Consider the following 230,686-nt stretch of genomic DNA (forward strand, 5'->3'; position numbering starts at 1 on the left):
GGGTGGGCGGGCGTTCGGCTTGCATGGAACCGTGATCAAGGCGCAAGACCTCACCAAGAGATACGGCACCACGACGGCCGTCGACGGGTTGTCCTTCGACCTCAAACCCGGCGTGGTCACCGGTTTCCTCGGGCCCAACGGCGCGGGCAAGTCCACGACGATGCGGATGATCCTCGGCCTGGACCGGCCGACCAGCGGGTCGGTGACCGTCGGCGGCAAGTCCTATCAGGACCTTCCCGCGCCGCTGCGGGAGGTCGGCGCGTTGCTCGACGCGAAGGCCGTGCACGGCGCGCGCACCGCATACCGGCACCTGCAGTGGGTCGCGCAGGCTGGCGGCATCCCGCGCCGCCGGGTCGGCGAGGTGCTCGACCTGGCCGGCCTGGGCGGCGTGGCGGACCGCAAGGTCGGCTCGTTCTCCCTCGGCATGTACCAGCGCCTGGGCATTGCCACCGCCCTGCTGGGCGACCCACCGGTGCTGTTGTTCGACGAGCCGGTGAACGGGCTCGACCCGGAGGGCATCTTCTGGATCCGCACGCTGATGCGGGACCTGGCCGCCGAAGGCCGGACGGTGTTCGTCTCCAGCCACCTGATGAACGAGATGCAGGAGACCGCCGAGCACGTGGTCGTCATCGGCCGCGGCGAGCTGATCGCGGACATGCCGATCACCGAGTTCATGCAACGCGACTCGCTCAGCCACGTGCGGGTGGTGTCGCCGCGCGCCGACGAGCTGGCGCGGGTGCTCGCGGGCGTCGGCGGCGAGGTCACCCGCGGCGCCGACGGGGCGCTCGCGGTCACCGGGCTGGACGCGCCGAAGATCGGCGACCTCGCCCTCGAACACGGGCTCGGCGTGCACGAGCTGACCCCGGTGCGAGCCAGCCTCGAGGCCGCATTCATGGACCGCACGCGGGCGAGCGTGCAGTACCGCCCGACTGCCGAGGGGGACCAGTGACCACGTTGGTCGGGAACACCTTGCCCGCGGAGTGGACGAAGCTCCGCTCGGTTCGCTCCACGTGGGTGGTGATCATCGCCGCGCTGGTGGTGAGCGTCGGCTTCTCCGTGCTGTTCAGCTTCCTGACCGAGGCGAACTACGCGGGCTTGCCCGCCGACCAGCGCACCGGCTTCGACGCGGCGGGCACCAGCATGGTCGGGATGAACCTCGGCTTGATCATCGTCGCGGTGCTGGGCGCGCTCGCGACGTCGTCGGAGTACGCGACGGGCATGATCCGACTGACCCTGTCGATCACTCCGGGCCGCGGGCGTGTCCTCGCGGCGAAGGCGATCGTCGTCGCAGCGCTGGGATTCGTGCTGGGCACGGTGTTCGCGACGCTCGCGTTCCTGATCGGCCAGGCGGTGCTGGGCATCAACCCGGCGGTGCCGACGCTCGGCCTGACCGGGCCGGGGGTGCTGCGCAGCCTGCTGGGCTGGGGCGTGGAGATGGCGGCGTTCGGCCTGCTGGCCCTGGCGTTCGCGGTGATGATGCGCAGCGCCGCCGGTGCGATCGCGACCACGATCGGGCTGATCTTCGTACCGGCGATCCTCGGTGCGTTCCTGCCGCCGTGGGCGCAAAGCCACGTGCTCGCCTACTTCCCGGCGTCGGCGGCCGAGCAGCTGAGCACCGCCCAGCTCGACCCGGCCGCGGCGACGTACCTGGGCCCGCTCACAGGGGCGGGCACCCTCGTGACCTGGGTCGCCGTGGCCCTGGTGGTGGCGCTTTCCCTGATGGGCAAACGCGACTCGGGCTGATCCGCGTGGGGCCCGGTCCTCCTGGGGGTGGGCCGGGCCCCTCACGGCACCACGATGATTTTGCCGGTGGCTTCGTCGTCCTCCATGTAGCGGTGGGCGGCGACGATGTCGTCCAGGGCGAACACGCGGTCCAGGTTGGGGCGATAGGTACCCGTCTCGACCGCGTCGACGATGCGCTGCAGGACCGCCGTCGCGCCCTTGAGGTCGTCGCTGTGGAAGGCAGTCAGCTTCGTTCCCGACGGGATCGCGGCAATCGGCTCGAAGCCGGCGATGGTCCAGCCACTGAGCGAGCCGGCCACGCACACCGTCCCGCCGCGCCGGACCAGGCGCAGCGAATCCACCGTCGTGCGGGCGCCGACGAGGTCCAGGACGTAGTCAGGGGTGCACGGCAACGGCACCCCATCGTCGAGGGCGGGATCGTCGATCAGGACGTGGTCGACGCCGGCCGCGCGCAACCCGTCGGCCTTGTCCGGGCGGCGGGTCGTGGCCGTGACCTCGAGGCCGTGGCCGGCGGCGATCGACGCGGCGGCGAGACCGACCGAGGACGTCCCGCCGCGGATCAGCAGCCGTCCACCCGGCTCGATGCCCACCGCGTCCAGGGCACCCAGCGCGTCCAGGGCACCCTGCGCGGTCAGGTACGTCTCGGGCAGCGCGGCCAGCACCTCCCACGGCAACGTGGTCGTCACCGGCATCAGCAACGCGTCCGGGATCAAGGCGTACTCGGCGTAGCCGCCGTCGAAGGCGCGGCCCAGCTCCCCCATCACCGCCGCGACGGTCGTCCCGGGCGCCAACTCGCCCGACGCCACAACGGTTCCCACGCACTCGATCCCCAGCACGCGCGGGAAGACCACGGCGGGGGAATGACCTTGCCGGGTTCGCAGCTCCGACCGGTTCAAACCCGCGCCCCTGACCCGCACCAGGCTCCAGCCCGCACGCTCGCCGGGAACGGGGATCTCCCGCAGCTCCAGCACTTCCGGTCCGCCGGCCCGCACGCAGACCGCCGCTCGCATCGTCTTGCTCATGCGTCCACTGTGACCGGACACCCGGCTGGCCGGCCACCGCTAGAATGCCAACCGATGCCTATTGGCCGCCAAGCTCCGATCTCCCGCGTGTGGCCGTCCGGCGGTGCGCACCTGTGGCCGCCGGGCGGGACGAGCGACCTCCACTCCCACCGCCGGGGCCACCTCGTCTACGCCGCGTGCGGTGTCCTTTCCCTGCACACCGACCGCGGTACGTCGATCGTGCCCGCCAACCGGGTGGCCTGGATCCCGGCCGGCTTCGCCCACCACCACCGCGCCCACGGCCACACCGACATGCGGATCGAGTTTCTGCCACCGGCGCTGGCCCGGCTGGTCCCCGATCACCCCGCCGTGTTCGTCGCCTCCGACCTCGCCCGGGAGGTCCTGCTGACCCTGAGCGGGCCGCGCACGCACGACCGCGCCGCACGCGCGCGGCTGCGCCGCGTCCTGGTCGACGAACTCCAGGAGGCCCGCGAGCAGCCGCTGCACCTGCCCGAACCCCGCGACGACCGGTTGCGGGCCATCGCGCGCGTGCTGCACGCCGACCCGGCGGACAACACGCCGCTGGCCCAGCTCGGCCGCACGACCGGGGCCAGTGCCCGCACGCTCAGCCGGCTCCTGCACGACGAACTGGGCATGACCTTCTACCAGTGGCGCACCCAGTTGCGCATCCACCACGCGCTGGTGCTGCTGGCCGAGGGCCACGACACCGCGCACGTCGCCCACGCGTGCGGCTGGTCGAACCCCAGCGGCTTCATCGCGGCGTTCACCGACATCATCGGAACCACGCCCGGGCGCCACCGCGCGGGCGATCGGCGGTAGCGTGCCTTGTGGATCTCCAACGACACGGGCGACATCAGCGACACGGGGACGGCAGCGCGGGTGACGCCGACTACGGACGCATCGGCGGCAGCTATTCCCGCTACCGGCGCCCGGATCCGCGCATCGCGCGGGTCGTGCACGACGCGCTGGGTGATGCCCGCACGGTGCTGAACGTCGGCGCCGGCGCGGGTTCCTACGAATCGGCGGACCGCGACGTCACCCCGGTCGAGCCGTCGGCACGGATGCGGGCCCAGCGCCCACCGGGCCTGGCACCGGCCATCGACGCCACCGCGGAGCGTCTTCCCTTCCCGGACAACAGCTTCGACGCGGCGATGACGACGTTCAGCGTCCACCAGTGGACGGAGCTCGACGCGGGCCTGGCCGAACTGCGCCGGGTCACCCGCGGGCCGATCGCCGTGCTCACCGCCGATCCGCTCCTGCTGCGCCGCTTCTGGCTCGACGAGTACTGCCCCGAGGTGCTCGACGCCGAGGCCCGCCGCTACCCCACCGTCGAGCACCTGACCGCGGCACTGGGAGATCACACGACCGTCCACCCGGTCCCCATCCCCCTGGACTGCGTCGACGGGTTCAACGAGGCCTACTACGGCCGGCCCGAGGCCCTGCTCGACCCGGCCGCCCGGCTGTCGTGCTCAGCCTGGAGCTTCGTCGAGCCGCAGGCCGTGGCCCGCTTCACCACGACGCTGGGCCGCGACCTCGCCGACGGCACCTGGGACACCCGCCACGGCCACCTGCGCACCCAGCCGACCTTCGACGGCTCGCTGGTCCTCGTCGTCGGCCGGAGCCGCTGAGGCCGGCCACTGGCGCACCGAACGGCATGTGGGCCGACACCAGGCGTGGAGCCCGGACAAGTAGTCGTCACCCGGCGCCAGACGGCGGCTCTCCCCCACGGCACAGGGTCACCAAACCCGCAGCCATCCACGCAGCTTCGACGGATCAGTGATTCTTGTCGTCGGCCGGAGCCGCTGCGGCCAGCCGCCGGCCGGTCTCGAAGAACGCCACGATCGCCGCCACGTCGGCGAAGGCATGCAGGGGCTTCGCCGCACCGAACGGCATGTTCCAGAACTCGCCGGTGCGCGGCGTGTGCGGGCCGACGTAGGCATACGGCTCCGGCAGTTGGTCGTCGCCCGGCGCCAGGCCGTAGTTGACGTCGCCGACCGTGATGCCGACGTCGAAGTGCTCCGGCCACAGGACCGGCCGCTCCTCCGGGGCAAACCGGCGCAGGGCCTCGTCGCCAGCCACGAACGCGGCGACGAGCGCGCGGACCGCGGCCGGGTCGAGGCTGATCACGTCGGCGGGCCGGGCGTTCGAGCCGTCGGGGTACAGGTCCTGCGGCCGGCCCGCGACCACGCCCAGGCCGTCGGCGACGTCCGCATAGGACAGTCCGGCCACCGCCACCCGCCGGTCACCGTGCACGACCGCAACGCCGTCGAAGCGCAGGTCGGGCTCGGCCGTGGTGGCGAAGCCGTCGGCGGTGACCCGCAAGGCGATCTCCGTGCTGGCCCGGTACTGCGGCCCGGCCAGCAGCAGCTCGGCGATCCCGTGCAGCGAGCGCCGCGTCGCGTCAGATGCGGTCATGTCACGGTGCGGGGCGCGCCGACGCTCAGCAATTGACACCCGGGTAGTAGTAGTCCTGGCGGATGTTCACGCCGCCACCGGGCACGGGGCCGTTCCACAGGTCGAGTTCGAAGTGGATGCAGCCGTTGTCGGTCATGCGCACGGGCCCGGCCATGTAGTAGAAGTTGCCCTTGTCGACCTTGGGACTGACGCCGGACTTGTACATCCACAGCTCCATGTACGTGAGCTTGCCGTAGTACCCGTTCTGCTTGACGCTCACGACGCAGATCTGCCCGTTGCCGCGGTAGGCGCGCGTGATGGCGATGATGTTGCCGTTCGCGGGGTTCGTCGTGTTCATGCTCGCGACCTGGCTGCCCACGCACGTGTCCGCGGCGGCGGGGGTCGCGGTGAGCACCGTCGCGCTGAGCGCGACCAGTCCCGCGACGACCGCGGTCGTACCGAATCTCCTACCGAACATGGCGAATCCTTTCGAAGGACTGCCCCGACGGCCGGACAGTACGCTCGGGCCGGGTCCGCCACCATGCACCAAACGGCCGATTCGCCGAGCACTGCCCGCGACGCCGTTCCAGTGCGCGGGGCACCGGAACGGCGTCGAGGAGTGGCTACCGGGGAGCGGCTACTTCTGCCAGCCCACGGTCTCCGGCAGCGGTGTGGCGAAGATGGTCGCGCCGATGTTGGCCAGGCCCTGCGAGACGCCGTAGATCGACGGACCGCTGTAGAGCGGGATGAACCCGTAGAGCGCGAGCCCCTTGCGCTCGATCTCGTTGGCCTTCTCGATCTGCTTGGCCGGGTCGGCGATGTTGGCGGCGTCCTTGATCTCCTGGTCCAGCTCCGGCGTGCCGACACCAGTGAGGTTCTCGTTGCTGGTGCTGCCGTAGAAGCCGTCGAGGTACCGCGCGCCGAACGGGTCCAGCGAGCGGTTGCCCGCCAGGAACAGGTCGAACTTGCGGCCGCTGACCACCGAGTCGAACTCCTGCTCCGAGGTCGGACGGGCGGTCACCTTGATGCCGATCGGCGCGAGCTGCTTGGCCACGGCACCGGCCGTCGCCTTGTCCAGCGGGTCGTCACCGGTGAAGGTGTACCCGAGCTCCAGGCGCTGGCCGTCCTTCTCCCGCACACCGTCGGCACCGGGCTTCCACCCGGCCGCGTCGAGCTCCTTCTTCGCGGTCTCCGGGTCGAACTTGATCACCTCGGAGACGTTGTCGTGGTAGCCCTTCTGGAACGAGTAGTAGAGCGCCGAGCCGGGCAGCGGCTCCTTGTAGTCCAGGCCCTGCAACCAGATCGACGCGATCTGGGGGCGATCGATGGACTCCAGCAGCGCCTTGCGCACGGCCGGGTCCTTGAGCAGCGGCGCCTTCGAGTTGAGGAACAGGAAGTACTCGAAGGGGCTGCCGCCCTTGCGGACCTGGGTCCCACGCACGCCGGAGATCTGCTTGAACTGGTCCGCGGTGCCCGTGGACGCGTAGTCCAGCTCACCGTTGCGGAAGGCGTTGATCGCGGCCTGGGGGTCCAGGCCGACGATGATCCGCTTGTCCAGCTTGCCTCGCTTGCCCCACCACTTGGGGTTGCGTTCGAAGGTCGCGTCACCGGTCTTCGCGTCGTACTGGGTCACGACGTACGGGCCGGCGCCCCACTGCGGCTGGACCTTGCTCAGGTACGCGGTGTTGAACGTCTTCGCGTCCGCCGCCGCCTTCGGGTGCATGAACGTCAGCCACTGCGCCGTCCACCACGGGTTCACACCCTTGTACTCGATCACGGCCTGCTTGTCGCTCGTGCCCGCGTGCACCGAGGTGATCTTCGCGTACGGGATGGTGTCGCTGGCGTAGTAGTCCTTGTCGGACCCGTTGTCGGCCTTCCAGGTCGCTTCGAGCGCCCGGTAGTCGATCGGGGTGCCGTCGTTGAAGACCGCCTTCGGGTTGAGGTCGATGGTCACCTTCTGGTTGCCGCCGACGACCTCGACCTTGACGTTCGAGTAGTAGTCCGGGTTGTACTGGACCTCACCGGTCGGCGAGTACGTGATCGCGTCGGCGTTGTACCAGAACCAGAACCGCGCGGCGGAGAGGTTCGCGTCGGCGTGGAAGGTGTTGCCCTGCTCGATGACCGAGCCGGGCACCCGCAGCGTGCCGCCGTCCTTGACGTTGTCGTACGGCTGGGGGTTGTAGTCGACCGCGGCCGGTGCTGCGGCGGGTGGTGGTCCCGAAGCGGCGGAGCCGGGTTTGTCCGCGCAGGCCGCGAGGGTGATCGCCAACGCGGCGGCGAGGGTGCCCGCCGCGAGCCGGCGCGGCCCGGGGTGGATCTTCATGGTCGTCCTTCCTTCCCTGACGCCGCACGCGTCAAGTCACTTGGCGGATTCACCGCGTGGCAGGCCACGTCGACTCCGCTGACCTCGCTGACCCCGCTGACCTCGTCGGGGTCCCTCAGCGCCGGGCGTTGGGTCCGGCACCGGTTCTGGAGTTCTTCGGACAACGTGGGCCGCAACTGGCACCGGTCGGCGAACACGCACCCGGCGGGCAACGCCGCCGCGCTGGGTTGCTCGCCCGAGAGCACGATCCGACGGCGCGCGCGTTCCCGCTCGGGGTCGGGAATGGGCACGGCGGACAGCAAAGCCTGCGTGTACGGGTGCCGCGGCGCGGCGAACAACTGCTCCGCCGGCCCGGTCTCGATGACGTGCCCGAGGTACATCACCGCGATCCGGTCGGCGATGTGGCGCACCACGGCCAGGTCGTGCGCCACCACCAGCAGCACCAGCCCGAGCTCGTTCTTGAGGTGGGCCAGCAGGTTCAGCACGCTCGCCTGCACCGAGACGTCCAAAGCGGACACCGGCTCGTCCAGGGCCAGCAGCCGCGGCTTGGTCGCGAGCCCGCGGGCGATGGCCAGGCGCTGGCGCTGCCCGCCGGAGAACGCGGCCGGGAACCGGTCCAGGCTGTCCGGCGGCAACCCGACGAGGTCGAGCAGCTCCGTCACCCGTGTGCGGATCGCGGCCGCCTCGAACCCGGCGGCGCGCATCGGCTCGGCCAGCAGGTCGAACACCGGCAGCCGGGGGTCGAGCGCGGCCTGCGGATCCTGCATGACGAGCTGGACCGCCCGCCGCAGCTCGGTCGCGATCTCGCGCGCGGGCGTCGTGGCCAGGTCGCGGCCGAGCACCTCCACCGTGCCGGTCTCCGGCGGGCGCAACCGCAGGATCTCCAGCAGAGTCGTGGTCTTGCCGCTGCCGGACTCCCCCACCAGGCAGAACGTCTCGCCCGGCCCGATCTCGAAGCTGACGTCGCTGACGGCGTGCAGGGTGCCCACCTGGCGGCGCGCGATCGTTCCCTTGGTGATCGGGAACGTCTTGCCGAGTCCGCGCACCCGCAGCACGGGTTCGGCGTCCACTGCCCGCGCCGGGGCGGCGAGCGCGCCCTCGAACACCTCGTCGGGGCGCTGACCGACCACGTCCTCGGCTCGGATGCAGGCGACCGTGTGCTCGTCCTCGATCGGAATCAGCTCCGGTTCGGCCGCGCGGCACGCGTCCACGACCAGCGGGCACCGCGGCGCGAACGGGCAGCCCGGCGGCCGGTCCAATGGGGACGGTGGTTCGCCGTCGATCGGCACCAGCGGACGGCGGTGGGTGGCGTGTGGGTCGGGCACCGAGCCGATCAACCCCAGCGTGTACGGCATCGCGGGCGCGCGGTACAGCCGTTTGACCGGCGCCCGCTCGACGATGCGGCCCGCGTACATCACGGCGACGTCGTCGGCGTGCCCCGCGACCACGCCGAGGTCGTGGGTGATGAGCAGCACCCCGGCGCCGGTCTCGGCCTTGGCCACCTCGAGCACGTCGAGGATCTGCGCCTGCACGGTGACGTCCAGCGCGGTGGTCGGCTCGTCGGCGATGATCAGGTCCGGGTCGTTGGCGATCGCGAGCGCGATCACCACGCGCTGGCGCATGCCGCCGGAGAACTGGTGCGGGAACTCCTGCGCGCGCGTCGCCGGGTCCGCGATGCCGACCAGGTCGAGCAGCTCCACCGCCCGGGTCCACGCCTGCTTCTTCGACAGGTCCGTGTGCACGCGCACCGCATCGGCGAGCTGGCGCCCGATGGACAGGATCGGGGTCAGGGCGGAGAGCGGGTCCTGGAACACCACGCCGATCCGCTTGCCCCGCACGCCCGACCACTGCCGGTCGCTCAGCCCGAGCAGCTCGCGGCCGTCCAAGGAGACCTCGCCGGTGATCTTGGCGTTCGGCGGCAGCAGGCCGACCGCGGCCATCGCGGTGGCCGACTTGCCCGAACCCGACTCGCCGACCAACGCGAGCGTGCGGCCGCGGTGGATGTCGAAGCTGACGCCGCGCACCGCTTCCACCGGCCCGCGTTCGGACGGGAAGGTGACGTGCAGGTCGCGCACGGACAACAACGCGCCGGTCATCCGCGGCCCCCGGCCGTCGAGGTCGGGTCGAGCGCGTCACGCAGGCCGTCACCGATCAACGTCATCGAGACGGTCAGCAGCACCAGCAACGCCGCGGGCGAGGCGAACAGCCACGGGGCGCTGCTGATGGTGCCCGCGCCGTCGGCGAGCAGCGATCCCAGGGACACGTCCGGGGTCTTGACGCCGAAACCGAGGAAGCTCAACGAGGTCTCGCTCAGCACCGTCGTGACCACGCCGAGGGTGAAGTTCACGATCAGCAGCGCGCCGAGGTGCGGAATGATGTGCCGGACGACGATCCGCCAGCTGGACACGCCCATCAGCTCGGCCGCCAGCACGTAATCCCGTTCCCGCAACGAGGTCGACACCGACCACACCACGCGCGCGGTGAACATCCAGCCGAACAACGTGAGCACGACGATCAGCACCCGCCAGTCGCCCGCCACCTGGTTGGAGACCAGCGCGAGGATCAGGAACGAGGGCACCACGAGCAGGAAGTGGATGACCATCAACGTCATCCGTTCGACCCGGCCACCCAGGTACGCGGCCCCGGCGCCGACGACGACCGCGATCAGCAACGTCAGCACGGACACGCTCAGCGCGATCACCAGCGAGCGCTGCAACCCGTGCACGGTCTGGGCCAGCATGTCGTTGCCGCCCTGGTTGGTGCCGAGCGGGTGCAGCCGGCTCGGCTCCTGGGTCAGGGCCAGGAAGTCCTGATCGGACCAGCTCCACGGCGTGAACACGGTGCCGATCGCGGCATAGCCGATCAGCAGCACCAGGATCACCACCCCGACCAGGGCGCCACGGTTGCGGGCGAACCGGCGCAGGTACAGCCGGGAGCGCCCGAGCCGCAACGAAGGCGCGCCAACGGCGCCACCGAGGACATCACCACCGACGTCGGTCATCAGCTCACCCGCACTCTCGGATCCAGGGCCACGGTGGCGATGTCGGCGAGGATCGCCCCGATCGCGGTCATGACCGCGCCGAAGGCGGCCACCGCGACGGCGCCGTGCACGTCGTTCTTGTTGATGGTCTGGATGAAGTAGCGCCCCATGCCTTCCCAGCCGAACACGGTCTCGGTGATGATCGCGCCGGTCAGCACCGCCGGGATGGTGAACGCGATCGAGGTCGCGGTCGGGATGAGCGAGGCACGCAACGCGTGGCGGCGGATGGCCTGCGCCCGGGTCAGTCCGGTCGCGCGGGCGGTCCGGACGTAGTCGGCGTTGAGCGCGTCGAGCAGCAGCGCCCGTTGCGTGAGGTGCCAGCTGACGTAGCCGGTCAGGGTCAGGTTGACCGTGGGCAGGATGAGGTGGTTGAGCCGGTCGAGGACGTTGGGCCAGAAGCCGTCGACGCCGCCCGCGGTGTTCGCGCCGGCCACGTGCAGGAACGTGAACCCGAGGTGCTGGTTCAACGAGATCGCCACCAGCACCAGCCCGAGGGCGCTGACCACGGTCGGCACGTTGTAGAGCACCACCGACAGGGTCTGCGTCACCCGATCGACCGCTCCGTATTGGCGGCTCGCCGTGTAGACGCCCAACGCGACGCCGAGCACCACGGACAGCACGACCCCGACGAGGATCAGCTGCCCGCTGACCAGGATCCGGTGCGGCAGTTCGGAGTTCACCGGCACGCCGGTCGGCGAGTGGCCCCAGTCGAAGCGGGTCACCACGTCGGTCAGCCAGTGCCACCACCGCGACAGCACCGACGTGCGGGGGTCGAGGCCGTAGGGCGCGAGCGCGTTGCTGATCTGCTCGTCGGTCCGCACCGGCCGCAGATCGCGGTAGTTGGACCGGGGGTCGAGGAACCAGCTGGCCAGGAAGTACGTCGCGTTGGTCGCCACGATGATCATCACGAGCCAGCCGACGGCCTTGCGCACGACGTACCGGAACACTGGCCCCCCTTCGCACCACTCGTCGCCTGCGGTCGAATCAGTATCACCAACCCCGCCGCTACTTTGTCGCGTCCTAACAGGTGGTACGCGGCGGCCGTTCGGCGAACCGGATTAGACCATCAGGCGGAGTGGAGCGGTCACACGGTGCGCACGAGCAGCAACACGCCGGTGGTGAGCATGGTGACGGCGACGAGCAGGTCGAGGATCCGCCAGGCGGCGGGCCGGGACAGGACGCGGCTGAGCAGGCTGGCGCCGTAGCCGAGACTGGCGAACCACGTGAGGCTGGCCAGGATCGCCCCGAGGCCGAAGACCCAGCGCAGCGAGCCCCGGTCGGCGGCGATCGAGCCGAGGAGCAGCACGGTGTCCAGGTAGACGTGCGGGTTGAGCCAGGTCATGGCCAGGCAGGCGAGCACGGCGGTCCGCACCGAGCTCGTGGTGCTGCCCTCGGTGGTGAGGCCCTGACCGGTGGCGGGCCGCAGCGCGCGCCGGGCGGCCAGCAGGCCGTAGCCGAGGAGGAACGCGCCGCCGGCGATGCCGATCGTGGTCAGGGCCGCGGGCCAGGCGGTTACCACGGCGCCGAGCCCGGCGACGCCGAGCAGGATGAGCACGGCGTCGGAGGCCGCACAGATGCCGACGACGACCAGCACGGCCTGCCGTCGCGCCCCCTGGCGCAGGACGAACGCGTTCTGTGCGCCGATGGCGACGATCAAGGACAGGCCGGTGGCGAACCCGGCCAGGGCCGCCGTGGCGATTGCGCTGGTCACCTCATCCAAGCTAGGGACGTTCCCAGCATCAGTACAGCTAAAGATTCTTACGTAAGATTAGCGCTCGTGATGTCGGAATTTCCGCTGGACCAGGTGCGGACCCTGCTCGCGGTCGTCGACGAAGGCACGTTCGAGGCGGCGGCCGCGGCCCTGCACGTCACCCCGTCCGCGATCAGCCAGCGGGTCAAGGCCCTGGAGCAGCGCGTCGGCCGGGTGCTGCTGATCCGGTCGAAGCCCGCCCAGCCAACCGAATCCGGGCAGGTGCTGGTGCGGCTGGCCCGCCAGATCGCCGCCCTGGACGAGCAGACGCAGGCCGAACTCGGCATCGCGCCCGGGCCGGGCGGCGTCCGGCTCTCCATCGCGGTGAACGCCGACTCGCTGGCCACCTGGTTCCTCCCGGCCTTGATGCGGCTGCCGCGCGAGGAGCAGGTCTGCTTCGAACTGCACCGCGAGGACGAGGGGCACACCGCCGCGCTGCTGCGCGAAGGGCGGGTCATGGCGGCGGTGACGTCGTCACCGGAGCCGGTGGCCGGGTGCACGGTCCGCCCGCTGGGCCACGCGCGGTACGTGCCCGCGGCCAGCCCCGCCTTCGTCGAGCGGCACTTGAGCGCGGGGCCGTTGAAACGGTGCCTGGCCGAGGCACCGGTCGTCGCGTTCGACCACCGCGACCAGTTGCAGGACCGCTTCGTCCGCGCCGTCACCGGCGGTACCGCGGGCGCGAGCGGGATCCGCCACCTCGTGCCGACGTCCGAAGGCTTCCGCGACGCCGTGGCCGCCGGGTTCGGCTGGGGCATGGTTCCCGAATCCCAGGCCGCGCCCCTGCTGAGCAGTGGCGCCCTGACGAAGCTGGCCGCGGCGCGGCACGTGGACGTCCCCTTGTACTGGCAGCAATGGAAACTGGACGTGCCCGCGCTGGCCCGCGTCGCGGCCGCCGTGGCCGCCGAAGCCGCGGACTCGCTGCATCGCGGCAAGGGAGAACCATCCTTGCGCGGGCGGCCGTTCGTCCAAGATCATGCCCAGGGCGAATCCGACTGAGGATCATCAAAACTGGGGGCTCATCGTGGGTACCGACCTGTCCGGGCGCGCGGCCATCGTGACCGGGGCATCACGCGGCATCGGCCGTGCCATCGCGACCCGGCTCGCCGCCCGAGGCGCCGCCGTCGTCGTCGGCTACCTGCGCAACGAGGCCAAGGCGAACGCGGTCGTCGAGGAGATCACCGGCCACGGCGGCCGGGCGATCGCCGTCCAGGGCGACCTCGCCCGGCCGGCCGAGGTGACGCGGCTGTTCGACCGGGCCGAGCAGGAGTTCGGCGCGCTCGACGTCGTGGTCGCGAACGCGGCCGACGTCGTGATCAAGCCAGTGGTCGACTGCACCGAGGAGGACTTCGACAGCCTGTTCGCGGCCAACGCGAAGAGCGCCTTCTTCACCATGCAGGAGGCCGCGCGACGCCTGCGCGACGGTGGCCGGATCATCGCCACCTCCACCGGCGGCACCCGCATGTTCTTCACCGAGACCTCGCTCTACCTCGGCACGAAGGCCGCCGTCGAACAGTTCGTGCGCGTGTTGTCCCGCGAACTCGGACCGCGTGGCATCACCGTCAACGCCCTCTCCCCCGGCTTCACCGACACCGACCTGCTGCCCGAACGCGACCGCGAGGTCGCGGCGGGCATGTCGCCGTTCGGCCGGGTGGGCCAGCCCGAGGATGTGGCCGACGTCGCCGTTTTCCTTGCCGGCGAGGAAGGCCGGTGGGTCACCGGCCAGAACCTCGGCGCGGGTGGCGGCGTCTTCTGACGGTACCGCCGGTGCCGCGGCCCGCTCAGGCGACCTGGGCCGCCGCCACCGCCGGGTGCGTGAGCGGAACCGGGGCGAACGCGGGCGTCGCCGCGGCCGGCTTGGCCATGTAGGCACACAGGATCGCCAAGCCGATCCGCGGCAGCTCGGCCGTGCTCCGGTACGCCAGGTAGAGCGGGACCCGGCGGGGCTGGAACTTCGCCTTGAACGCGTGCAGCGAGTGGAACCCGTACAGCGGCTCCAGCACCGTGCCCATCCGGTCGAGCAGCCGCTGACCGACCGGGGCGGGCCCGTCGCCGGTGCGGACCAGCGGCGCGCCGGACAGCGACACGAACGCGGCGCCCTCGGCCTGGAACGCCAGGCACGCCTCGGCGATCAGGAACTCCACGACCGGGCGGAAGCCATCGGCACGCCTGCGCATCATGTCCAGCGTCCAGCCCTGGGGCTTGCCGTTGTCGTCGAACACCGGCAGCCACGACGTGACGCCGTGGACCGTGCCGTGCTCGTCGATCGCGAGGCCGACCCGGACCCGCGGGTCCATCGCCTGGTCGACGCCGCCGAGGGTGAAGCGCAGTTCCGGGGTGCGCTTGCCGGCGAGCCAGCTCGCGGAGATCTCCCGCACCTGCCTGCGCACGCTCGCCGGTTCGTCGGCCAGGGTGACCAGCCGGAAGGCGATGCCGTCCTTGGCGGCGCGGTTGCGGGCGGTCCGGATGTCCTGCCACTTCTTGCCGCGGAACTCGAGCCCCGCGAGGTCCACGATGGTGTCCTCCGCGACCTGCAGGCGGTGCCCGCCGACTGCGTCCACAGTGGCCGACCCGACCGAGAACCAGGCCGGCACAAGGCGTTCCCGGTCGCAGTGCGCGGCGAACAGGGCCGGGGCCGCCTGCTGCCACCGCGGCGAGCCAACCGGGTCGCCGACGACCACGGCGACACCCGCGTGCCTGCGGTAGGCCACGTAGCCGTCCGTGCCGTGGAAGTACTCGGTGCCCGGCCAGGTGGTCATCCACGACAGCGTGCCGCCACCGTGCGCGGCCAGCTGGTGGACGGCGGGTTCGGCTTCCGTCGCGCGCGCCGCGCGCCGCAGGAACAGCGGGCCGAGCGGCAACGCGACCACGACGGCCACCATGTGCACCACGTCGGCCAGGTGCGCCACGAGGACCAGCGACCCGACGACGTAGGCGATCAGCGCGATCCGGGCCCGCCAGCGCCAGCGCGGGGCGAACGTCGCGGTGCAGACGGCGGCCGCGGCCATCGCGCCGCCCGACGGACCGACGTCCACAGCGGATACCAGCGCGCTGCCGGTCAGGTCGACCAGCCCGATGGCGCCGAACACCCCGGCGACGTGGCCGACGGCCCAGACGATCATGGTGCGTGCGGTGCCCAGCCGGTGCTCGGCCAGGCCCACGAACGCCGCGAAGCTCCCCAGCACCGCCACGTAGCAGAGCGGGGTGATCGCGAACGGCGCTCCGGTGAACACCGCCCACCACCGGTCGTCGCGAAACGCCGGTACCCCGTAGCTGATCCGATCGGCCCAGGAATGCTGGTCGACCTGTGTGACGAAGGTCCGGAAGACGGCACCGAGCGTCACGATGACGGCGAGCCCCGCCGCCGTGAACGGGTAGCGGCGGAGCAGGTCGCCGGCCCTGACGATTTCCTTGGTCGTGAACACACCGACAACGGTGTCGGCTCGCGAGCGCGGGGACACTGGCGCCACCTCCCGGGCACGGGTAGGGCTAACCCCACCCTGCTCCGGCGATGTCCATTGTGGCCGCCGGCGCACCACGCCAGCCACGACGCCGGCGCCGCGGGCGGCGAGCCGGGTCGCTCTGGCGCGGATGGCCGTGCGCCCGGACAGGTCGGTACCCATGAAGTTCCCCCCAGTCGGATTTGCCCCGCGCATGATCGTGCACGAACGCGGCCCGCACAAGGGGCGGTTTTACTTACTACGACACAACTGTTCGGCGTCCGGCGAAGTTCGAGCCCCAGAGCTGACCCACCGAACTGGCTCGGACCGGCCACCGCACCAAGATGTAGTCGCCGGTCGTGTCGGCGTGACAGATCACCACGTCCTCGGCACAATCGAGCGCCACAGACGACTTGCATCGGCAGGGGGCGCGTGCGGCCGGTCGACTTCTCCTGGATCACCACGGGTGCGGATCTGGGTCGTGCCATCGCGACCTTGCGGCGCGACCGGGTGCCGGACAGGACCAACAGCGAGCTGGCCCGCGCGATCGGCGTGCGGGTGACGACGATCGCGAACTGGCTGGGCGACCGGGTTCCGCGGGACCGGGACAAGTTCGCCGCGCTGCTGGGTGCGCTCGGCGCCACCGAGGACGAAGCCCGCCAGCTCATGGCCGCGCGCGACCGGCTCCACGACACGAAACACGTGCGCGGCAAACGCACACCCGCGGCGGAACCGGCGACCCTGGCCCCACCGTGGGGCGAACTCCCGCCTCAGGTCCGTGGCCGGACCGATCTGCTCGACACGCTCGATGCCGAGCTCGTTCCCGGGCGGATGCAGGTGGTGGCCGGCCTCGGCGGCGTCGGCAAGACCACGGTCGCGCTCGCGCTGGCCCGCCGCCGCTACGAGCGTGGCGACACCGTGTGGTGGGTTCCGGCGGGTGACGACGTCTCGCTCAGCTCGGCGATGGCGACGCTGGCCCGGCGGCTGGGGGCCGGCGAGGGCGAACTCGCGCGGGCCGGGGGCAGTCCACACGAACTGGCCGACCTGTGCTGGTCCCTTGTGGACAACACGCCCGGGCCGTGGTTGCTGTGCTTCGACAACGCCGACTCCCCCGAGGTGCTGGCGCCGGGCGGCATGTCGTTGCCCGGCGAGACCGGCTGGATCCGGACCGGCCGCGGCGGCGCGGTGCTGGTCACCAGCCGCCTGACCGACGCCACGTCCTGGGGCAGGCGTACCCAGGTGCAGGTGGTCGATCCGGTCGGCACCGCGGCCGGTGGTGAGATCGTGCTGGACCTGCTCGGCGGACCGCACACGGACCAGAACCGGGACGAGGCCACGAAGTTGTCGGCGCGGCTGGGCGGTCTGCCGCTGGCCCTGTACCTGGCCGGGAACTACCTGCGGTCCGGTTTCGCACCCACGACCTTGGCGGCCCTCGCGGCGGCCGAAGGCACCGTCTTGCCCGTGCTGGACCGCGCCGCCGCGGCTGCCCCCGATCCCGCCAACCCCCGCAACCGACTGGGCACGACCTGGCAGCTGTCGCTGGATGCCTTGGCCCGCAACGGGATCAGCCACGCCCAGGGCGTGCTCGACGTGCTCTCGTGGTTCGCGCCCAACCGGCCGATCGACGTGGCGCTGCTCGACCCCGATGCCCTGGCCCGCCACGGGCTGACCGGGCTGACCGCCGACACGCTGTACCAGGCGCTCACCGGGCTCAACCGGGTCGGGCTGATCACTCGGCGGGGTACCGAAGGCGTGACGGTGCACCCGTTGGTCGCCGAGCACGCGTTGGTGTCACCGCACCACCTCCGCACCGCCGGGCTCGCCGCCGCGGCGACCCTGACCGCCACGCTCCCGTTCGGCGACGGCGCCGCGACCCGGTGGCCGGTCCGGCGGTGGCAACTGGTGGCAAGCCACGTCGAATGCCTGTGGGGGCGAGCGGCGGCGCTGGGCGCAGCCGGGCACGCCGAGGTCTTGCACGCCGCGAACGCCGTCGCCGAGGCGCTGGTCGAGCTGCACGCGGACTACGCCACCACGCAACGGTTCATCAGCCGGGCACTCACGTCGGCGGGTGCCGCCGACCTGCCGATCCCCGACGACGTCGACGATGCCTTGCACCCGCCGATCCTCGCGTTGCACGACGCGCTTGGCTTCCTCGCGTTCCTGCGCGGTCACAACGACGAGGCCGAGCGGATCTTCCGCGCCACCGTCGCGGGCAAGCGCCGCTTCCTCGCCCCGGACGACCGCCGGCTGCTCGGCACCATGATGAACCTCGCGGTCGCGCTGACCGGTCTGGGCCGGTTCGACGAGGCGATCGCCCTGCACGAACAGGAGCTCTCGATCACCGAGGGCAAGTACGGCCGGCACGCGGTCACCACCCTGACGAGCCACAGCAACTACGGCTGGACGCTCTTCTCGGCCGGTCGGCTCGACGAAGCCGAACCGCACATGCGAACGGCCGCCGACGGCTACCTCGCCACCCTCGGTGCGGAGCACGTCTTCACCTTGACCGCCCGCCACAACCACGGGCGGCTCCTGATCCCCATGGGCCGGCTCGCCGAAGCGGAGGACGTCCTGCGGGCGGTCGCCGCGGATCGCACCCGGGTGCTCGGCGAGCGGCACCCGGAAACCCTGCTGAGCCGCAACAGCCTGGCCATCGCGTTGATCGAGCAGGGGCGGTACGCCGAGGCCGAGCCGATCCTGACCGAGGTCCTCGCCGTGCGCCAGGAGCTGTTCGAACCCGATCACCCGCACATCGCCCAGACCGCCGAGTTGCTGGACCGCTGCCGGCGGGCCGGCGACTCGTGAGTCCAATTGGAGTTCCCTCGCCCGAATGCTCCCGCGATGGTGCACATGACCGCACCGCTCGTCTGTTCGGGAGATTCGAGATGACCGCACCGTCACCAGTCCACCGCACCGCCGCCCCGGGTCCCGTGATCGCCGCTTCAGTGCTGCTGTACGTCTGCGCAGGAGTGGGCGTGCTCGGCTCGCTCGTGCTGGCCGCGGGCGGGGTCCTGGGCAATTCGATCTCGGACGTGCCGCTGGCCGGGCTCTACACGACGAAGATCCAGCTGGTCGGGTTTGGCGGCGGCTTCGCGTTCTTCGTCCTGGCGATCGCGGACGTCGTGCTGGGCGTGGGCCTGACCCGGGGTGCGCCCCGCGCACGCGCGGCGACCGTGGCTTTGTCCATTGTGGTCGGTCTGGCTGGGCTGGCCAGTCCCGTCGGCCCGCTCTGCCTGGTCACGGCGGCGGTGATCATCGCCCTGGTGACCGGCCCGCAGTCGTCGCGCCGTCACTTCCGCCGCCCGGCCCTGGTGGTCGGTTGATCGTGCGCCGTTCCGTTGCGGCGTTGGTTTGCGTTGTCGCCCTCGGCCTCGCCGGATGCACCACCGTGGTCACGCCACCGCCGCCGTCGGCCTTGCGCATCGACGTGACCGACCTCCCGGCCGGGACCGATGGCCGGGTCCACGTCACGGGACCGGGCGTGGACCGGCGGCTGACCGCCACCACCAACCTGGGCGGCGTGGCACCCGGCCGCTACCGCGTGAGCGCCGAACCCGTTCGCGGCCCTGGCCTGGCCACCACGTATCCCGTCCAAGGCGTCGTCGATGTGGACGTGCGCCCGGGTGAACTGGCCACCACGGCGGTCGATTACGGCATCGTCGTGCCGGACACGACGAAGGTGCTCGATGCGGGACTCGTGTCGGACGGCGGACCGACGGTGACCCTCGCGCCGAAGGCCGGAGCCGTGACCCCCGGACAGATCCTGGTCGCCGGGATCGGTCCCAAGACCCCGCGCGGGTTGCTGCGCCGGGTGCTCAGCGTCCAAAGTGGACCGAATGGTGCCGTCGTGCGGACCGCGCCCGCGACGCTGCCCGACGCCGTGCCGCAGGGCGAACTCGTCTTGCAACACCACAGTTTCGGCACGGCCACGGTGCACAACCTGCGTGGCGGGCCCTCGGCGGCGCTGAACATGGACCTCGACCTCGCCAAGACCGAGGGGCCGTGCAACGGCAAGCTCAGCGGCAGCATCGGCCTGGGCTGGAGTCCGGCGGTCGACCTGGACTGGAAGTGGTCCAAGGTGCTCGGCATCCCGCTGAAGGTCAAGCGGGCGAAGTTCGCCGTCGCCACCCGGCAGCTGATGGCAACGTCCTACAAGGTCAGCGACAAGCTGTCGTGCTCGCTCGAGACCGAGATCCCCAAGATCCCGGAGTTCGTCGGCAGCTTCGTGGTGATGCTCGGCCCGGTTCCGGTCGTGATCACCGAGACCGTGCAGTTCATCGGGTCAGCGGAGGTCGTGGGCGAGCTGTCCACCGAGGGGTCGCTGCACACCGAGCAGACGATCAACCTCGGCGTGCAGTACGAGAACGGTCACGTGAAGCCCGTCTCCGAGGCCAAGCAACCAGAGCAGCCGGGGATCTCCGGTGCCTTCCACGCCTCGGTCAAGGTCGGCATCCGGTTCGGGCTGCAGCTCTACGGCGTCGCCGGCCCGTACCTCGACCTCACGGCCGGGATCCGCGCCGAGCCGCACGGCGGCGGCCTGGCCGGGTGCATGGGCCTCTACGGCGACATGGGCTGGAAGATCACCGGCACCGACGTGTCCCTCGACGTCGACGACATCATGAGCATGGAGCGCCAGGTGTTCCCCGACTTCTGGGCCGAGTGCCCGCTGGGCGAGGAGTCGAAGGACAAGCGGAAGGTCGCGCCGCACAAGAAGAAGGTGACTTTCGACGACTACCAGTGGATGGTCGGCGACTGGGTGCGCGACATCGCCGACCCCACCGGCGTCAAGCCGTACCTGGAGCACGAGACGGTCCACGTCGGCGCGGACGGCAAGGTCGTCTACACGACCGAAAGCGGGATCGAGATCGCCTCCACCTACGACAACCCGATCCGGTGCGAAGGGGTGCTCGTCCACCGCGAGGCCGGCGCCCTGGTGGTGGACACCAGCCACGGTCCGGCCGGTTACCTGAACGTCTGCCACGACATCTTCGACCAGGAGGAGATCTCCTACGCCCCGCCGACCGACACCGAGCCCGAACACCTCGACTTCTTCGAGATCAAGCCGGGGTGGCGGCCCTTCGACCGGCGGTGAGCCACGCGCGCGACGCGGTCACTTCAGCAGCCGCGCTCACCTCAGCAGCCTCGCTCACTTCAGCAGGTCGAGCAGCAGGCCTTCCTTGCTCGACCACGGGCACACCTCGATCACGTCGTGCTGGGTCGCGGTCATCAGGGCTTCGGCGACCACGGCGCCGGCGAAGGACTGGCGGGCGCGGTGGGCCGAGATGCCGGGCAGCTTCGCCCGCTGGCGCGGCGAGAGTTCCGCCAGCCGCGGGATCCAGCGCCGCAGGTCGTCCACGCGGAGCTGACCCGGTCGCGAGCCGGTCAGGGTGGCCAGGCCCTGGAAGACCTTGGAGCAGCCGATCGCCGGGCTGTTCGCGGAGGTGGCGAGGACGTCGTCGGGGACGGCCGCGGTGATCCGGCGGAGCAGCTCGGCGCGCATCTCCGGGACGCGGTCGAGGCGGTCGAGCCCGGCCCGGGTGAGGGTGCGCGCGCCCAGCGGCAGCGAACCGGCGAACAGGGGTTTCGCGCGGTCGCCGACGGCCAGTTCGATCGTGCCGCCACCCACGTCCAGCACGGTCAACGGGCGTCCCGAACCGTGCCAGCGGCGCACGGCGAGGTAGGACATCCGCGCTTCCTGCTTGCCGGACAGCAGCCGCAGGGTGATCCCGGTCCGGCGCGCCACCGCGTCGATCACCTCGTCGGCGTTGGTCGCGTCCCGCACGCAGGAGGTCGCGTACGGCAGGAACGCCGAGGCCCGCACCTTGTCCAGCCGGCGTTTGACCTGCGCGACCGCCTCGGCGATGCCGTCGATCCCGGCGGCGCGGATGCGGCCGTCGGCGTCCAGGGCGCGATCCAGGCGCAGCCGCACCTTGTGCGACAACACGGGCCGGCGCAACGCTTGGGCGCCCGGGCCGACGACGACGAGGTGCGCGCTGAAACACCCGACGTCGAGCACCGCGATCCTGCGGGGATGTTTCATGGTCACCTCCGAACCGGCACAGTGGTAGTTCCCGGCACCGGCGGATCCAAACGCCGACAGGAGGTGTGATCGGTCACGGCGGTCGGTTGGTTACTCACCCCTGGTGACGGCGGTGTGGTGCACGGCCACGAGCGCGATGTCGTCGGTGGCCGGTTCGCTGCCCACCATCGTCGCCATGACGTGGGCGCACAGCATGTCCGGTGACTCCGGGCGCACCACGCGCCGCAGCTGCTCGAGCCGTTCGTCGAGGTCGCTGCCGGGCCGTTCGACCAGCCCGTCGGTGTAGAAGGCCAGCACCGACCCGGTCGGGATGTCGAGGGACACCTGCGGCCGGCCGGTGACGGCCAGCCCGAAGCCGACCGGGTGACCGACCGGCGCTTCGATGAACCGCGCGGGCTGCCCGGGCTCCGCGAGAATCGGCGGCAGGTGCCCGGCCAGCGACAGGGTCACCCGCGCCGACACGGTGTCGATGATCGCGTAGAGGACGGTGGCCATCGTGTGGCCCTCGAAGTGGCTGGCCTTGCGGTCGAGCCGGCCGAGCACCGTGGCGGGGTCGTCGAACTCCAGGGCATAGGCGCGCAACGCGCTGCGCAGCCGCCCCATCACGATCGCCGCGGGCAGGCCGTGCCCGACGACGTCCCCGATCACCACGCCGATCCGGTCGCCCGACAGCGGGAACACGTCGTACCAGTCGCCGCCGACGCCGACATCCGCGCCGGGGATGTAGCGGCCGGCGAGCTCCCAGCCCCCGGCCGTCGGCAGCCGGGCGGGCAGCAGGCTCTCCACGAGCATGGCGGCGGCCGCCTGCTCGGCGCGGCCCTGGTGGGCGTGCGCGGTGATGGCGATCCGGTCGGCCACCAGCTGCAGGTGCTCAGCTTCGGTGTCGGTGAACTCGCGCCGCGCGACGCTGCCGATGTGCAGCACACCGACCAGGTCGCCGTCGGCCACCATCGGCACGCCGAGCAGGGAGTGCAGGCCCCGCTCCCACAGCAGCGGGTTCACCACGGTCGACGCGTCGACGTGGTCGAGGCGCACGGCCGACCGGGTGGCCGCGATCCGCCCGGCGAAGCCGGCCCCCAAGGGCACCCGAACGCCCTGGTAGACCTCCTCGTTCAGCCCGACCGTCGCCTTGGCCAGCAACCGCTCACCGCTGGGGTCGATCAGCAGCACGGTGACCGTGTCGACCCCGAAGAGGTCGTGGACACGGCTGAGCATCACCTCGACGAACTTCTCGAACCCGACCGTGAGCAGGGTGCTGTCGGTGACGGCCTCCAACACCGCCAGCCGTCTGGCGGCTTGCGTCCCGTCGCCCATCGCCACCTGACCAACGTAGCTGCCCGGCGACTCGAAGGAGAGACGTGGTCTCGGTGCGTCGCGCCCCCGGGGCGTCGTCGGGGCGGTCGAAAAGGGCGCCTGACCACCGTGTGCCTGACCCTCGCCTTGTGCGGTGCGCACCGACAGGTGAGGGTGGACGTGGCCCGAGGAGGCGACGATGACCGGTTATCCAGGGACGCTCGTGGCGGTGGGGCACGTCGAGCCGGTGCCGCGCCGAATCCGGGCGGTGCTCGCCAGCCGGACCGTGCTGGACACCACGCGCGCGCTGTACGTGTGGGAGGAGGGGCCGCCGTACCCGCAGTTCTACATCCCGGTCGAGGACGTGGCCCCCGGCGTCCTGGTCGACGAGGACCACCGGACCGAGCTGCGGTTCGGGTCCGCACGGCGGCACGGCCTGCGCGTCGGCGACGTGGACCGGCCCGGCGCCGCCCGCCTGTTCACCGAATCCGCGACGGCGGAACTGGCCGGCACCGTCCGCATCGACTGGGCGGCGATGGACGCGTGGTTCGAGGAGGACGAGGAGGTGTTCGTCCACCCGCGCGACCCCTACGCCCGCGTGGACGCCATCCGGTCGACGCGCACCGTCCGGGTCTCCTGCGACGGCATCGCCCTGGCCGAGTCGTCCTCGACGGTCATGGTGTTCGAAACCGGCCTGCCCACCCGGTACTACTTCAACCAGACCGAGGTCGACTTCTCCCACCTCGAACCCAGCGCGACCGAGACGGCGTGCCCCTACAAGGGACGGACCGGGAAGTACTGGTCGGTGCGGGTGGGCGACACGCTGCACCAGGACCTCGCGTGGCTGTACCACTTCACCACGCTGGCCCTGACCCCGATCGCCGGGCTGGTCGCGTTCTACAACGAGAAGGTCGACATCGAGCTCGACGGTGTGGCCCAGCAGCGCCCGGTCACGCACTTCTCCTGACCCGGACGAAGAAAATCCGTTCCCGGTGTAACTCAGGTTCGGCCCGCTCCATCAGTCCCGGTACAGGCACGAGACAACGAGGAGCGCCCGATGTACGTCGACACCGAGTCCGAGACCAACACCGACCCGACCCAGACCGCGCCGGGCGCCACCGACACGACCACCGACACCACCACCGAGCAGACCGGCCAGGGCCAGGAAGTGGACCTCGACGGCGACGGCCGGGCCGACGGCGTCGCCTACGACACCAACGAAGACGGGCAGCTCGACACGGTCGCCGTGGACACCAACGGCGACGGTCAGGTCGACGTCGTGGCCGAGGACCTCGACGGCGACGGGCAACTCGACTACGCGGTGGCCGACACCGACTTCGACGGCACCCCGGACACCGAGTACACCGCCGACGGCGCCGCGCCGATCGACTCCAGCGGCAGCGCCACCGACCCGACCGGCCACGACCACAGCGGCCCGGACGCCACGCACGACGACAGCGACTACGGCGACTCTGCCGATGGCCAGCAGGTCGACCTCGACGGCGACGGCACGGCGGACGGCGTCGCGTACGACACCGACGACGACGGCCGGCTTGACACCGTGGCCATCGACACCGACGACGACGGGCAGATCGACGCGGTCGCCGTGGACACCGACGGCGACGGGCAGCTCGACTACGCCGTGGTCGACACCGACGGCGACGGCTACGCCGACACCGAGTACACCGCCGACGGCGGCGAGCACTCGCTGGACGACACGCACAGCGTGATGTAGTCCGGCGCGCCACGCTGGCCGGTGGTTGGACAGGAGCGGCACCGGTCAGCACGATGGGGTGCGTGGTACAGATGGCGCGATTCGCACGCTTCCCGCTCGGACACTTCCCCACTCCCCTGGAGCCCATGGACCGGCTGACCGCGAAACTGCGCGCCCGCCACGACAAGGTCCCCAACCTCTGGATCAAGCGCGACGACTGCACGGGCCTGGCCACCGGCGGCAACAAGACGCGCAAGCTCGAATACCTCGTCGGCGACGCGATCGCCCAGGGCGCCGACACGCTGATCACCCAGGGCGCCACCCAGTCCAACCACGCACGGCAGACCGCGGCCGCGGCGGCGCGGGCCGGGATGCACTCCTGGGTGCTGCTCGAGCGGCGGCAGGTGCGTGACGAGGAGTACGAGAACTCCGGCAACGTGCTGCTCGACCAGCTGCTCGGCGCCACGATCATGGACCAGTTCCAGGCCGGGGCGGACATGGACGCCGCGATGGCGGAGATCGCCGACGACCTGCGGTCCGAAGGGCGCAAGCCCTACGTGATCCCCGGCGGTGGGTCCAACCCGGTCGGCGCGCTCGGCTACGTCGGGTGCGCCCTGGAACTGGATGCCGCGCCGGTCGCGATCGACTGGGTCGTGCACGCCACCGGCAGCACCGGCACGCAGGCCGGCCTGGTCGCGGGCCTGCGGGCGGTGCACAGCCCGGCCAAGGTGCTCGGGGTCAGCGTGCGGCAGACCGAGCACAAGCAGATCGACGCCGTGCTCGCGCTGGCCGAACCCACGGCCGACTCGATCGGCACCCAGGTCGGCCGGGACGACGTGCTGGTGGACGACCGCTGGGTGGGCGAGGGCTACGGCGTCCCCACCCAGTCGATGATCGACGCCGTGTACCTGCTCGCGGGCACCGAGGGCATCCTGCTCGACCCGGTCTACTCGGGCAAGGCGTTCGCGGGCCTGCTCGGCGGCATCGCCGAGGGCCGGTTCGCCGAGACCGACAACGTGGTGTTCCTGCACACCGGCGGCGCCGTGGGCCTGTTCGCCTACCGCACCACGTTCCAGTGACAGCGTTCCAGTGACCGCACCGCTCGCCGGCATCCTGGGCGGCATGGGCCCGGCGGCCACCGCCGAGTTCTACGCCAAGCTCGTCGCACGCACCCCCGCCGTGCGCGACCAGGACCACCTGCGCGTGGTGGTGTGGGCCGACCCGACGGTGCCGGACCGCGTCGCCGCCGTGCTCGACGGCAGCACCGATCCCTACCCCGCCCTGCTCGACGGCGCCCGGCGGCTGCGCGACCTGGGCGCCACGGTCGTCGGGATCCCTTGCCACACCGCGCACTTCTTCCTGCCGAAGCTCGCCGCGGACACCGGCCTGCGGTTCGTGGACATGGTCGCCGAGACCGCGGCCGCGCTGGGTGATCGGACCGGACGGGTGGCGCTGCTCGGTACCCGCGGCACCATCGCCAGCCGCCTCTACCAGGACCGCTTGCCCGGCGTGGACCTGCTGATCCCACCGGAGCCCGTGCAGCAGGACGTCGATCGGGCCGTCGCCGCCGTGAAACGCCACGCGATCGGCGAGGCGGCCGCGCACCTGGACCGCGCCTTGCGCGCACTCGGCGCGCCGCTGACCGTGCTGGCGTGCACCGAACTCCCCTTGGCCGCACGCCACACCACGGCGCCCGGCGACCTGCTCGACCCGACCGATCTGCTCGCCGACGCGATGATCGCGGCCTGCCGACCGTCCACAACGGACGCACGAGTGTCCACAATGGACTAGAGGCGACGCAGGCCTTCCAGCACGCGGCTCATCAGGTCGGCCGACGGGGCGTCCTCGGCGGACTGGGTGCTGCAGATGAGGACGAGGTCGAGCTTGATCATGTCGGCGATCACCACGCGGGCCGCGCCGATCGGCAGTTGCGTGTGCGCGGCGATCTCGGCCACCGAGGCCGGCTGTCCACACAGGCCCGCGACCTGCCGGTGTTCCGGCTTGACCGCGCCGCCGCCCCGGCGGGTGACCGCGATCATGGTCTCCAGGCCCAGATCGGTGCCCGAGTAGGTCCGGCCACCGGTGGTCGCGTACGGCCGGACCAGCCGGCGACGGGCGTCGACCAGACCCAGCTCGTCGACGTAGCGCTGCACCTGCTCGTCGCTGGCCGAGCGCGTCGCGCGCTCGAACTGCGACGGGTTTTCGTGCCCGGCAACGGGGAGGGGGCGATCGCTCGCCCCGAGGCCGCGCAGGTCGAGGGGGATCGTGTCCTCCTCGACCGGCACGGCCTCGGGCGCCTGGCTCAGCTCCTTCGCGGCGGTCGGCTGGTCCTCCGTCGTCTCCTGCTCGTGCTCGGCGTCATCACGCGAGCCGTACATCCCGAAGAGGTCCATGCCGTTCCAGATCGCCGTCGTCGGAGGAACATCGCCGACTATCGTCACACGATGCCCAGCGCCTGACGAAGCGGGTGTATCGCGAAATACAGCGCGAAGAGTACTGCCACGATCCACAGGAGCAAGTGGATCTCGCGCGCCCGGCCCTGGAACGACCGGAGGATCACGTACGAGATGAGCCCGGCACCGAGGCCGGCCGCGATCGAGTACGTGAAGGGCATCAGCACCGCGGTGAGCAGGCACGGCACGACGATGCCCACATCGGCGAAGTCGATCCGGCGGATCTGCGACATCATCGCGAGGCCGACGATCACCAGCGCGGGCGTGGCCGCCTCGAACGGCACGACCGACACCAGCGGGGCCACGAACATGGCCAGCAGGAACATCAGGCCCGTGACGACGCTGGCGAACCCGGTCCGCGCGCCCTCACCGATACCGGCCGCCGATTCGATGTAGGTCGTGTTCGACGAGGTCGACATCGCACCACCGGCCGCCGCGGCCACGGAGTCGACGAACAGCACGCGCCCGACGCCGGGGACCTGACCGTCCTTGTCGAGCAGCTTGGCCTCGGCGCTCAACCCGACCACCGTGCCCATGGTGTCGAAGAAGTCCGACAGCATCAGGGTGAACACGATCATCACCGCGGCCAGGATGCCGATGCGGCCGAACGCGCCGAAGGGGTCGACGTCGCCGATCAGGCCGAGGTCCGGCAGGGCCAGCACGTCCGAGGGCACCCGCGGCACGTTCAGCGACCAGCCCGTGGCCACGTGCTGGCCGTTGACCACCGACGGGCCGGGCTTGAACACGTACTCGATGATGATCGCGAGCACCGTCGAGGACAGGATGCCGATGAGGATCGCGCCGCGGACCCGGCGCATCACCAGGATGGCGGTCAGCAGCAACCCGAAGACGAACACGACGATCGGGCCGCCGAACAGTTCGCCGTTGACGCCCAGGCCGACCGGCACCGTGGTGCCCGCCGCGTCCGGCACGCGCCGGACGAAGCCGGAGTCCACGAACCCGATGAACGCGATGAACAAGCCGATGCCGACGCTGATCGCGGTCTTCAGGTCACCGGGGATGGCGTGCAGCACGGCGGTGCGGACCTTGGTCAGCACCAGCAATGTGATGACGATGCCCTCGATGAGCACCAGGCCCATCGCCTCGGGCCACGACACCTTCGAGGCGACCGCGACGGCGAGGAACGAGTTCAGGCCGAGGCCGACCGCAAGCGCGAACGGGTAGCGGCCGACGACGCCCATAAGGATCGTCAGCAGACCGGCGGCGAGGCACGTCACGCTGCCGACCGCCGCGATCGCGGACGGTACGTCACCCGAATGGCCCAGCAGGTTGCCGTCGGCGTCCTTGACCGTGCCGATGATCAGCGGGTTCAGCACCACGATGTAGGACATCGCGAAGAAGGTCGCCAGGCCACCGCGGACTTCGCGACCCATGGTCGATCCGCGCTCGGTGATCAGGAAGTACCGGTCCAGCGCCCCGCTTGCGGGTCTGGGTGGCGGGGTTCGCGGCGGTGCGGACGCCGTTCGATTGCTGGCCATGCGTGTACTGACTCCTCACCTGGGGACCGGCAGGGGGCGGCGTCCGAGTCGCCGCGGCAAAGCTCAACAAAATAGACCGCCAGTACGACGAGTCAAGGGGGTGGGCGATCTTTGTCTCGCGGAGCAAAACAGTTGACGCCGCACCGGGAGCGGAAAGATCGAATCATCCCATGTCTGTTGGTGCCGTCCTCAGTGGAGACAGCAAAACGGCAGCGCAAGCCAGGGCCCCGGTGGACGCCGGTGACGAAATCGTCACGGAGCGGCAGCGCCGCGACAATTCACGAAGCCGACGCGGCCCGTTTCGCAAATCGACACCTTGCCCGGCTCACGTTCGGGGGTCGATGTGGATCTTGGGGCCCGGACCGGCGCCGGGTGGCCGGTTGCCGCGCAGGACGTCGGCGGCCCCGGTGAGCGCGACCGTGGCGGCCACCAGCTGACGCGGGTCGACCGAGCCGTCGGCGTAGGCGGCGATGGCCCCGTCGAGCCCCGCGGAGCCGCCGAGGATGCCGACGGCGGTGACGTCCCGGAAGGCGAGCTCACGGGTGTCGATCGTGCTCGGCGCACCGGCCAGTCCGATGTAGACGATCCGGCCGCCCGGCTCGACCAGGTCGAGCGCGAGAGCCGGCATCGTCGGCGCGTTGGTGGCGTCCACGACCGCGTGCCACGCGCGGGCGGGCAGGACCTCGCGGGTCCACGCGTTGGCGAAGCCCAGTGCGCGGGCCAGCTCGAGATCGTTGTTCTGACGGCCCACGAGGTGCACCTCGGCGCCGCGGGCACGGGCGAAGAGGGCGACCAGCAGGCCGATGGTTCCGGTGCCCAGCACCAGGATCCGGTCGCCGGGCCCGGTGCGCGCCGCCTCGACGCACCGCAGCGCGTTGCCGCCCGGCTCGACCATCGCGCCGAGCGTGGCGTCCATTGTGTCCGGTAGCGCGTGCAGGGCCCGCACGGGCAGGGCAAGCCGCTCGGCGAGCGCGCCGGCCATCCCGCCGCGGATGCCGAGCTCGTGGCGCTCGGCGCAGACGTGGTGGCGGCCGAGCGCGCAGCGCTCGCAGTGGCCGCAGCCGATCATCGTGTCCCCGGTGACCTTGCGGCCCAGCCACGCCGGGTCGACACCGAGCCCGACGGCGGTGACTTCCCCGGCCCACTCGTGCCCGGGCCGGATCGGGTACGACGTGATGCCCGACTGCAGGTAACTCATGTCGCCGGTGAAGAGCTCCACGTCGGTACCGCACACCCCCACGCGGTGCACGTCGATGACCACCTCGCCGTCGGCGGCGACCGGTGCCGGGACCGCCCGCACCTCGGCCTGGCCGGGACCGGTGAGGACGAGGGCTTGCACGACCGTCATGGTGGCGAACAATAGAAGCAATGGGCACCCGACGAAGCGCGCAGTGGTACGCGGCCGACGACCGCAACAGCTACATCCACCGCGCCTGGATGCGCCGTGGCCTGCCCGACGACGCCTTCGACGGCCGCGCCCACATCGCCATCGCCAACACCGCCTCGGACCTCACGCCCTGCAACGCCCACCTGAACGAGGTCGCCCGCAGCGTCGCCGACGGCATCCACCGGGCCGGGGGCGTCGCGCTGAACCTGCCAGTGGTGTCCCTCGGCGAGACGCAGGTGCGACCCACGGCGATGCTCTGGCGCAACATGGCCGCGATGGCGATCGAGGAGATGCTGCGGGCCAACCCCATCGACGGCGTCGTGCTGCTCGGCGGCTGCGACAAGACCATCCCCGCCCTGCTCATGGGCGCCGCCTCGGTCGGCCTGCCCGCGGTCGTGGTCCCGGGCGGCCCGATGCTCACCGGCACCTTCCGCGGCCGGCCGGTGGCCTGCGGCACCGACGTGTGGAAGCTGAGCGAGGAGGTCCGCGCCGGCACGCTGTCCGCCGAGGAGTTCCGCCGCTCGGAGTCGTCGATGATCCGCAGCAAGGGCCACTGCAACACGATGGGCACGGCGTCCACGATGGGCCTGCTGGCCGAGGTGCTCGGCATGACCCGGCCCGGCGTGGCCGGCACGCCCGCGCCGGACAGCCGGCTGCTGGCCGCCGCACACGCCACCGGCGTGCTGGCCGTCGAGATGGTCGACGCCGGTCGCACCCCGGCCACGGTGCTCAGCCGCGGGTCGTTCCGCAACGCGATCGTCGCGCTGGCCGCGCTCGGCGGCTCCACCAACGCCGTCGTCCACCTGCTCGCCATCGCCGGCCGCCTCGGGATCGACCTGACCCTGGACGACTTCGACCGCATCGGTTCCGCCGTGCCGTTGCTGGTCGACCTCCAGCCCGCGGGCCGGTTCCTGATGGACGACCTCTACCGGGCCGGCGGCCTGCTCGCCGTCCTGGCCGAGCTCCGCGACCTGCTCGACCCGGCGGCGCTCACCGTCACCGGCCGCCCGCTCGTCGACTACCTCGACGACGCGCCGGTCCACGACCGCGAGGTGATCCGGCCGCGCGCGCAACCGTTGCAGCCGCACGCGGGCATCGCCGTGCTGCGCGGCAACCTCGCCCCGGACGGCGCGGTCATCAAACCGGCCGCCGCCTCGCCCGCGTTGCTCCAGCACCGCGGGCCGGCCGTCGTCTTCGACTCGGTGGAGGACCTGCACGCCCGCCTCGACGACCCCGACCTCGACGTCACCGCCGACTCGGTGCTGATCCTGCGTGGCTGCGGGCCCAAGGGCTATCCCGGGATGCCCGAGGTCGCCAACCTGCCGCTGCCGGCGAAGCTGCTCGCCCAGGGCGTGCGGGACATGGTCCGCATCTGCGACGGGCGGATGAGCGGAACCGCCTACGGCACAGTGGTTCTGCACGTCGCGCCGGAGGCCGCCGCGGGCGGCCCGCTGGCCAAGGTCCGCACGGGCGACGTGATCGTGCTCGACGTGGCCAACCGCCGTCTGGACGTCGACCTCCCCGACGGTGAACTCGCCGCGCGCGAACCCGCACCGGAGGCGGTGAGGGCTTTCGCCGCACCCCGGCGCGGGTGGGAACGCCTGTACGTCGCCACCGTCGGCCAGGCCGACACCGGCGCGGACCTGGACTTCCTCGTCGGCGCCAGCGGCGACGAGGTCGCCCGCGAATCCCACTGAGGCCGGTGGGGTTCAGCCGAGGCTGTCGCCCGGGAACCCGCGGCACGGGTGCGCGTCGTAGACGAACACGCCGGCGCCGATGCCGGGGGTCGCCATCCATGATCGTCCGCACCTGCTCGACCGTCGCCGCGAAGATGCCGAGCCCGCACACCTCCGTGTCGTCGGTGACCGGGCAGACGACGCGCAGCAGCCCGCGCTCCCGGAGCCGGAAGTTCCGGCGGCCGTGTTCCCAGATGATCGCGTCAGAGCCTTCCTCGCCGTAGCGCGGGCCCCGCCGCAGGACCACGACGGTGAACTCGGCTGCCCCGGCGAGCCGGGCACGCATCTCGTCGTCCGAGGGCTGGGTCGGGTCGTCGTCCACCGTCGGAATGCTCATGGGCGACAACGTATCTGCTTGTCCTCGGACCCGGAGCGTGCCGACCACTCCCGACGGCCGTCAGGTTTTCTCCAACGTCCACATCGGACCGTGAATCGGCGACCATGTCCGGGTCGGGACCTTCGAGCCGCCCAGCGAAACGAGATCGTCGCGCTCGTCGATCTAGACCCGACAACGCCACTCGTCGCGGGAGCAGCTCATGCGGTCAGTCCGATCTCGGCACGCCGGTCTCGTCGCCCTGCTCGCGGCGATGCTCGTGGCACTCGGTCTACCCAGCTTCGCCGCGGCCACGCCACCGTCCTTCGTGCAGCAGGTCACCGCGCGCGCCAACGCCACGAGCAAGGCCGTCACCCTGCCGAACGCCGTCACCACCGGCGACCGCATCGTCGTCGAGGTGGGCATCTGGAGCTCCGCGCACGCCACGGCCGGCACGGTCAAGGACGCGGCGGGCAACACCTACACGCGCCTGGTCCACTTCGCCGCCTCCGACGGCACCGAACTCAGCGTCTGGAGCGCGCCGGTCACCCTCGGCGGCGGGACGAAGCCCGCGATCACCGTGACCCCGACCGCCAAGGCCGACCTGGGTATCGCCGTGGTCGAGTACAGCGGCCTGTCCACAGTGGCCGACGCGACCGTGCTCGACCAGTCCGCGCAGGCCACCGGGACGTCGAGCGGCACCGGCGTGGTCAGCTCCGGTCCGACGCCCGCGACCACCGCGGGCAACGAGCTGGCGCTCGGCTTCTACGTCGATTCCGGCTTCGGCAAGACGCTGACCGCGGCGAACGCGTTCACTCAGCGCAGCAACGTCTCCCCCACCTCGGACATGGAGTTCGTGGTCGAGGACAAGGTCGTCGGCCAGGGCGAGCAGCCCAACGCCGGGGTCGGCACCGGCTCCGGCGTGCCGTGGCTGATGGCGACGGTGGTGCTGCGACCCGCGGCCGGCGGCCAACCGACGGCACCCGGCGCCCCGGTCAACGTCACCGCACAGGCCGGGAACGGCACCGCGACCGTGAGCTGGACCGCGCCGTTCAACGGCGGCAGCGGACTGACGTCGTACACGATCACGCCCTACATCGGCACGACGCCACAGACCCCGACCGTGCTCAGCGGCGCGCCACCGGCGACGAGCGCACAAGTCAGCGGCCTCACGAACGGGACCGGCTACACCTTCACGGTCACCGCGACCAACGCGATCGGCACCGGTCCGGCGTCCGCACCGTCCAATCCGGTCACCCCGACGAGCACGCCGCAGGGCCAGTGGTCCGCGACCATGACGTGGCCGTTCGTCGCCGTGCACGCGGTCGCGCTGACCAACGGCAAATACCTGCTCTGGGACGGCTGGCACCAGCCCGAACCGACCTACCTGTGGGACCCGGTGGCCAACACGTTCACCAGCATCACCGCGCCGGACAGCATCTTCTGCTCGGGCAACGCCCTGCTCCCCGACGGCAAGGTGCTCACGGTCGGCGGCTACGGCGTGGTCTCCACCGGCGAGCTGGGCATCAAGGACACCGCGATCTTCGACCCGGCGACCTCGACGTGGAAGCGCGGCGCGGACATGCACTACCCGCGTTGGTACCCGAGCCTCACCCAGCTGGCCGACGGCCGGTACCTGACCATCAGCGGCAACTCCGCCGACGCGTACACCTGGGCCGAGCACCCGGAGGTCTACGACCCGGGCAACGACACCTGGACCGTCCTCAACGGAATCAGCACCACCCAGGTGCACGAGGACGAGTACCCGTTCGCGATGCTCGCGCCGAACGGCAAGGTGTTCACCATCGGCCCGTCGGAGGACGTGTCGTACTGGCTGGACGCCGACAACCAGACGTGGACGCCGGTCGGGCCCAGCGGTGTCGTCAACGGCTCGGCCACGATGTACCGGCCGGGCAAGGTCCTCTACAGCGGCGGCTCGGCGACGATCTCCTCGGGCACGCCGTCGCAGGCGAGCACCTCGGTGATCGACCTGACCGGGGCCACCCCGGCGTGGCGGCACACCTCACCCATGAACACCGCGCGCGACTTCCACACCCTCACCACGTTGCCCGACGGCCAGGTGCTCGCGGTCGGCGGCGCCCCGACCAGTGACCAGACCCTGGTGAACAACGGCGTGCTGCCCGCCGAGATCTGGAACCCGGACACCGAGAAGTGGACGACGGTCGCGTCGATGTCCGTGCCGCGCCAGTACCACCAGACGGCGCTGCTCATGCCCGACGGCCGCGTGCTCGTCGCGGGTGGTGGGCACACGGTGAGCGCGAGCGGGCCCGGGCAGTTCTCCGCGCAGATCTACTCGCCGCCGTACCTGTTCAACGGCACCCGGCCGGTGATCTCGTCGGCACCCGCGTCGGCCGCGTACGGCTCGACGATGACGGTGTCCACACCGGACGCCGCGTCGGTGACCGCGGTGAACCTGGTCTCGATGGGTGCGGACACCCACCAGAGCGACATGGACCAGCACTTCGTCCCGTTGAGCTTCACCCGCAACGGCACCACGTTGTCGGTGCAGGCGCCCCCGGGCGGCACGATCGCACCCGCCGGGACGTACATGTTGTTCCTGGTCAACGGCAACGGCGTGCCGTCGGTGGCGGCGCAGGTGCGCATCCTGCCCTCGCTCACCGCGCCGTCCGCACCGTCGAACGTGACGGCGGTGGCGGGCAACGCCTCGGCGACGGTGAGCTGGTCGGCCCCCGGTGACGGCGGCAGCCCGATCACGTCGTACACCGTGACGCCCTACATCGGCTCGGTCGCCCAGAGCCCGGTCACGGTGGCCGGCGCGACCAACACCCAGGTCACCGGCCTGACCAACGGCACGCCGTACACGTTCACGGTCACGGCCACCAACGCGGTCGGTACCAGCCCGCCGTCCGCGGCGTCCACTGTGGTCACTCCATCACCGACCCCGGCCCCCGGGTTCGTGCAACAGGCGAGCGGCCGGGGCCTCGGCGCCACCCGGGCGGTGACCATGCCGTCGACCGTGCTCGCGGGTGACCGGATGGTGGTCGAGGTCGGCGTGTGGAACACCGAGAACGCCACCGCGACCGGCGTCACCGACTCGGCGGGCAACACCTACACCCGGCTGTCCACGAAGGTCGCCCCGGACGGCACGGAGCTGTCGGTGTGGTCGGCCCCGATCACGGCCGGCGGCGGCACCAAACCCACGATCACCGCGCGGGTCTCGTCCTCGGCCGACGTCGGTGTGGCCGCGGTCGAGTACTCGGGGCTGTCCCCCGTGGCCGGCACCGGCGTGGTCGACCAGTCGGTCTCGGCGACCGGCACGACGGCGGTGGCGAGCTCCGGTCAGACCGCGGCGACGACCGCCGGCGGCGAGCTGGCGGTTGGCTTCTACGCCGACTCCGGCTTCAGCCGGACGCTCACGGCCGGTGCCGGGTTCAGCCAGCGCGTCAACGTCTCGCCCGCCGGTGACATGGAGTTCCTCGTGGAGGACCAGCCCGTGACGCTCGGCAGCCGTCCGAACGCGACGATCGGCACCGCGGCAAGCACACCGTGGATCGTCACGACGATCGTGTTCAAGCACGGATGACCGCGTTGAACTTGCGCACACGGAGGATCGCCGCCGCATGTGTGGTCGCCGCGGCGATCGGACTGGAGGTGTGGGCGCTGCAGGGCCCCGGCGACACACCGGCGGACGCCGTGCGCTCCTACTTCCAGGCCGCGCTGGCCAAGGACTGCCCGACGGCGTTCGACCTGCTCACCGAGCCCATCCGCGGCACGTACGGCACGGTGGACCAGCTGTGCGACCGGGCCCGCGCGGACAAGCTCGTCGCCTTCCAGTTGGGTGACGAGCAAGCCGCCGGCACCACGGCGACCGTCACGGTCACCTTGGTACGCCCCAATCTGACCCTGACCGACCGCGTCCATCTGACCACTGTGGACGGAACCTGGCGGATCTCCTCCTTCGAGGTAGTGCAATCGGAGCACGGCCATGGCCACCACTGACCGCCGTCTCCACGCCCCCGTCTGGCCCTTGGTCGCCGTCGGCGGCGGCCTGGCCGTGCTCTGCGCGGTCGGCTTGACGCTTCCCGTCCTGCGCCCGGCCTTCGGGCTGCCCGACCCGGGGCTCGCCGTCCGGGCGGGGCTCCCCGCGATCCGCGCCCTGGCCGAGATCGCCGCCGTGCTCACCGTCGGCGCCCTGCTGGCCGCTGCTTTCCTTGTGCCAGAGGGTGATCGTCGCCCGGCGCTGGACCTCGGGGCGCGGTGCGCGGGCTGGTGGGCCGTGCTGGCCGCCACCATGGTTCCGCTGACCGCGGCCGACGCGCTCGACCGGACCCTGTTCACCACGCTCGACCCCGCGGTCCTGCTCCCGGCGGTCAGCCGATTGCCGGTGGCGCTGGCGTGGCTGGTCGTGGCCCACGCCGCCGCGCTGGTGTGGCTCGGCGTCAAGCTCGCCTACCCGGCGCGTGCGTTGTTCGCCCTCGCGGTCGTCGGCAGCACGCCGATCGCACTCGCCGGTCACTCGTCGGCCGGCGGCTCGCACGACCTGGCCGGCGACAGCCTCATGCTCCACATCACCGCGGCGTCGGTGTGGATCGGCGGCCTGGTGGCCGTGCTGGTGATCGCGGGCCTTCGTCGCGACTACGCCGCAACGGCCGTGCGGCGCTTCTCCGCGCTCGCGCTCGGCTGCTGGCTGGTCGTCGCCGCGTCCGGCGTGCTGAACGCGTGGCTGCGCCTGTCGCCGGCCCAGCTGTTCACCAGCCGGTACGGCGTGCTGGTCCTCGCCAAGGCCGCCGCGCTGGTGGTGCTCGGCGCGTTCGGCTACTGGCAACGGCGCCGCGCCGTGCCCGCCCTCGACGACGGCCGCGCCGGGGTGCTGTTGCGCCTCGGCGGCTGCGAGGTCCTGGTCATGCTCGCCACCGTCGGCATCGCGGTCGGCCTCGGTCGCACTCCGGCCCCGGCCGCCGCGGACGCGCGGGTGTCGCCGATCGAGGTGCTCGTCGGCTACCCGGTGCCGGATCCGCCGTCGCTCGCGCGCCTGGTCACGGACTGGCGCCCGGACCTCGTGTTCCTCGTCGTCGCGATCCTCGCGGCGATGTGGGGTGTCCGGCGCGGTCACGGGTGGTCGTGGTTCGCCGGGTGCGCGCTGCTGGTCGTGGCCACCTGCTCGGGCATCGGGCGTTTCGAGCCCGTTTCCCTGAGTGTCCACATCGGACAACAGGTGCTGGTCGGCCTCGCGGTGCCCGCCCTGCTGCTGCACAACCGCCCGTCCCCCGTTGTCCGGCCGGCGTTCGCGGCTTCGGCCGTGCTCGCCGCGCCGCTGCTCTGGTACACCCTGGGCGGGTTCGACGTCGTCGCCGGGCAGCACTGGGCACGTGCGGGAGCACTGGCGTGGGCACTGGTCGCGGGGCTGGCTCTGTTCGCCCGGCCCACCCGCCCGGCGCTGCTGACGGTCGCGGCCGGCTACGCCTTCGTCGGTGTGTCCACCTTGCTGCGTGACGACGTGCTCGGGCAAGGCTTCCTGGCCCGCCTGCCGGTGCCCTGGCCCCACGACGTGGTGGCGGACCAGCACCTGGCGGGCTGGCTCCTCGTCACGACCGGCGCCGCCTTGGCACTGGTGGCCGCCCGCCGGTCGGCACCGGCGGTCACCGAGAGCGCCTATGCCCTGAGCGGGTCACCGGGCCGGAGCTGAGCGTGGGTCGGCTCCGTCGAGGTCCAGCTCGCGCAGGATCGCCTCGGTGTGCTCGCCCAGGCTCGGGATCGGGTCCATGCGCGGCGCGCGGCCGGGCATGGTGATCGCGGGCAAGGTGGCGCTGAGCGGACCGGCGGGCGACGCCACCGTCGTGAACCGGCCACGCGCGGCCAGTTGCGGGTGGTCGAGCACCTCGCTGAGCTCGCGCCTGCGCGCGTGTGCGATCCGCCCGTCGTCCAGCCGCTGCTCCAATTCGGCGCCGGTCAGGCCGTCGAGGACCGCCGCGATCTCCGACTCCAGCAACGCGCGGTGCGCGATCCGCCGGGTGTTGTCGCGGAACCGTTCGTCGTCGGCCAGGTCCGGGCGGTGGAGCACCTTCGTGCAGAACGACGCCCACTCGCGATCGTTCTGCACCGCGAGGACCACCTCGGTGCCGTCGCCCGCGGTGAACACGCCGTAGGGCGCGATCGCGGCGTGGTCGGCGCCCGAGCGGGCGGGCGCGGTGCCGCCGTAGCGGGTGTACGCGAGCGGGTAGCCCATCCACTCGACCAGCGAGTCGAACAAGCTCACCTCGATGTCGGTGCCCACGCCGGTCCGCTCGCGTTCGTACAGCGCGGCGAGGATCCCGGAGAACGCGTACGTGCCCGCGCCGATGTCCGCGGCCGGGATGCCGCTCTTGGCCGGCGCGTCCTCGGTCCCGGTCACCGAGAGCAGGCCCGCCTCCGCCTGGATGAGCAGGTCGTACGCCTTGGCGTCGCGGTACGGACCGGCCGAGCCGTACCCGGAGATCGAGCACGTGATCAGGCGCGGGTAGCGCGCCCGCAGCCGCGCCGCGCCGAGCCCGAGCCGCTCGGCCGCGCCCGGCGCGAAGTTCTGCACGAACACGTCGGCACGCTCGAGCAGCCGCGCCATCACCTCCGGCGCCGCCGGGCTCTTCAGGTCCAGTGCCAGGCTCTCCTTGGACCGGTTGAGCCAGACGAAGTGGCTGGACAGCCCGCGCACCGTCTCGTCGTAGCGGCGCGCGAAGTCGCCGCCGTCCGGGCGTTCGACCTTGATCACCCGTGCGCCCAGGTCGGCCAGGTGCCGGGTGGCGAAGGGCGCGGCCACCGCCTGCTCGCAGGAGACGACCGTGACCCCGTCCAACGGCAACCCGCTCATGGCGACAAGGGTAGGCAGAGCGACGCATCCGGGGCCGCTCGATTGTCTGAACAATGGACCCTAGCGGAGAGGACCCCATGCCCGACGAGAACTTCTGGCAACTCGCGAACCCGTACCGGCGGGAGTTGCTCGCCCACTGCTACCGGCTGCTGGGTTCCAGCCAGGACGCCGAGGACCTGGTGCAGGACACGATGCTGCGGGCATGGCAGGCCTACGACGGCTTCCACGGCCGCGCGTCGCTGCGGACCTGGCTGTACCGGATCGCCACCAACGCGTGCCTGAACGTGCTCAAGAGCGCGCAGCGACGGGTTCTGCCTTCGGGGCTGGGCGCCGGGACGGACGCCGTCACGGCCCTGACCAAGATCGAGTCGGTGCCGTGGCTGGGACCGCTGCCGACCACCGGTGCGGACCCGGCCGAGCTGGCGGCCCTGCGGGCGAGCACCCGCCTCGCCGTGGTGGCCGCGTTCCAGCGGTTGCCACCACGGCAGCGGGCCGTGCTCATGCTCGTCGACGTGGCGAGCTTCCGCGTGCAGGAGGCGGCCGAATCGCTGGGCATGACGACCGCCGCGGCACGCAGCGCGTTGCAGCGGGCCCGCGCCACCCTGGCCGCCGACACCCCGGTCGAGGACGAGGTCACCCGGGATCCGGGGCTCGACGAGGAGGTCCTGCGCCGCTACCTGAAGGCCTTCGAGGACGGAGACACGGCGGGCTTGGCCCGGTTGCTGCGCACGGACGTCGAGTACCAGATGCCGCCGTTCGTGGTGTGGTTCCACAGCCGCGACGCCGTTCTCGACCACCACACCCGCCGCGTCTTCACCACACCACGCCGGGCGCTGCCCACCAGCGCGAACGGTTTCCCCGCGGTGGGCAGCTACAGCCAGGCCGCCGACGGCTCGTTCACCGCCCACGCCATCCACGTCCTGGAGGCCGTGGATGGCGTCGACGGCGTGCTGGCCCGGATCGTGGTCTTCCTCGACCCGGCGCTGTTCCCGGCGTTCAGGCTCCCGGAGCGGCTGCCGGGGTAGGTGCCACGGCCAGGCCGAGGACGTCCACCGTGGTGGTGGTGCGGCTGCCCGGCTCGACTCGGGAGTCGAAGTCCCGCTGGAACTCGGCGAACGAGGCGAGTCCGGTCAACTGCGCCGAACCCTGGCTGACGATGTGCACGAACGTGACCCCGTCGTCCTGTTGGAAGGCCGCGTACTGGATGTCCGCCACCTGCGCGGCCTCCCGCAGGACCGCCTCGACCAGGCGGCGGTTCTCGGCGGCCGCTTCCCGGCGGGTCCGATATTGGATGATCTTGGCGCTCATCGCGTTTTCTCCTTGCCACTACTGAGGTGTGTCAGGAGGTAGACAGCTCAGGCCCCGCGATTGCATCGATGGCGTCACCCACGCGCTTTCCTTCACGAGAACGCGCCACCGTCTCGTCCGGGCTCCGGAATCCGTCCACTGTCTGGGTTTCGCGGTGCCCGGGTTTCACGGTCGCTGCCGTCCGGGCGGCGGTGATAGCTTGGCGCTCGTGCACCGACGGCCGATCATCACCCCGCCGCCCCGCTCCTAGCGGGGTTGTCGCCTGACGCATCCCAGAGCCGGAGCTGTTTCCGGCGGTGAGCGCGCGCCTTCACACGCCGCGGCGTTCCGGTGTTCTGTGGCTCGGCCCCGCTTCGCGACCCATTCCCTCGTCGCTGGAGCATCCACATGGTCTTGCCTGCTTTTCGTGTGCGCCATTCCACTGTCTGCCTGTCCGCCGCCGGGATCTGCTGGGGCGCCGGTGGTGTCACCGGTCAGGCCCTGGCCGATGCCACCGGGCTCTCCGCCGCGGTCGTCGCCGCCGACCGCCTCGGGTGCGGTGGCGGGCTGCTGGTCCTCGCGTTGGCGCTGCGGCGCGCGCCACTCCCCCGCCACCGGGTGGTCTGGCTGCGGATCCTCGCCGTGGCCGGTCTTTCCGCCGTGTTCCAGACCTTCTACTTCGCCGCGACCGCGGTCGGCTCGGTCAGCACCGCCACCTTGATCACCATCGGGTCGGCGCCGGTGTTCGTGGCGGTCGCCGAAGCGGCGATGGCCCGCACCCGGCCCGCGGCCGGGGTGATCCGCCGGGTCGTCGTCGGGGTTCTCGGGCTGGTGGCGCTGGTCGGCGTGCCCTCGGCCGGAACGTCCCTGGCGGCCAACCTGCTCGCGGCGGCGTTCGCGGCCGCGGCCGGGCTGGCGTTCGCCCTGTTCACCCTGCTCGGCCGCCGGCCGCTGGCCCACGTCGCGCAACCCACCGTCACCGGCTACGGCTTCCTGGTCGGCGGGGTGCTCATCGCCGCGGTGAGCGCGCCGTTCGGGACGTGGCATTCCCTGACGTTCCCGGTCACGGCGCTCAGCGCGGGTTTGCTGGTCCTGCTCGCCACCGTGCCCACCGCCCTGGCGTACTCGCTGTTCGCCGTCGGGCTGCGCGACGCACCGGCCAGCACCGCGTCCATCCTGGCCCTGCTCGAACCGCTCACCGGCACGCTGCTGGCCATCGCGGTCTTCGGCGACACCTTGTCCGCGTCCCAGGTGCTGGGGGCGCTGTTGCTGGCCGGTTGCGTCCTCGACGCGACGCTCGCGGACCAGGCCGCCCACAGGCGCGAGAAATGAGTCGATTAGAAAGCCTGATTTCGTGGTTAGTATCCGGCACGGTGGCGCTGGCACAAGGAACCAGCGCTTGGCATCCACGGGGGAACCGTGTCGGACGATGGCAGACCGGCCCGAGGTGGGAGCGACGAGAGCGCTGCTGCCGAACGGTCGCGTCCGCCCGCCGACACCGGTCTGGCGGCCCGGCCCGATCCGGTGTTCGACGCCATCGCCGAGCAGGTCCGGGCAAGGCTGCGGGTGCCGGTCGTGGTGGTCTCCGTCGTGCGTGGCGAGGAGCGGATCTTCCCGGGGATGGCCGGGTTGCCCGAGCCGTGGGCCGCACGCCGTCGTGGGCCGCTGACCGGTTCGTTGTGCCACGACGTGGTGACGACCGGAGCGCCGGTGGTCATCGCCGACGCGAGCACCGGTGGCAAAGCACGGGACACGCTCGCGGTACCCGGTGTGGGCGCGGTCGCCGGTGCCGGTCTCCCGCTGACCGATGCGGCGGGCGACGTCATCGGGGCCCTGTGCGTGTTCGACGCCGCGCCGCGCGACTGGACGGCGACCGAGCTGACGGCCCTCGAGGACATCGCCGGCACCTGTTCGATGGCGTTGCGGCTGTCGATCGCCTCGCACGTCGCGCACCGCGAGCGGCACCGCTCGGTCGAGGCGGAGACCCGGCTGCGCGCGGCCGCGGACCGGTACCAGCTCCTGCTCGCCGCGTCGCAGGCCCTGGCCCACACCAGCGACCTGCACGAGATCCGGCAAGCGGTCACGGAGTTGGTATCCAGCGACATCAAGCCCGCGTACGTCGGCTTGTCGCTGCTGGAAACCGGTCCGGTGACCGCGCGGCTGCACCGCATCGACGACCCCCGCCAGCCCGTCGGCCCCGAACGCGGCAGCGCGTACTCGAGCCTCGCGGCCAACACCCCTGTCGCGCACGCCGCCCGCGACAACGAGATGCAGGTGTACCCGGACGCGGTCGCGTTGCGTGCTGCCTTCCCCGCGGCCGGAGGCGGCCACCTCTACGACGAACTCGGCCTCTCGTCCCTCGTGGCGGCGCCGATTCCCGGGGCCGCCGGCGTGATCGGCACCCTGTTGTTCGGCTGGACCGAGCCACGCACGGTCGACGTCGCCGAGCGGGTGGTGATCACCACGCTGGCCAGCTACGTCGGGCACGCCGTGGAACGCACCAGGTTCCTGCAACAGCGGATCACCGTCGCCTACGAGCTGCAGCGGGCCATGCTGCCGAGCCTGCCTGCGGTCGAGGGCCTGACGATCTCCGCGCGGTACCTGCCGTCCGCGGTGAACGACGAGGTCGGCGGCGACTGGTACGACGCCGTGCACCTCACGACCGACTCCGGTCCGGTGGTCGCGGTCACCGTCGGCGACCTCGCCGGGCACGGCATCGAGGCGGCCGGGCTCATGTCGCAGGTGCGCAGCATGGCGTTGCAGGCGACGTGGGAACGTCCGGACGCGCCCCCGTCGGAGATGGTCCGTGCCCTCGAAGATGCCTGCGCCGCAACGAAGATCCGGGCCAGCGGCACCTTGGTCCACGCCCAGTTGCGCCCGCTCGAGAGCGCGGGCTCGTGGTCACTGGTGTGGACCGTCGCGGGCCACCTGCCCCCGGTCGTCCGGCACGCCGACGGCAGCACCACGGTCCTGCACGGCATCGACCTGCTCTTCGGTTACCCGAGGCTGCGCAGCCAGCCCCGCACCGATCGCGCCACCGTCCTGCGACCCGGCGACACCGTGTTCTTCTACACCGACGGCCTCGTCGAACGCCGCGACGTCGGCATCGACGACGGCGTCGCCAACCTCACCAAGGCCCTCACGGCCGCGGGGCCGAGCATCGATGCCGTGATCACCGCGCTCACCAACGACACCCCGAACGACGACGACGTCGCAGTCCTCTCGATCCACGTGGCCGGCGGCTGATCGCCCCGTCGCGCGGGTTGACCCTCACACCGTGTCAGAGTGCACTGTGGACGGCGCCATGATGACCATCGGAGACTTCGCCCGGCTCGGCCGCGTCTCGGTGCGGATGCTGCGCCACTACGACGGGATCGGCTGCTCGTGCCCCAGCACGTCGACCCGGGCACCGGCTACCGCTACTACGCGGTGGACCAGGTGCGGCAGCTCAACCGCATCGTCGCCCTGAGGACATCGGACCGGTCTCCTCGGCCCTGTTCTCCCGGGTGCTGGGTGCGCTGAGCGCGGCCGGTGCGCACCCGACCGGCCCGCCGACCGCCTTCTACAGCCCGGCTCCGCCCGCGAGCTCTACCTCGAGGTCGCCGACGACGAGGCCGAGTGGGTGACCGAGGTCCAGCTGGACTTCCACCGTTGATCGTTGCCCGGCCGGGCTGCTGATCTTTGCCTGGCGTGACCGGGGGCTTCGCCATACGGTGGGGCCATGGACATCGGCGTCGGACTCCCGTCCACCATCCCCGGCATCACCGCCCGTCAGGTCCTCGACTGGGCCCGGACGGCCGAGCAGGCGGGCTTCTCGAGCCTGGGCACGCTCGACCGCGTCGTCTACGGCAACCTCGAGACGATCCCGACCCTGGCCGCCGCGGCCGCGGTGACCGAGCGGATCGGCCTTACGACCGCGATCATGATCGGCCCGTACCGGGGCAACGGCACGCTGCTGGCCAAGCAACTGGCCACAGTGGACAACTTCGCCGCCGGCCGGCTGACGCTCGGGATCGCGGTCGGGGCGCGACCGGACGACTTCGAGGCGACGGCGAGCCCGTTCGGCGAACGCGGTCGCCAGTTCGACGCCCAGCTCGCCGAGCTGCGCGCGGTGTGGGCCGGGGAAGAACGCGGGTTCGCCGGCGCCGTCGGCCCGACCCCGGTCCAGGCCGGTGGCCCGCCGCTGCTGATCGGCGGCACCGCCCCCGCCGCCTACCGGCGGATGACCGAGCACGGCGCGGGCTGGATCGCCGGTGGCGGCGGTCCGGACGCGTTCGCCCAGGGCGCCGAGCAAGCGCGCCAGGCCTGGCAGGAGGCCGGCCGGGATGGCCGGCCCCGCCTGGTCGCGATCACCTACGTGAGCCTCGGCGACGACGCCGAGGCCCACGCCCGCTCCTACCTCGGTGACTACTACGCCTTCGCCGGCGAGTACGCCGAGCGGGTCGCCGCCGGTGCGCTGACCTCGCCGCAGCAGGTCGCCGACGCGGTCGGCGCCTTCGCCGAGCACGGCTGCGACGAGCTGATCCTGTTCCCGTGCAACCCCGACGTCGGCCAGGTGGACCTGATCGCGAGCGCCGCGAGGAAGTGAACCCGGCGGCTCACGCCTCGACCGCCGCGGCGAACTGGGCCGAGTAGAGGCGGTGGTAGGCCCCACGCGTGGCGAGCAGTTCCTCGTGCGTGCCCTGCTCCACGATGCGCCCGGACTCCATCACCAGGATCAGGTCCGCGTCGCGGATGGTGGAGAGCCGGTGCGCGATCACGAAACTCGTGCGCGAGGAGCGCAGCGCCGCCATCGCGTGCTGCACCAGCAGTTCAGTGCGGGTGTCGACCGAGCTGGTCGCCTCGTCGAGGATCAGCAGTGACGGGCCGGCCAGGAACGCCCGCGCGATGGTCAGCAGCTGCTTCTGACCGGCGCTGATGTTCGTGCCCTCTTCGTCGATCACCGTGTCGTAGCCGTCGGGCAGCGCACGCACGAAGTGGTCCACGTGGGTCGCCCGCGCGGCCGCCTCGATCTCCTCGAAGGTCGCGTCCGGCTTGCCGTAGGCGATGTTGTCCCGGATCGTGCCGCCGAAGAGCCAGGCGTCCTGCAGCACCATGCCGACCTGCGAGCGCAGGTCCTCGCGGCGCAGCGCGGTGATGTCCACGCCGTCCAGCGTGATCCGGCCCGCGTCCAGCTCGTAGAACCGCATGATCAGGTTGACCAGCGTGGTCTTCCCCGCCCCGGTCGGTCCGACGATCGCCACCGTGTGGCCGGGCTCGGCCACCAGCGACAGGTCGGCGATCAGCGGCTGTTCCGGGGTGTAGGAGAACGACACGTGCTCGAACTCCACCCGGCCGCGGGGCTGCGCGGGCAGCGTGGCGTCGGCCGGGTCGGGCTCCTGCTCCTCGGCGTCGAGCAGCTCGAACACCCGCTCGGCCGAGGCGACGCCGGACTGCATCAGGTTGGCCATCGACGCCATCTGGGTCAGCGGCTGGGTGAACTGGCGCGAGTACTGGATGAACGCCTGCACCTCCCCCAGCGTCATGGTGCCGCTGGTGATCCGCAGCCCGCCGACCACCGCGACGACCACATAGGACAGGTTCGACAGGAACATCATCGACGGCATGATCAGCCCCGAGACGAACTGCGCCCCGGCCGCCGACTCGAACAGCTCGTCGTTGCGGCGGCGGAACTCCTCCTCCGCCTCGCGCTCGCGGCCGAACACCTTCACCAGATGGTGGCCGGTGAACGACTCCTCGATGTGGGCGTTGAGCGCGCCGGTCTGGCGCCACTGCGCGATGAACTTCTTCTGCGCCCGCTTGCCGACCTGGGCGGTGATGAAGAACGACAACGGGATCACGCACAACGCGATGACCGCGAGCAGCGGCGAGATCGTGAACATCATGACGATCACGCCGATCACCGTCAGCCCGGAGATCAGCAGCTGGCTCAGCGTCTGCTGCAGCGTGGTCGAGATGTTGTCGATGTCGTTGGTGACGCGGGAAAGCAGCTCACCGCGGGGCTGGCCGTCGAAGTACCGCAACGGGAGCCGGTGCAGCTTCGCCTCGACGTCCTCGCGCAGCCGGTAGACCACCCGCTGCACCACCCGGTTGAGCAGCCGGCCCTGCAGGAAACCGAAGACCGACGAGATCACGTACAGCGCGAGCACCCAGGTCAGGGTCGTGGCGAGCGCGCCGAAGGCGATGCCGGCGCCCGGGATGTGCTTCAACCGCGGGAGGACGCCGTCGAAGATGATGTCGGTGGCGTGGCCGAGGACCTTGGGGCCGGCCACGGAGAAGCCGACGCTGATCACGCCGAGGACGACGACCGCCGCGAACGTGAACCGCTCGGGGTGCAGCCGCCGGGCCAGGCGCTTGGCCGAAGGCCCGAAGTTCTTGGGCTTCTCGACCGGTCCCGCGTTCATGCCGGGGAAGCCCCGGCCGGCCATCGGACGCGGCCGGGCTTGCGTTTGGGTGCTCATGCGGCCTGCTCCGGGGTCAGCTGGGACTCGACGATCTCGACGTAGGTCGGGCACGTGTCGAGCAGTTCTCGGTGGGTGCCCGCGCCGACGACGGATCCGTTGTCCAGCACGATGATCTGGTCGGCGTCGATGATGGTGGACACGCGCTGGGCCACGATGACCACCGCGGCGTCGCGGACCTGCGGGCGAAGCGCGGCCCGCAATGCCGCGTCCGTCGCGAGGTCGAGCGCGGAGAAGGCGTCGTCGAACAGGTAGATCTCCGGGCGGCGGACCAAGGCCCGCGCGATGGACAACCGTTGTCGCTGTCCACCCGAGACGTTCGTGCCACCCTGCGCGATCGGCGCGTCGAGCCCACCGGGCATGGCCTCGACGAATTCCTTGGCCTGCGCGACCGTCAGCGCCTCCCACAGTTCGTCGTCGGTGGCGTCCGGCTTGCCGTAGCGCAGGTTGCTCGCGACCGTGCCGGAGAACAGGTAGGCCTGTTGCGGCACGAGGCCGATCCGCTCACGCAGCAGGTCCGGGTCGACCTCGCGCACGTCGACGCCGTCGACGAGCAGTTGCCCGCCGGTGACGTCGATCAGCCGCGGCACCAGCGAGAGCAGCGTCGACTTGCCCGCGCCGGTGCTGCCGATGATCGCTGTCGTCTGCCCGCCGGTGGCGCGCAGGGAGATGTCCCGCAGCACCGGGTCGACCGCGCCCGGGTAGCGGAACTCCACCCCGCGCAGCTCCAGTTCGGCGTGCCCGGGCAGCTCGCGCACCGGCGTGGCCGGTGGGGTCACCGACGACTCGGTGTCCAGCACCTCGTTGATGCGCTCGGCGCAGACGGCTGCGCGCGGGATCAGCATCGAGATGAAGGTCGCCATCATCACCGACATCAGGATCTGCAGCAGGTAGTTCAGGAACGCGGTGAGCGCGCCGATCTGCATCTCGCCGGCGTCCACCCGGTGCGCACCGAACCACAGCACCGCGATGCTCGAGGCGTTGAGGATCAGCATCACCGTGGGGAAGATCAGCGCCTGCAGGCGGCCGACGCGCAGTGCGGTGTCGGTGAGCCGGGTGTTGGCATCGGCGAACCGCGCCACCTCGGCGGGCTCGCGGACGAAGGCCCGCACGACGCGGATGCCCGACAGCTGCTCGCGCAGCACCCGGTTCACGTCGTCGATGCGGGTCTGCATCAGGCGGAACTGCGGCACCATCCGGATCACGATCAGCCCGATGCAGGCCGCCAGCACCGGCACGCAGACCAGCAACAGCCACGACAGGCCGACGTCCTCGCGCAACGCCATGATCACCCCGGCCACGCACATGATCGGTGCCGTGACGGCCATGGTGCAGAACATGACCACCAGCAGCTGCACCTGCTGCACGTCGTTGGTGGTGCGGGTGATCAGCGACGGCGGGCCGAACGTGCTGACCTCGCGGGCGGAGAACCCGCCGACCCGGTGGAACACCGCGGCCCGGACGTCGCGCCCGAAGCCCATCGCGGTGCGCGATCCGAAGTAGACGGCGCCGACCGAGCAGAGGACCTGGACCAGCGTCACCGTCAGCATCCAGCCGCCGGTGGACATGATGTAGCCCGTGTCGCCCCGTGCGATGCCGAAGTCGATGATGTCGGCGTTGAGGCTGGGCAGGTACAGGGAGGCGACCGTGCCGATGAGCTGCAGCACGAGGACCGCCGTCAGCTCACGCCGGTAAGGACGCAGGTGGGTGCGAAGCAATCGGCTCAGCAAGTGATCCCCCATGGTAGAAACGAGCCGTATCCAACGCGACCAACGTACTCGTACTATATAAGAAACGCAACGTATCTTGAGAGGCCTCGTGACCGAGATCAAGACCCGCCGCCGCGGCGAGGAGCTCGAGCACGCGATCCTCGACGCCGCCTGGGCGGAACTGCACGACGTGGGCTACACCGCGCTCACGATCGAGGGCGTGGCCGCGCGCGCCGGGACGAGCAAGCCGGTGATCTACCGCCGGTGGGCCGGGCGCGCGGAACTCGTGCTCGCCGCGTGGGCACGCCAGGCACCGCAGCCGCAACCTATACCCGACTCCGGCATGCTGCGAACGGATTTGGTCGCGCTGTTCACCCGGATCACCATCCGCCACGACGCGGTGATGAGCGAGGTGATCGCGGGCGTGATGAGCGACGTCTTCCGCGACCCGGAGGTGGCCGAGCTCCTGCGCGAGCGGCTGCGCACCGCGATGCCCGCGATCCCCACCATCGTCGGCCGCGCGATCGAGCGGGGCGAGCTGCCCCCGTTCGAGGTCCCCCCACGCGTCGCTCGGCTGCCGCTGGACCTGATCCGCAACGAATCCATGCTGTGCAACGGCGTCCTGACCAGCGACATGATCGCCGAGCTGGTCGACGACGTGTACCTGCCGCTGCTGCGCGGCCTGGCTCAGCGCGCGGTCAGAGCCTGAACCGGCCGGGCGTCACGACTTCGCCACGACCCGGATCGTCTCGACCTTCTTGTCGAAGGAGTCGGGGATGAGCATGCCCGCGGCCACGCCGGTGCGCAGGTAGTCCACGACCGGCTTGGTGATCATCTCGCCGGGCAGCAGGGCGGGGACGCCGGGCGGGTACGGGCTGATGGTCTCGGCGCAGATGCGCCCGATCGCCTCGGCCGCCGGGACCTGTTCGGCGGGCCCGAAGAACGCGTCCCTGGGCAACATGACCTGTTCGAGTTCGAGCTCGCCGGGCGCGGGCAGGGCGATCGGCTTCGGTTCGGGCAGGTCGTCCGTGTGGTCGACCAGTTCGCGCAGGGCCTGCAGGAGCCGGTCGGTGGTCTCCTCGTCGTCGGCCACCGTGATCTGCGCGGCCATCCGGCGGTGGTCCGACAGCCCGACGTCGATGCGGTGGTGCTCCCGCAGCCACTTGTTCGCGTCGTAGCCGGAGCGGCCCAGGCCGCTGACGTCTATCACGACTTTGAGGGGATCGGCGTCGAACGCCCGCTCCGGGCCCACAAGGTCGTCGCGGGTCAGCGCGTGCAGCCCGGGCATCGCGTTGATCTCGTCACGCACGTGCTGGGCCAGGCGCATGGCCCGCTCGAGCAGTTCGTGGCCGTGTTCGACCATCTGCCTGCGCCAGCCGTCGAGCCCGGCGTAGATCATGGCGTTCGGGCTGGTGGTGTCCAGCAGGTCGGCACGGGCGGACAGCACGTCCATGGACACGAGATCGCCCTGGTGGTGGTAGACCGAACCTTGCTCGAGCCCGGCGCCCATCTTGTGCACGCTGGTCACGCAGAGGTCCGCGCCGGCGTCCATGGCCCAGGCCGGCAGGTCCGGGTGGAACGGCAGGTGCGCGCCCCAGGCCTCGTCGACGATGAGCGGGATGCCGCGGTCGTGGCAGAGCTGGGCGGTGGCCTTGATGTCGGCGCACGTGCCGTAGTCGGTCGGGGTGATCAACAGCATGCCCTTGACGTCCGGCTCACGTTCGAAGGCCGCGGCGACCGCGTCGGGCTCCGGCGGGTAGGCGAAGTGCTGCTCGGCGTCCCAGCGCGGGTGCACCCAGACCGGTTCCACCCCGCTGAGGATCAGCCCGGCGACGACCGACTTGTGCGCGTTGCGAGAGACCAGCAGCTTCTCCCCCGGTCCGGCCACGGCGAGCATCGAGCTCTTCACCGACAACGAGCTGCCGCAGGTGGAGAACGACGCGTTGTCGGCGTCGACCGCCTCGGCCATCAACTGCTCGGCCTCGCTGAGCACCTGTCCGCTCATCACCCGGTCGTCCAGGCCGCCCATCATGATGATGTCCGAGGCGAACACGTCGGCGCCCAAGGCGTCCAGCACGCGCTTGTCGACGCCACGACCCTGCTTGTGCCCCGGCGGCAGGAAGCCCAGGTGGGCGTTCTCGTGGAACGCCTTGATCGCCTCCACCACCGGTGCCCGGGTCTGGTCCACTGTCTACCTCCTGCGCGGGTCCACTGTGCGCCCGAGGAGTGCCCGCAACCGAAGCCCGGCAACCATCGTGCCTGTTTGGGGCCGGTCCGGGCGCGGTACACGTTCTCCGTGACCAGCGAGATCCATGCCGCCGTGACCGCCGCGATCGCCGCTCGTACCGAGCAGCTGTGGGACGTGGCGACGGCGTTGCACGCCGCGCCCGAGACCGCCTTCGCCGAACACCGCGCCGCGGCTCTGCTGACCGATGCCCTCGCTGCCGACGGCTTCGAGGTGCGCCGCGGGGTCGCGGGCCTGCCGACCGCCTTCACGGGCGAAGCCGGGTCCGGCTCGCCCCGCGTGGCACTGCTGCTCGAATACGACGCGCTGCCCGGCCTCGGTCACGCCTGCGGGCACAACCTCATCGCGGCGGCCGGTCTCGGGGCCGCGCTGGGCGTGCGACCGGTGCTCGGCGAGGTCACCGGTTCGGTGCTGGTGATCGGCTCGCCGGCGGAGGAGGGCGGCGGCGGCAAGATCACCGAGCTGGACGCCGGGCTGTTCGCCGGCGTGGACGCGGCACTGATGTTCCACCCCGGTACCCAGAACTGGTCGTGGGCGCCGCTCACCGCCCAAGCCGAACTCGAGGTCACGGTGCACGGCCGGGCCGCGCACCCGACGGGCAACCCGACCGAGGGCCGGGACGCGCTCGCCGCGCTCATCCAGGTGTTCAACAGCATTTCCGTGCTGCGGCAACGCCTGCCGGCCGGCGGTCACGTCCAGGGCATCATCACCCGCGGCGGCACGGCCACCAACATCGTCCCGGACCTGGCCGAAGGCCGCTTCGGCCTGCGCAGCCTCACCACCTCGGCCCTGCACGACCTCATCGCGCAGGTGACCGACCTGGCGCACCACACCGCGCGAGCCACCGACACCCGGGCGGACGTGCGCCTGGTCCGCGCCCCTTACGCGCACTTCCACCGCAACGAGGTGCTCGACGCGTTGTTCACCCGGCACATCGAGCCGCACGGCATCGTCATGACCGAGCCGGAACCGGGGGTGTACCTGGGTTCCTCCGACATCGGCAACGTCAGCGCCGCCGTGCCGGCCATCCACCCCTTCGTCGCGATCACCGGACCCGACAAGTCCGACCACACCCCGGAATTCGCCGCCGCGGCCGCCAGTCCCACCGGCCGGTCGGTCGCCCTCGCGGCGGCCCAAGCCCTGGCCCACACAGCGGTCGACCTCCTCACCGAGCCCGAGGTGGTCAAGGCCGCGTGGGCCGCACACGGCTGAATTGCTTACGGGGCAAGGATTTCGACGTAGCCGTCGGTGCCGTGCACGCGGATGCGTTGGCCATCCTCGATCACCCGCGTGGCGTGGTCCACCCCGACGACGGCGGGCAGGCCGTACTCGCGCGCGATCACCGCACCGTGGGTCATCATGCCGCCGACCTCCGTCACCAGCCCGGCGATCGCGACGAACAGGGGTGACCAACTGGGGTCGGTGTGGGCCGTGACGAGGATGTCTCCCGGCTCGAGGTCGGCGTCGGCCATGTCCAGGACGACCCGGGCCCGGCCCTCGACGACACCCGCGGACACCGGCAGGCCGACCAGCGCACCGGGCGGCAGGTCGTCGCGGTGGTACGCCCCGGCGATGGCCTCGCCGTCCGAGGTGAGCACGCGGGGCGGGGTGAGGGCCTGGTACGAGCGGAACTCTTCCCGGCGCCGTTCGATGAGCTCGCCGTCGACCTGGTTGGTACGCACCACTTCGCGCAGTTCCTCGAACCTCAGGAAGAAGATGTCTTCCTCGTCGCCGAGGACACCGGCCCGCACCAGGCGCCCGGCCTCGGCCAGCAAGGCCTGCTTGTACACGAAATAGCGGCTGATCATGCCGTATTTCGGGTACTCCCGGTACCCGGCGAACGTCCGGACGCGATCGATCATCCGCTTGACTTGCTCGGCCTCCTGCTCGCCGTCCGGTCGCTTTCGCAGACGTGCCAACACTTCCTGCTCCTTCGCCCACGCCTGCTGCCGCCCTTGCTCGAAGCGGCGCGCACCGGCGCCCGGCTCGAAGTTCCTGATGTTGGACAACAGCATCGGCAGCAGCGTGGTGGGTCGCTCGCGCCACCGCAGCCGGGTGATGTCGATCTCCCCGACGCAGCGCATCCCGTACTTGTCCAGGTAGGCGACGATGGCGTCGCGGGCCTCCGTGCCGCCCTCGAACTCGGGCAGCTTGTCCAGGAAGCCGTCGTCGTCGACATCGCGCAGGAACTCGACGACTCCCGGGTGCGGGCGGATCACGTCGGCGACGTCGAGCAGGGCCAGCCCCATCTCGGCCGTCACGTTGTGGGGCACGGACAAGGTGAGTGTGTCGGCGGCGTCCTTCTCCCCCAGCCAGTACCGCAGGTGCTCGTTGAGCCACCACGCCGCCTGCATGCCCGCCGCGATCACCTGGTGGCTGCGCGGGTCGAACAGGATCCGCCGCAATTCCTGGAAGTCCGCCAGGATGAACTCCAGCAGCTCCGGCCCCGACTTCGACCGGATGTCCCGTTCGAGCGCGGCAATGGACGCTTCGCTGCGTTCGATGAGCTCGGTGACGACGTCCGGATCCGTTTCGATCGTGGCCGGCGTGGCCCCGGCGACCCGCTCGCCGGAACCGTCGTCGGGCACCGAGGGGATGAAGCCGTCTCGGTCGAGGACGGTCTGCAGCGCGTCCCTCATCAGCGGATCGGACTTGCCCGAGACCTCCAGCAGGCCGGCTCGGCTCGTCGGCGCCGCCAGGTGCCGGGTGACGTCGACGAACAGGCGCCCGCCGGCCTCGGCCATGGGGCGCGGGGTGGTCAGCTGCCACACGGAAAGCCCCAGGGGCGTCATGGCGTCGGTCATCATCTGCTGGTGCCCGACCGAGACGTAGACGTGGTTGGCTCCGTCCTCGGTCTCCGGGACCGGGAACAGCGTGGTGATCGGCCGGCTCTGCACGACCTGGAAGCCGTCCTCGGCCAGGCACCACTCGATGTCCTGGGGGCGGCCGAAGTGGGCTTCGATCCGCCGGCCCAGCCGGGCGAGCGCCACCACCTGCGCGTCGGTCAGCGCCGGCTCGTCCTGCCGCGCCACCTCGACCGGCTGTTCTTCGGTTCCGCCGCCCGGTAGGGCGCGGGTGGCCAGCTGCTTGGTGGCGATCGTCCTGGCGACGATGCCCTCATCGCGCACCTGGTAGACGTCGGCGTTGACCAAGCCGGAGACCAGGGCCTCGCCGAGCCCGAAAGTGGCCTCCACACAGGTGGTCTTCCGGTTGGACGTGACGGGGTCGGCCGTGAAGAGGACCCCGGACGCCCGCGGGAACACCATCCGCTGCACGACCACGGCCATGTGCACCTTGCGGTGGTCGAAACCGTTGCGCAGCCGGTAGGTCACGGCTCGTTCGGTGAACAACGACGCCCAGCAGCGGCCGATGTGCTCGAGGACCGCCGCCGGCCCGACGACGTTCAGGTACGTGTCCTGCTGGCCGGCGAACGAGGTCCCCGGCAGGTCCTCCGCCGTCGCACTCGACCGGACAGCACAGGGAATCCCCGCACCGAGCCGGTCGAGCGCGCCGGTGATCTCCGCCGCCAGGTCGTCCGGGATGGTGATCCCTTCGACGGCCTGCCGGACTTCCGCGCTGAGCGTGCGGATCGCGTCCCGGTCGCCCGGATCCAGGCCGGCCAGCCGATCCAGCCGGTCGCCGATCGACGACGTGTCGGCCACGATCCGCCGGAACGCGTCCGTCGTCACGCAGAAACCGGCCGGCACGCGGACACCGTCGATCCGCGCGAGCTCGCCCAGGTGCGCGCCTTTGCCTCCGACGATCGCGACCTGCGTCTGGTCGATCTCCCGCAGATCGAGCACGTAGCTGCCCATCAGTTCACCATCCCCCATCTGGTCCAGCCCGCGATTCTGCGGCACACCCCGGGTCTTGCCGCAAGACCCGGGGTGCGCTATACGTTGGAAGTGGCAGGAAGACGCGATTTCCTGCCGTCCCCAGTGGACGGTCCGATCAGGTCACCGGGCCGCCGAACCACCTGGCCAACGCCTCCGTCAGCGGCCCGTCCCCCTCGACCCACGCGATGTGCGCGTCGGGACGCACGAGCACAGCGGGCAGTGCGGCGTTGGTCTTGGCGTGGTCCACCCGGTCCTCCCACCCCCGCGGCACCGGCGACGGCCCGATCAGGACACCTCGCCCGGCCCCCAGGCCCGGGCCGGTGACGCTGATCCGGTCCACCGGCGGCAGTCTCCTGCCGGTCAGCGGGTGCGAACCACCGATCGGGTAGCGGACGTCGAGACCCGCCACGCGTTCGGCCATCGCCGGTCCCGCGGCTCGGATCAGCTCCTCGACCACACCGCGCAGGGCCACGACGTCCGGGTCCGGCACCATCAGGACGCCTTGCGCTTGCGCGGCCGCGAGGACGCGCGCGGCGACCGGGTGGCGCTCGGCGTTGTAGGTGTCCAGCAACCCGTCCGGTGCCCAGCCCCGCACCGTGGCCGCCAGCTTCCAGCCGAGGTTCACGGCTTCCTGCAGGCCGAGGTTCAGCCCTTGCCCGCCCGCGGGCAGGTGGATGTGCGCCGCGTCGCCGGCGAACAGCACGCGGCCCTCGCGGTAGCGCTCGACGAGCCGCGTCGCGTCGGTGAACCGGGACGCCCAGCGAACCGACACCAGTTCGTGCGCCTCGCCCAGCCCGCGGCGCACCTCGTCGTCGGTGATCGGCGTGTCGCGGGGCACCTGCTGCTCGGCGCCCGCGATCAGCACCCGGTGCGCGCCGTCGCCCAACGGCAGCACGGTCATCGGTCCGGTACCGAGCGCGGGCAACGTCCAGTCGCCGGTCGGCCCGTCGGCGAGCACCACGTCGGCGACCACACCGCTGACCCGCCCGTCCCGTCCGGGAAAGGGCACGCCCGCACGCTTGCGCACCGTGCTGCGCCCGCCGTCGCACCCGACCAGGTACCGGGCCCGGACGGGCGAACCGTCCACGGTGACGGTCACCCCGGTGTCGTCCTGGACGAACCCCTCGACCGTCCGTTCGCGCCACACCGGTGACGCCAGCGCCGCCTCGAGGTGCGCCTCCACCCGGGCCTGCGGGATGCCCAGCTGCCACGGCTGGGTGGTGTCCAGCTCGCGGTAGTCCAGCTCCATGCCCGCGAAATGCCCGGCGGGCAAGGTGGTGACGACGTCGTCGCGCATGCGGTCGAGCAGGCCCCGCAGCTCGAGCAGCTCCGCCGTGCGCGGCTGCAGGTTCAGCGCCTTGGACCAGCCGGGCCGCTCGGCCAGGCGCTCGACGACCACGGTGTCCACACCGGACAGTTGCAGTTCGTGCGCCAGCATCAGCCCGGTGGGCCCGGCGCCGGCGATCAGGACGTCAGGCTCGAAGGTCATGGCGCTTCGTCCAATACAGGTGGAAGGAGATCAACAGCGCCAGCAGCACGATCCACTGGCCGTTCTGCACCGGGGTGATCCAGTCGAACGGCACCGCGTACACGAGCACCACACGCACCACGGCGTCCAGCGCGAGGGCGACCCCGAACACCATCGTGTGCACGCGCATGGCGTAGCGGAACCGGGCGTCGTGCTCCCAGCGGTCCCGCCACGCCTGTGCGCCCGCGTCGCCGACCTTCATCTGCGCGATGGCCTTGCCCAGGGTCAGCATCGCCGGCCGGCCGGCGAACACCGAGCCGATCAGGAACACGCCGATCAGCGCCGCGTCCCACGCGTCCTTGGCCAGCAGCAGCCGGGCATCGCCCACGACGTACGCGGTGAGCAGGGTCAGCGCGATCACGGTGAGGCCGAAGATCGCCAGGCGGTCCACGCGTTTGCCGCGGACCAGCAGGTAAAGGATGCGCAGCGCCGGCAGGACGGCGGCGAGCAGGGCGGGCAGCACCATGCCCGCGCCCGCGGCACGCAGGCCGTAGAAGACCACGAGCGGCCCGACGACGTCGATCACGAGCGTGCTGATCGGCAGCGCGCGGGTCCAGTTCCGGTTGGTGGTCACGAGCGGCTCCGTGCTCACGGGGTCCTCCGGGTCGCGGCGGTGAAGAGGTCGACGAGCTCGTCGGCGCAGCGGCCGAGATCGAGCCCGGGGTCGGCGGCGAACCGGAAACCGATGTCGTCGATGGCGGCGCGCAGCACCCACGCCAGGTGCGGCACGGAGAACTCGCGGAACTCGCCGGATTCCTGCCCGGCGCGCAGCACCGCGTGCACGGGCTCCAGGACGGCGTCCTCGCCACCGGTTTCGCCGAAGTAGCGCAGGTGGCCGTCGGCGCCGCGGTGGTTGTGCAGGATCTCGCTGATCGCCACCACGTGATGCGGGTGCGTGCGCATGAACTCGACGTTGCTGCGCAGGTAGGCGGCCAGGGTCTCGGTGGGCGTCTTGGCCGCCGCCACCAGCGGCGCCATGAAAGCACCGGCCGCCGTGTACACCTCGGCGACGACCTGCTCGATCAACTCGGCCTTGCCGTCGAAGTGGTACGAGATCAGCCGCGTGCTGGACAGGCCGGCGCGCTCGGCGATCCGCGCGAACGAAGCCTGCCCGTAGCCGACCTCGGCGATCGTCTCGATGGCCGAGGCGACGATCTGCGCGCGTCTCCCCTGCTCGGCGAACGTTTTTACTCGCATGAGTAATTTTTACCATGGCTGAGTAAGAAGCGCCAACCGAGGGCCGGCGGAAGATCGACGGGCGGCTCGGCGTTGGGGCCGGGGTGAGGATCAGCGAAGCGGCCCGGGCGGGCGGGGTGAGCGCACGGTCGTTGCGGCACTACGAGGACGAGGGCCTGATCGTCCCCGGCCGGTGCGCCAACGGGTTCCGGGACTACTGCCAGTCCACTGTGGACCGGGTGCGGCTCATCCGGGCACTGCTGGAATCCGGGCTGCCCGTGCGTCTGATCAGGCAAGCGCTGCCCGGCTCCGGCGGCAAGCCCGAGCTCGACGAGTTCCTCCGGGAGGTGCGCGAGCACCGCGACCGGCTCGCCGCACGCATCGCCGTCCTCGACGGGCAGCGCGCGGCGCTGGACGCCTACCTGCGGTCGGCCGGCCATCCCGGACCGTGACCTGCTTGACCTTGACACAAGTGTCGGGTTTCTACCTTCGCGCACATGGACACCACCGAGGCCGCGCGGCCGATGCGAGCACTCGTCCAGCGGTCACACCAGGGCCCGGACGACCTCGTCCTCACCTCTGAGCACCCCCGGCCCGCGCCGGGACCCGGCGAGTACCTGATCCGCGTGGGCGCCGCCGGGATCAACTTCGCGGACCTCATGCAGAGCCGTGGGACCTACGGCGGCGGCCCGCGGGCGCCCTACGTGGCGGGCTTCGAAGCCGCCGGCGAGATCGTGGGCATCGGACCGGAGGTCGACGATGCGCTTCCGCTCGGCACCCACGTCATCGGGACGGGTCCCGGTGCTTTCGCGCAGTACATGACGATGCCCGCGGCGCAGGCGCTTCCCGTGCCGTCCGGCCGGCGCGATGACGAGGCCCTCGGCCTGGTGCTGAACTGGGCCACCGCCCTGGCCGCGCTCAAGCCGGTGGGCCAGGTCGAGACCGGTGACGTGGTCCTCGTCCACGCCGCGGCCGGCGGCGTGGGCCAGGCCGCGGTCCGCCTCGCCCGCCACTACGGTGCCCGCGTGCTCGCCGTGGCGTCGGCGGGCAAGCACGACACCGTCAGGGCGCTCGGTGCCGAGGAAGTGCTGGACAGCGCGCACCCCGACCTGGCTGCGGAGGTCATGCGGCGCACCGGCGGGGTCGACCTCGTCCTGGAGTCGGTCGGGCAGGCCACGTTCCCGGTCAGCCTGTCGGTCACCAAACCCTTCACCGGACGGGTCGTGGTGTTCGGCGCCGCATCGGGCGAGGCCACCCTGACCACGCACGACCTGGTGTTCACCCACCAGGTCCAGGTCAAGGGCCTGCACATCGGCGCGTTGGCGGCCAAGGCACCCGCCCTGTACCGGTCGGTGCTCGCCGAACTCGAGCTGCTCATCGCCGAAGGCGTCTATCCGCCTGGCACTCCCCTGGTCCACCCCCTGGCCGAAGGACCGGCGGTGCTGCGCCGGCTCGAAGCCGGACAGACCCAGGGCAAGCACGCCCTCGACCCCTGGCGCTAGGCGCTGTCCTGCGGATCCGTGGTCGCGGTGTTCGCGCCGAGATCCACAGGACAGCGCCTGGCGAGCAGACGCCGCGACGCGTTCACGTCGCGGCGTCTCCGGTCACGGGCCGGTGTCAGGCCTTGGCCTCGTCCCTGACGTCGGCGGCCGACTGCTTCGCCTGGTCGGTCACGGTGCCCGCCGCGTCCTGCGCGGTCGAACGGACCTGGTCCACGGCCTGCCGGGCAGGCTCCTTCATGCCCTCCGCCAGATCCTGCCCGGCCGCCTTGGCCTGCTGCATCACCGGCTGGGCGACCTCCGCGGCCTTGTCCTTGGCCTGCACGGCGAGCTGCTGCTCCGCCTTGCTCGCGGGCAGCAGCGACGACACCAGCCACCCCGCGCCGAACGCGATCAACCCGGCCGCGATCGGGTTCCCCTGGGCCTGCTGCCGCGCGACCTCGGGCACCGACCCCGCCGCATCCGCGATGCTCTCCTTGGCCGACGCCAAGCCACCACCGCTCGATCCGCTGTCGCTGCCCATGACGCGCTCCTTGGCTCTGGTCATCGCGTTGCGCGTGCGCTGCACCTGCCGACCCATCGCGCGTCCGGGGCTGACCTTCTCCGTCAGCGTCTGCACGTCGCTGCTCAACTCCGCGCGCGTCCGATCGATCTCGCGCCGGATCTGTTCCGGGCTCTTCTCGGTCATTTCCTTCTCCTCACTGGCCTTTGAGCGCGTCGGGAACCCGTTTGAGGGTGTCGACCGTCCGTTCCGGCTTGGGGTGCACGGCGCGCAGCCTCGTGCGGCCGCTCACCCCGAGCACCACCGCGATCACCGCCCAGATCGCCATGACGATCAGCGCCGACCACCCCGCGTCGATCACGTTGGACAGCCCGGCCCACAACGCGATCGAGGCGAACAGCAGCACCATGTAGCCGGCGAAACCGGCGCCCGCGAGCATGCCCGCGCCCTTGCCCGTCTTGGCGACCTCCTGCTTGATCTCCGCGGTGGCCAGTTCGACCTCTTGGCGCATCAGCACCGACAGGTCGCGACTGATCTCGCCGAGCAGGTCGCCGATCGACTTCTCCGACACGTCCTCGTGGGGTTGCGCCGGATTCGCGACCGGACCGGGCGGAAGATCCGCCTGGCGTCCTTCGAACGAGGTCATGGCGCCACTCCGGGGTCACCCGGGCGGCGCACCGGCACATCGGTTCCGGGGGTGCCGTAGACCGGCTCGCCGACCGCACCCGGCGGGTACGCGGACGGGGGCTCGACCGGGTAGGCAACAGGCGGTTCGGTCGGGTACGTGGCCGACGGCTCGACCGGGTAGACGGCCGGCGGCGGTGGTGCGATCGCTCCCGGGGAGGCGGTCACCGGTGGGGGTGCGGGAATCGGGTTCGTCACGTCGGCGGCGAGCCGGTGCTGGCCGCCGCCGAGGTCACGACCTCCGTCGCTCGAGCGGTCGTCGCCGGAGCCCGCGTCGGTCACGCCCCGGGTCAGGCGCCCGGCGAGGACGCCGGCCAGGGCCGCACCGGCGAGGAACGCACTGGGCTTGCGGCGGCCCAGCCGTCGGACCTCGTCGATCAGGTCGCCGGCTTCGCGCTCGTCGAGCCAGTCCGCGGCCTGGGCGACGAAGTGCGAGCTCTGGCGCACCATCTGGGTGGCCGGGCCCGACTGCTCACTCTTGTCGGCCATCCCACGCAACTCGTCGACCAGCGAGCGCAGGCCGTCCACGACCTTGCGCTGCTGGTTCCCGGCCTGCTCGCGCAGCTGGTCGCGGGCCTGGTCCACCAGTTCGCGCAGCTCGTGGCCCGCCTCGGCCGTGACCGCCTTGACCTGCTCGGCCGCGGTCTGCGCCACCTCGGCGCCGGACTCCTTGGCCGACTGCACGACCTGCGTGGTCTTCCCCTCGTTCGCTTGTCCCGGACCCGGGGGCCGGCCCGCGAGTGGCACGGCGAACGGATCGGATGTCTCGGTCATGTCGCTGTCCTTCCGGTGGGGTGCCGCTGTGGCAGCACCCGCGTCGCTGTCGTTCGGGGCCGCGACTACCCGCAACGACGACCGGAACACCTCGATTCGAAGGGCAATTTTCGTCAAGTTCCACCCGTCAGGTGGAGAATCGCTCACCTTCGGCCCGCTCGTCCGAAGTGGACGGTCGAGTTGAGGTCTGGCCGGGGGTGCTCTCGACGGTGACGCTCTCGACAGGGGCGCTCTCGACGGGGGCGCGCTCGCGGCGGTGTCGCCAGACGTCCTTGAGCACGACCTGGATGATGCCGGCGACCGGGATCGCGAGCAGCGCGCCGAGGATGCCGGCCAGTTCGGTGGCCAGCAGGATCGCGACGATGACCGTCAGCGGGTTCAGCTTCACCGTGCGGGCGAAGACGATCGGCTGCAGCACGTGGTTCTCGACCTGCTGGTAGACGACGAAGAACACGACGATCGCGATCCCGGCGGGCACCGAGTGGATGAACGCGGCGAGGGCGGCGACGATCGCGCCGAGGGTCGCGCCCACCAGCGGGATCAGGTCGGCGATGCCGACGAACAGGGCGATCAGGCCGGCGAACGGCACCCCGAAGATCTTCAGCACGAGGTAGGTCAGCAGGCCGCACACCACGCTGATGATCAGGTTGCCGGTGACGTAGCCCGTGACCGTCCGCACGCACTCACGGCCCACGGCGCGCCACCGTCCGGCGCTGGCCGGTGGGAGCAGCGCCAGCGTGCCCTCGACGAGCTTGGGCGCTTGCAGCACCGCCAGGAAGGAGAGCACGAAGATCGTCAACGCGGCGACCACGCCGGTGGCCAGGCCCCGGAGGAGGTTCAGCGCCGGAGTGCCCAAGCCCATGGCGAACTGCTTGATGCGTTCTTGGTTCTGCTGCAGGTAGTCCAGCGCGTGGGTGCGGTCGAGCAGGCCGCCGAGCGGGCCACGGCCGGCCCGCGCGTCGGCGACCATGGCCGGTAGCTGGTTCGCCAACTGGGTGCCCTCGCGGGCCAGCGGCACCGCGAACACGGCGAGCAGCCCACCGAATACCAACAGGATCAACACGAACACGAGCAGGGTGGCCAGGGTCCGCTTGCAGCGCGGCATCCGGCGCTGGACCCAGTCCACCGCCGGGGCCAGCGCCGCGGTGAAGAAGGCGGCGATCGCCATCCAGACCAGCACCCGCTCCACCCGGAGCACCAACTCCACCAGGATGAGCGCCACCAGCCCCAACCCGATGGCGATCAGCATGATGCGCGTGGCCCTGCGCTCAACACTCGTCGACGTCACAAGCGGGGATGACCGCGAGGACGCCGCCGGAAACCTCCCACTTCACGGACTCGCTCAAGGCCACCCTGGCGAGACCCAGCACTGGTGTGGGCCAAGCGAGCGGCCCCCACGTCGAGCAAGGATCAGCAGGTGGGTGAGCGGCGTTCGATGAGGGCGGTGTCGTGCCAGCGGCCGTTGAGCTGGGCGATGCGCTCCCGGATGCCGACCGTGCGGTAACCGGCCGAGTGGTGCAGGGCGATGCTGGCGCGGTTCTCGGTGAAGATGGCGGTCTGCAGCGTCCAGATCCCGGCTTCGTCGGCGGCGGTGACCTGCTTGTGCAGCAACGCTTTCCCGATGCCACGACCACGGTGGCCGCCGGCGACGTAGATCGACGTTTCGGCGACGCCGGCGTAGCAGTCGCGTGTGGACACCGGGGTGGCCGCGGTCCAACCGACGACCTCGCCGTCGAGTTCGGCGACCCAGCGGTGGTCCGGGAGCCACTTCGCGTCAAGGCTCGCCCGGCTGGGCACCGTGGTCTCGAACGTGGCGATGCCGGTCTCGATGCCCTCGCGGTAGATGCGCCGCACCGCAGGCCAGTCCTTGGACCGCAGCGCCCGCACCGTCACGTCGTCGGGCAGGTTGTCCGGGTAGGCAGAGCGCGGGGTGAGCAGGCCCATCACGGCGTCGGCGGCGTGCGGCAGTCCCGAGCAGCAGGCTTCGTTGACCGTGACGATCGTCGCCGTGCCCTCCTTGCGCAGGTGCACGAACCCGACGTCGGCGAGCTTGCGCACGTGGTGCGACGTGGTGGATTGGCTCGTGCCGATGATCCGGGTGAGCACGCCGACCGTGATGCCCTTGGGGCTGGTCGCGACGGCGTGCAGCAGCCGGACACGCACGGGCTCGGCGAGGCAGGCGAACCACTCGGCGTAGGTGGCGGCCTCACCGGCGGGCAGGGTCTTGACCTGGGGCAACGCGATCGACATGGGTCAAGGGTATCGATTCTCATTGATTTGCATCCATCGACCAGCATCGATACTCTCGCCGCCATCAATCGAAGCTGATCGATGGAAGGTGGACTGCGTGACGGCTGAGGAAGACCTCCCGGTAGTGGTGATCGGTGCCGGCCCGGTGGGTCTGGCCGCGGCGGTCGAGCTGGTCGAGCGTGGCGTTCCGGTGCTCGTGTTCGAGCGCGGGGCGCAGGCTGGTGCGGCGGTCGCGCAGTGGCACCACGTGCGGCTGTTCTCCCGGTGGGCCGACCTGGTGGCGCCCGCCGCGCGCCGGCTGCTGGCGCCGCTGGGCTGGCGGCACCCGGACGCGGACACCTACCCGACCGGCGCCGAGTGGGCCGGGTCGTACTTGCGGCCCTTGGCGGACGCGCTCGGCGACCGCGTCCGGTTCGGCACCGAGGTGGTCGGCGTCGCGCGCCGCGGCCGCGACCGGGTCGTCGACGCGGGACGCGACACCGAGCCGCTGACCGTGCACGTGCGCGGCACCCGCGCCGAGGAACGGGTCACCGCGCGTGCCGTGATCGACGCGTCGGGGACGTGGGGTTCGCCGAACCCGCTGGGGGCCGACGGCCCGCCAGCCATCGGCGAAACCGACACGGCCGACCGGATCGCCTACCGGGTGCCGGACCTGACCGACGCCGAAGTCGCCGCCCGGTATGCGGGTCGGCACGTGGTGGTGGCCGGGGCCGGGCACTCGGCGCTGACCGCTCTCGTCGCGTTCACCGGCCTGGCCGAGCGGCACCCCTCGACGCGGCTCACGTGGCTGCTGCGCCGGCAGGCGGTCGGCGCGGTGTTCGGCGGCGGCGAGGCCGACCAGCTCCCGGCCCGCGGCGCGCTCGGCCTGCGGGCCAAGGCCGCGCTCGCCGCCGGTCACATCCGGGTGGTGACCGGATTCCGCACCGAAGAGGTGCGCCGGGACGCCCACGGGCTGCTGACCCTGGTGTCGGCCGACGGCGCGCGGGTCGACGGGGTGGACGAAGTCGTGGTGCTGACCGGGTTCCGGCCGGACCTGGCGTGGCTCTCAGAGGTCCGGCTGGCGTTGGATCCGGCGTTGCAGGCCCCGACCGCACTGGCGCCGCTCATCGACCCGAACGTGCATTCGTGCGGCACCGTCCACCCGCACGGGGTCAGGGAGTTGGCACAGCCGGAGCCGGGTGTTTTCCTGGCCGGGATGAAGAGCTACGGCCGCGCCCCGACGTTCCTCGCGATGACCGGCTACGAGCAGGTCCGGTCGATCGCGGCCGACCTGGCCGGGGATCGCGCATCGGCCGAACAGGTCGCGCCGGCGTTACCCGAGACCGGCGTGTGCGGCGGCGCCGGGTTGTTCGACCAGCCGGCCGAAAGTACGTCTGGTGGCGGTTGCGGCGCTCCCGCTCCGCAGGACCTGACGTTGTCCGCGCCGCCCGGCCGGTGACGACCGGTCCCCTCGCGCGCGACCAGGGCCCGCTCACCGGGGCCCGGTTGCGGCGGGCGCTGGTGGTGTTGTGCGCGACCGAGATCACCAGCTGGGGCGTCCTCTACTACGCCTTCCCCGTGCTGGCCGCGCACATCACCGCCGACACCGGTTGGTCGACCACGGCGATCACCGCGGCCCTGTCGGCCAGCCAGTTGGTCGCCGCGCTGGTCGGCATCCCGGTCGGGCGGTGGCTGGACCGCAACGGTCCGCGCGGGGTGATGACCGCGGGCTCGCTGCTGGGGGTGCCCGCGGTCATCACCGTTGCCTGCGCCCAGAACCTGGCGTGGTTCCTGGCGGCGTGGCTGCTGGCCGGGGTGGCGATGGGCGCGGTGCTGTACCCGCCCGCGTTCGCCGCGCTGACCCGCTGGCACGGACCGAACCGGGTCCGCGCGCTCACCGCGCTCACCCTGGCGGCGGGGTTCTCCAGCACGATCTTCGCGCCGCTGACCGCGTGGCTCGCCGCGCACCTGGACTGGCGCGACACCTACCTCGTGCTCGCCGCGATCCTCGCCGCGGTCACGATTCCCGGTCACTGGTTCGGGTTGCGCTTGCCTTGGCCACCGCGCCCGCCGCTCGAACCGCGGCACGAGACCGATCCGGGCCGGATCGCCCGCAGCCGCGCGTTCGTCGTCCTCACCGTCGCCCTCAGCATCGCCGCGTTCACCACGTTCGCCATCGTGGTCAACCTCGTGCCCCTGCTCGCCGAACGCGGCGTCGGCACCGGCGTCGCCGCCATCGCGCTCGGGCTCGGCGGGGCCGGGCAGGTCGCAGGCCGGCTCGGCTACGCCACCCTCACCCGCCGCACCACGGCCCGGGGGCGGGCTTTCCTGATCCTCGCGGCGATGGCGGCCACCACGGCGCTGCTCGGTGTGTTCACGAGCGCGGCCACCCTGATCGGCGCCGCGATCCTCGCGGGCATGGTGCGCGGGGTGTTCACCCTGTTGCAGGCCACCGCGGTCACCGACCGGTGGGGCGCGGCGCACTACGCACGCCTCACCGGCCTGCTCTCCGCGCCGCTCACGATCACCATGGCGCTCGCGCCGTTCGCCGGCGCGGCGCTGGCCGATCTCGTCGGTGGCTACCCGGCGGCGTTCTTGGTGATGGCGGCGGCCACGGGCGGCGCCGCCGTGCTTTCCCTGGCCGGCGCGCGGCCGCGCCCGCCGAGTACGTCCATTTGAACAGCTATTCCGGTCACCACGCCGGTGAGAGCATGCGGTGCACCACTTCGACGATTCCCGCTGAACGCCGACAGCACCGTGCGGCAATTCGCCTCGTGGAGAACCGAATGAATCAGATCCAATTCGCACTCAAGGTGTTCGCCGCGCTCGCTGTGGTGCTCGCCGCCACGACCGCGTGCGGACGCCTGGCCATGCTGGTCCGCCAGCCCCGGGTGGTCGGCGAGATGGTGGCCGGCGTCCTGCTCGGGCCGCCGTTGCTCGGCGCGCTCGCCCCGGCCGTCGAGGCCCACCTTTTCCCTTCTGACGTCAAGAACGTGCTCTACGTCCTGAGCACCATCGGGTTGACCTTCTACATGTTCCTGGTCGGCGGGTCGCTCGACCACCACCTCATCTCGGGTCCGAGCGCCCGGCGGGCCTCGATCCTCGCGGCGTCCGGGATCGTGCCGACCTTCATCCTCGGCTCGGCCGCCGCCGCGGTGTTCTACAGCTCGCTCAGCCCGGCGGGATCGACCATTTGGGAATTCATGCTGTTCGTCGGCGGCGCCCTATCGATCACCGCATTTCCGATGCTCGCCCGGATTCTGCAGGAACGCGGCATCGCCAATTCCCCGATCGGCGGCCTGACTCTCGTCGCCGCCGCCATCGACGATGCGGCCGCGTGGGCGTTGCTCGCCGTGATCATCGTCGTCGGGACGGCCGGCGACCCGATGGACGCCGTGACCACGATCCTCGGCGCGGCGCTGTTCGCGGTGCTGATGCTGACCGTGGGCCGCCGGTTGTTCGCCCGGCTCGGCGCCCGGGTCGAACGCGATGGCCGCATCGGTCGCGACGCGATGGCCGTCATCCTGTTCACGGTGATCGCGGCCGGCTGGTTCACCGACTACATCGGCATCTTCTCGGTGTTCGGCGGGTTCATCACCGGTCTGGCCATGCCACAGTCGCCGACGATGCGCCGGGAACTCCAGAGCCGGCTCACTGACCTGAACTCGATCCTGCTGCTGCCGGTGTTCTTCGCCTACAGCGGTCTCAACACGCAGCTCACCGGCTTCGGCGCGGGTGGCAACATGTGGGTGCCGCTCGTGGTGATCTCCCTCGCGGCCATCGTCGGCAAGTACCTCGGCTGCGCGTCGGTCGTGCGCCTGCAGGGCTTCTCCTGGCGTTACGCGTCCGCGGTCGGCGGCCTGATGAACGCCCGCGGCCTGATGATCCTGATCTTCATCAACATCGGGCTGGCGTACCAGATGGTCACCCCAGGCCTCTTCACCATCCTCGTCCTGGTCGCGATCATCACCACCGGCGCCGCGATGCCGATCTACCGCGCCTCCTTGCCGGACGGGATGGACCAGCAGGCAACCCGCACCAAGACAGCTGAAAGCGGCCGGACCGAGGCCCAAGAAGAAGCCACCGTCCGGCCGCCCGCGTGACCGGTCAGCCGAGTTCGGCTTCGGCCAGCCTGGTGCCCTCGACCCTGGCCTTGATCTTGGCGAACGCCGTTTCCCGGGACGTCGACGTGTCGTCCGCGAACGGCGCGAAGCCGCAGTCGTCGCACGTCCCGAGCCGGTCCACGGGCAGGATGCGCGCGGCCTGCAGGATCCGATCCCGCACGAGCTCGGGCGTCTCGACCGCAGGATCGATCGGGTCGATGACGCCGACGAACACCCGCTGCGTGGGCTTCAGCGAGTCCGCGATCACCGACAGCGCGCGTTCCGGTTCGGTCTCGCTCGCCATCTGGACGTAGAACCGCCCGGCGTGCATCTCGAACAACAGCGGCAGCAAGCCGGCGTAGTCGACATCCAGGCTGTGCACGGAATCCTGGTCGCCACCGGGACAGGTGTGCACGCCGATCCGCTGCTGCTCGTCCGGGGTGAAGCGGTCGAGGACCCGGTTGTTGAGCTCCACAAAGGACCGGAGCAGGTCGCCGGACGGATCCAGCTTCAGCGACAGCCTGCCCTCGGTGAAGTCGAGTTGCACCGAGTCCGCGCCCGCGTCCAGGCACCTGCGGATGTCCGCGGCGGCCTCGTCCACGAGGTCGTCGAGGAACTGGTCGCGGGAGTAGCCGTCGATCCCGTCGGCCGGGTACAGCAGGCTCAGCGCGGACGGCGCGATCGTCGGCTGCTTGATCGGGCGGCTGGTGTGCTTGCGGGCGGCGATGAGGTACTCGTCGGCGCGCGTGCGGTAACGGAACGGGCCTTCGGTGAGGCTGGGCAACTGCCGGGTGTGGCCGTCGGCGAAGGGGATGACCACGCCGTCCGGCGACAGCGTCTCGATGCCGGCGATCGGGTAGGTGGCGAAGCTGGGCTTGGCCTGTTCGCCGTCGGTCAGCACGGTGGAGCCGGTCTGCTCCAGGGCGGCGATCGTCTCGGCGACCGCCCGTGCCTGTACCTCGGCCAGTCCGGCGGCGGACAACGCGCCTTCGCCGTGCTCGCGCATGGCGTCGGCCAGGTACTCGGGCCGGGGGATGCTGCCGATCGATTCGGTGGGGATCCGCATCTGCGCTCCTGCGTGTTCGGGAGGAATGGGCGCGTGCCTTCGACAGGCGTTTGTACCGTGATCAATCGATGATGCGGAGAGTTCGGGTATCCGTTCTACCCGTTCATACCAACGATCATCCTCATGCGGGTGAGTGGGGTTTACCCGGCGAGCCACATCTGCTGCGACACCGGGTCCACCGGGCGGATCTCGACCGAGCCCTGCTCGAGGATCGGCGCGTCGCGCAACAGCTCCAGGACCGCGTCCAAGTGCGGGCACTCGACGGTGAAGCACGCACCGAGCTGTCTCGAGGTCTGCTCGATTGGACCATCGACGATGTCCGTGCGGCCATTGCTATACAAAAGCGAAGTGGCAATGCAGTCCGCCGCCAGCAATTGACCGGAGACGGGTATCCCGCTCCGCAGGCAAATCCGCAGGAACGCGGCAGCCCAGGCGGGCACCTCGTCGCCAGCCGAGCTTGGACCATGGACCAGCAGCACGTAGTCCACCGCACCTCCGCCGGTTTCCCGCGCCCCTCGCCGGCCAGGGCCGCGCTCAGGCTTTCCTTGCGGGGGCCGGAGATCCGCACACCAGGCAGCGGTGGAACGTCTCTTCGACGAACGAGCGGCACTCGGTGCAGCGCCAGGTCCGGAAGTCCCCTGGTTCCCGCACCCGCTCCTCGACCCGCTGCAGGTCGTCGGTGTAGTGGGTGAAGTAGCGCCCGATCCGGGCTTCTTTCACCACCGGCTGATCACGCAACCACTCGGCGAGCGCATCCACGACCGCGGCCACCTTCTCGGCCGTCACATCCGGGTCCTCGCCGCGTTCCTCGCCGTCGCGCATGATCGCGATGGTCTGCTGCACGGTGTTGGTGAACCTCGGGTCGAGCAGGTTGTAGGCGTACGGGTCCGACGGCGAGAAGTCCCCGCGCGGCAGGATGTCGGTGATGCCGAAGAAGAACTTCAGCATCAGCACCCGCTCGAACGAGCGCGCCGAGCGGAAGCCGCGGTAGAGCATCTCGTTCTCGCGCAACAACGCCGTGCCGACGGCCCGGATGTAGGTCTCGTAGGACCGGAACGTCTCGCGGCTGGGGTCCGCGGTGTCGAGCGCGCGGATCGTGGCCTGCACGGCCATGTACGCGGTGCCGTTGCCGAAGTTCAGCCCCGGGGAGAACAGCGGGTTGACGAAGAACGCCGAGTCGCCGACGGCGAGCCAGCCGTCGCCCGCGGCCGTGTCGAGGTCGTGCGACATCTTCTGGAACGTGGAGATGGAGCGGTGCTTGCCATAGGGCTGCTCGACGCGTTCGTAGTTGCGCAGGATGTACTCCACGCCGGGGTACTTCTTCACCCAGTGGTCGAACCGGTCCTCGGGCTTGAGGTGCTTGCTGTCGTCGAGGTCGTCGCGGACCACCACGCCGATGCTGACGATCTCCTCGGTCTTGGCGTCGAAGCGGGCCGCGTAGTCGGCGCGGGTCGGCACATCGTCGCCGTCCTCGGCCGGCAGCTCGTCGAACATCGCGCCGATCATCGCCCCGAGGTTCTCGTCGCTCATCCGCTCCCAGCTGCAGACGGTGATGAACCACCACCAGCCCTCGGGGAAGCACAGGTGCCGGGTCGCCGCGATGTCCCAGTGGTCCAGGTCCGCGTTCGCGAGCCGCTTGAAGTAGCCGAAGTAGGAGTTGGCGTCGATGGTGTCCGGCGGCTTGCGGTAGCGGCCGAGGGCCCGCGGGATCACCGCCGCCATCCCGCTGGCGTCGCAGACGACCGCCGCGCTCATCCGGTGCTCGCCGTCCGGTGTTTCGCACACGAGGGTGCTGCGTGGCGCGCGGATGGCGCTCCTGGTGACGTCGACCCGCCACTCGGTCCGCACGTCGATGCCCAACTGGGCCGCGCACTGCAGCAGCGCGACCTCGAGCACCCGGCGCTCGACCTGGAACGTCTCCTCGATCTCGATCACGTCGATGTGGCTGCCCGGCTGCTCGCTCTCCGGGCCCACCCACCAGAAGGCGAGTCCGAGCTTGTTCGCGAACAGACGCCGCAACATGGTGTGCGACAAGCCGAGCGAGCGCAGGCTGCGCACGGTGGTCGACAACGTGCTCTCGCCGACCTTGTAGCCGGGCCGCGCCCGGCGGTCCAGCACCACGATGCGAGTGGCCGGGCGCGCACGTTTGAGCCAGATCGCGTAGGCCAGCCCGATCGGGCCGCCGCCCACCACGACGACGTCGACCTGTTCGGTGTCCTCGAGGTCGGCCGGGGTACCCGCGCCGCCGAGTTGCCCGCTGACCCGACGGCCGAGCTGGCGCGCCTCGCCCGCCAGGGCCCGGATCAGCGTGCGGCGCAAGGGAATCCGCAACGCCGGCCGGTCCGCCTCGAGGGCCGCGCGGGCCTCGGCACCCAGCCGGGCGACGGTGCTGGGGGCCAGCGCACGGATCGTGGATGCATCGTCCGTGTCGTCCGTGTCGCCCGTGTCGGTCAGCAGGCCGGCCGCCCCCACCCAGTCGCCGGGCACGAAGTGGCTGATCTCCCGGTCGTCCTGCAGGGCGATGAGCTCGCCTTCCAGCACCAGCCACGCCGCCCCCGGCGGCCCGTCGTCCTCGGTCAGCGTGCGGCCGCCACCGACCGTCTCGACGTGCAGCGCGTCCACGAGCGCGTCGAGATCCGCGGGGGCGGCGGTGCGGAATTCGGCGGCCTCGGCCAGCAGCGCCCGGGCCGTGGTGAGCGCCCTGGTCAGTGCCGCCGGGTCGGCCGTCATACCGGTGGTCATGCGAGGTTCTCCATGCGCAGTCTCGAGAACAGGGTCGCGAGCCGGTCGCGCGAGCGCAACAGCTCAACAGCCAGGAAGTCCAGCAGTGCTTGAACAAGGCGCGGTTCGGTCGCCGCGAGGGCGACGAACTGGTCGTGGCGCAACCACAGCGTCGTGCAGGGCGACGCCGCGACCGCGTAGAGCTCGGCCACGCCCGGGTCGACGAAGCCGCTCCCGCCGACCGAACCACCCGGCCCGACCGTCCAGAGCACCGCCGTCCGGTCGGCGTCCGCGGTGAGGTGCACCGACCCGTCGAGCACGAGGTAGAGGTCGCCGGTGAGCTGCCCGCGCTGCACCAGCGACGTGCCCGTCTCGAACCGGACCGGCCGGGCGGCGAACAACAACCGCCGCACGCCCGAGTTCCGCAACGCCTCGGCGAGGTCCGGGAACACCGCGGTGAAACGACGTAGGTCTTTTCGGCGCATGTGCTCACGTCTCCAGGGCGACCGCGACGTCTTCGAGACTTCGCTGGTGGGTGTCGGGCGCGGTCCGGGTGAACAAGATGACCGCCGCGATCAGCGGGATGGCGCCCATGAGGGCCGTGACCGCCAGGGACGGGGTGGCGAAGGAGGCGAGCACGAGCGCGAGCACCAGCACTCCCCCGGCCTTGGTGAGCCCGGCGACCAACCCGGCGCCCTTGGCCCGCATGTGCGTCGGGTAGAGCTCGGCGGCGTAGGCCACCACGGCGGCGACCAGCGAGCTGATCCCGGCCAGCGGGAGCACCAGCACGGCCGAGAGCACGACCTCGTGGTGGGTGAGCGAATCGCCGAACACGGCGAACACCAGCACCGACAGCGCGGTCACCGCGCACAGGCAGACCATCGTCTTGCGGCTGTTCCAGAACCCGTAGAGCAGGGCGACCAGGAGCGTGAGCGGCAGCCCGACCAGCGCCGAGTTGCGCAGGATGAAGTCGGCGTTGACCTCACCGATGCCCAGGCGCTGCAGGTTGCTCGGCACCCAGAACTGGAACCCGTAGGTGAGCAGGCCGGCCGCGACGGCGATGCCGGCCACCGCGATCGTGGGCGCACGCAGCGGCGCGCGGAACATCGATCGCGCGCCGGTCACCTCGACGTCCGAAGTGGACTCTTCGACGACCGCGGCGCCGTAGCGGCGCATGACCGCCTCGGCGTCCGCGGTGCGGCCGGCCGCGAGCAGGAACCGCGGCGACTCGGGGATCCACCGGTTGAGCAGGATGAGCAGCAGACCGGTAGGCAGCCCGATCAGCCACATGATCCGCCAGCTGTAGAGCGGCATCAACGTACCGGCCAACCAGCTGGTCAGCGCGTAGGCGCCCGCGATGTCGCCGCCGATCAGCAGGACGAGCCAGCCCCGATGGCGCGCGGGGATGATCTCGGCGATGAGCACGAAGGTGATCGGCAGCATCCCGCCCGCACCGATGCCCATCAGCAGGCACATCAGCAGGTTCCACACGAACCCCGGCATCGCCCCGCAGATCGCCGTCGAGACGAACAGGATGCCCGCGTACAGGATGGACGCCCGCCGCCCGATCCGGTCGCCGACCCAGCCCCACAGGAACGAGCCGAGCATCGTCCCGACGATCCCGGAGAGCGGCAGCCAGGTCACCGGCACCCCGGCGTGCGGGTTGGCCGCGGTGCTCAGGCCGTACTCCTTGGCCACCCCCGGCGCCACGAACGACAACGTCGTCGGCTTCATGACGTCGATCGTCACGGCGAGCGTCATGACGATCAGGAGCGCGACGTGCTGCCACCGGACCTTCGTGTCGTCCATGGCCGCGACCCGGATCGACGCCGCCCGGGCCCGGATCGTCCGCGCGTTCGCGGGTACGAGCCCGTACAACGCGAGCACGAGACCGACGCCGATCAGGGCCATGCCGACGAGCATCGGGGCGTCCGGTGCCATGCCGGCCAACCGGTATCCCATGTCCTTGGCCATGAAGTACATCGGCAGGTGCAGCGCGACACCGGTCGCGCACGCCAGGACGCCGAGCCAGAACGCCGCAGGCGACCGGAAGACGGAGCCGCGCCTGCGCCGACCGGACGTACCACCGGCGGCGACAGGGTGTTCTCGCCCGGACATCGACGGCATTTGGCCTCCATTTGGACATCAAGGATTAGGCAAGGCGGCTGATTGCGCCAATCAACCGGTTTGTGATAGCGCACACTATGCCGCGGCTATTTCCGTCCGGCGCGATACCGCCGGCGAACTACCCGGCCACCATCGGAACATGGTAGCTGAGCGTAGTATTTCCATCGAACCGGTAAGGGCTGAACACCGGGCGTCCCACAACACGGGACTTGACTACTCACCGCAGTATCCGAGCAGAAGAACGCGCACTACTCCGAACGTGTCGATTGATCCTGAAAACGACACCTTGCCGTTGGCATTCAACGGGCGCCCTCCTACTCTCCAAAGTGGTACGGACGGCAGCCTCCGGGGGTGCTACGAATGACGGCGGTTATTGCTGCGTTAGGTCGAGGCGCAACGTGCGCCAAGCACGTGTTCAACCCCGTGACCTGGGCTTATTCGCAGAGACGGCGCCCACCAGCGATGCCGGCGAACCTCCCGCCCGCCGCCCTTGAGAGCTCGGCGGCGCGATACGAGTATCGCGCCACCACCTCCTTCCTGCCAACGCATTCGCGAACCTAAAAGCCACCAAATCTTCGCCGCGAATCACCAAGGCCATCCCGCGCGCCCAGCGCCGGATGAAATGCCTTCAGACAAACCTGCGCGGAAACCGCCATGGAAATTTCACACCTGCCGCACGAAGGAAATCCGATGAGCACTCGCGGAAGTCTGCCGGACGTCGAATTGGTGTCAATCGAATCCTTGGTCCCCGGCGACTCGCCGCGGCTGGAAGGCGTGGACGAGGAACACTGCCGAAGGCTGGCCGAGATGGATTCCACCGTGCCGCCGATTCTCGTCCACCGGCAGACCATGCGGGTCATCGACGGCATGCACCGGCTGCGCGCCGCCCAACTCTCCGGCGCCGACACGATTCGGGTGCGGTTCTTCGAAGGCGACGAGCAGGAGGCGTTCATCTGGGCGGTGAAGGAGAACATCGCCCACGGCCTGCCGCTCACCCTCGCCGACCGCACCGCGGCCGCGCACCGCATCATCGACGCGTTCCCGCACCTGTCCGACCGGGCGATCGCCGGCTACGTCGGCCTCTCCGACAAGACCGTCAGTTCAGTGCGAAATCGACGATCAACTCCGGAAGATCCGCAGTTGAGCAGCCGCCTTGGCGCCGACGGCCGGGTGCGCCCGCTGAATCGCGAAACGGGCCGTCGCCGGGCCGCGGAGATCCTTCGCGAGCGACCGGAAGCGTCGCTTCGCGAGATCGCGGCGAGCGCCGGGATTTCGGTGGGCACGGCGCACGACGTGCGCAAGCGGATCCGCAACGGCGAGAGCCCGCTGCTGACCCAGCAACGGTCCGGCAACCACCGCCCGGCGCCCCGGATGCATTCGTCGAACAACGGCGTGGAGCGGCCGTGCCAGGACGGGAAACGCAAGGCGCGCGAGACCGTGCCGGCCGAGCAAATCGACCTGTCGATCTTGCACAACCTGACCCGGGACCCCGCGCTGCGGCATTCGGAAAGCGGCCGGGAACTGCTCCGATTCCTGCACGCCTACCTGGTGCGGGGCGGTTGGGCCGAGCACGTCCGGGCCGTGCCGCCGCACTGCACGGACTCCGTGAGCAAGCTCGCCCGTCAGTGTGCCCAGCTGTGGTTGCGGTTCGCCGCCGACGTGGAAAACCTCAACCTTTGAGACCCGGCTCATCCGATGACAGGGCGTGGTCGCCGACGCGGATTCGCCGGGTCGACGTGACGGGTTTCCGGCTTTGTCCGGTGAATGACCGGCGTCGGCCCCCGGTTGGCCCTGGGATCACGACTCGGACAATGCGGAGCGTAGGTGCGATTCGGCCGGACGGATTACCCGTCCGACACCATTGCCAGGTATCCGATTCGGCCGCCCAGGACGTCCTACTTCTTGGGAACCGTGTTTGACGAATTGGATTCGACGGCGTCCGTGACCGGACGTGATACTGGGGCTTCGGTGTTTCACTTCACCGTCGCGACGACCTCGAGGTATTCCGCGGCCGCGATGCTCGTGCCGTCCTGCGCCCGGTTGGCCCGGTCGAACTCGGCCACCGCGGCGTCGAACACGGCCCGTTGCTGGCCCGGCGGCATCGCGTTGTAGGCACCGCGCCAGGGCGGCATGTACTTGAGCAGCAGCTCGACCTGCGTCTCGCCGGTGAGCGCGCACAGCTCGTGCACCCGGACCGTCGTGGTCAGCTCGACGCGGTTGCCGAACAGCTCCCGGCAGTGCCCTTCGGTCCCCCACAGCGTCGCGGGTCCGCAGGGCGCCTTGGCCGCCGCCGGCGGCGCGGTGACCGCCTCGGTCATGAGGGCGTGCAGCTTGCCGACCAGGCCGGTCGGCGTCCAGTTCGCCAGGCCGATCCGCCCGCCGGGGCGGCAGACCCGCACGAGTTCGTCGGCGGTGCGCTGGTGGTCCGGTGCGTAGATGACGCCGAAGGTGGACAGCACCGCGTGGAAGCTCCGGTCGGGAAAGGGCAGGTGCTGCGCGTCGGCGATCTCCATCCAGAGGTCGAGGCCGTCCACCGCGGCGCGGTGCACGGCCGTCTCCAGCGCCGAGGACACGATGTCCGTAGCGGTCACGTCGGCGCCGCGCCGCGCGGCGGCGATGGCGGTGTTCCCCGATCCCGCCGCCACGTCGAGCACCCGCTCTCCCGGGTGGACGTCGACCGCGCGGACGAGCAATTCGCTGACGTAGGCATCCCGCACCGCGATGCGGTGGTAGTCGGCCGCACTCCACAAGGCCCGCATCCCACTCGCCCGGTCCGGCACTGCGGTCATTCCCGACTCCTCGAGTGCAGAAATTAAATTGTTGTCAAAGCCGTTCCACATTCTCCGGGCAAAAAGTCACGTCCGTCAAACAAACGAATTCGACCCCGGCTCGGTCAAGCCGGGGTCGAATTCGGTGGGGCGGGTGGCTTATGCGGTCCGCTCCGCGGCCGGCTGGTCCGCGACCGCGGTGGCCGCCGGGCCGGCGTCCTTGGCCCGCGGCCGGATCAGGAACGCGGGGATGAGGCCGGCCAGCGTGATGGCCGCGAGCACGATCACGGCCGGGGTGAAGCCGTCGACGAACTGCTGCGGTGAGCGGTAGCCACCGAACGAGGTGAACACCGCGACGGCGATGGCGACGCCGAACACGCCACCGACCTGCCGGATCGTGTTGCTGACGCCGGAGGCCACGCCGAGGCGCTGGGGATCCATGCCACGCATGACCGCGGCCGCCAGCACCGGGAACAACGCGGCAACACCGATCCCGGCGGCGATCAACGGGAGCACCAGGCTGCCGTAGGTCGCGCCCGACTTGACCATCGGGCCGATCGCGAAGAAGGCCGCCGCGAACAACACGACCGCCACGAACACGATCGGCCGCTCACCGATCTTGTCGGCCAGGATGCCGGCGACAGGCGCGACCAGCGGTGCGAGCGCCACCCACGGCAGCAGCCGCAGCCCGACCCCGAGCGGGTCGTTGTGCAACGCCAGCTGCAGGTACTGCGCGAAGAGGAACGCGTTGCCGAACAGGCCCGCGCCCAGCGTGAAGCTGACCCCGCACCCGCCGGAGAAGCTCAGGTTGCGGAACATCTCCAGCGGCATCATGGGTGCGGTCGCGCGCCGCTGCCAGAACACGAACGCGATCAGCAGGACGACGCCGAGGATCAGGCCGCCGACGATCGTGGGCGAGCCCCAGCCGACCTCGCCGCCCCGCAGCAACGCCTGGGCCAGCGAGACGACACCGGCGGTGGACAGCACGACGCCGAGGACGTCGATGGGGTGCGCGCTGCCCTTGCTCTCGCCGATCTTGAACCAGCTGAGCGCGATGACGACCACGCCGATGGGCACGTTGACCCAGAAGCACCACTGCCAGTTGATGTACTGGATGATCGTGCCGCCGACCAGCGGGCCGACCGCGATCGCCATGCCCATCACGGCACCCCAGATGCCGAACACGGCACCACGCTTCTGCGGCGGGGTCGACGCCGTGATCACGGCCAGCGCCAACGCGGTCGCGATACCGCCGCCCAGGCCCTGGAACGCGCGGGCGATCACGAGCATCTCGATGCTGTGGCTCAGGGCGCACCACATCGAGCCGAGCGTGAACCACGCGACGCCGAGCATGAACATCGACTTGCGGCCGTACCGGTCACCGATCGCCGAGCCGGTCAGGATCAGCGCCGCGAACCCGATCTCGTAGGCGTTGATGGTCCAGCCGATGCCCGCGGCGTCGGTGCCGAACTCCGTGTGCAAAGTGGACACTGCGGTCATGATGACCAGCACGTCCAAACCGATCATGAACGAGGCGATCGACCCCAATGCGACGGTCCAGCCCCGATTCGTCGACAACGCCGGTTTTCCGGCCATCGTGTCCATCTCTGCTCCTCTAACCGATGTGATCCGGGCGCGCGACCATGGCCGGTCGTCCACGCGAGACGATCGGTCGAGTCGTACGAGGTTCTGTTATTCCTTGTTGGCCAAGGCCGAGTAGGCGTCCAGCAGGGCCTTCCAGCCACCACCGTTGCGCAGGCCTTCGTGCACGCCTTGCGCCGCGACGAGCCGTTCGAAGTGGCGGTGCTCCACGTCGACCCGGGTCACCTCGGGGCCCTCGGCGGTGAACTGGATGTCCACCTCGCTGGCGTGCTCGGGGTCCGGGTCGAACTGCCACATGCCGTTGATCTGCCAGGTGATCACGAGGTGGTTCGGGGGCTCCCACAACAGGACGCGCCCCCAATCGCACTCCGTGCCGTCCTGGCCCTTCTCGTACCAACGGCCGCCTTGCCGCGGCTCGATGACCGCATCGACCATGTCCGACTTGCCGATGTGGTACGCCGCCGGCCACCAGCTCCCGAACGATTCGGTGAAGACCCGGAACGCGTCGTCGATCGACGAGTTGATCGTGACCGAGCCTTGGATCGCCGGGATCGTGGCTTGGCTACTCATACCTTTGCTCCTGTCCAACTCTGGTCGTGGCCGCGCTCGGCGGCCTTCTGAAAAGTCCGCAAAGCGTCATCCCATATGCGGTCCAGATAGGCACGCAGAGCGTCCACGCCTTCGGGGTTGAGCCGGTAGACGTGCCTGGTCCCCTCGACCTCGCACACGACGAGACCGCCGTCGAGCAGGACTTTGAGGTGCTGCGACACCGCAGGCCTGCTGATCGGCAACACGGCTGCCAGCTCACCGACGGAACTCGGTCTCCGAGCCAACAGCTCGAAGATCGCGCGCCTGCGCGGGTCGCCGAGCGACCCCAGGCCCGCGTATCCGTCAGTCTCCACGAACGGTCATGGTAGACTTACCGAGTAGCCGGATCAAGACGGAAAGTCACGCCGGACACCGACCGGGATCGCCCTCGTCGCACGCGCTCGACCGGTGATCAACTGAGCACCGGGAAGTGTCACCGGCGTCCGCGTATCGTCCTTCGTTGTCCCGCGACCCGCATTTCGTCGGAGGGCCAGAGATGACCATCAAGCGCGATTACGGCCAGTTCTGCGGACTCGCCGCCGGGCTCAACATCCTCGGCGAACGCTGGACCCTGCTGATCATCCGCGAATTGCTCATCGACACCGCGCGCTTCTCCGAGTTGCTGGAGAGCCTGCGCGGCATCGGCCCCAACCTGCTGACCGAGCGGCTGCGGTCCTTGGAGAAGAACGGGATCGTCGTCCAGGTGCCGGTACCGGATGACCTGCGCGGCCGGTACTACCGGCTCACCGCGCGGGGCGAGGAGCTCCGCCAGCCCGTGCTCGGCTTGGCCCGGTGGGGCATGCCGTTCCTGCACGAGCGCGACGCGCACGGCACGGTCCGGGCCGACTGGGGATTCCTTGCCGTGCAGGCGATGGTCCGTCCGGACCACATCCCCCACGACCGCCACGAGCAGTACCTGTTCGAGGTCGGCGACCGCAACTTCACCATCGAGGTCGACCGCGGGCACGTCAGCTACTCCCGCAGGCGACCGCCGCGCCCGGACCTGACGATCACCACGGACGCCGAGACCTTCATCCGGATCGGCGCCCGGATGATCAGCCCGTTGGAGGCGCTGGTCAAGGGCACCATCCGGATGGACGGCGACATCGACGTGATCCAGCGCTGCTCGGCCATGCTGGGGCTCGGCATCGAGCCCACCGGGTCCAAGGTGTCGAACCTGGCCGGTTGACACTTCCGTTCGCCGCCAAGCCTTCGCCGCGTTTTGCGCATGGGAAACCGCCCGGTCCGGTGACACCACGGACCGGGCGGTTTGTCGTCGGTCAGGCGCCGGGGGCGTGTGCCCGCGCGGTCTCGTCGGCCGCCCAACCCTGCGGGACCTCCCACCGCAGCCCGTCAGCCGTCGGCAACAGCCCGGCGGTCATCGGCGGCATGGGCACCGGGGACGCCCCCAGCGTGCCGTTCATGTCGCGGATGCCCATCTCCATGCTCATGCCGACCGCGCCGACCATCGCCGGCGGGATGGGCATGTTGCGCGCCTCGGGCGGCAGCGCACTCGGGCGCTTCAGGTCGGCGGGCATCATCCCGCCGACGAGGTCCACGAACGCCTCCAGCACCGAACCGTCGTGGTGCGCGATCCGCTTGGCCTCCCAGAAGTAGGACCGCTCGTCGACGTTCATCTTGTAGAACGCCACCAGGAAGTCGCGGAACACGGCGAACTCGCGGCGGTAGCGGCTGTCGAACTCGGCGAAGCAGGCCGCCTCGTCGGCCAGGCCCGCGAGCGTGGTGTTGATGGCCCGTGCGGCCAGCAGCGCGCTGTAGGTGGACAGGTGCACGCCGGAGGAGAACACCGGGTCGATGAACATCGCCGCGTCACCGACGACGACCATGCCCGGCCGCGACAGCTTCGTGCGCTCGTAGGAGTAGTCGCGGCGGACCCGGACCTCGTCGTAGGGCGCGGTGGTCGACCGCTTGGCGTCGCGCAGGTACTGGCGCACCACCGGGCACTGGTCGATCATCGCGTGCAGGGCGGCGTCCGGGTTGGCCTGGATGGCCTCGGCGTCACGCACACTGACCACGACGCCGACGCTGGTGAGCGTGTCGCTCAACGGGATGAACCAGATCCAGCCCCGGTCGAAGGCGGCCGAGAGGATGTTGCCGCTGTGCGGTTCGGGCAGCCGGCCGGCGCCCTCGAAGTAGGAGAACACCGCGATGTTGCGGAAGAACTCCGAGTACTCGCGCTGCCCGCCGACCGCGGTGTGGATGCGGCTGCCGTTGCCGGACGCGTCGACCACGTACTTCGCGGTGGCCTCGTGGGCCACCCCATCGGCGTCGGTGAACCGCACGCCGGTGACCCGGTCGCCCTCCTCGAGCACGCCGGTCACCCGGTGGTTCTGGCGGACGTCGACGCCCTTGGCGCGCGCGTTGCGCAGCAGGATGTCGTCGAACTTCATCCGCTCGACCTGGTAGCCGTAGGCGCCGAGCTCGACCATCCCCGGCGAGGCGTTGAACCAGAACGACCACGGCTCCGGGCTCGTCCCCCAGCGGAACGTGCCGCCGTTCTTGCGCACGAAGCCGGCCGCCTCGACCTCCTCGCGCACGCCGAGCACCGGGAGCACGCCGTGGATCGTCGACGGCAGCAGCGATTCGCCGATCTGGTAGCGCGGCAACGTGCCCCGCTCCAGCAGGAGGACCCGGTGACCGTCCAATGCGGTCACGGTGGCCGCGGTCGAGCCGCCCGGCCCGCCGCCGACCACGATCACGTCCCAATCGGTCGTCGTCATTGGGTTTCTCCTTTTCAGGCTTGGTCGGCGAGCATTCCCTGCATCACGAACGGCGCCGCCTCGATTTGGAATTCCATCGCGGGGTGGTGCGCTTTGACAACGCCTTCGAGACTGAGCAGGCACAGCATCGGGAAAATGAAGGCTGGTTCGGCGTACAGGCCGTGCCTGCGTTGCACCGCGAACAACTCGAAGCAGAACTTGGGCAGGCTGAAATCACGCACGGCGTTGCCGGTGTTGCGCATGACCAGCTCTGCGATGTCGCGGCGGAACGCGCCGACGTCGGCGCCGGGGGCCGCGCCGCGCACCGTGCCGTACAGGATGTCCGCGCACGCCTCGCCGTCCGCGCGGATCATGCCCGCGAAGAACTCGGTGAAGCTGCGTCGCGCGGCCGGGCTGAGCTGGTAGGTGAACCCGGCGTCGAGCACGACGATCGTGCCGTCGGCGCGGAAGTACGTGTTGCCCTGGTGCAGGTCCGCGTGCACGAACCCGGCGACGAACAACAACCGGTACGTCGCGCGGACCAGCGTCGCGACACCGGCCTCGCGGGCGGTCACCGGGAGCAGTTCGATCGACCCGTGCCGCAGGTCGTCGATGAACTCCATCGTGATGACGCCCTCGGCGCAGAGCTCCCGCACCACCGCCGGCACGGCGACACCCGCCACCACGGCGAGGTGCGCGCGCAGCCGCTCCAGGTTCTCGGCCTCGGCGACGAAATCCGTCTGCGCCACCAGGCTTTCCCCGAGCTGGTCCATGATGTCGGCCAGCGGCGCGCGCCGGAACCCGGGCAGGTGCGCCGCGAACGCCGCCCCGGCGCGCAGGATCGCCATGTCGGCGGCGATCACCGTGCGGACGCCGGGCCGGAGCACCTTCACGGCGAGCACGCGGTCGCCGATCCGCACCCGGTACACCGAGGCGATCGACCCGCTCGCCACCGGTGACCCGGCCTCGAGCACGTGGCGGCGTACCGGTTCGGGCGCGTCACGCAGGGCCTGCGCGAGTTCGGCCGCGGTCATGCCGGCCACCTCGTCCTGCAGTTTGCTCAACGACCGGGCCATCGTCTCGCCGATCAGGTCGACCCGGGTGCCGATGAGCTGACCCGCCTTGATGAACGCACCTCCGGCACGTTCGAGCAGACCGCAGAGCTCGGCGGCGACCCGGCCGCGACGACGCTCGCGCGGCCCGGCGAACGCGGCCAGCAGCCGAGGGGCGGCCGCGACCACCAACCAGGTCACGCGCAGCACGCGGCGAACGGAAAACTGATTCATCCTGCTCCAGACCGGAGAGCGGAATTGAATGACAAATCGCTGATCGAAACGATGTCTTGCGCCGATCATAACGGCCACAGGATGCTGTCATAACCCGCTCAGATCGCTTTCCAATCGAGGAGTTCCCGTGTCGTTGAACGGCAGGCTGGACGAGCACACCTTCGCGAGCGAAGCGCTGCGGGACAACCCGCTTGGCGACAGCGCGGATCGGCCGTTGTGGGTCTACACGCCACCCGGCTACGACGAGGGCGCGCGGCGGTACCCGTCGGTCTACCTGTTGCAGGGGTACATGGGCCAGTTGCCGATGTGGTGGAACCACTTCCCGTTCCAGGAGCCCTTCATCACCGTCGCCGACCGCATGATGGCCGAGGGCAGCGCACCGCCCGCGATCATGGTCTTCGTCGACACGTGGACCACTTACGGCGGCAGCCAGTTCGTCGACTCGGCCGGCACCGGCCGCTACCACACCTACCTGTGCGAGGAGGTCGTGCCGTGGGTCGACCGGCACTACCGCACCCTCCCGCAGCGGGAATCCCGTGGTGTGTCGGGCAAGTCCAGCGGCGGGTTCGGCGCCATGGTGACGTCGATGCTCCGCCCGGATCTCTTCGGCGGGTTCGCCACGCACGCGGGCGACGCCATGTTCGAGTTCACCTGCTTCGCGAAGTTCCCGATGTGCGTGCGGTTCCTGCGCGCCTACGGCGGGGACATCGAGAAGTGGTGGGCGGAGTTCCGGCAGCGGGGCCGGTTCGCCAAGCCGGAGGACCCGTCACTGCTGATCATCTACGGGATGTCGGCGTGCCTCTCGGCCCGCCCGGACGGCACCCCGGAGCTGCCCTTCGACCCGGCCACCGGCCTGCTGCGCCAGGAGGTCTGGCAGCGGTGGCTGGCCTGGGACCCGGTGAAGATGGTGCCGGACCACGCCGACGCGCTGCGCACGATGCGCGGGATCTGGGTCGACGGCGGCACGCAGGACGAGCACTGGCTCGACATCGGGGCGCAGGCGTTCCGCGCGGCCCTGGCCGAGGCGGGCGTACCGGACGAGGTCGTGCACTTCGAACTGTTCCCCGGCAAGCACAACGGTATCGACCACCGCTACCCGATGTCGCTGGCGTGGCTCGTCGAGCGCCTGTCCCCGATGGCCTGAGTAGCCTGAGCAGCTTGAACCGAGCGGGGCGCGAGCCCGCGGAAGGCGCCGCCGTAGAACATCAGCGGCTCCTTCGCGGGGTCGCGCTGGAAGGACACCAGCCGGCCCAGCACGATCGCGTGGTCGCCGCCGTCGTAGCACCGCCACCGCAGGCACTCGAACGTGGCGACCGCGCCCGCCAGCAGGGGCACCGAGGTGAGGGCACCGGGAACCACGTCCACGCCCTCGAACTGCGCGGCGCCGAGCGGTCGCGAGGTGTCGGCGAAGTAGCGGGCCAGGTCCTCCTGATCCGCGCCCAGCACCGACACCCCGAACGCGTCGGTGTCGAGCTTGTGGAACATGACCGCGGTCCGGTCGACGCACACCAGCACGAGTTCGGGGTCCAGCGACACCGACGTGAAGGTGTTGGCGGTCATCGCGTGCGGCTCCGGCCCGCCAGTCGTGACGACCGTGACGCCGGTGCCGAACGCGCCCAGGGCGCGCCGCAACTCCTTGCGCCGGGCGGGATCGAGGGTCATGACCGGCTTCCCACCGGCCGCCCGTACGGGCGCAGCGCGTCCGCCAGCGCGGCCGGCACCGGTGTCGGCACGACCGCGGCGCCCGCACCTCGCATGCACGCCACCCGTTGCCGGCCACGGGCGATCATCGACTCACCGCCGCCGTCGAGGCGCAGGTAGTCGAAGCCGAACTCGAGCTGGGTGTTCTGCAGCTCGATCAGCCGCATCCGGATCGACAGCTCGTCGAACGCCGTGATCTCCGCGAAGAACTCGCACTCGACCTTGAGGGTGAACAACTTCAGCCCGGCGCGCAGGTCGCCCAGCACCGCGGGTGCGTGGTCCTTGAGGAACATCTCGCGGCAGCGGCCCTGCCAGCTCAGGTAGTTCACGTAGTAGACGTTGCCGACGAGGTTGGTCTCCTCGAACCCGACGACGTGGCGGTACTCGTAGTAGGCGGGCACGATCACGCTCCCCCTTCGGCGTAGACGGCGACGACCACCGGGTCCGGCAGGCCGGCCAGGCCGGTGAGCAGCGTGGCGACCCGGCCGCGGCCGCAGCCGAACACCGTCCAACTGTCCACTGTGGCGGACAGGAGGGTGAGCGGTGTCCGGATGGGCAGGCCGGCCTTGCGCAGGCTCTCCACCGCCGACCAGATGCGGGTGCCCGCCTCGTCGATCGAGCCGCCTGCCTGGGCCATCACCGGCGAGAGCAACGCGGCGTGGGCGCCGAGCAGCCCGCGCCACTGCTCGGCCGGTCGCTTCGTGACCACCTCGAGGTCACAGCCGGTGGTGGCGTCGTCGACCACGCACATGGTGACGCCCGCCGCGTGCGAGACGGCCAGGCGCTGCCCGGAGTCGAGCTCGGGTCGCCCATCGGGCCGGTAGTGGATCTCGATGTCCCGCCCGAGCAGCCCGCGCACCGACGAGCGCGTGTTGGCCCGGCGCAGTGCCCCGGCGGTGTCCGGGATGACGCCGACGGCGGCCGTGGTGGCGAGCAGCTCGCCGATCCGGCGTTCGACGTACGGGCCGAGCAGCGCCGGGTGCCACTGCTGCCGCCCGCCCTGCTTGCGCACCGCCCGCAGCCGCAAGCCTTCCCAGCGCTCGACGATGGTGCCGTCCGGTGTGCGCACCACGACGTCGTAGACGTAGGTGTCGCCGTCGTGGGAGCGCTCCGTGGCGCAGAACCGCACGAGCGCGGACCCCTCGGGCAACTCGGTGTACGGGTGGATCCGGTCGACGCCCAGCGGCAGCAGGGTCGCGTGCGGGACGCACACCTGGTTGCCGTGCATCAGCGCGTCCCGCATCCCCGGGTCGCCGAGCAGCAGGTCCCTCGGCAGGAACGGGGCGAACCAGCCCATGTCCCAGCGGGTCTCGACCTCGGCGTCCACGTGCCGGGCGGAGACCCGGTAGTAGGCGTGCAGACGCTGGAACCGCTCACCCTGGAACAGCATGTCCGCGTACAGGCTCGCCGGGTCCAGGTCGACCGGCAGGTCGTCGGCGTCGTCGCGCCAGTGCGGCGTGCCGTCGAGGACTCCCTCCGCTCCGAACACGACCTTGGCGCGGAAGTGGTCGATGGCGAAGTCGGTCTCGGCCGTGCGGATCGCCACCTCGACGACGCCCGCGCCGTCGGCGGTGCTGTCGACCACGGTGGCCGCGATGCGGATCGTCGTCGTGCCGTTGTGGGGCACGACGATCGCCCGCAGGAACTCGGCGTCCTCGATGAGCGGGCGGGTGTCCCGGTCGGCACCGAACGCGGCGACCGCCACCTGGGTCATCGCCTCCATGCCCATGACCGCGGGGAAGAGCAGGTCGCCGGCGAGGGCGTGGTCGAGCAGGTACGGGTCGGTGCCGGTGTTCAGCTCCACCTCGCTGACCATCTCGACGCCGTGGTAGCGCAGCAACGCCCGGTCGACGAACCGCAGCAGCGGCAGCGGGGATCGCTCCAGCGCCACCGTCTGCGCCTTGCCGACCCGGCCCATGATCACCTGCACCGGCTCGGCGTCCGGGTCCAGCACCAGCCGGCCCACCACCTCGGCGCCGAAGTCCGGCGTGATCGGGGTGATCCCGTCGCGGGCGAGGCTCTCCACGACCGCGAGCCGCTCCCCCATGCCCACGCCGGACCACACCGACCACTCCAGGCACAAGGTGTGGCAGTGCGGGTGGCTCGCGGCGAACTCGGCGGTCAGGTCCGCGAGCCACTCGTTCGCCGTCGCGTAGTGCGCCTCGCCGCGCAGCCCCGCCCGGCCGATGATGCTGCCGAACGTCACGACGAGCTTCAGCTTCGCGGTGTCCACAGCGGACAGGACGGTGCGGAAACCGTCGACCTTGGGGCTGAGGATCCGCCGGAACGCCGCCATGTCGATGCCGCCGATCAGCGACGGCTCGTTGCGGCCCGCACCGTGCAGCAGCGCGGTGATCGGGCCGGTGCGGTCGACCAGCTCGGCCAGCCCGGCACGCAGTTGCCCGAGGTCGGTGATGTCGGCGCGGGCGTAGTGCACCTTGATCCCGCGGGCCGCGATGCGCTTGAGGTTCGCGGCCAGGTCGAGGTCGTCGGCGGGGCTGGTCCGGCCGAGGATGGCCAGCGCGGCGCCGGTCGTCTCGGCAACGGCGAGCGCGCACTCGGCCGTGATGCCCTTGCCCCCGCCGGTCACGAGGACAACATCACCCGCGCCGATCGGGGCGCGACGACGGGCCGGTCGCACCGGCGTCGCACGCAGGGTCGGGATCCGGCGGGTCCCGTCGTCGTACCAGACCTCGGCGAACCCGATCGTCGCCGCGACCTCGGCCACGACGTCCTCGACCGCCCGCGCGGGGTCGAACCCGTCGACCGGCAACCGGACGATCGTGACCGACCGGAGCGGGTCCTCCAGCCGCAGGGTCTTCGCCAGGCCCGCGGCACCGCGGTCGTGGTGCACCAGCACGAACTTGGTGGCGGGGTCGCGGGTGGTGACCGCCTTGGCCGCGTCGAGCGCGTGCTCCAGTTCGTCCTCCGTGCAGCCCGGCCGCAGGTAGGCCAGCACGCCGGGACCGACCTCGGCGTGCTCGAGCGCGGCACCCAGCTCCCGTGCGAAGGCTTCGCCTTGGGCGGCAAAGACTTCCCAGGCACCGTTCGGCTCGGCCGGCACCCGCACCGGCGCGGCCGCGGACTCGGCGTGCACGACGAACGCCCGCACCCACGGCGCGGCACCGGCCACGGTGTCCGTGACCGCCTTGTCCGACGACTGCGCCGTCTTGGCGAGCGTGGTGAGCGCGTCGGCCACCTCGCGCAGGGTCGCGGTCGCGAAGTTGATCGGCTCCTGCAGCGGCGGCAGGCCCAGCTGCTGGCCGACCTGGGTCACGACCTGCCCGACGGTGATGGAACTCAGGTGCAGGTCGTCGAGCAGGTGGCTGTCGTCGGACACGGCCGCCGAAGGCAACTCGGTGCGTTCGACGAACAGGTGCCGCAGCGCTTCGATCGTGCTGGGACCGTCCAGCAGCCCGCTCGCGGCATCGGCGGCGGACGCGGTGTCCTCGGCGCGGGTGGCCTCCTCGACCGCCGCCGCCACCCGCACGGGGGCCGACTCGCAGGGGTTGGCCAGGAACTTCAGCTCGGCACCGATGCGCAACGGGCGCAGGAGCCGCCCCCGCAGCAGTTCGTCGAACACCACCGGCGCACCGGCCACGAACGCCGCGCCGGCCGCGGCGAGCAACCCGGACAGCGACTCGCTGTCGGTGTCCAAGGCGATCGCGGGCACGCCGGTGCCCGCCTTGGCCAGGTAGCTCAGCACCTGGCCCGGCCCGACCTCCAGGAACAGGTCGACGTCCTTGGCCGCCACCGCGACCGCCGGGGCGAACAGGACCGGCTCGGTGATCTGGCGGTGCAGCAGCGCCCGCAGCTCGGTGTCGGGTGGCAGTGCCTCCCCGGTCACGGTGGAGACCACGCGGCGGGCGACCTTGCCGAAGCGCCGGCGCGCGAGCTGCTCGGCGAACGGCGCCGCGGCGGGCGCGACGAGCGGTGAGTGGAAGGCGTGGGAGACCGCCAGGGGCGTCCACCGCAGGCCGGCGGCGACCGCGTCCCGGCCGACCGCCGCGACGGCGGTCGCGGCACCGGCGACGACGGTGTGCTGCGGGCTGTTGTACCCGGAGATGACCACCGCCTGGTCGCCGATGAGCGGCGTGACCACCTCGGGTGGCGCGTTCACGCTCGCCATGGTCCCGGCGTTGGCCAGCTCCGCCATGATCCGGCCGCGGTCCGACACGACGTCCAGCACGGTCGTCTCGTCCATCGCGCCCGACCACGCGAGGGCGGTGAGCTCGCCGAGGCTGTGCCCGACGGCGACGACCGCGTCGATGCCCAGCGCCGCCAGCACCCGCAGCCCGGCAAGGGAACCGGCGACGATGCGCGGCTGCGCAACAGCCGTGTCCACTGTGTCGACTGTGTCGACTGAGTCCAGCTGCTCCGGCAAGTCCAGGGCGTCGAAGACCTCGCGCGCCTTGGCGAAGCGCCGGCTGAGCGCTCCCCCGGTGATCCCGCTGCCGGAACCCTGGCCGGGGAAGAGGAATCCGATGCGGGCAGGGCCACGCGCGTGGCCCAGGAACACCCGGTCGTCCGCGGTGAACGAGGTCTCGTCCCGGCTCAGCGCCTCGGCCGCCGCGGTGAGCCGGCGTACCGCTTCCTCGGGGGACGACACGACGACGGCCGCCCGATAGGGGCCGCCGGTCAGCTCGCGGATCAGCTGCCCGCTGAGGTCGCCGAGTTCGGCGTAGGCGAGCTGTGCGGTGAACTCGGCCAGGCTCGTGAGCCGTTCGGCCAGTTCCGCGGGCGACGCGGCGTCGGCGACGAGCAGTTCGGCGTCCTGCGCGGGCGCGGGCAGCGGCAGCGTGCGACGCGATGCCGGGGTCCCTTCGACGACCACGTGGGTGTTGATGCCGCCGAACCCCATCGACGTCACCCCGGCGCGCACCGGCACCTCGCCCGGCCACGGCTCGGCGGACCGCAATGCCCGCAGGACCTTTTTCTCGGCGAAGAGCGGGTGCGGGTCCTCGCACCCGACCGTCGGCGGCAGCACGCGGTCGTGGACGGCCATCGTCGCCTTGATCAGGCCGGCGACCCCGGCGGCGGCCTTCGTGTGGCCGATCATCCCCTTGACCGAGCCGATCGCGGCCACCGGGCCGTGTTCGGCGGCCGCGATCCGCGCGTCGCTCAGCGCGGTCAGCTCCGTCCGGTCGCCCACCTCGGTGCCGGTGCCGTGGCCCTCGAAGTAGCCGACGGTGTCGATGCCGAATCCCGCACGCTCGTAGGCCTTGCGCAGCGCGAGCCGGTAGCCGGAGACCTCCGGGCGGGTGATCCCGCCCTGCCCGTCCGAGGAGATCCCCCACCCGGCGAGTTCGGCGTAGACGCGGTGCTGCCCGGCGAGCGCGTCCTGCGCGCGCATGAGCACGACCATCCCGCAGCCCTCGCCGGGCCAGAACCCGTTGGAGCGCCGGTCGTAGACCCGCATCTCCGAGCGCGCGAGCGCACCGGTCTTGGCGAACCCGACGAGTTCGAAGGGGTCGAGGGACAGGTCGACACCGCCGGCCAGGCCGACGTCGATGTCGTGGCGCAGCAGCGATTCCGCGATCGTGGTGACGGCCAGCAGGGACGACGAGCACGCACCGTCCACTGTGTACCCGCCGCCGTGGAAGTCGAAGTAGTTGCAGATCCGGCCGGCGATCGTGTTGGAGAGGCCACCGGCGAGGCTGTCCTCGTCGACGACCGGGAACGGCTTCTTGTAGCCCTTCTCCAGCTCCTTGAGGAACTGCCCGATCCTGGCGTCGTCCCAGCCTTCCTCGGCCAGCGCGGTCGCCACGACACGCCGCACGTACGGCCAGCGCAGCCGCATGAGCGTCGACCGGCTGAACTCACCGGTCAGGGTGTTGCCGATCACGACGCCGGTGCGATCGCGCGGCAACCCCTCCGCGCTGGGGAAACCCGCGTCGGCCAGGGCCTGGCCCGCCACGTCGAGGGCGAGCCAGTGGGTCAGGTCGGTGGCCCGGTACGTGCTCCCGGCGATCTTGTGCCCGACCCGGTCGAACGCGTAGCCCTCCAGCACGGCGGCGTTGCGGGAGTAGACGCGGTCCGGGACCGTCGGGTCGGCGTGCCAGTAGTCGTCGAGGCGCAGGCGCTCGTCGGGCATCCGCCGGAACGCCCGCCGCCCGGCCAGCGCGTTCTCCCAGAGCTGGCGGGGCGAGTTCGCGTCGGGGTACCGGCAGGCCATGCCGACGATCGCGATCCGCGCTGCCTCGTTCATGCGATCGCCTCGCTGACGCGAGACCGTGCCCGACCCCCACGGCGCATGGCATACATGATTCGCTCGCAAGCTTCGCTCATGCCCGCACGACCTTCTCGACGTGCACCGGGTGGTTGTTCACCGGCTCCGGCGCGATGGCGGTCTCCACCTGTTCGGCCTCCTCAGCCGCGCGGGCGTCCGCCGCCTTGGCCACGAAGTGCAGCGACCACAGGAAGGTGCCGCGGATCGCGCAGACGAGCGTGGTGGCGAAGAACAAGCCGTAGGCGATGCCGACCGCGGTGAAGAAGCCGTACAGCACCGCCACGCCCGCGCCGAAGGCCACCTGCGAGCCTGGCTTCGACGGCGTCGTGCCCGGGTCGGTGATCATGTAGTTGGTGAACAGGATGAACGCGACACCGGTCATGGGCGCGAGTCCGCCGACGATGGCGGTGTCGAAGAACAACCCGCGCACGATCGCCTGCAGCGCGAAGGTGAGCACCCACGCGCCGATCAACCACATGCGCCCGGTCAGCTTCGAGTTCAGCATCGTGCCCGCGGCGAGGATCGCCACCGGCACGACCCAGTCCCAGATGCCGTCGATGTGCTCGGTGAACTCGTAGGGCTGGGCGATCGCGGCCCACGGGAAGAGCAGCAAGATGACCGTGATGCCGAGGTTCGACGGGTTCATGAAGTGCCGCATCCGCCCGCGTACCGGCGCGCGCAGCACCCACTTGGCGCCGACCGCGACGATGACCCCGAAGATCATCACGCCGATCTTGTCGTTGACGTAGATCAGCATGTTCACCGCGAGCGCCGTGATGTGCGCCGGGTAGTAGAACTCCAGCACGCCCTTCACGCCGTTGCCCCGGAACCGCGGCGCGCGGTCCTCGATCCGTGCGCCCAGCAGCTCGAGCCCGGTCTCCAGCACGTACGCGGTGAGCACCGCGATGATCGGCCACAGCCACGGCTGTTCGAACCCGAAGACCGTGTACCCCAGGATGTTGAACACGCTGATCGAGATCGCGAAGTTGCGCAGCGCCTTGACGACCTTCGGGTTGTGCCGCGAAGGGGCGGGCTTCTTCTCCAGCATCTGCGATCACCTTTCCTCGGCCGTGCCACCGAGCTGGATGGCGTGCCAGCCGGGGTTCAGTTGCATGTCCTGGTCGTGCACCTGCCCGGCGCGATCGCGCCAGCGCAGGTGGACCGCCACGGGGCCCGGCTGCGTACCGAGTCCGAAGTGGACCTCGTGGCTGCGCTTGCCGGAGTGGCCGCTGCCGCCGTCGACGCGCTGCAGCTGCTCCCGTCCGTCCGCGGCCTTGATCGTCACCTGGGTGCCGACGGCGGGCGACCCGTTGTCGCGCGTGATCCGCAGCCCCAGGAAGGCGCCCGTGGTCGAGCTGTCGTTGTGGTAGAAGACCGGCGCGTCCCACTGGCGGGCCACGGCGAAGTCCAGCCGGCCGTCGCCGTCGGCGTCGCCCGTGGCCACGCCGCGGGTCGGGATCGGGATCGCGAGCCCCAGCTGCCCGGCGACGTCGAGGTACTTGCCGTCGCCGCTGCGGGCGTAGAAGTGCAGCCGCTGGTCGCCCGCGACGTCGTCGCCGGCCCGGAAGTTCGGCCACCACGCGGGGTTGTCGACCACCTGGTCGTTGGCCATCGCCAGCTCCTGCAGCTGCGGCCAGCGGTTGCGGTAGCCCTTGACGAACCCGGTGGTCTGCACGATCGCCGGGTCGCCGCTGTTGTCGAAGTCGCCGAACTTGGCGTCCCAGCCCCAGCCCGACCACGCGGTGCCCGACTCCGCGCTGGCATTCTTGTAGGGCGCGTCACCGGCCCGCAGCTGCGCCCGCATGTCGGCGTCGTTCTTGGCCGTGGCCATCCACTGGAAGTTGCTCTCCTGCACGCCGAACGTCGTGGTGATGTTGCTGACGAACATGTCGTACATGCCGTCGTGGTTGAGATCGGCGAAGTCGATGCCCATGCCCTTGAACGAGTCCAGGCCGAGCTGCATCGACTTGGGCTGCCCGGGGGTGCGGCTGCCCTCGACCTCGGCGAAGGAGATGTGGCCGGGATTGGAGGTGTTGTAGAGCAACGTGTCCCGGCCGTGGTCCTGCGCGAGGTACAGCTCCGGGAGTTGGTCGCCGTCCAGGTCGTTGGCCCCGGCACCGAGCACCCAGCCGCGGGACACCTTGTCCGGCAACGCGTTCTGCTCCTGGTAGGCGATCGTAGGCCGGTCGCCGCCGGTGGCCCCGGTCCAGCGCAGGATGGCGTCGGCCCCGCCGTTGCTGGCGTTGGACAACGACTTGTTCATCCAGACGTCGCCGTCCTTGGCCGGGTCGAGGACCGGGCCGTCCGGGAAGTAGTTGCCGATGTAGATGTCGATGTGGCCGTCACCGTCGAAGTCGTCGACCGCGGCCGCGTTGGAATTCCATTGTGGACCGGTGTAGCCGCGGCCGGGCTTGGCCGGCACCAGCTCGACCGGCGTGTACCGCAGGGCATCCTCGGCGCCGGCGCTCGCCTTGGCCAGGAACACGATCGGCGTGCGGCCCCAGTAGTAGACGAGCAGGTCCATCTTGCCGTCTTCGTTGAAGTCGTCGGGCACGCAGCCCATCGGGGCCATCGTGTGGTCCATCGGCAGCGGCGCCGCGTTCAACGCGAATGGCAGGTACCGGTCGGCCTTCGCGCCCGGCGCCGGGGTCACGACCACCTGGTCGATGCGCGGGTCGGTGACGCACAGGTCGTTGGCCAGGCCGTCACCGTCGAGGTCGTCCATGGCGATCCCGGCGCCCACCGACGAGATCCACGCGTCGATGTGCTGGTAGGCCTGGTTGACCTTGCGGATGGTCTGCTGCGGGTAGCCGCCCGGCTCGGCGATCGCCATCGGCGTGAAGGCGTAGCGGCCGGCCACGCCCGTCAGGTCGGCGGCAGGGGCGCTCGGCAGGCGCACCACCAGGAACGCCGCGACCATCAGCACCACGGCGACCACCGCGGTGAGGTTGCGGCTGAGCAAGCGTCGGGACACGGTCATGACCTCCCACAGGACACGAACTCGTCGGCGATGCGGCGGCGCCACACCTCGTAGGCGGGCGGGTCGCCCAAAGTGGCAGCGGCGTGCGCGTCGGGCATGGTGTTGATGACGACCTTCGCGGCCTCGGCCACGGTGGCGTCGCAGAACACCCGCGTGCCGAGCTCCGCGTGCGTGGCGTCGATCCCGGCGCGCCGGGCCGCCTCGGCGGCGAACGCCGAGCCCTGCGCCAACTCGCGCCGGTACGGCTTCGCGAGCCGGCGCAGCTCGCGCAGTTCGGCCTCGCCGGCACCGCCGGCGTAGGTCGCCGCGAGCCCGGTGCCGGCGAAGAGGTCCGCGCGCCGCGACTCGGGGAACCGGCCGATCTCGGTCGTCACCACCGCCGGGTCGGTGCCCGCGACGAACCACAGCGCGCGCCCGATGCCCTGGTCGATCGCGCGCCCGGCGTACCCGCCCGGGTCGTCGCCCGGCCACGGGAACCGCGGCTCGCGGTAGCGCTCACCGATGTAGCGCGGCGTGCGGAAGTAGGCCTGGTGGAAGCCGTAGCCGTCCAGGACCAGCCACCGCAGCAGCGGGTCGAAGTCCAGGCGCGGCCAACGCAACCGCGGCAGCCGCGCCATCGCCCAGCCGATGCCGACGTAGGCCATGTAGATGTGGTCCTGGGCCCGCCCGTCGAGGTACTGCGAGAGCCGGTGCCCGCCGAAGAAGCCGTCCACCATGGCGAAGCCCATGGCCGCGCCCTCGTAGGCGAACCCGCGAAAGCGCGGCGGGACCCGTTCCAGGCCGACCTCCGCGTGCCGGCCCTTGGCCGACTCGGCCGCGTAGCCGTACCCCTCGAGGAAGTAGCCGCCGATCGACTGCAGCAGGTCGCGCGACTGCTCGTCCTTGACGTGGAAACCCCGTACCGACAACAGGGTTTGCGACGTGCTGGGGGTCAGGAGCTTGCGCCGCGCGGCACGCAGGAAGCTGGTCACGGTGGTCTCCAAGCCGGGTCGTCGGGTCCGTCGGTCGCGGGGCGGCTCAGGTGTAGAAGCTCGGCTCGGGGAACTCGCCCAGCAGCTGGAACCGGCCGACCTCGCGCTGCTTGTAGGCCACGGGGTCGTGCAGGCTGTGCGTGCGCAGGTTGCGCCAGAAGCGGTCGAAGCCGTACCGGGCCGAAGTGGACCGTGCGCCCATGACGTCGAAGATCCGCGTCGTGATCTCCAGCCCGTCCTTGATGATGCGTTGCTTGGCGGCGGAGATCCGCACGGCGACGTGGCCGCGCTGGTCCATGGTCACCGACTCGCGTTCCGCGTGCAGCAGCTGCGAGAGCTCGTCGTTCACCGCGTCGATCAGCGCGGCGGTGGCCCACAGCTTTGACCGGAAGTCGCCGTAGGCCTCGAGGATGTACCACTCCTCGGACGCGGATTCCTTGTTGTCACCGCCGTAGGGCCACGGGCGCGTGGTCGTCCGGGTGTACTCCCCCGCCTCGGCCACCGCGCCCTCGGCGATGCCCTGGTAGAGGTTCGTCATGATCAGCTGCAGGGTCAGCAGCGACAGGCTGTTGTAGACCAGCGGCGCGATCTGCTTGTCCCGGTAGCCGATGGCCGCGCTCCACGGCGCGATCACGTCGGTCAGCGTCATGCTGCCGGACTCGGTCTGGCGCTGGCCCATGTTGTCCCAGTCGTGGTTGTAGACCAGCCCGGGGGTGTTGGAGTCGACGATGACGAACGCCGGCCGACCGTCGGGCAGCGTGCCCATCAGGCAGGTGAGGTCGGAGACCGCGCTGCCGGAGGCGAAGGACTTGCGGCCGTTGAGGCGCAGGGTGTCGCCGTCGTCGGTGACCGTGACGTCCTTGTCCCGCGGGTTGATCGCGCCGCCGAAGAACAGGTTGGCGCGGGTGTAGCGCTCCTCGAACTCGTCGATCTGCTCGGGCGTGCCGAAGAAGCGCACGGCCCACGCCCACAGGTAGTGGTAGCCGAGCAATTGACCGACCGAACCGTCCGCAGTGGACACCTCGCGCAGCAACCGCAACGCCGTCGCCCAGCTCTGGCCGCCACCACCGTGCTCGGGCCGGCCCAGCACCGTCACCAGGCCCGCATCCTTGAGGATCTTGACCTGCTCGTGCGGCGCGGTGCCGGCGCGGTCGCGAGCCGCGGCGTCCACCGCGAGGACCTCCGCCACCTGGCGGGCCCTGGCCAGCCACGCCGCTGGGTCGCGCGGCGCGGTCTGCCAGTCGAGGTCGAGGGCAGGGGCGAGTGCCATGAGGTAACTCCGTTCCGGGGGTGCCGAGACAGGTGCCGGGATCGGTGGCGGTGGGACCACCCCAGGCCCCACCGCCGGTCGCGCTTGATCAGTGCCCGTCGGCGCAGGTGCTGTAGCCCTCGCGGATGAGCATCGCCGCCATGCCCACGTAGGCCTGCGGGTCCTCCGGCACGACGGCGTCCATGCCGTCGCAGTAGCGGTTGAACATGCAGAACGCGGCCGACGTCAGCACCGCGTCGTGGATGTCGGTGTCGTCCGCGCCTTCCTTGCGCGCGGCCTCGACCAGCTCGGGGGTGACGTTCTTCCCGCTGACCACCACGGCTTCGGCGATGTTCATCAGCGCCCGCAGCTTCGGCGAGAGCGGCGCGCTCTTGACGTCGGCCAGCACCTTGTCGACCAGCGCGCGGCCGTCGGGGCTCTGCTGCGCGCTGATCTCGCTGTGGGTGTTGACGCAGAAGGCGCAGTCGTTGAGCTGTGAGACGTAGGCCGCCATCATCTCGCGGTCCGAGCGGCTCAGGCTGCTCGGGCCGCGCATGAGGACCTCGACCAGCTGGCTGATCGGTCGGCCGGTCTCGGGCCGGTACATCATGAGCCCAGGCGTGCCCGGCGGCAATCCCTGGGGCATGGTCACGTGCGGCATCAGAAGCTCCTAGCGGAAATGGGTGACTCGAACCCTTGCGATGACGTGATGCGTCGCCGATTCACGTCAGAGAGAACCAGCTGTTTCGTTACCCGGCGACCAAGAGAATAAACAACGGCGACCGCTGTTCAGTCAAATGCGCGCGGCGTCGTTTGACGATTCCCGCGACCAATCCCGGATCCAGTCGCGTTCTTCGGATTCCTTTTCGTGGTGCGCGGCCTCGGAAAGATCCGTGAGCGTGACCGCCGGAGCGGGCGAGGCGTAGAAATTGCCCGCGCCTTTGGCCGCCAGGCCGCCACCGGCCTCCACGTAGCAGTAGCCCGCGCCGTCGAAGTCGACGGCCGCCACGTCCACGCCGAGGTGCCGCGCGACCCCGGTGGCCACGGCCTCCGCCTGGCCCCGCGCGAAGACCGCCGCCTTGGGCAACGGCTTGCCGTTGGCCAGCGTCACCAGGGCCACGTCGCCCATGGCCCACACGGCCTCCGGTTCGGCCCGCAACGTGCGCGGGTCGACGGGGATCCACCCGGGATCGCTGAACCCGGCGGCCACCACCGGGTCCGGCGCGCCGTGTGGTGGGATCGCGATGAGGTACTCGGTGTCGACCCGGCTGCCGTCGGCGAAGCGCAGCACCCCACCCGGCTCGACCCGCTCGATCTGCGTCGTCGGGTGGAACCCGATGTCGCGCTGGGCGAGCAGGGCGCTCAGCCGCTCGCCGACCGCGGCGCCGGCCACCGGCATCGGGAACGGTTCCGGCGTGTACATGTCGATCCGGACGTCGGGCCGCACGCCCCGCTCGCCGAGCAGGTCGGCGGCCAGCAACGCCCCTTCATAGGGCGCCGCCGGGCACTTGAAGGGCATCGCGGCCACCGCGACGACCAGCCGGCCCCGCCGCAGCGAACGCAGCCGCTCGCCGACGGCGATCGCGCCCTCGAGGGTGTAGAACTGGCCCGCTTCACCGTCGGCGATCGCCTGGGTCAGACCGGGCAGCTTGTCCGGCCGCAGCACCGCCCCGAGCGCGACGACCAGCGCGTCGTAGACGATGTCGCCGTCGCTGGTGACGACGATCCGGCGGTCGACGTCCAGCGCCTCCACCTCGGCCTCGAGCACCTCGATCCCGAGGTCCTGCACGCGGCCGGGGCGGTGGGTCACCTGCGCCGGCGCACGCCAGCCACGCATCACCCACAACAGCGACAGGCCCTGCACGGACTCGGTGGTCCGGTCCACCAGGACGATCCGGTCCTCGGGCGGCAGCAGCTCGCGCAGCCGGCTCGCGGTGGTCAGCCCGCCGACACCCGCGCCGAGGATCGCGACGGTTCGCGACATGGGAGCTCCTAAGAGGTCGATGGGCTCAGACGTTGATCGTGCTGTCGGCCCACTCGGTCCAGCTGCCGAGCTCCTTCATCGAGGACCGGTGCGCGCCCTTCACCAGCTTGGTGTCGTCGATGGCGCGAGCGTCCAAACAGGACCCGCAGCAGCCCACGACGCCGCCGTGCTCGACGAAGCCGCGGAGCATGTTCTCGAGGTTGTAGTAGCCGTCGGGCGTGCGCTGGCCCGGCGCGACGGCGCCCACCGCGTCACCGATCAGGAAGATCTTGACCTCGTTACCGGAACCGTTGGTGAGCAGTTGCCGGGCCCACCGGATGCCGTTGTAGGTCCGTTCCGTGCCGTACGGGGGGTCGTGGAGGACGAACAGGAACTGCATCGGACTCTCCCTTGGATTTCCCCGAAATTCGGGGCCAAAAAATAATGGGACCGCGCGATGTGCCGCTCGGCCCCATTATGGTCGACTCCTTTTCCACCCACAACGATCACGAGTTCACGCCAGCCGCGCCACCAGCCATTCCCGCATCGGCTGCGCTTCGAGGTCGAACACCTCGCCGGGCACCGGCAGCGGCGCGGTGGCCCGCCGGAAATCCGTGACGTGGCCGGTCTGCGGCCGCGCGACCCGGATGCCCAGCGGGAGGTTGCCGTCCGCCGCGGCGCCGTGCTCGGTGATCTCCCACGTCCGGGTGCAGATGCCGTCGCGGTGCACCCGGCGCGCGGTCACCATCGCGTGCCCGGCGTCCACCTGTTCGGTGACCACGATCGACGGCAGGTCGTCGTGCCCGCCGAACCGGTAGGTGCGCCCGGTCCCGTCGTCGTTCTCGTTGTCACGCAACGGGTGCGGCCAGGCCATGAGGTCGACGTAACCGACGTCGGTCAACGGCAGGCAGTCGAAGAGCATCACGTCGGCGACGCGCATCGGCTTGGCCATCGTGGGCAGGAACGTGTGCGCGGAGACCTCGCCGGCCACGACGTCCTCGGCGATGCGCACGTACGTCCCGAAGAGCACGTCCGGTTTGAGGACGAAGAGCACGGTCCGCGCTCGCTTCGGGTCTTCCTGATCGAACCAGCGAGCCATCACGTAGCGCATGGGGTTGCGCCCGATCGCCGCCTCGACCAAGAACGCGTACGAAGGAAGCCGATCCGCCCACAGGTTGGGGCGGATCGGCTCCGGCTCGCGGTGGCGAGTCACCTCTTGGGCGCCACTACGCGAGCACCGCGGCGAGTTCCGCCGAGATCTCGATGCTGTCGATCGGCACGTGGTGCAACAGCGCTCCGATCTCGATGTCGGCGGCCAGCAGCACGCCGACCTGGCGGCCCTCGGTGTCGTACAGCGGGTAGTTGCGCGACGTCCGGGAGACGTCACCCACCGGCGGGACCATCGCGACACGCGACTCCAGGCTCACGACCTGGTCGCCGGTGTTGACGGTGGTGCCGAGCTGCTCGATCTCGAACTGCGGGAAGATGTTGGTGACGCAGTCCTTGATCGGCATCAGCTTGCCCTCGCGGTCCGGGGTGGGCCGCACGCGGGCACCTTCGGGCTTGCCGGGCGTGTTGGCCACCAGCACCTGGCCGAAGACGTCGCTGTGCCCGGTGACGCGCAGGGCCAGGAACTGGGCCGTGATGGTGGAGTTGACCCAGGTCAGCTCGCCGCCCTCGCCGGCGCGGGGCTGGTGCCTGCGGTACATCGAGAGCCCGTGCAGGTCCACGATGTCCTCACCGAGGCCGTCGATCCGCACGTGGATGCGCTCGCGAACGGTGAACGCCTCCAGCGCGGCCGGGGAGATGGTGTAGGGCCGGATCGGGTACAGGTTGCCCGGGCCGCCCCACGCCGCCTCGTGGCCTTCGACGATCTTCGCGGGCGCCAGCGACGCGCCGTCCAGACCGGCCTTGAACTCTTGCTTGAGCATGCTCTGCAGGATGCTCGTCGGGTCAGTCATGATTTCGCCTTTCTCATTTGGGTGGAACCTGCGGTGGCCGGCTACACCACCGTCAGTCAGTCGGCAAGAAACGCCATCAGCTCGTCGAGGTGGTCGATCATGTGCGCGAAATCGACCTTCCGCTCGTGCAGCTTGGTCGCGCCGATCGTGTTTTCCCCGAGTTCCACGGCGAGCACCTCGATCAGCCGGTCGAGGTTGTTGTGCGCGATGCTCACCGGGAAGTGCGCGAGCGCGGTCTCGTGCTTCGGGTCGGCGGTCGGGTAGCTCTCCTCGATCACCCCGTCCGACCCCGAGGACTCGCGCCAGGCGTGCTCGACGGTGAGGTCGTAGGCGTGGAAGGTCTCGAAGTAGTACGGCCGCCACAGGTCGCGCAGTTCGTTCGCGGAGATCTCCTCCTGCAGGAACTTCGCCGCCGCCGGGATGACGACCTTGCGGTATTGCTCTTGCAGCGCGCGGACATCGGGGGTGGTCGTCGCCAGTTGGGGCTCGGTAGCCGTCATTTCTTTCTCCGATCATGAGATGATTGCCGCCAACGTCCTGCTGGTTCGTACACACCATTTCCGGTGCCGCGACCGACAAGACCGAGTCAAATACTTCAGGAACATATAGTCAAGTCGTTCGATACCGGGCAACCCGGCGATTTTTTGAACGAACCCCGCTCAAGTCCGGAAACTCCGCACTCGAACAGCAGAACCGAGTGAATGTGCCGATGAACGTCGGGATCGTAAATGGACCGGCCGGTCCCGGCCCAGCACTCGACTCGACCGCCGGGGCAGATCGCTTCAAAAATGAACAGCTACCTCGCGGATTGGGCGCAGACGGTCAACAAGAGTTACGCCAAACAGGTGAGCGCGCTGCCGTAACCGGGGTAAACGCACCGCCATTCCGGCTACGCGAAGTGTTTCTGGACAGCAACTACCCTGATCATTACCCTCATGTTCAGTTCTGACCCACGAGGCAAATTCGACGCTGAGGGATTCGGCAAAGCACTCACCGCGCGGTGACGCGCGCGGTGAAAGCTGCCCAGCTCCGCTCGGCGAGATTGGATGGTGTCGGGTGACCGACTACGCGGCGGTAACCCAGCAGGTCGTCGACGACGTCATCGCACCCGGGGCGGCCCAGGTCGACAGCAGCGGGGAGTTCCCGCGAGCAGGCATCGACGCCCTCGCCCAGGCCGGGGTCCTCGGGATGATGAGCGCCACCGACGTCGGCGGTGGCGGGCAGGGCCTGGCCGAGGCCGCCGCCGTCATCGAGAAGATCGCCGGCGCCTGCGGGTCGACCGCGATGGTGGTGCTGATGCACTTCGCCGCGACCGGCCTCCTCGAGGCGCACGGCGACACCGAGACCCGCAAGGCCATCGCCACGGGGCAGCACCTCACCACCCTCGCGTTCTCCGAAGCCGGCTCCCGCAGCCACTTCTGGGCGCCCACGAGCACGGCCAAGAGCGACGGGAACGGCAAGGTCACCCTCGACGCCAAGAAGAGCTGGGTCACCTCCTCCCACGAGGCCGACAGCTACGTCTGGTCCAGCACGCCGCTGTCGGCCGAGGGCCCGATGACGCTGTGGCACGTGCCCAGCAACTCCGGCGGTCTCACCGTGCGCGGCAAGTTCGACGGCCTCGGCCTGCGCGGCAACGACTCGAACCCGGTGGCCGGCGACAGCGTCGAGGTCGCCGCGAGCGCACAGCTCGGCGACGACGGCGCGGGCCTGGACATCGCCCTGGGCACCTGCCTGCCGGTGTTCCTCGTGCTCAACGCCTCGTTCTCGCTCGGGCTGATGCAGGCCATGGTCGGTGAGGCCGGCGAGCACCTGAAGAACACCCGGCTCACGCACCTCGACCAGTCCCTGGCCGAGCAGCTGCCCCAGCGCACCAAGTACGCGGAGCTGCTGACCAAGGTGGACGGTGTGCGTGCCTTCCTCCAGGACACCCTGGCCGCACTCGGCAGCGGGCGCCCGGACGCGACGCTGCGCGTGCTGCAGGTGAAGGCCGTGGCCGCCGAGGCGGCGTCCGAGGTGGCCGACGGCGTCATGCGGCTGTGCGGTGGTTCGGCGTTCCGCAAGGAACTCGGCGTGGAGCGGCGCTTCCGCGACTCGCTGGCCGCCCGTGTCATGGCACCGACCACCGACGCGCTGCGCGACTTCGTCGGCCGCGCCACGCTCGGCCTCCCCCTCTTCTGACAGGACCCGTGATGACGACATTGCTCATGGGCGCGGTCGCCTACGACCCCAAGGTGGTCACGATCTGGGGTGGCTTCCGCTCCTGGTTGCGCGCCCGCGACTTCGATTTCGACTTCGTCCTCTACTCCAACTACGAACGCCAGGCCGAGGACCTGGTCGAGGGCCGCATCCACACGGCGTGGAACTCGCCGCTGGCGTGGCTGCGCACCGAGCGGCTGGCCAAGGCGGCCGGGCGGACCGTGCGCCCGCTGGTCATGCGCGACACCGACCGCGACCTCACCTCCGTCGTGGTGGTCCGCACGGAGTCGGCGGCGGAGAAGGTGTCCGATCTCAAGGGCGCCACGATCGGCGTCGGCGCGGTGGACTCCCCCCAGGCGACGCTGATCCCCCGCTCGTTCCTGCGCGAGGCGGGCCTCGAACCGGGTAACGACCTGTCCGTGCGCCGCTTCGACGTCGGGGTCGGCCTGCACGGCGACCACATCGGCGGCGAGCGGGACGCGGCGCGGGCGTTGCTGGCCGGCGAGGTCGACGCGGCGACGATGATCGACACCAACCACCTGCTGTTCGGCCGCGAGGGCACGTTGCCCGCGGGCAGCACCCGCGTGCTCGCCCAGACCGGCAAGTTCGACCACTGCAACATGTCCGTGGTCGACACCGCGCCCGACGACCTGGTCAAGCGCTTCGGTGAGCTGCTGCTGTCGATGTCGTACGCCGACGCGGAGGTCCGGCCGCTGCTGGACCTCGAGGGCCTGAAGATGTGGCAGGAAGGCCGCACGACGGGATACGGGCTGCTGGAGACGGCGGTGGACGAGGAGGGGTTCTACGACGAGCGGGGGACGGTGACCGCGACGGAGTACTCCCCATGACAAACCCAGCCGAACCGGTCGTGGACCTGGAAACCCTGAGCTTCGAGCAAGGCGCGCACTTGCTTGTCCAGCAAGAGCTCCTGGGTCTGCGACCGGGACAACGGCTCGGCGTGACCGGCGCCGACCCGGCGCTCGTGGTGCACCTCGAGGTGTGGTGCCGTGCCCACGGGCACCGGGTCACCCCCGCGCTCGACACCGACTTCGGGGTCCGGGCGTGGGTCGAGCGCGGCCGCGCCGACCTCGACCGGTGGGCCGGCGCGCAGCGCGCCGGCGCGCCGGGTGTGGACGGCATCGTGGCCGACCCGCCGAGCGACTGGGGGCTCGCGGCCCGCGGGGCGCTGATCGAGGTGGGCGGCCCGCAGACGCCGTTCGACATCACGCACCGAGACCTGGTGTGGGCCGAGATCGCGCCCGCGCTCTACGCCAACGCGGCGTCCGCGCAGTGGGACCCGAACACCGCGATCGACTGGTCGGCACCGGTCGACAACGCGCCCGAGGTGGAGCGCGCGGTGGTGCAGGTGATGACCTACTTGATCGAGAACGAGCAAGCGGCGCTGGTCATCCCGGCGAAGCTGCTCGCACGCGTGCACCCGCACTTCCGCGAGGTGCTGCAGCTGCTGGCCGTGCAGGCGGCCGACGAGGCGCGGCACATGGAGGTGTTCACCCGCCGGGCCCTGCTGACCGGGCACGAGATGGGCACCTCGGCGGTCAGCGGCCGGGAGTCGCTGTCGACGCTCTTGCACGAGGCCGAGTTCTCGATGGCGTCGTTCCTGCTGTCGGTGCTCGGCGAGGGCAGCTTCCTGAACCTGCTGGAATTCCTCGACAAGAACGCCCCCGACCCGGTGACCCGCATGGTGACCCGGCTCGCGCGCCGCGACGAGGCGCGGCACGTGGCGTTCGGCGTCGCCCACCTGCGCCACCAGGCCACCCTCGATCCCGACGTGCACCGCAGGATGCGGATGGCGGTCGAGCGCCGCTACGACGCGTTGGTCGACACCGCCGGGCTGAACCAGGACGTGTTCGACTCGCTGGTGATCCTCGCGGCCGGGGCATGGACACCGCAGGCCATCGCCAAGGGCTACGAGGCGGTCATGCGCCTGCAGTCCGAAATGGATGACGGACGGCAGCGCAGGCTGGTCCACCTCGGGTTCTCCGGCGACGAGGCGGCGGATCTCTCCGCTTTGCACACCAAGAACTTCATGTAGCAGGCGTTCAGGCGTTCAACTGTCCTCCCCCGCGACACGGGCTTATGTTGGTGCGCAGCCCCGCGACCCTTCCGCGGCGCGATCCACCAACACCGGCGGCCGCACCACGGCCGTGCTCCGGCACGCCCCCAGTCCTGTGTGGAGGACGTTCATGCGCAAAGCGTTGGTACGCCTGGTGGCTCTGGTAGCCGCCCTCCTGTTGACGGTGTCGGCCTGCGGCACCTCCCCCGCCGACCCGCGCTCCGGTCACGACGGCGGCGGCGCCGTGCTCAGCATCAGCGCGATTCCCGACCAGGACCCGCAGCTGCTGCAACGGTTGTACGGAACGGTGTCGGACTACCTGACCAAGAAGCTCGGTGTCACCGTGCAGTACGTGCCGGTCACCGACTACACGGCGTCGGTCACCGCGTTCAAGCGTGGCGACCTGCAAATGGTCTTCTTCGGCGGGCTCACCGGCGTACAGGCCCGCGCCCAGGTCCCCGGCTCGGTCCTGATCGCCCAGCGCGACATCGACGCGCACTTCCGCAGCGTGTTCATCGCCAACGCCGACTCGGACCTGAAGCCGGTCACCGACGTGGCCGGGCTCGCCGAGCTCGCGGGCCACTCGTTCACCTTCGGCAGCGAGTCCTCGACGTCGGGACGCCTGATGCCGCAGTACTTCCTGATGAAGGCCGGCGTCACGATGGACAAGCTGTCCGGCAAGCCCGGCTACTCCGGCTCGCACGACGCCACCACCAAGCTCGTCGCGGCCGGTACCTACCAGAGCGGCGCACTGAACGCGTCGGTGTGGGACGCCCGGGTCAAGGCGGGCAAGATCGACCTGAGCAAGGTGAAGCTGATCTACCGCACGCCCGAGTTCCACGACTACCACTGGCTCGCTCGCCCCGACCTCGACCAGCGCTTCGGCGCGGGCTTCACCAAGAAGGTCACCGACGCCGTCCTCGGCATCAGCGCGGCCGACCCGCAGGGCAAGCAGATCCTGGACCTGTTCACCGCCAAGGCTTTCGTGCCCACCGAGGCGGCGAACTACGGGCAGATCGAAGAGGTCGCGCGTGCTTCCGGACTCCTGCGCTGACCCCGTCGCCGAGCTCCAGCCCATCGCCGAACTGCGCGCCGCCGGCGCGGTCCGGGGCTCGGTGACCGCGCTCGCCGGGATCGACCTGCGCATCGCGCCCGGCGAGCGGGTCGCCGTGATCGGCCCGAGCGGCGCCGGCAAGAGCAGCCTCGTCGGGTTGCTCAACGGCACCGTCGCCGCCACCTCGGGCAGTGTCACCGTGCTGGGGTGCCGGTTCACGGGCGCGCCAGGCGCCGCGATCCGGCGGGCACAGCGCCGGATCGGCACCGTGCACCAGCGCTTCGACCTGGTGGAGCAGCTCAGTGTCGTGCACAACGTCAACGCCGGGCGGCTCGGCGGCTGGCCGGTGTGGAAGGCCTTGCTGTCGCTGGTCGCGCCGCGTGGGGTCGCCGAGGCGCGGGCGGCCCTGGACCGGGTCGGCATCGGCGCGAAGGTGCGCCAGCGCGCCGGGGATCTCTCCGGCGGCGAGCAGCAACGCGTGGCCATCGCGCGGGTGCTGGTCCAGCGGCCGTTGCTCGTGCTGGCCGACGAGCCGGTCGCCTCCTTGGACCCGGCTCGCGGCCGGGAGGTGATCGACTTGCTGCTGGAGCTGTCCGGCGAGCTCGGCACCACCCTGCTGACCTGCCTGCACGACGTCGGGATGGCGCTCGGCTCGTTCGAGCGGGTGGTCGGCCTGCGTGCCGGGACCGTGGTGTTCGACCGCCCACCGAGCGCGCTGAGCGACGGCGACATCCGCGACCTCTACGCGTTCGCTGCCCCGGTGCCGCACCCGTGACCGCGACCCAGGTCGAGGACGGCGCCGCGCTCGAGGTGCGGGTGCCGTTGCCCCGCAAGCGGATCCGCCACGAGCACCGGCGACGCCGGTGGCTGCTGGTGATCGTGGCGGCGATCGTGGCCTCGGTCGTGACCGCAGTGTCCGGCGCGGGCGACGTCATGCGCGTGGACGGGTTCGGGTCGTTCCTCGAGTTCTTCCAGGCGGCGCTGCACCCGCGCGCCGATGCCGGGTTCCTCGGCCTGACCGCGACCTCCGCGATCACCACGCTGGCCTACGCCGTGCTCGGGACCCTGGTCAGCCTGGTGATCGGGTTGGTCGGGGGCGTGCTGACCTCGCAGACGTGGTGGCTGGCCCGCCCGCAGGGCCGCCGCGCCGGGCGGGTGGGGTGGTTTGTCACCCGGGCAGTGCTCGTCGTCCCCCGGGCGATCCACGAGGTGATCTGGGGCCTGGTGCTGCTCGCGGTGTTCGGTCTCGACCCGATGGTCGCGGTGCTGGCCATCGGCATCCCGTTCGGCGCGGTGACCGCCAAGGTGTTCTCCGAGCTGATCGACGAGGCCCCGCACGGGCCGTACACCGCGCTGCTCGCCGCCGGTTCGGGCCGTCTTCCCGCATTGGTCTACGGGATCTTCCCCGGCGCGTTGTCGGATCTGCTGTCGTATGCCTTCTACCGCTTCGAGTGCGCCATCCGCAGCGCCGCGATCCTGGGCCTCGTCGGCGCGGGCGGGCTCGGCTTCCAGCTGGCGCTGAGCTTCCAGACGTTGCAGTACAACGAGATCTGGACCTTGTTGTACGCATTGGTGGTGCTGAGCATCGCCGCGGACCAGTGGAGCTCGTTCGTGCGCACCCGTCGCACGACCCGGGTGCTCGGCGGGTCGGCGGTGGTGGCCGCGGTCCTCGCCGCGTTCTCGTGGTGGTGGGTCGGCTTCGACCCTTCCGTGCTGTGGCAAGGCAACACGTGGACGCTGGCCGGCCGGGTGCTCGCCGACGCGGTGCCACCCACGTTCGGCGGCCAGTCCCCGCTGGACCTGCTCGGGCTCGCGGGGATCACCGTGTCGATGTCGGTCATCGCCATCACGGTCGCGTTCTTCGGTGGCGCGCTGCTCGCGTTCCCCTCCGCCCGATTACCCTGGCTGGGGCTACGACGGCGGTCCGGGGGTCTGCTGTGGACGATCCGATCGGGCCTGTGCAAGCTGATCCTCGTTCTGCTGCGGGCGATCCCGCCACCGGTGTGGGCCCTGCTGTTCCTGTTCGTGTTCTACCCGGGCGTGCTGCCCGGCGCGCTCGCCCTCGGCGTCTACACCGCCGGGGTGCTCGGACGGCTGATGGCCGAGGCCGCGGAGAACCTGGACGGCCGGCCGCTGCGGGCGTTGCGTGCGCACGGCACCGCCGAACCACTGGTCTTCTGCTACGCCGTGCTGCCCGCCGTGACGCCGAAGTTCGTCGCCTACGGGCTCTACCGGTGGGAGGTGGCGATCCGCGAGACGGTCGTGGTCGGCGTCGTCGGGGCCGGCGGGCTCGGCCTGCTGCTCAACCAGCAGCTGGCGAGCTTCGACTACGCGGCGAGCCTCACCACGGTCGCGGCCCTGATCCTGCTCACGCTGGTGGTCGACTTGGGCAGCGCCGCACTACGCCGAGCGCTGCGGTGAGCGTGGGTGGGTCTCGTACATCCGGACCGCGACCACGAGCCCGGAAGCGGCGGTGATGACCGCGACCAGCGCCACCGCGGCCCGCAGCCCCCAGAGGTCGGCGGCGACGCCGGATACCACGGCCCCGACGGCGAACCCGCCGTCGCGCCAGAGCCGGTAGACGCCGACCGCCCGCGCCCGCCAGGCCGGGTGCGCGACGTCGCCGATCGTCGCGAGCAGCGTCGGGTAGACCATGGCGGTGCCCACGCCCAGCAGCACCATGGCCACGGCGAACACCGCGAAGCTCGAGCCGACCGCCACGACGGTCAGCGCACCGGCCTGCACCAGCATGCCTGCCGTGATGAGGTGCTTGCGGCCCAAGCGATCCGACGCCGGTCCGGACACCAGTTGGCCGATCCCCCACACAGCCGGGTAGAGCGCCGTCAGCACGCCGACGCCGGTCAGCGAGCCGCTGACGGTGGTGAACAGGATCGGGAAGAGGCCCATGGCGAGGCCGTCGTTGAGGTTGTTGACCATGCCGGCCTGGCACGCGGCGGACAGCGCGCGCTCACGGAAACTGGTGTGGCGCAAGACGTTGCCGGGTGGCGCCACGTCGTCGTGCAGCTTCGCCTCGGTCTCGGCGTGCGCTCGGGTTTCCCGGACCACGGCGGTGCTCAGCCCGAGCCCGATGACGATGCAGGCCGCACCGAACAGGAACGGCGCGGGACGCAGGCCGTAGCGCGCGGCCAGGTAGCCGGTGATGGCAGCGGTGAGCGCGACCGCGAGGTAGCCGGCCGCCTCGTTGAGGCCCATCGCGAGGCCGCGACGGCGCGGGCCGGCCAGGTCGATCTTCATGATGACGGTCGTGGACCAGGTCAGTCCCTGGTGGACACCGAGCAGCACGTTCGCGGCGATGATGCCCATCCAGACCGGGGACCACGCCAGCAGCACCGGCACCGGGATGGCGACGAGCCAGCCTGCGACGAGCACCGGCTTGCGGCCGTACCGGTCGGACCACGTGCCCGCGAAGTAGTTCGTGATGGCCTTGGTCAGCCCGAACGCCAGGACGTAGGTGAGCAGGGCGGTGTATCCGGTCAGGTGGAAGACGTCCTCGGCGAGCAGCGGCAGCGTGCTGCGTTCCTGCCCCAGCGTGGCCCCGACCAGGGCGTTGACGACGACCAGCAGCGTGAACTGGGCGAGGTTCGCCCTGATCCCGAGCCGCGGTTGTCCGGTGTCGGTCACGTCCCCTGGTCGAGCTCCCGGCCGGTCGTCCGCGCCCAGTCCCCCGGACCGCCCACGAGCACGGTCAGCTCGCGGTGCCCCGATCGGGCCAGCAGGCTCGCGGCACTCATCGCGCGCTCACCGTGCCCGCACATGACGACCAGTGGCCCGTCGGGCACCGCATCGGCGTGCGTGGTCAGCGAACCGAGTTCGACGTGCATGGCCGAGGGAACGTGCCCGCCGGTGTACTCGGCCCGCTGCCGTACGTCCAAAATGGACGGAGGCGCGGTGGCCAGGTCGGCCGGGTCGGCGGCATCCGCCAGCCCGACCCGCGCGATCTCGTACCCGGCGGCCTGCCACGCCTTCATGCCGCCGTCCAGCTCCCCCGCGATCGCGAAATGCCCGATCTTGGCCGCCTGCCAGACCGCGTCGGCCAGGTCCTGGTCGGCGTCGCGCACGAAGACCAGCGGCCGGTCCGGTGGCACGAGCCAGCCCAGCCACGACGCGAACTGCGGCCGGAGCGGGTTCGACAGGGCACCGGGGATGTGGCCGTCGGCGAAGGCGGTCACCGGGCGCAGATCGACCAGCTCGGCCCCGTCGGCGAGCAACGCCCGAACCTGCGCGGTATCCAGCGCCGCGGGTTCGGCGGGCCGGTCGGGAAGCCGCAGGCCGTGGCGGTTCAGCTCGGGCAGCCGCCGGAAGTAGTCCGGGTAGGTGCCGAGCGAGCCGAGCAGGGCGGCGACGAAGGCGTCCTCGCCGGTCACGGCGAGCAACGGGTTCGACGCCTTCTCGGTGCCGATGGTGCTGGTCCGTTCCCCGCCGGCGGGGGCCGAGCAGAACGAGCCGGCGCCGTGCGTGGGCCACACCGCGACCTCGTCGGGCAAGGTGACCAGCCGTTGCAACGAGCGATACTGCTTGCGGGTGAGATCCTCGGTCGCTTCCGGCGAATCGAGGTCGGTGCGGGCAGCGGACCCGACGATCAGCGAGCCGCCGGTGAACACCCCCAGCGGCGCGTCGCCGTCGCTGAGCAGGTAGCTGAGGTGCTCGCGGGTGTGGCCCGGCGTGGCGAGCGCGCGCAACCGCAACCCACCGAGGTCGAATTCCTGCTCGTCGGCCAAACCGACGTGGTTGAACACGCGGTTGCCTGCCGCGGACGCGAGGATTCGCGTATCGTGGGTTTCGGCCAATTCGCGGGCGCCAGACGCGAAATCGGCGTGGAGGTGCGTTTCGGCCACGAAGGCCAACCGCAGGCCCCGCCATCGCGCGGCTTCGCGCACCGCCCGGAGGTCGATGCTGACATCGACCGCCAGACCACGGCCGTCGCCGAGGTCGACCAGGTATGCGCTGTTGCCCATGCCGTCGTCCACGAGCGGGACGACCTCCACCGCTGCCACACGTCGAGAATAAGGCCGATCGGCCGCCGCTCCCCCGCTTTTCGGCCGAAGATCGGCCAACAGGGTGAAATGTCGCGGGTCAGTCGCGCGACGTGATGAGCGAGCGCACCGTGAGGACGCAAGTGACCAGCCCGACGAACGCGCCCACGAGCACGCCGATCAGCACGGCACCCCCGAGTCCGTCCAGCGCGTCGCCCGGTAACCGTTTCGCCATGGTCCACTCCATCCGTAAGTCCGCACTAACGGTACCGGATTGAACCACCGGTACGTTAGTCATTTCGGTCGAATTCCGGAGAAGCGGCAGTAGGCGCCTCGGCGCTCGACCTCGACGTCGGTGAGGCCGGCTGCGCGCAGCATCCCGGCCAGCTCGTCGTCGGTCATCACCACGCCGAAGTTGTTGCGGCGCTGGAACATCCCGATCGACAGCATCGCGAACCGGTTGCCGCGCACGACCCCGGCACCGCGGAACTCACCTCCGGGCTTGAGCACCCGCACGATCTCAGCCACCGCGGCGGCCGGCTCGGTCAGGCAGTGCAGGCCGTTGTAGCAGAGGCAGACGTCGAACGTCGCGTCGGCGAACGGCACCGCGTCGGCCCGTGTCACGACGTACTCGATGTCCAGGTCATCGAGCCCGCGGCGCTCGGCCTCGCGCTGGGCGATGCCGAGCATGAACTCGGAGATGTCGGCGGCCACGTACCGGCCGGTGAACTCGGGGGTGAGCCCCCGGAAGGCCAGCCCGCCCCCGGCCGGGAGGTCGAGCACGACCGCGTCCCCAGCCGTGGCGAGCTTGGCGATGTCGTCGTAGAGCACCCGGACATCGGCGGCCCAGAGCACCCGGCACATGAGGCCGAACAACCGCTTGTTCTTCACGGTCCGGTCGTACATCCGGCTGCTGCGCCCGCCCGTGGTCCAGTGCTGGGCGACGCGGTCCTCCGTGGCGGACATGGGATCTCCAGGTGGCTAGGCGTGCACGGCGGGGATTCGCTCGCGCCAGGGCAGGGCCCGCTCGAGCTGGGCGGCGACCCGCAGGAGCAGGGCGTCGCGCCCCGGTGCCGCGACGAGCTGGACACCGACCGGGTGCCCGGCGTCGGTGACGCCCAGGGGCAGCGAGAGCGCGGGCTGGCCGGTCGCGTTGAACACGGCCGTGAAGTGCAGTTGGTCGATGGTGCGGTCCATGGCGCTGCGTGGCTCGGCGAACCAGTCGAGCGGGACCGCGGCCCGCGGCACGGTCGGGGTGACGAGGAGGTCGTGGCCGTCAGCCCACCAGCCGAGGACGTGGTGGCCGAAGGTCTCCAGCCAGTCGAGCGCGCAGGCCAGCTCGGTGGCGGACATGACCCCCGCGCGCTGGCGGAACATGGCGCTCGTCGGCTCCAGCTCGCCGGGTTCGATCGCCCGGCCGAGCTCCTTCTCGACGGTGGCGAGCTCGGCCGCGAGGCCACCGGCGAGCACCGGCATCACCTGGCCGTGGAACGCCTTGATCGCCTTGAGCTGGGCCGGGAAGCCGTGCTCGACGTGGTGACCGGCCTGCGCCAGCAGGCGCCCGGCCAGCTCGACGGTCTCCGTGCAGCGCGGGTCGACCGCGATCTCGTCGTCGAATCCTCCGCTGCACAAGCCGACGCGCAACGGACGTGCGTCCCCCGCGTCGAGGCCGTCAAGGAACGTGTCGGCGCCGGACATGACGTCGAGCAGTGCCGCGACATCGCGCACCGAGCGGGCCATCGGGCCGGACGTCCACATCCCGCCCGGGCCGCTGCCGTGCGTCGGCCCGGTGCCCACCAAGCCGCGTGACGGCTTGAGCCCCACGATGCCGCAGGCGGCCGCCGGGTTGCGGATGGAGCCGCCCAGGTCCTCCCCGTGGGCCATGGCGACGAACCCGGCGGCAACGCTCACCGCCGACCCGCCGGACGACCCACCAGGGGAAAGCCTTTCACCCCAAGGGTTCCGGGTGATGCCGAACGCGCGGCTGGCAGTGCTCACGCCGACCCCGAACTCCGAGGACGCACCCCGGCCGACCACGACCAGGCCGGCGCGGCGCATCCGGGCGGCCAGCGCGTCGTCGGCGCCCGCGCGCACACCGGCATCGCGCAACGCCGTCGAGCCGGCATACGCGGGATCACCCGCCATCCGCAGCCGCAGGTCCTTCACCACCATCGGCACCCCGGCCAGCGGCCCGCCGCCGTCCCCCAGCGCGGCGGCTTCCTCCCGTGCCCGGTCGAAGCGCTCGTACACGATCGCGTTGAGGGCGGGGTTGTGCTGGGCGATCGCCTCGATCGACAGGTCGACCAGCTCCTTGGCGGTCAGCTCGCCGGACCTGATCAACCCGCCTTGATCGACCGCGTCCAGCCACAACACGTCGCGGTGCGCCATGTCCCTGCCTCCTTCAGCGCAGCGCCGCGATGGCGCGCACCGCGCGGTCGACTTCCTCGGGGGTGGTGACCATGCTCGGGCCGATGCGCAGCAGCGAATCGCGGTAGGGCGTCGCCCCGGCCGAGATGCCGTGCTCGCGCAGCAGCCGTTCGGCCGCTTCCTCGGCGCTGACGCCGTCGATCGAGCAGCACACGATCCCGCTCGACAGGGCCGGGTCGGCCGGGGTCGCGACCCGGACGTGCGGCAGCTCGGCCAGCCCGGCCTTGAGCTGGGTGGCCTGCGCCTTGGTGTACTCGGCGATCCGCGGGAGCCCGATGCCGCTGTGGAACTCGACCGCGGCCGGCACCGCCCAGCGGGCGCTGTAGGAGTGGTAGCCGCCCGGGCTGTTCAACTCCCCCGGCGGTCCCGCCGGGATCTTCCCGGCCATCTCGCGCACCAGGGCCGACTTCGAGAAGCTCGGCACGATCGGCCGGACGCGACGCCAGGTGTCGGGCTGTGCCCAAACGAAACCCGTGCCACGCGGGCCGAAGAGCCACTTGTGCGTCGACGTGACGAAGAAGTCGCAATGCAGGTCCGCGACGATCGCGTCCTCGACCGCGAAGCCGTGCACGCCGTCGACGGCCACGAGCACCCGGTCGTTGTCCGAGCGCGGCATGTTCACCACCTCGACCGCGTCGCAGATCTCCCGCAGCGGCAGCTTCACCCCGGTCGACGAGTGCACCCAGGTCAGCGCGATGAGCTTGGTGCGCGGCCCGATGGCCTCGACCAGCTTGCCGATCATCGCGTCCGCGGAGACCGTGGCCGGGTCGTCGTACAGCCGCACGGTGCGCACGGAGATCTTGTCGCGGCGGGCCCGCAGCCGGATCGACTCGCGGGTCGAGTAGAACTCGTGCTCGGTGGTGAGGACCTCGTCGCCCTCGTGGAGTTCGAACCCGCCGTAGAGCAGGCCGAGCCCCATCGTCGCGCTGTCGGTCAGGGCGATCTGGTCGGCGGTGCCGCCGGTGTAGGTGGTGAGCGCCTGGCGGGCGAGCGCGCCGTGGCGCAGGTCGTGCATGCCCAGGCCGTAGTCCTGCGGGCGCTCGTCGAGGACCTGCTCGACGTGCGCGACCGCGGCCCGCACCGGCGCCGGGTGCGACGCGAGCATGAACGCCGAGAAATGCGCGTACTCGGGCGTCAGCGAAAACTGACGCCGAACGGACGACCAGTCATTGGCGTCGAATTTCTCCGCGTCGGCGGGCGACGCTGTCGCTATTTCGGACACACCAGGAAATATGGCACCGTTCAATAGCCTGGTCAATCTTGAAATCGACCGGCCGACGCGGTGGACTGAACGCCGTCACCGGGACCGCAAACGGAAGGATCACCGCGATGGCCGACGACGGGATCAGCAAGATCAAGATCCAATCTTTTACGGCCGTCCGCGGCAACGATGCCGCCGGGATGGTCCAATGGATTTCCCGCATCGAGCGGTTCCCGGAAGCGGTGCGGATCCGCAACCGGTCCTACGAGCTGCTGGCCGTCGGTCCCGACGACCTCGTGGTCGACGTCGGCTGCGGCGCGGGCGGCGCGGTCGACGAACTGGCCGAGCGGGCGGGCACCGCGATCGGCATCGACACCAGCGAACAGATGATCGAGGTCAGCCGGCGCCGGTTCCCCGGCCGCGACTTCCGCTGCGCGTCGGCCTACGAGTTGCCGTTCGCCGACGGTGCCGTGTCCGCGTACCGGGCCGAACGGGTGTTCCAGCACCTCGAGCGGCCCGCCGACGCGCTGACCGAGGCCTACCGGGTGCTGGCCCCCGGCGGCCGGATCGTGCTGCTCGACCAGGACTACGACAGCCCGACCATCGACGCCGACGACCTCGCGTTGTGCCGCACCATCCTGCGGGCCCAGTCCGACGCCATCCGGCAGCGCTGGATCGGCAGGCAGTACCGGGGCCTGCTGCTCGACGCCGGTTTCGTCGACGTCGCCGTCGAGGTCAACACGTCGGTCTACACCGACTACCAGAAGCTCGGGCCGATGATCCCCGCGATCGCGGCGGCCGCGGTCGAGCAGGGCGCGGTGCGCCAGGAGCAAGCCGACGCGTGGCTCGCAGATCAGCACCAACGGGGCGAACAGGACCGCTTCTTTGCGACGATGCCCATCTTTACGGCGTTCGCACGTAAACCGGGAACATGAGTTCACTATACATTTCTGAATCCTTGGTCACCGATTGCAGCAACTACTACCCACCGTAGTGGGGCCTGTTGCATCGCATGGCCTACGGTCCTAGTCTGAGGCCGGGCAACCACTGCCCGGTGCAGCACCACGACTAATTTGTAGGAAAATAGGAGAAAACATGGGCGTCCCGATCGGGTACTTCGAGATTTCGACCGGCGACTCGGACAAGTCCCAGAAGTTCTACTCGGAGCTTTTCGGCTGGGACATCAACGTCGGTGAGTACGGCTACGGCATGATCAAGACCGGGGCCGACTCCGGCATCGGCGGCGGCATCCGCAAGCTCGACGAGCAGAGCACCGCCCCCAGCGTGCTCATGTACGCCGTCGTGGACGACGTCGAGGCGAACCTGGAAAAGGCCGGCTCGCTCGGCGGCAAGACCGAGGTCGAGCCGTACGAGATTCCCGGCGTCGGCAAGATGGCCGTGTTCAGCGATCCCGATGGCAACAAGATTGGTTTGTGGAAGCAGGCCTGGTAAGCCTTTTATAGGCCGCTGGTCCTAATTCCGCGGCTGTACGACGCATATAGCGTCGTAGTGCGCAATCGCCTAGTTCGATTCCGCACGGTCACGCCTGGGGCAAGCCCGGCGTGGCGAGGGAATCGGGGAATGGAGCAACGATGCGAACTGTACGAACCGTCATCGCGGCCACGGCGGCAGCCGGCGCGGCCTTGACGCTCGCACTCGCCGCGGGACAAGCCACGGCCGGGCCACGCGGCCCGCAGGCCACCGCCACCCCGTCGACCGGTCTGGTCAACGGCCAGACCGTCAGCGTGACCTCGACGGGATGGGCGGCCAACGAGCCGCTGCTGGCCACGGAGTGCGCCACGCTGCCGACCAGCGCGGGCGTTCCCGGGAACACGGTCTGCGACGCGAAGACCGGCTTGACCCTGGTGGCGGACGCCACCGGCTCGGTCACGTTCAAGCACATCGCGTCAACCTCGTTCGTCGGGTACGCCCCGCCGAACCGCACGCCGTGGGGCACGGTGGACTGCAGCAGGTACCCCTGCTCGATGGGGGTGGCCAACCAGGCCCTGACCGCCATGGCGATCGCCCCGATCTCGTTCAAGTAGCGGATCGGGCCCGCTGAGGTAGACCTTCGGCCGGTACAGGTTCTTCACGAACCTGTACCGGCCGAATTGTTTTATTCGAAGGGCAGGTTCACCGCACACGGCGCCGCGGGCGACGCCGGGTCGAGTGCCCTGCGCACCAGGCCGATCGCGCGTGGGCTGTAGGACATGCTGAAGTGGTCGGAGAAATCGAGGAAACAGCCGTCCTGCAAGGTGACGTTCCGCACCGAAGCGCCCGGTCCCGCGGTCAGGAAGGCGGTCCGGTACGGCGTGGAGATCTCGTCGTACCGGGTGGCGATGTCGGTGTAGTCCACACCGGGCCGCGTCTCCCCCGCCGCGTTGAGGTGCGTGATGAAATCGGACTGCGGCAGTTGCTGCGCGCCGGCCGCACCGATGACCGGCGTCATCCCGGCCAGCAGACCGAGCCGGTCGAGCAGGGTGAACAACCCGCTGCCGGTCGTGCCGTGGTTCGGCGTGCCCAGGGTGACCAGCTTGTCGACCTTGTCGGTGCTCGGGTGGGACGGGTCGGTCCCGCCGTCGAACGCCAGGTACTGGCGGGCCACGAGGCCGCCCGCCGAGTGCGCGACGAGGTCGACGTCCGGCGCACCGGTCGCGGCGAGCACCCGGTCGACGAAGGCGGCCAGTTCGGTCGCGGACCGGGGAAGGTCGCCGTAACCCTTGAAGACCGGCAGCATCCCGACCCCGGCATCGTCGAAGTCGCCGTAGTCCAGCGCGAACACGCAGTAGCCGTCGCGCGCCAGCGCGGGCGCCAGCCGCGCCCAGTTGTCGTAGCGGTTCTCGTACATGCCGTGCACGAGTACGACCGGGTGGGAGTGCCTGGTCGAGGGCCGGCACGCCCAGTCGTTGGCCCCGGGCGGATCCACGTCGGGGGCGCCGAGCGAGTAGGTGAAGGCCGACACGAAGCCGGGTTGTTCCGGGCCTGTGCGCGACTGCGCGTCGGCGACGGCGCCCTGCAGCGGTAGCAGGACGGCGAGCAGCGTCAACCCCAGTGCGGCAGGTACCCGCCGGGATCTCCTGGGGCGCGAAGACGCGCGTTTACCGATATACCACATCAATTCTCCTTGACAGACTTTGCCGGGAAACCGCGTTCACGATATCCGAATGAAATCGCCGCACAGTAACGCGACGATTTGAACGATCCGTCATTTCAAGTTCGGAAACCGCGCGGTCGAACGAGGCCGCGGATCTACCGTCCGGCAACGCCGGTTCAGTGCGCGGACCGCTCCAGGGCCAGCCACCCGTCACCCGCGGAAGAAGCGCTAGCATGCGCGTTCGAGAGGTATCGAGGCTGGACGTCCGGCAAGGTCAACGCCAGCGCCTGGGCGGCACCGCCGAGCGTGCCCAGCGCGAGCACGACGGCCACCGCCTGGGTCGCCAACCGCGACAGGGCGGCCGCGGGCAGCCTGCTCGTCGCGTACCAGACCAGCCCCACGATGCCGACCACGACGCCGGTCACGTGCAACGCGACCGCGCGGGCGGACACCGCGGTACCCCAGCCGCGGACGAACAGCAGGCACGCGACGACGGCGGCGAACAGCAGGACAGCTCCGCCGATCCGGTCGAGCCACCGCCGCACCGACGGTGGCTGTTCCTTGCGCGCGAGCGCGATCCGCAACGGCACGGCGATCCCGGCCAGCAGCACCGGCACCACGGCGTCGGGCACCCGCAACCCGGACGTGGCCAGCATCAACTCCACGAGCACCGCGACCGCGGCACCGATGGCCAGCGCGGCGCGTTCGCGTTTGCCCGGTTCGGGCAGGAACCCGCGCAGCACCGCGAATCCCGCGATCGCCGGCACGACGAACATCAGCAGCACACGCAGCGCGAGCGGCCCGATCGTGACCGGCAGGCTCAGGTGGTGGTCGTGGCCGGACACGAGGTCAGTGCGCGCACGAACACCGCAGGAAGTCCCGTTCCTCGGGCCTGGGCCGCAGGTGCAGGACCATGGCGACGACCATCGGGATGGTGACCAGCGCGTTGTAGAACAGGTGCAGTTCGATGCGCGGGAAGATCAGCTGCACGACGCTCGTGGGCACCGCGCGGCCGAGCAGGTAGGAGCCGGTGAGGGCCTGCACGAGCAGCAGCAGGTGCTCGAAGTGGTGCCACACCTGGATCCACAGCGCCGCCGACCACCACTTGCGCGCGCGACCGCCGATGGCGGGGCGCAGCAGGAGGAGACCGGCCAGCATCACGACGGCGTAGCCGTAGTGCAGCCACTCCGACGACACCAGCCACGGGTAGGCCAGGCCGAGCAGCCCGCCGGACTTCGGCCGCGGCCACTGCAGCACCCACACCTGCCACGCCTGCGCGACGTGCTCGGCCCAGTGCCCCACCACGATCAGGCCGAAGATGACCATCGCGGCCTTGTGCCCCCGGGTGTTCAACCAGCCGAGGAAACCCGTCGTGCCGCGGGCGGCCTGCACGGATGCGGTCACGGCGCACTCCTCATTTGTCCGGCCGCTCGAGGCGGACGTCCGAATAGCCGGATTCACGATAACCAGCCAAAAACCAGGGCAAGTAGCCGTCAAGTTGAACGCCACGGAGATCGAGTTCGGAAATTGCGCAGTTGAACACGGCCGGGCGTACAGTGGCTCGCTGCCAAGGACAGTGGCCGCACAGCGCGTTTCTTCGGTGCCATTTCCGGCTCAGCGCACATTGTCAGGACTGGACGTTCCGCGTTGCGCCGAGACCCCGGGGAATCGGCGCGATGCCGGCGGATGGAGGAATCATGGGGTTCAGACACCGGTACCGCCGTGCCGGTTCCGTCGTCGCGGTCACCGCGGCGACCCTCGTCGTGCTGACACCGGGTCAGCCGGTCGCGATCGCCGACCACACCGGCGGTGTCACCTACACCGACATCGCGACGCCGGGGACGAGCCTCGCCGACTACCGGCGCGCGCCGTCACCCGACCACGCGTTGCGCGAGGCGAACCGGCAGAAGCCGGTGGTGACGGCCGAGGACTTCGCCGAGGAACCGGTGCACGACCGCGGCCTGCCGGGCGTGGTCCTGTTCGACTACGACAACGACGGTGACTCGGACGTGTTCGTGACCAACGGTCCCGGCCGGCCCATGTCGCTCTACCGCAACGACTTGCACCACGGGCACGCGTCGTTCGTCAACGTCGCCGCCGGCTCGGGCCTCGAGCTCACCGCGATGGACGCCAACGGTGCGTGCGCGGGCGACCTGGACAACGACGGCAACATCGACCTGTACATCCTCGGCCGCAACGAACCGGACCACCTGCTGGAGAACCTCGGCCACGGGAAGTTCCGGGACGTCACCGAGGCGAGCCACACCGCGGCCGGCGACTACGACCACATCAGCTGCACGATGGCGGACTTCGACAACGACGGCAAGCTAGACATCGCCGTCGCCAACACCTGGCCGATGAAGGACGCCTTCGCCCTGCTCGCCGAGCCGTACAAGTACAACGACCCCAACCAGATGTTCCACAACGACGGCGGGCTGCGGTTCACCGACGTCTCGGACAGCTCGGGGTTCACCACGATCGACACGGGCCACGGGATGGCGAAGCTCGCGGACATCTCGTGGGCGATCGCGGCGGTCGACATCGACCAGGACGGCGACCAGGACCTCGTGGTGGCCAACGACCAGGGTGCCATCCCGATGATCAAGTACGGTGGCATGAACCGCGGCTTCAACCGGGTGTGGAAGAACGACGGCCACGGTCACTTCACCGACATGACATACCAGTTGCACCTGGAAGAACCCGGCGCGTGGATGGGTTTGTCGTTCGGGGACTTCAACTTCGACGGCACCATCGACATGTTCTCGACGAACTTCGGCGACTACGTGCTGATGAACCCGCCGCTGCCACAGATCAAGCAGCAGCTCGGTGACTGGACCAGCCGGTGGCTGCTGCAGAAGCCGGACGGCACGTTCGTCGACCCGCGCCGGTCGTCGCAGAACCCGCCGTCGGGCAATGCCCCCGACCCGACCCTCGGCGGGCTCAACGCGACACCGTTCGGCTGGGGTACGTCCACATTGGACTACGACAACGACGGTGCCACCGACATCCTCTACCACGGGTCGCTGGACGCCATCTCGGCCGTCACCGCGGACAACCCCGGCGCCTTGCTGCACAACGAAGGCCCGAGCGCGGTCCGCAACGGCTTCCTGCCGACGTTCAACTACGACGACGTCTTCACGAGGTCCGGCGCGGACCACTCGCACCGCACCGTGATCGGCGTGGCGACGGGCGACCTCGACCACAACGGGTTCGAGGACGTCGTGACGGTGGGATCCTCGGTGAACCCCGGTGAGCTCACGCCGTACCACTCGGTGCAGGACTTCGACTTCCACTCGCCGTTCGACGACGGGTCGTTCCTCGAGGTCTACGCCCACATCGGCAGCCACGACTCGGTGCTGTACACCCCGACCGGCAAGCACACCGAAGATGGCAACCTCGCCGTCGAGATGAACAACGGCGGCAACGGCAACCGCTCGGTTTCGGTGCGCACCAAGGGCAGCATCGGCTTCACCCCGAAGGCGACGGTCAACCGTGACGGCATCGGCGCGGTCGTGAAGTTCACGCCCGCCGGCGGCCCGACCGCCATCCGGCCGGTGATCGCCGGGTCCAGCTTCGCCTCCCAGGACGAGCTCGCCGGCACGTTCGGCATGGGCAAGGCGAACAGGGGAACCGTCGACGTGCTGTGGCCGGGCGGCGTGCGGAACAAGCTGTACGACGTGCGGGCGGGCGAACGCGTCACCATGCCCGAGATCCCCTGCAGCTACGCCGACAAGACGATGTCGGCGTGGTCGTACGGGACCTGCGTGACCCACGCCGTGCGTGACCTGGTGAAGTCCCGCCAGATCACGCTGGGGCAAGGCATCCGGCTCACCACCAGTGCGCTGCGTGCTTACTACGAGGCCCACTGACGGCTTTTCGGGCAGTCACCGTCCCCGGCGCTCAGTGCGTCGGGGGCGGTGGCTCTCTATGTCGGGGGCGGTGGCCTTCTATTAGGAGCGGCTGCCGCGGGTGTTCGCCGCCGGGTGGTTGGGTTGGTCTCGGGTTGGGGGCGGCGAACACCCTTGCCCACGGGGCCGGCGGTTTCCGCTGCGTAGATGGCCGGCTGAATGGTTGCGTTGCGCTGTTGCCTGCCGTTTGTTGGATGGTTCCGGGAGTGGCTGGGCTGCGTGGAAGATGGAATATTCCGTCGATTGTTCCCCCGTTCGTGTTAGACCATTTGTTCGAATGGCGTGGTATGATCGGGGGTATGGAACTGGGGGAGCTTAACTCGACCGTCGCGCAGATGCGGCAACTGGAGTTGAAGCTGCTCGACGACATTTCCCAGATCGAATGGAAAGAGTCCGGGTATCCCCAGTTGTGGCGGTTCCTGCAGGACGTCCTGCACGTCACCGCCCAGGAGGCCAAGCGCCTCGAACACCATGTTGAGTTGTTGTGTCCGAAGATCGGGATCACCGGCCAGCCCATCCCGCCGCGCCTGCCTGCCGCGCGGGCAGCGATGGCGGCTGGGGAGATCTCCGGCGCGCATGTGGACAAGATCGCCACCACGGTGGAGTCGGTCCCGGTCGAGCACGGCGAACAGGTCGAGGTGGACATGACGGGGTTGGCGCGGAAGTTCAACCCGACCCAGCTCATCCGCCTGGGCGAGCGCATCGTCGCCGCCCTCAACCCAGACGGTCGCAAACCCATCGAACGAACGGTGGTGGATGCGCAGAACACGCTGGACCTGTACGAACACCGCGACGGGTCGCTGTCAGGCCAGTTCCGCCTCGGCGGCGAAGACGCGAGCGTGCTGCGCGCGCTGCTCTCCCCACTGGCCAAGCCCCAGCCTCAGGATGACCGGACCCTGGCCGAGCGTCAGGGTGACGCGCTAGCGGAGATCATCGGGTTCGCCGCCGACTCCGGCCAGGCCCCCGCCGAAGGCGGCGAACGTCCGCACATCGCGGTCACGGTCTCCCTGGAGACCCTGCAAACCGGGATCGGCCAGGCGATGCTGGACGACGGTCGGACGCTGGCGCCGGAGCAGGCCCGCCGGGTGGCGTGCGAGGGGAAAATCATCCCGGTCGTCCTCGGCGGCCAATCCCGGCCACTGGATATCGGGGAAACCCACCGCCTCGCCGACAAACGATTGCGCAGAGCCCTCGCCATCCGCGACCAAGGATGCGCCGCACCGGGCTGCGCACGAACACCACACCAGTGTCACGCCCACCACATCCAACATTGGGCCGACGGTGGGCTAACCACACTCGACAATCTGGTGTTGGTTTGCCCATATCACCATCGGCTGATCCATCACACCGAATGGACGGTCCATATAGATAATGGGCTGCCGGTATTCACTCCACCGCCCTGGTTGCAACGCTCTGCGTAAATTCCTGTAACTCAGCCACCGCCGGGACCACCGGCAACCGCAGGCTGCCCTCGCAACGCAACCCCTCAACCCGACCACCCCCGCCACGCAACCACCGGCCACCGATGGCAAGGGTGTTCGCCGCCACCAACCCCGAGACCAACCCAGCCACCGGCGGCGAACACCCGCGGCAGCAACACCCACACGAGAGCAACCACCCCCCGAGCACTCAACCAACGTCAGCCACCCACTCCCAGCCACCACTCCCGGGCAAGCAACCATCCCCGAACACCCGACCAACGCCAGCCCACCCAGTCCCAGCCACCACCCCCGGCAGCTGGGCCAAACCCATTCAGCTATAGAAAACTGAACCAAAATCGCGCACCAGATAAATGCCAACAGACTTTTCTCGAGCGCCGAACCCTGGACACCCCGACCCGTAAGCAGTAACTTACTGATCGTGCCCACCGGTAGCGCCAGTCCATGGCAGGCCCTGGCCGATCCCATGCGGCGCAAGGTCTTGGCGCGTGTCGCGCGTGGCCCGTGCTCGGTCACCGAGATCGCCAACGACTTGCCGGTGAGCCGGCCTGCGGTGTCGCAACACCTGCGTGTCCTGCTGGAAGCGCAACTGGTCGACGTGCACCAGCAGGGCCGGATGCGCCGTTACGAGATTCGCACCAACGCGTTGGAGCTGTTGCGCCAAGAACTCGATTTCCTGCTGGCGCCCACCTTGCCCGTCGAGGACCCCCGGATCACCCGCTAGCCAGTGCCTGCCCGACGGCCAGGCGGGACTCGGCGTTCTGCAGTGCGGTCACCGCCATCGCGTGCAGCAAGGCCCGCTCGGCGAACCCCACATCCCGAAGGGCCTGCAGGTCCGAGGCGGCCATCTGCCACGGGCGGACGCTGAGCTTGCGCGCGAAGGCATCCAGCACGCGGTCCACGTCATCGCGCGGCGCGTGTTCGGCCAGCTCGTCCGCACGCTTGCGGTCACACGACTCCAGCGCGGCGGCCCGGGCGAGCACGAGTCGCTGCCTCCAAGTGAGGGACTCATGGGAGGCGTCGAACAGGTAGTCGTGCCAGCGCTGCCACAGGTCGGTGAACCGGGGCGTGACCACCGGCCACTCGTCGGCCGGGGGCCGCGGTAGCGGGTGCTTGTCGCGCCGGGGCTCGAACGCGGGCAGCGGGGTGGCGTAGTCGAACTCGATGCCGGACGCGTCGGCGACCCTGGTCAGGTAGTTGAACATCGCCACGACGCCGGTGGCGGTCTGGATCGCGTCGCCGTCCAAGCCGTCGGCGGCGAACTCGTCGCGGAGCGCGGGCGTGACCGCCCAAGGCTGCGACGTCAGCAGGGTCGCGAACCGGGCGAGCGCGGCCTCGCGCCCGGTGAGCTGGTCATCCTTCCGGTCGAGAACGGTCCTGGACAGAGCGGTGTCACCGCTCGCGACACGCAGAAACTCTGCGTGAGCGGAAGTTCAATAGAAGCACTCGTTGGCCCGTGAGGTGACGCTGGAGACCAGCTCCCGGTCCGCCCATTCCAAAGTGGACCGGTGCAGGGAGCCGGACACCGAGAACGCCAGACGCATCAGGGCCGGGTCGAGGCTGTGCGCGCGGATGATCCCGGGCGCGTCACCGTGGTCGGGCACGTACACCTCGGGCGTCGGGCGCGCGGCCATCTCGGCATACGCCTGCGCGAGGTCACCGCCGGCGTCGCGCCGGGAGATCGTTGCCAGCCAGGCCATGGCGCCCACTTTCGTCGAGGAGTGCCGAGCACACGATCACATCCCGGCCGAGCTCCTGGCGACGGCCGAAAAGGTGAAGTTGTCCGAATGAGGTCAGCGGGACCGGTCGGCGCCATCCGCGGGCATGACGGACTCCGCGAAGCGGGCGAACTGCGCGAACGACCGCAATACCGCCGTGCGTGCGTCATCGGGCATCGAGTCCAGCACCGTGGTGAGGACCCGCCGCCGGTCCTGGTCCACCTGCGTGAGCAGCTGACAGCCCGCAGCCGTCGGCGCGAGCAGGGTTTCCCGCTTGTTCCGAGGGTTCGTGGCGCGCTCCACCAGCCCCAAGGCGACCAGCCGCTCGCAGGCCCGGGTGACGCTGGAGGGGTTGATGCCGAGTTCCTTGGCGACCTGCCCCATCGTCACCGGGGTCCGCTCGGCGACCGTGCGCAACGCGCGGAACTGGGTCAGCGTGAGCGTGTCGGTGACCTTCTCGAGGGTGCGGTCGGCCACGGCCACCATCACCCGCAACGCCGCCAGGGCCGGATCGTCCGTCGGTTGCTCCGGCCACGTTTGCGTCACGCAAATGATGGTAACCCGGAGCCCATGGGGCGGCCTGACGACTGCCTGGCCGGCGAAGGGAGCCATGGTGAGCACGACCGATCTGCCCGACCCAGTCACTCGGCGGGTCTTCGAAGAACAGGCCCGCGTGGACATCGACGGCCTCGTCGACGCGTTGCGCGCGCGGGTGGACGGCGAGGTCCGGTTCGACCCGGGCACGCGGGCCGCGTACTCGACCGATGCGTCCAACTTCCGTCAGGTGCCGCTGGGCGTCGTGGTCCCGCGGTCGCCGGACGCCGCGGTCGACGTCATGGCCGTGGCGCGGGAGTTCGGCGCGCCGGTGCTCTCCCGCGGTGGTGGCACCAGCCTCGCCGGGCAGTGCACCAACACCGCCGTGGTGATCGACTGGTCGAAGTACTGCGCCCAGCTGGAGGCCGTGGACGCCGAGCAACGCACGTGCGTGGTGCAGCCCGGCATCGTCCTCGACGAGTTGAACCGGCAGCTGGCGTCAACGGGCCTGCGGTTCGGGCCGGAACCCGCGACGCACATGAACTGCACGCTCGGCGGGATGATCGGCAACAACTCGTGCGGGGCCACGGCGCAGCGCACCGGGAAGGTCGTCGACAACATCGCCGAGCTGGAGGTCGTCTGCTACGACGGCACCCGGTTCTGGTGCGGTCCGACCTCCGACGAGCAGTACGCGGCGATCGAGCGCCGTGGTGACGCACAGGCGATGGTGTACCGGCAGCTTCGCCGGCTGCGGGACCAGTACGCGGACGAGATCAAGGCCCGGTATCCGGACATCCCACGCCGGGTGTCCGGCTACAACCTGGACTCGTTGCTGCCCGAGCACGGGTTCGACGTCGCCGGGCTGCTGGTCGGCAGCGAGTCGACCCTGGTGACCGTGGTCCGGGCCAAGCTGAAGCTCGTCCCCGTCGTGAAGAAGCGCAGCCTCGTCGTGCTCGGCTACCCCAGCGTCGACAAGGCCGCCGACGCGGTGCCCGCCGTCGTGGCGCACGCCCCGATCGCGCTCGAGGGCCTGGACGGCAAGCTCATCCGCGACGAGCGGCTCAAGGGGCTCAACGCCCAGGCCCTGAACGAACTGCCGCGCGGGCGCGCGTTCCTGATGGTGCAGTTCGGCGGCGAGACGACCGAGGAAGCCGACGCGCACGCCAACGACATGCTCGAGGCGCTGCACGAATCGGAGCACGACCCCGATGTGGAGTTCCTCGACGACCCCGCCCACGAGCACGAGCTGTGGCAGGTCCGGGAGGCCGGACTCGGGGCCACGGCGCACGTGCCGCACCGGCCGGACACGTTCGAGGGCTGGGAGGACTCGGCGGTGCCGCCCGAACGGCTCGGCGACTACCTGCGGCGGCTGCAGGAGCTCTACGAGGAGTTCGGCTACGCCAGCGAGACCGGACCGAGCCTGTACGGCCACTTCGGTCAGGGCTGCGTCCACACCCGGATCCCCTTCGACCTCTACAGCGCCGACGGCGTCGCCACCTACCGCCGATTCCTGGAACGCGCCGCGGACCTCGTCGTCGAGTTCGGCGGCTCGCTGTCCGGTGAGCACGGCGACGGGCAGACGCGCGGCGAACTGCTGCCCCGCATGTTCGGCCCCGAGATCACCCGGGCGTTCGGCCAGCTCAAGGCGATCTTCGACCCGGGCAACAGGATGAACCCCGGCAAGGTGGTGGCCCCGGCTCCCCTGGACGCGCACCTGCGCCTGGGTGCGGACTGGTCCCCCGCCGCGCCGCAGGACCTGCACTTCCGCTACCCGCACGACGGCGGGTCGTTCGCCGAAGCGGCGAACCGCTGCGTCGGTGTGGGGCGGTGCCGCCAGCACACGAACGACGGCCACCACGTGATGTGCCCGTCCTACCAGGTCACCGGCGAGGAGGAGCACTCCACGCGGGGCCGAGCCCGGCTGCTCTTCGAGATGTTGAACGGGCACGGCGACAGCCCCGTCACCGACGGCTGGCGATCCACGGCGGTGCACGACGCGCTCGACCTCTGCCTGGCCTGCAAGGGGTGCAAGTCCGATTGTCCGGCCAATGTGGACATGGCCACCTACAAGGCCGAGTTCCTGGCCCACCACTACCGGGGCCGGCAGTGGCGCCGCCCCCGGGCGCACCTGTCGATGGGCTGGCTGCCCCTCGTCGCACGCTGGGTGCGCCGGCTGCGCCTGGTGCCGGTGGTCAACGCCGTCACGCACACCCCCGGCCTGTCCCGCCTCGCGGTGGCCGCGGCGGGCGTGGAGAACCGGGAAGTGCCGGTGTTCGCCGGGGAAAGCGCGCAGGAGTGGTTCAGCCGCCGCGCATCCGAGGCGACCGGCGGCCGCGGCACCGTCATGCTGTGGCCCGACACGTTCACCAACCACTTCCACCCGCACATCGCGCAGGCGGCGATCGAGGTCGTCGAGGACGCGGGGTGGCAGGTGGTGCTGCCCGACCAACCCGTCTGCTGTGGACTGACTTGGATCTCCACCGGGCAACTCACGACCGCGAAGAAGATCCTCCGGCGGACGGTGCGGGCCCTGGCCGACCACGTGCGTGCGGGCGGCCTGGTGCTCGTGCTCGAACCCAGCTGCGCCGCGGTGTTCCGCTCCGATGCCATCGAGCTCTTCCCCGAGGACCAGGACGTCCGGCGGCTGCGCCGTCAGACGGTCACCATGGCGGAGCTGCTCATGGAGCACTCGCCCGGCTACCGGCCGCCGGTTCTCGACGGCGAGCAACGGGCGAAGGCGATCGCCCAGGTGCACTGCCACCAGCACGCCGTCCTGGGCTGGGATGCCGACCGCGAACTGCTGACCGAAGCCGGCGTCGACGTCGACCAGCTCGACTCCGGGTGTTGTGGTCTCGCCGGGAACTTCGGCTTCGAACCGGGGCACCTCGAAGTCAGCGAAGCCTGCGCGGAACGCGTGCTCCTGCCCGCGGTGCGCTCGGCCGACCCCACGACGGCGGTCCTCGCCGACGGCTTCAGCTGCCGCACCCAGATCCACCAGCTCGACAGCGGCGGACGGGAAGCGGTGCACCTCGCCGAGGTCCTGGCCGCCGCACTGCACCACACCAAAGCACCGACGCAGCACCCCGAACGCGCATGGTCGCACCGACCGGAACGCCGCACTGGTGGTGCGAAGAACGCCCTTCGACGCGGCTGGCGCCGGATTCGCCGCCCGCTGCGCAACCGTGCCGCCAACTGGAGGTCCCGATGACACAGACCGTCGCCGACTACGTCCTGGCCCGGCTGCGTGAGTGGGGTGTCGAACAGGTCTTCGCCTACCCGGGTGACGGCATCAACGGCATCGTCACCGCGTTCGGCCGCGCGGACAACAAGCCGACGTTCATCCAAGCCCGCCACGAGGAAATGGCCGCCTTCAGCGCGGTCGGCTACGCCAAGTTCAGCGGCAAGGTCGGCGTGTGCATGGCCACCTCCGGCCCCGGCGCCATCCACCTGCTCAACGGCCTCTACGACGCCAAACTCGACCACGTCCCCGTCCTCGCCATCGTCGGGCAGACCGCACGCAGCGCCATGGGCGGCAGCTACCAGCAAGAAGTCGACCTCCAAGCCCTGTTCAAAGACGTCGCCAGCGAATACCTCGTCGAGGTCAACGTCGCCGAACAACTCCCCAACGCCATCGACCGCGCCATCCGCACCGCCCTGGCCTCCCGCGCCCCCACAACCGTGATCATCCCCGCCGACCTGCAAGAAGAGAAATACACACCACCACAACACGCCTTCAAACACGTGCCGTCCAGCAACCCCCAAGCGGGCGGTCTGTACTCGCTGACCGTCGCCCCGGAAGCCGAACTCGACCGGGCGGCGGAGGTCCTCAACTCCGGGAGCAAGCTCGCGGTCCTCGTGGGCCAAGGGGCCCGGGGCGCCGCCGAGGAAGTCCGGCAGTTGGCCGAACTGACCGGTGCCGGCGTGGCGAAAGCGTTGCTGGGCAAGGATGTGCTGTCCGACGAACTCCCCTACGTCACCGGCTCCATCGGCCTGCTCGGCACCCGGCCGAGCTACGAACTGATGCGTGACTGCGACACCCTGCTCATCGTCGGCTCGAACTTCCCCTACAGCCAGTTCCTGCCCGAGCTGGACCAGGCCCGGGCCGTCCAGATCGACATCGACGGGCGCTTCATCGGCATGCGCTACCCCACCGAGGTCAACCTCGTGGGCGACGCCAAAGCCACTCTGCAAGCGCTGCTGCCGAAACTGAGGCGCAAGTCCGACCGGTCGTGGCGGGAGACCGTGGAGCGCGGCGTGGCCGACTGGTGGTCCACAATGGACAAAGAGGCGGCCGTGCCGGCGAACCCCGTCAACCCCATGCGCATCGTCAGCGAGTTGTCCGCGCGGATCCCCGATGACGCGATCGTGGCGTCGGACTCCGGTTCCGCGGCCAACTGGTACGCCCGCAACCTGCGCGTGCGCGGCGACATCCGCTGCTCGCTGTCCGGCACGCTGGCCACGATGGGACCGGCGGTGCCGTACGTCATCGGCGCGAAGTTCGCCCACCCCGGTCGTCCCGCGATCGCCCTGACCGGCGACGGCGCCATGCAGATGAACGGCATGGCCGAACTCATCACGATCGCCCGCTACCACCGGAACTGGGAAGACCCGCGCTGCATCGTGTGCGTCCTGCACAACAACGACCTGAACCAGGTCACCTGGGAACTGCGGGCCATGGGCGGCGCACCGAAGTTCGAGCAATCCCAAGCGCTGCCCGACGTCGACTACGCCGGCTTCGCGCGATCGCTCGGCCTCGGCGCGATGACGGTCACCGATCCGGACGACCTGGCCGGCGCCTGGGAGACGGCGTTGAGCGCCGACGTGCCCACGGTCCTCGACGTCCACTGCGACCCGGAGGTCCCGCCGATCCCGCCGCACGCGACCTTCGAGCAGGTGAAGTCGGCCGCGCAGGCCGTGCTCAAGGGCGACCCGGACGCCCTGCACCTGATGGTTCAGGGGGCCAAGACCAAGCTCCAGGAATTCCTCCCGGGGAAGCACTGAGCCATGGCTCCGACCTCGGAACCACTCGTCGACCGGGTGACCGCGCGGGCGTACCGGATTCCGACCCGACGCCCCGAAGCCGACGGCACGCTGTCCTGGGATGCGACGATCCTCGTGCTCGTCCGGGCCCAGGTAGGTCCGGTCACCGGAACCGGGTGGACCTACGCCGACACCGCGTGTGTGCCGTTGATCAACGACAAGCTCGCGGCCGCGGTGGAAGGCAAGCCAGGGCTCGACGTGCCGGCGCGGTGGTCGGACATGCAGCGAGCGATCCGCAACCTCGGCCGTGCCGGCGTGGTCTCCTGCGCGCTGTCCGCGGTCGACACCGCCCTGTGGGACGCCGCCGCGCGCCTGGTCGGGGTACCGGTGAGCAGGCTGCTCGGCAAGGTGCACGCCGACGTGGCGCTGTACGCCAGCGGCGGGTTCGTCTCCGAGACCACCGAAGAGCTGCGCGACTGGCTGATCCAGTGGGCGCACGAGCGCGACGTGCCCCGGGTGAAGATCAAGATCGGGCAGGACTGGGGCCACACCACCCGGCGCGACCTCGACCGGGTGGAACTGGCCCGGCAGACGGTCGGCGACGACGTCGAGCTCTACGTCGACGCCAACGGCGCGTACTCCGTCGGCCAAGCCCGGCGGATGGCCAACGAAGTGCGGGAGTTCGCCGTGTCGTGGTTCGAGGAACCGGTGTCCAGCGACGACCTCGCCGGGTTGGCCACCGTGCGCTCGGCCACCACCATGGACGTCGCGGCCGGCGAGTACGGGTACGACTTGGCCTACTTCGCCCGCATGGTCGACGCCGGCGCGGTGGACTGCCTGCAGATCGACGTCACGCGCTGCGGCGGCTACACCGAGTGGATGCGTGCCGCCGCGGTCGCGGCCGCGGCGAACCTCGACGTGTCGGCGCACTGCGCGCCGAACCTGTCCCTGCACGCCGCGACGGCCACGCAGAACTTCCGGCACATCGAGTGGTTCGCCGATCACGACCGGATCGAGGCGGCGTTGTTCGCCGGTGTCCGCGATCCGTCGGGCGGCCGGGTCGGCCCCGACCTCACCGCCGCCGGGCACGGCCTCGTGTTCAAGGAAGCGGACGCCGAACCCTATGCCGTCGAACCCCGAGGAGGCTCGTGATGCGGGCGTTGACCGTGGTACCCACCCATCCCGGCTCGGTCGCGGTGATCGACGTCCCCGATCCGGAACCGGCCGAGGGCCAGCTCCTCGTCGAAGGCCTGTTCATGGGCGTGTGCGGCACCGACCACGAAATCGCGGCCGGGGACTACGGCACCGCACCCCAGGGAGCCGACCGGCTGGTGCTCGGCCACGAGTCGCTCGGACGCGTCCGCAGCGCACCCGAAGGCAGCGGCTTCGCCGAAGGCGATCTGGTGGTGGGCGTGGTGCGCCGGCCGGATCCGGTCCCTTGTGGAGCGTGCGCCGCCGGGCACTTCGACATGTGCCGCAACGGCCGGTACACCGAACGCGGGATCAAGGAACGCCACGGCTACGGCAGTGAACTGTGGACGGTCGAGGCCGACTACGCCATCGCGGTGAACCCCGGGCTGGCCGACGTCGGCGTGCTGCTGGAACCAACGAGCGTCGTGGCCAAAGCGTGGGAACAGGTCCGCCGGGTCGGTGAACGGTCGTGGTTCTCGCCGCAGCGCGCGCTGGTCACCGGGGCCGGGCCGATCGGGCTGCTGGCCGCCCTGATCGGCACCCAGCTGGGCCTGGAGGTCCACGTGCTGGACCGGGTCACCAGTGGGCCCAAACCCGAACTGGTCCAAGCGCTCGGCGCCACGTACCACGACGGTTCGGCCGTGGACGTGTTCAAGACCCTCACCCCTGATGTCGTCATCGAGGCCACCGGCGCCGGCCAATTGGTGTTCGAGGCGATGGCCTACACCGCGTCGTACGGCATCGTGTGCCTCACGGGTGTGTCGTCCGCGGGGCACAAACTGCCGGTCGACGCCGGCGGGCTCAACCGGGAGTTGGTCCTCGAGAACGACGTGGTGCTCGGTTCGGTCAACGCCAACCTCGAGCACTACCGCAGCGCCGCCGTCGCGCTCGCCGCCGCCGACCGCGACTGGCTCGCCCGGTTGATCACCCGCCGGGTGCCGCTCGCGGACGCGGCCGAGGCCCTCACGACCACCGGCAGCAGCGACGACATCAAGACGGTCGTCCGGCTGTCCGAGTCCGATTAGGACAAGGGCGCGACCGATGACCTCGCTGATCGAGGACTACGCACTGCTCGGCGATCTCCAGACCGCCGCGTTGCTCGGCCGGGACGGCAGCATCGACTGGCTGTGCCTGCCCCGCTTCGACTCCCCGGCCTGCTTCGCCGCGCTGCTGCACGACGAGCGGGCCGGACGGTGGGCCCTGGCACCGACCGGCGCTGGACCGGCCACCCGTCGCGGCTACGAACCCGACACGTTGATCATGCGCAGCGAGTGGGCCACCGAGACCGGCACGGTCCGGGTGGTGGACTTCATGCCCCCGCGCGGGGAAGCGGCGGACGTGGTGCGCATCGTCGAAGGTGTCTCCGGCCGGACGTCGATGAGCATGCAGCTCGATCTGCGGTTCGACTACGGCCGCATCGTGCCCTGGATGCGCACCGACGGCGACGATCTCGTGGCCGTGGCCGGCCCGGACGCGGTCTGGCTGCGAACGCCGGTCCAGCACGTTCTCGACCGCACGAAGGGACCCGACGGCCAGGCCTGCGTCAGTGCCGAGTTCACGGTCGCGGCCGGCGAGCGGATCCCCTTCGTCCTGACCTACCGTGCGTCCCACGAGTCGCGCCCGAAGCCGGTTGACGCCGAGACGGCGCTCGAGGACACCCGCCGGTTCTGGCTGGACTGGATCAGCCGGTGCGACTACACCGGGGACTGGCGTGAGGAGGTCCGCCGGGCGCTGATCACCTTGAAGGCCCTGACCTACGCGCCGACGGGCGGGATCCTCGCGGCCGCGACGACGTCGCTGCCCGAGCAACTCGGCGGCAGCCGCAACTGGGACTACCGGTACTGCTGGCTGCGCGACGCGACCTTCACCCTGCAGGCGCTGGTGGGCACCGGCTACCACGACGAAGCGCTCGCCTGGCGGGAGTGGCTGGTCCGGGCCGTGGCCGGCGATCCCGGGGACCTGCAGATCATGTACACCGTCGACGGCGCGCGCCGGACCCCGGAGTGCACCGTCGACTGGCTCGACGGCTACCAGGGCTCGGCCCCGGTGCGGATCGGCAACGCCGCCGCCGAGCAGTTCCAGCTCGACGTGTGGGGCGAGGTCCTCACCGGACTGCACCTCGTTCGCGAGAACCGGCTGCCCACCTCGCACGCGGCCTGGGACCTGCAACGCGGCCTGCTCGACTACCTGGAAGGCCATTGGCGCGAACCCGACGACAGCCTCTGGGAGATCCGCGGCAACCAGCGGCACTTCGTGCACTCCAAGGTGCTGGCGTGGGCCGGGGTCGACCGTGCCGTGCGCGCGGCACGACACCCCGGTTTCCGCGACGTCGGCGAGCCGGTCGAGCGGTGGCAGGACCTGGCCGACCACATCCACCAGGACGTCTGCGCGCACGGCTACGACCCCGACCGCGACACCTTCACCCAGTTCTACGGCTCCCGCGGCCTCGACGCCGCGCTCCTGCTCCTGCCCAGGGTCGGTTTCCTGCCGTGGACCGACCCACGGATCCGCGGCACCATCTCCGCCGTCCGGCGCGACCTCGAACACGACGGCCTGCTGATGCGCTACGACCCCGGCGCCGACGCCTCCGAAGGTCGCACCATCGACGGCGTTCCCGGTACGGAGAACCCGTTCCTCGTCTGCAGCTTCTGGCTGGCCGACGCGCTGTACCAAACGGGAAAGCACAACGAGGCACGTGACCTGTTCGAACGCCTGCTCTCGCTGCGCAACGACGTCGGTCTCCTCAGCGAGCAGTACGACACGACGCACAAGCGTCAGACCGGCAACACGCCGCAAGCCTTCAGCATGGTGGGCATCGTCAACACCGCACGCCACCTCGGCGGCGCCGATCCCACCACATCCCAGCGAATGCGGCAAGGTTCGTGAATCCCGCATTCCCGTCGATCGCGTAAATGGTCGTCCACGTTCGTCCATGAATGTCCAACCGAGCCGCCCAGCCCATTTGCGACTGGTTTCATTCGCGCACCTGATACCCCCTCCCGAGGAATGGGTGAACGATGTCCTTGACCAGGATCGCTGCCGCGGTCGCGTTGACCACGGCGGTCACCGGCAGCTTGCTGACCGGCACCGCGCTGACCGGCACCGCGGCCGCCGCCGTCCCGGCGTCCACCGACACCACCACCACCGTCAGCCATTTCGACATCACCTATGGCGCCACCTATTTCCGCGGCGACGTGTCGTGGTTCAACCGCTCGGTCGGCGTCGACGGCACCTTGCGCGGGCTGAGCGGAACCGGGTGCCGCCGGGCCTACGGAACCACCCTCGACAACGTCTACTGGCCGCTCGACTACCGCAGCACCAGCACCGTCTGCGATGCCGTGACGACCCAGCACATCCCGCTCGAGGCCGATGCCGTCGGCGGTGCCGCGTCCGTGAAGATCGACCTCACCGACGCGTCCGGGAAGATCCTCAAGTACGCGACCTGCACCCGCGCCGGCGGCTGCATCAACCACACGCCCACGACCTGAGGCCGACAACCGGTGCCAGGAGGCCGTAACGAGAGCACGCACGGCGGACATCTACTGGTGTGACGTCGCGCGAGCCGCAGGTGCAACGGGTCGAGGAAGCCGCATCGGTCACCGTCGCGCGTACCCGCGGTCCCGCGCCGGGGACGGTCGGCAATCGGGTGCTGAGCCGGTTGGCGGCCGCCGGTGTGGCGATGCCGGACCTCGCGGCCGGCGGCAACGCCGCGGCCGCGCGGTTCGTGCAGCGCTGCGGCCCGGTGCCCTGCGACTGCGACGACAAGGAACGCGAGGAGTACGACCAGCTGCACGGGGTGCACCGGCACGCCGACGGTCCCGCCCCGGTCGCCGGCCCGCCGCCGAGCTTCCTGAACACCATGGACGCGAGCGGGTCCGGCCAAGCGCTGCCCGGCGAGTTCCGGGCGGAGGCCGAGGCGAAGTTCGGCACCGATCTCGGCCACGTCCGCCTGCACACCGACGCCCCGGCCGCGCAGGCCGCCGCCCAGGTCGGCGCGCTGGCGTTCACCGTCGACAACGACGTCTACTTCGGCGCCGGGCAGTACCAGCCGGACACCGAAGCCGGGCAACGCCTGCTGGCCCACGAGCTGACCCACGTCGTGCAGGACGGCGCTGGACAAGGCGGCGCTGGTGTCCCGGCCACCTCGAGCAAGTGGGTCAGCCACCCGAACGACCCGGCGGAGCGGGCGGCCGAGGCCTCCGCCGCGGCGTTCATGGCCGACCGGCACCTCGGTGCCGTGGGCCACGCAGGTCACGGCCTGGCACGCGACGGAAACACCCCGCCGGCCGCCGAGACGCCGGTCGACCGCGTGGTGCGGATGATCAGGCAGGTCGAGGACCGCGAGGCGACGCTGAAGGCGTGCCTGGCCGTGGGCGGCCAATGGGACCAGGTCGAGCAGGCGTGGCAGGCCACGAAGGACCCGAGGTCGCTGCTGGACGCGGTGAAGAACCTCACCCAGGGCGCCGGTGACGCCGCCCGCGTCTACGCCTACCTGCGGTACGGGAACCTGCGCCTGGCGGACAAGCTGTTCATCGCGGGCATCGGCTCGGGCACCGACGAGGAGACGATCTACCGCCTGCTGCCCTCCATCCGCACCTCGCTGGGGCAGACCGCGGCGGAGTTCACCGAAAGCTATGGCACCAACGGGAAAACCTCCTACGGCGCCGAGTACACGACGGATGCGACGCTGCCCGACGGGCAGACGAACAAGATCGCCGGTTTCCTCGACGACGAGTTGTCCGGCGGCGACCAGATCAAGGCCAACGCCCTGCTCGCGTACGGCGAACTGCGCCCGGTCGACGAGGTCGAGATCGCGCTGAAGGCCACGCACATCGGCGCCGGCGACATCATGGCCGCGCTCGACAAGGTCCACCACAGCGCGCCGGACGGTCAGAAGCCGCAGGCCGAGGCGCAGTACAACCAGAGCTACCACCGCGAGCTGCGCCCGTTCCTCAGCGCCGAACTCGGCGAGGCGGGCCGCAACTTCGCCCGCGCCCGGATGATCCTGGACGGCGACTTCACGCCCATCAACCGGATCCGCATCGCCTGCGAGGCCTGGGTCGTCGACACCGCGCAGATCTTCGAGGCGCTCACCGACGCCACCCCGACGCAGGTGGCCGAGCTGAAGAAGGACTGGGAAGCGGGCGGGGAGGTCAAGAAGCTCGTCGACGGCAAGTGGACGATCTCCGGCGCCGAAGGCAAGCGGATCAAGACGTTCATCATGGGCGGTGGCACCGGGATGGAAGCCCGGCTCGCCCTGGCCGGGGTGGAGACCACCGACACCCAGGGCGTCATCCAGGCCGCGCTGAAGAGCCCCGAGACGCGCCGGGCGTTCGCCGACGAGTACCCGAAGAAGGCGGAGTTCTACCAGGCGTTCACCGGCGGCGGCGCGATCGGCGCCGCGATGCTGTGGGGCGATCGCCTCGTCTCCCCGGACTGGCATGTGCGGTTGAAGCTGGCCGTGGAGCTGCGCAGCGAGGAAGGCGTGAAGGACGTCCTGGTCACCATGGTCACCACGGACGCGGCCCGCGCCGAGATCCGCGCCGACGAGCCGACCATGGCCGTGCTGAAGGACATGAGCGGCTGGAGCGCCATCGAGCCGCTCACCGCACCACGCGAGGACCTGCAGGCCCGGTCGGTCTGGCTGGGTCAGCGCTTCGAGCGCGAGAAGGGCATGTGGGGCGACACCGCGTCGGCGGCGGCCTACGGCGATGAGAAGCGAGCCCTGGACGCCGAACTGGCCAAGGCCGTCGACCCGGCCCACCTCACCCCGGCCGAACGCGCCCGGATCCAGCCGCTGATCGCCGACGCCGAGAACGCGTTGAACGACTTCATCCAGGTGCGCGACCAGCTGGACGCCATCGCGATCCAGGTCGTCGGCACGATCGCCGGGTTGATGGCCACCGCGTTGACCGGCGGCGCCGCCGGGCCGGTGACGGCGAGCCTGCTGGCCCGGGTCGCGCTGGCCCAGGCGTGCGCCAACGTCGCCGCGGTGTGGGTGGTCAAGGGTGAGCGCACCACCGGCGGCGAGGCCACGCGGGCCTTCGCCGTCGGCGCGGTGACGGGCGCGTCCCAGCTGCTGGCCTCCGGCCCGGTGATGGGTGTGCTGTCCCAGGAGTACAAGGTCGCGCTGGCCACCGAGTCGGCGCAGGTCGCGGCGGCCGTGGCGGAACGGGAGTTCGCCGGCACCGGCCTCGGCGCGATGAAGGCCGCGGGCGAAGGGCTGGTGTCCAACTCGGTCGGCAGCGCCGTGGACACGGCGAGCCGGTCGGAGACCTGGCGCAAGGGCTTCATCGACGGCCTGCGGCAGACGTTCGAGAAGGCGGCCGAGGGCGGGATCACCGGAGCCGTCACCGGCGCGGCCGCGGAACTGTTCAGCGCGGCGGTGCGCGCCGCCGCCGCGGGCAAGGTCGCCGAGGCCAACCACCTGCTGGGTCAGCTGGAGACCCAGGTGCCGCCCGAGCAGGCCGCCGCCGCCCGCAGCGCGGTCACCGCGGAACTGCAGGACACGCTCGGTCACCCGCCGGGCACCGCGAAGGCGAATGAACAGCAGGCCCCGCTGCTGGCCGAGAGCGGCGGGCACGCCGACGCCGGCTCGCTGCCACCCGAGCACCTGGCCGCGGAGAAGGACGTGGTCAGCCGCAGCCGACCGCAACCGAGCAGCATCGAGGGCTACGTCGACGAGGTCGACCTGGGCAACGGCCACGTCTGGCGGCGCAAGCCGGACGGCAAGTGGTGCCGGTTCAGCACGCCCAGCGGCTGCGGCACCGAGATCGCCGCGCCGCCGATGTCGGCCGAGGCGCTGGCGCGGGTCGCGCGCAGCCCCGAGGAGCTGGTGGCACGGGCGCTGGCGCGGTTCGAGCAGAACAAGCTCACCCGCGAGGAGGCCCTGCACCTGCTGGGCCTGACCATGGACGAGCTGAAGGCGCTGGCCGCCCGCGCCCACACCGACAACGAGCTGAACGCGCTGCTGCAGGACCGGGCCAAGGCGATGGGCGTCGACGTGCGTGCCGACGCCCAGGAGGCCGGGCGTCCACAAGGGCCGGAGGGCGACGAGAACGTCGCCGACATGAACACCAAGAGCGCCGAGGACATCAAGGCCGAGGCGCTGGCCGGCACGCCGTTGCCGAACGCGACCGAGCGCAAGATGTTGCAGGCGGCCGTGGACGACGTGTCGACGCGCCTGCTGCACTCGCCCGAAGAGGCCGCGCAGTGGCTGTCCGAGGGCGAACGCAAGGCGGTCAACGCGAACCCCGGTAACCTGACCGCGATGTGCTTCGGCAACGCCGTCGAGCGGGCCGTGGCCCACGACCTGGAGACCATCCCCGCGCTCAAACGGTTCCTGCCGACCAAGCAACGCCCTGGAGTGTCCACTCCGGACATCCAGCTGCCCATCGGGCCCAACGGCGCCCGCGCGGCGGACATCTTCGCCAACTCGCCCCGCGGCACGGCCGCGCATGCGGGACGCTCCTACGCACCGTTCACCGAGTTCGTGACCTACCCGTCGCTACCGTCAGGCTGGCGTTTCCCCTCCCTGTGAGCCGGCTGCCCGCGATCAGATCGGGCCGCACGTGCGGGCCAGAGCTCGTGCGGCGACCTCGGCATCACTGCAGAAGCCGGTGAGCCTTTGCTTGAGGCACAACAGACCCAGCAGGGTGCCGTCGTCGTCGACCACCGCGAGCCGGCGCAAACCGCGGGCCAGCAACAGCTTGCGTGCTTGTTCGGCGGGCAGGGCGGCCGAGATCGTCCGGCCCCAGACCCGCGACCGGGTCAGCACGGGCTCGGCGCCGTCGAGGTCGTCGCGCAGGTCGCCGCGCACCACCGTGCCCACGAGGCGGCCGAACTCGGTGAGCAGGAGCATGTGGACGTGCTCGTCGGCGAAGCACGCGCGGGCTTGGTCGATGGTGGTGTCGGCGGGCAACGTCTTGGGCAGGCGCACCACCACTTCGCCGACCGTCTTGCCGTTCAGGTCCGGCGGCGTCGAGTCACACAAGGCTCTGCCGCTCCGGTGCCGGGTGGTCTCGCACGACGGCCGGCGCCGGAATGGGGGCCGGCGCCGCGCGAGCAGAGTCGTTGAACACCGGTCAAGGGTGCGGGACCACCCGGCGGCCGCTCGCCTGCCAGGTGTCCCGCATCGCGGTGACGTTGGTCCTCAACAGAACCGGCGCCCAGGAGACCGGCGTCAGCTGAGCGCGCCGGCGAGGGACCCGGCTCACCGTGGCGGGGGGCCGCCATGCCCTGGCCTGCTCGCGGCCACGTCCACCACCCTCGTCATCGGCTTGGCGGCGGTGCTGCTCGTGGTCGAACTCCAAACCCGCTCAGGTCAGCGGGAAACCGAGCAGGCGCCCGGCAGTGCGCAGTTCGGCGCGGGCGTCGGGGTGCGCCACCTGGTCGAGGATCTGCTGGGCCTGATCGGCGGCGTCGTGCCCCCAGATCGCGGCGGTGCCCTGCTCGCTGACGATGTAGCTGTGCTGGAACGAGGTGACCGGCCCGGCGAGCCGAGGAACGATCGTCGAGGTGTCCGCCTTGGGGTGCCACGAAGGCAGCGCGATGATCGCTTTGCCACCGGGTGAGTGCAGAGCACCGACGACGAAGTCGGTCTGCCCGCCGAACCCGGAGTAGATCGCACCACGCACCCGGCTGGCGTTGGCCTGCGCGAACAGGTCGACCTCGAGAGCGCCGTTGACCGACACGAGAGCCCGTTGCCGGGCGATCAGGCCGGGGTCGTTGGTCTTCTCCGTACGCAGCAACCGCACCCTCGGGTTGCGGTCCACCCATGCGTACAGGCGCGGGCTGCCGAACACGAAGGACGCGGTGACCGGGATTTCCGGGTTCAGGGCCCCGGCTTCGTCCAGCGCCAGCACGCCGTCGCTGAACATCTCCGACCACACGGCGAGCCCGCGGTGGGCGGTCAACGCGGCGAGCACGGCGTCCGGCACGGCACCGATGCCCAGTTGCAGGGTCGCCGCGTCGGGCACCAGCCCGGCCACCCGTTCGCCGATCGACCGGGACACCGCGCCGACCGGCCGGGGCACCGGGCTCGGCAACGGTTCCTCGGCCTCGATCGCGTAGTCGAGTTCCGCCGTGGCCAGCACGGCGTCGCCGTAGGTGTAGGGCATGCGAGGGTTGAGCTGGGCGATCACCAGGCCGCCGCGGGCCCGCGCCGCTTCGATCGCCGCGGGCAGGATGTTCACCTCGGTGCCCAACGACACCGTGCCGTCAACCGGCACGGAGGTCTGGACCAGGACCACGTCCACGGGCAGCGTCTGAGCGAACATCGTGGGCACCAGCGACAACCGGGACGGGAAGTACCGCAACCCCGCCTTGCCGCGCATCCCCGCGCCGACGAACGGCGTCTCGAGCACGACGCCGTCCCGATCGGGGATGCCGTGCTGGGCGTTGAGCATGAACAACCGGTACGCCTCGACCGTGCGGTCGAGGACCGCCAGCAGGCGCATCGGGGTGGCGAAGTTCCCGCCCGCCACGACCCTGGGCACGCCCGGCAGACCGGACAGCACGCTCGCGAGGCGAGCTTCGGTGATCGTCCGCACGCGTCAGTATCCCCTGCCGGGCGCGGCCGCTATCGCATCGCGGGTGTGGCGGCAAGCCGCGCCCCTGGCCGGATGAAAGAGGGATCGGGAGCTCGCCCCTGATGTGAGCTCCCGATCCCCGCCGAGGTCCGCCTACGCGGCCAGCATGGCGATCGCCTTGGTCATGGGGATGACCGTGGCGAAACCGGCGGTGGAGTTGAAGATGCTCTGGCTCACGCTGGAACTGCTGTGCTTGGCGTGTTCCAGCCCCGACGCCCACCGGTGGGTGCCCGACTGTGCGACGAACAGCGGGTACGTCTCCGCGGTGTAGGTGTCCTCGCACCGGACGTGGTACCAGGTGCCGGGCGTGGGGGTCCTGCCGTCGAGCACCACGTGGTCCTTGGCGATCTCCACCCCGAGCCAGCCGTTCTTGCCGCTGGGCGCGGGCAAGCTCGCCGGGTCGAGCTGCGACGGGAGCCACTGCCCGGTCGCCGGGCTGTAGTAGCCCCACACCTCGTGGGACTCGTCGCCCGCGGGCGCATAGCTGATCGACACGAAGTACTGGATCTTGGCGGGGTCGTCGGCGAACCTGGTCTTCGCCTGGTTCGTGCGGTTCCACTTGTAGGTCGTGCCACCCACCTCGTACTCCTCGACGAGCCCCTTGGGCGGCTTGGCGAACTCCTTCACGGTGAAGGCCTTGATCGCCAGGCCGTGGAAGTCCATCTTGACCAGCGTGGCCATCGACAAGAAGCTGAAGTGCACGTCATCGACGATCTTGTTCAGGCTCTCGGCGTCCTCGATCTGCGCCGGCGTCCGCGGGAAGATCGACACGATCTTCTTGGTGATCTTGTCGACGATCAGTTCCAGGAAGAAGTTGACCATGCCGATGGCGCCGCCGGCGAACTCGAGCTTCGCCTCCATCTTGTCGGCCGCGGTCAGTGCCGTGTCGCCGAGCTTCTCCTTGAGCTTGGCCACGTCCAGCTTGAACTCGAACTGACCGGTGTCGCCCTTCTCCACGAACTGGGCGGCGGTCTCGATGCCGGCCAGTTCCTTCGCCTGCTCCTTGAGCTCCTTCAGTCCGATCTTCTTGGCGGCGGCGGACATCTTCGTCTTCATCTCGGCGGTCAGCTTGCCCTCCAGCTCGGCCCGGATGTAGGCGCCGAAGTCGTCGACCTTGGCCTTCACGGGCTGCAACGCCTCGACGATGGCCGCCTCGGCGTCGTTCTTGAGGGTGGCGACCTGGCCCTTCCCCTTCGACAGCTTCTCGATCCTCCGTCCGGCGCTCTCCAGGATCTTCTCGGAGTCCTCGATGCATGCCTTGAAGTACTGCTTGGTGCTGGACATCACGATGGTCTTCGCCAGGTCGGTCAGCGGCATCACGATCTCGGAAACGCCGGGCGGGCTGGCCAGCAAGCCGCCCTGCAGCGCGGTCTGGACCGACTTGAGCGTGAGGTCCAGTACCTGCATGCGGGTGTGCATGACGTAGCGCGCGATCGCCAGCGGGTCCTTGTCCATCTTGGCCTTGGCTTCGGTCAGGGCGTGGTTCTTGGCGAAGTTCTTGACCTCGTACTCCAGTTCCGCGGCCTCGGCGGCCATCTCGGCGGCCGCGATGGCGTTGCTGATGGCACGGAAGACCACGCCGGTCACCCGGTTGTTCTTGAGTCCGAACTCGACGAAGCCGGTGACCGTCCGCAGGAAACCGCCCGCCTGCTTGATGTCCTGCACCGTGCCGTTCTTGACCATCGACGCCTTGATCGCGGCCGACTCGACCTCCGCGGTCATCCAGTGCGCCGAGTTGTTGAAGCCCTCGATCGCCGACTCGACCTTGAGGAACTGCTTCTTCGCGTTCTTGTGGTATTCCTTGGCCAACTCGGTGGCAAACCCGCCCGTCGTGGCGAGGCTGGTCGGCAGGGCCCGGTTGGTCTTGCCCCGCGCCTTGGTCAGCTCGGCGGCAACCCTGGTCCGCCACAGCTCGCCGTCGTTGACGGCCTTCTGGACCATCTTGATGTGGCCCTCGAGATCGGCGTCCGCCAACGCCTTGCGGATGGCGTCGACCGGGGTCTTGGACATGAACTGGTGCCCGCTGAGCTCCTTCTGCGTGGCGAGCAACTTCTCGCCGATCTTCACCTCTTTGTCGAAGAACGCCGTTAGGTGCTCGATGTCCGCGGCGAGGCCTTCCAGCTCGGTCACCTCGACCGAGACACCGCGGTCCTTCGCCCGCTCCTGCGCGGCGTTCGCGAGCTGAGCCGCGCTCGCGGCGGCGGTCAGCTCGGTCGCCACCTCCGGATGGACGACCCCGGCCGTGATGACGCCCTGCACGACCAACCGCATCGTGCCGTCCGGGTCGAATGTCCCCTTGTGCTCCTTCTTCTTGCCATGGACAACGTTCTTGACCTTCTTCGTCACGTCGTTCAGGTCCATCGCTTCCGCACCCCTTCAAGGCGTTGGTGGTTTGCCGTCAGTTGGCCATGGCCTCGCCGACGAGCTTGAGGAGCTCGGTCTGGGTGAGGGTCTCGATGCCTTCGATCTTGCGAAGCTCGGCGAGGATCTCCTCGGCGACCACGGCTTCGACGGTCGCGGGGACGGCGTCTTCGTCCGGCTCGGGCAAGCCCGTCTCGGGACGGCCGGTCTCGGGCTCCGGCGGCGCCGGCTGGAGTGCTTCCAGCTCCACCTTTTCGCGCAGGTCCGGCAACTCGGCCGCCGTGATCCACGTGTCGTTGACCAGATTGCTTTGCGCGTAGCGGTAGTCCTGCGTTTCGGCGTCGAACCGGCGCCACCAGCCCCGGTAGGTCTCCCAGCCCTCGTCGGTGCTCGCGTCCACGGCGTCCGCGTGGATGGCCTGCGCGAGCATCACGTCCTGGGTGGCCCAGGTGTCGTCCTTGCGGTTCGACTGGGCGTAGCGGTAGTCCTGTTGTTCTTCGTCGTAGCGGCGCCACCAGCCGGCGAAGCTGCGCCAGGCGTCGTCGGTGGCCAGATCGACCGCGTCGGAGTGGATGCCGGAGTCGTCGCCGGCCAAGCCGTCGCCGTTGAGGGGGATCCAGCCGCGTTCCTCGTCCCAGCGGTGCTCACCCTGCTCACCGGCCTGCCACCCGGAGCCGTCCCAGAACATGCCGGTGATCCGGTCGGCGGCGTACTCCTGGTCCTCGTCGCTGGCGTAGCGCCCGGTCGGGCGGCGGTAGTCGAGCAGCCTGCCGATCATGAACCTGGCTGCGTCCCCGCGGGCGTTCTCGTCGGCGGCCAGTTGCTCCAGCGCGGCCTGTAGGTCCGGAGTGGCCGCGGAGTAGACCGTGTAGAGGCTGTAACCCTCGTCGGTGGTCCACTCCCGGCCGAAGGTGTCGTCGAGGCGCTTGCGCAGTTCCGCGGTCTGCGCGTCGCCGTCGTCGACCGTCCAGCCGAGGTTCTCCCACAACTGTTGCTGATCCAGCATGTGCCCTCCTCCGTCGCCGCACTGTTCGGGAACCTTGGAATAATCGGCTCGGAATGCGGCGTGTGCGACGCCTCAAGGGCAACAAGAAGGGCACCTGGCCAAGCGCCCGATCGAGCAGCGTGACCAGGCCTTCGGCCGGTTCGGCGTGCCCCATCGGCCACGGCATCGGCCGATTCCGTGCCCGCGGGTGCTATTGCTCGTGTGTGCACCTGGAACCGCCGGAATTCGGCGTCCACAATGGACCTATGACGACCCGGCGGCTTCGGTCATCGGCGGAGGGTGAGCTGGCGCTGGTGGAAGGCGAAGTGCTGGGCCGGGTAGCGGTAGAGGTCGGCGAGGGTCATGTACGGCTGGAAGAACGGATCCCAGCGGGTCGGGTAGTGCATCCCGCGCGCCAGGTCCACTTCGTCGGCGCGATCCAGGCTTCGGTGCAGCGATGCAACGATGTGGTCGAGCCAGCGCGCCGCACGATGCGGGCCGATCAGGCCGCCGCCGCACGAACCGAGGTAGTTGATCACGTTGAACGGCCCGGTCGCCGCGTTCAGCACCGCGGCGAACCCGCGGCTCACCGGGTCCGGCAGGCGCCCGAACACGCGCACGAGGACCAGCAGGGCACGCACGATCTGGTAGCCGAACACGAGGTGGAACAGCAACTGCTGGTTGGTCCACCGGGTGCCCTCGGAGCGCCGGTGCAGGTCGGCGGTCGTGGCGGCGGCCACCAGGTCATGGAAGGCGATGCGGTCTCGTTCCCACTGCTCGTGCACGTTCCGCCGGTCCATGGCGCCACCCTCTCAGCGCGCTCGGTTTCCTCCCCGCAGGGTCCCACCGATGAGCTGAGAGCGTGCCCCAGTGCTCCTGTACGCAGGATGACCGCGGGCACCCCCAGTCGTGGCCCGCGGTCATCCTCGCCGCGTGGGCGGCAGGCGCTCAGCGGCCCGTCCGCACGCGGTCGACCAGCCGGTTCCAGGCGATCAACGGCTTGACCAACGTCTGCTTGAAGTCCGTCCGTTCGTCGAGCAACTGCTTGGCGCGCTTGCGAACCGGCTGCGAAGCCTTGCTGAGGTGACCGGCGTCGAACGGCGGCTGCGGGTCGTACTCGATGGTGAGCTGGATGGCCTCGGCCAGTTCCCGGCCGGCGAGCTCACCGGCCAGCCACAGGGCGAGGTCGATGCCGGCGGACACCCCCGCCGCGGTGACGACCTTGCCCGAACGCACGATCCGCTCATCCGGGCGCGGCGTGGCACCCATCGCCTTCAACGGCCCCATGGCCACCCAATGCGACGTGGCCGGCTTCCCGGCGAGGATTCCCGCCGCCGCCAGGATGAGCGACCCGCTGCACACCGAGGTGGTCCACGTCGTGGTCTCGTGCACCGCGCGCAGCCAGGCGAGGATTTCCTTGTCCACCATGGCCGTCGGCGTGGTCATGCCGCCCGGCACCAGCACGAGGTCCGGCGCCGGTGTCTCGTCGAGGGTGTGGGTGACGCCGAGCAGCAACGCCTGCCCGTCGGCGGTCAGCGGACCGGTTTCCTTGCCCACGAAGCGGATCTCGGCGCCGGGCAGGCGGCTCAGCACCTCGTACGGGCCCACGGCGTCCAGCGCGGTGGTGCCCGGGTACAACAGGATGGCGATCTGCACACCCCGACCCAACGACGGACGGCACCCGCGGGGCAAGGCGCCGCGGCACACGTGGCCGGAATCCTGGGAAACCTGTCCGGACCGACACGCCCCGGGGCTTCTAGCATGGGCTCGTGCACAAGCGACCAGTGGTCGTCGTCGGTTATGACGGGCTCGAACTGCTGGACGTCGCCAGCGTGACGAGCTGTCTCGACCTGGCCAACCGGCTCGGCGCGACACCCGCCTACGACGTCCGGTTCGCCACGCTGTCCGGTGCACCCGCGCGCTGCGACTCGGGGCTCGCCCTGCCCGCGCAGGTGGCGTTGTCAGACGTAACCGGCTCGGTGCACACGCTCATCGTCTCCGGTGGCCTCGGGCACAAGGCAGCGGCGGCCGACGCCGGTCTGCTCGCGCAGGTACGACGGCTCGCCCGCCGAGCGCGCCGGGTGGCATCGGTGTGCACGGGGGCGACCGTGCTGGCCGCGACCGGGCTGCTCGACGGCCGCCGCGTCACCACGCACTGGCACTACGCGGACGAACTGGCCGCCGCGTATCCCGCGGTCCAGGTCGACGCCGCACCGATCTTCGTGCGCGACGACAAGGTGTGGACCTCGGGCGGCGTGACGGCGGCCCTCGACCTCGCCCTGGCTTTTGTGGAGGCCGACCACGGCGCGGAGCGGGCCCGCTGGGTGGCCATGGGGCTGGTGACGTACCTGCAGCGGCCGGGGAACCAGGCGCAGATGAGCATGTTCGTGCGCGCCCGCCGCCCCGAGCACGACGTGGTGCGCCGCGTCGTCGACCACGCCACCGCCCACCCCGGCGCGGACCTGTGCACGGCGCGGCTGGCCTCGGTGGCCGGGGTCAGCGAGCGGCACCTCACCCGGTTGCTGGTGGAGCACGCCGGCCAGACCCCGGCCCGGATGGTGCGCCAGATCCGGTTGGAGGCGGCGGCGACGGCCCTGGTCACCACCGACGAACCCGTGGCGACGATCGCCAAGGCGACCGGGTTCCGGTCCGGCGAGACGTTGCGGCAGGCATTCCACGCGTGGTTCGGCATCTCCCCCACGCACTACCGCTCCGTGCACCGCGGGAAGGCCTGAGGCGCGCAACAGCACCCCGGAACCGCTCCCCCACTGGGTAACCGATCCAGTCGCCTCCACCCATTGCCAACCGGCGCACCGTCCCTAGAATACGGTCTAGACCGTAATTCGGTAGCACCGATGAGGAGGTCCGACTTGAACGTCCGCTCCCTGGCCGCGGCGGCGGTGCTCGCCCTGACCGCCGGCCTGCTGGTCACCACGCCCGCACAGGCGGCGACATCCGTGACCTTCACCCCGCAGACGATCTTGGCTCCCATGCTTCCGAAAGAGGGGGTCGACCAGAACGTCACGCCTGTCGGCTCCGTCTCCCTGGACATGACCGCCACGCAGACCGCCTACGTGGTCTCGAAGATGCGGGTCAACGACGCGACCGTCCGAAGCCTGTTCGACAACGAAGTCGTCTGCCATGGTCCGGGCGGCTGGAGCAAGAACATGGTGATCGGGCAGAACGTGTACGACGTGGACTCGGGTTCACCGCTGCAGGACGTGACGCTCTACACCCGCTTCCTCGTCCACCCGGGCGTCGCGGGCACGGTCACCTGCACCGCGAACGTGCGGGGCAACTCGCTCAGCCGCACCAGCAGCGCGACCTACCGGTTGGTCAGCGGCTACCTCATGTTCGCCGACACCTCGGTCACCAACGCCACGAACGGGCAACCAGTCCAGTCCAGCGTGAGCGTCGGGGTGCATCCCCTCGACCAGGACACCCCGGTACAGCGGCTGCCCGCTCTCGACTACTTCGACCTCCCCTCGACCGTGCAGGGACTCAACGTCGTCGGCGATGTCGAGCTGATGGTCTGCCGACCGTACGCGTCCACGCCCTGCGACAGGTACGGGTCGGCGACGGTGAAGTTCACGCTCTTCATCAACCAGTGGAAGTCCGATGGCTCGCTGTGCAAGACCGACAGCAGCATCGCGGTCACACAAACGGTGCCGTACTGGGTGCACCACAAATACGTGCCGCTCAACAAGGCGGACTTCACCGTGAGCACGGCGCCGGGCTGCATCCCCCGGTTCAACGCCTACGTCAAGGAGGAGTGGCTGGGTGGTGAGACCTCAGGCATCCAAGGGGTCTCGCCCGACCTCCCCGACGGGCGTGGCTCGACAACCACGCACGACTCCGACATGAGCCACGCCTACGTCCTGCCGTACTGAATCGTCCACTTTGGAGCAACCGCCATGCCGCTGCTGAGCCGGCTGATGGTCGCGGCCGTGGTCACCGCCCTCACGGTGACCACGGCCGAGGTCGCCACCGCCGCTGACCATCCGCAGTACACCGACCGCGGGGTCATTCCCTTGACCGCGACGACCACGTCCGGCGGAGAGACCGCACGGATGCCGGACGGCACGTACCGGACCTGGCTCGCCGTGACCGGCCTGCCCAGCACCGGCACGCCCGCGTACCTCGCCGAGATCGACCCGTTCACCCGCACGGTCTTGCACAAGTACCCGATGGAGAACGCGTCCGGTGCGTGGGGCGTCTCCGTCGCGGACAACGGCGACGTGTACGTCGCCACCAACATCCAAGGCGATTTGTTCTATCTGCCTTGGGGTTCCCCGCAGATCCAGGACGTGGGCCGGCCGCTGCCCGACGTGAGCTTCCTGTGGGAGGGCGACACCGACGAGCACGGCACGTTCTACGTCGGCACCTACCACGGGTACGCGACCGGCGCGCTGCCCCCGGCCCACCTGGTGAGCTGGAGCCCGAAGACCCGCAAGTACCGCGACTACGGCACGTTCGGCGAGCGCTACACGTACGTGCGCTCGGTCGAGTACGCCGACGGCCAGCTGTACGTCGGGGTCGGCCCGTTCACCGCGTTCTTCCGGGTCGACCCGGTCACCGGCGCGAAGACCGAGATCGCACTGCCGCCCGGGGTCTCCGGCGACAAGTACACCTACCAGCTCGACGACGCGGGCGGGTTCCTGTACGTGCTCTTCGCCGGCGGCGTGCAACCGGCGGTCGGCTGGGTCTACGACCTCAAGCGCCGGCAGTGGAGCCGCAAGGGGAACCTCGGCCCGTACGCCGGGCAGTCGGTGACGAGCGCGTCCCGCAACGGTGAGGTGTACCTGGTGCGCGGCGGCGAACTCGTGGCGTACCAGCCGCACAACGGACGGTTCCGGTCGACCGGGTTCGCCGGCTACGTGGACCGCGGCGGCCTGACGGCGGCCAAGGGCCTGGAGCGGACCGTCGATCCGGCCACCGGCCACGAGGTCATCGTGGGCGGCCAGTCGGACGGTCAGATGTTCGCGTACGACACGGTGACCAAGCGTGGCTCGATCGGCCGCGTCGACGGATTGACCGGCACGCCAACGGATCCGCGCTCGATCGGCGTGGGACCGGACGGCCGCGTGTACGGCGGCGGCTACTTCTCCGGCGGCCTCGTCGCCTGGGACCCGGCCACCGCCAAGTGGACGGTGTACGACTTCTACCACCAGATCGAGGCCATCGCCACGCACAAGGGCATCGTCTACCTCGGGGTGTACCCGAACGCCGAGATCTACGCGTACGACCCGGCCCAGCCGTTCGGGGCGAACAACCCGAAGAAGGTGTTCGACCTGAAGGCCGAGGGGCAAGAACGACCGTGGACCCTGGTCTCGGCGGGTGACTACCTGGCCGTCGGTACCACGCCGAAGAACTCGGAAACCGAGGGCGCGCTTGCCCTCTACAACCCCGCCGACGGAACGCACCGGGTCTTCAAGGGGATCGCCGGACCACAGCAGATCAGCGCCCTGACCTATCGCGACGGCGTCGTCTACGGCGGTTCCCTGGGCTGCTGTTCGCCCCGGCAGGACGGCAAGGTGTTCGCGCTCGACGTCGCCTCCGGGCAGAAGCTGTGGGAGACCGTGCCGATCCCCGGCGAACTGGGCGTGAACGGTCTGGCGTTCGACGGGCAGGGCCGGCTGTTCGGCGTCACCGCGGGCACGGGCTTCGAGCTCGACCCGGGGACGCGGCAGGTGCTCCGCACGAAGGAGTATGCCGCTTGGGACTGGGGTCCGGTCATCGGTTTCACGCCACGGACGGTGAACCTGGCGTACGACCCGGATGACGGATACCTGTACGGCACAGCCGTCGGCACCTTCCTGCGCATCGACCCGGACACGATGACCAACACCGCGCCGGGGGTACCGGCACAGCCCAGCCTCTTCGCCACCTCGAGCGACGGCACCGGCCCGAAGTACTTCCTGCAATCCAACAACCACCTGATCGAGAGCCGCTGGCACTGACACCGCGAGTCGGCTCGGCCCGGGGCCGCGCAGGGCCCGGGCGGAGCCGACTCCACATGCACCGACAGCCGACCCACGCGATTTACCACCACGAAACATCGGCACGGCAGTCTGGGCCCGTGTCCCTTCGGATAGAGCGAGCCGACTTCGCCGACCCGCGGCTCGAGCGGTTCCTGCAGGCGCACCTGGAAGACCTGGCTCCCACGGCTCCCGCCGAGAGCAGGCACGCCCTCGACATGGCCGCACTTGCGGCTCCGGAGGTCCGGCTCTGGGTCGTCCGCGACACCGCCGACGACGACATCGTCGGCACCGGCGCGCTCGCGCCAGTGGCGGCCCGGCACGAGGAACTGAAGAGCATGCGCACCGATCCGGCGCGACGCGGCCAAGGCATCGCGCGGAACCTGCTCGACTACCTGATCCAGGACGCCAAGGATCGGGGCATCGAGCGCATCTCCCTGGAGACCGGCAGCATGGCCTTCTTCGCCCCGGCACGCGCTCTGTACGCCAGAGCAGGCTTCACCCCTTGCTCGCCGTTCGGGAGCTACCGGGACGACCCGCACAGCACCTACATGTCGCGCAGTGTCTGAGCCGGGCACATCCCTGCCCGCCGGGATGATCGCGGCCGTGGTTCAGCGCCCGAGGACGTCCACCAGTTGCTGCCCCAGGCCGGTGCAGGCCGCTATGTCCAAGCGGTAGGTCACATAGCGGCCGCGGCGCGCGGAGATCAGCAGGCCGGCCGCCTTCAGCACCGCGAGGTGCCGGGACACCTCCGGCGCCGTCACCTGCCAGAAGTCGGCCAGCTCGCCGGTCGTGTGCGGGCCTCGGGCCAGCGTGCGGCAAAAACGCAGGCGCAGCGGGTGCGCCAGCGCGGTCAACCGGGCATCCAGCTCCTCCACCCGCAACACCGGACGCGGGTCCCAGCCCGGTGCCGGGTAGTGGAGCACGGGCTGCCAACCGGTGGCGTACACGATGGTCATGTGCGGTGCGCCGTACGCGCTCGGGATGAGCGTCAGCCCGTCGCGACCGTCCGCGCTCTGGTCCTGCAGCTTGTCGATCGTCAGGGTGCCGCGCTCGGTGTCGACCCCGATCGCGTGCGAGATCCGGCCGAGGGCGCCGATGCCCTCGCGGGCCAGGTCGAAGCGCCGCCGGTCGGCTTCCTCGGTCAGCGCTGGGCGGACGCGGTCCCAGACCGCGCCGAAGAAGGCCGACTCGCAGGCGAGCAGGAAGCGACGTACCCGTTCGCGCTCGGTGGCGGGATCGGCGAGCACCCGCTCGGCCCACGCCGCCTGCTGGGGTCCGCGGGCACGTGCGGCAGCCAGCGCCCGCTCTCGCACGACCGCATCGCTCAGCGGCGACCACGTCCGCGGCGCCGGTGAGGTGGCCCGGTGGGCGGCGAGCGCCGCGGCGACCCAGCGCTCGTCGTCCAAGCGGTCGACGCCGTCGAGTTCCTCGCGCAGGCTCGGGCGTGGATCGGGCGGGAACAGGAAGTCGGCCCGGCCGGAGTACCAGAGCAGGCTGAACTCCTCGAGCTCTCCGGCCAACTCCGCCGAAACGGCCAAGGCCGTGGCCGTGTCTTGGTGGTGCTGCGGCTCCGCGAGCACGTGCAACACCGCGCCGAGCTCCGCGAGCGGCGACGGCCTTACCCGGATCCGATCGGCCGGCAGGCCGGAGAGGTCGACGGAGGTAACCACGATGCGATCCTGACAGGGGATCGTGGCCGGGCGGACCGATTGACCCGGTTCGTCAATCGGCGAGCCCCGGATTGACGACGCCGGCCAACCCGGCTCAGTTGGCCGCCGCATGGCCTGACCATCGCGCCGTGACGACCACCCGTACGACCCTTCGCGAACTGGTCCGCATCCCCGGCGGCCGCCGCTACGCGCTCAGCGCCACCGTCGAGGCAGCGACCTCCGGGCTGCTGCGCCCGTTCATCGTGATCTACGCCGTGCTGATCGGGCTCAGCGCGCCGCAGGCCGGGTTAACCCTGACCCTCGGCATGCTGGCCGGCCTCGGCGCCGTGCCGCTCGCCGGGCGCTGGATCGACCGCGGGGCCCGGCGCGCTCCCGCCGTCGCCGCGCTCCTGGTCAGGGCGGTGGGATCGCTGCTGCTCGCCCTGGTGCCCGGCATCGCCGGCTTCGCGGTCGGGGCGGTGCTCATCGGTGTCGGGACGCAGATCGCGCCACCCACCAATTCCGCGCTGGTCGCCGCGCTCGCCGGTCCGGTCCAGCGTACGGCGGCGCTGGCCGCGGGCCGCTCGCTGCGCAACGCCGGTCTTGGGGCCGGCGCCCTGCTCGGCACGGTCCTGGTCGCGAGCGGGCCGCAGGTGCTCCGCTGGCTCGCGCTGGCGACGGCGCTCGGGTGCGCGTTCGGCGCGGCGGTGATCGCCCGGGTGCCGCTCCCCCATCACGAGGTCCCCGCTCCGGTTGCGGCGCCGAGGGAAGCGCGCGGCGCCGGCCTCCGCGCCGTGTCCATCCTGGCCCTGGCCGGCATTCCGTACGCGTTCTACGCCGACATCCTCGAGATCGCCGTGCCATTGCTGCTGGTGCGGGACCTGCACGCGTCCCTGGCGTGGTCCTCGGGCATCTTCGTGGCCAACACGGTCATGGTGATCGCGCTGCAGCTGGTCGTGGTGGTGCGCCTCGCGAAGTGGCCGCACCGCACCGTGCTGTTCTGGTCCGGCGTGGTGCTTGCCGCCTCCTACCTCGGTTTCTGGCTCGGCGGGGCGATCGGCGGCGGCCCCGGCACGGTGCTCGTCGCGCTGGTCGTCGTGCCCTACACGCTGGGCGAGATCCTCTACACCGGAAGCGGTGTGCCGCTGGTGATCGAGTCGGCACCGCCGCACCTGGTGGGGCGCGCGCTCGCCCGCTGGCAGCTCAGCTACGGCCTGGCCCGGGCCGTCGACCCCGTCGTCATCACCGGCCTGCTCAGCCTGGGCGCGGCGGCGCTGTGGCCACCACTGGCCGCCGCGACCCTGCTGGGCGCGGCGACGGTGCGGCTGAGCATTCGGCGGCCTCGAGGGTCTCGACGACCTCGTTCGTACCAACCGGCAAGCAGCCCCCTTGCGGGACGTGCCGATCGTGTACATGATCGCGGCCCATGGACCTCGGCGTGATCATGTTCAACGGCTACGCACTTCCCCCGGCCGATCTGGCCCGAGCCGTGGAGGAGCGCGGCTTCGAATCCCTGTTCTTCCCCGAGCACACCCACGTGCCGGTGCGCAGCAGCCACCCCGACGGCCGCGACATGCGCCGCTACTCGCGGGCGTTCGATCCCTTCGTCAGCCTCGGCGCGGCCGCGGCGGTCACCACGCGGATCAAGCTCGGCACCGCGGTCTGCCTTGTCGCGCAACGGGATCCGATCATCACGGCCAAGGAAGTGGCCACCGTCGACCACCTGTCCGGCGGGCGGATGCTGTTCGGCGTCGGCGCGGGCTGGAACCGCGAGGAGATGGCCAACCACGGCACGGACCCGCGCACCCGCATGGTGCTGCTGGCCGAGCGGATCAAGGCGATGAAGGCGATCTGGACCGAGGAGGAGGCGGAGTTCCACGGCAAGCTGGTCGACTTCGACCCGATCTGGTTGTGGCCCAAGCCGGTGCGCCGGCCGCACCCGCCGGTGCTGGTCGGCGGCAGCGGGCCGACCACCGAGGACCGGGTGCTGGACTTCGGCGACGAGTGGTTCCCGCAACTGGAGTCCTACCCGAGCATCGAGGAACTCGGTGCTCGGATCGCGGCGCTGCGCGAACGCGCGGGCAGGCGTGTCCCGGTGACGCTGTTCGAGGTGCCGCCCGACCGCGACACCATCGACCGGCTCGAGGCCGTCGGCGTCGACCGCTGCTTGCTGGGTCTGCGCGCCGAGAACGCGGCCGACGGACTGTCCAATTTGGACGTGCTGGCCGGCGTGCTGCGCTGACCGGCGCCGGTCGAGCCCGCGGTTCACCGTGGCGCGACGACCCCGAGGCCGCCGTGCACCGGGATCACGATGCCCGTGATCCCGGCGGCGAGCGGGCTGACCAGGAACGCCGAGGCGGCGGCGATCTCCTCCGGGCGCATCAGCCGGCCCATCGGCACCCGGGCGGCGAGGCGCCGGTAGCCCTCGTCCGGGTCGCCGGTCGCGGCCATCAGCCCGGCGATCGCGGGCGTGTCCGTGGTGCCGGGCGCGACGCCGTTGACCCGGATGCCCTCGCCGATCAGATCGGCCGCGGTGGCCAGGGTGAGCGCGTGCATCGCGCCCTTGCTGGCCGCGTACATCGCGCGGTCGGGCAGGCCGATCGCGTTGACCACCGAGCAGGTGTTGACGATCGACGCGTTCGCCGAGCGGCGCAGGTGCGGCAGGACCGCCCTGGTGGCCCGGATGGCGCCGTACACGTTCACGTCGTAGACCTGGGCCCACTCGGCGAGGTCCCCGTCGGCGATGGTGCCCGCGGTGCCGGCGATCGCCGCGTTGTTGACCAGCGCGTCGAGGTGGCCGAACCGCTCGGCGATCGCGTCGACGCCCGCTCGCACGGCCGCGTCGTCCCGCAGGTCGCACTCGATGCCCAGCGCCGGTTCGGGCACGGCCGAGGGGTCCAGGTCGAGCACGCCGACCTCGGCGCCCCGCTCCAGCAGCAACCGGGTGGTGGCCAGGCCGATGCCGGACCCGCCACCGGTGACGACGGCGACGAGCCCGGTCAACTCACTCACACTTGCTCCGGGCGGTAGCCCCACGTGCCGGCCATGACCGGGCCGTGCCCGAAGAACGTCGGGTCGTGCATGAGCTCTTCGAACGCGTCGAAGTCGGCGTGCGTGGCCAGGCCCGCTTCGATCGCCCGTTCACGGGACATCGCGACGGTGCGCCGCCACATGTCGGCGACCGGCGTGCCGCCCTGCACCACGTGCCCGTGGAGGTCCACCCCGACGTCGACGTAGCCGAGCTCACCCAGCAAGGCGGGCAGTCGTTGCATGAAGCTGGAGTCGGTGCCGACCAGGGTCGCCGTGGCCTTGTCGTAGGCGTTCATGCCGGTCCGGTACACGTCGTTCTCGGTCGCGTTGACCGGGTACCAGCACATTCCCTCGACGACCAGCACGCCACCCGGCTTGAGCCACCGGAACAGTTTGCGCAAAATGTTCGCCCGTTCCGGCAAATGGCTCAACAGCAGTCGTGCGTGAATGAGGTCGAAAGTTGCTTCCGGGAATTCTTCGGTGACCAGGTCGTGCCGGCGGACGCGCACGTTCTCGGCTTGCAGGTCACCCAGGAAGCGGGTGTCGATATCGGTCGCGGTGACCATGCCGTCGGGCACCTGCGCGGCCAGCCACCGCGCGACGGAACCCGCACCGGCGCCCAGTTCCAGGCAATGCCAGTGCGTCTTGATGGCGACCTGGCTCAGGGTGTCGAAACTGCCTTGGTCGTAGGCCAGTTCCAGGCTGGCGAGCCGCTGGCGCTCTGCTTCAGTGGACACGAAAAGACGGTCGCCGTACTTTCCCACACACGTCCCCACAAATAGATGGTTTGTGATTCCACGGTTGTTCGCGCTCGGCCAACCGTAAAGGTTTGACAAAACTTTTTCTGTCAAACAGGTGCTACGATACTGCCCATGTCAAGATCTGCCCGGACGCACTGGTAGCCGGGCAATCTTTGTCACCTGATCGGCCGAATACGGACAACTCGCCGACCGCGGACGTCCCAGCCGACCCCGGTCAGAGACCGCTCGCCATCTTCGCACACGCCCCGACGCCGACGCCAGCTACCGGATGGTCGAACCGCTCACCACCGGATGGCCCGCGCCGAGGAAGAAGATCCCGCGAAAACCTTGCGTTTCGAAGCCGGCACTGGGGTTGCGGCGCAAGGTCGAACCCTCGATGCGCAGGGTGCCGCTGCGGTCGTTGCTCACGTAGAAGATCGCGCCACCGCCCTCGTTGGCGTGATTGTCCTCGATGATCGTGCCCGCGACGCGCACCGTGTACTGGTTCCCGTCGGTGTAGATCGCCCCGCCGCTGCCACCGCCGGGGGTCGACGCGCGGGCCGGGTTGGCGCCGGTGCCGACCGCGGAGTTGTCGCTGAACACGCTGTTGAGCACCACCCAGGACACCCCGATGCTGCTCAGCGCGCCGCCGTTGGCGCACACCCCGCGGTCGAACGTGCTGCCGACCACGTACACCGGTCGCCCGCCCGACTGGCTCAGCACCCGCAGCGCGGCGCCGCCGAGGTCGGGACCCGTTCGGTCGCAACGGTTGCGGACGAACCGCGAGTTGACCACCTTCACCCGGCCGCCGCGCACGAAGACCGCGCCGCCACCACCGCCCTCGGTGTGCTCGCCGGTGGAGTTGCCGTCGGCGAAGGTCAGGTTCTGCAGGGTCAGCCGCGGTTGGTCCTGGTCCTGGCAGTGCGAGGTGGTGTAGCCCTGGGCCGGGTCGCAGGTGTTCATGTAGAAGATGCGCCGCTTGCCGCCGCCGCTGAGGGTGACAAGGCCACCGCCGTCCAGCACCACCTTCGCGCTTTTGTTGCGCACCTTGGCCGTCGCGGTCAACGTGATGGTCACCGGCGCGGGGCCGCAGTCGAAGGTGATCACACCACCTGCGGCGACGGCCGACACCACGGCGGCCGACGTGCAACTGGCGGCGGTTCCGGTGCCGATGACCCTGGTGGGTTTGCTGGTGTCCTCGGCCCGGGCCTCCGCCGGCACGGCCGCCCGGCCTGCGGGATTGCCTGCCGGGGCCGGCTTGGCCGGTGACGTCTTGCTGACCGTGGCCTTTGTGGTCTTCGTGGTCGTCGGCGTCGATGCGGTCGTGGCTGGGGCCGACGTCGTCGTGCCGGACGGTGCAGGCGTCGGGGTCGAGGCGCCCGTGCCGACCCCGGCGGTCGTCGAGCTGCACCCGGCGACGACCACGAGCACGGCCAGCGCCACGGTCAACGCGCTGATCAGCGCGCCACGGCTGCGCGCGGGTAACCAACCTTCATTCATGATCATCTCCGGATCGCCGGCCTGCGCGTCGCCACGACAGTAGAGCCCGGCCGCGGCCGGCCCGTCCCGAGCCCCGGGTGTCGATTTCGTGGCGGGCCGATCGTCGTGGTGGCATGACCGAGATCCAGCCCTACCGCATCCAGGTGCCCGAACAGGAACTCGCGGACTTGCGCGCGCGGCTCGCCGCCGTGCGGTGGGCGCCCGAACCCGCAGGTGGCGACCAGGGGTACGGCGTGCCGCTGGCCAAGGTGCGCGAGCTGGTCACGCACTGGCGGGAGCGCTACGACTGGCGCGCCTGGGAAGCGCGGCTCAACGCCCACGCCCAGTTCACCACCACGATCGACGGGACGAACGTGCACTTCATCCACGTCCGGTCGCCGGAGCCGGACGCGGTGCCGCTGATCCTGAGCCACGGCTGGCCCGGCACGCTGGTGGAGTTCCTCGACGTGATCGGGCCGCTCACCGATCCCCGTGCCCACGGGCTCGACTCCGCCATCGCGTTCGACGTGGTGATCCCGTCGTTGCCCGGCTTCGGTTTCTCCGGACCCACTCCGGACACCGGCTGGGGGCCGCGGCGGATCGCGCGGGCCTGGCTCGAACTGCTGGCGCGACTGGGTTACCGGCGCTTCGCCGCCGCCGGCAACGACTGGGGTTCCTACATCACCGCCGAGCTGGCGCACCTCGCCCCCGAGGCCATGATCGGCGGCCACGTCACCCAGGCCTGGCCGGCCCCGCCCGAGGACGAGCCCGACTGGCCGAGCAAACTGTCCGAACGCGACACCCGGGTGCTCGCCGACTTCCAGGACCTGTACGCCCACCACGCTTCCTACGGCGCGGTGCACGGCCAGCAGCCGCAGACCCTCGCCCACGCCCTGGCCGACTCACCGACCGGGTTGCTGGGCTGGAACGCCCAGGCCATGGGCGGGCTGGACCCCGAGATCCTGCTCACCCACGTCGCCATCCACTGGCTGACCGGCACCGCGGGCTCGGCGATCCGCATCTACGCCGAACACTCGCGGGAACCGGCCTGGCCCACGCCCACGACGGTGCCCATGGCCGTGGCCCAGTTCCCCGACGACCTCGGCTCGATCCGCTACCTCGCCGAACGCGCGCATTCGCGGATCGTGTCGTGGAACGAGTACGACCGGGGCAGCCACTACGCCACCCACGACGCCACCGACCTCTGGTTGTCCGACCTCCGGACCTTCTTCACCGCAGTGAAAGGCTGACGACATGACCCGCAAAGCGATCATCTTCCACGGCACCAACGGCACCCCGGACGTGGTGTGGCTGCCCTGGCTGCGTGCGCAGCTGACCAACCGCGACTACACCGTGACGGCACCGCACTATCCCACCCTGAACGTGGAGCCGATCGACACCTTCCTGCCCAAGGTGCTCGCCGACCACACCTTCGACGCGGACACCGTCCTCATCGGACACTCGGGTGGTGCGGCCCTGCTGCTGGCGGTTCTGCAGCACATCGACACCGCGGTCGCCCAGGCCATCCTCGTCGCCGGGTACGCCACGCAGCCCAACACCGACGACGAGCCCGTCCTGCAGGACAGCTACGACTGGGCCGCGATCAGGTCCCACGTCCGCGACATCTACTTCGTCAACTCGCGCAACGACCCCTACGGCTGCGACGACCGGCAAGGCCGCGCCATGTTCGACGAGCTCGGTGGCACGCAGATCATCCGCGACGACGGCCATTTCGGCGACCACGACCAGCCCTACCCCACCTTCGACCTGATCGACCGGCTCATCGACTGACCGCTCAACCGATCGTCAGGTGTTGCGCGGTGGTGTTGGCGCTGAAGGCGTTCACGCCGAACCGGCCGGACGAGTACGTGGCGTCGGTCGCGTCGATCACCGGGTCGGCACCGTTGTCCAGCCACACCTGGATGCGGTCGCCGGCCGTCCGCACCCGCACGTGGTAGGTCCTGCCTTCCACGATCGGCGCGTCGTGGACGGCGATGTCCTTGCCCGGGCGCCACAACTTCAGCACGCCGCTGGTGTCGATCGTCGCCGTGTAGCCGGCCCCGTCGGCACCGGCGCGGAAGGTCAGCCCGGTCGCCACGCCGTTGGTGACGGACAGGTCGCCCTCGTAGGTGAAGTCGCTGCCGGTGCGGTCGCTGAGGTAGAAGCCGTTCGACTGGGCGGTCCCGTGCAGCCCGGCCGGGGTGACCGTCCACGTGCCACTGGCCGGGGTCCACGCACCCGAGGGAAAGGCGTCGAAACCACCCGGGCCGGTGTTCAGGTTCTGCACGGTGGCCGTGCCGTTGAACACGTTCACCCCGAACCGGCCCGAGGGGTAGGTGGCATCCGTCGCGTCGATGATCGGGTCGGCCCCGTTGTCCAGCCACACCCGGATGCGCGGGCCGTCGGTGCGCACGGTCAGGTGGTAGGTCCGCCCCTTGGCGATCGGGGTCTGGTGGGTGGCGATGTCCTTGCCCGGGCGCCACAGCTTCACCACGCCACTGGCGTCGATGTTCGCCGTGTACCCGGCGCCGGATGCGTCCGCGTGGAAGGTCAGCCCGGCCGCCTGCGCGGTGTCCAGCCGCAGGTCGCCCTGGTAGACGGCATCGGCGCCGGTGCTCGCGCTCAGGTAGAAGCCGTCGCCGGCGGTCTGCGCCTGCTTGCCGCCGCTGACGTCGGACCACGCGCCGCCGTTGGCGTGCCACGGTCCGGCCAGGTTGCTCTCCAAAGTGGACTGACCGGTGCCCCAGCTGGTGCCGAGCCGGGTGAACGTGGCGTTCGTCAGCCGCACCGTGCCGTCGGTGGCGAACAGGCGGATGCCGAGGCTCTGCGCCGAGGAGTCGAAGTTGACGTTGTCGGCCACGGAGAACCGGCCGTCGTCGCCGAAGATCTCCAGCTGGCCGCGGTCCACCAGCAGGTGCATGGTCACCTCGCCGTCGCGGGGCGCCAGCGGTTTGCCGTACAAGGTGCCCGCGGCCCGGTCGTACACCACGCTGCGGTCCGCGCTGCCGTCGGCGCGGGTGTGCAGGTCGAAGCCGAACCTGGCCGCGGTCGCGTGGCGCACGTCGAAGGTCGCCGTGATCTCGTAGGTGTCGGCCTTGATGCCGTCGAACAGGTTGCCGGTCGAGCGGACCGTCTGGTTGCGCCAGCTCTTGCTGTCCTCGCGCAGGGAAGCGAGCTCCGCGACCGGGGTGCGGGTGATCTGCGGCCCGTCGGGCGAGTCCACGAGGGCCAGCGTCGCGGGGAACGTCGCGTCGCCGGTCCACGTGCTGCCGTAGTTGCCGCCCTGCCACGCCATCTGCACGACGCGGCCGTCGGGGGTGTCGTGGAAGGTCTCGGCGGCGTAGAACGTCCCGCCGGCGTATGTCGTGCCGAGGTTCATGACCTTCGGCGCCGGCCGGTCGGTGTGGAAGGCCTTGCCGTCGAAGCTGCCCACGACGTACTGGCTCGACGCCGACGTGAGCACCCACTGCGGCGTGCCGTTCAACGGGAGCTGGAACAGACCGGGGCACTCGAAGAGCCAGTCCGCGGCGTAGCGGCTGGCGAAGGTCCACTTGAGCAGGTTCGGCGAGGTGTAGATGTTCACGCCGTTGCCGCCCTCGTTGGACCAGACCACCATCACCCACTGCTGGTGGTCGGCGTCCCAGACGACGTTCGGGTCGCGGCTGTCGGCCGGGATGTCGATCTGCTTGCGGCCCTCGTCGTAGGCCTGGAAGCTGCGGCCGTTGTCGTTGCTGTAGAAGATGCTGACTCCGTCGGTGTTGGAGAACACCACGATCGGGTCGAGCGCGCCGGTCTTGAGCCCGGACGTGTTGGCCTTGTCGACCACTCCCCCGCCGGAGAACAACGTGCCCGGGTGGACGCCGGGTTCGAGCGCGATCGGCTTCTGCGTCCAGTGCACCAGGTCCGGGCTCGTCGCGTGGCCCCAGTGCATCGTGTCCCAGGCCAGGCCGTGCGGGTTGTGCTGGTAGAAGAAGTGGTAGAGCCCGTTGGCGTAGACCAGCCCGTTGGGGTCGTTCATCCAGCCCGACTGCGAGCTGAAGTGGAACTGCCCGCGGTAGGGCTCGGAATAGCTCGTTGGCTGGTACGGGAACTCCGGGTAGTCCCACACCGTGCCCGCCGACGCGGTGGTGCCCGGCACGAACAGACCCGATGCCGCCAACAGGACGATCGGTAACAGCCGAACCCAGCGGACCATCCGGACCCACCTCCGCACCGTGAACACCGTTGTTTACCGAAAGCATTGGTCAACCACGACCGCCCCACAACGGTTTGCGCAAGCCGCGGCCACTTCCGCGGACTGCGGGGACGCGGGATGATCGAGCCCATGGGCGAGGCGCCGTTGGGCGACGCGTTGGACCGGTTCATGACGTCACCATCGCTGCGGGACGCGCGCGACGCGCTGCGCGAACACCCGGAACTGCTCGGCAACGAGACCTTGGCGTGGCTGGAGGAGATCCTGCGCCGGCTGCGTCAACGCAACGAGACCGACCACATCGAGTCGGTCGAGCACTGGCTGGGCCTGCTCCGCGTCTTCCGGCGTTTCGGCGTCGAGGAGGGGTACTGGGAACTGCTCGCCGACGGCCTCGTCCGCGCCGATCAGGCCGAGACGAAACGACTGCTCGAGCTCTACCCCGAACTGTCGAGCGACGCGGCACGCGAGTACTACGACCGGCGTGAGCACGAAGCCCACCTGGCCGCCGACCAGACGGCCGCGACGAAGTACCTGATGGCCTCGGTGATCCCGGGCGGCCGGCTCGCCGAGGAGGCGTTCCCCGCGGACACGAGCTTCGCCGGCGGTTTCCTCGCCCACTACGTCGCCCAGGACGACGAGCAAGCCCGGCACCAGTACCTCACCGACCACCCCGAGGTGCTGGACATGCCGGCGGCGTTGGTCGCCGAGTCGTTGTTCCAGCCGCCGATGAACCAGGCTTGGGCCGATGTCGACGTGGTGGCGCTGCGGGCGCTCTACCTGCGCCGGGCGCTGTTCCGCCGCGCGTCGACGGTCGGCGCGCCCCAGGCGATCCGCGAGTTCGAGGAAGGGGCCGAGTGGCCGGACCTGATCACGAGCTGACCGACCGCGCCCAGGTCGCGCGGGACGCGGCGAGCTTGCGCGAGGAGACCCTCGAGCTCGAGTCGGGCTCGGACGAACAGCTGCGGCTCTACCACGACGCCACCGTGATGACCGTGTGGAGCTCGATGCTCGACCAGGACGTCACGGTCCTCGACACCATGCTGCACATCGTGCTCAACGGGATCCGTTCGGCGACCCACGCGGGCCGGGCGCTCTTCCCGCTCAACGACGACCTGCTGGTCGCCCTGGCCGCGGCGGCCACGTGCCACATCGAACGCTTCGACTACCGCTACGAGCTCAGCGATCTCGACGAGGCGCAGCGGCACGCGATCCAGGTGCTGGAGCTGGGTGCCGGGCGGGACATCCCGCCGTCGGCCGCGGTCGACGCGCACCTGGTGCTGGGCCGGGTCGCCGTCCGCCGCAGCCAGATCGGCATCGACCCGGAAGCGGTCCACCGGATCATCCCCGCGTTGCGGGACTGCGTCGAGACCTACAACGACGCGTTGACGATGGCCGTGCTGGCCGACTGCCTGCGTGTGTCGGTGGCCCACCCGGACACCACGCCGGAGTACGCGCAAAGCGCCCTCAGCGAGGCGGCCGGCCTGTTCGACACGCTGTTGCGCTCCCCACGGCCCGACATCCCGGTGGGTGCGCAGCTGAGCGCGCAGTGGCTGTCCGGCTTCGGCTTGGTGTACTACGCCGCGTACCTGCTCGGACGGTCCGAAGACGAACTCGAGGAAGCCCGCAGGCTCCTCGGTCTGGCCCACGACGTCGACCGGAACAACCCGGAAGTGGCGCTCGCCCTCGCGTTGGTCGACGACTCGACCGACGGTTACCGCCAGGCCATGCATCTGAGCACGCGCAACGCGTTCGTGTTCGCCCAGGCGTCCGCGATGCTGGCCTACGCGCTGCGCGGCGAGGACGACGAGGAAGGCGTCGGCGATGCCGCGCGCAGCGCCCTGAACCTGGTGCACAACCTGGCCGAACGCCAGGTGCTGCCCGAGGACCGGCTCGACTTCCTGCGCAAGAGCGCCGACTTGGTCGCCCTGGCCGCACCCGCGCTCGCCGCGGTGCCCGGCCGCACGGTGTCGGCGGTCGAGCACATCGAGCGAGCGCGGATGACGACGCTGCGGGAGCGCTTCCCGCACGAGGAACCCGAGCTCTTCCGGCTCGGTGAGGTCCGGCCCGACCTTGCGACGCCGTTGCGCCGGGCGCTGGAGACCTGGCGATCACCCCACGTCTCGACGGTGGCCCGCGCGGCGGCTCGCGACAAGGTCATGTACTACCAGGACGAGGCGCGCGCGGTGCCCGGCTTCGAGCGGCTGCGCGACATCCCCGACCTGGCTCGTCTTCGGTTGGACGCGCCGCTGGTCTACCTGGTGCCCGGTCACCCGGCGGGCGCCGCGTTCGTCTTGTACCCGGACCGCGAGCCGACCGCGCACCCCGTGCCCGGCTGCGCCCGCACGCCGGTGCCCGAGCCGGTGGTGAATTTCCAGCAGGCGACCTACGGCACCACGTGGCCCGCCGGTGCCCGCCGCGCCGCCGTGTCGGACATCGCCGCGTGGGCCTGGGACGCGTTGTACGCGCCCATTCGCGAAGCGATCTCCGGCTACTCCCACGTGCACGTCGTCATGACGTCCTACCTCACCGGCGTGCCACTGCACGCCGCCCGGAACAACGACGGGACCTACGCGCTGGCGGAAACCGACATCCGTTACGTGCCCTCGGCGGGCGCGTTGCTCCTCGCCCGGCAGCGGGCCTTCCCGGGCTTCGAGCCGAGGTTGCTGGCCATCCCGCAGCCGACTGGCTCCGGCGTGGCCCTCGACAACGCGACCGCGGAGGCGCAGGACGTCGCCGCGTTCTTCCAGGACGCGCAGATCCTGGATCCCGACGACATCGATCGTGCGACGGTCCTGGGCGCGCTCGGTGGTGTGGGCCTGCTGCACGCCTCGTGCCACGGCACGGCCGACCCCGACGACCCGCTGGCCAGCGGGCTCGAGCTCGACCACGGCGAGCGGTTCACCTTGCGGGAGCTCTTCGACCGGCCGCAGGACCACCTCCTGGTCGCCGTCCTGTCGGCGTGCCAGACCAACGTGCCGGACGTCGAACTGCCCGACGAGGCCATCAGCTTGGCCGCGGGGATGCTGATGAGCGGCTGCCGCGCGGTGGTCGCGTCGGCGTGGCAGGTCCCGGACACCGCCACCGCCGAACTCATGCGCGAGACGTACCGCCGGTGGCGGACGGAGGGCATGGACCTGCCCGAGGCGTTGCGGGCCGCCCAGCTGGGGATGTGCGAACGCGCGCCGTACTACTGGGCCGGCTTCTCCTATTCGGGGCCTTGAGCCGCTTCGGCCGCGACCTCGTCGAGCGGACGCGGGCCAGCCTTGGTTTGCACCCACGCCTTGCGCAGACCCTGCACGCCTTCGAGCAACGCGCGGACCCGGTTGAGCAGCAAGGTGGTCGCGGCCACCGTGCCCGCCGACGCGGCGATGACCGCCGTGATCGAATTGATCACCTCGACCGCCGAACCTCGTTCGGCGTCCTCGACCTCGACGTCCACGGCGGCGACCCCGGTCAGCTCGCCGAGCAACCGGCCGAGCTCGTCCGGGGTCGTGCCGGACTCCTCGATGTCCAGGTACAGCACCAGTTCGTCGCCCACGTGCTCACCCTAAGCCTTGCGCAAGCCGAACGCGGCCCGGGCGGCGCCGAACGAATTCCGTCAGACGGGGACCGCTTTGGCGCCGGTGATGAACGAGACCACGTCGCTCATGGACACCTCCGCGGGTGACACGACCCCGGCCCGCTTGCCCAGCCGGTGCACGTGGATCCGGTCCGCCACCTCGAACACGGCGGGCATGTCGTGGCTGATCAACACCACCGGCAGACCACGCTCGCGGATCCGCTTGATCAGGTCCAGCACGTGCTCGGTCTCGCGCACCCCGAGCGCGGCGGTCGGCTCGTCCATGATGACCACTTTGGACCCGAACATCGCCGCCCGGGCCACCGCGACGGCCTGGCGCTGGCCACCGGACAACGTCTCCACGGTCTGCGTGATGTCCTGCACGGTGGCGATGCCGAGCGCGTCCAACTGTTCACGAGCCTGCTTGCGCATCGCCGGACGGTCCAGCAACCGCAGGAACCCGAGGAACCCGCCGCGGCGGATCTCCCGGCCCAGGAACAGGTTCGTCGCGATGTCCAACGCGGGCGAGACGGCGAGGCTCTGGTAGACCGTCTCGATCCCGTACCGGCGGGCGTCGATCGGCGAGTGCAGCCGCAACGGCTTTCCGTCCAGCCACATCTCCCCCGCGTCCGGGATCAGCGCTCCGGTCAACGCCTTGATCAGCGACGACTTCCCGGCGCCGTTGTCGCCGACGATCGCCAGCACTTCGCCGGGGTACAGCTCGAAGTCCGCGCCGTCGATCGCGGTCACCCGCCCGTAGCGCTTGCGCAAACCCTTTGCCGCCAACACAGGCTCGGTCATGCGGACCTCCGCCGGGTGATCTGGTCGAACGCGACGGCGGCGATCACCAGCACGCCGGTCGCCAGGTTCTGGTAGTTCGAGTCGATCTCCATCTGGGTGAGCCCGCTGCGCAGCACGGCCACGATCAACGCGCCCACCACGGTCCCCGCCACGCCACCGCGCCCGCCGAAGAGGCTGGTCCCGCCGATCACCACCGCGGTGATCGAGTCGAGGTTCCCGGTCTGGTAAGCGTTCGGGTCGGCCGTGGGCGTGCGGCCCATGGCCAGCCACGCCGCGATCCCGTAGACCAGGCCCGCCAACGCGTACACGCTCAGCAACGTCCGGTCGATGTTGATCCCGGACAGCCGCGCGGCCTCCTTGTCGTCGCCGACGGCGTAGACGTGCCTGCCCCACGCGGTGCGTGCCAGCATCACCCAGACGACCACGAACAGCACGAGCGCGACGCCCATCCCGATCGTCATCTGGATCTGCCCGAACAGGTACAGCTGCGTGCCGAGGACCGTGAGCAGCCCGTCGGGCACCGGCCACGTCGTGCCCTGGCTGTAGAGGCTCGTCACCGCGGTCATCACCGCGAGCATGCCGAGGGTGACGATGAACGGCGGGAGCTTCAGCCGGGTCACCAACCCGCCGGAGAGCGCCGCGACCAGCGTGCAGCCGACGATCCCGAGCACGAGCGCCACGGGCGAGGGCATCCCGCCGAGCGCGAGCCGCGTCACCAGGACGGTGCCGAACACCGCGATCGCCGCGTTGGCCAGGTCGATGCCCGCGGTCAGGATGATCAGGGTCTGGCCGAGCGCGAGGGTGCCGATCACCACCGACTGCTGCACCACGAACGAGAAGTTGTCGAGGTTGAAGAACGTGTCGGTGGCGACGGAGAAGAACACCACCGCGACCACGAGCGCGGCGAACGGCCCGAGTGCGGGGCTGCTCGCGAACAGCCCCCGCACGCGGTCTCCGGTCAGCGTTGCCACGGCTCAGCCCCAGCAGTTCTGCGCGCCCCACGTGGAGTCCTGCGACTCCATGCCCGGGACGGGCTTGTCGGTGATCAGCGTGGCGCCGGTGTCGATGAAGCCCGACGGCTTGGTGCCGTTCTGCGCGTAGGTGACGACGGCGTTCACGCCACCCTCGGCCATCTTCTTCGGGAACTGCATGACGGTGGCGACGAACTTGCCGTCCTTGACGTCCTGCACGCCCTGGCAGCCGCCGTCGATGGCCGCCACGAACACCTTGCTCTGCAGCCCACGCGACTTGAGCGCCTGGTACGCGCCGCGCGCAGCAGGCTCGTTGATGTTGTAGACGACGTTGACCTTGTCCGCGGTGCGGCCGAGGAGGTTCTCCATGGCCTGTTGCGCCTTGGTCTGGTCGCCCTGGGTCAGCGCGCTGCCGATGATGGCCGGGGTGTTGAGCGGCAGGCCCATGCCCTTGAGGAAACCGTTGTGGCGTTGGATGCCCACGGACGCGCTCGGGTCGAGGTCCATGGCCACGATCTGCGGTGGCTTGGGTCCCAGTCGCGCCTTCGTGTACTGGCCGAGCAGCTCCCCGGCCTTCTCGTTGTCGGTCGCGTAGGTCGCGGCCACCGCGTCGGCCGGCTCGGTCGCGGTGTCGAGCGCGATCACCACGATGCCCTGGTTCTGCGCCTCCTTGATCGCACCCAGCACGCCCGCCGAATTGCTCGGGGTGATCAGGATGCCCTTGACGCGTTGTTGCACGAGGTTCTCGATCGCCGAGACCTGGCCTTCGTTGTCGCCGTCGAACTTGCCGGCCAACGCGATCAACTCGGCGCCCTTGGCCTGCGCGGCGGCTTTCGCCGATTCGCGCAACTTCACGAAATAGGGGTTCGACTCGGTCTTGGTGACCAAGCCGATCTTGATCGGCCCCGAACCGCCGCCGCTGTCGCCGCCTGAGCTGCGCGTGGTCGTGCACGCCCCGGCGATCATCACCGCCGCAAGCACCGCCAACAGGGGAATGAGCCTTGCCGAGCGCGCCATCGTCGCCGCCTTCCTCGCTCGACCGCGGCTGGACGCCGCGTGGTGTTCGTCACCGTAAGAGCCTGTTCACCTCGGCGAAATGGTTTGCGCAAATGGTTGCGAAAAGCTTGCGCGACACCCACGATGATCGGGTGGCCGGCCCGCGTCGAACCCCGCGAATGGCGGATGTCGCCCGGGTCGCGGGCGTCTCGATCACCACGGTTTCCCATGTGGTGAACGCGTCCAGGTACGTCGCGCCGGAAACCCGGGAAAAGGTCCGGTCGGCCTTGGAAACCCTGTCCTACACCGCGCCTCCACCCGTCGTCGCGGCGCCGACCGGCCGGGTGATCGGCCTGGCCGTCACCGGCATCTCCAACGCCTACTTCGCCGAGCTGATCCAGGGCGTGGAGTCCGAGGCCCGCAGGCAAGGCTTCGCCTTGCTCCTGTGCGACTCGCACGACGACCCGGCGATCGAGGCGTCGGCGGTGGCCACGCTGCTCGCGCACAACGTGGAGGCGGTGATCCTCGCGCCCACGGTCGGCTGGGAGGAGACGACGTTGCCGGTGCTGCGCCACCGCGCGACGCCGTTCGTGCTGGTGGACCGGATGAGCACGGTGCGCTGCGACCAGGTGGGCGCGGAGAACCAGGCGGTCTCGGCGGCGCTGGTGGACCACCTGATCGAACGCGGGCACCGCCGGATCGGCCTGCTCGCCGGGCTGGACGGGTTGTCCACCAGCACCGAGCGGTCCTCGGGCTACCGGCACGCGCACGACGTCGCCGGGCTCGCCGTCGACGAATCCCTTGTGGCGGCCGGGCATTCGACGGTGTCCGGCGGCCGGGCGGCGACCACCGCCCTGCTGCGCGGCGAGGATCCGCCGACCGCCATCTTCTCGACCAACAACGCGATGAGCGTGGGCGCACTGCTCGCGGTGAAGGAGCTGGGCTTGCGGATACCCGACGACGTCGCGCTGGTGGCGTTCGACGACTTCGAGTGGGCGGGGGCCATGTCGCCCGCGTTGACCGCGGCCGCGCAGCCGTTCCACGCCATGGGCGCGCGTGCCGTGCAGCTGCTCGTGCACCGGCTGGCCGATCCGGCGGCCCCGCAGCGGATCGTCCGGCTGCCGGTGGAGATCGAGCACCGCGAGAGCTGCGGATGCGTGCGGCCGTGATCGTGGTGGGTGGTGAGGCGCTGATCGACATGGTGCCGGTGGGCACCGACAACGGCGACCCTGCGTTCGCGGCACGCCCGGGCGGCGGCCCGTTCAACGTGGCCGTGGGCGCGGCGCGGCTCGGTTGCCCGGTGTCCATGCTGACCCGGCTCTCCACGGACGCGTTCGGCGAGAAGCTGCTGGCCGGGTTGCGGTCGGCGGGCGTGCACACGGACCTCGTGCAGCGCGGCCCGGAAGCGACATCCCTTGCGGTAACAGGAATCGGCGACGACGGGTCGGCCGAGTACCGCTTCTACGTCGACGGCACGGCCGACCGTCTCGTCCGCGCGCCGGCGTTGCCGCCGGGCACCTCGGCCTTCGTGGCCGGCACGCTGGGCATGGTGCTCGAGCCGGGCGCGTCGGCCTACGAGGCGCTGCTGCGGCGCGCGCACACCGACCGCGCGCTCACCGTGCTCGACCCGAACATCCGCCCGGACCTGATCGCCGACCCCGACGCCTACCGCGCGCGGTTCTGGTCCTGGTTGTCCACTGTGGACATCCTGAAGCTCTCGGCGGAGGACGCCGAGTGGCTGGGTGGTGACGTGCGAGGCTGGCTGGCCGCCGGCCCGTCGGCCGTGGTGCTGACCCTCGGCGGACAGGGACTGGAAGCCGTCACCGCGGCGGCCACGATCAAGGCCCCGCCGGTGCCCGTCACCGTGGCGGACACCGTCGGCGCCGGCGACACCGTGCTCGCCACCCTGCTGTACGGCCTGCACGAACGCGACGCGTTGCGCCGCGACGCCGTGCGTGCCCTGGACGAGCAGACGTGGCGGGCCGTGCTGGACGACTGCGCCGCGGCCGCCGCGTGGACGTGCGCGCGGACCGGCGCGCAGTCCCCGACCGTCGCCCAACTGCGTGGGTCCGCTTAGGACAGACGGAGACGCGGCGAGCCGGACGTCGCCGGCTCCCCCAGTCGCGTTTCAGGCCCGGTCAGGCGATTCGCAACGGACGCCATCAGGTCTAGGCTCCGCCAAGACGACATTGGGGATGTCCTGGGGAGGCCACCATGACCACCACCGACCCGCGCGAGGGCCTGTTCATCGGCAGCATCTCGCCGGCGGCGACCACGGATACCGCCGAAGCGGTGGAGATCTTCCTGAACGCCGCGCGGCCGCCGGCCGGGCCGTTTCCGCTGCCCGCCGTCCCCCTGGGCGAGACCGACGACGCCAACTGGGTCGACGCGCAGCTCGGCTCGCTGGACAAGGTGCCGGCCCTGCGGCGCATCAAGCGCAGCACCTTCGGCAAGACCGGCAACTACACCGGGATCCCGATGTACGTGCGCCGTCGCGGGCAGCACATCGACCCCGACGACCTGGACCTGCGGATGGTGACCCGGGTCGAGGCCGGCTACCCGGTGCTGCGCGAGGTCGCCGCGCGCCACGACCTCCCCGTGCCCCGCCTGCAACTGGGCGTCAACACCCTGGACCTGGCCATCTTCGGCCTGCGCACCGGGGTGCGGAGCGAACTGGACGCCTTCGTCGAAGCCACCCGGCGGGAGACGCACGCCGCCTGGGAGCGGACCGGCGGGAACATGTTCTTCCTGGTCGAGACGCCCGTGGCGACGATCATGGCCAACATGTTCCGCGGCCGGCAGAGCCTGCTGAACTGGCTGGCCACCGCCCTGGACAAGGTGGTCGGCGCGCTGCCGACCGGAGCGTCGTGGGGGTTCCACTTCTGCTACGGCGACCTGAGCAACAGCAGCATCGGCGACCACGGCACGCTGGCCGAACGGCTGCGGCTGTACAAGTTGATCTACCACCCGGCGTACTCGGTCAAGATGATCAACACGGTGCTGCGGCTGGTGGCCGACAAGGGACGCGCCCCGGAGCTGGTGCAGGTCCCCCTCGCCCTGGGCAAGCGGCCGCCGTCGCTCGACCCCGCGGACTACCGGGCCTACCGCGAGATGTTCGTGCCCGAGGGCACGAAGGTCTTCGGTGGCGCCATCCACTACGAACGGTCCACCGAGGAACTGATCAGGCTGTTCCACACGCTGGACGACGTGTTCGGCCAGCGCGTCGGCATGTCGAACTCGTGCGGCTTCGGCCGGCACGACGCCGCCCAGATGCAGGCGTGCCTGGACCACATGGGACCGGTAGCCCACTCCTGACGGCTCGACACCTGTCCTGACCCGCGTCGATCCGCGTCGATCCGCAAGACTGTGGGTCACGGCGAGGGCAGGAGGATCGGCAGGGATGGCGGACACCCAGGAATTCGCGCTGCTGGTGTTGCTCGTGGCGCTGACCGGCCTGGTGGCCGTGGCGTCGAACCGGCTCACCGCGGTGCTGAAGGTGCCCGTCGCCGTGCTCCTGCTCGTCGCCGCGGCGCTGGCGGTGAAGCTGATCCCGGACCTGCACACCCCGTCCGAGGTCGTGGTGAACCGGCTGGTGACCGTCGCGCTGCTGTGCATCCTGTTCGACGGCGGCATGCACCTGGGCTGGCGCCGGCTGCGCGCGGCGGCGACGCCGATCCTCGTGGTCGGGGTGGCCGGCACGTTCCTGACCGTGGCCGTGGCCGCGGCGCTGATCCACTTCGGCTTCGGCCTGGCCTGGTACCCGGCCCTGCTGGTCGGCACCGCGGTCGCGCCGACCGACCCCGCGGTGGTCTTCTCGGTGCTCGGCCAGCGCGAGATCGCCGGGCGCAGCGGCACGATCCTGGAAGGCGAGTCCGGCGCCAACGATCCCGTCGGCATCGCGCTCATGGCGAGCCTGCTGGCCGCGGGCGGGATCTCCGGTGAGGCCCTCGGTCACGTCGGCCTCGAGTTCCTGCTGCAGATGGTGGTCGGTGGCGCGGTCGGCGTCGGTGGCGGCTGGCTGCTCATCTGGTTCAGCCGCGCGGTGCGCCTGCCCAGCGAAGGCCTCTACCCGCTGCGGACCCTGGCCTTCTCGCTGGTCCTCTACGGCGCGGCGACCCTCGCCCACGGCTCGGGGTTCCTGGCCGTCTTCGTCGCCGGCATCGTCTTCGGCGACGTCCGCGCCCCGTTCAAACGCGAGGTCGAACGCTTCCACGGCGCGCTGGCCAGCCTCGGCGAGATCGTCGCGTTCGTCGTCCTCGGCCTGACCGTGGACGTCTCCGTGCTGGCCCGCGCCGACGTGTGGATCCCCGGGCTCATCCTGGGCATCGCCCTGGCCGTCGCGATCCGGCCCGTCGCCGTGGGCCTGTGCCTGCTCGGCACCGGACTGGGCCGCCCGGAGCGGCTGTTCGTGCTCTTCGCCGGGCTCAAAGGCGCCGTCCCCATCCTGCTCGGCGGGTTCCTCTTGGGTGCGCAGCTGCCCGACACCGGTCGCCTGTACGGCATCGTCGTGATCGTCGTGTTGTTCTCCGTCATCGCCCAGGGCGGCCTGGTGCCGTCGATGGCCAAGTGGCTGCGGCTGCCCATGCGAACCGTGGAGCCCAAGCCCTGGGCGCTCGGGGTGCGCCTACCCCACGAGCCCGACGGAGCGCACCGCTTCACCGTCGCCGAAGGCTCGGCCGCCGAGGGCCGGACGATCGCCGACCTGGCGCAGCTGCCCGTCGACCTCTGGGTCAGCCTGATCCTGCGCGACCAGCGCGTGCTGCCGGTCGCCGGCGACACCACCCTGCGCCGCGGCGACGACGTCCTGGTGCTCGCCGCCCCGGACACGCGCGACCAGCTGAACGAACTGTTCGGAAAACGGCGCCCTGAGCCGAAGAAGAAGTAGCCGAGCGGGTGCGTGGCTGGGCCGGTTTCAGTCCCACCAGAACGACCAGTGGGTCCACATGGCGAGCCCGGCGAGGTAGTCGTCGGGCTGCAGGCCCTGGTCGATGTTGTCGGGGCAGAACGCGTAGTGCTCACCGAGCAGCCGGGTCAGCTGGTCGCCGGCGGGCACCCGCGGTGCCTGGACGACCAGCGTGTCGAAGCCGACGCTGACCAGCGTGGCGCCGAGCCGGTCCTCCCAGCTGCGCAGCACACAGGACAACGCCTCGCCGACGAGATCGGCGTTGGTCGCGCCCAGCCAGCCCAGCGCCTTGAGCGTGTTCGCCGGTCGGTCCACCGGCACCAGCAGCAGTCCGCCCGGCGCACCGATCTCCAGCTGGTCCGCGGTGAGGTCGGGCCCGGGAACGGCCTGCGCGAAGCCGACGAATCGGTGCGGGCCCTCGGCCGTCCCGTCGGCGTCACCGCCGAGCACGTCGCGCGGGTCGAGCACCCGCGGATCCGGGCCGCCGAGTTCGCCGTCGCGCCAGGGACGGGACAAGTCGCCGTCGTCCAACCCGGTCGCGTGCAGCGGCCACAAGCCGGTCTCGGGGAACACCGCGGCGAGCCGCTGGACCAACCCGGTCAGTTCGTCGGGGGGCAACAACCCTTCGGACACCCACGCGACGGGGGTGGGCGCGTCGCCCTCCGCGGCGACCACCCGGACGCCCACCGGTAGCGCGATCCCGGCGAGCACCGGGGAACCCTCATCGGGCAGGGAACCGGGAACAGCACGGAACACGATCGGATCCACCTCCACGGCGAGGGCGCGGTGCCGGTGGATTCTCGCAAACGATCAGCCGTGGTGGTGCACCGACCAGCGTCCCCGGGGCCGGTCGTCCCACACGTAGTCCAGGCGGTTGACGACCGCCTTCACGCCGCGCACCGCGGCGGCCACCCGCGAACAAGCGTCGACATCGCGGTGCCACGGCACCCGCCCGACCAGGAAGACCTGACCGTCGTCGACCTTCACGCGCAAGCACCGCGCGTCCAGGTCGGGCAGCATGCCGATCACGGTGCGCTCGATCTGCCGGGTGATCTGCGCATCGGCGGTGGCGAGGATGTCCTTCCGGGTGACGACCCCGACCAGCTTGCCCTCGCGCACGACGAACAACCGTTGCGCCCCATCGCGAGCAAGCGCGGCCGCGTCCTCGATCGGCGTGTCGGAACGGACCGTGGCCGTCGAGGTCGACATGAGCTCCCGGACCGTCCCGTTCGGCCGGGCCGGGTCCACTGCGTCCACTCCGGACACGACGCCGAGCAGCGTGCCCTGCGGTCCGACGACGGGCACGCCTCCGCTCCGCATGGCGCCGCGCAGGTCCTGCAGCTGCACGCGGGTCGTGTCCGGCGTGATCGTGACCGCGGCCGGCGTCATGACGGTGGTGACGGTCGTCCCGCTCTTCGCGACGGTGGTGATGGGCATCGGCGTCTTCCTCTCGGCTGTCCGGGGCATACCTCTATTCGACCGCGCACCGACCGTCGCGCAGGAGGGTCGTTCGTCGACGCTCCAGCTGGCCTAGGTCACCACGTCGGCCCGGACGACCGTCACCGGCGAGTCGGCGTGGCGCAGCACCGCCTGGCTGGTCGAGCCGAGGGTGAGCCCGGCGAAGCCGCCGCGGCCGCGGCTGCCGACGACGACCAACTGCGCCTGGGCGGACTGCCGCACCAGTTGTTCGGCCGGGCCGGTACCCCGGACCTCCGTGGTGACGACCACGTCGGGGTACTTCTCCCGCCAGCCCGCGAGCCGCTCGCTGATCAGCTCCTGGGCGTTTTCGTTGGCGGAGCGCCAGAACTCGGCCGCGATGGCGGAGCTCATGGCGATGTCGAACGCGGTCTCCTGCCAGGCGTGCACGGCCATCAGCGGCGCCTGGCGCAACGCCGCCTCCTCGAAGGCGAACGCGATGGCGGCTTCGCTGACCGGGGTGCCGTCCACGCCCACGACGACCGGGCCACCGGCCGGCTCACGCCTGCGGCGCACGACGGTGATCGGGCAGGCCGCGTGCGAAGCGAGCCCGACCGCGGTGGACCCGAGCAACAACCCGGTGAACCCGCCGAGTCCGCGGGAGCCGAGGACCACCAGCTCCGCGTCCTCGCTCAGCTCACGCAGCACCTGCTGGGCGTTGCCCGCGGTGACCACTGTGGACACATCGAGGCGCGGCGCCGCTTCCTCGGCGACCTTCTTGGCGTCGCGCACGGTCTTCTCGGCGTCGGACCGCAGCGCGTCGTGCACGTCGCTGGACACGATCAAGCCTTCGGGGTAACCACTGATCGGCCAGGTGTACGTGTTCACGACCTTCAGGGATCGCCGGCGCAACACGGCCTCCCGCGCCGCCCACCGCACGGCACGAGTTGCCGACTCGGAGCCGTCGGTGCCGACGACGATCGGCTTGTGGGTCGAAGCTGAGGTGGTCATGGACGCTGTCCTCCGTCAGTCGAGATGCCGGCCCTGTTGTCGCCGGGCACCGCTCACGCTTGTGACGGTAGGAACGCCGGCGCACGGGCAAGGCGGGCCGAAGTCATCTTTCGTGGGGACTTTCGCAACACGCTGCGCACGAGGCCGGATCGTCGCCACGGAGACGACCAAGGACGCGCCGTCGAGGACCTTCGACCCGCGAACCCGCGCCGCCGAGCCGCTGACACTGGTGTCATCACGAAGAGCGCACCCGGAGGTCGACGATGACAACGGCACACAGCACCCCCAAGCAGACGACGCGCAAGGTCCCGCTCCAGCGCGGCGTCCAGGCCGTCGCACCCACCGAGGGCGGTGCCACCATCCGGATCGCCGCGGTACTGCGGATCCTGATGGGCCTGGTCTTCGGATGGGCCTTCCTGGACAAGGTGTTCGGCTGGGGCTACGCCACCTCCACCACGAGCGCCTGGATCAACGGCGGCTCCCCCACCAAAGGCTTCCTCGGCTCCATCGACCACGGCCCCTTCGCCTCGACCTTCCACGACATCGCCGGCACCGCCTGGGCCGACTGGCTGTTCATGCTCGGCCTCGCCGGCATCGCCCTGGCCCTGCTCACCGGCGCGGGCCTGCGCATCGCGGCCACCACCGGTGGCCTCCTGCTGCTGTTCATGTGGATCGCCGAATGGCCCCTGGCCCGCCACACCTCCACCGGCGAACTCACCCGCTCCACCAACCCCATCATCGACGACCACCTCATCTACGCCGTCGTCCTGATCCTGCTCGCCGCCCTCAACGCCGGCGCCATCTGGGGCCTCGGCAAACGCTGGACCGGCCTCCACATCGTCCAGAACAACCGGTGGCTCGCGTAGTCCTGCGGCGATCGAACGGTGGACACCGCGAGCAGCAAGCCGGCCGGGCCACGACCCGGCCGGCTCTTGCCGGGTCTGGCCCTGCTGCGCACCTATCGCCGCGACTACCGCACGGGCTGGCTACGCGCCGACATCCTCGCCGGCATCACCGTCGCCGCCTACCTGATCCCGCAAGTCATGGCCTACGCACAGGTCGCGGGCCTGCCGCCGGCGGCCGGTCTGCAGGCGGCGCTGGTGGCCATGCTCGTCTACCCGCTGCTCGGCTCGTCCGCGCGGCTCTCCCTGGGACCGGAGTCGACCACGGCGCTGATGACCGCCGTGACCATCGCGCCACTGGCCGCTGGGGATCCCACCCGGTACGCGGCACTGGCCGCGATGCTCGCGCTGCTGGTCGGCGTGGTCCTCGTCCTGGCGCGGTTCGCCCGGCTCGGCGTCCTGGCCGATCTGCTGTCCAAGCCGGTGCTGGTGGGCTACCTCGCGGGCACGGCGGCAATCATGATCATCGGGCAGCTGGGTCGCGTGACGCGGCTGCACTTGACCGGGGAGTCGACCTACGCCGAGCTCGGCTCGTTCCTCGATCAGGCCGGTGCCGCGCACCTGCCGACGGTGCTGATGTCCGCCGGCGCCCTGGGGTTCCTGCTCGTGTTGTCACGGCTGGCCCCCAAGGTGCCGGGACCGTTGGCGGGCGTTCTGCTGGCCACGCTGGTCAGCGCGGTGTTCGCGCTGCGCCACGACGGGATCGACGTCGTCGGCACAATCCCGGCCGGGTTCAGCGCGCCCGCCGTACCCGCGGTGTCGGCCCACGACGTGGCTGCCCTGCTCCTCCCCGCGATCGGCGTGGCCGTGGTCGGGTACAGCGACACCGTGCTGACGGCGCGGTCGTTCGCGATGCGCCACGGCCGCACCGTCGACGCCAACGCCGAACTGCTCGCGCTGGGTGGCGCCAACCTGGTGACCGGTGCGCTGCAAGGGTTTCCGGTGAGCAGCAGCGCGAGCCGCACCGCCATCGCCACCGCGGTGGGCAGCCGTTCGCAGCTCTATTCGCTCGTCGCGGTGGTCACGGTCGCCCTCGTTCTGCTGTTGGGCCGGCCCGTTCTCGGTGCCTTCCCCCAGGCCGCGCTCGGCGCGCTGGTCATCTTCGCCGCCCTGCGCCTGATCGACCTCGGCGAGTTCCGGCGCTTCGGCCGGTTTCGGCGCAGCGAGTTGGTGCTGGCGCTGAGCACCACCGTGGCCGTGCTCGCCTTCGGGATCCTCTACGGCATCCTGGCCGCCATCGCACTGTCCATACTGGACCTCCTGCGCCGGGTGGCGCGACCTCACGACGGCATCCTCGGCTACGTGCGCGGCGTCGCCGGGATGCACGACGTCGACGACTACCCCGGTGCGCGACGGGTGCCCGGGCTCGTGGTCTACCGCTACGACGCGCCGCTCTGCTTCGCCAACGCCGAGGACTTCCACACCCGGGCCCTGCGCGCCGTAGACGGCTCACCCACCGACGTGGAGTGCTTCCTGCTCAACATGGAGGCCAACGTCGAAGTCGACATCACCGCCGTGGACGCCCTCGACCAGCTCCGCACCCAGTTGCACGAACGCGGCATCGAGCTGAGCCTCGCCAGGGTGAAGCAAGACCTGCGCGACCAGCTGCGCGACGCGGGGTTCCTCGACCGGCTCGGCACCGGGCACGTGTACCCGACGCTGCCGGTCGCGGTCCACGCGTACGACCGGGCCTACACGCAACGCCACGGCCACCTGCCGCGGCCGGATGAGGCGGGCGGACATCCCTGATGAGACTGGGTTGCACGGCCCTTCAGGCAATCACCGCGTGGATCCCCGGGGCGCGCTGTGCACCGTCGCCCGCACGACCCCCGGCACGGCTTCGGCCAGCACCAGCGCGATGTGCCGGTCGGTGGCGTCGTCGAACTCGTCGCGCACGACGGCCTCACCGTCCTGCACCGTCACGGTCCACCGGCCCGGACCACCGTAGCTCTCGAGCCTCCGGGTGACATCACGGGCGATCTCGTCGTCCGGGCGGGCCAGCACCTTGATCAGGTCGCGTCGCGTGACGACGCCGACCAGCACCCCACCGTCCACAATGGGCATGAAGCGGTGCCTGTCGTCGAGCATCGCGCGGGCGAGCACCGTCACGTCGGTGCCCGGGCCCATGCCGGTCACGCGCGCGCTCATGACCTCCCGGACCAACTGCGGCACCCGCAGGTTCGGCGCATCCACCGTTTCGTACCGGTAGCGCGGGTCCGCCGGGAACCGGTCGCGCACGAGGTCGGCCTCGCTCACGATCCCGACCAACTGGTCGCCCTCGACCACCGGCAGCGCGGTGAACCCGTTGTCCGCCAACAACTTCGCCGCCTGCTTCACGGTGGTCGCCGGCCGCACACTGACCACGTCGCGGGTCATCACATCACGTGCTCGCATGGCTTCTCTCCTCGTGCGGAACCCCGGATCCGGGCCTTTGGGGAACAGGGCCTTGGGGCTCAGGTCGGCGGTTCGGCGTAGGTCGTGACGTCGGTGTGCGGGCGCCGACGGGTAGACCCGGTGGGATAGCCGTAACCCAGGCGCAGCAACGTGTACGGCTCGCCCTCCGGCCGGAACTCCTTGCGCAGCACGTCACGCACGTCGTCGACCTCGAACGGCTGGGTGACGAACGACGTGCTCAGCCCTTTCGCGGTCGCCACCAGCAGCACGTGCTGCATCGCCATGCCGACGCTCACCTGGTCGGTGGCGGTCGGGCCGCGACCGCAGACCACGGCGAGCAGCGGCTCCTGCTCGTAGCTGCGGGCGGGCACCGCTTCTTGGCCGGGGAAGGAACGCAGGACCAGCAGGTTGTCGGCGTCCGGTGGCGCGCCGGCCGCGTGCACGGACACCCCGTCGGCGTGCGTCGCCGATCGCCCGGTCCACTGCGCCAGCTCCCGCTGGAACGCGGGATCGTTGCGCTGGACGTGGTCCGCCCGCCGCACCATCCGCGCCACGACCTGGTAGCGCGGGGACGGGTCGATCAACACGAGTTCAGCGAGGTGACCGCGAGCCGCCTCGACGAGTACCGTCCGCAGGTGCGGTGGCACCGGCTGGTCCAGGAACGGCCTGCGGTTGCTGTGCCGCTTGGGGATCGCCTTGCACAGCACCCGGTCCGCTTCGGTCGGTTGGATCTCGCCACCCACGTGCACGGTCGCCAGGAGCTCGGTTCCGGTCTTGCGCGGGTGCTCCACCCGAACCTCGCGACCGTGCGCCCGGAGCACCGTCATCAGGTTGAACAGGGCGGCGCCACCGGCCAGACGGGCCTGCGTAGCCCGCGGGTCGGCCACCGGCAGGACCCGCGACGGGTCGAGCCGCACCTCGATCCGGCTACCGTCCACATGGAACAGCCAAGGCTGGGTGTTGTGCGGCGACGGTGCGAGCACCGCGGCGGCGAGCGCGCGGTCGACGAGCTCGGCGGTGTCGGGAAGCGTGTGGGGCATGGCGTGCTCCTCATCCGGGTCGTCGGCGCACGACTCCAGAGTCCTCGCGAAGGGCCGCCCCGATCACCTGTCGCCCGTCCCCGGTTGCCGGGACCTTGGTCCCCACAAACACCATCCTCGGCAGCTACGACCGGGTCAGCACGGCCTGGGCGGCATCCAGTTCCTTCTTCATCGCCGCGCGGCGGTCCTTGAAGTAGCCGGGGTGCTGGTTCAGCACCTTGTTCTGGAACCGTGTTTCGGCCGTGTACCAGACCTCGACCAGGTTGGTCCGGTTCTTGCACGTCACGTCGGTGGAGGCGACCAGGATCTCCTGCTTCGACGGTCCCGCGGCCTGGTCCGCCCACCACTTCTGGTCCGACATCGCCGCCAGTGGATCGGGGTAGGTCAGCGTCGCCTGGCGCATGCAGTCCCGCCAGGAGTTCAGCGCCCGGGCGACCGCCGGATCGCTCAGGGAGTCGTACAACGAGTCGTGGCTGCTTCGCACCAGCAATGCCTGGTTGGAGTCGTCGCCGGCCTGGAGCCGGTCGGCCGCCTTGCGACCGCACCCGTCCTTGCCGAACGCGGCTTCCTTCGCGCCCTCGCCCAGGGTGCGGTCCCGCTTGTCGTAGGCCTGCTCGAGGCTGATCGGGGTCAGCAGGCCGGCCGGGACGTGGTAGCCGAACTGGGCGATCCTCATCTCGATCACGCCGTAGCGCCTGCGGTTTCGCAGGTCCGGTGCGTCGGTGGGCCGGTTGATGACCGGCCACGTGTATCCCTTGCCGCGCAAGCACTCGGCGATCAGCACGTCCTCCGCGTTCGAGATCGTGTACAGCTCGGCATCGGAGAACGAATACGCGTCCAAGGGCAGGTGCAGCGCCTTCACCTGCTCGGTGGGCGGGAAGGTCTCGACCGGTCTGGGTGAACCGGCAGGCACAGCCGCGCCGCAGCCGGCCAGGAGGAGCGCGACGAGGAGGAGGGGTATCGAGCGCAGCATCTGGATTCCCTGCTTTTGAGCACCGGGCGACATCGGGTGCAGCCGGTATGGAAGCCGGCCGCACCCGATTGCGCAAATGCCGAATCGGACGTCAGATTCGCTTGAGGGAGCTGGCCTTGTTCGAGAAGCCGTTGTTCCCGAAGTCCGAGTCGTAGGAGAAGGCCTGCGCCGTGTAGGTGAGCGAGCCGCCGCAGCCCGGCAAGTCCCACATCTTGACCTGGTGGTCGCGGTAGTTGCGCATGGCGTTCGCGTCGTTGGTGATGCCGGACCCCAGGTTGGTGCAGGTCGTCGTCGGCGCGTAGCGGTACTCACCGCCCTGGTAGTCGTGGGTTTCGTACAGGCAGAACGTGTTCGCCGGACAGTCCGCGGAGGCCGGACCCGCGAGGGCGAGGCCCACCAGCACCGGCTGAATACCCACGATCAACGCGGCCGCGATGATTTTCCGTCTCATTTCGATTCTCCGTCCATTCGGACTCGATGTCGAACGGCATTCGGCGTAGTCGGGCGCGCGTTCTCCTTTTCTACCGCCCCGAGGCGCCGAGCATCCGCAGATGGGGCTTCGTCGCCAGTAATTGCATTGTTACTGAAGTCACCCGTTTGCCAGGACAATCCGTTAGCTGTGGAAAGTATTTCTCACACTAATGCGCGTGCAATTTGTCGGGTTACCCGGCGAGGCCGTCACCGGCAGTGGCGCGGCGGGCCGTGCGGAACCGGCGCTGGTAGGCGGCGGGACTGATCGACAGCTTCCGAGCGAAGACACGTCGCATGCTTTCGTAGCTGGGGAACCCGGCGAGGTCCGCGGCCTGTGTCGCGGTGTGCCCTTGGTCGAGCAGGGCCCTGGCCATGTCGAACCGGATGCCCTCGACGTAGCGGGCCGGTGTGGTGGACAGTTCGTCGTGGAAGAGCCGGGTGAGGTGGCGGGTGCTCACGTTGAGGTGTTTCGCAAGCGCGCCGAGCGAGTGGTCCCCGCTGGGGTTCGCCGTGACCAGGTCGGTGATCGTGCGCAGCGCCGGTGAGCGGGGTGGTGGTCCCTGCAGCGGTGCCGAGAACTGCGACTGGCCGCCCGCACGCTGCATGTACACCACCAGGGCGCGGGCGACGTCGCGGGCCAGGTCGGGCCCGTGGTCCTCTTCGACGAGCGCGAGCGCCAGGTCGATGCCCGCCGTCACGCCTGCCGACGTGTACGTGGTGCCGTCGCGGACGTAGATCGCGTCGGGCTCGACGCGGCAGGTCGGGCACCGGGCGGCGAGCTCGGCCGCCACCTGCCAGTGCGTGGTCGCGCGCTTGCCGTCGAGCAGGCCCGCGGCGGCGAGGACGAAGGCGCCGGTGCAGATCGACGCGACCCGGCCGGCCACCGCCGCCGGGATCCGCGCGGCCTGCGCCAGGTCCTCGGGGACGCGGGCGCGCGGGTACACATCGGACCCGACGACGAGGAACGTGTCAGGCGCAGGTTCCGCGGCGACGGCGCCATCCACACCGATCCGCACCCCGAGGCTCGACGTGACCTCCGCGCCAGTCGGCGACAGCAGCACGATCCGGTAGTCGGCACCGAACCGGTTCGCCTCCTTGAACACCTCCGCGGGACCGGCGAGGTCCAGCAACGTCACCCCGTCGTAGACGAGGAAGGCGACGCGGTGCGGTGTCGACACGGTTCATTGGTAGCACGCTGTCCGGATGTAAGGGGTTCCTGGCCGGACGAAGGCGGCGCCGCGCCCCGCCCGGCGCGCAGCATGGAGTCGGACGCCCGGTCCACAACAGACACACCACGACGAGAAGCCAGGAGCCATGCCAGAGCTCATCGCGGGCTTGGCGGTTCCGGAGACGGTGGCGGTCGCCGAAGCGACCACGCACCTCCGGGAGACGACCAGCCCCCTCATCTACCACCATTCCCGGCGAGTCTTCTTCTTCAGCCTGATGCACGCCCGTGAACTCGGCGTGGCACCGGACCCGGAGCTGCTCTACGTGGCGGCCATGTTCCACGACTCCGGGCTCCTGACCCCGTTCTCCGACGTCGAGCAGCGCTTCGAGGTCGACGGCGCCGACCACGCCCGCAAGTTCCTGCTGGACCGCGGGTTCCCGGCCGCTGCCGCCGACACCGTCTGGACGGCGATCGCGCTGCACACCACGCCGGGCATCCCCGACCGGATGGCCCCGGAGATCGCGACCACGTACCTCGGCGTCCTGACCGACGTGCTCGGCTTCGGCCTGGAGCGGCTGGACCCCGACCAGGTGACCGAAATCCTCGCCGCCCACCCGCGCGGGGACTTCAAGAACGAGTTCCTGCGCGCCACCGTCGACGGGCTGCGCAACCGCCCCGACACCACGAACGGCACCGTGAACTCCGACGTCCTGGCGCACTTCGTCCCCGGCCACCAGCGCACGACGACCGTCGAGCGGATCGTCGGCTCGCCGTGGCCCAGCTGATCGGAAAGGATTCGAGCATGAGAGCGATCACCGTGCGCGACCGTGACGCGGGAGCCGCCGGCCTCACCCTGACCGACATGCCCTATCCCCACGCCGCGGAGAACGACGTCATCGTGCGCGTGCACGCGGCAGGCTTCACCGCGGGAGAGCTCGACTGGCCGGCCACGTGGACCGATCGGGCGGGCCGCGACCGGACACCCAGCATCCCCGGGCACGAGCTGTCCGGCACCGTGGTCGAGCTCGGCTTCGGCACGACCGGGCTGACCGTGGGCCAGCGGGTGTTCGGGCTGAGCGACTGGGCCCGCAACGGGTCGCTGGCCGACTACGTCGCGGTGGAGGCCCGCAACCTCGCGCCCCTGGCGGCCGACGTCGAGCACACCGTCGCCGCCGCGTTGCCCATCTCGGGGCTGACGGCGTGGCAGGGGCTGTTCGACCACGCCCACCTCACGACCGGCCAGACCGTCCTGGTACACGGCGCCGCGGGCGGGGTCGGCTCCCTCGCCGTGCAGTTCGCCCGCGAGGCGGGTGCCCGCGTGCTCGCCACCGGCCGGGCGGACCACCGCGACGGCGTGCTCGGCCTCGGTGCGCAGGAATTCTTCGACCTGGCCGACGGCGGCTGGGAGCACGCCGGCGAAGTGGACGTGGTCCTCGACGTGTTCGGCGGCACCGTCCTCGAGCGGTCGACGGCTCTGGTGCGCTCCGGCGGCACCCTCGTCACCATCGCCGAACCCCCGGCCGTGCAACCGAAGGACGGGCGAGCCGTCTTCTTCGTCGTCGAACCCGACCGGGCGCGGCTGGCCGACCTCGCCCAGCGCGTGCGGACCGGAAAGCTCAACCCCGTCGTCGGCACGGTGGTGCCGCTCGCCGAGGCGCCCGCCGCGTTCACCGCCCACACGCCCGGCAAGACGATCATCCAGGTCGCGGAACCAGGCACGGAATGAGCGGACCTCGCCGGAGGTGATCGTCAAGATCGCCAAGCGAGGCGGTGCGCTCCGCCACGGAGAACCTGCCGGAGCCGCCGGAGATCATGGAATCGGTCCGCACCGGCCACCCGGCGACCGAGCTCATCGCCGCCTCCGCCGACGCCGACCTGCTCGTCGTCGGCAGCCACGGCCACTGGCCGACCTCCTGCTCGGCAGCGTGGCCGCCCAGTGCGTCCGCCACGGCCACTGCCCGGTCGTCATCGCCCCGGTCGCCGTGGCGGCCACCGGCTGACGCGCACCAACCGTGATTTCGAGGGCTTTGTACCCCATCCGTTCGACCCATCGAATGGTCGTCCGGCCTGGCCACGACGCGCCACCAGTGCGACGCTGGGTGACATGCCGCCGGACATCCCCAAGCTTCGTGACTCGATGGGCCACCTGCGGTTGCGTGAACAGCTGTCCGAGGTCCAGATCCGGCTCGACGAACTGGTCAACGCACGCGATCAGCTGGGCGGCCTGCTCGACGCCGTTCTCTCGATCGCCTCCGGCCTGGACCTGGACGCGACGCTGCGGCGGATCGTGCACGCGGCCATCGACCTGGTCGGGTGCCGGTACGGCGCCTTGGGAGTGCTGACCGCCGACGGCACGGAGCTGGCGGAATTCGTTTACGAGGGCATCGACGAGCCCACCCGCCGGGAAATCGGCCACCTCCCCGAGGGACACGGGCTCCTGGGTCTGCTGATCGAGCAGCCCAAGGCGGTGCGGCTCGACGAGCTGTCCCAGCACCCGGCTTCGGTCGGGTTCCCGGCCAACCACCCGCCGATGCACAGCTTCCTCGGCGTGCCGGTCCGGGTCCGCGACGAGGTGTTCGGCAATCTCTACCTGACCGAGAAGCACGACGGCCTGCCCTTCACCGAGGACGACGAGGTGGTCGTCCTGGCGCTCGCGGCCGCCGCCGGGGTCGCGGTGGAGAACGCGCGGCTCTACGAGCAGTCCCGGCTGCGCCAGCAGTGGCAGGAGGCCACCAGCGAAATCCGGGCGGCCCTGTTGCGCTCGCCGACGCCGGAGGCGGTGCTGCCGTTGATCGCCGAGCGGGCCAAGGACCTGACCGCCGCCGACTACACGTTCCTCGCCGAGCCGGAGAACCCGGAACAACCGTCGGACGAGATCACCCACCTGGTGGTGACCGTGTGCGCGGGAATCGACGGGGATGCCCTGGTCGACCGGGAAATCCCGGTGGCGGGATCCACGTGCGGCGAGGTGTTCCGGTCCCACGAGCCGCGGACCACAGCGAGCCTGAGCTACGACCTGTCCGCGGAGTTGCACGAGGACTTCGGGCCCGCGCTGGTGCTGCCGTTGCGGGCGACGTCGGACACGGTGTCCGGGGTGCTCGTCACCCTGCGCAAGGTCGGTGACCAGCCCTTCGGCGTGGACCAGGTGCCGATGGCGGCGTCGTTCGCCGACCAGGCGGCCCTGGCCCTGCAACTGGCCGACGACCGGCGCCGCGTGCACGAGCTCGAACTCGTGGCCGACCGCGACCGGATCGCCCGCGACCTGCACGACCACGTCATCCAGCGCCTGTTCGCGCACGGGCTGACGTTGCAGAGCACGCACATGCGGGTCCGCGACCCGGACATCCAGGAGCGGATCGCGGACATGATCAACGACGTGCAGGACGTCATCGGGGAGATCCGCACCGCCATCTTCGACCTGCACGGCGGCCTGCAGGGCACGACCCAGCTGCGCAAGCGGCTGCACGAGGTCATCGCCGAGCTCACCGCGAACTCCGGGCTGCGCTCGACGGTGCGCATGTCTGGCCCGCTCGGGGTGGTGTCCGCCGCACTGGGTGAGCACGCCGAGGCGGTGCTGCGCGAGGCGCTCAGCAACACCGTGCGCCACGCCCACGCCAAGAGCGTGACCGTCACGGTGTCGGTGGACGACGACCTGGTGATCGACGTGGTCGACGACGGGGTCGGGATTCCCGAGAAGGTCGCTCGCAGCGGCCTGCACAACCTCAGGGAGCGAGCGACCACCACCGGCGGAACCTTCACCGTGACCGCGGTGCCCGCGGGCGGCACCCGCCTGACGTGGTCGACCCCGGTCAACTGAGACGTGTCCTGAGGACTTTGGTCCCCTCCACCGGGGCCCACCGCCAATCGATCAATGCGCGCAGGGGCCTTAGCCTCGAGGACAGAGCAATCCGGACAGGGGTGACACGGTGATCAAGGTCTTTCTCGTCGACGACCACGAAGTGGTGCGCAAGGGGGTCGCCGGATTGCTGGAGAGCGACCCCGAGCTCACCGTGATCGGCGAGGCAGCCTCGGCCGCGCAAGCCCTCGCCCGGATCCCCGCGCTGCGCCCGGACCTGGTGCTGCTCGACGTGCGACTGCCCGACGGCAACGGCGTCGAGCTGTGCCGCGAACTGCGGTCGAAGCTACCAGAACTCAACGTCCTGATGCTCACCTCCTACACCGACGAAGAAGCCATGCTCAACGCCATCCTCGCCGGCGCCGGTGGTTACGTCATCAAAGACATCCAGGCCGCCCGCCTGGTCTCCGCCGTCCGCGAAGTCGGCGCCGGCCGGTCCCTGCTGGACAACCGCGCCGCCGCCACCCTCATGGCCAAACTCCGTGCCGACGCCGAATCCAACGGCCCCGTCGACCAACTGACCGAACGCGAGCGCACGCTGCTCGACCTCATCGGCGAGGGTCTCACCAACCGGCAGATCGCCGAGCGGATGTTCCTCGCCGAGAAGACCGTGAAGAACTACGTCTCCCGCATGCTGACCAAACTCGGCCTCGAACGCCGCACCCAGGCCGCCGTGCTCGCCACCGAACTGCGCACCAGCAAGCGCCACGATTCCGAGACCTGACTCCGTTTGTCCGCTGTGGACATTCAGGGATCTTGGCCTCGAATTACGAGCGGCTGCCGCGTGGCCCTCGATTAGGAGCGGCTGCCGCGGGTGTTCGCCGCTGGGTGGTTGGGTTGGTCTCGGGGCCGGGGCGGCGAACACCCTTGCCACCGATGCCGGCGGTTTGCGGTGCTTAGGTGGCCGGGTCGAATGGTTGCGTTGCGCTGTTTGCGTGCCGTTTGTGGGTGGTCCCGACGGTTGGCCGGGTTGCGTGAAAGACCGGAATATTCCACCATTCTCGGTTAGGCCGTTTGGCCGATTGTTGTGGTATGATCGGGGTATGGAACTGGGGGAGCTTAACTCGACTGCCGCTCAGTTGCGGCGTCTGGAGTTGAAGCTGCTCGACGACATTTCCCGCCTCGAGTGGAAAGAGTCCGGGTATCCCCAGTTGTGGCGGTTCCTGCAGGATGTCCTGCACGTGACCGCCCAGGAGGCCAAGCGCCTTGAACACCACGTCGAGTTGTTGTGCCCGAAGGTGGGGATCACCGGACAGCCCATCCCGCCGCGGCTGCCTGCCGCGCGAGCGGCGATGGCCGCTGGGGAGATCTCCGGTGCGCATGTGGACAAGATCGCCACCACGGTGGAGTCGGTCCCGGTCGAGCACGGCGAACAGGTCGAGGCAGACATGACGGGGTTGGCGCGGAAGTTCAACCCGACCCAGCTCATCCGCCTGGGCGAGCGCATCGTCGACGCCCTGAACCCGGACGGCGCCAAGCCGATCGAACGAACGGTGGTGGATGCGCAGAACACGCTGGACCTGTACGAACACCGCGACGGGTCGCTGTCGGGCCAGTTCCGGTTCGGCGGGGAGTACGCGAGTGTGCTCCGTGCGCTGCTGTCCCCGCTGGCCAAGCCCCAGGCCGAGGATGACCGGACTTTGAGCGAGCGGCAGGGTGACGCGCTGGCCGAGATCATCGGCTTCGCCGCCGACTCCGGCCAGGCCCCGGCCGAGGGCGGCGAGCGTCCCCACATCGCGGTCACGGTCTCCTTGGAGACCCTGCAGACCCGCATCGGCCAGGCCATCCTCGACGACGCCCGCACCCTGACCCCGGAGCAGGCCCGCCGGGTGGCCTGCGAAGCGAAACTCATCCCCATCGTGCTGAACAGTAAATCGCAGCCGTTGGATATCGGCGAAACCCGCCGCCTAGCCGATAAACGATTGCGCAGAGCCCTCGCCATCCGAGACGGGGGCTGCGCCGCCCCAGGCTGCGCGCGAACACCACACCAGTGTCACGCCCACCACATCAAACATTGGGCCGACGGCGGACCAACGACATTGGATAATCTGGTGTTGGTGTGCCCGTATCACCATCGGCTGATCCATCACACCGAATGGACGGTGCACATGGATAACGGACTGCCGGTATTCACTCCACCGCCTTGGTTGCAACGCTCTGCGTAAATTCTTGTAACCCAGCCACCGCCGGGACCACCGGCAAACCGCCGGCTGCCCTCGCCACGCAACCCCTCAACCGGGCCACCCCCGCCACGCAACCACCGGCACCGGTGGCAAGGGTGTTCGCCGCCGCCGGCCCCGAGACCAACCCAACCACCGGCGGCGAACACCCGCGGCAGCAACACCCACCCGAGAGCAACCATCCCTGAAGACTCAACCAACATCAGTCACCCACTCCCAGCCACCACCCCGCGGCAAGCAACCCTCACCCCGAGAGCAACCAAGCAGGTCGACGCCACCATCGTGCTCGGCGTCAACGACGAGGTGTACCAGCCGGAGAACCACCACGTCGTCTCCATCGCGTCGTGCACGACCAACTGCCTGCCCCGATGGCGATCCTGGTCGGCCCGAGTCCGGGGTCAGAACGTGGCGATCGGGTTGACCGGGCTGCCGGACGTCCCGGCGAAGCGGACCGGAGCGACAGCGAGGTGGAACTCCCACTGATCGAGCTCGACGGCCGTCGTGGCGCACGCCTCCAGGTCGCAGTTGTCGAGCAGCCACAAACCCATCGCGACGAGGCTCACGGCGTGGACCGGCATCAACACGTCTTCGTACCCTGACGGCTGAACGTCTTGGGGTGTGTCAGCGCCGATCAGCGCAACCTCCCGGTCCTGCAGCCACGGCAGGCAGGATGCGTGCCAGCCGGCTTGCGTGAACCCGGCGGCCGCACCGGCCTCGTGCCGAAACCGGCCGAAGCCGGTGCGCAGGAGTACCGCATCACCGGATCGCACCCGTACACCCTGGCGCCGCTCGGCCTCCTCGAGATCTTCAGGGAACACACCCTGCCCCGGTTCCAGCCACGGCACATCGCGGACCTTCGCGATGTCCAACAGGACACCTCGAGTGATGATCCCGTTCGCCGCCGCCGTGACAGCCGCCCAGGCCGATCCCGTGTCGGCGTCGACCAACGAGTGGGACCGCCCGTTGTACATCTTGCCGTCCCAGAAGATGTGGCACGGCGAGTCGATGTGGGTGATCGTGTTGCCGTGGAACAGGATGCCGAGCCGCTCGTTCGAGAAGCCCCAGCGCCGGTCGTTGCGGAACGGCTGCGGCATGTGCTCGGCCCCCGGCATGTCGGCGGCACACGGGCACGTCGTCGTCGACCGCTCCATCTCCTCCGGTACCGCGACCTCCCACGCGCACGACACGCTCCTGCCGTGGCGCACGGCCCGCGCCGCCGCCAGCCGGACGTCGTCGGTGATGTGGTTCAGGGTGCCGAGCTCGTCGTCATCGCCCCACCGCCCCCAGTTCGACAGTGTCTCGAAGTACCCGAGCACGTCGTCCTGCGTGGGCATCGATCGCCCTGCCGTCATCCCAGCATCGACTCCTCCGGTTACGCGGTTCCAGCCACCAAGGGCCCGCTGAACTGGCATGACCCTAGATCAGCGGGCCACTAGGTGACCGGTCAGGAGGTAGTGCGCTGACACGCCGCTGCGGTCAGACGGTGGGCGCGGGTTGCCCCGCGGCCGGCGCCCGGTGGTGGCAGCGGCAGCCCGCGGCGCGCTGGGTGAACCGTCCACACACGCGACAACGGGGCGGGCAAGCTCCACAGTGGACATCGATTGCTCCCTGCTGATCGTGTTCTCGGCAGGCGCCCGGCACAGCGAGGACCTCCTGCACCCATGACCCAATCCCTGCAACGTCGTCGCGGCGAGGGCGGCAAGTCCCCGGGCGAAGGGACCTCCGCAACCAGTCGGATCAGCGCGCGCCGGTCTGGTAGGCGATGGCGCCGTCGACCGGCAGGCCGGTGACCGGGTACCCGGTGCGCAGCAACGCCTGGGGGTGTCCGGGCAGGTGCAACCGTTCGGCCACGCCAAGGCGCACTTCGGGGAGTTGGAGCGGTTGGGTCAGCACCGAACCGACCAGGCCCTGCGCGATGGCGGCGAGCCACAACCGTTGCAGCGCCGCACCCGCCAGGATGTGGTCGCGCGGACCGTCCGCCGGGGTGTGCACGATGAGCATGGCTTCGCCGGAGAGCCGGTTGTACAGCGTGATCCGGTCCGGCACGTGCGTGGTGCCTTGGACGAGGCCCGACCAAGGCAGCGTGGAGTTTGCGCTGAGCGGGCGCGGGAACAGCGCGCTCCACGCGCTCAGCTCGCGCTGGTAAGCCCGGTCGTCGTGCAAGACCCCGCCCGCGTAGGACAGCAGGTCGGCCAAGGCCTTCGTTTCGGCGCTGCTGTGCACGAGGTGGACCTCGACCCCGGCCGTGGTGGCGGACTCGGCGAGGGTGCGCAGCAGGCCGTGCGACGGACCTTGGTAGGCGAACGGCGCCCGGTAGCTGCGTCGGCGGAAGATCGCGTGGTACAGGCCGGCCTCCGCCTCGCTGAGCTCCGCGTGGCCGACCACCCGCAGTTCGGCGACCAACTCGGGCCGGGCGGGGTCGGGTCGGACGGACACCTCGACGGCCCGGCCGAGCGTGCGACTCGCGAGTTCCACGTTCGCCAGCGCCGCACCACAGGACATCAACCGGTCGCGCCCGCTCGGATCGTGCCTGGGCAACTGGACGTCGGTGCGCTCACGCAGTCGGAGCAGGTCGTCCTCGACGGAGAGTTCCCACGGCTGTGTGTTGTGCACGGACGGAGCGCAGGCGAGCGCTCGCACCAGTATTCCGGTCTCGAGACTGGAGAATGGCATGACGCGCTCCCTGGTGTTCGGCTTCAGGACCAAGGTTGGGCCGCCAGCGGCGACCCGGAGCAGAGCAGCAAGTCCCCGGCGTCGAGGCCTTGTCGCACCTGTATTCCCGCTGCCGCCCGCCTACCGTCGGCGACATCCCCGAAAGGAGGTTCGCCATGCCGCACCACAAGGTCGGCGACGTGATGACCACCGACGTGGCCACGACGACACCCATCGCCGCGGTGAAGCGTGCCGTGGACCTGATGCGGACCAGGCAGGTGAACGCGCTGCCCGTCGTCGACGGTGACGGTCGCCTGCTGGGCATCCTGTCGCGCGCGGACGTGATCGCGAAGCAGAGCGACGCGGCTGTGGATCGCCCGTGGCGGCGCAAGTTGCGCCGCCGTCAGCGCATTCGCGCGCACGCGCGTTCGGTCGGTGAGCTGATGACCTCGCCCGCGCACACCGTGGCCGCCGACGTCACGATCGCCGAGGCCGCGCAGATCTTCGCCCGGTACCGGCTCAACCAGCTACCGGTCACCGAAAACGGGATCCTCGTAGGCATCGTGAGCCGGATCGACCTGATGCGGACCTTCCTGCGCTCTGACACCGACCTCACGCACGACGTCGAAGACGCCCTCGCCCGCGGGTTCGGCATCAGCATCACCCCGGCAACGGTGCGGGTCTCGGTGCTCAACGGAGTCGTGACCCTGCACGGCAAGCTCGAAACGAAGAGCTCGCTCCCGATCGCGGCCGCCGTCGCGCGAGCGGTCGACGGGGTGGTCGACGTCGAATGCCTGCTGGACTTCGAACGAGACGACACGCACGACCCCGAGGTCCGCCTGGCGGCCCAGGACGTCACCTGGCAGGGCGGCTGGTCGAACCGGTGACCGGCTCGACCACCAGCACGACGGTGCACGGCGCGTGCGAAGCGAGGTGCGACACGATCCTCGACTGACCGCCCCGCGCCGGTCGCGCCAGCACGAGCAACTCCGCGTTCTTCGCCTCCTCGATCAGCGCCGCACGCGCCGACTTCATCGGCGTCGCGCACCGCACGACCAAACCGGGTTCGATGGTGCGGGCGGCCGTGGTCGCGAGCTCCACGATCCGCCGGCCGCTCGCGTAGTTCTCCACCGCGTCCACCGCGTGCACCACCCGCAGGGGCGCACCGCGCAGCCTGGCCTGCTCGACCGCCCACCTGAGCGCGACTTGCGAACGCGCCGAGCCGTCGACACCGACGACGATGGGGCGGAGGATCTCCTTCTCGTTCAACGGTTCCATGTCCACTCCCTGAGGTGCGGCAGCCTGACGCTGACGTTGACCATGACCGTCACCTCCGCTGCTCGGCCGGCGGGCGCACGACCGCGATCGGGCACGGCGCGGTGTGCACCAGCGCCTGGCTGGTCGAGCCGAGACCCATGCCGGTGAACGCACCCCGGCCACGCGAGCCGACCACGACCAGCTGGGCTTGCTCGGCGGCGTCGGTCAGGGCACGCACCGGCCGGTCGTGGGCGACGACCCGGGTCACGCGGACGTCGGGGTACTTGTCCTGCCAGCCGGCCAGCCGCTCGGCCAGCAGCACGGTCTCGTCGTCGACGACGTCCTGCCAGTCGCTGTCCCACGGCAGCGCGGTCCACGCGCGAGCGAAGGCAATGTCGAGCCAGGTGTGCACGGCGACCAGCTCGGCACCGCGCATCGACGCCTCGTCGAAGGCGTACTCGATGGCTGCCTCGCTCGCGGGCGTGCCGTCCACACCCACCACGACCGGACCCTCGGTCCTCGGCGGACGATCACCGACACCACGCACCACGACGACAGGCCCGTGCCCATGCGCGGTCAGCGCCACCGCCACCGAGCCGACCAGCATGTCGCGGAAGCCGCCGAGCCCGCGATGGCCCAGCACGACGCAGTGCGCGTCCGCCGACTTCTCGATGAGGACCTCGGTCGCGGTGCCGACCTCATGACAGCTCACGATCTCGACCTCCGGCGCGACGACCCGCGCCGCGTGCGCGGCTTCGGCGATGATGTGCTGACCGTTCTCGGTCAACGCCTCGACCCACCGCGCCTGAGACGCGGTGGTCGTCGGATGCTGGATGGGCGGCAGCACGCAGGCGTGCACGATCCGCAGCGGCAGACCACGCAGCTTCGCCGAGCGGGCTGCCCATCGAGTGGCCGCCAGCGCCGAATCGGACCCATCGACGCCGACCAGCACGGGCGGGCGCGGGTTCGTGCTCATCACGATCGCGTCCCCGTGGTCACAACAGTGGTCCCGGCGTGGGATCCATGGTGTGGGAACGACTTCCGGCCACGACGGATCGCTGCTTCTCATGGCCGTGGCGGCGCGGGGTGTCGGCGCGCACGATCACGACCGGGCACGGCGCGTGCCGCACGCAGTGCGCGCTCACCGAACCCAGCAACGCCGGCAGCACGCCGGAGCTGCCGTGGCTGCCCACCACCAGCATCGCCGCATCAGCCGCGGCCCGCACCAGTGTCTCCCCCGGCGGTCGCCCGCCCAGCTGCACGTGCCGGTACTCGGCTTTCGGGTGGTGGGCCACCGCGGTCGCCAGGTTTTCGTGGATGTACTCCGCCAGTTCGACCATCCCCGCGTGCGGCCCCACGATCTCCGCTCCCGGCACGCTGCCCGGACCGGTGGCGACCGCACGGTCGGCCAGCGGCTCGAAGTAACGCCACACGGTGACGACCTCGACGGTGTAGCCGCGGCACTCGCCCTCGGCCATGGCCCAGTCCAGCGCGGCCGCGGCCGCCTCGGATCCGTCGAGCCCCACGACGATCATCGGTTTCGGTGCGCTCATCGGGTCTCAGCTCCTTCCCGCTCGGGCTCAACGACACCACCCGGACCCGTGCGGGCACGAGGGACCAAGGGCCGCACCGCGGGGTCAAGAGGTCACCGGCGGCCGAGCCGGTGGACTCTGGTGGTGCGTCCGCGCACGCGGCAATGTCGATGGCTTGCGGGAAAGGACGTGTGTGGCTGTTCTCCAGCCGGCCGGAGTGGGTTTGCCGGCGGTCAGATCAGGTCGCGCCAGTAGGCCGGGATCTCCTCCGGCTGGATCGCGCCACCGCCGCAGCTGTCCTGGTAGAACCACTCCCGGAAGCCGACCGGGTCGGTGATGCGGTTCTGGTAGCCCCAGCCCTGCGCGCGGTCCTTCTCCGCTCGGGGGAAGGCGGCGCGGTTGCGGTGCCTGGCCAGGCAGGTCTCGTAGTCCATCCGGTGCAGGTGGATCAGGTACAGCAAGGGATCGACGTTCTTCTTCTGGTCCAGCCGGTGGTGGAAGCCCAGGTTCCACAGCATCGGAACCCTTGCCAGCAACGACTTCGAGTACACGTCGTTGCGGTACCACCACGACCGCTGCGCCAGCACCGGCTTCGCGGGGTCGAAGGCCGGTTCGCGGTCGGTGACGTGCAAGAGCTCGTAGCCCTGGCAGGTCACGAAGTCCTCGTCGAAGTTGTCCAGGTAGTCACCCAGGTCACCGGTGCGCGGGTCCGGCGCCACGATCTCGTCGGCGTCCACGAACAACACCACGTCGTAGCGGTCGAGCAGCTCGTGCTGGTGGTGTTGCACGGTGTCGCGTTGCCACTCCGCGCCGAACACCGGCTGGTGGATCGGGATCCGGGTGAAGTCGAACCGGTCGGCCAGTTCGTGGGCACCGCCATGGTCGAGCACGTGGATGTCCTGCGGCGCGAAGAACTGCTGGTAGTAGCGCAGCCAGATCGGCAGGAAGACCTGTTCGTCGCGCACCAGCGTGAACACGGCGCGCGTCGGGCGCGCGTCAGGCACCGCCGCGATCTTCCAGCGCTGCCGGGGATCGTGGTAGTACGACGAGTCGTCCACGGCACTGCTCAGCGCCCGGCCACCCTCGGCCGCGACGATGGCGTACTCGTGGTCGGCGACCGGTACCAGCCGCCAGCGGCCGGGCTCCCCGTCCGCTGCCAGCGTCAGCTGGTCGGTCAGGCGCGTGCCAGTGCCGAGATTCGCCACGTGCCACAGGTGTTTGCGGCCGTCGACCCGGCTCAGCCGCCACTGCTGGTGGGCGTCGTCCTCGTGGCGGCGCCAGTCGTCGGCGAGCGTGCCACCCGGGCCGGCCTGCAGGACCTGCCCGGTGCCCACGTTCACCAGCTTGACCGCCCGGTCGGCCGGGACCGACGTCACCCCACAGCTCATCGCCGCTCCCTCGGACCAACACCCGACAACCGGCTCGACTCGGGCAGCGGCGCCTCGGCCGCCGCGCCGGTGCGGTCGAGCTTGTGCCACGGCAACCAGGCGCCGGCCGCCGCCGTCGCGACCGACTGGATCACCACCAAGTACATCAGCTGGCGGTACACGAACTGCTGCAGGGGCAGCACGGCCAAGGGACCGAGGCGTTCCCCGTCCAGGCGGAACGCGACCACCCCCGGCAGCACCTGCAACACGAGGAAACCCAGCCACGCCAGCACAGCGGGCACCGGATCACCGACGAGCAGGCCCAGCACCACCGCCACGTCGACGACCGGCGCGAGCATCGGCAGCAGCACCTGGAACAGCAACAGGTACGGCAACCCGCGCCGGCCCAGGGTGCCGCCCGGCCCTCGCTCCAGCACGGCTTGCCGGTGCTTCCACACCGCCTGCAACGTGCCGTAGCACCACCGGTACCGCTGCTTCCACAGCTGCCCGAGCGTCGCAGGCGCCTCGGTCCACGCCACCGCGCGCTGCTCGAAGGCCACCTTCCAGCCGCGCCGTTGCAGGGCCATGGTCAGGTCCGTGTCCTCGGCGAGCGTGTCACCGGGCACGCCACCGGCGGCCAGCACGGCATCCCGCCGGAACGCGCCGATGGCGCCGGGCACGGTCGGCATGCACCGCAGCACGTCGTACATCCGGCGGTCCAGGTTGAACCCGATCACGTACTCGACGTGCTGCCAGCGACCGAGCAGGCCGCCGCGGTTGGCCACCTTCGCGTTGCCCGACACCGCGCCGACGCGGGGGTCGGCGAACCGGGCGGCGAGCAGGCCCACGGCGTCCGGGTCGAGCACGGTGTCGCCGTCCACCATCACGACCAGGTCGGTGCGGGCGGCGGCCAGGCCGGTGTTCAGCGCCGCCGGTTTGCCGGCGTTGGGCCGGCGGATCAGCCGCACCCCGGGCAGCCGCAGCGAGTGGACGACCTCGGCGGTGCGGTCGGTGGAGCCGTCGTCGACCACCACCACGTACACCGGGTGCCGCGACGCCACGATGGAGCGCACGGTGGCCTCGATGCCCGCCTCCTCGTTGTAGGCGGGCACGATCACGGTCACCGGGTCCGGGCGGGGCACCCCCGGACTGCGGCGCTCGCGGCGCACGTGCGTCCAGGTCGCCGCCAGCACGACAACGGTGCGTGCCGCGGCCAGCGCGGCGGCGATCACCAGCAACACGGTGAGCGCGGCCGACGTCACGTCGGCCAGGTCGACCGCGAAGAGCAGGACCGCGCCGCTGAGCCGGTTGGCCTTGCCGGCCGGGGCGGTGACGTGCTGGGCGCCGAACGTGTGCCCGACCGTGTCCACCCGCCAGCCGGCGTGGAGCAGCCGCGGCAGCAACTCGCCGAGGGCCGCGACGGTCTGACCGCGGTCTCCCCCGCCGTCGTGCATGAGCAGCACCTGACCGGCGGTGCCGTGCGGCGTGGCGTTGGCGACGATCCTGGCCACCCCGGGCCGTTGCCAGTCCTCGGAGTCCAGTGTGGACATCACGATCAGCTTGCCGGCCGCGCCCAGGCGGCGGATCGCGGTCCAGGACGCGTCGTCGATGCCGTCGTTGCCGGCCGAGTACGGCATCCGCACCAGCGAGGTCGAGGTGCCGGTGGCCTCGGCGAGGATCAGGTCGGTGGCGCGGGTCTCCACCGACGTGCGCAGTTCGCCGACCGTGCGCAGGTCCACATGGGTCGCGGTGTGGGTGCCCAGTTCGTTGCCCTGCTCGACGATCTGGCGCAGCAACTCCGGGTGGTGCGCGGACTGGGCGCCGGTGACGAAGAACGTGGCGTGCACGTGGTTGCGCCGCAGCACCTCGAGGATCCGCGGCGTCCACTCCGGATCCGGCCCGTCGTCGAAGGTCAGCGCGATGGTGCGGGCCGCGGGCCGGCCGGTGGTCACGGTCTCCGTGCGTGCGTCGATCAGCGGACCGCCGGTGCGCACGGCGGCCGGCACCGTGGCGGACAAGCCGCGCGGGCCCGGCTCGTCGGCGGTCAGGGCCCCGCCGACGGCGGCCTGCAACCACAGCAGGCCCGAGATCAGGCCGAGCCCGACGATGAGCAGCAGCCAGTGCGAGCGCGGCGGGGGCGGCGGTTTCCGATGGGTGCCCACCGGCTCAGCGCGACCGGCCGGGTGGCGTCGGGTGGTCCGTGGGCTTGCCGGTCCCGTGCGAACCGTGCCCCGGTGTGCTCGACCGCGAGGTGGGCCCGTGGCTCGGCGTCGTCGTGGTGGTGGGTGCGGGCGAGTCGGTGAGGACGACCGGCGAGCCGGACCCGCTCGAGTCCGCGGAGCCACCGGCCGACCCGGTGCCCGGCACCGCGTGGTGCCGGGTGGCCGACGGCGACGAGGGCGCCGTCGGACCATCCAGGACGGTCGGTGTGGGCAGCACGGTCAGGGGTCCGAGCGGCGCCCCGAACAGCGCCGCGACCACGAGCGCGAGTGCGGCGAACACGGCGGCCGCGCAGACCACGACGACCGTCCTGGTGGTACGGCGCCTGCGTCCACTGGCGTCCACGAACACCGGCGGCGAAACCGGTCTGTCGTCACTCATTTCGGCGGCTCCCACTCGGCGGCGCCTCACCCTAAGGGATGACATAGGACGGTTCGTCGTGCGGTCCACTGAGGAGCATGGTATTGACCGGTCGCTCGTGTGGTTGGTAAGACATCACCCTTTTGCCCGATTGTGAGGACCCGCCCGCCGACGTTGAGTGATACCGCCGAAGCACCGTCCACCCCTGCTGAAGGGCGGAACCCCCATGAAGACCATCCGGCACACCCTCCTGTTAGCCACCGCGGTCGCCACCGCCGTGCTCGGGCTCGTCCCGGTCACCGCCTCGGCCGCGCCGAGCACGACGGCCGCGCCCGCTCCGCGCAGCGTGGCCCAGCTGACCGACCTGATGAGCCGGCTCGACAACGCCACCCCCGGCACTGCGTGGGCGATCGACCCGGCGACCAGCCAGATCGTCGTGACCGCGGACAGCTCCGTGCGCGGCGCGCGCCTGACCCACCTGCAGCAGGTCGCCGCCACCTCCGCGGGCGCCGTGCGGCTGCAGCACACGAGCGGCACGTTCCGCCCGCTCATCTCCGGCGGTGACGCGATCTACGGCGGCGCGTACCGCTGCTCGCTCGGCTTCAACGTGCGCAAGGGCAGCACGTACTACTTCCTGACCGCCGGGCACTGCGGCAACATCGCCTCGGAGTGGTTCAGCAACTCCGGCCACACCACCAAGCTGGGCAACACGGCCGGTTCCAGCTTCCCCGGCAACGACTACGCGATCGTGCAGTACACCAACACCTCGATCGCGATCGACGGCACGGTCGGCGGCCAGGACATCACCACCGCGGGCAACGCCCGCGTCGGTGAGACGGTCACCCGTCGCGGCAGCACCACCGGCGTGCACAGCGGCACGGTGACCGCCCTCAACGCCACCGTCCACTACCAGGGCGACGGCACCGTCCGCGGCCTGATCCAGACCACCGTGTGCGCCGAGCCCGGCGACAGCGGCGGCCCGCTCTACGACGGCAGCACCGCACTCGGCCTGACCTCCGGTGGCAGCGGCGACTGCCGCTCCGGCGGCGTCACGTTCTTCCAGCCGGTCACCGAGGCACTGAGCAAGTACGGCGTCTCCGTCTTCTGATCCTCTGATCCGTTGCGCCTGCCGGCCGTGGGCTCCACGCCCACGGCCGGCATGCGCTTGTCCGTCAGGCGCAGCAGTCTTCGGGCTGGGCCGCCTTGTCGACCTCGCCCGTCGTGGCGTCGGGCTGGCAGCACGTCGACGCGGTAGCAGCGCCACCAGCACCACCGTCCGCGCCGTAGGTCGGCGAGTCGCCCTTGACGGTGTAGACCTCCCAGGGTTCCTTGCCGGGGCCGTGGACCCAGACCTTGTCCTGCAGCGCGTAGCAGCAGGTCGTGTTGTCCTCCGGCAGCGCTTCCATGCCTTCGCCGGTCAGGCGCTGGGTGGCGTCATTGACCTGCTCGCTGGTCTCGACTTCGACGCCGAGGTGGTCCATCACCGTCGCCTGGCCGGGCTCGCCTTCGAGCAGGACGAGCTTGAGCGGCGGTTCGGCGATGGCGAAGTTGGCGTACCCCGGACGCAGCTTCGCCGGTTCGGTGCCGAACAGCTTGGTGTAGAAGTCGATCGACCCTTCCAGGTCACCGACACGCAGGGCGAGCTGAACGCGAGACATCCTGACCACTCCTTGGATAGATGATTATCTAATCAGGTGTGAACGTAGATTGCCCTCTAAATAGAAGTCTGTCAAGATAGAGCCATGTCGAAGCAACTCCCCCTGGTGGCCATGGACGCGTGCTGCGCACCGCTGGCCCGTGATCCGTTGACCGCCGAGCAGTCGGTGGAGTTGTCGAAGCTGTTCAAGGCGATGGCCGACCCCGTCCGGTTGCGGCTGCTGTCGTTGATCGCCTCGCACACCGGCGGTGAGGCGTGCGTGTGCGACCTGACCGAGGACTTCGACCTGACCGGGCCCACCATCTCCCACCACCTCAAGGTGTTGCGTGAGTCGGGCCTGATCACCGGTCAGCGCCGGGGCACGTGGGTGTACTACCGGGTGCACCCCGAGGTGCTGGCCCGGCTGGCCGCCGTGCTGGTGCCCGGCGACCGCGTGGCCGAGGGAACGGCGGCCCGGTGACGGCGTCCGCGCTCGCCCTGCGCCGCCGGTTCCCGTCGCGATCCTGAAGACCCGAGGAGACCTCGTGCCCAGCAAGCCCGAAGTGCTGTTCGTCTGCGTGCACAACGCCGGCCGCTCCCAGATGGCGGCGGCCCTGTTGCACCACCACGCCCAGGGCGCCGTCGTGGTCCGCTCGGCCGGGTCGGCTCCGGCCGACACGATCAACCCGGCAGTCGTCGCGGTCATGGCCGAACTCGGCGTGGACCTGTCCCGCGAGTTCCCCAAGCCGCTCACCACCGAGGCCGTGGAAGCCGCCGACGTCGTGATCACCATGGGCTGCGGCGACGCGTGCCCCTACTACCCCGGCAAGCGCTACCTCGACTGGCAACTCGACGACCCCGCGGGCAAAGCGGTCGACGAGGTCCGGCCGATCCGCGACGAGATCGACCGCCGGGTCCGCGACCTGCTCGCCGAACTGGTTCCCGCCACCCCCTGACCCGACCTTGCCGGGGATCAGAGCTGAGGCAGCATCCGTGCCTGGTCGGTGGTGGTCCACTCCAGCATGACCAAGGTGGCGTCGTCCTGTAGCGCGCCGTCCTGGTGGTCGAGCACGGCGTGCACCACGCGCCGCAGCGTCTCGGGGGCGGGCAATCCGGCCTGCTCGTTGCGCTCGGTCAGGTCCACCAACCGGTCCAGGCCGAACAGTTCACCTTCCGGGCTCTGGGCCTCGATGACGCCGTCGCTGTAGAACAGCACCCGGTCGCCCGGCTCGAGCTGCTCGCTGTGCACGATCGGCTCTTCGGTCTGCAGGTACCCCAGGCCCAGCGGGGTGCGCGGGAGCCCGTCGAGCGTGCGCACCCCACGACCGGCGCGCAGGACCACCGGCGGCGGGTGCCCGGCGTTGAGGTAGGTGAGCTCGCCGGTGTCGAGGTCCATCCTCGCCAGGAACGCGGTCGCCCACATCGGCGCCTTCGAGGACTGCTGGCTGGCGATCGTCTCGTCGGCCAGCGTGGCAGTGGTCGCCAGGTCGGCGCCCGACCGGCGCGCGTTGCGGGTGGCGGCGAGGGCGAGCGAGGTGATCAGCCCGGCGCGCAGGTCGTGACCGACCGCGTCGAAGATCGCCACGTTCGCCCGGTCGCTCTCGACGGCGTAGTCGTAGCCATCGCCGCCGACCTCGTCGTAGGGCTCCATCGCGGCGGCGACCACCGCCCGGTCGCAGGCGAAGACCGTCGGCGGCAACAGCTGCCACAGCAGTTCGGAGGCCACGGACAACGGCTTCGTGCGCCGAACCCGGTGGAACAGGTCGCCGTAGGCCTGCTTGCTCAGCACCAGGTGGGCGAGCAGCCCGGTGAAGGTCCAGCAGTGCTCGCGCAACTGGCGGTCGTTCGGATCGGACTCGGCGGGCAGGAGCATGCGTGCGACGCCGAGCCGTTCGGTGCCGTTGAGCACGGGAACCCACAGGGCCGCCCGGGCGCCGTCCGGGACCGGGATGAGCTCCAACCGCGCGAACGCCCGGCCCGCCGCGGTGCCCTCCACCGACAACGCGGCGCCGCCCGAGGGTCGGATCGGGTGCAGCGCCCGCTGACCCAGGTCGATCAGGTACAGCTCCACGGCCAACCCGACCCGCGCGGCCGCCTCGTCGACGACGCCCGCCATCTGATCGGCGGTCACCAGGTGCGTCCGGTTCGCCACGTCGGCGAACACGGCTTGCCAGGACCCCCGCTTGTCAGCCACGCCACGAAGCGTAGGCGAGAACCGGACGACTCACCGCGACCTGGGCACGCAAGGTTGCATCGCGCAGGCCACGTGGGCCCAGACGGTCTTGACACCGCGGTCCGGGTCGGTCGTGACGCCCCAGGCCTGGGCCAGGTTGTCCACCACGACCAGCCCGCGGCCGCGGTAGTCCGCGGGAAACCGGGAGCGCCCCAGCACCGGCTGGTCGCTGCCGCTGTCGTCGACCTCGATGCCCACCCAGCAAGGTGTCCGCATCCGGCTCACCCGGACCTCGTGCGGACCGCCCCCGTGGTCGAACGCGTTGGCGACGAGCTCGTCGGCGATCAGGACGATGTCCGCCAGCCGCTCGCGGCCGAGGTCCTCGAGCACGGCGCCGATCCAGCTGCGCACGTGCGCGAGAACGGTAGGCCTGCTCCCCCGCAGATCGAACGACCACATCGCACCGTAGGGCTCATCGACCGCGGGCGGCTTCAGAGCGGCCATGCCACACCGACTTTCGGACCCGGAGGTCGGCCGTCTCGAGCTGAAGCCACCCCGACAGCCCTACCACCGGGCGAGTCCCGTCAAACCTGCGATCCGCACTTATATGTTCGATCCGTCCCTGCCCGAGCGTCGTGTCGATCGCGGGAGAACGCATGAGCACCGACGAAACCCAGGTCACCGCACTGCTCCCCCGCGATTCCCGGATCGCGCTCGTCGGGGCCGGCCGGATGGGCCTGCCGATCAGCCGCACCCTGGTCGGTGCCGGGTTCGAGGTCGTGGTGACCGACCTCCGCGCCGAAGTGGCCGAAGCGGTGGCGGAGACAGGAGCGCGCTGGAGTGCCGAAGCCAGCGAGGCCGCGGATGGCGCGGACATCGTGATCACGGTCATGCCTGGCACCCCCGAGCTCCAGGACCTGATGGCCGGTTCCGCTCCGCTGCTCGACGCGCTCGCCGTGGGAACGACGTGGATCGACATGACCAGTGCTTCTCCGCTGATCATGAAGCCGATTCAGGACGCGGCACGCGCTCGCGGCGTCGCGGTCCTGGAAGCGCCGATGGGCGGTGGTCCCGCGGCGGCCGCGGCCGGCACGCTGCGGTTGTTCGTGGGCGGGGAGCCGGCCACGTTCCGGCGGGTGCGCCCGGTGCTCGAAGCGATCGCAGACTCGGAGCACATCAAGCTGGTCGGCGGTCCGGGTCTCGGCTACACCGCCAAGCTCTTGGTGAACCTGCTCTGGTTCGGGCAGGCGGTGGCCACCGCCGAGGCGATGCTGCTCGGTCAAGCGGCAGGCCTCGACGTCGAGGCGTTGCGCGCACTGCTGGCCGACAGCGCGGCCGGCAGTGAATTCCTCCGTCACGACCTGCCGCGCGTACTGGCCGGCGATTACCTGCCGCTGTTCGGCCTCGACCGGTGCACCGAAGAGCTCGAGGCGGTGACCGAACTGTTCCGGACCTTCGCGGTGCCGTCCGACCTGTCGCGCGTGGTCACCCGAGTGCACCAGCGAGCGCTCGCCCGCTTCGGCCCGGTCGACGGCGAGCTGATGGCCGTGGCCCTGCTCGAAGAACTCACCGGCACCCGGCTGCGATCCGGCTCCCGGAAAGTCGTGTGAAGAAATCCTTGGCCGTGGGTGTCGGATCGGGGCAGTCGTGTTCGTAGGAGGGATGACGCACCCTGACCACCACCACCGACACCGTCTCGACAACCGCAGGAGATGATCTCCGGATGCAGTACCTGGTTTCCGTGATCGACGACAAGGACAACCCCGGCAGCACCGACCGGATGGACGCCATCAGCGCGTTCAACGAACGACTGGTGGCCGAGGGTTATTGGGTTTTCGCAGGCGGCCTGGCCGACACCGACGCGGCCACCGTCATCGACAACCGGGGCGAGGAGGCGGTGTTCAGCGACGGGCCCTTCGTGGAGTCCAAGGAGTACCTCGCCGGCTTCTGGGTGTGGGAGGCCCCGGACCTGGATGTGGCGCTCAAGCTCGCCGCCGAGGCGTCGAGCGTCTGCGATCGGAAGATCGAGGTGCGGCCGTTCCGGTGAACGACGTCGAGCAGGCGATCACCCAGGCCCACCACGAGGAGTGGGCGCGGGTGGTGGCCGCACTGACCAGGCGCTTCGGTGACCTCGACATCGCCGAGGAGGCAGCGGCCGAGGCGATCACGACCGCCGTCGAGCGATGGCGCACCGACGGCGTGCCGCCCAACCCCGGCGCCTGGCTGACCACCACCGCCAACCGCAAGGCCATCGACCGGATCCGGCGCGAGCGCAAGCGCGACGACAAGCACAAGGAGGCTCAGATGGGGTACGAAGCCGACCAGCACGACCCGCCCGAGCCCCTCGGCGCCATCGACGACGACCGGCTCCGGCTGATCTTCACCTGCTGCCACCCGGCGCTGGCCACGCAATCCCGCGTGGCGCTGACCCTGCGCATGGTCGGCGGTCTGACCGTGCCCGAGATCGCCCGCGCGTTCCTGGTCCGGGAGACCGCCTTGGAGCAGCGGATCACCCGCGCGAAGGCCAAGATCAAGGCGGCTCGCATCCCCTACCGCGTACCGTCCAAAGAGGACCTACCGGCGCGCGTCTCCGCCGTGCTCACCGTGCTCTTCCTCGTCTTCAACGAGGGCTACCTCGCCACCGGCCCCGGCACCGACCCCGTCCGCCACGACCTGACCGCCGAGGCGATCCGGCTCACCCGCCTGATCCGCACACTCCTGCCGGACGACGGCGAGGTGGCCGGGCTGCTGGCCCTGATGCTCCTCACCGAGGCCCGCCGAACCGCCCGGGTCTCGGCCGGCGGCGAGTTGGTCACCCTCGACGAACAGGACCGCGGCGCCTGGGACACGGGTCTGATCGCCGAGGGCCACCGGCTGGTGCGCGAGCGCCTCGCCGCGGCCGCCGCCGGGGTCGCGCCGGGCCGCTACCAGATCCTCGCCGCGATCAACGCCGTGCACACCTCCGCCCGCGACGCCCGCGACACCGACTGGTCGCAGATCGTCGCCCTCTACGACCAGCTCGTCCGCGTCGACCGCTCGCCGATCGTCGCCCTCAACCGCGCCATCGCGGTCGCCGAACTCGACGGTCCCGAAGTGGCCCTGGCGGCCATCGACCGTCTCGCGGACACCCTCGCCGACTACCACGCCTACCACGCGGCCCGAGCCGACCTGCTGCGCCGGCTGCGCCGCAGCCAGGAGGCACGCGCGGCATACGACAAGGCCATCGAACTGGCCGGCAACACCGCCGAAACCGCCGCCCTGACCCGCCGCCGCGACCAGTTGGGTAGCTCGAAGCCCTGATATACAGCCACCATGAGTGACGGCTACGGCACTGCCGAGGAACGCTACAAGGACCTGCACCGCGTCTACGACGAACAGTCGCCGTTCGACGCGGACGCGGCCGCGGCAGTCGCCTTCCTGGCCGACCTGGCGGGCGGCGGGCGCACGCTGGAGCTGGCGGTCGGGACCGGGCGGATCGCCATTCCGCTGGCCGAAAAAGGGGTCGAGGTGACCGGGGTCGACGTGTCCCCGGACATGCTCCGGGTGCTGCGCGGAAAAGACCCGGCGGGAATGGTGCACACGGTGTTGTGCGACATGACCGAGCCGGACGTGAGCGGTGACTTCGCACTGGTTTACCTGGTGGCCAACGGTTTGTGCGAGCTGACCAGCCAGGAAGCCCAGGTGCGCTGCCTGACCGCGGCCGCGCGGTTGCTGGCGCCCGGCGGCTCGCTGGTGCTGGAAGCGACCCTGCCGAACCTGGTCTTCGCCGACCGGCGGCCGCTGTTCGTGGGCCGGATGGACGAGTTGAACGCGTTGTCGTTCCAGGCCGCGCGGTACGACGCCGTGAACCAGATCGTGCAGTACCGGCACGTGCACCTCAGCGACGCCGGGATCCGGATCCTGCCGACGACGCACCGCATGGTGTACCTGCCAGAGCTGGACCTCATGGCGCGGCTCGCCGGACTGGAACCGGCGGGGCGGTACAGCGACTGGACCGGCGGCCCGTTCGACCCGAGCACGGGCCGGCACATCTCGGTGTACCGCAAGCCTTCGACGGTCGTCGCAGGGTGAGCCAGGCCTCCGTGGCTTGACAAGACGACTGTCGCGGCATGCAATATATTGCATGCCGGTCCCCTCCTCCTCGGTGCCGATCCGCCGCTCGCTGCTGCGCGACGACGTGCACGCTCGCCTGCGCGACGCGATCGTCGACTGCACGTTCGCACCCGGCGAGCCGCTGCGCGACCAGGACCTCGCGGCCTGGCTGGGGGTCAGCCGAACGCCGGTGCGGGAAGCGTTGCTGCGCCTGGGCGACGTCGGGCTGGTCCAGGCCGAGCCCGGACGCTCGACGATCGTGGCGCCGATCGAGGAGGCGGCGGTCCGCGACGCGCAGTCCGTCGTGGCGGCGATGCACCGGCTGGCCGTGGCCGAAGCCGTGCTGACCGCGGACGACTTGGCCCGGATGCGCGCGGCGAACCGCCGGTTCGCCAAGGCGGTGCGGGCCGGCGACGTGACCGCCGCGCTGGCCGCGGACGACGAGTTCCACGACATCCCCGTGCAGGCAAGCGGAAACGCCGCGGTGCGGATGGTGCTGGAACAGTTCACCCCGGTGCTGCGCCGGGCCGAACGACTGCGGTTCGCCTCGGCGCGGGCGAAGGAGTCGGTCGCCTTGCACGACCGGCTCGTCGAGGCCTGCGCCACCGGCGATCCCGCGGCAGCCGAGATCTCACACGAGATCTGGCGCGATCTCGCGTCCCGAAAGGACTGACCGATGCGACTGCACGAACACGCCCGCTACCCGCTGACGTTCGGGCCGAGCCCGGTCCAGCACCTGCGCCGGCTGACCGCGCACCTCGGCGGCGCAGAGGTCTGGGCCAAGCGTGAGGACGTCAACTGCGGCCTCGCATACGGCGGCAACAAGATCCGCAAGCTCGAGTACATCGTGCCGGACGTCATCGCCAGCGGCGCCGACACGCTCGTGTCGATCGGCGGCCACCAGAGCAACCACACCCGCCAGGTCGCCGCCGTCGCCGCGCACCTCGGCCTCAAGTGCCGCCTGGTCCAGGAGGACTGGGTCCCGTGGGACGACCCGGTCAACGACAAGGTCGGCAACATCCTGCTCTCCCGCATGATGGGCGCGGACGTGCGGCTCGACCCGCACGGCTTCGACATCGGCATCCGCGACTCCTGGAAGGAAGCGCTGCAGGAGGTCGAGGCCGCCGGTGGCAAGCCGTACGCGATCCCGGCCGGCGCCTCGGAACACCCGTTCGGCGGACTGGGGTTCGCCAACTGGGCGTTCGAGGTGGCCGAGCAGGAGAAGGCGCTCGGCGTCGTGTTCGACACCGTCGTCGTCTGCACCGTCACCGGATCCACGCACGCCGGCATGATCGCCGGGTTCGCCGCCCTGGCCGAAGAGACCGGCGTGCCGCGCCGGGTGATCGGCATCGACGCGTCGGCCACCATCGAGAAGACCCGCGAGCAAGTCGCACGGATCGCGCGGCGCACCGCGGAGCTGATCGACCTGGGCCGGGACATCCGCGACGACGAGATCGAACTGCTCGACGGCTGGGCCGGTGACCGCTACGGGATCCCGGTCGACTCGACCATGGCCGCCATGGAAACCGGCGCCCGGCTGGAAGCGATGATCACCGACCCGGTCTACGAAGGAAAGTCGTTGGCGGGCTTGATCGACCTGGTCACCAGCGGCGAGATCCCCAAGGACGCCACCGTTCTCTATGCCCACCTGGGCGGCCAGCAGGCCCTCAACGCCTACCACCGACTCTGGTCCTGAGGCACCGGTCACCCACCACGGCGGAAGCGGCAATCACATTCTTCGGTTTTGCACAAGCCTTACCGTCGCGGCAGTTGGACAGTAATCTTCCCACGGTTCTTGAGCCTTCTCCGTGAGGAAGGAACAACATGTCCCCTGCACCCCTCAGCCGTCGCCAGTTGCTCGGCGGCGCCCTCGCCGTCGGCGCCGGCGCGCTGGCCGGCCCTTTGCTGCTGGCCGGAACCGCCAACGCCTACGGGTGGTCCCGCACGCTCGTGGAAGGTATGAGCGGCGCCGACGTCACCGAGCTGCAGATCCGCGTCGCCGGCTACCCGACCAGCACCGCGAGCCACACCAGACTCGCCGTCGACGGCAGCTTCGGGCCCGCGACCACCGCTGCCGTGAAACGCTTCCAGTCCGCCTACGGGCTCAGCGCCGACGGGCAGGTGGGACCGAACACGCAGAGCAAGCTCAACTCCCTCGAGTCCTCCGACGGCTCGACGCTGCACTTCAACTGGAGCGAGTTCACCGACCGGATCAGCGGCACGTTCTCCGGCGGCAAGGTCAGCGCGACCGCCGCCAAGGAGAACGCACGGCGGTGCATGTACAAACTCGAGGCGTTGCGGCTCAAGCTGGGCAACGTGCCGATCACCGTGAACTCCGGGTTCCGCAGCATCCAGCACAATTCCGACGTCGGTGGTGCCAGCGACAGCATGCACCTCTACGGCACCGCCGCCGACCTCGACGTGCCCGGAATCTCCAACCGCACCGTCTACCAGAAAGCCGAAACCTGCGGGTTCTCCGGCCTGGAAACCTACAACGAGGACCACCAGCACGTGGACAGCCGTGCCGACCTCGGCCGTGCGTGGTGGTGGGAGAACGGCACCATCTGATCGTTCCCGGCAGGTGCCGACCCGCATTTCGTGAAACAGCGCCGTTGAGCGGTGGTCTGCGGTTTCCGGAATCCGCAGGCCACCGCTTCGCTAAAGGGCTACGGCCTCGCGTGGTGGGCGCCGACCATCGAGGACGCCAGCGCGGCGGTCTTCATCGAGTCGAAGCGGTAGGTCCGCACCTCGGTCACCATGCGCAGGTAGCGGTACGACTGGGTCGCGGAGTTCGACACCACCGCGGTTCTGGCGCTCGTGCCGATCATCAGCAGATACCCCTCCCCCACCTTGCGGCCGTTGCCGTCGAGGAAGTCCACCCACAGTTGCTGCGACAGCGTGCCGGGCGGATTGACGTAGGCCACCTCGAGGTCGCCGACGCCTTCCTCACCCGCGCCGAGGTCGACGACCAGCTGCCGGCCGAACTGACCCTGCACCGTGGCGTACCGCCCGTCCGGGGCCCCCAGCATGGCAGCCGCGTCGGTGATCACGACGGTCGAATCCGGCGCGATGGCGTCGAGGTAGGGATCCGCGGTGCCGGCGAGCGCCGGTGACGCCGCCAACCCCCACCCGAGCACCACACCCACCACGACGGCGAAACCACGCACTGACAACGGAACTGAACGCATCGTGTGAGTATCGGGTCGCTCGGGCCGCCAGCCGAGCCCATCCGGCGAACACGCACCAATCGGCCCAGCACGCACCCACCGGCATCGGCGGCATCGCCCACCAACTGCTGTTGCCACCCCCGGCCACAGCCGGCCGCAACCGATCGTGCACCGCTCACCGACGCCACGAAGCGGCCTACTCGAGGCGGGTGAGGAGGCCTTCGTTCGCAAGCACGGTGTGCGCGTCGGGATCGGTGATCAGTCGCTCCGCCTTGTCCAGCACGTTCCAGCGGCCGGCGGTGGCCAGCAACTCGGTTCGGAACGCTTCCCACGACTCGTCTCGGCCGTCCCAGGTGACGTCCCTGCGCCTCAAGTCGGGTAGGAAGGCGCCGGCCCACCGGCGGTCCACGGACTCCTCGCGCCAGCGGAGGTAATCATCGGCGAGGCGGTCGTGGGCCGCGAGTTGTTCGGCGACGGTGTCCATTCTGAGGTTGCTGTGAAAGCCGACGGCCGCCGCGTCCTGCAGCAGGGCGACAAAGGCGTTCACAAGTTCCGTGCTGGGGCCGTGCCTGGTCCAGGCGTCGGTGGCGGTGGCCCAGGTGACGAGATCGCCCCCGCAGTCATCCACCACGGCCTGGGACGTGCGCACCAGCGCCGCACACCAAGCCTCGAGGTCGGTGTCCCGAACCGGGAACGCCGTGATCAAGTCCATCACGTCGTCGGAATCCGACATCGTTCAGCCCTTCGCCGCAAACAGCACAACACCGCCAAAGGATATTGCCGGTGAATGCGATATCCACGTGCCGACCGGGCAACGCTGCCGTGCCCGAAAGGGTGACCGGACGAACTGCGCACCCTTGCCCCCAAGCGACTGTACGGATGGGCCAATCTCCACGTCTGCGATTGTCGAGGCAGGACAAGCCCCCACCGTGGTCCGAGCGCCATCCTGAAAGTGACACCACCCACTGCGGGTGATCACCAGCCACCGCCACCGACCACAGCCATTCCCCGATCCGTGGCGCCGGTGTCCGCACACCCGGCCCCACGGACCCCGCCGTCAGGGCGGCGCCCGCACGCCGCCCTGACGGCATACCTCCAGTCGAGCCGTCGGAACCGCCGACCGCCAACGCCGAACACCGCCAGTCACCGAACGCGGCTGGCGGTAGGTCATCGATCAGGACGTCGTGGACGAGGCTCCCGAGTGGCAGGTGATCACTTCGCGCCGGCCCACCGGCGTCCTGTTGTGTCGACCACGACCACGTCGTCGGGCAGGTCGAAGGCGACGAGCGAGCCGAGGAGCATGGGGCGCACGCCGCACAGCGTGAAGGTCGTGCCGCTGCCGACGGTGCGGCGCAACAAGGTGACGAGAAGGATCAGTTGCGCCTGCGGCAACTCGGTGGCATCGGACAGGTCGATGATGAACTCGCCGGGTTCTTCGGCGCCGTCCGCACCACGGTGGGCGTCGATGGCCGCCCGCACCCTCCGTGCGATGGTCGACAGGTAGCGGCCCAGTTCTCTGGTGTCGTCCCGGGTGAGCCGGATCCGCAGCGTCGGACGAACGGGTTGGGACACGTCGTGTCGGGGCAGGGGCGGTGCTCCCGGGTTCTTCGTCGGCGCCAACCGGTCACGGGTATCGAGAGTGGTACGCATCATTGTGCTCCTGAAATTGCAAAGCGCTGATTTTCCAAGGATGGGCCCGCGTCACCAGTTCTGCGGTGGATCGCTGGCCGGGAACGACTGCCGGCCCCATTCGTCGGGGAGGTCGGCGAGCCGGTCGTGATCGATTTCGGGTTGCGCGGTGGCTTCTACCAGTTGCGCTGGAACTGTGCGCGTGTCGACCATGTCACTTCCAGAGTTCGTAGGACTGTCCGATATCGCGGGCGATCGGCGCCGGTATCAGGTGCCGGACCGCTTGCCCAGGAACTGCCGTCGAGACCACGTCGGCCGCAGCGACACCCGGGCTTTGCGGCGAAGCCGCCGCCGCTCTTCGACTTTGGTCATGGCGGAGCGGACGCGATCGGGTGCTACCTGCCTCGGGCCCGAGGATTGCGTGGCGACTGCGACGGCGCCGAGCCGGACCATGCCGTTGCCCGCGGCCGGGCCGGCGCCGGCCGAACGTGCAAGCTGCGGCGCGACGAGCACCGGCACGTCGGTCAGACCGACGAGGCCGACGGCGGACCGCGCTCGGAGGAAGGCGCGGGAGCGGCCACGACGGCGTGCGCCGACCACGATCATGAGCGCCTCTTCGGCCCGCGCGACCGCGGCCAGGCCCTCCGCGACATCGCCGCTCACTCCGCGCGCTTGCGCGCCCGAGTCCGGCACCTCCGCCGCGATGACGTCCGCGGCCACCCGCTCGGCCGCGTCGCCGCCCTCCGACGACCCGTCACGCACGTGCACGGCGATCAGCCGGGCGGACAAGCGTTCGGCCAGCACAGCCGCGACACGCACCGCCGACCGAGCACCCGACGAGCGGTCGATTCCGCAGACAATCGTCTTCACAGTGGCGTTCTCCATTCGGTTCCACGATCAGGAAATGGCGTGATTCCCGCGTTGTCGCCGAATCACGCTGTCACCATCTACTATGCGTGAAATGCACGCCGTGCGCTTGTCCGTTCCCGACAACGAACAGAACTCCGTTTGTCGCAGCAGCACAGGTGGCGGGACTCACCCCTGGCGAATTCCGCAGGACGTCAGTTCTGGTCCGGTTTCGACGCGGCCGGTTGTGCGGATGGGCTGTCGAGGGCAGCGACCTCGATCGTCATCGCGAGGCGCTTGTCGGCGTCCTGCAGGTCCAACGCGGTGAGCTCGGTCATCTTGCGCAGCCGGTAGCGGACGGTGTTCTCGTGGACGCCGAGTTGCCGCCCTGCTTCCCCGGTGTCTCCTTGGGCCCGCAACCAGGCGCGCAGTGTGGCGACGTAATGGGTGCCGTGCTCGGCGTCGTGCCGCCGCAGTTCGGTCACCGGTCCCCGAGCCGGCGCGCGGCCCGATCGTGCGGCGGTGCGCAAGCGCTGGAGCAAGATCTGGTCCCACGACTCCTCGTAGGCCGGCGGGACGCTGCTCGAGTACCGGGTTTCGTGCAATGCCAGGCATTCGTCGGCCTCCTGGCGTGCCGCCGGGAGGCTGTCCGCTGCCGCCGGTGCGCTGATCCCGGCCATGACCGTCAGGTCGGCCGGCAGCGCGGCCCGCAGCGCGGTAACCCATGCGCGAGCGGCGGACGTGCCGTCCCCGGGAAGCACCGTATAGAGGGTGGTACCGGCCACCGCGCTGCGTCCGGGACGCGACCACCCGAAACCGGTGGTCGCCCGGTCGAAGGCCAGCAGCAGCGCGGCGTGCCGCTCCTGCTCGACGATGTCGACGCGGGAGGCGATGACGCGCATCGGTGCCTGGGGCAGGCCGAGCTTGCTCACCACGGTCGCGGCGTCCGCGGTGCCTTCCAGCAGTTGCAGGACAAGATCGGTCTCGACCTGGCGTTCGAGGTCCGCGCTGGCCCGGGACCGCAGCAGGTGCAGTGCGACCGTGCGGGCCCCGTCGACCAGGGCTTGGCGCGCCGCCCCGTCCAGGGGCTGGGGGCACGTCACCCACACCGAGCCGAGCAGTTCCCGGCCCGCGCGGACTGCCACCACCATGCGTCCGGTGAAGCCGTGCTCGGCGTCCTCGGTCACGAACAACGGCTCGTCCGACGACTCGAGATGGGCGCCCACCCCGCGCGCGGCGAAGAACGCACGCAACAACTCCGGCGCCTGGCGGCCAAGGATCGTCTCGGCCCGTGCCCGGTCGGCGTGCTGCTGTTGCCTGGAATAGGCCATGACCCGCGCGAGCCGGTCCTCGATGGTCACGGCGCCCCCGATGGCGTCGGCGAGGCTGTCGGCCAACGCGAACATGTCGGTCGGGCCCCGGCCGGACTCGGTTTCCCGGCCCTCGACCACCAGGCCGTACACGACCGCCGCCACCTCGCTCCAGGACACGGCCGGGTCGACGATGATCACGGCCACCGGATGCTCGTCGCCGGTCGGCTCCGCCGCGGCGTCATCGCGCACGAGCACCACGGCCGCGCGTGCGGCCTCGGCCCACCGCACCGCCTCGGCGACCGACCGCGCACCGATGGCAAGCAGCACGTCACCGACCACCGTGCGCCCGGCTGTCTGCTCGTGCAGCACCACACTGCCCAGCTCGGTCGACCGCGGCACCGGACACCGCACCAACCGCAGCCCATAGCCGCCGAGCACGTTGACCAGCCGGTCCAACCTGACCATGCCCGCTCCCACGCCGAGGCAGCCGATCCACCAGCCTAGCCATCCCCTGTCGCGAAATCCGGTGCGCGCAGAGGCGTCGTGCAGCAGCGGATGACGAACTCCTGAGGCGCCTGGGATCCAAATACCATTAGTTCCAGACTCGAACGCGCCTACTGTGCGGTCATCGGTGCAGCGGCCTCGGGGCCGGCCCTCCTGCTTCGCCCAGCGGCACAGGGGGACAGAACGATCAACACCATCGCGCAGGCACCAGGCACGGCAAGGGGCACAACGGATCCGATGCGGCGCACCGCGCGCATTGCGGGCGCGTTGTACCTGATCACCTTCATCTCGATCCCCACCCTTTCGTTGTACAAACCGGTGAAGGACAACGCGGGACTTCGTGTTGGGCGTCGGCAGCCAGATCGGAGTGCTGTGGGGCGCGCTCACCGAGGTCATCGTCGCCTTGGCCGGCATCGGCACCGCCGTGGTGCTCTACCCGGTCGCCCGGCGGCAGAGCGAGCTCGCGGCCCGGGGGTTCGTCACCGTCCGGGTGCTCGAAGCCGCCATGACCTTCGTCGGCGTCGTCGCCCTCTTGTCGATCGTCAGCCTGCGGCACACCGCGACGACGGGCGGTGCCGATCCGGCCGCGCTGGTCACCACCGGGCACGCGCTCGTCGCGGTCTACAACGCGGAGTTCCTGCTCGGTCAGAGCCTGATGCCGCCGATCAGCGGACTGCTGCTGGGTTACGTGATGTACAAGTCCGGCCTGGTGCCACGACTGCTGCCCATCATCGGGCTCATCGGCGCCCCCTTGCTCCTCGCCTCCGACCTGGCGATCTTCTTCCAGCTCTACGCGCCGATCTCGCCGATCGCCGTCCTCGCCGCGCTGCCCATCGCCGCGTGGGGGTTCTCGCTCGGTGCGTGGATGCTCTTCAAGGGCTTCAAGCCGTCCTCGCCGCTGATGGTCGCCTCCCGGTGAGCGGTGGCGCGGTCTCGATGGCGGGAAAGACCGTGCTGATCACCGGGGCCAGCGGCGGCATCGGGAAGGCGACGGCCCTCGGCCTGGCCGCGATGGGCGCGCACGTGGCCATCACCGGACGCGACCGCGGCCGCACCGGGGGCGCGGCCGACGACATCCGCGGCGCCGGTGGCGAAGTGGCGGTGTTCTTCGCCGATCTCCTCGCAGGCGCAGGTACGCCGGCTGGCCGAGCAGGCCCTGGCCCGCCTGCCGCGGATCGATGTGCTGATCAACAACGTCGGCGGGTACTGGAACACCCGCCACGTCACCGTCGACGGGCTCGAACGCATCTTCGCCCTCGACCACCTGGTGCCGTTCCTGCTCACCAACCTGCTGCTCGACCGGATCACGCACAGCGCGCCGGCACGCGTGATCACCGTGTCCTCCAACGCACAGGCGATGGGGCGGATCAGGCTGGACGACCTGCAGGGCGCGTCGGCCTACTCCGGCGCCGAGGCCTACAACCAGTCCAAGCTCGCGAACATCCTGTTCACCTACGAACTCGCCCGACGGCTGGCGGGTACCGCCGTCACCGCCAACGCGCTGCACCCCGGACTGGTCCACACGTCCTTCGGCGCGGAGGACCCCGGCCGCACCCAGCGGTTGCTCGTGCCGGTGCTGCGCCCGTTCATGAAGTCCCCGGCCGGCGGCGCGGCCATGTCGATCCGCCTGGCGGTGGCGCCGGAACTGCGGCACGTCAGCGGCCGCTACTTCGCCCGCGGCCGGCCCAAGCGATCGGCCAGGAGCAGTTACGACGAAACCCTCGCCGCGCGGTTGTGGCAAACCAGCGCCAACCTCGTCGGCCTGACCCTGGGACGCCGCCAGTCATAGCCCGGAGAATCGGCCGGCGTGTCGAATCCGTGCGGTGTCGTTCGTAGCCATGGTGAACGGCCGCCCGCCAGGGGCGCTGTCCGACCGTGGGAGGCGCGACCGATGCCGCACGCACAGGCCAAGATCCACCGCATGTTCGAGCTCGTCGAGCCGATCGCCACCGTCACCTTCGCCGCAGGGCCGACCGAGGCGTTCGTCGCCCTCGGTATGCGCAACTACTGGGACGGGTATTTCGCCGGCCGGGCCGCGCCGCTGGGGCCGGCACCGGCCGAGGTGGTGCACGCGGTGTTCTACAACTTCGCCGACGGCGAGGTGGCACGCCACATCCCGTGGGTCTGGGGCAAGATCACCCCGCAGGAGGCCATCGCCGTGCGCGAGCGGGCCAGCGCCACCGAGCTGCGGCGGCGGATCGGGGAGCTCGCCGAGTCGCCTGAGCTCGTGCGAGCCGCCGACCTCGCCACCCGGGCCGCGACCAGCGCGCTGACCGAGGGCCGCCCGCTGTACGCCGGGCTCCGCACGATCGACGTGCCCAAGGACCCCGTGGCCCGGCTCTGGCACGCGGCGACGCTGCTGCGGGAGCACCGCGGGGACGGCCACAACGCCGTCCTCGTCGCCCACGGCATCAGCGGCACCGAATCGCATGTCCTCATGGCGCTGGCGCTCGGGATGCGGGCGGAGGAGTTCGGCCGGATCCACCACCTGCCCGGCGCGCAGCTGGCCGCGGTCGTCGACCGGCTGCGCGACCGCGGTCTCGTGGCCGCCGACGGCGGGTTCACCGACGCCGGCCGCGCGACCAAGCAGCGGATCGAGGTCCGCACCGACGAGCTGGCCGCGCCACCGTACGACGTGCTCAGCGCGGACGAGCTCGACGAGCTGGTCGCGACGCTCGAGCCGATCGCGGCGGCTGCGTAGCCCGACCGTGCCCGGATCACGAAGGGGTGCGGTCCAGCGGGCCCCAGTCCGCCCGGTGCTCGGTCAGGGTGGCGTCGACCTCGTCGAGCACGTCGGGGTGGATCCAGGCAACCGGCCGGCAGACCTCGATCAGGGGTTCGTTGTCCGGACCGCGCGCCACCTCGCGGCCCCGCGCCACCCACGGCCGCACGTCGGCACCGCGGATCTCCCGCAAATGCCGGTAGTCGTGCAGCCGCCGGGCCACCCACAACCGCAGCGACCGGTCGCCCCACCACTGCTCGACGCGCAGCGGATTGGCCGACAAGCCGGGCAGCGGCACGCCGGTCAGCTCGTCCCTGCTGCTCGTCTGCTCGTCCAGGGCCGGACCACGGGACCAGCGAACGTACAGGTTCGCACCGTTGTCGGCCTCAGTGACGAGCGTGACCAGCGCGTCCAGGCTGTGCAGTTCCGGCAGGGCATCGGTCATGGCCGACGACTACCCCGATCGGTGGTGTCTTGCACGCGACAGCTCGTTCGTCACGCCGCCGCACCTCCGTCGTGGTCGCGAGGCAGGCCGCGCAACGCGCCGAACCGCTCGGAGATCGCGGGTTCGCCCGCCGTTTCCTCGGGCAGCGGGGCAAGCAGTGGCTCGGCCTCGGCCAGCAACTCCTCGGCCGTGCGCAAGGCGGCGGCGACCTGCCGTCGGCGCTCGTCGAGCCGCGCCGCCTCCCGCTGGGCCGTGCCGACGATGCGTTGCGCGCGTTCGGTGGCCTCGCGGACCAGCTCGGCGGCCCGCGCTCGCGCGGCGGCCTGCTGATCGGCGATCTCGCGCGCCGCCTCGGCGCGGCGGGCGGACAGGGCGACCTGGAAGTCGGCTTCGGTCTGCTCGCGCAGCCGCGCGGCCTGCTCGTCGAGGTCCCGGCGGCGCTGTTCGGCTTGCCTGCTCAACGCGTCCACCTGGTCGTGCGCGCGGCGGATCAGCTGCCGGTGCTCGTCCTCGAGCTCACGGCGCCGGGCGTCGAGCTCGGCGACGAGGCGTTCGTGGCGTTGACGCAGCCGGTCCGTGGCGTCGCGGGTGGTGGCCCAGCTCTCCTCGGCGGCGGCGCGGGCCCGTGTGGTGATCTCGGTGGCTTCGGCGTGGGCGAGCTCGACCCTCCGCCGCAACCGCTCCGTGAGGGCGTCGGGGTCGATCGGGGTCCGGCAGATGCGGTCGAGCTGTTCGCGCAGCCGGTCGTTCTGCGAGCGGGCCTGTTCCAGTTGCCGGGTCAGGTCTTCGGCCCACGACACCGCGGCGTCGCGGTCGGTGGCCAGCAGCCGCAGCTCGGCCTCGACCGCTGCGACGTAGTGCTGGACCTGACCACGGTCATAACCGCGCACCACGACGTCGAAGTCCGTGTGCAGCGGTACCAACTCCTCACGACTGGCCGTGGACGTCACGGACTGCTTCCTCCTTTCGACACCATCAGTCGCGCCCGCCAGAGCGCTCATCCCAGATGACGAACATGCGCCCGCCGGTGTTCCCAAACCTGAGCGGTTGTCACTCGACCGGCGAGTGATCTACTCCGCACGCGAACAGGCGACGGCGGAGCTTGGCTCCGCCGTCGCTGTTGTCGATCGGTCTCGTCCGTTGGGGACGGTCAGACGTCCGGGCAGTGCATGCCCACGGCGCCCTGACCGACGATGACCGGGATGGGTTCCCGGACCACCGGCACCGTTCTGACGCGGCGCCTCGCGTCCAGGGCGATCCGGCCCGGGCCGACCGCGGCGATCAGCAGGAACGTCCAGGAGAACATCGCGGCCGCGTCCCCGTTGTTCATGACGGGGAGCAGTCCTGCCTTCTGGTGCACGGAGAAGTACGCGTACGCCATGGTTCCCGAGCAGATGATCGCGGCCACGCGGGTGAACAGGCCGAGCGCCACGAGGACGCCGCCCACCAACTCGATCACCGCGGCGTACCAGCCCGGCCAGGCGCCGAACTGCACGGCGCCGCCGTGCATGCCCACCGCACCACCGAGAACGCCGAACAACGAGGCCACTCCGTGGCAGGCGAACAAGAACCCGACCACCATCCGCGCCGCCGAGTGGACGACCGGGGCGAGGTTCGGGGTGTTGTCGAACTTCAGTTGTATTGCCATTCGATTCCCTCCACTGTCCATTCCTGCTCGGATGTGCGTGCTTGTTGCCCGCGGCTCAGACCACGACCTCCAGCGGCGCCGGGTGGCTGAGGAACGCGGTCGGGCTGGCCGTGAGCCCGTAGGCCCCGGCCTGGAACAACGCGATCAGGTCACCGATGCCCGCCTTCGGCAGCTCGACGTTGTCGCCGAGCAGGTCCAGCGGCGTGCACAGGCAGCCGACCACGGTGACCGGGCCGGCCGGCTCGGCGTCGATCCGGTTCGCCACCGCGATGGGGAAGTTGCGGCGGATCACCTGGCCGAAGTTGCCGGAAGCGGCCAGCTGGTGGTGCATCCCGCCGTCGACGACGAGGAACGTCTTGCAGCGCGAGGACTTCCGGTCCACGACCCGGGTGATGTACACACCCGCCTCGCCGACCAGGTAGCGGCCGAGCTCGACGACGATCTGCGCCTGTGGCAACAGCTTCGGCACGGCACCGGCCATCAGCTCGTGCAGGTTCTCGCCGATCGGGCCGAGGTCCAACGGCTGGTCGCGGTCGGTGTACGGGATGCCGAACCCGCCGCCGAGATTGAGGTACCGCACCGGCCCCGGGGCGGCGTCGCCCAGCCGGCCCGCCAGTTCGACGGTGCGCCGCTGCGCCTCGCAGATGTCGGCGTGGCGCAGGTTCTGCGACCCGGCGAACATGTGGAAGCCCTGGAAATCCAGGCCGTAGTCGGACAGCGTGGCCAGCGCCGTGGGCACCCGCTCGGAGTCGATGCCGAACTGCTGCGGCCCGCCACCGAGGCGCATGCCGGAGCCGCGCACCGTGAAGTCGGGGTTGACCCGCAGCGCGACGCGGGCGGCGATGCCGGTCGCGACGCTCGCGTCCCGGGCCACCACCAGCTCGCGCTCCGACTCGACCTCCAGCACGACGCCGGACGCGACGGCCTGGCAGACCTCCGCCTCGCTCTTGCCCGGTCCGGCGAAGCCGATCCGCGACGCGGGCGTGGGTGTGTCCAGCGCGTTGCGCAGCTCGATCCCTGACGCCACGTCGAACCCGTCGACCAGGCCGCTGAGGTGCTGCAGCAACGCGGGCATGGGGTTGGCCTTGACCGCGTAGTGCAGGTGCACCCGCTCGGGCAGCACGGCCCGCACCTCGGCGACCCGCTGGGTCACCAGGGCCCGGTCGTAGGCGAAGAACGGCGTGCTCCCGACGCGCGCGGCGAGCCGCTCCACGTCGATGCCGCCCACGGCCAGGCGCCCGTCCATGCGCTCGAACGCCCCGATCGCCGCGGTCATCCGAGCACGCTCCTACGGACCTCGCCGCGGTCGAACTTCCCGTTGCCGGAGCGCGGGAGCTCGTCGCGCACGAGGATGCGCTTGGGCACCATGTACGCGGGCAGTTCCTCGGCCAGCGCCTTGGTGAGCGTGCCGGTGTCGCACGTCTCGCCGCCGTCCGGCGCGGTCACCACGAGGACGACCTCCTGGCCGAGCCGCTCGTCCGGCACCCCGATCGCGACCGCCTCGGCGACGAGGCCGGTGGCGTAGGCCACCTCCTCGACCTCGGTCGGACTGACCCGGTAGCCGGAGGTCTTGATCATGTCGTCCGTGCGGCCCACGAAGTAGAGGAAGCCTTCCTCGTCGCGGTAGGCCACGTCGCCGGACCACACGGCGGGCTCGGCACGCACCGGTCCGTCGCCGGGCGGGTACGGCCGGAACCGCTGCGCGGTGCGAGCCGGGTCGTTCCAGTACCCGAGCGCGACGAGCGCGCCCCGGTGCACGATCTCCCCGTGCTCGCCGGGGGCGGCGACCGTGCCGTCCGGGCGGACCACGAGGACCTCGGCGTTGGGGATCGCCTTGCCGATCGAGCCGGGCCTGCGGTCGACCTCGGCCGGATCCAGGTAGGTCGACCGGAACGCCTCGGTCAGGCCGTACATCAGGTAGGGCGCCGCGTTCGGGAAGGTCTCGCGCAACCGGGTGAGCAGGTGCTGCGGCAGGTGCCCGCCGGTGTTGGCGAAGTAGCGCAGACCGGCTCGCGCCTCCGGCGGCCACTTCGCCGCAACCAGTTGCAGCCACAGGGGCGGCACGCACGTCAGGGCGGTGACCCGGTGCCGGGCGACCAGCCGCACGACCTCCCGGGGCATCAGGTAGTTGACCAGCACGACGTGCGCCCCCGCGATCAGCGCCGTGCTCAGCTGGCTGAACCCGGCGTCGAAGCTCAGCGGCAGCACCGAGAGCACCGTGTCGTCACTGGTGTGGCGCAGGTAGCCGGCGACGCTGGCCGCGCCGGCGAGCATGTTGCGGTGCGAGAGCACCACGCCTTTCGGCTTCCCGGTGCTGCCGGAGGTGTAGAGGATGGCCGCGACGTCGACGTCGATCACGCCGTCGGCACTGTCGGCACCGTCGGCAAGTGGTTCGGCCGTGCACAACGACTCCCACGACGGTGCCGTGTCCTCGTCCTGGCCACCGACCAGGACGACGTGCCGCAGCTCCGACAGCCGGTCCAGCTCACCGAGCACCGCGTGGTGGCGCTCCGGCGAGGTGATCAGCACCCGGGCGGCGCAGTCGGCGAGCACGTGACCGACCTGAGCGGGCCGGAACACCGGGTTCACCGGCACGAACACGCCGCCCGCAGCGGAGACCGCGAGGAACGCGACCACCGTTTCCAGCCGCTTCTCCAGGTAGACCACGACCCGTTCGCCGCGGCGCAGGCCGAGCCCGCGCAACCCGGCGGCCGCGCGGGCCACCTGGTCGGCGAGCTCGGCGTAGGTCAGCGTCTCGTCCCGGAAGGTCACCGCGGGCCGGTCCGGCTGCCCGCACCGCACGAGATCGTCGAGCCGGATCAGGCACGAGGACTGGGCGGCAGTCATGACTCGGTGCTTGCCGCGCCCACGATCGGCGAGAGCGAACGCCACAGCGAACCCACCGTGGCGAAGGTCGCCTCGTTCAGGATCTCGTCGGGCAGCTCGACGTCGTACTGCGCCTCGATGTCGGCGAGCAACTGCACGGTGCTCATCGAGTCGAGACCGAGCCCCGAAAGGTCACTGGACTCGTCCAGCGCGCCCGTGCCCGCGAAGGGCAGGTGCGCGTGCAACAGCTCCTGGAAATCACTCGGGATTTGGGTAGCAGTCATCGGAAACCTCATCGGAAATTGTCGGAAACGCTGCTTCGGGAAAGGGACAAGACCCTCAGAGGTCGAACACGACGTCGTAGCGCGTGGCCCATTCGTGGCCGGCCAGCGCGCTCTCGAGGCCGTCGCGCACCAGCAGGCCGGCCTCGGGCGGCGCCTGGGTCATCCCGCCGAGCGTCTGCTCGTTGATGACCTTGAGCATCGGCGCGGACTGCGGGTCGGCCAGCAGCTTGCCGACCTCGTCCTGCAGCGTCGCCAGGTAGGCCTTCTCCTGCGGTACGGGGAACGGGCTCTTCACCCGCTCCAGCACCGAGGTGGGCAGCACGTCCTTCACGGCGGCACGCAGCAGGCTCTTCTCGCGGCCGTCGAAGGTCTTCATCGCCCACGGGGTGTTGAACACGTACTGCACGAGCCGGTGGTCGCAGAACGGGACGCGCACCTCGAGCCCCACGGCCATGCTCATCCGGTCCTTGCGGTCGAGCAGAATCTGCACGAACCGGGTCAGGTGCAGGTAGCTGATCTCCCGCATGCGCCGCTCGAGGCCGGTCTCGCCCTCCAGGCGCGGCATGCCGGCCAGCGCCTCGGCGTAGTTGTCGGCCCGGTAGGTGCCCAGGTCCAGCTTGGCCTCGAGGTCGGGGTTGAGGTAACCGGAACCGTCGACGTTGTGCAGCGCGACCAGCCACGGGAAGTCGGTGCCGTTGACGACGTTCTCGTCGTGGAACCAGGCGTAGCCGCCGAACACCTCGTCGGCCGCCTCACCGGACAGCGCCACCGTCGAGTGCTCGCGGATCGCCTTGAACAGCAGGTACATCGAGTTGTCGATGTCCGCGGAGTTGGGGGTGTCCCGTGCGATGACGGTGGCGACGCGCGTGGCCGGGTCCATCAGGTGCGCGGCGTTCAGCACGACGTCGCTGTGCGTGGTGCCGGCGAAGGCGGCCACGTCGTGGGCGTAGGGCGCGTCCGGGGTGGAGCGCAGCTCGTCGGGCACGAAGCTGTCGGCGAGGCCCGCGAAGTCGACCGAGAACGACCGGACCGGGTCGCCACCCGCGGCGGTGACCACGCGGTTGGCGAGCGCGGTGATCGCACTGGAGTCCAGACCGCCGGACAGCAGGGTGCACAGCGGGACGTCCGCGACCACCTGGCGGGCGACGATGTCGTCCAGCAGCTCGCGGATCCGCTCGATCGTGGTGGGCAGGTCGTCGGTGTGCTCGTCGGCCTCGAGCGCCCAGTAGCGGTGCTCGGTGACACCCTCGCGGCGCACCCGCAGGAAGTGACCGGGGCGGACCTCGTTGACACCCTTGAAGATCGCGGTGCCCGGCGTCTTGATCGAAGCGAAGACCTCGCGCATGCCGTCGAGGTCGACCACCGGCGGCACGAGACCGCTCGCCAGGATCGCCTTCATCTCCGAGCCGAAGACCACACCCTCGCGGGTGTCGGCGTAGTACAGCGGCTTCACGCCCATCCGGTCGCGCACCAGCAGGAGTTCCTGCGTGCGGGCGTCCCAGATCGCGAAGGCGTACATGCCGTTGAGGTGGTCGACGAACGCGGTGCCCCACTGCAGGTACGCGTGCAGCACGACCTCGGTGTCGCTCTTGGTGCGGAAGACGTGGCCATGGCCTTCGAGTTCGGCGCGCAGCTCCGTGAAGTTGTAGACCTCGCCGGAGTAGGTGATGGCGACCGGGGCGACGCCCTCGGCGGTCATCGGCTGCTTGCCGCCCTCGATGTCGATCACCGCGAGCCTGCGGTGGCCGAGCCCGGCGTGCCCGTCGACGAAGATGCCCTCCTCGTCGGGGCCGCGACAGATCATCGTGTCCGTCATGGCCTGCAGAGTCGGCCTCGCGGACGCGAGATCACGCTCGTAATTGACCCATCCCGTAATACCGCACACCGGTGTCTCCCTGAATTGGCTGGGGAAATGGCTGCCATTCCCGGACACCCGGGCCCGCAGCTTTGATGATCGCCGTCACATCGAACAAGGCGACTATTTCTCCGCCGCGTGGTCACGGTCAATGGGGAGAACCGGCAGGCAACTTGCTGCCGTCGGGTAAAATCAGTAGAAATGGCGCAGCCGGGGCCACAGGACCGACCACGGCGAACTGGGCCCGTCGCACAGTTCGAGCAAGGTGCCCTGCTCCGGGTTGTGCACGCCGTGGCCGTTGTCCACCGTGCCGGCCACGCGGCAGCCGCGGAACTGCGCGGCCAGCTCGGCGTTGGCGGGGAAGCGCACCAGCAGCACCGGACCGGTCGCCGAGTCGGGCGGCACGCCCCAGTCCGCGAAGCTCATGTGCCCGGAGTACGCCCTGGGCAGGCCGAAGGGCGTGCCGTAGCGGTCGATCGCCGCCGCCTCGCCGTAGTTCTGCGTGAAGATCACCGCGCGGCCCCGCTCCCCTGCCGGGATCTGCCGCCACACCCCCGCCACCGACCCGGCGAGCTCCGGCCAGCCGACCTGCTCGCCCTGCTCCTTGTTCACCGCGTTCACCGGGTTGAGCGAATCGACCGGCCACACCGGGAGCGCGGCCCCGACGTCGACCACCAGCGAGAGGAGCACCGCCGCCGGCACTAGCCAGGCTCGCCTGCCCCGAGCGGCCCAGGCGAGCACGGGCTGCGCGCCCGCCGCGAGCAACGCGATCAGCAGCCCGAGCAGGTAGTAGGGCTTGCCCGCCACAGCGAGCATCACGACCACGAGGGCCAGGTAGGTCACGGGCAGCGCGCGGGCCCACCGCACCGCGGGATCGCGCAGCAGCCGCCAGATCCCGGCGAGCCAGAGCGCGGCGTAGGGCGGTGCCAGGTAGACGAACTGGAACGGCACGAACGTCACCCGGTTCTCGACGCCGTTCTCGGTGCTGATGCCGGAGGCCACCGTCAGCTGCGGCCACCCGTGGGCCGCCTGCCAGACCAGCGTCGGCGCCGCGACCGCGAGCGCGACCACCACCCCGGCGGCGAGCCACCAGGTGGCGAGCGCCTTGCGCGGTCCCACGGCCAGCAGGGCCACCAGCAGCGCACCGACGAGCACGACCACCAGGAACTTGTTCAGCAGGGCGATCCCGGTGACCGCGCCGATCGCCAGGTACCAGCGGCCGTCACCGGTGCGCACCACCCGCAGCACGAGCAGGCAGAGGACCAGCCAGGCGAGGTTGTCGAAGGTCGAGGTGGCGAGCATGTGGCCGGTGGTCAGGATCGCCGAGGAGGTGGCCACGGCCACCGCCGTCAGCACCTGGGGGCCGCGGCCGGCACCCAGTTCGCGGCTGACCAGCGCGGCGACCACGACGATCGCGACGCACAGCAGCGCGGCCACGACACGCAGCCCCATCGGGGTGTCACCGAACAGGCCGGTGCTGAGCCGGGCCAGCAGCGGGGTCAGCGGTGGCTGGTCCACGTAGCCCCAGGCCAATCTGCGACCGGCCTCGACGAAGTACAGCTCGTCGCGGTGGAACCCGTAGCGGCCGGACAACGCGGTCAGCACCGCGGCCATGACCAGGGCGACGGCGACGACCGGACCGGCCGCGAAGGCGGGCAGCCGCGTCGCACGCGGTGACCCGGCCGCCTCCGGCGACTGCGAACGGTCCCGGGTTCGTTGCCCTGTGCGCATGCCGGCGAGCCTATCCACGGCCGTCGGCGCGCCCCGGACTCGTGGCGGTGGCAGCTAGCTGACGGCAGTCATTGCGGGCTGTCGGCGCCGTCGGCGAGGTCCGATAGTCGGTCCTGGCCGCTGACGTACCCCCGCAGGAGGTGACTGTGCTCGACGCTATCGGTCTCACCAAACGTTATGGTGCAATCCAGGCCCTCGACGGCCTCACCCTGCACGTGGGGGACGGCGAGATCGTCGGCCTCGTCGGTCACAACGGCGCCGGCAAGACGACGCTGGTCTCGATCCTGGCGGGGCTGAACAAGCCCGACGGCGGGTCGGTGCACGTCGACGGGATCGATCCCGTCCGCGCCCGCGACCGCATCGGCATCGCACCCCAGCACATCGCGCTCTACCAGTCGATCACGGTGCGCGAGCACCTGCGGCTGTTCGGCGGCCTCGCCGGGTTGCGCGGCCGCGCGCTCGCCGCGGTGATCACCGAGCTGGTCGAGGCGTTGCGGTTGACCGAGTTCGTCGACCGGCGGGCCGGGTTGCTCTCCGGCGGCCAGCAGCGTCGCGCGCAGGCCGCCGTCGCGCTGGTCCACCGGCCGCGGTTGCTGCTGCTGGACGAGCCGACCGCGGGCGCCGACCCCGAGACAAGACAGGCGCTGCTCGACGTGGTCAAGGACCGCGCCCGCGACGGCGCCTCGATCATCTACACCACCCACTACCTGCCCGAGCTGACCGAGCTGCGGGCCACCATCGCCGTCGCCCAGCAGGGCCGGATCATCGCCCGCGGCACCAGCGCGGAGCTGCTCGACCGGCTGGCGGGCGAGGTGCTCCTGCGCTTCGACGTCGGCGAATACCGCACCGCCACCCACGACCCCTCGGCCACGCTGGTCGACCTGGTCAGCCGCGCGCGGTACCCGATCCGGGGCGTCGAGCTGCGCACGCCGACGCTCGACGACCTCTACCGTTCGCTGGCGGCCGCAGATGTCCACTGACTCGACGCACCGCATCTGGGTGCTCGTCAAGCACAACGCATTGATCCGCTGGCGCGACCCGGGGCAGATCATCAGCTACCTGGTCCTGCCGATGGCGATCATGGTGATGTTCAAGCCGCTCTACCAGCAGGCGCTCAACCGGTTCGCGGGTGACGACCAAGGCGCCCTGCAGGTAGTCACCGGCCCGCTGATCATGTTCTCCATCTTCGCCATGGCGGTGGTCGGGCACTCGGTGTTCCTGGAACGCCAGTGGCGGACCTGGGACCGCCTGCGCACCAGCGCGGCGTCGACCGGCGAGCTGCTGATCGGCAAGACGGTCCCGGTGTTCGTGATCCTGCTGGCGCAGCAGCTCATCCTGCTGACGTTCGGCTGCCTCATCACCGGGCTGTCGTTCCCCAGCTCCTTCGCGCTGGTGCTGCTGGTGCTGGTCATCTGGGCGACCGTGCTGATCGCCATCGGCACCGCCCTGGCCACGCTGATCCGCAGCATGGCCGAGCTGGGCATGCTCACCGACATCGGCTCCATGGTCGTCGCCGCGCTCGGCGGCGCCCTGGTCCCGGTCAGCATGATGCCCGGCTGGCTGCAGCTGCTCGCGCACTTCTCGCCCGGCTACTGGGGTCTCGAAATGTTGCGGGCGGCCTTCCGCGGCGACGCGGGCGCCGTGGTGGCGCCGGCCGCGATCCTGCTCGCCGCCGGCCTCGCGGCCGGTCTGTTCACCGTCCGCCGGCTGGCCCGCGGCTGGGGCCGCAGCGCACTGGTCTGAGCGTCCACGGGTACCCAGGAGGACCTGTCCCATGACCGAGATCGACACCGCATCCGACGCCGCCGAGATCCCCGAAGCCGCCGTCGCCCTGATCGGGATGTCCGGCCGCTTCCCCGGCGCGGCCGGGGTCGCCGAGCTGTGGCGCAACCTGCTCGCCGGCACCAAGGGGCTGCGCGTCGTCACCGACGAGGAGCTGGACGCCGCGGGCGTTCCCGCCGAGCAGCGGGCTGACCCGGAGTACGTCCGGGTGGGCGGTCCCCTCGACGGCATCGAGCTGTTCGACGCGGGCGTGTTCGGCTTCAGCCCGCGCGAGGCCGAGACCATGGAGCCGCAGCACCGGATGTTCCTCGAGTGTTGCTGGGAGGCCCTGGAGATCGCCGGGTACTGCCCGACGGAGACCCCGGGGCACGTCGGCGTGTTCGGCGGCACCGCGTTCCCGCACTACATGGTGCAGAACGCCCGCCAGGTCGCCGAGGAACCGGGCGGGGAGATCCTGCTCGGCATCGGCAACGAACGCGACTCGCTGGCCAACCTCGTGTCCTACAAGCTCGGGCTGCGCGGCCCGAGCGTCGCCGTGCAGTCGTTCTGCTCGACGTCGCTGGTCGCGGTGCACCTGGCCGTGCAGAGCCTGCTGACCTACGAGTGCGACATCGCGCTCGCCGGCGGCGCGCACATCCCGTTGCCGCAGCCGACCGGGTACCACTACCAGCAGGGCGGCATCCTCTCCCCCGACGGCATCGTCCGCAGCTTCGACGCCGAAGCCAACGGCACCGTGATGGGCAACGGCGTCGGCGTGGTCGCGTTGAAGCGGCTGGCCGAGGCGCTCGAGGACGGCGACCTGATCCACGCTGTCGTGCTGGGCTCGGCCATGAACAACGACGGCCGGGTGCGCGCCGGGTACACCGCCCCCGGGGTGGACGGCCAGGCCGAGGTGATCGAGACCGCGCTGCGGGTCGCGGGGGTGAAGCCGGAGTCCGTCGGCTACGTCGAGTGCCACGCCACCGGCACCATGCTCGGCGATTCGATCGAGCTGGCCGCGATGAGCCGCGTGTTCCAGCAGACCCCGCGGACGCCGTGTGTGCTCGGCACGCTCAAGCCCAGCATCGGGCACCTGGACCGCGCGTCCGGTGTAGCCGGGTTGATGCGTGCCGCGCTGAACCTCGAACACGAACTGCTCCCCGGCACGCCCGGCTTCACGGCGGGCAACCCGGCGCTGGCCGCGGCCGCCGACCGGTTCACCGTGCTGACCGAGGACCGCTCGTGGCCGCGCGGGGCCGACCCGCGCCGGGCCGGGGTGAGCTCGTTCGGCCTCGGCGGCACCAACGTCCATGTCGTGCTGGAGGAGGCGCCCCGGCGCCCGGCCCAGCCACCGCGACCGGGCCCGCACCTGCTCACGTTCTCCGCGGCCGACGAGCACGCGCTCGACGACCTCACCGAACTGCTGCGCGACCACCTCAACGACCACCCGGACGCCGACCTCGCCGATGTCGCGTTCACCCTGCAGTCCTCGCGTGGCGGGTTCGCGCGGCGGCGCGCGGTGGTGTGCGCGGACGTGGCCGACGCGGTGGCCGCGCTGGCCGACCGGGACCGCTGGATCGACGCCAAGACGACGCACCGCGACCCGCTGCTGCGGCTGACCGGGCCCGGCGTGACCGAAGACCTCACCCGGTCGCTGACCCGGCTCGGCGTCCGGCCCGCCGACGACCCGGAAGCCAAGGTGGCGGCGGAAATCCAGGTCGCCTCCGACGATGGTCTGCTGACCGTGCTGGCCCGCTGCTGGCAGGCGGGCGCCGTGCTCGACTGGGCCAAGCTGCACGACGGCGCCGGCCGGCGCGTCGAGCTGCCCACCTACCCGTTCCAGCGGCGCCGCTACTGGCTCGAGCCGCGCGCGGTCGAGCAGGCCAAGCCCGTCACGGGCCGCTACCCCGACCTGGCCCAGTGGACCAACCTGCCGAGCTGGGCGCCGCACCCGCTGCCCCGCGCCGGGCTCGACGAACAGTTGCGGGCGGCCGGCCCATGGCTGGTGCTGGCCGCCGAGGCCCGTGGCACGGCCCTGATCGAGCGGCTGCGTGATGCGGGCGCCGAGGTGACCGCGGTGCACGCCGGGGACGAGTTCGCCTGTGACGCCCTCGGCGACTTCACCGTGCGAGCCCACGAGCCGGACGACCTCGACGAACTGTTCGCGAACCTGTTCGTGGCGCCACGCACCATCGTGCACGGCTTCAGCCTCGGCGGCCCGCAGGACCGCGACCTCGGCGCGCCCCGGTTCGAGTCGGCCCAGGAACACGGCCTGTACTCGGCGCTCGCGCTGGCCGGCCTGCTCGTCGACGACAGCGGCACCGCCGCGGGCGTCGAACTGGTGCTGCTGACCAGCGGCGCGACCGGGGTCCTCGGCCCCGACCTGGTGCACCCGGAGCACGCGACGCTCGCCGCGCTGGCCCCGACGCTCGCGCAGGAGAACTTCCGGTTGCGCACCAGGCACATCGACGTGGACCCGAACGGCGGGGACCGGCAGCTCGACAGGCAACTCGACGCCGTGCTCGCCGCCGCCGTGTGCCGGCACGAAGGGCCGGTGGCCGAACGGGCCGGCGGCACCTGGCTGCGCCGCTACGAGCCGCACCCCCTGCCCGCCGCGGCCGAGGCGAACCCGCCGTTCCGCGACGGGGACACCGTGCTGATCACCGGCGGGCTCGGCGACGTGGGCCTGGTGCTCGCCCGCCACCTCGCCGAAAGCTACGGCTGCCGGCTGGTGCTGACCGCGCGGTCGCCGCTGCCGGACCGGTCCGAGTGGCCGGCCTACCTCGACGCGGTGCCCGCCGGCGGCGAACGCACCGCGCGCCACATCCGCAACGTGCTCGACCTGGAAGCCAAGGGCGCCACCGTGTTCGCGGCCTCGGCGGACGTCGCCGACGCCGAGCAGATGCGTGCGGTGGTGGCCGAAGCGTTGGCGCGCTTCGGTCGCATCGACGTGGTGGTGCACGCGGCGGGCGTGCAGGACAGCGCGTTCTTCGGGTTCGCCCACCAGATGGACCGCACGCAGGTGCGGGCGCACCTGGCCGCCAAGGTCGGCGGTTTCCACGTGCTGCAGGACGTTCTCGACGGGCACTGCCCCGACCGGCGGATCACGCTGTCGTCGCTGGCCGCCGTGCTGGGTGGCATCACGCTGGGTCCCTACGCGGCCGCGAACGCGGGCCTCGACGCCTACACGGCGGCGGCCCGCGCCGATGGCGGCGGTCAGTGGATCACCGTCGACTGGGACACCTGGCGCGTCGACGACGACCGCCTGGACGGGCACGGACCGGCCACGCAGGACTTCACGATGAGCCCGGCGGAAGGCGTCGAGGTGCTCGAGCGCGCGTTGGCCGCGGGCGACCACCTCGACCGGCTGGTGATCTCCACCGGCTCGCTGCCGGCTCGGCTGGCCCAGTGGGTCGTCGGGGACGTCACCGACCAGGAGGGCGCCGACGACGACAGCCGGGAACGCCACCCGCGGCCGGACCTGGACGTCGCGTTCGAGCCGCCCGCACCGGGCACGCAGGAAGCGCTGGCCGAGATCTGGTCCTCGGTCCTCGGGGTCGACCCGGTCGGCGCGCACGACAACTTCTTCGAGCTGGGTGGGCACTCGCTGGTGGCCATCAAGGTCACCAACCGGATCCGGGCCGCGCTGGGCAAGCCGGTCCCGGTGTCCGCGCTGCTCGACTGTCCGACCGTCAGCACGCTCGCGGCACTGATCGATGAGGGGCAAGAGGGATGAAGGCAACCGAACACATCCGCGCCGTCCAGGCGTTCACCCGGCGGGAGCTGATCGGCAACGACGAGGAGCTGGACTCGCTCGCGCCCGCTCCGCTCCCGCTCTACCGCCGGTTCGCCAACGCCGGTCTGGCCAACTGGTGGCTGCCCGAGGAGTACGGCGGGCACGGCTTTGGTCTCAGCGAGAGCGTCGACATCGTGGCCGAGCTGGCCTACGGCGATGCCGGCGCGGCATTCACCTTGTTCATCCCGATCCTGGCGACGAACATGGTGCGCTGGTACGGCTCCGACGCGTTGCGCGACCACTACCTCAAGCAGCTGGTCGCCGACGGCGCGTTCGGCGCGACGCTCGGCAGCGAGCACGACGCGGGCAGCGAGCTGGCCCGCATCACCACCACCGCGCGCCGCGACGGCGACAGCATCGTGCTGAACGGGCAGAAGGCGTTCTCCACCGACACCGACTTCGCGCAGTTCGTCGTCGTCATCGCCAAGGACGCCGACCAGGACGGCGAGTTCGTGGCCGTGCTGGTGCCCCGGGACACGCCCGGCATCCAGGTCGAGAAGCGCTGGAGCATGATCGGGCTGCGGTCGTCGGGGACCTACCAGGTCCAGCTGACCGACTGCCGGGTCCCGGCGGGGAACGTGTTGCGCGGCAACGGGTTGCGCCTGCTGGAGATCGGCCTGAACGCCAGCCGGATCCTGATCGCCACGACGGCGCTGGGCATCGCCCGCCGGGCGCGCGACCTGTGCCTGGACTACGCGAAGACCAAGCAGGTCAAGGGCGCGCCGCTGGCGCACAACGCGGTGTTCGCCGCGAAACTGGGCCAGCTGGAGATGCAGATCGACGTGATGGCCAACCAGTGCCGCGCGGCGGCGCGGGAGTTCGACGAGATCGCCACCAGCAAGGACCCGGCCGCCGGGTTCCTGCGTGCCGGCACGCTCAAGTCGTCGCTGACCACGAAGATGTTCTGCGGCCAGACCGGCTGGGACATCGTGTCGTGCGCGTCGGAGATGTTCGGCGGCCGCGGCTACACCCACGAGTCGCCGGTGGGCAAGCTGCTGCGCGACGTGCGTTACGTGTCCATTGTGGAAGGTGGCGACGACGTGCTGCGCGACCTGGTGTACACGAGATTCACGGTGCCGGTGTCCAAGCGTTCCTGATGCACAAAAGCCCGGCCCCGCAACTCCAATGGTTGCGGGGCCGGGCTTTTGGGTTGGTAGAACAGGAGATCCGACAACGAATCGGCCATCGAGACCGAGGGCTGGCACAGCCAACATGTAGCTGATCAGGCAGCAAGCGCAACAGATGTGGCGGTGTCGACAACGCACATCTGCGCGGCGATCCGGTCGAGCAGCTCCAGCGCCGCAACGGCGCCTTCCCGCACAGCCAGCCGGTAACGCGCGACGGGTGTCTCCCCGAGCCTGATCCGCTCGGCGTCGAGAACCACCAGGTCGGATGAAGTCGCCACCGCGGCCAACGCCGCATGCCCGATGAGCACGGCATCCACGAGCCGGCACTGAGCAGGCGCCGGTGCCGCGTCGGCGATCGCCGGCAGCAGGACCTCGGCCACCGGGCTGGAAGGGTTCATGAGCGCGGCGAACACCGGCTCGCACACCGGTGCCGCGCCGTCGCGGCCGCGCACCGCGACCCGGTCGGCGACACGCCCAGCCTGGCGGGCATCGGCGGCCACGACCAGCACGGTCGTCCCGAGCTCGGCGCGGATCCGGTCGAGCGCGGCCAGCACGCCGGCCGCGTCGCACTCGTCGTGGCCGGCGAGCGGGTCGCCGGCCACGAGCACGTCCGGGCCGTGCGCGAGGGCGACCGCGAGCGCGGCACGCCACCGCTCGCCGCCGCTCAGCTGGTGGGTCAGCGAGCCGGCCTTGCCGGCCAGCCCGACCAGGTCGAGCAGCCGCATGGCCGTGCTCGCGCACCAGCCGGCGTCGGCGCCGAAGCGCCGCAACGGCGCCAGGGCATTGCCGAACACCGTCCGGTGCGCCACGAGGCCGGCGCCCGCGCCGACCAGCCGCACCTGCCGCCGCGACGACGACGTGGCGCGCGGCTGACCGTCCTCGCGGCACCGGTCGCCGAGCGACTCGGCCAGCGCCGCCGGGTCGTCGTGCGGCCCGGCGACCACCACGGTGATGGTGCCGGGCGGCAAGTCGAGCACCGACCCGTCGAGCTCGGTCCACCAGCCGCCCGGCCCCGCGGGGCTGGGCGGCACGGTCACGCCGCGGTGCCCAGCCACGGTCGCAACCCTTCGAGGAGGTACTTGTGGGTGAGCGTCGCCTGCTCGAACACGGCGAAGTGCCCGCCCACCATGGTGTGCAGCTCGAACCCGCCGGTCGTGTGGGCCCGCCACCCGTCCTGCAGGGCGTGCTCGGCTCTCGGGTCCGCCGTGCTCGCCAGTACCGTGATCGGCGTCGAGAGCGGCGGCTCGTCGCGGTGGACGTAGGTCTCCTTGACGCTGAAGTCGGCCCGCACCGCGGGCATGATCATCGCCCGGGTGCCGGGGTCGGCGAGCAGCCACTCCGGCGTCCCGC

At 70.6% G+C, this 230,686-nt stretch carries 204 protein-coding genes and 2 pseudogenes (1 of these 206 running past the window's edge); 92 read left to right on the forward strand and 114 right to left on the reverse strand.

Features of this window, described 5'->3' with window-relative positions:
• Positions 1–31: 31 nt before the first annotated feature.
• Together EV186_RS10150 and EV186_RS10155 are read left to right on the forward strand one after the other, a co-directional pair.
• Positions 32–949 carry an ABC transporter ATP-binding protein gene (locus EV186_RS10150; RefSeq protein ID WP_133848987.1) on the forward strand — a complete coding sequence of 306 codons (918 nt, stop codon included), beginning with the start codon at positions 32–34 and terminating at the stop codon, positions 947–949.
• A complete protein-coding gene (locus EV186_RS10155) occupies positions 946–1,743 on the forward strand; it encodes an ABC transporter permease (RefSeq protein WP_133848988.1) in 798 nt (265 codons plus the stop codon). Before EV186_RS10150 ends, EV186_RS10155 begins: the two co-directional genes overlap by 4 nt.
• Positions 1,744–1,784: 41 nt before the next feature.
• Here the strand turns inward: EV186_RS10155 and EV186_RS10160 are convergent, their stop codons facing one another.
• On the reverse strand, positions 1,785–2,765 hold the full coding sequence (locus tag EV186_RS10160) for a zinc-binding dehydrogenase (RefSeq protein ID WP_133848989.1): 981 nt from the start codon (positions 2,763–2,765) through the stop codon (positions 1,785–1,787).
• Positions 2,766–2,819: 54 nt separating this feature from the next.
• Between EV186_RS10160 and EV186_RS10165 the strand changes: the two genes are divergently transcribed.
• Both EV186_RS10165 and EV186_RS10170 read left to right on the forward strand, forming a co-directional pair.
• The gene (locus EV186_RS10165) at positions 2,820–3,584 is read left to right on the forward strand and encodes an AraC family transcriptional regulator (protein WP_133848990.1); all 765 of its coding nucleotides are present in this window, start codon (positions 2,820–2,822) and stop codon (positions 3,582–3,584) included.
• An 8-nt stretch (positions 3,585–3,592) separates the two neighbouring features.
• On the forward strand, positions 3,593–4,393 hold the full coding sequence (locus EV186_RS10170) for a class I SAM-dependent methyltransferase (RefSeq protein ID WP_133848991.1): 801 nt from the start codon (positions 3,593–3,595) through the stop codon (positions 4,391–4,393).
• 145 nt (positions 4,394–4,538) lie between these two features.
• On the opposite strand, the gene EV186_RS10175 is transcribed toward EV186_RS10170, so the two are convergent.
• From EV186_RS10175 to EV186_RS10205, 7 genes are all read right to left on the reverse strand, one after another.
• Positions 4,539–5,180, reverse strand: coding sequence for a hypothetical protein (locus EV186_RS10175; RefSeq protein WP_133848992.1), 642 nt, complete (start codon positions 5,178–5,180; stop codon positions 4,539–4,541).
• 25 nt (positions 5,181–5,205) lie between these two features.
• Positions 5,206–5,637, reverse strand: coding sequence for a hypothetical protein (locus EV186_RS10180; protein ID WP_133848993.1), 432 nt, complete (start codon positions 5,635–5,637; stop codon positions 5,206–5,208).
• 159 nt (positions 5,638–5,796) lie between these two features.
• Complete coding sequence (locus EV186_RS10185; protein WP_133848994.1) at positions 5,797–7,482, reverse strand: ABC transporter family substrate-binding protein; 1,686 nt, start codon at positions 7,480–7,482, stop codon at positions 5,797–5,799.
• The gene (locus EV186_RS10190; protein WP_133848995.1) at positions 7,479–9,578 is read right to left on the reverse strand and encodes a dipeptide ABC transporter ATP-binding protein; all 2,100 of its coding nucleotides are present in this window, start codon (positions 9,576–9,578) and stop codon (positions 7,479–7,481) included. Before EV186_RS10190 ends, EV186_RS10185 begins: the two co-directional genes overlap by 4 nt.
• Positions 9,575–10,483, reverse strand: a complete 909-nt coding sequence (locus EV186_RS10195) for an ABC transporter permease (RefSeq protein WP_133848996.1) — start codon at positions 10,481–10,483, stop codon at positions 9,575–9,577. Before EV186_RS10195 ends, EV186_RS10190 begins: the two co-directional genes overlap by 4 nt.
• Positions 10,483–11,469 carry an ABC transporter permease gene (locus EV186_RS10200; RefSeq protein WP_133848997.1) on the reverse strand — a complete coding sequence of 329 codons (987 nt, stop codon included), beginning with the start codon at positions 11,467–11,469 and terminating at the stop codon, positions 10,483–10,485. Before EV186_RS10200 ends, EV186_RS10195 begins: the two co-directional genes overlap by 1 nt.
• A gap of 137 nt (positions 11,470–11,606) precedes the next feature.
• On the reverse strand, positions 11,607–12,233 hold the full coding sequence (locus EV186_RS10205) for a LysE/ArgO family amino acid transporter (RefSeq protein WP_133848998.1): 627 nt from the start codon (positions 12,231–12,233) through the stop codon (positions 11,607–11,609).
• A 69-nt stretch (positions 12,234–12,302) separates the two neighbouring features.
• On the opposite strand from EV186_RS10205, the gene EV186_RS10210 reads away from it, so the two are divergent.
• Both EV186_RS10210 and EV186_RS10215 read left to right on the forward strand, forming a co-directional pair.
• Positions 12,303–13,268 (forward strand): LysR family transcriptional regulator ArgP, encoded by a 966-nt coding sequence (locus tag EV186_RS10210; RefSeq protein WP_133848999.1) that lies wholly within the window; start codon positions 12,303–12,305, stop codon positions 13,266–13,268.
• Between the two features lie 25 nt (positions 13,269–13,293).
• Complete coding sequence (locus tag EV186_RS10215) at positions 13,294–14,025, forward strand: SDR family oxidoreductase (protein WP_133849000.1); 732 nt, start codon at positions 13,294–13,296, stop codon at positions 14,023–14,025.
• Positions 14,026–14,050: 25 nt separating this feature from the next.
• Here the strand turns inward: EV186_RS10215 and EV186_RS10220 are convergent, their stop codons facing one another.
• Positions 14,051–15,694, reverse strand: a complete 1,644-nt coding sequence (locus EV186_RS10220; protein ID WP_243753954.1) for a bifunctional lysylphosphatidylglycerol flippase/synthetase MprF — start codon at positions 15,692–15,694, stop codon at positions 14,051–14,053.
• Between the two features lie 447 nt (positions 15,695–16,141).
• On the opposite strand from EV186_RS10220, the gene EV186_RS10225 reads away from it, so the two are divergent.
• The 3 genes from EV186_RS10225 to EV186_RS10235 all read left to right on the forward strand — a co-directional run bounded on the left by EV186_RS10225 (position 16,142) and on the right by EV186_RS10235 (position 20,801).
• Complete coding sequence (locus EV186_RS10225) at positions 16,142–18,514, forward strand: helix-turn-helix domain-containing protein (RefSeq protein WP_133849002.1); 2,373 nt, start codon at positions 16,142–16,144, stop codon at positions 18,512–18,514.
• A gap of 80 nt (positions 18,515–18,594) precedes the next feature.
• Positions 18,595–19,032, forward strand: a complete 438-nt coding sequence (locus EV186_RS10230; RefSeq protein WP_133849003.1) for a hypothetical protein — start codon at positions 18,595–18,597, stop codon at positions 19,030–19,032.
• 2 nt (positions 19,033–19,034) lie between these two features.
• The gene (locus tag EV186_RS10235; protein ID WP_133849004.1) at positions 19,035–20,801 is read left to right on the forward strand and encodes a hypothetical protein; all 1,767 of its coding nucleotides are present in this window, start codon (positions 19,035–19,037) and stop codon (positions 20,799–20,801) included.
• Between the two features lie 54 nt (positions 20,802–20,855).
• On the opposite strand, the gene EV186_RS10240 is transcribed toward EV186_RS10235, so the two are convergent.
• A complete protein-coding gene (locus EV186_RS10240) occupies positions 20,856–21,749 on the reverse strand; it encodes a Ppx/GppA phosphatase family protein (protein WP_133849005.1) in 894 nt (297 codons plus the stop codon).
• A 90-nt stretch (positions 21,750–21,839) separates the two neighbouring features.
• Positions 21,840–23,063, reverse strand: a complete 1,224-nt coding sequence (locus tag EV186_RS10245; protein ID WP_133850168.1) for a PP2C family protein-serine/threonine phosphatase — start codon at positions 23,061–23,063, stop codon at positions 21,840–21,842.
• Positions 23,064–23,241: 178 nt separating this feature from the next.
• Between EV186_RS10245 and EV186_RS10250 the strand changes: the two genes are divergently transcribed.
• The 4 genes from EV186_RS10250 (at position 23,242) to cuyB (ending at position 26,547) form a co-directional block, all read left to right on the forward strand.
• The gene (locus EV186_RS10250) at positions 23,242–24,009 is read left to right on the forward strand and encodes a DUF427 domain-containing protein (RefSeq protein ID WP_133849006.1); all 768 of its coding nucleotides are present in this window, start codon (positions 23,242–23,244) and stop codon (positions 24,007–24,009) included.
• A gap of 90 nt (positions 24,010–24,099) precedes the next feature.
• On the forward strand, positions 24,100–24,777 hold the full coding sequence (locus EV186_RS10255; protein ID WP_133849007.1) for a hypothetical protein: 678 nt from the start codon (positions 24,100–24,102) through the stop codon (positions 24,775–24,777).
• Positions 24,778–24,848: 71 nt separating this feature from the next.
• Positions 24,849–25,835 carry a D-cysteate sulfo-lyase gene (gene cuyA, locus EV186_RS10260; protein WP_243753955.1) on the forward strand — a complete coding sequence of 329 codons (987 nt, stop codon included), beginning with the start codon at positions 24,849–24,851 and terminating at the stop codon, positions 25,833–25,835.
• A 10-nt stretch (positions 25,836–25,845) separates the two neighbouring features.
• Positions 25,846–26,547: a cysteate racemase gene (gene cuyB, locus EV186_RS10265; RefSeq protein WP_133849009.1), complete on the forward strand. Its 702-nt coding sequence runs from the start codon at positions 25,846–25,848 to the stop codon at positions 26,545–26,547.
• Here the strand turns inward: cuyB and EV186_RS10270 are convergent.
• From EV186_RS10270 to EV186_RS10280, 3 genes are all read right to left on the reverse strand, one after another.
• Complete coding sequence (locus tag EV186_RS10270; RefSeq protein WP_133849010.1) at positions 26,544–27,197, reverse strand: DUF742 domain-containing protein; 654 nt, start codon at positions 27,195–27,197, stop codon at positions 26,544–26,546. The two genes, cuyB and EV186_RS10270, sit on opposite strands and share 4 nt — an antisense overlap.
• Positions 27,194–28,603 carry an NCS2 family permease gene (locus EV186_RS10275; RefSeq protein WP_243754074.1) on the reverse strand — a complete coding sequence of 470 codons (1,410 nt, stop codon included), beginning with the start codon at positions 28,601–28,603 and terminating at the stop codon, positions 27,194–27,196. The genes EV186_RS10270 and EV186_RS10275 overlap by 4 nt, the downstream gene beginning before the upstream one ends.
• 430 nt (positions 28,604–29,033) lie before the next feature.
• A complete protein-coding gene (locus EV186_RS10280; RefSeq protein WP_243753956.1) occupies positions 29,034–30,056 on the reverse strand; it encodes a zinc-dependent alcohol dehydrogenase in 1,023 nt (340 codons plus the stop codon).
• A 20-nt stretch (positions 30,057–30,076) separates the two neighbouring features.
• Between EV186_RS10280 and EV186_RS10285 the strand changes: the two genes are divergently transcribed.
• The 4 genes from EV186_RS10285 to EV186_RS10305 all read left to right on the forward strand — a co-directional run bounded on the left by EV186_RS10285 (position 30,077) and on the right by EV186_RS10305 (position 37,812).
• Positions 30,077–31,792 carry an IlvD/Edd family dehydratase gene (locus tag EV186_RS10285; protein ID WP_133849012.1) on the forward strand — a complete coding sequence of 572 codons (1,716 nt, stop codon included), beginning with the start codon at positions 30,077–30,079 and terminating at the stop codon, positions 31,790–31,792.
• 575 nt (positions 31,793–32,367) lie between these two features.
• Positions 32,368–35,709 (forward strand): fibronectin type III domain-containing protein, encoded by a 3,342-nt coding sequence (locus tag EV186_RS10295; RefSeq protein ID WP_133849013.1) that lies wholly within the window; start codon positions 32,368–32,370, stop codon positions 35,707–35,709.
• Positions 35,706–36,125, forward strand: coding sequence for a hypothetical protein (locus EV186_RS10300; protein WP_133849014.1), 420 nt, complete (start codon positions 35,706–35,708; stop codon positions 36,123–36,125). Before EV186_RS10295 ends, EV186_RS10300 begins: the two co-directional genes overlap by 4 nt.
• Positions 36,112–37,812, forward strand: a complete 1,701-nt coding sequence (locus tag EV186_RS10305) for a CopD family protein (RefSeq protein WP_133849015.1) — start codon at positions 36,112–36,114, stop codon at positions 37,810–37,812. Before EV186_RS10300 ends, EV186_RS10305 begins: the two co-directional genes overlap by 14 nt.
• Here the strand turns inward: EV186_RS10305 and EV186_RS10310 are convergent.
• The gene (locus tag EV186_RS10310; RefSeq protein ID WP_133849016.1) at positions 37,795–38,970 is read right to left on the reverse strand and encodes a CaiB/BaiF CoA transferase family protein; all 1,176 of its coding nucleotides are present in this window, start codon (positions 38,968–38,970) and stop codon (positions 37,795–37,797) included. The genes EV186_RS10305 and EV186_RS10310 overlap by 18 nt on opposite strands.
• A gap of 77 nt (positions 38,971–39,047) precedes the next feature.
• Here EV186_RS10310 and EV186_RS10315 point away from each other — a divergent pair, with 77 nt between their 5' ends.
• Complete coding sequence (locus EV186_RS10315) at positions 39,048–39,995, forward strand: RNA polymerase subunit sigma-70 (protein ID WP_133849017.1); 948 nt, start codon at positions 39,048–39,050, stop codon at positions 39,993–39,995.
• Here the strand turns inward: EV186_RS10315 and EV186_RS10320 are convergent.
• Positions 39,967–40,278: a hypothetical protein gene (locus EV186_RS10320; protein ID WP_133849018.1), complete on the reverse strand. Its 312-nt coding sequence runs from the start codon at positions 40,276–40,278 to the stop codon at positions 39,967–39,969. The genes EV186_RS10315 and EV186_RS10320 overlap by 29 nt on opposite strands.
• Before the next feature lie 393 nt (positions 40,279–40,671).
• On the opposite strand from EV186_RS10320, the gene EV186_RS10325 reads away from it, so the two are divergent.
• The 4 genes and pseudogenes from EV186_RS10325 (at position 40,672) to EV186_RS10340 (ending at position 44,845) form a co-directional block, all read left to right on the forward strand.
• Positions 40,672–41,589, forward strand: a complete 918-nt coding sequence (locus tag EV186_RS10325; protein WP_166659103.1) for a DMT family transporter — start codon at positions 40,672–40,674, stop codon at positions 41,587–41,589.
• A gap of 87 nt (positions 41,590–41,676) precedes the next feature.
• Positions 41,677–43,503 carry a GAF domain-containing SpoIIE family protein phosphatase gene (locus EV186_RS10330; RefSeq protein WP_133849020.1) on the forward strand — a complete coding sequence of 609 codons (1,827 nt, stop codon included), beginning with the start codon at positions 41,677–41,679 and terminating at the stop codon, positions 43,501–43,503.
• A 58-nt stretch (positions 43,504–43,561) separates the two neighbouring features.
• Positions 43,562–43,728, forward strand: a pseudogene (locus EV186_RS39870) (MerR family DNA-binding transcriptional regulator); the annotation flags it as partial.
• A gap of 250 nt (positions 43,729–43,978) precedes the next feature.
• Positions 43,979–44,845 carry an LLM class flavin-dependent oxidoreductase gene (locus tag EV186_RS10340; protein WP_133849021.1) on the forward strand — a complete coding sequence of 289 codons (867 nt, stop codon included), beginning with the start codon at positions 43,979–43,981 and terminating at the stop codon, positions 44,843–44,845.
• Positions 44,846–44,855: 10 nt separating this feature from the next.
• Here EV186_RS10340 and EV186_RS10345 read toward each other — a convergent pair whose 3' ends face one another.
• Both EV186_RS10345 and EV186_RS10350 read right to left on the reverse strand, forming a co-directional pair.
• Positions 44,856–46,718 carry an ABC transporter ATP-binding protein gene (locus EV186_RS10345; protein WP_133849022.1) on the reverse strand — a complete coding sequence of 621 codons (1,863 nt, stop codon included), beginning with the start codon at positions 46,716–46,718 and terminating at the stop codon, positions 44,856–44,858.
• A complete protein-coding gene (locus EV186_RS10350) occupies positions 46,715–48,448 on the reverse strand; it encodes an ABC transporter ATP-binding protein (protein WP_133850170.1) in 1,734 nt (577 codons plus the stop codon). Before EV186_RS10350 ends, EV186_RS10345 begins: the two co-directional genes overlap by 4 nt.
• Before the next feature lie 88 nt (positions 48,449–48,536).
• Between EV186_RS10350 and EV186_RS10355 the strand changes: the two genes are divergently transcribed.
• Entirely contained in the window at positions 48,537–49,136 is a 600-nt protein-coding gene (locus tag EV186_RS10355; protein WP_133849023.1) for a TetR/AcrR family transcriptional regulator, read from the forward strand.
• Between the two features lie 12 nt (positions 49,137–49,148).
• Here the strand turns inward: EV186_RS10355 and EV186_RS10360 are convergent, their stop codons facing one another.
• The gene (locus tag EV186_RS10360) at positions 49,149–50,615 is read right to left on the reverse strand and encodes an aminotransferase class I/II-fold pyridoxal phosphate-dependent enzyme (RefSeq protein WP_133849024.1); all 1,467 of its coding nucleotides are present in this window, start codon (positions 50,613–50,615) and stop codon (positions 49,149–49,151) included.
• Between the two features lie 108 nt (positions 50,616–50,723).
• Between EV186_RS10360 and EV186_RS10365 the strand changes: the two genes are divergently transcribed.
• Positions 50,724–51,884 (forward strand): amidohydrolase, encoded by a 1,161-nt coding sequence (locus tag EV186_RS10365; RefSeq protein WP_133849025.1) that lies wholly within the window; start codon positions 50,724–50,726, stop codon positions 51,882–51,884.
• Positions 51,885–51,889: 5 nt separating this feature from the next.
• On the opposite strand, the gene rph is transcribed toward EV186_RS10365, so the two are convergent.
• The 4 genes from rph to EV186_RS10385 all read right to left on the reverse strand — a co-directional run bounded on the left by rph (position 51,890) and on the right by EV186_RS10385 (position 57,233).
• On the reverse strand, positions 51,890–54,487 hold the full coding sequence (gene rph, locus EV186_RS10370) for a rifamycin-inactivating phosphotransferase (protein ID WP_133849026.1): 2,598 nt from the start codon (positions 54,485–54,487) through the stop codon (positions 51,890–51,892).
• A 136-nt stretch (positions 54,488–54,623) separates the two neighbouring features.
• Positions 54,624–55,997 (reverse strand): FAD-dependent monooxygenase, encoded by a 1,374-nt coding sequence (locus EV186_RS10375; RefSeq protein WP_133849027.1) that lies wholly within the window; start codon positions 55,995–55,997, stop codon positions 54,624–54,626.
• Entirely contained in the window at positions 55,981–56,610 is a 630-nt protein-coding gene (locus EV186_RS10380) for a VC0807 family protein (protein ID WP_133849028.1), read from the reverse strand. Before EV186_RS10380 ends, EV186_RS10375 begins: the two co-directional genes overlap by 17 nt.
• 14 nt (positions 56,611–56,624) lie before the next feature.
• Positions 56,625–57,233 carry a TetR/AcrR family transcriptional regulator gene (locus EV186_RS10385; RefSeq protein WP_133849029.1) on the reverse strand — a complete coding sequence of 203 codons (609 nt, stop codon included), beginning with the start codon at positions 57,231–57,233 and terminating at the stop codon, positions 56,625–56,627.
• Positions 57,234–57,316: 83 nt separating this feature from the next.
• On the opposite strand from EV186_RS10385, the gene EV186_RS10390 reads away from it, so the two are divergent.
• The gene (locus EV186_RS10390) at positions 57,317–57,664 is read left to right on the forward strand and encodes a MerR family transcriptional regulator (RefSeq protein WP_133849030.1); all 348 of its coding nucleotides are present in this window, start codon (positions 57,317–57,319) and stop codon (positions 57,662–57,664) included.
• 45 nt (positions 57,665–57,709) lie between these two features.
• Positions 57,710–58,714, forward strand: a complete 1,005-nt coding sequence (locus EV186_RS10395) for a zinc-binding dehydrogenase (RefSeq protein ID WP_133849031.1) — start codon at positions 57,710–57,712, stop codon at positions 58,712–58,714.
• A gap of 115 nt (positions 58,715–58,829) precedes the next feature.
• Here the strand turns inward: EV186_RS10395 and EV186_RS10400 are convergent, their stop codons facing one another.
• The 5 genes from EV186_RS10400 to EV186_RS10420 form a co-directional block, all read right to left on the reverse strand.
• Positions 58,830–59,399 carry a DUF3618 domain-containing protein gene (locus EV186_RS10400; protein WP_133849032.1) on the reverse strand — a complete coding sequence of 190 codons (570 nt, stop codon included), beginning with the start codon at positions 59,397–59,399 and terminating at the stop codon, positions 58,830–58,832.
• Positions 59,400–59,409: 10 nt separating this feature from the next.
• The gene (locus EV186_RS10405) at positions 59,410–59,859 is read right to left on the reverse strand and encodes a phage holin family protein (protein WP_133849033.1); all 450 of its coding nucleotides are present in this window, start codon (positions 59,857–59,859) and stop codon (positions 59,410–59,412) included.
• A complete protein-coding gene (locus EV186_RS10410) occupies positions 59,856–60,671 on the reverse strand; it encodes a hypothetical protein (protein ID WP_133849034.1) in 816 nt (271 codons plus the stop codon). The genes EV186_RS10405 and EV186_RS10410 overlap by 4 nt, the downstream gene beginning before the upstream one ends.
• A gap of 127 nt (positions 60,672–60,798) precedes the next feature.
• On the reverse strand, positions 60,799–61,920 hold the full coding sequence (locus EV186_RS10415; protein WP_133849035.1) for an AI-2E family transporter: 1,122 nt from the start codon (positions 61,918–61,920) through the stop codon (positions 60,799–60,801).
• Positions 61,921–62,081: 161 nt separating this feature from the next.
• The gene (locus EV186_RS10420) at positions 62,082–62,921 is read right to left on the reverse strand and encodes a helix-turn-helix domain-containing GNAT family N-acetyltransferase (RefSeq protein ID WP_133849036.1); all 840 of its coding nucleotides are present in this window, start codon (positions 62,919–62,921) and stop codon (positions 62,082–62,084) included.
• Between the two features lie 97 nt (positions 62,922–63,018).
• On the opposite strand from EV186_RS10420, the gene EV186_RS10425 reads away from it, so the two are divergent.
• The 3 genes from EV186_RS10425 to EV186_RS10435 all read left to right on the forward strand — a co-directional run bounded on the left by EV186_RS10425 (position 63,019) and on the right by EV186_RS10435 (position 67,003).
• The gene (locus EV186_RS10425; RefSeq protein WP_243753957.1) at positions 63,019–64,359 is read left to right on the forward strand and encodes an FAD-dependent oxidoreductase; all 1,341 of its coding nucleotides are present in this window, start codon (positions 63,019–63,021) and stop codon (positions 64,357–64,359) included.
• The gene (locus tag EV186_RS10430; RefSeq protein ID WP_133849038.1) at positions 64,356–65,579 is read left to right on the forward strand and encodes an MFS transporter; all 1,224 of its coding nucleotides are present in this window, start codon (positions 64,356–64,358) and stop codon (positions 65,577–65,579) included. The genes EV186_RS10425 and EV186_RS10430 overlap by 4 nt, the downstream gene beginning before the upstream one ends.
• Before the next feature lie 107 nt (positions 65,580–65,686).
• Positions 65,687–67,003: a cation:proton antiporter gene (locus tag EV186_RS10435; protein WP_166659104.1), complete on the forward strand. Its 1,317-nt coding sequence runs from the start codon at positions 65,687–65,689 to the stop codon at positions 67,001–67,003.
• Positions 67,004–67,007: 4 nt separating this feature from the next.
• On the opposite strand, the gene EV186_RS10440 is transcribed toward EV186_RS10435, so the two are convergent.
• From EV186_RS10440 to EV186_RS10460, 5 genes are all read right to left on the reverse strand, one after another.
• Positions 67,008–68,069, reverse strand: coding sequence for a cobalamin-independent methionine synthase II family protein (locus EV186_RS10440; protein ID WP_133849040.1), 1,062 nt, complete (start codon positions 68,067–68,069; stop codon positions 67,008–67,010).
• A 140-nt stretch (positions 68,070–68,209) separates the two neighbouring features.
• The gene (locus tag EV186_RS10445) at positions 68,210–68,557 is read right to left on the reverse strand and encodes a YciI family protein (RefSeq protein WP_133849041.1); all 348 of its coding nucleotides are present in this window, start codon (positions 68,555–68,557) and stop codon (positions 68,210–68,212) included.
• A gap of 46 nt (positions 68,558–68,603) precedes the next feature.
• A complete protein-coding gene (locus EV186_RS10450; RefSeq protein ID WP_133849042.1) occupies positions 68,604–70,811 on the reverse strand; it encodes a tryptophan 7-halogenase in 2,208 nt (735 codons plus the stop codon).
• Positions 70,808–71,275, reverse strand: a complete 468-nt coding sequence (locus EV186_RS10455) for a cyclic nucleotide-binding domain-containing protein (RefSeq protein WP_133849043.1) — start codon at positions 71,273–71,275, stop codon at positions 70,808–70,810. The genes EV186_RS10450 and EV186_RS10455 overlap by 4 nt, the downstream gene beginning before the upstream one ends.
• 4 nt (positions 71,276–71,279) lie before the next feature.
• A complete protein-coding gene (locus EV186_RS10460) occupies positions 71,280–72,917 on the reverse strand; it encodes an MFS transporter (protein WP_133849044.1) in 1,638 nt (545 codons plus the stop codon).
• Between the two features lie 690 nt (positions 72,918–73,607).
• On the opposite strand from EV186_RS10460, the gene EV186_RS10465 reads away from it, so the two are divergent.
• The gene (locus EV186_RS10465) at positions 73,608–74,597 is read left to right on the forward strand and encodes a ParB/RepB/Spo0J family partition protein (protein WP_166659105.1); all 990 of its coding nucleotides are present in this window, start codon (positions 73,608–73,610) and stop codon (positions 74,595–74,597) included.
• A 293-nt stretch (positions 74,598–74,890) separates the two neighbouring features.
• Here EV186_RS10465 and EV186_RS10470 read toward each other — a convergent pair whose 3' ends face one another.
• The 4 genes from EV186_RS10470 to EV186_RS10485 form a co-directional block, all read right to left on the reverse strand.
• Positions 74,891–75,706 (reverse strand): class I SAM-dependent methyltransferase, encoded by an 816-nt coding sequence (locus EV186_RS10470; RefSeq protein WP_166659106.1) that lies wholly within the window; start codon positions 75,704–75,706, stop codon positions 74,891–74,893.
• Positions 75,707–75,844: 138 nt separating this feature from the next.
• Positions 75,845–77,290, reverse strand: a complete 1,446-nt coding sequence (locus EV186_RS10475) for a DHA2 family efflux MFS transporter permease subunit (protein WP_133849047.1) — start codon at positions 77,288–77,290, stop codon at positions 75,845–75,847.
• A gap of 87 nt (positions 77,291–77,377) precedes the next feature.
• Positions 77,378–77,857: an SRPBCC family protein gene (locus EV186_RS10480; protein ID WP_133849048.1), complete on the reverse strand. Its 480-nt coding sequence runs from the start codon at positions 77,855–77,857 to the stop codon at positions 77,378–77,380.
• On the reverse strand, positions 77,854–78,189 hold the full coding sequence (locus tag EV186_RS10485) for an ArsR/SmtB family transcription factor (protein ID WP_133849049.1): 336 nt from the start codon (positions 78,187–78,189) through the stop codon (positions 77,854–77,856). Before EV186_RS10485 ends, EV186_RS10480 begins: the two co-directional genes overlap by 4 nt.
• A gap of 182 nt (positions 78,190–78,371) precedes the next feature.
• Here EV186_RS10485 and EV186_RS10490 point away from each other — a divergent pair, with 182 nt between their 5' ends.
• The gene (locus tag EV186_RS10490) at positions 78,372–79,064 is read left to right on the forward strand and encodes a winged helix-turn-helix transcriptional regulator (protein WP_133849050.1); all 693 of its coding nucleotides are present in this window, start codon (positions 78,372–78,374) and stop codon (positions 79,062–79,064) included.
• 91 nt (positions 79,065–79,155) lie between these two features.
• On the opposite strand, the gene EV186_RS10495 is transcribed toward EV186_RS10490, so the two are convergent.
• Together EV186_RS10495 and EV186_RS10500 are read right to left on the reverse strand one after the other, a co-directional pair.
• Complete coding sequence (locus tag EV186_RS10495) at positions 79,156–80,616, reverse strand: tryptophan 7-halogenase (RefSeq protein ID WP_133849051.1); 1,461 nt, start codon at positions 80,614–80,616, stop codon at positions 79,156–79,158.
• Between the two features lie 14 nt (positions 80,617–80,630).
• Entirely contained in the window at positions 80,631–81,881 is a 1,251-nt protein-coding gene (locus tag EV186_RS10500; protein WP_166659107.1) for an ABC1 kinase family protein, read from the reverse strand.
• A gap of 127 nt (positions 81,882–82,008) precedes the next feature.
• On the opposite strand from EV186_RS10500, the gene EV186_RS10505 reads away from it, so the two are divergent.
• Positions 82,009–83,025, forward strand: a complete 1,017-nt coding sequence (locus tag EV186_RS10505; RefSeq protein ID WP_133849053.1) for an alpha/beta hydrolase — start codon at positions 82,009–82,011, stop codon at positions 83,023–83,025.
• Here the strand turns inward: EV186_RS10505 and EV186_RS10510 are convergent.
• The 13 genes from EV186_RS10510 to EV186_RS10570 form a co-directional block, all read right to left on the reverse strand.
• Positions 82,974–83,543 (reverse strand): flavin reductase family protein, encoded by a 570-nt coding sequence (locus tag EV186_RS10510; protein ID WP_133849054.1) that lies wholly within the window; start codon positions 83,541–83,543, stop codon positions 82,974–82,976. The genes EV186_RS10505 and EV186_RS10510 overlap by 52 nt on opposite strands.
• Positions 83,540–83,983 carry an acyl-CoA thioesterase gene (locus EV186_RS10515; RefSeq protein ID WP_133850171.1) on the reverse strand — a complete coding sequence of 148 codons (444 nt, stop codon included), beginning with the start codon at positions 83,981–83,983 and terminating at the stop codon, positions 83,540–83,542. The genes EV186_RS10510 and EV186_RS10515 overlap by 4 nt, the downstream gene beginning before the upstream one ends.
• A gap of 2 nt (positions 83,984–83,985) precedes the next feature.
• Complete coding sequence (locus EV186_RS10520; RefSeq protein ID WP_133849055.1) at positions 83,986–89,790, reverse strand: type I polyketide synthase; 5,805 nt, start codon at positions 89,788–89,790, stop codon at positions 83,986–83,988.
• 76 nt (positions 89,791–89,866) lie between these two features.
• The gene (locus EV186_RS10525) at positions 89,867–90,859 is read right to left on the reverse strand and encodes an enediyne biosynthesis protein (RefSeq protein WP_133849056.1); all 993 of its coding nucleotides are present in this window, start codon (positions 90,857–90,859) and stop codon (positions 89,867–89,869) included.
• A gap of 6 nt (positions 90,860–90,865) precedes the next feature.
• Positions 90,866–92,791, reverse strand: coding sequence for a CRTAC1 family protein (locus tag EV186_RS10530; RefSeq protein ID WP_133849057.1), 1,926 nt, complete (start codon positions 92,789–92,791; stop codon positions 90,866–90,868).
• Positions 92,788–93,762 carry a DUF1702 family protein gene (locus EV186_RS10535; RefSeq protein WP_208115551.1) on the reverse strand — a complete coding sequence of 325 codons (975 nt, stop codon included), beginning with the start codon at positions 93,760–93,762 and terminating at the stop codon, positions 92,788–92,790. The genes EV186_RS10530 and EV186_RS10535 overlap by 4 nt, the downstream gene beginning before the upstream one ends.
• Before the next feature lie 46 nt (positions 93,763–93,808).
• Positions 93,809–95,032, reverse strand: a complete 1,224-nt coding sequence (locus tag EV186_RS10540; protein WP_133849058.1) for an acyl-CoA dehydrogenase family protein — start codon at positions 95,030–95,032, stop codon at positions 93,809–93,811.
• An 88-nt stretch (positions 95,033–95,120) separates the two neighbouring features.
• The gene (locus tag EV186_RS10545; RefSeq protein ID WP_133849059.1) at positions 95,121–95,672 is read right to left on the reverse strand and encodes a carboxymuconolactone decarboxylase family protein; all 552 of its coding nucleotides are present in this window, start codon (positions 95,670–95,672) and stop codon (positions 95,121–95,123) included.
• Positions 95,673–95,804: 132 nt separating this feature from the next.
• Complete coding sequence (locus EV186_RS10550) at positions 95,805–96,995, reverse strand: NAD(P)/FAD-dependent oxidoreductase (RefSeq protein WP_133849060.1); 1,191 nt, start codon at positions 96,993–96,995, stop codon at positions 95,805–95,807.
• Between the two features lie 25 nt (positions 96,996–97,020).
• A complete protein-coding gene (locus EV186_RS10555) occupies positions 97,021–97,374 on the reverse strand; it encodes a DsrE/DsrF/TusD sulfur relay family protein (protein WP_133849061.1) in 354 nt (117 codons plus the stop codon).
• Between the two features lie 114 nt (positions 97,375–97,488).
• Positions 97,489–98,187, reverse strand: a complete 699-nt coding sequence (locus EV186_RS10560; RefSeq protein WP_133849062.1) for a hypothetical protein — start codon at positions 98,185–98,187, stop codon at positions 97,489–97,491.
• 13 nt (positions 98,188–98,200) lie between these two features.
• A complete protein-coding gene (locus EV186_RS10565) occupies positions 98,201–98,935 on the reverse strand; it encodes a DUF6073 family protein (RefSeq protein ID WP_133849063.1) in 735 nt (244 codons plus the stop codon).
• Between the two features lie 56 nt (positions 98,936–98,991).
• The gene (locus tag EV186_RS10570) at positions 98,992–99,435 is read right to left on the reverse strand and encodes a hypothetical protein (RefSeq protein ID WP_133849064.1); all 444 of its coding nucleotides are present in this window, start codon (positions 99,433–99,435) and stop codon (positions 98,992–98,994) included.
• 556 nt (positions 99,436–99,991) lie between these two features.
• On the opposite strand from EV186_RS10570, the gene EV186_RS10575 reads away from it, so the two are divergent.
• The 6 genes from EV186_RS10575 to EV186_RS10600 all read left to right on the forward strand — a co-directional run bounded on the left by EV186_RS10575 (position 99,992) and on the right by EV186_RS10600 (position 106,680).
• Positions 99,992–101,113: an acyl-CoA dehydrogenase family protein gene (locus EV186_RS10575; RefSeq protein ID WP_133849065.1), complete on the forward strand. Its 1,122-nt coding sequence runs from the start codon at positions 99,992–99,994 to the stop codon at positions 101,111–101,113.
• An 11-nt stretch (positions 101,114–101,124) separates the two neighbouring features.
• Positions 101,125–101,979, forward strand: coding sequence for a phosphate/phosphite/phosphonate ABC transporter substrate-binding protein (locus tag EV186_RS10580; protein WP_133849066.1), 855 nt, complete (start codon positions 101,125–101,127; stop codon positions 101,977–101,979).
• Complete coding sequence (locus EV186_RS10585) at positions 101,976–103,184, forward strand: ferritin-like domain-containing protein (protein ID WP_133849067.1); 1,209 nt, start codon at positions 101,976–101,978, stop codon at positions 103,182–103,184. The genes EV186_RS10580 and EV186_RS10585 overlap by 4 nt, the downstream gene beginning before the upstream one ends.
• A gap of 151 nt (positions 103,185–103,335) precedes the next feature.
• Positions 103,336–104,259 carry a putative selenate ABC transporter substrate-binding protein gene (locus EV186_RS10590; RefSeq protein ID WP_133849068.1) on the forward strand — a complete coding sequence of 308 codons (924 nt, stop codon included), beginning with the start codon at positions 103,336–103,338 and terminating at the stop codon, positions 104,257–104,259.
• Positions 104,237–105,034: a phosphonate ABC transporter ATP-binding protein gene (locus tag EV186_RS10595; RefSeq protein ID WP_208115552.1), complete on the forward strand. Its 798-nt coding sequence runs from the start codon at positions 104,237–104,239 to the stop codon at positions 105,032–105,034. The genes EV186_RS10590 and EV186_RS10595 overlap by 23 nt, the downstream gene beginning before the upstream one ends.
• Positions 105,031–106,680, forward strand: coding sequence for a PhnE/PtxC family ABC transporter permease (locus tag EV186_RS10600; protein WP_208115553.1), 1,650 nt, complete (start codon positions 105,031–105,033; stop codon positions 106,678–106,680). Before EV186_RS10595 ends, EV186_RS10600 begins: the two co-directional genes overlap by 4 nt.
• On the opposite strand, the gene EV186_RS10605 is transcribed toward EV186_RS10600, so the two are convergent.
• The 6 genes from EV186_RS10605 to EV186_RS10625 all read right to left on the reverse strand — a co-directional run bounded on the left by EV186_RS10605 (position 106,660) and on the right by EV186_RS10625 (position 112,902).
• Positions 106,660–107,901, reverse strand: a complete 1,242-nt coding sequence (locus EV186_RS10605) for an MFS transporter (protein WP_133849069.1) — start codon at positions 107,899–107,901, stop codon at positions 106,660–106,662. The two genes, EV186_RS10600 and EV186_RS10605, sit on opposite strands and share 21 nt — an antisense overlap.
• Complete coding sequence (locus EV186_RS10610; RefSeq protein ID WP_133849070.1) at positions 107,898–109,274, reverse strand: MBL fold metallo-hydrolase; 1,377 nt, start codon at positions 109,272–109,274, stop codon at positions 107,898–107,900. The genes EV186_RS10605 and EV186_RS10610 overlap by 4 nt, the downstream gene beginning before the upstream one ends.
• Positions 109,275–109,353: 79 nt before the next feature.
• Positions 109,354–109,488: a hypothetical protein gene (locus tag EV186_RS40460; RefSeq protein WP_279538290.1), complete on the reverse strand. Its 135-nt coding sequence runs from the start codon at positions 109,486–109,488 to the stop codon at positions 109,354–109,356.
• Positions 109,489–109,547: 59 nt separating this feature from the next.
• The gene (locus EV186_RS10615) at positions 109,548–110,219 is read right to left on the reverse strand and encodes a class I SAM-dependent methyltransferase (protein WP_133849071.1); all 672 of its coding nucleotides are present in this window, start codon (positions 110,217–110,219) and stop codon (positions 109,548–109,550) included.
• A gap of 15 nt (positions 110,220–110,234) precedes the next feature.
• Positions 110,235–111,641 carry an amidase gene (locus EV186_RS10620; protein ID WP_133849072.1) on the reverse strand — a complete coding sequence of 469 codons (1,407 nt, stop codon included), beginning with the start codon at positions 111,639–111,641 and terminating at the stop codon, positions 110,235–110,237.
• A 13-nt stretch (positions 111,642–111,654) separates the two neighbouring features.
• The gene (locus EV186_RS10625) at positions 111,655–112,902 is read right to left on the reverse strand and encodes an aminotransferase class V-fold PLP-dependent enzyme (protein ID WP_133849073.1); all 1,248 of its coding nucleotides are present in this window, start codon (positions 112,900–112,902) and stop codon (positions 111,655–111,657) included.
• 107 nt (positions 112,903–113,009) lie between these two features.
• On the opposite strand from EV186_RS10625, the gene EV186_RS10630 reads away from it, so the two are divergent.
• From EV186_RS10630 to EV186_RS10640, 3 genes are all read left to right on the forward strand, one after another.
• Entirely contained in the window at positions 113,010–113,816 is an 807-nt protein-coding gene (locus EV186_RS10630; protein ID WP_133849074.1) for a methyltransferase domain-containing protein, read from the forward strand.
• A 160-nt stretch (positions 113,817–113,976) separates the two neighbouring features.
• On the forward strand, positions 113,977–114,333 hold the full coding sequence (locus tag EV186_RS10635; RefSeq protein ID WP_133849075.1) for a VOC family protein: 357 nt from the start codon (positions 113,977–113,979) through the stop codon (positions 114,331–114,333).
• A 140-nt stretch (positions 114,334–114,473) separates the two neighbouring features.
• The gene (locus EV186_RS10640; protein ID WP_133849076.1) at positions 114,474–114,926 is read left to right on the forward strand and encodes an enediyne antibiotic chromoprotein; all 453 of its coding nucleotides are present in this window, start codon (positions 114,474–114,476) and stop codon (positions 114,924–114,926) included.
• Positions 114,927–114,997: 71 nt separating this feature from the next.
• Here EV186_RS10640 and EV186_RS10645 read toward each other — a convergent pair whose 3' ends face one another.
• The 3 genes from EV186_RS10645 to EV186_RS10655 all read right to left on the reverse strand — a co-directional run bounded on the left by EV186_RS10645 (position 114,998) and on the right by EV186_RS10655 (position 117,379).
• Complete coding sequence (locus tag EV186_RS10645) at positions 114,998–115,996, reverse strand: esterase/lipase family protein (RefSeq protein ID WP_133849077.1); 999 nt, start codon at positions 115,994–115,996, stop codon at positions 114,998–115,000.
• Between the two features lie 155 nt (positions 115,997–116,151).
• Complete coding sequence (locus EV186_RS10650) at positions 116,152–116,820, reverse strand: DUF6239 family natural product biosynthesis protein (protein WP_133849078.1); 669 nt, start codon at positions 116,818–116,820, stop codon at positions 116,152–116,154.
• Between the two features lie 4 nt (positions 116,821–116,824).
• Positions 116,825–117,379 carry a hypothetical protein gene (locus tag EV186_RS10655; protein WP_133849079.1) on the reverse strand — a complete coding sequence of 185 codons (555 nt, stop codon included), beginning with the start codon at positions 117,377–117,379 and terminating at the stop codon, positions 116,825–116,827.
• Positions 117,380–117,672: 293 nt separating this feature from the next.
• Between EV186_RS10655 and EV186_RS10660 the strand changes: the two genes are divergently transcribed.
• The 3 genes from EV186_RS10660 to EV186_RS10670 all read left to right on the forward strand — a co-directional run bounded on the left by EV186_RS10660 (position 117,673) and on the right by EV186_RS10670 (position 122,046).
• Positions 117,673–119,844 (forward strand): FG-GAP repeat domain-containing protein, encoded by a 2,172-nt coding sequence (locus EV186_RS10660; RefSeq protein ID WP_166659108.1) that lies wholly within the window; start codon positions 117,673–117,675, stop codon positions 119,842–119,844.
• A gap of 338 nt (positions 119,845–120,182) precedes the next feature.
• Complete coding sequence (locus tag EV186_RS10665) at positions 120,183–121,304, forward strand: HNH endonuclease signature motif containing protein (RefSeq protein WP_166659109.1); 1,122 nt, start codon at positions 120,183–120,185, stop codon at positions 121,302–121,304.
• Positions 121,305–121,743: 439 nt separating this feature from the next.
• Positions 121,744–122,046: an ArsR/SmtB family transcription factor gene (locus EV186_RS10670; RefSeq protein ID WP_133849082.1), complete on the forward strand. Its 303-nt coding sequence runs from the start codon at positions 121,744–121,746 to the stop codon at positions 122,044–122,046.
• On the opposite strand, the gene EV186_RS10675 is transcribed toward EV186_RS10670, so the two are convergent.
• The 3 genes from EV186_RS10675 to EV186_RS10685 form a co-directional block, all read right to left on the reverse strand.
• On the reverse strand, positions 122,036–122,569 hold the full coding sequence (locus EV186_RS10675; protein WP_133849083.1) for a carboxymuconolactone decarboxylase family protein: 534 nt from the start codon (positions 122,567–122,569) through the stop codon (positions 122,036–122,038). The two genes, EV186_RS10670 and EV186_RS10675, sit on opposite strands and share 11 nt — an antisense overlap.
• Positions 122,570–122,755: 186 nt before the next feature.
• Positions 122,756–123,022, reverse strand: coding sequence for a hypothetical protein (locus tag EV186_RS10680; protein ID WP_133849084.1), 267 nt, complete (start codon positions 123,020–123,022; stop codon positions 122,756–122,758).
• A 93-nt stretch (positions 123,023–123,115) separates the two neighbouring features.
• The gene (locus EV186_RS10685; protein ID WP_133849085.1) at positions 123,116–123,586 is read right to left on the reverse strand and encodes a MarR family winged helix-turn-helix transcriptional regulator; all 471 of its coding nucleotides are present in this window, start codon (positions 123,584–123,586) and stop codon (positions 123,116–123,118) included.
• A 67-nt stretch (positions 123,587–123,653) separates the two neighbouring features.
• Here EV186_RS10685 and EV186_RS10690 point away from each other — a divergent pair, with 67 nt between their 5' ends.
• The 7 genes from EV186_RS10690 to EV186_RS10720 all read left to right on the forward strand — a co-directional run bounded on the left by EV186_RS10690 (position 123,654) and on the right by EV186_RS10720 (position 137,285).
• Positions 123,654–126,782, forward strand: coding sequence for an FAD-binding and (Fe-S)-binding domain-containing protein (locus EV186_RS10690; RefSeq protein ID WP_133850175.1), 3,129 nt, complete (start codon positions 123,654–123,656; stop codon positions 126,780–126,782).
• Positions 126,779–128,575, forward strand: coding sequence for a thiamine pyrophosphate-requiring protein (locus tag EV186_RS10695; RefSeq protein ID WP_133849086.1), 1,797 nt, complete (start codon positions 126,779–126,781; stop codon positions 128,573–128,575). Before EV186_RS10690 ends, EV186_RS10695 begins: the two co-directional genes overlap by 4 nt.
• A 3-nt stretch (positions 128,576–128,578) precedes the next feature.
• A complete protein-coding gene (locus tag EV186_RS10700) occupies positions 128,579–129,706 on the forward strand; it encodes an enolase C-terminal domain-like protein (protein WP_133849087.1) in 1,128 nt (375 codons plus the stop codon).
• On the forward strand, positions 129,706–130,770 hold the full coding sequence (locus EV186_RS10705) for a glucose 1-dehydrogenase (protein ID WP_133849088.1): 1,065 nt from the start codon (positions 129,706–129,708) through the stop codon (positions 130,768–130,770). The genes EV186_RS10700 and EV186_RS10705 overlap by 1 nt, the downstream gene beginning before the upstream one ends.
• A gap of 16 nt (positions 130,771–130,786) precedes the next feature.
• Positions 130,787–132,631, forward strand: coding sequence for a glycoside hydrolase family 15 protein (locus EV186_RS10710; RefSeq protein ID WP_133849089.1), 1,845 nt, complete (start codon positions 130,787–130,789; stop codon positions 132,629–132,631).
• Positions 132,632–132,762: 131 nt separating this feature from the next.
• On the forward strand, positions 132,763–133,233 hold the full coding sequence (locus EV186_RS10715) for a hypothetical protein (RefSeq protein WP_133849090.1): 471 nt from the start codon (positions 132,763–132,765) through the stop codon (positions 133,231–133,233).
• Positions 133,234–133,292: 59 nt separating this feature from the next.
• Positions 133,293–137,285, forward strand: a complete 3,993-nt coding sequence (locus tag EV186_RS10720) for an eCIS core domain-containing protein (RefSeq protein WP_133849091.1) — start codon at positions 133,293–133,295, stop codon at positions 137,283–137,285.
• 15 nt (positions 137,286–137,300) lie between these two features.
• On the opposite strand, the gene EV186_RS10725 is transcribed toward EV186_RS10720, so the two are convergent.
• The 6 genes from EV186_RS10725 to EV186_RS10750 form a co-directional block, all read right to left on the reverse strand.
• Positions 137,301–137,738 (reverse strand): CBS domain-containing protein, encoded by a 438-nt coding sequence (locus tag EV186_RS10725; RefSeq protein ID WP_133849092.1) that lies wholly within the window; start codon positions 137,736–137,738, stop codon positions 137,301–137,303.
• A gap of 325 nt (positions 137,739–138,063) precedes the next feature.
• Positions 138,064–139,296, reverse strand: coding sequence for an acetyl-CoA hydrolase/transferase family protein (locus tag EV186_RS10730; protein WP_133849093.1), 1,233 nt, complete (start codon positions 139,294–139,296; stop codon positions 138,064–138,066).
• A gap of 132 nt (positions 139,297–139,428) precedes the next feature.
• The gene (locus tag EV186_RS10735; RefSeq protein WP_133849094.1) at positions 139,429–141,696 is read right to left on the reverse strand and encodes a FliH/SctL family protein; all 2,268 of its coding nucleotides are present in this window, start codon (positions 141,694–141,696) and stop codon (positions 139,429–139,431) included.
• A gap of 37 nt (positions 141,697–141,733) precedes the next feature.
• Entirely contained in the window at positions 141,734–142,702 is a 969-nt protein-coding gene (locus tag EV186_RS10740; RefSeq protein ID WP_133849095.1) for a hypothetical protein, read from the reverse strand.
• A 266-nt stretch (positions 142,703–142,968) separates the two neighbouring features.
• Positions 142,969–143,481, reverse strand: a complete 513-nt coding sequence (locus EV186_RS10745; RefSeq protein ID WP_133849096.1) for a DinB family protein — start codon at positions 143,479–143,481, stop codon at positions 142,969–142,971.
• 148 nt (positions 143,482–143,629) lie between these two features.
• Positions 143,630–144,337 carry a DJ-1/PfpI family protein gene (locus tag EV186_RS10750; RefSeq protein ID WP_133849097.1) on the reverse strand — a complete coding sequence of 236 codons (708 nt, stop codon included), beginning with the start codon at positions 144,335–144,337 and terminating at the stop codon, positions 143,630–143,632.
• Positions 144,338–144,450: 113 nt separating this feature from the next.
• Between EV186_RS10750 and EV186_RS10755 the strand changes: the two genes are divergently transcribed.
• From EV186_RS10755 to EV186_RS10770, 4 genes are all read left to right on the forward strand, one after another.
• A complete protein-coding gene (locus EV186_RS10755) occupies positions 144,451–145,416 on the forward strand; it encodes a GlxA family transcriptional regulator (protein ID WP_133849098.1) in 966 nt (321 codons plus the stop codon).
• Positions 145,417–145,551: 135 nt separating this feature from the next.
• A complete protein-coding gene (locus tag EV186_RS10760; RefSeq protein ID WP_133849099.1) occupies positions 145,552–146,571 on the forward strand; it encodes a hypothetical protein in 1,020 nt (339 codons plus the stop codon).
• Positions 146,572–146,595: 24 nt separating this feature from the next.
• Positions 146,596–148,641, forward strand: a complete 2,046-nt coding sequence (locus EV186_RS10765; protein ID WP_133849100.1) for an NHL repeat-containing protein — start codon at positions 146,596–146,598, stop codon at positions 148,639–148,641.
• Positions 148,642–148,760: 119 nt separating this feature from the next.
• On the forward strand, positions 148,761–149,228 hold the full coding sequence (locus tag EV186_RS10770; protein WP_243753958.1) for a GNAT family N-acetyltransferase: 468 nt from the start codon (positions 148,761–148,763) through the stop codon (positions 149,226–149,228).
• A gap of 42 nt (positions 149,229–149,270) precedes the next feature.
• Here the strand turns inward: EV186_RS10770 and EV186_RS10775 are convergent, their stop codons facing one another.
• Entirely contained in the window at positions 149,271–150,332 is a 1,062-nt protein-coding gene (locus EV186_RS10775) for a DUF5937 family protein (RefSeq protein WP_133849102.1), read from the reverse strand.
• Positions 150,333–150,460: 128 nt separating this feature from the next.
• Between EV186_RS10775 and EV186_RS10780 the strand changes: the two genes are divergently transcribed.
• Both EV186_RS10780 and EV186_RS10785 read left to right on the forward strand, forming a co-directional pair.
• Positions 150,461–151,753 (forward strand): MFS transporter, encoded by a 1,293-nt coding sequence (locus EV186_RS10780; RefSeq protein WP_166659111.1) that lies wholly within the window; start codon positions 150,461–150,463, stop codon positions 151,751–151,753.
• Positions 151,738–152,553, forward strand: coding sequence for an LLM class F420-dependent oxidoreductase (locus EV186_RS10785; RefSeq protein ID WP_208115554.1), 816 nt, complete (start codon positions 151,738–151,740; stop codon positions 152,551–152,553). Before EV186_RS10780 ends, EV186_RS10785 begins: the two co-directional genes overlap by 16 nt.
• Before the next feature lie 23 nt (positions 152,554–152,576).
• Here the strand turns inward: EV186_RS10785 and EV186_RS10790 are convergent, their stop codons facing one another.
• The 3 genes from EV186_RS10790 to EV186_RS10800 all read right to left on the reverse strand — a co-directional run bounded on the left by EV186_RS10790 (position 152,577) and on the right by EV186_RS10800 (position 155,581).
• Positions 152,577–153,323, reverse strand: a complete 747-nt coding sequence (locus tag EV186_RS10790; RefSeq protein WP_133849104.1) for an SDR family NAD(P)-dependent oxidoreductase — start codon at positions 153,321–153,323, stop codon at positions 152,577–152,579.
• Positions 153,320–154,078: a class I SAM-dependent methyltransferase gene (locus EV186_RS10795; RefSeq protein WP_166659112.1), complete on the reverse strand. Its 759-nt coding sequence runs from the start codon at positions 154,076–154,078 to the stop codon at positions 153,320–153,322. Before EV186_RS10795 ends, EV186_RS10790 begins: the two co-directional genes overlap by 4 nt.
• A gap of 285 nt (positions 154,079–154,363) precedes the next feature.
• Entirely contained in the window at positions 154,364–155,581 is a 1,218-nt protein-coding gene (locus tag EV186_RS10800) for a hypothetical protein (protein ID WP_243753959.1), read from the reverse strand.
• A gap of 113 nt (positions 155,582–155,694) precedes the next feature.
• Between EV186_RS10800 and EV186_RS10805 the strand changes: the two genes are divergently transcribed.
• Positions 155,695–156,810, forward strand: coding sequence for an epoxide hydrolase family protein (locus EV186_RS10805; RefSeq protein ID WP_133849106.1), 1,116 nt, complete (start codon positions 155,695–155,697; stop codon positions 156,808–156,810).
• Between the two features lie 4 nt (positions 156,811–156,814).
• Complete coding sequence (locus EV186_RS10810; RefSeq protein WP_133849107.1) at positions 156,815–157,351, forward strand: RBBP9/YdeN family alpha/beta hydrolase; 537 nt, start codon at positions 156,815–156,817, stop codon at positions 157,349–157,351.
• Between the two features lie 4 nt (positions 157,352–157,355).
• Here the strand turns inward: EV186_RS10810 and EV186_RS10815 are convergent, their stop codons facing one another.
• Positions 157,356–159,755, reverse strand: a complete 2,400-nt coding sequence (locus tag EV186_RS10815; protein ID WP_133849108.1) for a glycoside hydrolase family 32 protein — start codon at positions 159,753–159,755, stop codon at positions 157,356–157,358.
• 117 nt (positions 159,756–159,872) lie between these two features.
• Between EV186_RS10815 and EV186_RS10820 the strand changes: the two genes are divergently transcribed.
• Together EV186_RS10820 and EV186_RS10825 are read left to right on the forward strand one after the other, a co-directional pair.
• Positions 159,873–160,631 (forward strand): hypothetical protein, encoded by a 759-nt coding sequence (locus tag EV186_RS10820; protein WP_133849109.1) that lies wholly within the window; start codon positions 159,873–159,875, stop codon positions 160,629–160,631.
• Complete coding sequence (locus tag EV186_RS10825; RefSeq protein WP_133849110.1) at positions 160,607–162,973, forward strand: CHAT domain-containing protein; 2,367 nt, start codon at positions 160,607–160,609, stop codon at positions 162,971–162,973. The genes EV186_RS10820 and EV186_RS10825 overlap by 25 nt, the downstream gene beginning before the upstream one ends.
• Here the strand turns inward: EV186_RS10825 and EV186_RS10830 are convergent.
• From EV186_RS10830 to EV186_RS10845, 4 genes are read right to left on the reverse strand one after another with little or no spacing between them, the layout of a single operon-like run.
• Positions 162,958–163,290, reverse strand: coding sequence for a hypothetical protein (locus EV186_RS10830; protein ID WP_133849111.1), 333 nt, complete (start codon positions 163,288–163,290; stop codon positions 162,958–162,960). The genes EV186_RS10825 and EV186_RS10830 overlap by 16 nt on opposite strands.
• 60 nt (positions 163,291–163,350) lie before the next feature.
• A complete protein-coding gene (locus EV186_RS10835) occupies positions 163,351–164,112 on the reverse strand; it encodes an ATP-binding cassette domain-containing protein (RefSeq protein WP_133849112.1) in 762 nt (253 codons plus the stop codon).
• Positions 164,109–165,059, reverse strand: coding sequence for an ABC transporter permease (locus tag EV186_RS10840; RefSeq protein WP_243753960.1), 951 nt, complete (start codon positions 165,057–165,059; stop codon positions 164,109–164,111). Before EV186_RS10840 ends, EV186_RS10835 begins: the two co-directional genes overlap by 4 nt.
• Before the next feature lie 27 nt (positions 165,060–165,086).
• A complete protein-coding gene (locus EV186_RS10845) occupies positions 165,087–166,049 on the reverse strand; it encodes a substrate-binding domain-containing protein (RefSeq protein WP_208115632.1) in 963 nt (320 codons plus the stop codon).
• On the opposite strand from EV186_RS10845, the gene EV186_RS39400 reads away from it, so the two are divergent.
• From EV186_RS39400 to EV186_RS10865, 5 genes are all read left to right on the forward strand, one after another.
• On the forward strand, positions 165,964–166,158 hold the full coding sequence (locus EV186_RS39400) for a hypothetical protein (protein WP_208115659.1): 195 nt from the start codon (positions 165,964–165,966) through the stop codon (positions 166,156–166,158). The two genes, EV186_RS10845 and EV186_RS39400, sit on opposite strands and share 86 nt — an antisense overlap.
• A 100-nt stretch (positions 166,159–166,258) precedes the next feature.
• Positions 166,259–167,248, forward strand: coding sequence for a LacI family DNA-binding transcriptional regulator (locus tag EV186_RS10850; RefSeq protein WP_133849115.1), 990 nt, complete (start codon positions 166,259–166,261; stop codon positions 167,246–167,248).
• Positions 167,233–168,156, forward strand: a complete 924-nt coding sequence (locus tag EV186_RS10855) for a carbohydrate kinase family protein (protein WP_424982475.1) — start codon at positions 167,233–167,235, stop codon at positions 168,154–168,156. Before EV186_RS10850 ends, EV186_RS10855 begins: the two co-directional genes overlap by 16 nt.
• Positions 168,157–168,293: 137 nt before the next feature.
• Positions 168,294–169,394: a hypothetical protein gene (locus EV186_RS10860; protein WP_133849116.1), complete on the forward strand. Its 1,101-nt coding sequence runs from the start codon at positions 168,294–168,296 to the stop codon at positions 169,392–169,394.
• A gap of 85 nt (positions 169,395–169,479) precedes the next feature.
• Complete coding sequence (locus EV186_RS10865; protein ID WP_133849117.1) at positions 169,480–170,964, forward strand: cation:proton antiporter domain-containing protein; 1,485 nt, start codon at positions 169,480–169,482, stop codon at positions 170,962–170,964.
• A 27-nt stretch (positions 170,965–170,991) separates the two neighbouring features.
• Here EV186_RS10865 and EV186_RS10870 read toward each other — a convergent pair whose 3' ends face one another.
• The 3 genes from EV186_RS10870 to EV186_RS10880 form a co-directional block, all read right to left on the reverse strand.
• Positions 170,992–171,738: a DUF4253 domain-containing protein gene (locus tag EV186_RS10870; protein ID WP_133849118.1), complete on the reverse strand. Its 747-nt coding sequence runs from the start codon at positions 171,736–171,738 to the stop codon at positions 170,992–170,994.
• 54 nt (positions 171,739–171,792) lie between these two features.
• A complete protein-coding gene (locus EV186_RS10875) occupies positions 171,793–172,419 on the reverse strand; it encodes a CBS domain-containing protein (protein WP_166659113.1) in 627 nt (208 codons plus the stop codon).
• 93 nt (positions 172,420–172,512) lie between these two features.
• Positions 172,513–173,409 carry a universal stress protein gene (locus tag EV186_RS10880; RefSeq protein ID WP_133849120.1) on the reverse strand — a complete coding sequence of 299 codons (897 nt, stop codon included), beginning with the start codon at positions 173,407–173,409 and terminating at the stop codon, positions 172,513–172,515.
• 263 nt (positions 173,410–173,672) lie between these two features.
• On the opposite strand from EV186_RS10880, the gene EV186_RS10885 reads away from it, so the two are divergent.
• The gene (locus EV186_RS10885) at positions 173,673–174,275 is read left to right on the forward strand and encodes a hypothetical protein (protein WP_133849121.1); all 603 of its coding nucleotides are present in this window, start codon (positions 173,673–173,675) and stop codon (positions 174,273–174,275) included.
• Positions 174,276–174,293: 18 nt separating this feature from the next.
• Positions 174,294–176,060, forward strand: coding sequence for a SulP family inorganic anion transporter (locus EV186_RS10890; RefSeq protein WP_133849122.1), 1,767 nt, complete (start codon positions 174,294–174,296; stop codon positions 176,058–176,060).
• Positions 176,061–176,090: 30 nt separating this feature from the next.
• Here EV186_RS10890 and EV186_RS10895 read toward each other — a convergent pair whose 3' ends face one another.
• The 5 genes from EV186_RS10895 to EV186_RS10915 form a co-directional block, all read right to left on the reverse strand.
• A complete protein-coding gene (locus EV186_RS10895) occupies positions 176,091–176,705 on the reverse strand; it encodes a CBS domain-containing protein (RefSeq protein WP_133849123.1) in 615 nt (204 codons plus the stop codon).
• A gap of 59 nt (positions 176,706–176,764) precedes the next feature.
• Positions 176,765–177,745 carry an Acg family FMN-binding oxidoreductase gene (locus EV186_RS10900; RefSeq protein ID WP_133849124.1) on the reverse strand — a complete coding sequence of 327 codons (981 nt, stop codon included), beginning with the start codon at positions 177,743–177,745 and terminating at the stop codon, positions 176,765–176,767.
• Positions 177,746–177,869: 124 nt separating this feature from the next.
• Positions 177,870–178,718, reverse strand: coding sequence for a hypothetical protein (locus tag EV186_RS10905; RefSeq protein WP_133849125.1), 849 nt, complete (start codon positions 178,716–178,718; stop codon positions 177,870–177,872).
• Positions 178,719–178,809: 91 nt separating this feature from the next.
• Positions 178,810–179,169, reverse strand: a complete 360-nt coding sequence (locus EV186_RS10910) for a peptidase inhibitor family I36 protein (RefSeq protein ID WP_133849126.1) — start codon at positions 179,167–179,169, stop codon at positions 178,810–178,812.
• Positions 179,170–179,380: 211 nt separating this feature from the next.
• Entirely contained in the window at positions 179,381–180,367 is a 987-nt protein-coding gene (locus tag EV186_RS10915) for a GlxA family transcriptional regulator (protein WP_133849127.1), read from the reverse strand.
• Between the two features lie 136 nt (positions 180,368–180,503).
• Here EV186_RS10915 and EV186_RS10920 point away from each other — a divergent pair, with 136 nt between their 5' ends.
• From EV186_RS10920 to EV186_RS10945, 6 genes are all read left to right on the forward strand, one after another.
• On the forward strand, positions 180,504–181,142 hold the full coding sequence (locus tag EV186_RS10920) for an HD domain-containing protein (protein WP_133849128.1): 639 nt from the start codon (positions 180,504–180,506) through the stop codon (positions 181,140–181,142).
• Between the two features lie 17 nt (positions 181,143–181,159).
• Positions 181,160–182,083: an NADP-dependent oxidoreductase gene (locus EV186_RS10925; RefSeq protein WP_133849129.1), complete on the forward strand. Its 924-nt coding sequence runs from the start codon at positions 181,160–181,162 to the stop codon at positions 182,081–182,083.
• Between the two features lie 44 nt (positions 182,084–182,127).
• Positions 182,128–182,373: a universal stress protein gene (locus EV186_RS40760; RefSeq protein ID WP_243753961.1), complete on the forward strand. Its 246-nt coding sequence runs from the start codon at positions 182,128–182,130 to the stop codon at positions 182,371–182,373.
• An 88-nt stretch (positions 182,374–182,461) separates the two neighbouring features.
• Positions 182,462–184,174, forward strand: a complete 1,713-nt coding sequence (locus EV186_RS10935) for a sensor histidine kinase (protein WP_166659114.1) — start codon at positions 182,462–182,464, stop codon at positions 184,172–184,174.
• A 109-nt stretch (positions 184,175–184,283) separates the two neighbouring features.
• A complete protein-coding gene (locus EV186_RS10940; RefSeq protein ID WP_133849130.1) occupies positions 184,284–184,937 on the forward strand; it encodes a response regulator in 654 nt (217 codons plus the stop codon).
• 250 nt (positions 184,938–185,187) lie between these two features.
• Positions 185,188–186,378, forward strand: coding sequence for an HNH endonuclease signature motif containing protein (locus tag EV186_RS10945; protein WP_133849131.1), 1,191 nt, complete (start codon positions 185,188–185,190; stop codon positions 186,376–186,378).
• A 413-nt stretch (positions 186,379–186,791) separates the two neighbouring features.
• Here EV186_RS10945 and EV186_RS10955 read toward each other — a convergent pair whose 3' ends face one another.
• Both EV186_RS10955 and EV186_RS10960 read right to left on the reverse strand, forming a co-directional pair.
• Positions 186,792–187,745 (reverse strand): cyclase family protein, encoded by a 954-nt coding sequence (locus EV186_RS10955; protein WP_243753962.1) that lies wholly within the window; start codon positions 187,743–187,745, stop codon positions 186,792–186,794.
• 385 nt (positions 187,746–188,130) lie between these two features.
• Positions 188,131–189,066 (reverse strand): Acg family FMN-binding oxidoreductase, encoded by a 936-nt coding sequence (locus EV186_RS10960; RefSeq protein WP_133849132.1) that lies wholly within the window; start codon positions 189,064–189,066, stop codon positions 188,131–188,133.
• Positions 189,067–189,221: 155 nt separating this feature from the next.
• On the opposite strand from EV186_RS10960, the gene EV186_RS10965 reads away from it, so the two are divergent.
• Positions 189,222–189,932, forward strand: a complete 711-nt coding sequence (locus EV186_RS10965; RefSeq protein ID WP_133849133.1) for a CBS domain-containing protein — start codon at positions 189,222–189,224, stop codon at positions 189,930–189,932.
• Here EV186_RS10965 and EV186_RS10970 read toward each other — a convergent pair.
• From EV186_RS10970 to EV186_RS39875, 6 genes are all read right to left on the reverse strand, one after another.
• Complete coding sequence (locus tag EV186_RS10970) at positions 189,901–190,323, reverse strand: universal stress protein (protein WP_133849134.1); 423 nt, start codon at positions 190,321–190,323, stop codon at positions 189,901–189,903. The two genes, EV186_RS10965 and EV186_RS10970, sit on opposite strands and share 32 nt — an antisense overlap.
• Positions 190,324–190,372: 49 nt before the next feature.
• Positions 190,373–191,278, reverse strand: a complete 906-nt coding sequence (locus EV186_RS10975; RefSeq protein WP_133849135.1) for a universal stress protein — start codon at positions 191,276–191,278, stop codon at positions 190,373–190,375.
• 19 nt (positions 191,279–191,297) lie between these two features.
• The gene (locus EV186_RS10980) at positions 191,298–191,855 is read right to left on the reverse strand and encodes a universal stress protein (RefSeq protein ID WP_133849136.1); all 558 of its coding nucleotides are present in this window, start codon (positions 191,853–191,855) and stop codon (positions 191,298–191,300) included.
• A gap of 212 nt (positions 191,856–192,067) precedes the next feature.
• The gene (locus EV186_RS10985; protein WP_133849137.1) at positions 192,068–193,222 is read right to left on the reverse strand and encodes a glycosyltransferase family 2 protein; all 1,155 of its coding nucleotides are present in this window, start codon (positions 193,220–193,222) and stop codon (positions 192,068–192,070) included.
• Entirely contained in the window at positions 193,219–195,363 is a 2,145-nt protein-coding gene (locus EV186_RS10990; RefSeq protein WP_243753963.1) for a bifunctional polysaccharide deacetylase/glycosyltransferase family 2 protein, read from the reverse strand. Before EV186_RS10990 ends, EV186_RS10985 begins: the two co-directional genes overlap by 4 nt.
• Positions 195,364–195,367: 4 nt before the next feature.
• Positions 195,368–195,802, reverse strand: a complete 435-nt coding sequence (locus EV186_RS39875) for a hypothetical protein (RefSeq protein ID WP_243753964.1) — start codon at positions 195,800–195,802, stop codon at positions 195,368–195,370.
• 205 nt (positions 195,803–196,007) lie between these two features.
• On the opposite strand from EV186_RS39875, the gene EV186_RS10995 reads away from it, so the two are divergent.
• Positions 196,008–196,889 (forward strand): S1 family peptidase, encoded by an 882-nt coding sequence (locus EV186_RS10995; RefSeq protein ID WP_133849139.1) that lies wholly within the window; start codon positions 196,008–196,010, stop codon positions 196,887–196,889.
• Positions 196,890–196,953: 64 nt separating this feature from the next.
• Here EV186_RS10995 and EV186_RS11000 read toward each other — a convergent pair whose 3' ends face one another.
• Positions 196,954–197,439 (reverse strand): ArsI/CadI family heavy metal resistance metalloenzyme, encoded by a 486-nt coding sequence (locus tag EV186_RS11000; RefSeq protein WP_133849140.1) that lies wholly within the window; start codon positions 197,437–197,439, stop codon positions 196,954–196,956.
• Between the two features lie 84 nt (positions 197,440–197,523).
• Here EV186_RS11000 and EV186_RS11005 point away from each other — a divergent pair, with 84 nt between their 5' ends.
• Entirely contained in the window at positions 197,524–197,898 is a 375-nt protein-coding gene (locus EV186_RS11005) for an ArsR/SmtB family transcription factor (protein ID WP_133849141.1), read from the forward strand.
• A gap of 64 nt (positions 197,899–197,962) precedes the next feature.
• Positions 197,963–198,373, forward strand: a complete 411-nt coding sequence (locus EV186_RS11010; RefSeq protein ID WP_133849142.1) for an arsenate reductase ArsC — start codon at positions 197,963–197,965, stop codon at positions 198,371–198,373.
• Positions 198,374–198,390: 17 nt separating this feature from the next.
• Here the strand turns inward: EV186_RS11010 and EV186_RS11015 are convergent, their stop codons facing one another.
• Together EV186_RS11015 and EV186_RS11020 are read right to left on the reverse strand one after the other, a co-directional pair.
• Complete coding sequence (locus EV186_RS11015; protein WP_243753965.1) at positions 198,391–199,611, reverse strand: PP2C family protein-serine/threonine phosphatase; 1,221 nt, start codon at positions 199,609–199,611, stop codon at positions 198,391–198,393.
• Positions 199,612–199,641: 30 nt separating this feature from the next.
• Positions 199,642–200,094, reverse strand: a complete 453-nt coding sequence (locus EV186_RS11020; RefSeq protein WP_133849143.1) for an ATP-binding protein — start codon at positions 200,092–200,094, stop codon at positions 199,642–199,644.
• A 152-nt stretch (positions 200,095–200,246) separates the two neighbouring features.
• Here EV186_RS11020 and EV186_RS11025 point away from each other — a divergent pair, with 152 nt between their 5' ends.
• The 7 genes from EV186_RS11025 (at position 200,247) to EV186_RS11055 (ending at position 206,250) form a co-directional block, all read left to right on the forward strand.
• Positions 200,247–201,200 carry an NAD(P)-dependent oxidoreductase gene (locus EV186_RS11025; protein ID WP_133849144.1) on the forward strand — a complete coding sequence of 318 codons (954 nt, stop codon included), beginning with the start codon at positions 200,247–200,249 and terminating at the stop codon, positions 201,198–201,200.
• 113 nt (positions 201,201–201,313) lie between these two features.
• On the forward strand, positions 201,314–201,637 hold the full coding sequence (locus EV186_RS11030) for a YciI family protein (protein WP_133849145.1): 324 nt from the start codon (positions 201,314–201,316) through the stop codon (positions 201,635–201,637).
• Positions 201,634–202,890 (forward strand): RNA polymerase sigma factor, encoded by a 1,257-nt coding sequence (locus tag EV186_RS11035; RefSeq protein WP_133849146.1) that lies wholly within the window; start codon positions 201,634–201,636, stop codon positions 202,888–202,890. The genes EV186_RS11030 and EV186_RS11035 overlap by 4 nt, the downstream gene beginning before the upstream one ends.
• A gap of 12 nt (positions 202,891–202,902) precedes the next feature.
• A complete protein-coding gene (locus EV186_RS11040) occupies positions 202,903–203,661 on the forward strand; it encodes a class I SAM-dependent methyltransferase (protein WP_133849147.1) in 759 nt (252 codons plus the stop codon).
• Positions 203,662–203,713: 52 nt separating this feature from the next.
• Entirely contained in the window at positions 203,714–204,355 is a 642-nt protein-coding gene (locus tag EV186_RS11045) for a GntR family transcriptional regulator (protein WP_133849148.1), read from the forward strand.
• A 3-nt stretch (positions 204,356–204,358) separates the two neighbouring features.
• Positions 204,359–205,378, forward strand: a complete 1,020-nt coding sequence (locus tag EV186_RS11050) for a 1-aminocyclopropane-1-carboxylate deaminase (protein WP_133849149.1) — start codon at positions 204,359–204,361, stop codon at positions 205,376–205,378.
• A gap of 128 nt (positions 205,379–205,506) precedes the next feature.
• Entirely contained in the window at positions 205,507–206,250 is a 744-nt protein-coding gene (locus EV186_RS11055) for a D-Ala-D-Ala carboxypeptidase family metallohydrolase (protein WP_133849150.1), read from the forward strand.
• 98 nt (positions 206,251–206,348) lie between these two features.
• Here EV186_RS11055 and EV186_RS11060 read toward each other — a convergent pair whose 3' ends face one another.
• The 6 genes from EV186_RS11060 to EV186_RS11080 form a co-directional block, all read right to left on the reverse strand.
• On the reverse strand, positions 206,349–206,870 hold the full coding sequence (locus EV186_RS11060; protein ID WP_133849151.1) for a hypothetical protein: 522 nt from the start codon (positions 206,868–206,870) through the stop codon (positions 206,349–206,351).
• Positions 206,871–207,045: 175 nt separating this feature from the next.
• On the reverse strand, positions 207,046–207,555 hold the full coding sequence (locus EV186_RS11065; RefSeq protein ID WP_133849152.1) for a hypothetical protein: 510 nt from the start codon (positions 207,553–207,555) through the stop codon (positions 207,046–207,048).
• A gap of 506 nt (positions 207,556–208,061) precedes the next feature.
• Complete coding sequence (locus tag EV186_RS11070; protein WP_208115555.1) at positions 208,062–208,499, reverse strand: hypothetical protein; 438 nt, start codon at positions 208,497–208,499, stop codon at positions 208,062–208,064.
• 51 nt (positions 208,500–208,550) lie between these two features.
• On the reverse strand, positions 208,551–208,691 hold the full coding sequence (locus tag EV186_RS38835) for a hypothetical protein (RefSeq protein WP_166659115.1): 141 nt from the start codon (positions 208,689–208,691) through the stop codon (positions 208,551–208,553).
• A 54-nt stretch (positions 208,692–208,745) separates the two neighbouring features.
• A complete protein-coding gene (locus EV186_RS11075; protein WP_133849154.1) occupies positions 208,746–209,363 on the reverse strand; it encodes a universal stress protein in 618 nt (205 codons plus the stop codon).
• Between the two features lie 176 nt (positions 209,364–209,539).
• Entirely contained in the window at positions 209,540–211,102 is a 1,563-nt protein-coding gene (locus EV186_RS11080; RefSeq protein WP_133849155.1) for a PucR family transcriptional regulator, read from the reverse strand.
• A gap of 379 nt (positions 211,103–211,481) precedes the next feature.
• On the opposite strand from EV186_RS11080, the gene EV186_RS11085 reads away from it, so the two are divergent.
• The 3 genes and pseudogenes from EV186_RS11085 (at position 211,482) to EV186_RS11095 (ending at position 213,842) form a co-directional block, all read left to right on the forward strand.
• Positions 211,482–212,060 carry a DUF4386 domain-containing protein gene (locus tag EV186_RS11085; protein ID WP_243753967.1) on the forward strand — a complete coding sequence of 193 codons (579 nt, stop codon included), beginning with the start codon at positions 211,482–211,484 and terminating at the stop codon, positions 212,058–212,060.
• Positions 212,061–212,077: 17 nt separating this feature from the next.
• Positions 212,078–212,930: pseudogene (locus EV186_RS11090) on the forward strand (SDR family oxidoreductase).
• A 102-nt stretch (positions 212,931–213,032) separates the two neighbouring features.
• Positions 213,033–213,842 (forward strand): MarR family winged helix-turn-helix transcriptional regulator, encoded by an 810-nt coding sequence (locus EV186_RS11095; RefSeq protein WP_208115557.1) that lies wholly within the window; start codon positions 213,033–213,035, stop codon positions 213,840–213,842.
• Positions 213,843–213,858: 16 nt separating this feature from the next.
• Here the strand turns inward: EV186_RS11095 and EV186_RS11100 are convergent, their stop codons facing one another.
• From EV186_RS11100 to EV186_RS11135, 8 genes are all read right to left on the reverse strand, one after another.
• On the reverse strand, positions 213,859–214,308 hold the full coding sequence (locus tag EV186_RS11100) for a DUF6098 family protein (RefSeq protein ID WP_133849156.1): 450 nt from the start codon (positions 214,306–214,308) through the stop codon (positions 213,859–213,861).
• A 50-nt stretch (positions 214,309–214,358) separates the two neighbouring features.
• Positions 214,359–215,258 (reverse strand): coiled-coil domain-containing protein, encoded by a 900-nt coding sequence (locus EV186_RS11105; protein ID WP_133849157.1) that lies wholly within the window; start codon positions 215,256–215,258, stop codon positions 214,359–214,361.
• A 200-nt stretch (positions 215,259–215,458) separates the two neighbouring features.
• Positions 215,459–215,956 carry a DoxX family protein gene (locus tag EV186_RS11110; protein WP_133849158.1) on the reverse strand — a complete coding sequence of 166 codons (498 nt, stop codon included), beginning with the start codon at positions 215,954–215,956 and terminating at the stop codon, positions 215,459–215,461.
• 55 nt (positions 215,957–216,011) lie between these two features.
• The gene (locus tag EV186_RS11115) at positions 216,012–217,232 is read right to left on the reverse strand and encodes a pyridoxal-dependent decarboxylase, exosortase A system-associated (RefSeq protein ID WP_133849159.1); all 1,221 of its coding nucleotides are present in this window, start codon (positions 217,230–217,232) and stop codon (positions 216,012–216,014) included.
• Positions 217,229–218,803 carry an acyl-CoA ligase (AMP-forming), exosortase A system-associated gene (locus tag EV186_RS11120; RefSeq protein ID WP_133849160.1) on the reverse strand — a complete coding sequence of 525 codons (1,575 nt, stop codon included), beginning with the start codon at positions 218,801–218,803 and terminating at the stop codon, positions 217,229–217,231. The genes EV186_RS11115 and EV186_RS11120 overlap by 4 nt, the downstream gene beginning before the upstream one ends.
• Positions 218,800–219,066, reverse strand: coding sequence for a phosphopantetheine-binding protein (locus EV186_RS11125; RefSeq protein WP_133849161.1), 267 nt, complete (start codon positions 219,064–219,066; stop codon positions 218,800–218,802). Before EV186_RS11125 ends, EV186_RS11120 begins: the two co-directional genes overlap by 4 nt.
• 55 nt (positions 219,067–219,121) lie before the next feature.
• Positions 219,122–220,951 carry an asparagine synthase (glutamine-hydrolyzing) gene (gene asnB / locus EV186_RS11130; protein ID WP_133849162.1) on the reverse strand — a complete coding sequence of 610 codons (1,830 nt, stop codon included), beginning with the start codon at positions 220,949–220,951 and terminating at the stop codon, positions 219,122–219,124.
• Positions 220,952–221,113: 162 nt separating this feature from the next.
• Positions 221,114–222,652 carry an ArnT family glycosyltransferase gene (locus EV186_RS11135; RefSeq protein WP_133849163.1) on the reverse strand — a complete coding sequence of 513 codons (1,539 nt, stop codon included), beginning with the start codon at positions 222,650–222,652 and terminating at the stop codon, positions 221,114–221,116.
• 146 nt (positions 222,653–222,798) lie between these two features.
• Here EV186_RS11135 and EV186_RS11140 point away from each other — a divergent pair, with 146 nt between their 5' ends.
• Genes EV186_RS11140 through EV186_RS11155 form a run of 4 tightly spaced genes read left to right on the forward strand, consistent with a single transcriptional unit; the run spans position 222,799 to position 229,306 of the window.
• Positions 222,799–223,632, forward strand: coding sequence for an ABC transporter ATP-binding protein (locus EV186_RS11140; RefSeq protein ID WP_133849164.1), 834 nt, complete (start codon positions 222,799–222,801; stop codon positions 223,630–223,632).
• The gene (locus EV186_RS11145; RefSeq protein WP_133849165.1) at positions 223,622–224,395 is read left to right on the forward strand and encodes an ABC transporter permease; all 774 of its coding nucleotides are present in this window, start codon (positions 223,622–223,624) and stop codon (positions 224,393–224,395) included. The genes EV186_RS11140 and EV186_RS11145 overlap by 11 nt, the downstream gene beginning before the upstream one ends.
• 31 nt (positions 224,396–224,426) lie before the next feature.
• Positions 224,427–228,149, forward strand: a complete 3,723-nt coding sequence (locus EV186_RS11150; protein ID WP_133849166.1) for an SDR family NAD(P)-dependent oxidoreductase — start codon at positions 224,427–224,429, stop codon at positions 228,147–228,149.
• Positions 228,146–229,306 carry an acyl-CoA dehydrogenase family protein gene (locus EV186_RS11155; RefSeq protein ID WP_133849167.1) on the forward strand — a complete coding sequence of 387 codons (1,161 nt, stop codon included), beginning with the start codon at positions 228,146–228,148 and terminating at the stop codon, positions 229,304–229,306. The genes EV186_RS11150 and EV186_RS11155 overlap by 4 nt, the downstream gene beginning before the upstream one ends.
• A gap of 125 nt (positions 229,307–229,431) precedes the next feature.
• Here the strand turns inward: EV186_RS11155 and EV186_RS11160 are convergent, their stop codons facing one another.
• A complete protein-coding gene (locus tag EV186_RS11160; RefSeq protein WP_166659117.1) occupies positions 229,432–230,391 on the reverse strand; it encodes an ATP-binding cassette domain-containing protein in 960 nt (319 codons plus the stop codon).
• Positions 230,370–230,686, reverse strand: the 3' end of a protein-coding gene (locus EV186_RS11165; protein WP_243753968.1) for a thioesterase II family protein. 475 nt of this gene lie beyond the right edge of the window; 317 of the gene's 792 nt are visible here — the last part of the coding sequence; the start codon falls outside the window, past its right edge; its stop codon occupies positions 230,370–230,372. The genes EV186_RS11160 and EV186_RS11165 overlap by 22 nt, the downstream gene beginning before the upstream one ends.

The organism is Labedaea rhizosphaerae, assembly GCF_004362825.1.
Taxonomy (GTDB): Bacteria; Actinomycetota; Actinomycetes; order Mycobacteriales; family Pseudonocardiaceae; genus Labedaea; species Labedaea rhizosphaerae.

Excerpts from the sequence above, each read along its gene's own strand:
- EV186_RS10875 (WP_166659113.1), bottom strand. The coding sequence starts at position 172,419 with ATGCCCATCACCACCGTCGCGAAGAGCGGGACGACCGTCACCACCGTC.
- EV186_RS10975 (WP_133849135.1), bottom strand. The coding sequence starts at position 191,278 with ATGAGCACGAACCCGCGCCCGCCCGTGCTGGTCGGCGTCGATGGGTCC.
- EV186_RS10980 (WP_133849136.1), bottom strand. The coding sequence starts at position 191,855 with ATGAGCGCACCGAAACCGATGATCGTCGTGGGGCTCGACGGATCCGAG.
- EV186_RS10315 (WP_133849017.1), top strand. The coding sequence starts at position 39,048 with ATGCCCGACGAGAACTTCTGGCAACTCGCGAACCCGTACCGGCGGGAG.
- EV186_RS10320 (WP_133849018.1), bottom strand. The coding sequence starts at position 40,278 with ATGAGCGCCAAGATCATCCAATATCGGACCCGCCGGGAAGCGGCCGCC.
- EV186_RS10820 (WP_133849109.1), top strand. The coding sequence starts at position 159,873 with ATGATCGAGCCCATGGGCGAGGCGCCGTTGGGCGACGCGTTGGACCGG.
- rph (WP_133849026.1), bottom strand. The coding sequence starts at position 54,487 with ATGGGCAGCTACGTGCTCGATCTGCGGGAGATCGACCAGACGCAGGTC.
- EV186_RS10420 (WP_133849036.1), bottom strand. The coding sequence starts at position 62,921 with ATGTCGATCGCGTTGCCCCAGGTCAAGACCCTGCCCGCCGGTGAGGCC.
- EV186_RS11020 (WP_133849143.1), bottom strand. The coding sequence starts at position 200,094 with ATGGCCGCTCTGAAGCCGCCCGCGGTCGATGAGCCCTACGGTGCGATG.
- EV186_RS10785 (WP_208115554.1), top strand. The coding sequence starts at position 151,738 with ATGGACCTCGGCGTGATCATGTTCAACGGCTACGCACTTCCCCCGGCC.
- EV186_RS10240 (WP_133849005.1), bottom strand. The coding sequence starts at position 21,749 with ATGAAACATCCCCGCAGGATCGCGGTGCTCGACGTCGGGTGTTTCAGC.
- EV186_RS11040 (WP_133849147.1), top strand. The coding sequence starts at position 202,903 with ATGAGTGACGGCTACGGCACTGCCGAGGAACGCTACAAGGACCTGCAC.
- EV186_RS11030 (WP_133849145.1), top strand. The coding sequence starts at position 201,314 with ATGCAGTACCTGGTTTCCGTGATCGACGACAAGGACAACCCCGGCAGC.
- EV186_RS10470 (WP_166659106.1), bottom strand. The coding sequence starts at position 75,706 with ATGACCGCAGTGCCGGACCGGGCGAGTGGGATGCGGGCCTTGTGGAGT.
- EV186_RS10680 (WP_133849084.1), bottom strand. The coding sequence starts at position 123,022 with ATGGCCTGGCTGGCAACGATCTCCCGGCGCGACGCCGGCGGTGACCTC.
- EV186_RS11050 (WP_133849149.1), top strand. The coding sequence starts at position 204,359 with ATGCGACTGCACGAACACGCCCGCTACCCGCTGACGTTCGGGCCGAGC.
- EV186_RS10375 (WP_133849027.1), bottom strand. The coding sequence starts at position 55,997 with ATGACCTTCGAGCCTGACGTCCTGATCGCCGGCGCCGGGCCCACCGGG.
- EV186_RS10970 (WP_133849134.1), bottom strand. The coding sequence starts at position 190,323 with ATGGAACCGTTGAACGAGAAGGAGATCCTCCGCCCCATCGTCGTCGGT.
- EV186_RS10340 (WP_133849021.1), top strand. The coding sequence starts at position 43,979 with ATGGACATCGGCGTCGGACTCCCGTCCACCATCCCCGGCATCACCGCC.
- EV186_RS10435 (WP_166659104.1), top strand. The coding sequence starts at position 65,687 with ATGAATCAGATCCAATTCGCACTCAAGGTGTTCGCCGCGCTCGCTGTG.
- EV186_RS11125 (WP_133849161.1), bottom strand. The coding sequence starts at position 219,066 with ATGACTGCTACCCAAATCCCGAGTGATTTCCAGGAGCTGTTGCACGCG.
- EV186_RS10165 (WP_133848990.1), top strand. The coding sequence starts at position 2,820 with ATGCCTATTGGCCGCCAAGCTCCGATCTCCCGCGTGTGGCCGTCCGGC.
- EV186_RS10955 (WP_243753962.1), bottom strand. The coding sequence starts at position 187,745 with ATGACGGCAGGGCGATCGATGCCCACGCAGGACGACGTGCTCGGGTAC.
- EV186_RS10935 (WP_166659114.1), top strand. The coding sequence starts at position 182,462 with ATGCCGCCGGACATCCCCAAGCTTCGTGACTCGATGGGCCACCTGCGG.
- EV186_RS10800 (WP_243753959.1), bottom strand. The coding sequence starts at position 155,581 with ATGAATGAAGGTTGGTTACCCGCGCGCAGCCGTGGCGCGCTGATCAGC.
- EV186_RS10245 (WP_133850168.1), bottom strand. The coding sequence starts at position 23,063 with ATGGGCGACGGGACGCAAGCCGCCAGACGGCTGGCGGTGTTGGAGGCC.
- cuyA (WP_243753955.1), top strand. The coding sequence starts at position 24,849 with ATGGCGCGATTCGCACGCTTCCCGCTCGGACACTTCCCCACTCCCCTG.
- EV186_RS10525 (WP_133849056.1), bottom strand. The coding sequence starts at position 90,859 with ATGCTGGAGAAGAAGCCCGCCCCTTCGCGGCACAACCCGAAGGTCGTC.
- EV186_RS10295 (WP_133849013.1), top strand. The coding sequence starts at position 32,368 with ATGCGGTCAGTCCGATCTCGGCACGCCGGTCTCGTCGCCCTGCTCGCG.
- EV186_RS10405 (WP_133849033.1), bottom strand. The coding sequence starts at position 59,859 with ATGACCTCGTTCGAAGGACGCCAGGCGGATCTTCCGCCCGGTCCGGTC.
- EV186_RS10300 (WP_133849014.1), top strand. The coding sequence starts at position 35,706 with ATGACCGCGTTGAACTTGCGCACACGGAGGATCGCCGCCGCATGTGTG.
- EV186_RS10275 (WP_243754074.1), bottom strand. The coding sequence starts at position 28,603 with ATGGGTCGCGAAGTCCGCGGTGGCCTGGCGACCTTCTTCGCGATGTCC.
- EV186_RS10500 (WP_166659107.1), bottom strand. The coding sequence starts at position 81,881 with ATGAATCAGTTTTCCGTTCGCCGCGTGCTGCGCGTGACCTGGTTGGTG.
- EV186_RS10910 (WP_133849126.1), bottom strand. The coding sequence starts at position 179,169 with ATGAGACGGAAAATCATCGCGGCCGCGTTGATCGTGGGTATTCAGCCG.
- EV186_RS10530 (WP_133849057.1), bottom strand. The coding sequence starts at position 92,791 with ATGACCGTGTCCCGACGCTTGCTCAGCCGCAACCTCACCGCGGTGGTC.
- EV186_RS10280 (WP_243753956.1), bottom strand. The coding sequence starts at position 30,056 with ATGACGGTCGTGCAAGCCCTCGTCCTCACCGGTCCCGGCCAGGCCGAG.
- EV186_RS10440 (WP_133849040.1), bottom strand. The coding sequence starts at position 68,069 with ATGCGGATCCCCACCGAATCGATCGGCAGCATCCCCCGGCCCGAGTAC.
- EV186_RS10510 (WP_133849054.1), bottom strand. The coding sequence starts at position 83,543 with ATGACCCTCGATCCCGCCCGGCGCAAGGAGTTGCGGCGCGCCCTGGGC.
- EV186_RS11055 (WP_133849150.1), top strand. The coding sequence starts at position 205,507 with ATGTCCCCTGCACCCCTCAGCCGTCGCCAGTTGCTCGGCGGCGCCCTC.
- EV186_RS10895 (WP_133849123.1), bottom strand. The coding sequence starts at position 176,705 with ATGCGAGCACGTGATGTGATGACCCGCGACGTGGTCAGTGTGCGGCCG.
- EV186_RS10705 (WP_133849088.1), top strand. The coding sequence starts at position 129,706 with ATGCGGGCGTTGACCGTGGTACCCACCCATCCCGGCTCGGTCGCGGTG.
- EV186_RS10905 (WP_133849125.1), bottom strand. The coding sequence starts at position 178,718 with ATGCTGCGCTCGATACCCCTCCTCCTCGTCGCGCTCCTCCTGGCCGGC.
- EV186_RS11000 (WP_133849140.1), bottom strand. The coding sequence starts at position 197,439 with ATGTCTCGCGTTCAGCTCGCCCTGCGTGTCGGTGACCTGGAAGGGTCG.
- EV186_RS11150 (WP_133849166.1), top strand. The coding sequence starts at position 224,427 with ATGACCGAGATCGACACCGCATCCGACGCCGCCGAGATCCCCGAAGCC.
- EV186_RS10540 (WP_133849058.1), bottom strand. The coding sequence starts at position 95,032 with ATGGCACTCGCCCCTGCCCTCGACCTCGACTGGCAGACCGCGCCGCGC.
- EV186_RS10700 (WP_133849087.1), top strand. The coding sequence starts at position 128,579 with ATGGCTCCGACCTCGGAACCACTCGTCGACCGGGTGACCGCGCGGGCG.
- EV186_RS10495 (WP_133849051.1), bottom strand. The coding sequence starts at position 80,616 with ATGACGACGACCGATTGGGACGTGATCGTGGTCGGCGGCGGGCCGGGC.
- EV186_RS10555 (WP_133849061.1), bottom strand. The coding sequence starts at position 97,374 with ATGCAGTTCCTGTTCGTCCTCCACGACCCCCCGTACGGCACGGAACGG.
- EV186_RS10960 (WP_133849132.1), bottom strand. The coding sequence starts at position 189,066 with ATGCCATTCTCCAGTCTCGAGACCGGAATACTGGTGCGAGCGCTCGCC.
- EV186_RS10415 (WP_133849035.1), bottom strand. The coding sequence starts at position 61,920 with ATGCTGATCGCCATCGGGTTGGGGCTGGTGGCGCTCATCCTGGTGGAG.
- EV186_RS10455 (WP_133849043.1), bottom strand. The coding sequence starts at position 71,275 with ATGCGCCGAAAAGACCTACGTCGTTTCACCGCGGTGTTCCCGGACCTC.
- EV186_RS10740 (WP_133849095.1), bottom strand. The coding sequence starts at position 142,702 with ATGCTGGATCAGCAACAGTTGTGGGAGAACCTCGGCTGGACGGTCGAC.
- EV186_RS10310 (WP_133849016.1), bottom strand. The coding sequence starts at position 38,970 with ATGAGCGGGTTGCCGTTGGACGGGGTCACGGTCGTCTCCTGCGAGCAG.
- EV186_RS10190 (WP_133848995.1), bottom strand. The coding sequence starts at position 9,578 with ATGACCGGCGCGTTGTTGTCCGTGCGCGACCTGCACGTCACCTTCCCG.
- EV186_RS10715 (WP_133849090.1), top strand. The coding sequence starts at position 132,763 with ATGTCCTTGACCAGGATCGCTGCCGCGGTCGCGTTGACCACGGCGGTC.
- EV186_RS11110 (WP_133849158.1), bottom strand. The coding sequence starts at position 215,956 with ATGGCAATACAACTGAAGTTCGACAACACCCCGAACCTCGCCCCGGTC.
- EV186_RS38835 (WP_166659115.1), bottom strand. The coding sequence starts at position 208,691 with ATGGTCGACACGCGCACAGTTCCAGCGCAACTGGTAGAAGCCACCGCG.
- EV186_RS10250 (WP_133849006.1), top strand. The coding sequence starts at position 23,242 with ATGACCGGTTATCCAGGGACGCTCGTGGCGGTGGGGCACGTCGAGCCG.
- EV186_RS10545 (WP_133849059.1), bottom strand. The coding sequence starts at position 95,672 with ATGCCGCACGTGACCATGCCCCAGGGATTGCCGCCGGGCACGCCTGGG.
- EV186_RS10640 (WP_133849076.1), top strand. The coding sequence starts at position 114,474 with ATGCGAACTGTACGAACCGTCATCGCGGCCACGGCGGCAGCCGGCGCG.
- EV186_RS11005 (WP_133849141.1), top strand. The coding sequence starts at position 197,524 with ATGTCGAAGCAACTCCCCCTGGTGGCCATGGACGCGTGCTGCGCACCG.
- EV186_RS10900 (WP_133849124.1), bottom strand. The coding sequence starts at position 177,745 with ATGCCCCACACGCTTCCCGACACCGCCGAGCTCGTCGACCGCGCGCTC.
- EV186_RS10475 (WP_133849047.1), bottom strand. The coding sequence starts at position 77,290 with ATGGACACGATGGCCGGAAAACCGGCGTTGTCGACGAATCGGGGCTGG.
- EV186_RS10805 (WP_133849106.1), top strand. The coding sequence starts at position 155,695 with ATGACCGAGATCCAGCCCTACCGCATCCAGGTGCCCGAACAGGAACTC.
- EV186_RS10410 (WP_133849034.1), bottom strand. The coding sequence starts at position 60,671 with ATGACCGAGACATCCGATCCGTTCGCCGTGCCACTCGCGGGCCGGCCC.
- EV186_RS10965 (WP_133849133.1), top strand. The coding sequence starts at position 189,222 with ATGCCGCACCACAAGGTCGGCGACGTGATGACCACCGACGTGGCCACG.
- EV186_RS10450 (WP_133849042.1), bottom strand. The coding sequence starts at position 70,811 with ATGACCACCGGTATGACGGCCGACCCGGCGGCACTGACCAGGGCGCTC.
- EV186_RS10570 (WP_133849064.1), bottom strand. The coding sequence starts at position 99,435 with ATGACGGCTACCGAGCCCCAACTGGCGACGACCACCCCCGATGTCCGC.
- EV186_RS11120 (WP_133849160.1), bottom strand. The coding sequence starts at position 218,803 with ATGACTGCCGCCCAGTCCTCGTGCCTGATCCGGCTCGACGATCTCGTG.
- EV186_RS10210 (WP_133848999.1), top strand. The coding sequence starts at position 12,303 with ATGTCGGAATTTCCGCTGGACCAGGTGCGGACCCTGCTCGCGGTCGTC.
- EV186_RS10465 (WP_166659105.1), top strand. The coding sequence starts at position 73,608 with ATGAGCACTCGCGGAAGTCTGCCGGACGTCGAATTGGTGTCAATCGAA.
- EV186_RS10710 (WP_133849089.1), top strand. The coding sequence starts at position 130,787 with ATGACCTCGCTGATCGAGGACTACGCACTGCTCGGCGATCTCCAGACC.
- EV186_RS10665 (WP_166659109.1), top strand. The coding sequence starts at position 120,183 with ATGGAACTGGGGGAGCTTAACTCGACCGTCGCGCAGATGCGGCAACTG.
- EV186_RS10230 (WP_133849003.1), top strand. The coding sequence starts at position 18,595 with ATGACCGCACCGTCACCAGTCCACCGCACCGCCGCCCCGGGTCCCGTG.
- EV186_RS10615 (WP_133849071.1), bottom strand. The coding sequence starts at position 110,219 with ATGTCCGCCACGGAGGACCGCGTCGCCCAGCACTGGACCACGGGCGGG.
- EV186_RS10520 (WP_133849055.1), bottom strand. The coding sequence starts at position 89,790 with ATGAACGAGGCAGCGCGGATCGCGATCGTCGGCATGGCCTGCCGGTAC.
- EV186_RS11060 (WP_133849151.1), bottom strand. The coding sequence starts at position 206,870 with ATGCGTTCAGTTCCGTTGTCAGTGCGTGGTTTCGCCGTCGTGGTGGGT.
- EV186_RS10735 (WP_133849094.1), bottom strand. The coding sequence starts at position 141,696 with ATGGACCTGAACGACGTGACGAAGAAGGTCAAGAACGTTGTCCATGGC.
- EV186_RS10630 (WP_133849074.1), top strand. The coding sequence starts at position 113,010 with ATGGCCGACGACGGGATCAGCAAGATCAAGATCCAATCTTTTACGGCC.
- EV186_RS10285 (WP_133849012.1), top strand. The coding sequence starts at position 30,077 with ATGGGCACCCGACGAAGCGCGCAGTGGTACGCGGCCGACGACCGCAAC.
- EV186_RS11095 (WP_208115557.1), top strand. The coding sequence starts at position 213,033 with ATGCCGCACGCACAGGCCAAGATCCACCGCATGTTCGAGCTCGTCGAG.
- EV186_RS10580 (WP_133849066.1), top strand. The coding sequence starts at position 101,125 with ATGACGACATTGCTCATGGGCGCGGTCGCCTACGACCCCAAGGTGGTC.
- EV186_RS10305 (WP_133849015.1), top strand. The coding sequence starts at position 36,112 with ATGGCCACCACTGACCGCCGTCTCCACGCCCCCGTCTGGCCCTTGGTC.
- EV186_RS10985 (WP_133849137.1), bottom strand. The coding sequence starts at position 193,222 with ATGAGCTGTGGGGTGACGTCGGTCCCGGCCGACCGGGCGGTCAAGCTG.
- EV186_RS11080 (WP_133849155.1), bottom strand. The coding sequence starts at position 211,102 with ATGGTCAGGTTGGACCGGCTGGTCAACGTGCTCGGCGGCTATGGGCTG.
- EV186_RS10480 (WP_133849048.1), bottom strand. The coding sequence starts at position 77,857 with ATGAGTAGCCAAGCCACGATCCCGGCGATCCAAGGCTCGGTCACGATC.
- EV186_RS10395 (WP_133849031.1), top strand. The coding sequence starts at position 57,710 with ATGGACACCACCGAGGCCGCGCGGCCGATGCGAGCACTCGTCCAGCGG.
- EV186_RS11115 (WP_133849159.1), bottom strand. The coding sequence starts at position 217,232 with ATGACCGCGGCGATCGGGGCGTTCGAGCGCATGGACGGGCGCCTGGCC.
- EV186_RS10850 (WP_133849115.1), top strand. The coding sequence starts at position 166,259 with ATGGCGGATGTCGCCCGGGTCGCGGGCGTCTCGATCACCACGGTTTCC.
- EV186_RS10865 (WP_133849117.1), top strand. The coding sequence starts at position 169,480 with ATGGCGGACACCCAGGAATTCGCGCTGCTGGTGTTGCTCGTGGCGCTG.
- EV186_RS10695 (WP_133849086.1), top strand. The coding sequence starts at position 126,779 with ATGACACAGACCGTCGCCGACTACGTCCTGGCCCGGCTGCGTGAGTGG.
- EV186_RS11045 (WP_133849148.1), top strand. The coding sequence starts at position 203,714 with ATGCCGGTCCCCTCCTCCTCGGTGCCGATCCGCCGCTCGCTGCTGCGC.
- EV186_RS10815 (WP_133849108.1), bottom strand. The coding sequence starts at position 159,755 with ATGGTCCGCTGGGTTCGGCTGTTACCGATCGTCCTGTTGGCGGCATCG.
- EV186_RS40460 (WP_279538290.1), bottom strand. The coding sequence starts at position 109,488 with ATGGCGAAACGGTTACCGGGCGACGCGCTGGACGGACTCGGGGGTGCC.
- EV186_RS10885 (WP_133849121.1), top strand. The coding sequence starts at position 173,673 with ATGACAACGGCACACAGCACCCCCAAGCAGACGACGCGCAAGGTCCCG.
- EV186_RS10645 (WP_133849077.1), bottom strand. The coding sequence starts at position 115,996 with ATGTGGTATATCGGTAAACGCGCGTCTTCGCGCCCCAGGAGATCCCGG.
- EV186_RS10745 (WP_133849096.1), bottom strand. The coding sequence starts at position 143,481 with ATGGACCGGCGGAACGTGCACGAGCAGTGGGAACGAGACCGCATCGCC.
- EV186_RS39875 (WP_243753964.1), bottom strand. The coding sequence starts at position 195,802 with ATGAGTGACGACAGACCGGTTTCGCCGCCGGTGTTCGTGGACGCCAGT.
- EV186_RS10195 (WP_133848996.1), bottom strand. The coding sequence starts at position 10,483 with ATGACCGACGTCGGTGGTGATGTCCTCGGTGGCGCCGTTGGCGCGCCT.
- EV186_RS10400 (WP_133849032.1), bottom strand. The coding sequence starts at position 59,399 with ATGACCGAGAAGAGCCCGGAACAGATCCGGCGCGAGATCGATCGGACG.
- EV186_RS10160 (WP_133848989.1), bottom strand. The coding sequence starts at position 2,765 with ATGAGCAAGACGATGCGAGCGGCGGTCTGCGTGCGGGCCGGCGGACCG.
- EV186_RS10490 (WP_133849050.1), top strand. The coding sequence starts at position 78,372 with ATGACCATCAAGCGCGATTACGGCCAGTTCTGCGGACTCGCCGCCGGG.
- EV186_RS11070 (WP_208115555.1), bottom strand. The coding sequence starts at position 208,499 with ATGCGTACCACTCTCGATACCCGTGACCGGTTGGCGCCGACGAAGAAC.
- EV186_RS10660 (WP_166659108.1), top strand. The coding sequence starts at position 117,673 with ATGGGGTTCAGACACCGGTACCGCCGTGCCGGTTCCGTCGTCGCGGTC.
- EV186_RS11025 (WP_133849144.1), top strand. The coding sequence starts at position 200,247 with ATGAGCACCGACGAAACCCAGGTCACCGCACTGCTCCCCCGCGATTCC.
- EV186_RS10995 (WP_133849139.1), top strand. The coding sequence starts at position 196,008 with ATGAAGACCATCCGGCACACCCTCCTGTTAGCCACCGCGGTCGCCACC.
- EV186_RS10585 (WP_133849067.1), top strand. The coding sequence starts at position 101,976 with ATGACAAACCCAGCCGAACCGGTCGTGGACCTGGAAACCCTGAGCTTC.
- EV186_RS11100 (WP_133849156.1), bottom strand. The coding sequence starts at position 214,308 with ATGACCGATGCCCTGCCGGAACTGCACAGCCTGGACGCGCTGGTCACG.
- EV186_RS10860 (WP_133849116.1), top strand. The coding sequence starts at position 168,294 with ATGACCACCACCGACCCGCGCGAGGGCCTGTTCATCGGCAGCATCTCG.
- EV186_RS10835 (WP_133849112.1), bottom strand. The coding sequence starts at position 164,112 with ATGACCGAGCCTGTGTTGGCGGCAAAGGGTTTGCGCAAGCGCTACGGG.
- EV186_RS10590 (WP_133849068.1), top strand. The coding sequence starts at position 103,336 with ATGCGCAAAGCGTTGGTACGCCTGGTGGCTCTGGTAGCCGCCCTCCTG.
- EV186_RS10620 (WP_133849072.1), bottom strand. The coding sequence starts at position 111,641 with ATGGCGCACCGCGACGTGTTGTGGCTGGACGCGGTCGATCAAGGCGGG.
- EV186_RS10810 (WP_133849107.1), top strand. The coding sequence starts at position 156,815 with ATGACCCGCAAAGCGATCATCTTCCACGGCACCAACGGCACCCCGGAC.
- EV186_RS11135 (WP_133849163.1), bottom strand. The coding sequence starts at position 222,652 with ATGCGCACAGGGCAACGAACCCGGGACCGTTCGCAGTCGCCGGAGGCG.
- EV186_RS11075 (WP_133849154.1), bottom strand. The coding sequence starts at position 209,363 with ATGGAGAACGCCACTGTGAAGACGATTGTCTGCGGAATCGACCGCTCG.
- EV186_RS10845 (WP_208115632.1), bottom strand. The coding sequence starts at position 166,049 with ATGATCGCCGGGGCGTGCACGACCACGCGCAGCTCAGGCGGCGACAGC.
- EV186_RS11155 (WP_133849167.1), top strand. The coding sequence starts at position 228,146 with ATGAAGGCAACCGAACACATCCGCGCCGTCCAGGCGTTCACCCGGCGG.
- EV186_RS10345 (WP_133849022.1), bottom strand. The coding sequence starts at position 46,718 with ATGAGCACCCAAACGCAAGCCCGGCCGCGTCCGATGGCCGGCCGGGGC.
- EV186_RS10180 (WP_133848993.1), bottom strand. The coding sequence starts at position 5,637 with ATGTTCGGTAGGAGATTCGGTACGACCGCGGTCGTCGCGGGACTGGTC.
- EV186_RS10565 (WP_133849063.1), bottom strand. The coding sequence starts at position 98,935 with ATGACTGACCCGACGAGCATCCTGCAGAGCATGCTCAAGCAAGAGTTC.
- EV186_RS10550 (WP_133849060.1), bottom strand. The coding sequence starts at position 96,995 with ATGTCGCGAACCGTCGCGATCCTCGGCGCGGGTGTCGGCGGGCTGACC.
- EV186_RS10880 (WP_133849120.1), bottom strand. The coding sequence starts at position 173,409 with ATGACCACCTCAGCTTCGACCCACAAGCCGATCGTCGTCGGCACCGAC.
- EV186_RS10255 (WP_133849007.1), top strand. The coding sequence starts at position 24,100 with ATGTACGTCGACACCGAGTCCGAGACCAACACCGACCCGACCCAGACC.
- EV186_RS10635 (WP_133849075.1), top strand. The coding sequence starts at position 113,977 with ATGGGCGTCCCGATCGGGTACTTCGAGATTTCGACCGGCGACTCGGAC.
- EV186_RS10460 (WP_133849044.1), bottom strand. The coding sequence starts at position 72,917 with ATGCCGTCGATGTCCGGGCGAGAACACCCTGTCGCCGCCGGTGGTACG.
- EV186_RS10185 (WP_133848994.1), bottom strand. The coding sequence starts at position 7,482 with ATGAAGATCCACCCCGGGCCGCGCCGGCTCGCGGCGGGCACCCTCGCC.
- EV186_RS10765 (WP_133849100.1), top strand. The coding sequence starts at position 146,596 with ATGCCGCTGCTGAGCCGGCTGATGGTCGCGGCCGTGGTCACCGCCCTC.
- EV186_RS10925 (WP_133849129.1), top strand. The coding sequence starts at position 181,160 with ATGAGAGCGATCACCGTGCGCGACCGTGACGCGGGAGCCGCCGGCCTC.
- EV186_RS10175 (WP_133848992.1), bottom strand. The coding sequence starts at position 5,180 with ATGACCGCATCTGACGCGACGCGGCGCTCGCTGCACGGGATCGCCGAG.
- EV186_RS10855 (WP_424982475.1), top strand. The coding sequence starts at position 167,233 with ATGCGTGCGGCCGTGATCGTGGTGGGTGGTGAGGCGCTGATCGACATG.
- EV186_RS10920 (WP_133849128.1), top strand. The coding sequence starts at position 180,504 with ATGCCAGAGCTCATCGCGGGCTTGGCGGTTCCGGAGACGGTGGCGGTC.
- EV186_RS10385 (WP_133849029.1), bottom strand. The coding sequence starts at position 57,233 with ATGCGAGTAAAAACGTTCGCCGAGCAGGGGAGACGCGCGCAGATCGTC.
- EV186_RS11145 (WP_133849165.1), top strand. The coding sequence starts at position 223,622 with ATGTCCACTGACTCGACGCACCGCATCTGGGTGCTCGTCAAGCACAAC.